Source organism: Arthrobacter sp. 10T44 (assembly GCF_056393885.1).
The window spans coordinates 1-228,590 of the sequence record NZ_JBFTGT010000001.1; the positions used below are offsets into that span (position 1 = coordinate 1).

A 228,590-nucleotide genomic window follows, 5' to 3' on the forward strand; every position below is an offset into this window, starting at 1 on the left:
GCCCCGGCCAGCGCCGCGGCCCTCATCGACGAAACACGCGAGCTGGAGGACCTGAAGTCAGCCCTGGCCGCCCGGCAGGCCCGGGACGCCGTCGCCTTCGACCTGTCCCAGCGCCGCGAACAATCCCTGGCCGGCGTTCCCGCCGACCAACTCGGCACCGGCGTCGGCGCGCAGCTCGCCCTCGCCCGCCGCGAATCCCCCGCCAAAGGCGGGAGACTCCTCGGCCTSGCCAAAGCCCTCGTCACCGAAATGCCGCACACCCTCGCCGCCCTGGAAACCGGCCAGCTCAACGAATGGCGCGCCACCCTGCTGGCCCGCGAAACCGCCGTCCTGTCCCCCGCCGACCGGGCCGCCGTCGACGAGGAACTCGCCCCCGACGCCGGGACCTTCACCGGCGCGGGCGACCGCGCCATCATCGCCGCGGCCAGGGCCGCCGCGTACCGGCGGGACCCGCGCTCCATCACCCAGCGCGCCGGCCACGCCGAAACCGAACGCCACGTCAGCCTCCGCCCGGCCCCCGACACCATGTGCTACCTCACCGCTCTGCTGCCCGTCGGCCAAGGCGTGGCCGTGCACGCCGCCCTCACCCGGCACGCAGACGCTGCCCGCGCCGCCGGGGATCCCCGTTCCCGGGGCCAGCTGATGGCCGACGCCCTGGTCGAACGCACCACCGGSAAAGCCGGCGGGATCAGCGGCATCGACATCCAGCTCATCATGACCGACCGCACCCTCTTCCAGGCCGACAGCGAACCCGCCCGCCTCCCCGGCTACGGCATCGTCCCCGCCGGGTGGGCCCGACGTCTACTCAAAGACTTCGGTGGCGCAGCCGCGGGCGGCTCTAGCGACGAACGCGCCTTCGCCCTCTGGCTCCGCAGGCTCTACACCGCGCCGACCACCGGCGAACTCGTGGCCATGGACTCCCGCGCGAGGCTCTTCCCGCCCGGGCTGCGCCGCTTAATCCAGGCCCGGGACGACACCTGCCGGACCCCCTACTGCGACGCCCCCATCCGACACCTGGACCACATCATCCCCTGGCACACCGGCGGCGCCACCACAGCAGCCAACGGCGCCGGGCTCTGCGAGGCCTGCAACCACACCAAAGAAACCCCCGGCTGGAACGCACAACCCCGCCCCGGACCCCGGCACACCCTCCAACTCACCACACCCACCGGCCACAGCTACCACTCCACCGCCCCGCCGCTGCCGGGAACCGGCGTCCCCTGCCGGCCGCAACCGCGCTCCGGAGAGGACAGAGAAACCAACGACCCTCCAAAGCCTCCGCTCCAGAACAGAAAGCTCAGGCACCGGGCCAAACTGGGGCGCCGGGCGAAGGTCATGGTGGGCGCGCGCCCGGCAGCGCAGCCGGCGGAGTCAGCCGCCTAGCTGAGTCAGCCGCCGTGCGCCGGGCTGGCTTGAGACACATCGCCCTCAGGAGCAGCGCCGGTCACTACGTCGTTTGATGGATTGGTCGACCACTCCGAGAACGATCCCGGGTACAGGGCCGCGCGGAAGCCCGCGATCTCCAGCGCCGCGATCTCGTGGGCCGCGGTCACCCCGGAGCCGCAGTACACGGCGGTCGGCAGACCCGCCTGCACGCCCAAGCCGGTGAAACGTTCGCGAAGCGTGGCTGCCGGGAGGAACCTGCCGTCCGCCGCCAGGTTCCGGGTGGTGGGTGCACTCACGGCGCCGGGAATGTGTCCGGCGCGGGGGTCCACGGGTTCTATCTCGCCCCGGTACCGCTCCCCGGCCCGGGCATCCAGCAAGAGGCCGCTGCCGGACCATGCGGCTGCCTCAGCCGCGCCGATCACCGGCATGGCCCCGTCGGAGAGCACGACGTCACCCGCCTCCACATCGGGTTCGCCGTTCTCGACGTCGAATCCCTCCGCGCGCCAGGCGGCCAGGCCGCCGTCGAGCAGGCAGACCGTCGGGAAGCCTGCGTTGCGCAGCATCCACCAGAGCCTGGCCGCCGCAAGGTTGCCGGTGTCGTCATAGGCCACCACCAAGTCACCGTCCCGGACGCCCCAGCCGCGCGCGGACTCCTGGAACTGCTCCAGCGGCGGCAAGGGATGGCGTCCCCGGCTGGGATCGGCCGGGCCGGCAAGCTCGGCGGCGAGGTCCACGAAGACCGCGCCGGGCAGGTGCGCCTGCAGATAATGCTCCCGGCCGTGCGGGTCGCCAAGCGCCCAGCGGACGTCCAGCAGCACCGTCCGCGCGTCGGAGTCCATCCGTTCCTTGAGTTGGGCCACAGTCATCAAGGTGTCCATCCGCCCACTCTAACGCTGGACCGGCACCGCCGCGGGTAGGCTGGTGCGGTGACAAGAGTGCGCCAGCAGGACCGGGTTTGGGCCGACGAAGCCATCCGCCGGATCAATGCCGAGAACAACAGATCAGCCGACACCCACCTCTATTCGGTACCCCTGCCGGAGCACTGGGGCGTCCAGCTGTACCTGAAAGACGAATCCACCCACCGCACAGGAAGCCTCAAGCACAGGCTCGCCCGTTCGCTGTTCCTCTTCGGCCTGGTCAACGGCTGGATCCGCCAAGGGACCACCATCGTGGAAGCCTCCAGCGGCAGCACGGCCGTCTCAGAGGCCTACTTTGCGCAGCTGCTGGGGTTGCCGTTCATCGCCGTCATGACCCGGACCACCAGCCGCGAGAAGATCGCGCTGATCGAACAGTTCGGCGGCTCGTGCCACTTGGTGGACCACGCCTCCGAGGTCTACGCGGCGGCCGAGGACCTGGCCCGCAGCACCGGCGGCCACTACATGGACCAGTTCACTTACGCAGAGCGCGCCACCGACTGGCGGGGCAACAACAACATCGCCGAGTCGATCTTCGGCCAGCTGGCGCTCGAAGAGCACCCGGTCCCCCGCTGGATCGTCGTGGGCGCCGGCACCGGCGGGACCAGCGCGACGATCGGCCGCTACCTGCGCTACCAACGGCACGATACCGGCCTCGCCGTCGTCGACCCGGAGAATTCCGCGTTCTTCCCCGGCTGGATTGCCAGCCGGGACGACGGCGCTACAGCTGGTGCGACCGGCCTGCCGTCCCGGATCGAGGGCATCGGCCGGCCCCGGCTGGAGCCGAGCTTCGTGCCGGCCGTGATCGACCACATGATCCAAGTGCCGGATGCCGCCTCGGTGGCGGCCATGCGCCACCTGCGCGATTACGCCGGGCTGCACGCAGGCCCGTCCACCGGCACGAACCTCTGGGGCGTGTGGCAGCTCATCGCCGAGATGATCGCCGAGGGGCGCCGCGGCAGCGTGGTGTCATTGATGTGCGACGCCGGCGACCGCTACTCCGGCAACTACTACAGCCCGGAGTGGCTGCAGGAACAGGGCCTGGATCCGGCACCGCACGAGGCCACCCTCCGCGAGTTCTTCGCCAGCGGAACCTGGCCCGCCTAACCGGTAGCGGAACCTACACCTCCACCGAATCGCCGCTGGAGAGATGCCGGTATTCGGTGCCGTACCTGGCGCCGATCCTCGTGACGTGCCCTTCCACCAGACCGCGTCCCGTGTCGTTCAGCAGGGCGTCGTGGATCGGGAAAGCCCGCGGCGCGCGCACGCCGATCACGAAGTCCACCACTTCACCCACCTTGTTCCACGGGGCGTGGATCGGCACCAGCAGGGTCTGCACGTCGACGCCGTCCGGGATCGCGAAGGAATCGCCCGGGTGGTAGACGTTGGAGTCGACCAAATAACCGACATTGGCGACCACCGGGATCTGCGGATGGATGAGGGCATGCTGGCCACCGAAGCTCCGGATGGCAAAACCGGCCGTCTCGAAGTCTTCCCCCGCTGCAACAGTGTTGATTCGTTCCGCAGCCGCGGGCGCTTTGCCGCGCAATTGGGACGCAACGCCGTCGGGAGCGAAGAGCTGCAGCTCCGTGTCCTCCAGCAGGGCGTCGGTGACTGCGTCGACGTCGACGTGGTCCGCGTGCTCATGGGTGATCAGGACCGCGTCCGCGCCGGCGAGGGCCTGCTCAGCCTCGGAAAAAGTCCCCGGATCCAGCACCAGCACGCGGCCTTCCTTTTCGAGACGGACGCAGGCGTGGGTGAATTTCGTCAGCTTCATCCGGCCAGCCTATGGTGCCTTGCGAAGCGGTGTCCACGTGGCCCGGCTGGTAATCTGGGAGCCTGCCACTACCCGCAGCAAGACCCCCAGCGAAGCGAGTTCCCCCATGTCCCAGGGCGCCACAACCAGCGGCAGCCAGGCACCGGCCGAGGCCGCAGCCGCCGCCGGCAGCAAGGAACAGCCGGCGGGCAAGGAACCGGGCAAAGAGCAACGCGTCACTAAGCAGCGGCTGGCCGTCAGCGCCGCGCTGGACGAGCTGGCCGACTTCGTCAGCACGCAGGAGCTGCACCGCATCCTGCAGGAGCGGGGCACCTCGGTGTCGCTCGCCACCTCTTATCGGATCCTGCAGTCCCTCGCCGACGACGGCCTGGTAGACGTGCTGCGGAACGCCGACGGCGAGGCTGTCTACCGGCGCTGCGCGGTCACCGGACACCACCACCACCTGCTGTGCCGCAATTGCGGCAAGGCCGTCGAAGTGGAAGCACCCGCCGTCGAGGCCTGGGCGGCGCGGATCGCGAGCGAGCACGGCTTCACCGCCGTCGAGCACACTGTGGAGATCTTCGGGCTGTGCCCCGACTGCACGGCCCTGCAGGCCGGCCGCTAGAAAAAGCCGGTTGGCCCTGTCACCCGGGTTCCCAGCCGAGGGTCAGCCTCCCGGACGGCAATCCCATTACTCATGTTGTCTCCGGCACCATCCGGCCGCTGTCACCGCGCCGGTCCCGGATGCCGCCGATCACCCGGCACACCACGTAGATCAGGAAGGACAGCGTGGTGACGTAGGGGCTGATCGGGAGCCGCCCGCCGAGCGCCAGCAGTATCCCGCCCACCGTTGCCGTCACCGCGAAGACCACGCTGAGGAGCACCACGAGCCGCGGCGACGAGGTCACCCGCAGTGCGGCGGCGGCCGGAGTGATCAGCAGCGCCAGTACCAGCAGCGCGCCGACGATCTGGATGGACAGGGCCACGCTCACGCCCAGCAGCAGCATGAAGCCCAGCGCCAGCCCGCGCACCGGGACACCCCGTGCGGCGGCCACCCGGGGGTCCACGCTCGCGAAGGTCAGCGGCCGCCAGATGGCGATCAGCGCCAGCATAACGACGACGGCGGCAACCGCCAGGACCTGCAGCTGCACGGTGCCTACGGACACGATCTGGCCGGTGAGCAGGCCGAACTTGTTCGCGGCCCGGCCCTCGTAGAGCGAGAGGAAAAGAATGCCCAGGCCCAGGCCGAACGGCATGAGCACCCCGATGGTGGAGTTCTTGTCCCTGGCCCGGACCCCCATCAGGCCCAGCAGCAGCGCCGCCACCACCGATCCGGCGAGCGAGCCGAACACCACGTCGGCGCCGACCAACAGGGCGAAGGCCGCGCCGGCGAAGGAGAGCTCGGAGATGCCGTGCACCGCGAAGGCGAGGTCACGCTTCATCACAAAGGTGCCCACCAGGCCGCCGAGCAGGCCCAGCACCGCGCCGGCCCAGATGGAGTTCTGCACCAGCACCAGTAGTTCGCCGTAGTTCTCGAAGTTGAAGATCGCATGGAGCACGCTGTCCAGATCCATCTAGCCCACCTCCCCTGCGATCGAGTGGGCGTCTTCGTGGTGGTGCGTCGTCGCGTCCGGCAGGCCCACCACGATCAGCCGGCCGTTGGCGCGGATTACTTCCACATGGCTGCCGTACAGATCCGACAGCACCTCCGTGGTCATGACTTCCTCGGGCGTGCCCACCCGGAAACGGCCGCCGGCCAGGTAGAGCACACGGTCCACGTAGTCCATGATCGGGTTGATCTCGTGGGTCACAAAGATCACCGCGCTGTCCTGCTCGTGGCACTGCTTATTGATCAGCGCGCTGACCGCCTGCTGATGATGCAGGTCCAGCGAAAGCAGCGGTTCATCGCACAGCAGCACCCTGGGCTCCGTGGCGAGGGCCTGGGCCACGCGCAGCCGCTGCTGCTCACCGCCGGAGAGCTTTCCCACCGGGACCTTGGCGTAATCCTGCGCACCTACCTCGGCAAGCAGCCCGTCGATCCTGCGGTTCATCTTGGCCCCGCCGAGGCGGATCCCCCAGCGGTGACCGTCGACGCCGAGCCCCACCAAGTCCCGGGCACGCAGCGGGGTGTCCGGGTCGAACGATTCCTGCTGCGGGACGTAGCCGATCCGCCGGCTGCCCCGGGCAATGGGCCGGCCGTCCAGCACGGCGGTCCCGGAGCTCAGTTCCTGCAGGCCGAGCAGGACCTTGAGGAAGGTCGTCTTGCCGCTGCCGTTGGGGCCGAGGACGGCAAAGAATTCCCCGGGGCTGATATCCAGGTCCAGGTTCTCCCACAAGGTCCGGTTGCCGAACGTGAGGGAGGCTCCGCGCAGGCTCACTACGGGTGTCAACTGGGTATTCCTCGATTTCTGCTTAGGCCAGGTGCCCACGCCGTTGCGATTATCTTAGGCCGGGCTAGCCCCGGGCAAGGGCCTTGGCCAGGTTGTCCACGTTGCCGGACATCCACTGCAGGTACCCTTTGCCCTCGGGCAGGGTCTCGCTGAAGTCCACCACGGGAACACCCGCGGCGACGGCGGCGTCCTTGAGCGCGCGGGTCTGCGGTCCCTCCGTCTGCGGGTTGTAGGCCAGCAGCCGGATCCCGCCGGACTTCACGACGTCGATGGCGGAGCGGAGCACGGCGGGTGGAACATCCGAGCCGGCTTCGATGGCGGCGCTGTATTCGGCCGGCGTCCGGTTCTGCAGGCCCGCGGCTTCCAACAGGTAGAGCGGCACGGGTTCCGTGACGGCGACGCCGCCGCGGGCCGCCGAGGCCTTGAGCGCCGACAGCCGGGTTTCCAGTCCGCCGAGCTCCTTCTTCAGGACCGCGGCGTTGTTCCGGAAGTCTCCGGCCGAGGAAGGCTCGAGGGCGCCCAGCTTCTCCGCCAGCGCGTCGGCCAGCCGGCTCATCGCGGCGGGGCTGTACCAGACGTGTACGTTGAACGCGGCCGAGCTCCCGGAGTCCAGCCCCGAGACCTTGACGGCGTTGAGCAGGTCCTTCCCGTCCAGCCCGGTGTCCCCGGCCAGCTTGTCCAGGAAATCGTCGTAGCCGCCGCCGTTCTCCACCACCAGTTCGGCCTTGGAGACGGCCAGTTTGTCCTGCGTGGTGGCCTCGTAGGAGTGCGGATCCTGGCTGGTCCGGCTGATGATCGAGGTGACTCGCACCTTGTCGCCGCCAACGCTGCGGACGATGTCGCCGTACACGCTGGTGGAGGCCACCACCTCAACGACGCCATCGCCCGCACCGGGCCGGTCGCCGGCCGAGGTCGGACCGCAAGCCGTCAGCAGGAGGGTGCTGAGGCCGGCAAGGAGAAGAGCGGCGGCAGAACGGCGCACGGAAATACCTCGGATCTGTTATTGAGAAGCATTAGCAATACAACGAGTCTAACCCTAAATGGGAATCATTCCTATTTAGGGTCAGACCCGTGTTGCCTGCCTCCGCTAGTCCTGTCCGAGCCTGCGGTAGCCGGTTGCCTGCGTGGCGTCCCGGATCTCCCCCACCAGCTGCTCAATCACGTCCTCCAGGAACAGCACGCCCTGGGTGTGCCCATCAGGACCAATCACACGGGCAAGGTGTGAACCGGTGCGCTGCATGACGGACATCGCCTTCTCAATCTCGTCTTCCATAGCCAGGTTGGCCAGGGAGCGGATGCGGCTTTCCGCGATCGGGTGCTGGTAGCCGGCCTCCGGGATCGACAGCACGTCCTTGATGTGGAGGTAGCCGGAGAGCATGCCCTCGTCGTCGAGCATCGGGAAGCGGGAAAAACCGGTGCGGCTGACCGCCTTCTCGAACTCCTCCGGCGTCGTGGCGGCTTTGAGCATCACGAGTTTGTCCAACGGAACCATGACCTGGGACGCAGTATGTTCAGAGAACTCCAGCGCACCCGTGATCAGTCCCGCGTCGTCGTCCACCAGGCCGTGCCGGGTGGACTCCTGCACGATCGACTGGACTTCCTCAAGCGTGAAGGAGGAGGTCACCTCGTCCTTCGGCTCGATCCGCATCAGCTTCAGGATGTGGTTCGCGGACCAGTTGAGGGCCACGATCGCCGGCTTGACCGCCCGGGCAATGAAGATCAGCGGCGGGGCCAGCAGCAGGGCCGCCTTGTCCGCCACCGAGACGGAGATGTTCTTCGGCACCATCTCGCCGAAAGTCACGTGCAGGAAGGTGACCGCCAGCAGCGCGATGGCGAAGGCCACGACGTCGGCCATCTCCATCGGGACACCGAGCGCCTCCAGCGGAACGGCCATGAGGTGGTGGATGGCCGGCTCGGCCACCTGCAGGATCAGTAGCGAGCAGACCGTGATCCCGAGCTGGGCGCAGGCCAGCATGAGCGAGACGTTTTCCATGGCCCGCAGCGTGGTCTGGGCCCGCTTGGACCCGGACTCGGCGAGGGGCTCGATTTGGCTGCGGCGGGCGGACATGACGGCGAATTCCGCCGCGACGAAGAACGCGTTGCCCAGCAGCAGTATCGCGAGCCAGAGTATTCCCAGCCAGTCGCTCATGCGGCACCGGCCTTTCCGGCAGCGTCAATGCGCCCGTTGTTGCCGCTGTGCGGCTCGTGCTCCGGCGGCGCGGGCTTGAAGCAGATGCGGTCGATCCGGCGTCCGTCCATACGGGTGACGCTGAGCTTTCCGCCGCCGACGTCGACAGTGTCGCCCACGGCCGCGATGCGTCCGAGCTGGCTCATGACGTAGCCGCCGACCGTCTCGTAGGCCGCCTCATCCGGCACGGTGAGGCCCGGGATCTGTTCGGAGAGTTCGTCCGGGCGCAACAGGCCCGGGAAGTACCAGTCCCCCGAGGCGCTCTGCAGCAGCCCGGGGCGGACCTTGTCATGTTCGTCGGCCACTTCCCCGACGATTTCTTCCACGAGGTCTTCCAGGGTGGCGATCCCGGCGGTTCCGCCGTACTCGTCCAGCACCACGGCGAGCTGCAAATTGCCTTCGCGCAGTTCGGCAAGCAGTCCGTCCAGGTGGATGGTTTCCGGCACGCGGAGCACCTCGGTCATGATGGCTCCGGCTTCGAGGTTGGCGCGCCGGTCCACCGGAACGGCGATGGCCTTCTTGACGTGCACCACACCGCGGATGTCGTCCGAGGACTCGCCGATCACGGGAAAGCGGGAGTAGCCGGTGCGTTTGGCTGCCTCCACAATGTCCGAGACCGGCTGATGGCCGTCAATGGTCTCCACCCGGATCCGGGGCGTCATCACGTCCGCGGCCGTCCGCCCGGAGAACTTCAGGGTGCGGGAGATGAAGTTGGCGGTCCGTTCGTCCAGTGTTCCCATCGCGGCCGAGCGGCGCACCAGCGAGGCGAGCTCGGCCGGGGTGCGGGCGCCAGAGATTTCCTCTTTGGCCTCGAGGCCGAAAACATTCAGTACCTTGTTGGAGAAGCCGTTGAGCACGACGATGGCGGGCTTGAAGATTGCGGTGAAGACCAGCTGCGGCCGCGCGAGGGCCTTGCCGACCGGGAAGGAGAGTGCGATCGCCATGTTCTTCGGGACCAGTTCGCCGATCAGCATCGACAGCAGGGTCGCCAGAGCCATTGCGAGGACCAGCGAGACCGACGTGGCGGCCGCTTCGGGCAGCCCGAGCGCGGCCAGCGGGCCCTCCAGCAACTTGCCCACCGAGGGTTCCATCACGTAGCCGGTGAGCAGGGTGGTCAGGGTGATGCCGAGCTGGCAGCTGGAGAGCTGCGTGGACAGGGATTTCAGGCACTTCAGCAGCGGCGCGGCGGCGGCGTCGCCGTTGTCCACGGCGCGCTGCACGGTGGCCTGGTCGAGGGCAACCAGGGAGAATTCAACGGCGACGAAAAAGCCGGTGCCGAGGATGAGGAGCAGTCCAGCTCCGAGCAGTAGCCACTCCATTTAGCGGCCCGCTTCGGAGCGGAGAAGAGCTGGCCGGGGGAAACGTCCCGGCGGAGGATGGTCAGCCGCGGCCGACCCTGTTTCCTGTAGGGCACTCTGTCCGTGGAACGATGCGTTCCGTGCAGCGGAAGAGTGATGGGCGCGCGAACGGGGTTTGCCGGCTCTGCGGGTGGACTGGGCGGGAACGGATTCCGTTCCGCGCTGACAGCCCCCAGGCCGGCACCTAGATTTACTGTCCATAAGAATTTCAGTCTACAGGTTTCGGTTCACCAGCTCTGCGGCACCGGGCGGCCTTCCTCGTAGCCCGCCGCGGACTGGATGCCGGCTACGGCCCGCTCCCGGAACGCCGCGAGATCGGCGGCACCGGCGTAGCTCATCGAACTGCGCAGCCCCGCGGTGATCATGTCGAGCAGGTCCTCCACCCCGGGGCGGGCGGAGTCGAGGTACATCCGGGAGGTGGAGATGCCTTCCTCGAACAGGGCTTTCCGGTCCTTTTCGAATGCGCCCTCGCGCTGGTTGCGGTTCTGCACCGCCCGCGCCGAGGCCATCCCGAAGCTCTCCTTGAACTGGCGGCCGTTGGCGTCCAGTTGCAGGTCCCCCGGGCTCTCGTGCGTCCCGGCGAACCAGGAGCCGATCATGACCTGGCTCGCGCCGGCCGCGAGGGCCAGCGCCACGTCGCGGGGGTAACGGACTCCGCCGTCGGCCCAGACCCTGCCGCCGGCGTCGCGTGCCGCGGCCGAGCACTCCAGCACGGCGGAGAACTGCGGACGGCCGACCGCCGTCATCATCCGGGTGGTGCACATGGCGCCCGGTCCAACACCGACCTTGACGATGTCCGCGCCGGCCTGGATCAGCTCGCGGGTGGCCCCGGCGGTGACCACATTGCCGGCCACGACCGGCACTCCGGGGTCCAGGCTGCGGACCGCGGCCAGGGCGTCGAACATCTTCTGCTGGTGGCCGTGGGCGGTGTCCAGCACCAGCACGTTCACTCCGGCCGCGAGCAGTTCTGACGCCCGGCCGGCGACGTCGCCGTTAATGCCGACGGCGGCGGCCACCTTGAGCGCACCCCCGTCGTCGAGGGAGGGCCGGTACAGGGTGGAGCGCAGGGCGCCCTTGCGGGTCAGGACGCCGGCCAGCACACCGTCCTGCTGGACGGGCGCGAAGTCGGTACCGGCGGCGTCCATGGCGTCGAAGGCGCGGCGCAGGGAGAGCGCCATGGCGCCGGAATCAGCTGCGCCGTCGGCGTCGAACTCCGCGGCGTCGAGCACGAGCGGCTGGTGGCGCATCACGGAGGCAAGGGAAGCGAAACGGTCCTGGCCCTCGAAGTCCGCGGCCCGGACGACGCCGGCGACGGCGCCGGCGTCGTCCACAACCACCACCGCGCCGTGCGGACGCTTGCCCATCAGGTGCAGGGCATCGATCACGGTGTTCGAGGCGCGCAGGCTGACCGGCGTCTCAAAGACCGCGTGCCGGGCCTTGACCCAGGCCGTGACGCTCCGAAGCACGTCCAGCGGCACGTCCTGCGGAAGGACCGCCAGGCCACCGCGGCGTGCCATCGTCTCGGCCATCCGTTTCCCGGTCACGGCGGTCATGTTCGCGACGACCAGCGGGATGGTGGAACCGGTCCCGTCGTCCGCCGACAGATCCACGTCCAGCCGCGAGGTGACGTCGGAGCGGGATGGCACCAGGAAGATGTCCGAATAGGTCAGGTCGGTGGTCGGCTCACTCAAAAAACGCACGGCTGCTCCTTCATAGAGGGTCTCGGTTGTGATTCTAGAGGCACTCGGGCGGCGGGGCAGTTCCGGCCCGGGGGCGGTCCGCCGGGCCGGGTCGGACGGCGTTGCGGCTCGTGGATGATTTGAGTCACCCTTATTGGCGGTTTGGCCGGAATCGTCACTAGACTGGCAAAGGTCTGGGTTCACTGGACGCGGAGAACTGGTTCGATTGACGTGCTGCGGCACCGTGGAAACCAGCGGGAATCAAACTCATGGAAGAGGCGTATTTCAAGTGCCAGAGCAGCCTAGCCACCGTCTACCCGAGGAATTTGGCGGAAACGAGTGGCTCGTTGACGAACTGTACGAGCGGTACCAGCAGGACAAGAACACGGTAGACGCCAAGTGGTGGCCGCTTTTCGAGTCCTTCGATGCCAGCGACGGTTCCTCGACCAACGGCGCCTCGGCAACGGCCGCCGCGCACCCTTCCACCCGTGAGCTTCCGGTCGTAGCACCGTCCGCTGCGTCTGCTCCTGCTGCCCCGGCACCGGCAGCCCCTGCTGCCCCGGCCGCCGCCCCGGCCGCCGCCCCGGCCCCTGCCGCTGCGCCCGCTCCCGCCGCAGCCGCATCCCAGAAGGCGCCGGCCACCGTCGCCCGCGACGGTTCGAAGACCGCCGAGCCCGGCGCCGGCACCCCCATCCCGGCCCAGCTGCCCAAGAACGTTAAGGCCCCCACCGCGCCGGAAGAAGACGTCGTCTCCGTGCTGCGCGGCCCGGCGAAAGCCATCGCGGCCAACATGGTCACCAGCCTGGAGGTCCCCACCGCGACGAGCGTCCGGGCCATCCCCGCCAAGCTGCTGATCGACAACCGCGTGGTCATCAACTCCAACCTCGCCCGCGCCCGCGGCGGCAAGGTCTCCTTCACGCACCTGATCGGCTACGCCGTCATCCGGGCGCTGGCCCAGTTCCCCTCGATGAACGTCTACTACGACGTCGTCGACGGCAAGCCCGTGGCCGTGCAGCCCGCGCACGTGAACTTCGGCATCGCCATCGACATGCCCAAGCCGGACGGCACCCGCCTGCTCATGGTGCCGAACATCAAGAAGGCTGAGACCCTCAACTTCTCCGAGTTCTGGCACACCTACGAGGACCTGATCAAGCGCGCCCGCAACGGCAAGCTGACCGCGGACGACCACTCGGGCACCACGGTCTCGCTGACCAACCCCGGCGGCATCGGCACCGTGCACTCGGTCCCCCGCCTCTCCAAGGGCCAGGCCGCCATCATCGGCGTCGGCGCCCTTGACTACCCGGCCGAGTTCCAGGGCGCCAGCGAGAAGATCATTGCGCACAACGCCATCAGCAAGGTCCTCACCCTGACATCCACCTATGACCACCGCGTCATCCAGGGTGCCGGCAGCGGCGAGTTCCTCAAGCTCGTGCACCAGCTCCTGCTCGGCGCGCAGAACTTCTACGACGAGATTTTCGAATCCCTGCGCATCCCGTACGAGCCCGTGCGCTGGAGCCCGGACCTGCAGGTGGACCCGGCGGACGAGATCAACAAGGTCGCCCGGATCCAGCAGCTCATCCACTCCTACCGCGTCCGCGGCCACCTCATGGCGGACACCGATCCGCTCGAGTACGTGCAGCGCAAGCACCCGGACCTCGACGTCCTGACTTACGGCCTGACGCTGTGGGACCTGGACCGTGAATGGCCTACCGGCGGCTTCGGCGGCAAGCCGATGCTGAAGTTCCGCGACATCCTCGGTGTACTCCGCGACGCGTACTGCCGCACCACGGGCATCGAGTACATGCACATCCAGGATCCCGAAGAGCGCAAGTGGTTCCAGGACCAGCTGGAGCACCCCTACTCCAAGCCGAGCCGTGACGAACAGCTCCGGATCGTCTCCAAGCTCAACGCGGCGGAGGCTTTCGAGACCTTCCTTCAGACGAAGTTCGTCGGCCAGAAGCGCTTCTCGCTCGAGGGCGGCGAGTCGCTGATCCCGCTTCTGGACGCCATCATCTCTGACGCCGCCGACGACGAACTCGACGAAGTAGCCATCGGCATGGCCCACCGCGGCCGCCTCAACGTGCTCACCAACATCGCCGGCAAGACCTACGCCCAGGTCTTCCGCGAATTCGAGGGCACCCAGGATCCGCGCTCCGTGCAGGGCTCGGGCGATGTGAAGTACCACCTCGGCACCGAGGGCACCTTCACCTCGGACAACGGCAAGGAGACCAAGGTCTACCTCGCCGCCAACCCCTCGCACCTCGAGGCCGTGGACTCCGTCCTCGAAGGCATCGTCCGCGCCAAGCAGGACCGCCTGGACGCGGGCGAGGCCTTCCCCGTGCTGCCGATCATGGTCCACGGTGACGCCGCCTTCGCCGGCCAGGGCGTCGTGGCGGAAACGCTCAACCTCTCCCAGCTGCGCGGCTACCGCACCGGCGGCACCATCCACGTGGTGGTCAACAACCAGGTCGGCTTCACCACGGCGCCGTCCTCGTCGCGTTCCTCCACCTACTCGACGGACGTCGCCAAGATGATCCAGGCGCCGGTGTTCCACGTGAACGGCGACGACCCGGAGGCAGTGGTCCGCATCGGCCAGCTCGCCTACGAGTTCCGCCAGCGGTTCCACAAGGACGTTGTCATCGACATGGTCTGCTACCGCCGCCGCGGCCACAACGAGGGCGACGACCCCTCGATGACGCAGCCGCTGATGTACAACCTGATCGAGGCCAAGCGGTCGGTCCGCAAGCTCTACACCGAGTCGCTGATCGGCCGCGGCGACATCACCGAGGAAGAAGCCGAGCAGCTGCTCCGCGACTACCAGGAACGCCTCGAGCGCGTCTTCGCCGAGACCCACGCCGCGCAGACGTCCCCGATCCCGATCATCACCGCAGATTCCGCCGCGGTGTCCGATCTGGAACGGCCCTCCGCCCAGCAGTCCGACTCGGGCATCAGCGCCCCGGAATCCACCGCGATCTCCACCGAGATGCTGGCCCGGATCGGCAAGGCGCACGTCCAATTCCCCGAGGGTTTCACGGTGCACGCCAAGCTCAAGCAGCTGCTCGAGAAGCGTGAGCAGATGTCCCGCGAAGGCGGCATCGACTGGGGCTTCGGCGAACTCGCGGCCTTCGGCTCGCTCAGCATGGAGGGCGTCCCGGTCCGGCTCGCCGGCCAGGACTCGCGCCGCGGCACCTTCGTGCAGCGCCACGCCGTCTTCCACGACCGCGCCAACGGCGACGAGTGGATGCCGCTGGCCCACCTCTCCGACGACCAGGCCAAGCTCTGGATCTACGACTCGCTCCTGTCCGAATACGCGGCCATGGGCTTCGAATACGGCTACTCCGTCGAGCGCCCGGACGCGCTGGTGCTCTGGGAAGCGCAGTTCGGTGACTTCGTCAACGGCGCGCAGACCATCATCGATGAGTTCATCTCCTCGGCCGAGCAGAAGTGGGGCCAGCGCTCGTCGCTGGTGCTCATGCTGCCGCACGGCTACGAGGGCCAGGGCCCGGACCACTCCTCGGCACGGATCGAACGCTTCCTGCAGCTCTGCGCTGAGGAGAACATGATCGTGGCCAACCCCACGACGCCGGCCTCGCACTTCCACCTGCTCCGCCGCCAGGCGTACAGCAGGCCGCGCAAGCCGCTGATCATTTTCACCCCGAAGCAGCTCCTGCGCCTCAAGGCTGCCGCGTCCTCGGTGGAAGACTTCACCACGGGCACCTTCCGCCCGGTCATCCCCGAGCACGAGCAGCTGCAGGCCGACGCCGTCGAACGCGTCCTGCTGGTCTCCGGCCGCCTGTACTACGACCTGCTGTCCACCCGGCAGAAGACCGGCGACACGACGACTGCGATCATCCGGGTCGAACAGCTCTACCCGCTGCCCGCAGCGGAAATCGCCGCCGAGCTGGCCAAGTACCCGAACGCCGACGTTGTCTGGGCCCAGGACGAGCCCGCCAACCAGGGACCGTGGCCGTTCATCGGCCTGAACCTGCCGGATGCGCTGGACCGGCGCGTGCGCCTCGTCTCCCGGCCGGCCTCGGCTTCGACCGCGGCAGGTTCGATGAAGCGCCACGCAGCCGAGCAGGATGCCCTGCTCAAGCAGGCGTTCGCACGTAAGTAAGACCAGGCTGCCCGGCCGGAGGTGGAACACCACGACTCCGGCCGGGCAGCTTCGTTTAAGGCTTTGAACCGGCATTGGGAATGAAGAGGTAGTCGTGGAAGATCGGAAGCTGCGGATCGCAGCCGTTGGAGATGAGTTGCTGGCCGGCCTAGGTGACCCCCGGGCACTGGGCTGGCTGGGACGGGTGCTCGCCCGCACTCCCCACGACGGGCTCAGCCTGGAAAGCTACTCGCTGCCGTGCCCGCAGGAAGGCACCGAAGGGTTGGCTGAGCGCTGGCTCGAGGAAGCCGGCCGCCGGTTCGGCCCGCAGCACGAGAACCGCTTGGTGATCGGCTTGTCCGGGCGGGACATCGAGTTCGGCCTCTCCACGGCCCGCAGCCGGCTCAACCTCGCCAATATCCTTGACTCCGCTTCGCAGAACAAGATCGAGGTCTTCGTCGTCGGGCCGCCGCCGACCCTGGACCCCGCCCAGAACCGCCGACTGGGCGAGCTCAACACCGCCTTCGCCGATGTCACCACGCGCCGCAAGCACCTGTACGTGGACACCTTCTCGCCGCTGCTGAACCACGAGCAGTGGCGCCAGGACCTCGCGGCCAACGGCGGAACGCCGGGCCAGGCCGGTTACGGACTGATGGCCTGGCTCGTGCTGCACCGCGGCTGGTTCCAGTGGCTGGGGATCGACGCGCCGGAGCAGGCCGCCGTCCGTCCGGTCCCGCCCGGCGGACCACGGTAGATTCTGTCGCGATATATCTTGACCCCTCACCGGGCGCGATATATCGTGTTTCCATAGTCGCGATATATCGCAAGCACCGAGGCTCGCCTGATCGCACCCGCCCGCATCCGGAGGAAGCATGGAACAGAATTCGTGGACCGTTACGGGTCCCCAGACGATCGACGTCGACGGCGTCCGCTCGCTCAAGCTCGGCATTGTCCGCGGCCGCTTCGACGTCGTCACCCACGACGAGGACGTGGCCCGGATCGAGGTCTCCGAGGTCGACGGCGATCCGCTGGCGATCAGCCTCACCGAGGGCCGCCTCGAGGTGCGCCACCAGCTCCACGGCCCGCAGGGCTGGTTCAAGAACCTGATGGGCACGGTCAACAACAACTCAAGCAACAGCGTGGTCATCAGCATTGCCCTGCCGGCCGGTGTGGACGTCGAGGCCGGTACTGTCAGCGGCGACGGCATGGTCTCCGGCCTCACCGGGCACACCCGGCTGAACACCGTCTCCGGCTCGGTGCTGGCCGACGGCACCGCGGGTGAACTGGCCGTCAGCACCGTCAGCGGCGAGGTGATCGCCCGCAACCACCACGGCGTCCTGACCGCCAAGAGCGTCTCCGGCGAAGTCACCGCCTCTGGCGAATTCAGCAACATCCGCGCCAACACCGTCAGCGGGGACCTGAGCTTCGACCTGCACGGCTTCACCCAGGACTTCGGCGCCAACTCGGTCTCCGGCGATGTCACCATCCGGCTGCCGCACGACGTCGGCGTGGACATCATCGCGAAGTCGGCCAGCGGCGCGGTCGTGATCGACGACCAGCGGTACGCCCAGCCCGGCGGATCCGTGCAGACCATCGCCGGTCCCGATGCCAAGCTCATGCTGGTCCGGACCAACTCGGTATCGGGGAAGACCTCGATCTTCCACCGCCAGCCCAGCACGGACACCGAAGCGGGGCTGTGATGCCGCCCGTCTTTGCCCACGGCGCGCTGCGGCTGTACCTGCTGGCCCTGCTGGAGTCCGGCCCCAAGCACGGCTACGAGCTGATCAAGGCACTCAGCGATCGCTTCGGCGGCACGTACTCCCCCAGCGCCGGGACCATCTATCCGCGGCTCGCCAAGCTGGAGGAGGAGGGGCTCGTCGCCACCCACACCGAGGGCCGGCGCACCAACTACAGCATCACCCCGGCCGGCTTGGTGGAACTCAACAGGCGGCGGGAGGAGCTGGCCGACGTGGAGGACGACATTTCCGCCTCCGTCCGTCGACTGGCCGACAAGCTGCGGCAGGACATCCGGGTGAACATGCAGGGGCTGCGCGCGGACCTTGCCGCCACGGCCGAGGCGGCCCGCTCCACGGCCCGCAGTGCCGCCTCCCCCGCCGGCGCGCGCTACTCCAAGGAAAGCGACCGCAGGCTGCGGGAGGCCGAAATGCTGGTGCAGTCCTTCCGGGACGATATGCGGGTCGAGCTGCGCCGCCACGCCGGAGCCCGGCCGGTCACCCCAGTCACCCTTGAAACCGTCAAGACGGTCCTGGACCAGGCCCGGATCTCCATCCGGAACTCACTGGAGGGCTGAGCCGCACGACGGCGGCCGCCGGTTCGCGGCGGGTCCGCCAATGTGGGAGACTTGAGGGCAGCTCTTTTGAGTACCAAGATTAAGGAGGCCAGCTATGAGCAAACGTGCACGTAAACGTCGTGACCGTAAGCGTGGCGGCGCGAACCACGGTAAGCGCCCCAACGCCTAAGCCAAGGCTTGGATATCAAGCTTTAAGCGAAAGACCCCGGAAACCTCACGGTTCCCGGGGTCTTTCGCTGTTTCTTGGTCCTTCGCGGGGCCCGGCGGCGCTCAGGCCTCCGCGTCGGCCTCAACCGCGCGGATCGAGTGGATCCGGTCGAGGATGGAATTCTTGAGATTCTCGGGCGCGGCCTCCGTGCAGGAGCGCTTCACCATCACGCGGATGACGCACTCGAGGTCATACTGCTCGTGGCACTCGGGGCACTCGTCGAGGTGGTCCTTGATCTCGGCGATGTCGTCGTGTGTCAGGGCCCCGTCGAGGTACTCGTAGATGCGCTGCATCCGGGTGTCATCGCAGTCGCCCAGTCCCTGGCAGTCGCTCATTTCCTGTTCTCCTGATTGTTGCTTTCGGCCGCTGCGGCGGGATCGCCCGCGGCTTTGAATCCCCGCTCGGCCGCGTAGTCGGCCAGCATGTCCCGCAGCATTCTCCGGCCGCGGTGCAGCCGGGACATGACGGTCCCGATCGGGGTGTTCATGATGTCTGAAATTTCCTTGTACGCGAAGCCCTCGACGTCGGCGAAGTAGACGGCGAGCCGGAACTCCTCCGGAATCGACTGCAGGGCCCGTTTTACGTCCGAGTCCGGCAGATGGTCCAGCGCTTCAGCCTCCGCCGAGCGCAGGCCGGTCGAGGTGTGCGACTCGGCGCGGGCCAACTGCCAGTCCTCGATGGTGTCCGAGTTCGACTGCAGCGGTTCACGCTGGCGCTTGCGGTACAGGTTGATGTACGTGTTGGTGAGGATCCGGTACAGCCATGCCTTGAGGTTCGTTCCGGGCTTGTACTGGTGGAAGGCGGAAAACGCCTTCGTGTACGCCTCCTGGACGAGGTCCTCGGCGTCGGCGGGATTCCGCGCCATCCGCATGGCCGCGGAGTAAAGCTGGTCGACGTACTGCATCGCGTCGCGCTCGAAGCGGATGCGGCGCTCGTCGGTGGTCTCGGCAGTCGTGTCCAGCGGCTGGCCGGTGCCGTCCGCCGCTACGGTTTCCACGGCTGTTCGTTCCGCGATGGCCTCGTCCGCGGCCGTCGCCTGCGCCGTACTACTGGCGGCGGCTGCCTTGGTGGGCTTGGCGTCGTCGTTTCCGGCAACCTCGTGCATGGCCGCAACGGCCGGATCCATGGTGCTCATTGCGTTCAAGTCTACTGTCACCTTCCGGCGGGTGCTCAAAGCCCCCGTCAGGGCCGCGGCCCACGGGTCCGCGGCGGCTTCATCCAGCAGCCCGGATTCTTTAACCAGAACCAAACCTCCGCCTTCCTGCACTGGCCGGATGACCGGCCGTGCCCATAGTTATTGCGCTGGTTTTCCCGCCCCCATTTCGGCTGGAATCTGTCATGCACAACCCCGCACAACGGGCAAATATTCCGCAAAAGTGCAAGACTAGAACCGGTTCTCCCGCACAGCGTCCGCGGTTCGTCCATCCAGGAGGAAATTCATGTCCTTTGTCCGCTTTCTCGCCCGCCCCATGCTCGCCTCCAGTTTCGTGCTCGCAGGCATGGACAAGCTAAAGAATGCGGATGACACTGCGACACAGCTGTCTCCCCTGCTGCGCCGCGCGGCTGAGTCCCTCCCCTTCCAGGCCGACGAGAAAGTCCTGGCCCGCGTGATCGGCGGCACCCAAGTGGGTGCCGGCGTGTGCCTGGCCCTCGGCAAGGCCTCCCGCCTGGCCGCCACCGTGCTCGCTGTGATCTCGGCGCTCAATGGCTACGTTGAATGGCGCAGCGCGGACATCTCGTCCAAGGAAGGCCGCGACGCCCGGCGCAAGCAGCTGCTGAAGAACGTCTCACTGACCGGCGGGGTGCTGCTGGCTTCCGTGGACACCGCGGGCAAGCCGAGCCTGGCCTGGCGTGCAGAGCACCTCGCCGCCGACGCCCGGAAGACCACCGCACACCTCGCCGCGGACGCCCGGAAGACCACCGGCAAGAAGCTGAAGAAGGCTGACAAGGCGGTCCGCAAGGCCGTCGACCACGCTGTCGGGGCCTAAGACGGCAATGACTGGCACCACCCCCACCGCTGCAGCCCCTTCCCTTCCAGCCGGCGGCGGTCCGCATTGGCGTGCGCCCTTCGCCGAGCGTCCCGTCGACGCCACCGTCACCGTTCCCGGCTCCAAGTCCCTGACTAACCGGTACCTGATCCTGGCCGCCCTCGCGGACGGGCCGTCCAAGCTCCGTGCTCCGCTGCACTCCCGGGACTCGGCCCTGATGATCAAGGCCCTCCGGCAGCTGGGGGCCACCATCACCGAAGTGCCCGGCGACGGCGCCTACGGCCCGGACCTGGACATCACCCCCATCGCCCCGGATGCCGCTGCCGCTGACACCACAATCGACTGCGGCCTGGCCGGCACTGTGATGCGCTTCGTGCCTCCGGTCGCCGCGCTGCACCGCGGCCGCTCAGCATTCGACGGCGATCCCCACGCCCGCAACCGGCCGATGGGCACCATCATCGAGGCACTGACCGGTCTCGGCGTCGCCGTCAGCGCCCCCGACGGCGGACCGGCGTCGTCGTTGCCGTTTTCCGTCCAGGGAACGGGAGAAGTCCGCGGCGGCCACCTCGTCATCGACGCCAGCGCCTCGTCGCAGTTCGTTTCCGCCCTGCTGCTCGCGGGAGCCCGGTTTACCGAGGGACTCCACCTCGAACACGTGGGAAAGCCCGTACCGAGCCTGGACCACATCAACATGACGGTCGCCGTGCTGCGCGGCGTGGGCGTGGCGGTCGATGACTCGGTGCCGAACCACTGGGTTATTTCCCCCGGCCCGATCCGCGCCTTCGACCAGCGGATCGAACAGGACCTCTCCAATGCCGGGCCGTTTCTCGCCGCGGCCCTCGCCACCCGCGGAACCGTGCGGATCCCCAACTGGCCGGCCGGGACCACCCAGGTCGGCGATCTCTGGCGCGGCATCCTGGCCACCATGGGCGCCACCGTGACGCTGGAGCACGGCACCCTGACCGTGAGCGGCGGCCCGGAGATCAAGGGCGGCGACTTTGACGAAACCAGCGAGCTCGCGCCGACCGTGGCAGCCCTCTGTGCCCTGGCCACCGGCCCCTCCCGGCTGAGCGGCATCGCCCACCTCCGGGGCCACGAAACCGACCGGCTCGCCGCCCTCGTCGCGGAAATCAACCGCCTTGGCGGGGACGCCGAAGAGACCGCCGACGGACTCATCATCAGGCCGGCGAAGCTGCACGGCGGCGTCGTGCACAGCTACGCGGACCACCGCATGGCCACCGCGGGCGCAATCCTCGGTCTCGCGGTCCCGGACGTGGAGGTCGAGGACATCGCCACCACGGCCAAGACCATGCCCGGCTTCCCGCAGCTGTGGGGGGCCATGCTCAGCCAGGCAAGCACCGCAGACAAGGACGCCGCCGGTGGCACGCAGCACTGACTCCTGGGACGAATCCGACGTCCGGATCCGCCCCAACAAAAAGGGCTCCCGCCCCCGCACCAAGGACCGGCCCAGCTACGACGACGCCGTCACCGGCCGGATCGTCACCGTGGACCGCGGACGCTACACCGCCGTCGTCGGCGAGGGCACCGCCGACGAACGCAAGATCATCGCGGCGCGGGCCAGGGAGCTGCGCCGCAACCCCGTAGTTGCCGGGGACTTCGTCTCGCTCGTCGGGGACGTCAGCGGCGAACCCGACACCCTGGCCCGGCTGGTCAAGATCCAGGACCGCAGGACGCTGTTGCGCCGCAGCGCGGACGACACGGACCCGATCGAACGCGCCGTCGTCGCCAACGCCGACCAGCTCGTCGTTGTCGTGGCCGCAGCCAACCCGGAACCCCGCACCGGCTTCATCGACCGCGCGCTGGTGGCCGCCTACGACGCCGGCATCGAACCGCTGCTGCTCGTCACCAAGGCCGACGTCAAGGACCCCGCCGAGCTGCTGGCCAACTACCAGCACCTGGATTTCCCGGTGATCATCTCCAAGACCGCGGATTCGGCCGCCTCCGGCATCGACGCCCGCTCCGATGACGGCCTGTCCGCCCGGCTGGACAAGGCCGCCGTGTCGCAGCTGCGGGACTACCTCGACGGGAAGGTCACCGTCATGCTGGGCCACTCCGGCGTCGGCAAATCCACCATGGTGAACGCGCTCACCGGCGCCGAACGGGCCACCGGCGGCGTCAACGCGGTCACCGGCCGCGGCCGCCACACCTCCTCCTCCGCGCTGGCGCTGAAGGTCAGTGATGCGCCTGCGGGCAGCTGGATCATCGACACCCCGGGCATCCGCTCCTTCGGCCTGGCCCATGTGGACCCGGACCGGATCCTGCGTTCCTTCCCGGACCTGGCTCCTGGCACCGATGACTGCGAGCGGGGCTGCAAGCACGACGCCACCGCCGTCAATTGCGGCGTGGACGCCTGGGTGCAGGGCGGCCACGCGGGCCCGTCCGGCCCGGCCCGGCTCGCCTCGCTGCGCCGGCTGCTGGGCACCGATCCGCGGCTGGAAGCGCAGGACACCAAGGAACTCGGCAGCGTCTCATAGCCGCGTCTACTTGGCGGCAGCGACGTGGCCTCCCGGTCCGCGGCGCGTTTTGACGGTAGTTTGGAAGCATGAGCCAACCAGCTTCGAGCTACAACGATGACCTGCGCCTTGCCCATGTACTGGCAGATTCCGTAGATTCCCAGACCATGAGCCGCTTCAAGGCGCTCGACCTTCGGATCGAGACGAAGCCGGACCTGACCCCCGTCACCGACGCGGACAAGTCCGCCGAGGAAGCCATCCGCGGGCAGCTGTCCCGCTCCCGCCCGCGCGACGCCGTCCTGGGCGAGGAGTTCGGCAGCTCCGGCCACGGTTCGCGCCGCTGGATCATCGACCCGATCGATGGCACCAAGAATTTCGTCCGCGGCGTCCCGGTCTGGGCCACCCTGATCGCCCTCGTCGACGAAGGCGAACCCGTGGTGGGCGTCGTCAGCGCCCCCGCACTGGGCAAGCGCTGGTGGGCCGCCAAGGGCGCCGGCGCCTACATGGGCCGCTCACTGGCCGCCGCGACCCGGCTGAGGGTCTCCAACGTCTCCCGGCTCGCCGATGCGTCGCTGTCCTATTCGAGCCTCGGCGGCTGGAAGCAGCGCGGCAACCTCGACGAGTTCCTCGGACTCACCGAGGAGGTCTGGCGTACCCGCGCCTATGGCGATTTCTGGTCCTACTGCCTCGTGGCCGAAGGCGCCGTCGACATCGCCTGCGAGCCCGAACTCAACCTCTACGACATGGCGGCGCTGGTCCCGATCGTGACGGAGGCCGGCGGCCGCTTCACCTCGCTCGAGGGAGAGGACGGCCCCTTCGGCGGCAACGCGCTGGCGACCAACTCGATCCTGCACTCCGAAGTCCTCAAGCGCCTCAACCCGGGCCTCGACGACCTGCTCTAGCCGGCCACGCCCGAGGCAGCCCGTAACACTACGCTTCATATTCCGCCCTCCCTTTTCCGTGCGACCGGCCATGTCCTAGGCTCGAAGCAGGTCACGAGTGCCAGCGCAAAACCCCGGTTTGCTGGCCGGCAACCCTCCATTCGCGGCGGGGTGCCCCGGGTGACGACCTGGCCGGTCCGGAGCGGACCCGGCAAGCGCGGATCCCCTGTGTGCGGGGTCCTTTTCGAGCGAGGTCCCATGACGACTGCCACCATCCCCACCCACACCACCAGCGCCGGCGGCCCGGAGTTCACCGACGCACGCTTCGACGCCGCCCGCCGGCCACTGTCCGCGGTTTCCGGCGCCGAAATCCTGGCCCCCCTGATCCAGGGCGGCCAGGTCCGGTACGCCAACCTGGACTACGGAGCCTCCGCCCCGGCGCTGTCCGTGGTGTCCGCCTACCTGAACGAGATCCTGCCGTACTACGCCAGCGTGCACCGCGGCGCCGGCTACGCCTCCCAACTGAGTACCTCGGTGTACGAAAACGCCCGGAACATCGTCCGCGGGTTCGTCGGCGGCCGTCCGGATGACTCCGTGATCTTCACCCGGAACACCACCGACGCACTGAACCTGCTGGCCGGCTGCCTGCCCGTCGACGACGGCCGACACACCGGCGAGGTGCTTTACCTCGATATCGAGCACCACGCCAACCTGCTGCCCTGGCAAAACGTCCCGCACCGCAGCGTCGTCGCGGCGCCCACCCTCGCCGGCACCGTGGAGCGGCTCCGGGCGGAACTCGCCCTCGGCGGAGTAAGCCTGCTCGCCGTGACCGGCGCGTCCAACGTCACCGGCGAAATCCTGCCGATCCGTGAGCTGGCCGCGCTGGCGCACGAATTCGGCGCCCGGATCGCCGTCGATGCGGCCCAGTTGGCCCCGCACCGCCGCATCAACATCGCCGCGGACGACGTCGACTACCTCGCCTTCTCCGGCCACAAGCTCTACGCCCCGTTCGGCGCCGGCGTGCTGGTGGGCCGGCCGGACTGGCTGGACGCCGGCACCCCGCACCTGGCCGGCGGCGGCGCAGTACGGGACGCACGGCTCGACGCCGTCAGCTGGACCACCGGGCCGGCCCGCCACGAGGGCGGCTCCCCCAATGTCCTGGGCGCGGCCGCGCTGGCCCGCGCCAGCCAGGTCATCGAGGCGCTGGACGAGCAGCAGTGGCACGCCCACGAGGACGCCATCCGTTCCTTCCTGGTCGAGGGGCTGGAGCGGATCGACGGCGTAACGGTCCACCACATCTTCGAGGACACCGGCCGGGAAGGCGGCCCCGGGACGATCGGCGTGGTCAACTTCTCGGTCGCCGGTTACGACGCCGGCCTGGTCGCCGCATACCTGTCCGCGGAGCACGGCATAGGCCTGCGCGACGGCCGGTTCTGCGCCCACCCGCTGCTAAAACGGCTCGGCCTGCCCGCCGGTTCGCTCCGGGCCAGCTTCGGCCTCGGCTCACGGCTCAACGACGCGCAGCGGCTGCTCGCCGGGCTCCAGGAGCTGCGGCGGAACGGCCTGGGCTGGGACTACGTCGTAGACGCCGGACGCTGGGTGCCGGCCAACGACACGCGGAGCTATCCGCACTGGGCGCCGAACACGCCTGGCACCGCTGGCGCAGCCCCCTGCTCCGTCGACTGACCGGCAGCGCAGCCCGGGCCGCGTGCGGTAAATTCGACAGGTACGCACCAGAGCTGCCGAAGGAGATCGCACGTGGCACGCGGCGGCCCCAAACTGCACCACCCCGGACTGCAGGGTGGCCCAAAACTGCAGCACCAGCGGCGGCGGGAGCTCGGGCAGAGCTTCCAGGACGGCGGCGAGCACTACGACCGGGTCCGGCCCGGCTATCCGGCGGATTCGGCCGATTGGCTGATCCCGGCCGGGGCCCACGACGCCGCCGACCTGGGCGCCGGGACCGGTAAGTTCACGGCGCTCCTGGTCCAACGGGGGCTCAGGACCGTGGCCGTCGATCCGTCCCCGGACATGCTCGACCAGCTGCGCCGCGCCCTCCCGGGAGTCGCCGCCGTCGAGGGTACCGCCGAACACACCGGGCTGGCTTCGGGGGCCTTCGACCTGGTCACGGTGGCCCAGGCCTGGCACTGGTGCGATCCCCTGCTGGCCAGTACCGAGGCGGCCCGGATCCTGCGGCCGCACGGCGTTCTCGGCCTGATCTGGAACCAGCTCGACACCTCGGTCCCCTGGGTGCACAGGCTGTCCCGGATCATGCATGCGGGGGACGTCCACAAGCCCCACTTCACGCCGCCGCTGGGACCGGAATTCATCGGGCTGGAGAGTCATCTCACCCGCTGGGAGGATCCAGTAACCACGCAGGACGTCATGGAACTGACCAAATCCCGCAGCTACTACCTGCGGGCAGGCGAGAGCACCAGGGCCAAGGTGCTCGCTAACCTCGACTGGTACCTGCACGAGCACCTCGGACACACTGCCGGGCAGCTCCTGCCGCTTCCCTACCTGACGCAAAGCTGGCGTGCCGTCAAAGCCTGAGGTTCCCGCATTGCACTGACCACGCCGCGGCGCCTATTATTTCGGTGTGCCTAACTTATATTTGTAGGCACTCAGGAACTTCTTGGGAGCCCGCAGTGCTGGACGTAGCCGGACACGAACCCCTGCCCGCGGGGAAACCGCCTGCCCGCAGGATCAGGGGTAGCCGCCGGGCTTTGCTGGGCCTGCTCGGCCCGGCGTTCGTGGCTGCCATCGCCTATGTGGACCCCGGCAACGTCGCCGCCAACCTGACGGCCGGGGCACAGTACGGTTATCTGCTCGTCTGGGTTCTCGTCGCCGCCAACGTCATGGCGGTGCTGGTCCAGTACCAGTCCGCCAAGCTCGGCATCGTCACCGGCAAGACCCTCCCGGAGATCCTCGGCGAGCGGCTCCGGCCGGCCTGGCGCCGCGCCTTCTGGGTCCAGGCCGAGATTGTGGCCGCAGCCACCGACCTCGCCGAGGTGGTGGGCGGCGCGGTGGCCTTGTACCTGCTCTTCGGCCTTCCGCTCCCCCTCGGCGCCGTCATTGTGGGCGGCATTTCGATGGCCCTGCTCGCCGTGCAGAGCCGCAACCAGCAGCGCCCCTTCGAGTTCGTCATCATGTTCCTGCTGGGCATCATCACCGTCGGGTTCCTGGCCGGACTGTTCATCAGCCCGCCGGATCCGGGCGGGTTCGTGGCCGGGCTTGTGCCTGGCTTCCAGGGCCCGGACACGGTGCTGCTGGCCGCGAGCATGCTCGGTGCCACGGTGATGCCGCACGCCATCTACGTCCACTCGGCGCTCTCCCGGGACCGGCACCGCCCGGATCCGCATCTGCATGTCCCGCCGCACGCCATTGCCCGGCTGATCAAAGCCACGCGCTGGGACGTCGTCGCGGCGCTGGCCGTCGCCGGCATCGTCAACATCGGAATGCTGCTGCTGGCCGCGTCCACGCTGGGCGGTGAAGACGGCACGGACACGATCGAGGGTGCCCACGCCGCCATCACCGCCAACCTCGGCCCGGTGGTCGGCGTGGTCTTCGCCGTCGGCCTGCTTGCCTCCGGCCTGGCCTCCACCTCGGTGGGCTGCTACGCCGGCGGAACCATCATGCAGGGCCTGCTCAAGATCCGCATTCCGCTGATGACGCGACGGGTGCTGACCCTGGTCCCCGCCGTCGTCCTGCTGGCCGTCGGCTTCGACCCCACCTGGGGGCTGGTGCTCAGCCAGGTTGTGCTCAGCTTCGGGATTCCGTTCGTGCTAGTCCCGCTCGTGGTGCTGACCAGCAGCAAGCCCCTGATGGGCCGGTTCGCGGACGGCATGACCCTGCGGGTGGCCGCCGTCGTCAGCGTGATCCTGGTGGTGGCGCTGAACCTGGTCCTGCTGTGGCTCACCTTCACCGGCGCCGCCGGACGGTAGGCTTGGGGCTGTGAAGACCAGTCCGCCCTCCTCCTCCATTGAGGACTACGTCAAGGTCATCTACTCCTTCACGGAGTGGCAGGACAAGCCCATCACCTCCACCCAGCTGGCCCAGCGGCTGGGCGTCGCGAATTCCTCGGTCTCCGAGATGGTCCGCAAGCTCAAGGACCAGGGCCTGGTGGACCACAAGCCGTACAGTGCCGTCACCCTGACCGAGGACGGCGTGCGTCTGGCCCTCTCCATGGTCCGGCGGCACCGGCTGATCGAGACATTCCTGGTCCAGGAGCTCGGCTACCGCTGGGACGAGGTCCACGACGAGGCCGAGCTGCTTGAACACGCCGTCTCGGACACCTTCATCGAGCGGATGTCCGCCAAGCTGGGCAATCCGGTCCGCGACCCGCACGGCGACCCCATTCCGGCCGCGGACGGCTCGGTCCTGATGCCGCCGGCCTACCGGATGAGCGAGCTCGACGACGGCCACACCGGCCGGATCACCCGGATCAGCGACGAAAACCCCGAGCTGCTGCGCTACCTCGCCGCCGAACAGATCGACCTGGACTCCGACGTCGAAGTCCTGGGCCGGAAGCCCTTCGGCGGCCCGCTCGTGGTCCGCATCGGCGCCCGCGGCGAGCTGCGCGAAATCGACCTCGCCGACGAGGTGGCCTCCGCACTCTGGGTGCACAGCGACGCGGCCCATTCCGGCTGCCGCGTCGAGGGGCGCTGAATGGAAGCGTTGGATGCGGAGCGCCGCCCGGCGACGGTCGCGGCGGTTCCCGGCTGGCGGGCATGGGCGGCAGTCGCCGTCGGCGGCCTGATCGGAACCGAGCTGCGCTACGGCGCTGGGCTGGTCTTCCCCGAGGCGGCAGGCGCCGTGCCGTGGACCACGCTTGCGATCAACGTCCTGGGGAGCTTTGTCCTGGCCGCCCTGACCACCATCTGGATTGCCCGGCCGCGGACAGCTTTCTGGCTCCGGGCGGGCCTCGGCCCGGGGCTCCTTGGCTCCTTCACCACCTTTTCCGCGCTGGCCCTCGCCGTCGACCAGCAGATTCGCGGCGGCTTCCACGCCGTGTGGCTCGCCTACCTCGGCTTGTCGCTGGTCCTGGGGCTCGGCGCGGCGGCGGCCGGCTGGAAATCGGGCAAAGCGCTGGCCGACCTGAGCGGCAGGGCACAGTGACCGCCGCCCTGCTGGTGGGGGTCTTCGGAGTGGCCGGCGCCCTGGCCAGGTTCGCCGTCGACTCCTGGTTCGCCCACCGGCCTGGACCCCACCCGCACTGGCCCTGGGCCACCCTGGCCGTCAACGTGGCCGGATCCTTCATCATCGGGCTGTCCCTCGGGGTGACGCCGCGCCTTGGGCTCGGCCCCGAGTGGCAGACGGCGGTCGCCAGCGGCCTGGCCGGAGGCCTGACCACGTTCAGTTCCTGGACCACGGCCACCATCCGGCTGGTCAGCGAAGCACGCTACCGGGCCGCCGCCCTGAACGTGGCCGCGAACCTGGCGGCGGGGCTGGCGGCGGCCGCCGTCGGCGTCGCGCTGGCCGGCTAAGCCGGCTGGGTAGGGGCGTCCCCTCCCTCACTGTCCGCGGGTTCCCTCGGCGGGTTCCTGATCCCGACGGCGGACGCCGCAGCGCCCGCGACGAATAGCGCGGCGGTGACCGCCGCCGTGCCGTGCAGGCCCGACGTCGTGATCACCGGTCCGGTGATGAGCCCGGCAAAGGCGATGGTCACCAGGCCCGCGATGCGGGCGACGGCGTTGTTGACGGCCGAGCCGATCCCTGCTTCTTCAGGATCCACGGCACCCAGGATCGCGGAGGTCAGCGGCGCCACTGTCACGGCCAAACCGAGTCCGAAGACCACCAGCCCGGGAAAGACCTCTCCGAAGTAATCCAGCGGCAGGCCGATCCCCAGCATCATCAAAAAGCCCGCCGCGCACAGCAGCGGCCCGGCCGTCATGAACCAGCGCGGACCGAAGCGGCCGGAGAGAGCCCCGATCTTTGCGGAGAGCAGGAGCAGGATCAAGGTGGAGGGCAGCAGGGCGATGCCGGCTGCGGTGGCCCCCAGACCGGCGACCTGCTGCAGGAAAAGCCCCAGGACGAAGAACCCAAGGTTCAACGCCCCGTAGATCACCGTGGTGGCGACGTTGCCCCAGCCGAAGTTGCGGAGGGCGAAAAGCCGCAGCGGCATCATCGGCGCCGGGGTCCGCCGCTCGTGGAGCAGGAACCCGGCCAGGCCGGCAATCCCAAGGACCAGCGGCAGCCAGACCTGCGGGGCGCCCCAGCCGAGGCTCCCGCGTTCGATAAAGGCGTACACGACGCCGCCCAGGCCGATGATCGCCAGGACGGTACCCGTGACGTCGATCGTGCTGCCGGGCGCGCGTCCCAGATCCAGTTCGCGCAGCCTGCGCAGGGCCGGCCACACGGCAACCGCCGGGACGATGTTGAGGAAGAAAATGACCCGCCAGGTGAACACATCCACGGAGATGCCGCCAAGCACCGGGGCCGCCACGATGGCCCCGGAGGTCCACGCGGACCACTTGCCGATCGCGGCGGACTGGGCCGGGCCACTGAACACCGTCACGATCAGGGCCAGCGAGCTGGGCACCAGCAGTGCTCCGGCGACGCCCTGCAGGCCGCGCGCCACAATCAGCGACTCCCCGCTCCAGGCGAGGCCGCAAAGCACGGAGGTGGCGGTGAAGCCTGCGAGGCCCCATTGCAGCACCCGGACCCGGCCGAACTGGTCCGAGAGGGAGCCGGCGACCAGGATCAGCGCCCCCAGCGTAAGCAGGTAGGCGTCCACCACCCATTGCTGGACCACCAGGCCGCCGCCGAGTTCACGGCTGATCGCCGGGAGTGCAAGGTTGACCACCGAACCGTCGAGGAAGGCGATGAAGGACGCGACGATCGCCACGTACAGCACGCGCCTCTCAAGGCTGGACAGGGCTGTGGCGGGGGTGCCGGACATGGCTGCTGCCTTCCTCACTGCCTGCCGGACGGCGGGCACCGGGTTTGGGATGAGCCTAGCACCGGCGGCCGGCTGACTGCCGGTGTGCCCGGATCCCGTAAAGTTGAAGGATGGTTACGAGACGCGAAGCTGCCCAGGCCCTTGATATTCCGCTGGAAATGGCACACCGTCACGGCATTCCGTCCCGCCTGTCCGAGGCCGAACTCGGCGCCCTGCTGGACAGCCCGCCGGCCTGGCTCCTCCAGTCGAGGGCCAACCGGACGGGCAAACGCCCGGTCTGGGTCCAGCTGACCTGTGCCGTGTGCGGCTTCTCCGAAACGGCCCGGCCCAAAAAGTGGTGGCCGGAGTTCAGCTTCGTCTGCTGCGCCCACCATGCCCCGCACGAGCGGCCCGCCCTGGAGGCCGGGCTGGTCCGCAGCGAATATGAGGGCGTCGGCAGCCGCTTCATCGGCATCGTGGACGTCGCGGTGCCCGAGGCGTAGCCTTAAAAGCACGGGCTCATCCCGGGCCCCCCGCCTTTAGGGAGCGCGCAAATGCCTGACAAGTCGCCGCACCGGCACCTTACGAAGAAGCCGGTCAAAACCATCAAGGAAAAACGGGCCGAGAAGAAGGCCAAGCACATCGTGGACGAGCACACCGATCCGGTGGCGCACATCAAGAAGCGCTAACCCGCCGTCCAACACAACAAAGTCGAGCACAACAAAAAGGCCGGAAGCTGATGCTTCCGGCCTTTTGCTACGGGGTGGAGCTCCGTTGCCGGCGCTCCCTATGTGGAGATGGGGGGAATTGAACCCCCGTCCGATGTCGTGTTGTCAGGGCTTCTCCGGGCGCAGTTTGCGTCGGATTTTCTCGGCCCCAGCCATGCTGCAAACAGCTGGCTGATCCGGGCCCAGTCATCAAAGAGTCCCGTTCACCCCGATGACGGAGGTAAACAGCAGTGGCTATCTAAATGACGCCAGGATCCGGGGCAATAGCAACCTCGGGCTGACGGACTGTCTTACTGCTTAGGCAGCGAGAGCGAAGTCAGTGCGTTTTGATTCGGCACTTATTGGTTTGCAGACAGCGTTTACGAGATAATTCTGCATCCTCGGCCCGCTTCACCTGTCGCGACTAACATCGTCGAAACCGATCATCCCCGTATTTTTTTATCAAACCGGTCAGGTTCCCGCCGATCCGCCTTCGCGGGTTCAGCCGGTTCCTTCCCGGACTACCAATCATAACGCAAGGCCCGCCGGATTCATTCCCGCGGGTTTGGTGCACCTTGCCTAGCGCCTGTTCCGCTCGCGCATCACGCGCAGGGCCTCACGCTTGTCCTGCTGCTCGCGCAGCGTCTGGCGCTTGTCGTATTCCTTCTTGCCCCGGGCGACGCCGATCTCCACCTTCGCGCGGCCGTCCACGAAGTACAGCTGCAGCGGCACGATTGTGAAGCCGGATTCGCGGATCTTGTGCGAGATTTTGGTCAGCTCGTCGCGGTGCAGCAGCAGCTTGCGACGGCGGCGCGCGGCATGATTGGTCCAGCTCCCCTGGTGGTACTCGGGGATGTGGATGCCCTCCATCCACAACTCGTCGTTGTAGAAGGTGCAGAAGCCGTCAACCATGGAGGCATGGCCCTCGCGGAGGGACTTCACTTCGGTGCCCATGAGCGCGATACCGGCCTCATAGGTATCCATGATGTGGTAGTCGTGCCGGGCCTTGCGGTTGGTGGCCACTACCTTCCGGCCACTTTCTTTAGGCACGGTAAAACTCCTTAGTCGATGGATCGGGTCAGTTCCAGTTTAGAGCAGGCCCATCGGGTCGACTGCCTGGCCGTTGACCCAGGTCTCGAAGTGCGAGTGGCAGCCGGTGGAGTTGCCGGTGGTCCCGGAGTATGCGATCAGCTGACCCTGGCTGACCTGCTGGCCGTCAGAGACCACCACAGAGGTGTTGTGGTAGAAGATCGTGGTCAGCGAGTTGCCCTGCACAACGCCGTGCGAGATTTTCACGTGGTTGCCGCCGCCGTCGTTCCCCCACCCCGCCGAGAAGACCGTGCCGGCCGCCGGGGCGTAAACCGGAGTGCCGCAAGCGGCGCCGAAGTCGATGCCGGTGTGCATGTAGCCGCCCTGGCCGTAGAAGTCGATGGTGCCCGGCGGCGTCGCGCGCCAGCCGAAACCCGAGGTGATCGGGACGCCGTTGAACGGGCTGCGCAGGCCGAAAGCCGACACCGGTCCCGGCGGGGCCGGGACGTAAGGCGCCGGCCGGGGCGCGACCTGGCCCTGGGCCCGGGCCGCCGCGGCGGCCGCAGCGGCGCGGGCCGCCGCGATCCGGCGCTGTTCAGCTTCCCAGGCCTCGCGCAGCTTCCGGTCGCGTTCGACGATTTCGGCCGCGACGGCGTCCTGCCGGGCTTTGACCTGCGCGAGCTGGCCCTGGATGGCGGGCTTGGCTGCCTGCAGCTGTTTGTTCAGCCGGGTGGTGTCGGAGATCAGCTTGTCCACCGTGGCCTTTTTGGCCGCCGCCTCGTCGCGTGCCGCCTGCTCCCGGACCAGCGCCGCGTCAGCCTTGGCCTTGAGGTCCGCGATTTCGGCTTCCACCGCCTGCAGTCGCGCCTGGGAGTTGACGTTCGTGGCGTTCTGCTGGGTCAACTTGTCCATCGCGGTGTTCTGGCTGCGCAGCGCCTGGTCCGCCAGGTCGATGGTGTCGGTCAGGCTGCCGTTGTTCGAGCCAAAGAAGAGCGAGAGGTTGGACGGCACGCCGCCGGACTTGTAAGCCTGGGTGGCAATCTGCCCGATCAGCTTGCGGGTGTCGGTGATCTTCTTCTGGTCATTCGCCAGCTGCTGGGTGATTTTGGCTTTGTTCTGCTGGGCCAGGTCCACGCGGGCAGCGAGGGCTTCAACCTCCTTGACCGCACCGGCCACACGGCCCTGGGCATCAAGCAACGCCTGCTGGGCACCGGGAAGCTGGCCCTGGTAGAGCACCAGGTCGCCTGCCGCTTTGGCGATGCGTGCGTCCACGAACTCCAACGAATGCTGGACCCGCTCGGCCTCAGCCCTGAGCGCAGCCTGCTGGTCTTCGAGGGTGTCGGCGAACGCCACCGGGGTCGAAGCGCCCAGGTTGGCCGCGAGGACGAGCACCACGGCGGCGCTGATCAGGCGGCCGCGGCGGAGGGTACGGCGGGCCGGATCGGTGCGTCGGACCATCGGTTTCATGAGCATTCCTCTTCGTTGCGCAAAGCTAGACCCTCAGGTAACGGCGGAGGGTCAGGAGAGATGAGGTGCCGGCCAGCAGCACACCAAGGCCGATCAGGGCCGGCGCCAGGAGCAGCGTCTGGGCCGGGGAAATGAAGGCAGTGTCCGGATACTGTTTGGACAGGACCCCGCCGAGGAAGAAGTGGGCGACGGCCCACAGCGTGCCGGAGGCGAGGGCCGCGCCAATCACGGCCGCGATCACGCCCTCCAGGATGAAGGGCAGCTGGATCACCATCTTCGACGCGCCCACGAGGCGCATGATCCCGGTTTCCCGGCGGCGGCTGAAGGCGGAGAGCCGGATGGTGGTGGCTATCAGCAGGATGGCGCAGACAATCATCACACCGGCCACGCTGACCGCCACCAGGGAGGCGGCGTTCATCGCGGAGAAGAGCCGTTCCAGCAGCTGCCGCTGGTCGATGACGGACTCCACACCGGCCTGCGAGGAGAAGTTCTCGCTGATGACCTCATACTTTTCCGGATCCTTCAGGTTGATCCGGAAGGAGGCCGGGAGCTGGTCCGGGGTGACCGAGTCAACGATCGGCGAGTTGGAGAACTGCTCCTTGAAGTGCTTGTAGGCCTCGTCCTTCGATTCAAACTGGAAATCGTTGACGTACTGGGCCACGGACGGGGACTGCAGCAGCTTGCGCAGGTTGGCCTGCTGCTCCGGAGTCGCCGGGCCGGAGGCGCAGCCTGGCGCCGTCGAACCGTCGCTGCAGAGGAAGACGGCGACCTGGACCTTGTCGTACCAGTACCCCTTCATCTGGTTGATCTGAAGCTGCAGCATGCCGGCGGCACCCACGAAAGTCAGGGATACGAAGGTCACCAGGATGACGGAGACCACCATGGACAGGTTCCGGCGCAGGCCGCTGCCGATCTCGGCCAGGATAAAAGCGAGTCTCACAGCTTGCCCTCCCGTGCGTGCTGGGCCTCGCCGTTGGCGGCGCCGACGTCGGACGGCTCGCGGCCGCTCGCGTCCCGCAGCCGGCGGGATTGTCCCACTACCGGGATCATCGAGGTGTACAGGGCCCGGGCCTCGTCACGGATCACGACCCCGTTGCGCAGTTCCACTACGCGTTTGCGCATCTCGTTGACGATGTCGTCGTCGTGGGTGGCCATCACCACGGTGGTGCCGTTCTGGTTGATCTTGTCGAGGACGCCCATGATGCCCATGGAGGTCGTCGGGTCGAGGTTGCCGGTGGGCTCGTCCGCCAGCAGGATGCCGGGACGGTTGACGACGGCGCGGGCGATCGCCACGCGCTGCTGCTCACCGCCGGACAGTTCGTGGGGCAACCGGTTTTCCTTGCCTTCGAGGCCGACGGTCTTGAGGACTTCGGGGACGGTTTCGCGGATGACGCTGCGGCTCCGGCCGATGACCTGCATGGCGAAGGCAACGTTGGCGAACACGGTTTTTTGGGGCAGCAGGCGGAAGTCCTGGAAGACGACGCCGATCCCCCGGCGCAGCCGCGGCACCCGCCAGCTGGAAATCTTCGCCACGTTCTGGCCTGCGACGTAGACGGCCCCTGAGGAGGCGCGGTCCTCTTTCAGCACCAGGCGCAGGAAGGTCGATTTGCCGGAGCCGGAGGCACCCACGAGGAAGGCGAACTCGCCACGGTCGATCTCAAGGTTGATCGAATCCAGCGCCGGTCGCGCGTTCTGGTCGTAGACCTTGGTGACATTTTCGAAACGGATCATGGCCCTAATACCCTGCAGGAGCCGGGCATCTTTCAGACCAGTTCTGCTGCCGGGGCGCGGGCTTTCTTTTGGGGGAAGTAGGGCACCGGCCCCTCGACTATACGCACGGGTAACAGCACAGGGGCCGGAGCACGGGGGCGTGTCGCGGGATTTGGGCCCGGCGGGCCGGTTATGGCACGGGCCGCCGGGGCGCCTTGCTAGTCTTCGGCGTTGCGGTTGTCGGTCCGCCAGCGGATGCCGGCGTCGATGAAGTCGTCGATCTCGCCGTCGAACACCGCCGAGGTGTTGCCCACCTCGTGCTCGGTGCGGAGGTCCTTGACCATCTGGTACGGGTTGAGCACGTAGGAGCGCATCTGGTCGCCCCAGGAGGCCTTTACGTCGCCGGCGAATGCCTTCTTCTCGGCGTTTTCCTGCTCCTTCTTGAGCAGCAGCAGGCGGGACTGCAGCACCCGCAGCGCCGCCGCGCGGTTCTGCAGCTGCGACTTCTCGTTTTGCATGGACACCACGGTGCCGGTGGGGATGTGGGTCAGGCGGACGGCGGAGTCCGTGGTGTTGACCGACTGGCCGCCCGGGCCGGAGGAGCGGAAGACGTCGACGCGGATCTCGTTGTCCGGGATGTCGATGGAGTCGGTCTGCTCGATCAGCGGGATGACTTCGACGGCGGCAAAGGACGTCTGGCGCCGGCCCTGGTTGTCGAAGGGGCTGATCCGGACCAGCCGGTGGGTGCCCGCCTCGACGCTCAGCGTGCCGTAGGCGTAGGGCGCCTTGACCTCGAAGGTGGCGGACTTCAGCCCGGCTTCTTCGGCGTAAGAGGTGTCCATGATGGTGGTCGGGTAGCCGTGGCGCTCGGCCCAGCGCAGGTACATCCGCAGCAGCATCTCGGCGAAGTCCGCGGCGTCCACGCCGCCGGCACCCGCGCGGATGGTGACCACGGCTTCGCGTTCGTCGAACTCGCCGGAGAGCAGCGTGACCACCTCAAGGTCCTTGAGGGCCTTGCGGATCGATTCGAGTTCCGCGGCGGCCTCCCCCATCGAGGCGGCGTCGTCCTCGTCCTGGCCCAGTTCCACGAGGACTTCCAGGTCGTCGATCCGGGCGGCCAGCTTGTTCAGCCGCTCCAGTTCGGACTGCTTGTGCGAGAGCTTGGAGGTGATGACCTGCGCGGCCGCGGGGTCGTCCCAAAGGTTCGGCTCGCCGGCGCGCTCGCTCAGTTCGTCGATGTCTTCCTTCAGCGCATCGACGTTCGAAACGTTCTCGATCGAGGCGTAGGTGGCGCGCAGCGCGCGGATTTCTGCGGGAAAATCAATGTTTGCCATGGTTTTTCAAGCCTACGCTATCCGCCGCGGACGCCCCGGCCCGGTGGTCGCGCCCGGGAGCCTCGCCCGGGCCCGGGGCTTGCGTGCGGTCAGCGCGTCAGCCGGGACCGCGCCGTCGACGTCGCCTCGATCCGGATGCCGTCCGGGACCAGGAAGTTCACGATGGGCGGGTGGACGGCGGCGCTGAGGACCACGACGGCGGTGGACCCGTCGGGACTGCCCGTCGCGGGGCCGACGGCCAGGCCGCTGAACCTGGCGAAGGCGCCGTTGCGGTTCAGGTAGTCGGCGGCGGTGCTGCGCACCCGGCTGCCGCTGAGGACTGCGGTGGGGCTTCCGGAGGAGCTTTGCAGCTGCCCCAGGGTGAAGCTGTCCGCGGCCGCCACGGAGGCCCCGTCCGCCAGCGACAGCAGTTTCTTGTGTTCGATGTAAACGTTGGACGCAGCCGCGACCACAGTGGTGACCAGCAGGGCAAGCAGTACATAGCCGATGATCAACACCATCAACTGGCCGTCCTCACCGTCCTGGCGTCCCGCCGACCCGACGGCCGGGTGGGTGGTCACCGGAACCGCCCAACGATCTGCGTGGCGGAGGCACTGAGCCGGCCGGCGTCGAGCCTCAGGGTGTCGCTGAACGGCACGAACGGCAGCGGCACCGCGAGTCGCACGGTGACGGTGACGGCGGATCCGGCAGCGGTGCAGTCGGCGGGAACGCAGCTGGTTTCCAGGCTCGCGTTTTCCGCCGGCTGCCCGTAGTCGGCGAGCGCCAGCTGCACGGCTTGTTCCGCGGCGGCCCGGCCGCTCGCGGCGTCGGGCTGGGCAACGTAGACCTTGGCTGCTTGGTCCGCTGCGCCGACCACCGCGAAGGAGCCGCCCTGGAGCTGGCCGATCGTGATGATGAAGTAGACCACCGGCACCATCAACAAGAGGGACAGGAAGGTGAATTCGATGACGGCGCTCCCCCGCTCGGCATCGTCGCTAGGGCTGGATGGCGGCATGGCCTTTCACCTCCAGTAGTTCGCGGGGGCCGATCAAGCCGATGACAGGAAGCGGTGCGCGGACAGTTACCTCCAGTGTGCGGATGCCGGCGTAGGTGGTCTCCGCGGTGCTGACGTCCCGGGCGAACTCCGGCGTGAGCGCCACCCCGATCAGTTGCGTGGTGCGTTCCTTGGCGTCGGCGGCGCCGCGGTCCGCCAGGGTGCCGTACCGGGCGCCCGAAGCCGCGGCATCGATCAGGGTATTCCGGACGTGCAGGACGAGGGCTAGCTGGATGATGCCCAAGAAGAACAGCGTGAGCAGTCCGCCGACCAGGACGAAGTCGACTACGGCTGAGCCGCGTTCCCGGCCGGCGGGACCGGCGGCGTCCTGGATGGCGGGGCCGGCACACTGGAGGGCGGGACCGACACACTGGTCGGCGGGGCCGCGGCTGCCGGCTGCGTACACCGACTACTGCCCGACTTTTTGCATGGCCTGGTTGAAGAGCCCCTCCAGCGCGGGGCCTGCGAGCGCCAGCAGTGCGGCGACCAGCACGGCCGACATCAGGGTGATCAGTACCCAGCCTGGGACATCCCCGCGCTCCCCGAGATCCCGGCTACCGTGCGCCCGCCCGCTCTGCCGGCCGGGGTGTTTGCCTGGCTGTTTGCTCGGCTGGATTCCTGGCTGTCTTCCTGCGGCCGCGGAAAGCCACAGCAGTCTGGCCGCCGTGTGAGCCAGTAACAACGTGCGGATACCAATACTCTTCACCGTTTCCCCTTTGTGTTTTGAATGTCGCAGTCGAGCTGCGCTGCTTGCCCCTGTTCTGATGCGGTTACTGCCCTACTGCTTACTGCGTACGACCCCTCCACGTCTTGCTCAGAGGTCTTGCTCAGAGTCCCAGGCTGATGGCCGCCAGCCCCGGGAAGACGGCGAACACCACGGTCAGTGGCAACACGCCGAAGACGAGCGGAACCATCATGCCGATCTCCTTCCGGCCGGCGGACTCCATCAGTTCGCGCTTGGCGGTGTCGCGCACGTCCTGGGCCTGGGCGCGCAGGACTTCCGCCAGGGGTGTCCCGCGTTCCACCGCGACGATCAGGCCGTCCACGAACCGGACCAGCGGGCCCAGCTCGGTTCGTGACGAGAACTCCTGCAGGGCATCCGCCAATGGTTTCCCGGCCCGGGTATCGGCCAGGACCCGGGAGAACTCCTTTGACAGCTCGCCCTGCGTTCGGCGGCCTACCCGGTCCAGGGCGCCGGTGGCGCTCTCGCCAGCACTGACCGCCAGGGCCATAAGTTCGGCCACGCTGGGGAACTCCGCCATCATCCGGGCCTCGCGCTTCTTGACCTGCGCCCCCAGCACATAGTCGCGGAAGAGGAACCCGGCCAAGCCGGCGCCGACGACGATCAGCACGGAGAAGAGCGGATTGAAACGGCCCATTGCTCCTCCCAGCAGCACGATTCCCGCCGCCCCCACGAAGCCGCCGGCGGCCCAGAGCAACTGCTGCGCGCGGAAATCCACCGGCGATTTGCTGCTGCCGGCCCGGGCGAGCCTACGGTTGAGCGCCGATGAACCCGGGTTCAGCCTGCCCAGCGCCCGGACCCCGTCCCGGATCACCGGGCGCAGGATCCGTTCGAGCGGGCCAAACGTCGTGACGTTGCCGGCAGCCGTGCGCAGCAGCCGGGATTCCAGGTTGTGGGATCTCAGCTGCGGCCCGATGCGCTCCGCGAAGGTCATGGGCCGCATGAACGGAAGCCGCACCAGGAACAGCCAGAGGCCTGCACCCAGGATTGCGCCGCAGACCACCGCGCTCGCCATCATCCCGTTCACCGCAGTACCCGCTCGTCCTGCGGGAGGGCACCGATACGCAGCATGACGGTGTAGGAGAACAACGAGACCAGCAGGCCGCCGACCAGAACCACTGTGCCGACGGGCGAGTTGTAGGCGGCCACGGCCTCGGGCCGGCCCGCCATCAGTACGAGGACAATCCATGGAGCGGCCACGGCGAGGCGGGCGGCGTTCACCGTCCAGGATTGCCGGGCTTCCAGCTCGCTGCGGGTCCGGGCGGTTTCCCGCAGGAATTCGGCGAGCGTGCCCAGCAGGCGTCCGAGGTCCGATCCGCCTACCTCCCGCGTCAGCCGCAGTGCCTCAACGATCCGGTCAGCAACGGGATCAGCAAGTCTCTCCTTCAGCCGGTCCAGGGCGGGGTCGAACTGGCCGCCGGACCGGTAGTCCGCGCCGAAGTCGCGGAACAACTGCCGCAGCTCGGACGGCCCCTTCTCGCCCAGTTGAATAAGTGCCTCCGGCAACGACAAGCCCGCCCGGATGGCCGAGCGCAGGTGGTCGACGACGTCGGGCCACAGCTCGCGGAGTAGGGCCGTGCGTTTGCGGGCACGCCATTTGACGATGCCCAGCGGGAGCCAGCCCCCGAACAGCCCGAAGCAGCCGGAAATCGGCCATGACCTGGTACCCGCGAAGAACACGAGGGTCACGAAAGCACCGACCCCGAGACACGTCGCGAGCAGTCCCAGCCGGCTGACCTTTTCAATGCCGGCGGACCGCAGGAGGTCCTCCAGTCGGCTGACCCGGGGCCGGCGCCTGGCTGCGTGGGGTTGTTCCCAGGCGGACCACCAGACCAGCAGCAGTCCGGCTCCCCCGAGCACCCCCAGCAGCGGCGCCATCAGCGCGGCTCCAGCAGCGCCGCGACGTCGAACCCGGAGCGGGCGAACTTCTCGGCAGCTGGCATGGAATTCGCCTGCGGTTGGAGCTTCCCGTCGAGCATGTCGAACACCATGGACGACTCGATGATGCCGTTCTCCACCCTGCGACCCAGTGAGAGGATTTCCGTGACTTGGCGCCGGCCGCCCGGTTGCCGGCTGCAGTGGACCACCAGGTCGATGCAGGACGCCACGGTCGGGACGACAAAGGCACTCGAGATATTGTCCCCCGCCAGCAACGGCAGCGTGCAGATCTTGGTCACCGCATCATGGGCCGAATTTGCGTGGATCGTGCACATTCCCGGCATGCCGGAATTCAAGGCAATGAGCATGTCCAGGCTTTCGGCCTCGCGGACCTCGCCGACCACGAGCCGGTCCGGCCTCATCCGGAGGGCCTCCTTGACGAGCCGGCGCATGGGGATCTCGCCTTCGCCCTCCAGGTTGGGCTGCCGGCACTGCAGTCCGACGACGTCGCGCAGCGGGAACTGGAGTTCAAAGATCTCCTCCACCGTGACGACCCGCTCGCGCGTGCCGATGCTCGCGGCCAAGCAATTGAGCAGGGTGGTCTTACCGGCCTGCGTAGCGCCCGAGACCAGGATGTTAAGCCCGCTTGCCACGGCGGCGCCGAGGAAGCGGGCCGACTGCGGGGTGAGGGTGCCCAGTTCCACGAGGTGTTCGAGCCGGCTGGCCTTGACCACGAATTTGCGGATATTAACCGCCCAGTGCCGCCGCGTCACGTCGGGGATGACGACGTGGAGCCGCGAGCCGTCCGGCAGGGCCGCGTCCACGAACGGGGAGGAAATATCCAGCCGCCGGCCGGAGCTCTTCAGCATCCGCTCCACCAGGTTGCGCACCTGCTGGTCCGTCAGGGCTATGGATGTCAGCTCGGATTCACCGTTGCGCGCAACGAAAATTTCATCTGGGGCGTTGAGCCAAATCTCTTCGATGGCCGGATCGTCGAGCAACGGCTGCAGCGCCCCGAATCCCGCCACGGCATCGAAGACAAATCTCCGGGCCTGCTCCAGCGGGCCGATGGGCGGAAGCGGTGCGAGCAGCGCACGCTCGTCGTAGTCGCTGATGGCCTCCTCCACGAGGCGGCGGACTTCCCCGCTTTGCCGCAGCGGATCAAGGCCGCGGCGACGGATCAACTCACGGACTTCGTCCTCGACGATGCGCACAGCTTCCACGGTGCCCCCAACATGACCGCTACCCATCCCCCTGGGGCAGTGCAACTGGGTTAAAGCTAGAGGCGCCCGGGCCGACGGACAAGGGCGCGGCCGGATCTATGTGAAAACAGATTCCCCGATTCATAACAATTGCCTCACTAGTAACACGAGGCACTCTGGTTCACGCTTGGCGGCGGTGTTAGGGTGGGCGCGACAAGTCAGACATTCTCACATCCCGGACAGCTGCCTCCTGCATGGCACCCGGGCGTGGGATCACTATGACACTGCCATGAGCGTGTTGTTCCGGAGCGGCAAATGAAACGGACCCAACTTCCACCCCTGAGCCTTCTCGGCAGCCGGATCGGAGCCGTGCTTCTGGCCGCCTCCCTGCTTGCGCTCCCGGGACTGGTGCCGCCCGCCGCCGCCGTCGAACCGACACCCGCGACAACCACAACGGCGACACCGGCGCCCACGGCGAGCACGCCGGCCCCGCCCGCCTCCCCAACACCGGCCCCGGCCACTCCGTCGCCGTCGTCCTCGGCAACACCGTCGCCGTCTCCGAGCACCGCGCCGGTGGCCGTCGACCGGACATCCGAGGCCTACCGTGCCGCCATGACGGCGGCCACCCGCTCGGGCGGAGCGGAAATGGGCGAGGCCGGACGTTCCGCCGCCGCGGCCACCGGGGACAAGGCCACCACCCAGGCGCTGGCGACTGAGGGCACCTGGACGCCGACGTTCGGCATCAAGGGCATGGATGTCAGCCAGCACCAGCCCTCGATTAACTGGCAGCAGCAGTGGAACCTGGGTGCCCGGTTCGTCTACATCAAGGCAACCGAGGGGAACTACTACACGAACCCGATCTTCTCCACCCAGTACAGCGGATCGCGGGCCGTCGGCATGATCCGGGGCGCCTACCACTTCGCCAACCCGGCTGCGTCGTCCGGGGCGGACCAGGCAAGGATCTTCGTGCAAAACGGCGGGGGCTGGTCCAACGACGGTTACACCATGCCGCCGGTGCTCGACTTCGAGGGCAACCCCTACGCGGGCCAGACCATCAACGGTTACTACCAGGGCAACGCCTGCTATGACATGTCCCGCGCGGCCCTGACCGCCTGGGCAAAGGACTTCAGCAACACCATGAAGTCGCTGACGGGTCGGCTCCCGGTCATCTACACCGGCAACTACTGGTGGAAGGACTGCGTCGGAAACCCCCTCGGCTTCGGCGACAACCCGCTCTGGCTGGCCTCCTACCCGGTCTCGGCCTCCAACGACGCCGGTCCGATCCCCGCGAGCTGGTCCACCTACAGCATCTGGCAGTTCAGCAGCACCGGACCGTTTGCCGGGGACTCGAACGTCTGGAACGGTTCCACGGCCCAGCTGCAGTCATTCGCCCGCGGAACTGTCGGCTCCAACGGTGCAATCGACGCCAAATGGGTGGCCACCGGCGGTGCAACAGGGCCGCTGGGTGCAGCCAAAACGACCTCGGAGATCTGCGGGCTCGTGGGCAACGGCTGCTACCGCGCCTTCACCAACGGCAACATCTACTGGACCTCCGCGACGGGGGCGCATCCGGTCACCGGAGCCTATTGGACTGCCTGGGGCAAAGCCGGATGGCAGACAGGAATCGGCTACGCCACCAGCGACGCCATCTGCCCCACCACCACAACCACGTGCCACCAGACCTTCCAGGGCGGCAACGCCTACAACACCCCCGGCGTGGGGACGTTTGTCGTGAAGAATTCCTACATGGCCGCCTGGAAAGCAGCAGGCTGGCAAGACGGCATCGGGTACCCCAAATCCAACGAGAACTGCGGGCTTTACGGCGGCGGCTGCTACCAGGAATTCACCCGCGGCAACATCTACTGGTCCGCCGCCACCGGCGCCCATGCCGTGACCGGCGACTTCTGGGCGGCGTGGGGGCGGGCCGGCTGGCAGACCAAGATCGGCTACCCCACCAACGACGTCACCTGCGGGCTTTATGGCGGCGGCTGCTACCAGTCCTTCAGCAACGGCAACATTTACCAGTCCTCCGCCACGGGAGCCCACGCGGTGACCGGAGCCTTCTGGAATGGCTGGAAAGAGGTCCGCTTCCAAACGACCATCGGCTACCCCACCAACGAGGCCGTTTGCGGGCAGTACGGCGGCGGGTGCTACCAGACGTTTGCCGGCGGCACCATCTACTGGAGCTCCGCGACCGGAGCCCACGCCGTCACGGGCGAGTACTGGAAGGGCTGGCAGCGCGCCGGATTCCAGCCGAAGATCGGCTACCCCACGGGGACCGTCAGCTGCGGACTCTACAACGGCGGCTGCTACCAGCCCTTCACCGGCGGCAACATCTATTGGAGCGCCGCCACCGGAGCCCACGCCGTCACCGGCGCCTACTGGAAGGGGTGGGGTGAAGCAGCCTGGCAGCGCGGAATCGGCTACCCGAAGGGTTCGGTGGTCTGCGGACTTTACGGAAGCGGCTGCTACCAGCCCTTCAGCGGGGGCAACATCTACTGGACGGCGGCGAGCGGCGCCCACGCCGTGAACGAACCATACATGAGCCAGTGGCGCGTGGCCGGCTGGCAGATGGGCAAGCTCGGTTACCCCACGCAGGCCGCAATCTCCTACGCCGGGTACAAGACAGTTCGTTTCCAGGGAGGGACAATGACCTGGACCGCGTCCGGCGTCAAGGTGGCCTACTTCTAGGCGAAGATCCCAGAGTCGACGGGAATGGCCGGGCGAAAGTCATTGGACTTTCACCCGGCCATTTCCATCTTTGCGGCAGGGCGCCCGGGCTAGATCGGGCTTCCGCTCCCCGCCAGATGCTGAGGTGACCTCTTCCGTTGCCGGACCCGATCAGTCACCGACCTGGCCAGCAAGCCTATGCCAATGGCGACGCCGACCCAGAGGCTGGAGCCCAGGCGCTCTGCCTGCGTGTAAACCGGGTGTCCGACGACGCTGAGGATTCCGTAGAGGGACAGCGCCACTCCAGCCCAGCCGGCCGGCGGCAACAGTTTCTCGCGCATGGCGCGCACGTATCCCCACACACCCACAACGAAGACAAGGAGATACGCAGCGTTGGCCGGGAGATCCATCAGGAACCTCCACAGGAAGTCGCCCTCCAGCACGATCAGCAGGCTGAACGGATCGTCCACGGGCGGGTGCCGGAAGTGGTCGGTGAAAGTGTCCTGCAGGCTCTCGTTGAGGCCCGGGAAGCCAAACAGTCCGTTGACGGCCAGCGAGGTCACGATCAAGACGGTGGCGATGACGATGCCCAGGCGTATCTGGCTGTAGCGGCGGTAGGTCTTGAAGATCAACAGGCCGACGCAGACCAGCAGGAAACTCAGGCATAGCAGCACGGCGGAGGAGTACTTGAAGAAAAACACCAGTCCCAGCCCGAGCACCAGCAGGGCCGTCCCCCGACCCCGGGAGCCCCGCAGTACGTGGGCCATGCCGATGGCCATGACCAGGGCGGAGGCAAGTGTCGGACCCTCCGCCAGCAGGGCGACACCGTGCGGGATGCTGGCGGGCAGGGCGTAGAAGGCGGCCTGGACCAGGAGGGACGGCACCAGGTTGAGCCCGGCCATCCGTGCCAGCCGGGCCATAAGCAGCCCTGCGATGGCTGTTCCGGCGACGGCGACCAGCCACATGCCCTCACGCTCGCCGAGAAGCCGCATGAAGGGAATTGACAGGAGCGGGAAACCCACCCTTGGGGTGAAGATGGCCTGGTACTGGGGGTTCCGGTCCACCCAGCCGATCACCGGGCCGCGGCCGGCAACGGTCTTGGTGATGCAGTTCTCGAGGGTCCCCTTGTAGGGCACGGACGGGTTTTTGCAGAATTCCGTGAAGGCGTGCAGCCACGCCTGGTCCGAGGGGATGCCCTGCAGCTGGTCGGCGATTCTGATGTACTGGACAGTGTCGCCCCAGACGACGCCGGGCCCCATGAGCATGACCGCCAGGATGAACAACAACGCGAGGCCGGCATGCGCCGAGCCGTGTTGCAGCCGGTATTTCCAGACACTAACGTGGTCGGTCACGATCATGATCCCCAAACAACTAGCAAGCCGATATCAGTCTTCAGGGTGATCCTGGAAATCCCCCACACGAATAGTACCTTCGTTGAAGATCCAATCCGGCTCGCCGCCCGGGTTGTTACCGCCGCATCCGTTCCTACCTGAGCAGGCGTGCTTTCAGGAACTTTCCCACCTTGTGGAAGTGCCGTTCCACCAGGAGGAAGTAGCCGTAGGCCAGCACATTGCTGACCACGAGCGCCAGCGGAATCAGCTGCCACGCACTGAGGCGGTCGTGCAGGTAGAACCAGAGGTAGGTGATGACCGAGAAGTGGATCAGGTACAGCGAATAGCTGAAGCTGGACAGGAAGACGCTGGCCTTGTTAAACCACTGGGTCGCCGGAGCCGGCCGCGCACCATCAAAGTTCGGCGCCGCCGCGGCTCGCTCCTTGCGGCCGGACAGCCAAAAGTACAGGTGGCAAAATGCCACGGAGGCGGCGCCGATGGCGCTGGCCGCATGCAGGTTTTGCCCGCCGTAATGCAGGGACACCAGGAACCCTGCCGTCGCCAGGATGGCGAGCATCCCGTGGAACGAGGCCGGCAGCTTGCGCAGCTGCGCGGCAGCCATTGCATAGAGCATTCCGATGATCCAGGCGAGGGACTCGTAGCCGCCCTTCGCCATGTAGCCAACGGGAACGGCAATGGCGAACACCAGCAGGAGGGCGCTGCCGACGCCCAGTTTCATCCGGCGGATGGCCGCGAAGGCCAGCAGGCCGAACGCCACGTAGATCCACCACTCGGCCACCACTGACCAGAGCGGGGCGCCCGAACCGACCGGACCCACGCTGATCCACGGCATCCGCAGCCGGGGCGCCAGTTCCTGGAGGATCGGGTGGTTGAACAGCAGCAGGAAGTTGCCGGCAATCGTCTGCGGGCTGAGGTCGATCCTGATGAAGGGCAGCTTGGTCGAGCCGTGGAGGACGAGGAAGTCGAACACGGTGATCAGGAGCAGGGCCGGGACGAGCGGATAGACCACCCGCGCGATCCGGTCAATGAGGTACGAGCCGAACGTGAAGCCGGGCTGGGACTTCTTCTTGAGGACGGCGCTGGTGATCAGGAAGCCGGATAGTACAAAAAAGATGATCACGGCGAAGGACTGCATGTAGAACACCCGTTGTCCGGGAACCATGAAAATCCCGGGCACAAAGATGTTGAGCGCGTGGCCCAGGACCACCGCCTGGGCGGAAACCCCGCGGGCGAAGTCGAAAAAGATGATGGGGCCGGGGGCAGGCTTGGCCGACGGCGCTCCGGTTCGTTCCACCACTGGCGGTGCGTCAGTCAAGGATCTGTTCCTTTCGACTCAGGGCTACCGCGGTGGCGCGGCGGGCGCGGGCCCGCCAGATGATGGCGGCCGCGGCCATTACCGCACCCACTACCGCGACGGTTATTACGCCCGTCAGGATATCCCGGGGCAGGAGCAGGAGGACAGCCACGTAGGCCACCGCGGCCAGGCAGCAGGCGCCATAGACCTTGAGCGCCCAGCCACCGGCGGCGCGCCGCCGTGCAACGAGGAAATACGCGCAGCCCAGCAGGAAGAACGTTGCCACGGACGCCACGGCCATGCCGACGAGGTCCCCGTGCGTCGCCGGCCACAGTGCGAGCAGCACGCCGACGCCGAGGACGGTCGGGGTGACGACCGAGAGCCACCAGGTGGCATTGTCGGCAAACAAGAGGGTGGAGGCGTTGAGGTACAGGACGTAGCCGAGGCCGATCAGAGGCATGATTTGCGCCACCGGGATCAGGCTTTCCTTGCCGCCGGCCATCACGTGGGTCACGAGGTTCGCTCCGGCGGCAGCGACAACGATGATGGCCAGCCCGGCCAGGCTCGCCGTCGTCATGGTCGAGCGCATCCTGGCGACCCTTGCGTTGCCGCGCACAGACATCAGCGCCGGGACCCAGGCGTTGTTCAGGGCGCCGAGCAGCGTCACCGTGCCGAGTACGAAAATCTGGACCTTGCCGTAGTCACCGGAGACACCATTGGCAGCCGTGAGGGCCAGCAGGAACGCCGCCCCTTGGGTCAGCAGCATCAGCGCGCCGGTATGGGGAAGCACGGGCAGGCCGATCGCGAGAGCCTCCTTGGCGGCGCCCCGGTGGGCAAAGGGCGGCGCGGGCCGGGCGACGGCGACAGAAAGCAGTGCACTGAGCAGGACCAGCAGCCCATAGCCGGCCATGAAGATTTCCGGTTCCGCGCCGAAGACCAGCATGGCGGCGAGTCCGCCGACGTAGGCCGCCATCGACGAGCACAGGCTCAAGACGACGAACATGATCGCCCGGCCCTGGGCCCGGAGGATGGCCTGGGCCGCCAGCACGGCGGACTGCAGTCCCATCGCCGCCAGTGCAATGACAAAGCTCGTGGAATGACCGGCGCCCGCCGCAGCCCAGTAGACGGCGGCGGCCAGGCCGCCGACGAGGATTCCGCCCACGGTCAGCAGTCCGCTGATGGATCGGGCCTTCGAGGGCCCGTCCGGGTCGAACCAGGCCTTGGTGATGGCCAGCGGAAGGCCGGCCGCAGCCAGGACCACGCCCACCTGGATCAGCGACACGGACAGGAACAGTTCCTGCCATTTGACGTCGCTGTTGAGCACATGGAGCGCAAAAGGCTGGACGAGGAACACGCCGAGGCCCTGCATCAGGGCCCCCGCGAGGTAAAGCACCGAGTTGCGTCCCGTCCGGGAAGCCGGCTCGGCTGTCCCCGGGCGGTCGGCGCTGCCGGCTACATCATCCACCGTTGAGCTGAAGCCATTCGTGGACCCGGTCGATTACGCGCTTCTGATCGGCTTCCGTAAGTTCGGTCGAGCACGGCAGGGACAGGCCCCGGGCGAAGAGATCTTCGCCGACGGCGCCGCCCAACAAGGGCTCGTTCTTCAGTGGCGGCTGCATGTGCAGGGGGCGCCACAGCGACCTGGACTCGATGTCCACCTCGGCCAGGAAGTCCTGGAGCTCATCGCGGGCACCCGGCCCGCGCTCCGCCGGAACCTGGATCGAGTACAGCCAGTACGTCGACTCCTGTCCGGGGAGGGTCGGCGGCGTCTGGATGGCCGTTCCGGCGAACGCGTCGTTGTAACGTTTGGCGACGGCCCGCTTGGCGGCGACGAAATCGTCGAGGCGTTCAAGCTGGGCGACGCCGAGCGCGGCTGCGATGTTGGTCAGCCGGTAGTTGAAGCCGATCTCGTCGTGCAGGTAGCCGCGGTCGGGCATACGGGCCTGGGTCGAGAGGTGCTTGGCACGGCGCGCCAGTTCCTCGTCGTCGGTGGTGAACATGCCGCCGCCGCCGGTGGTCATGATCTTGTTGCCGTTGAACGAGAACGCGCCCATGTCGCCGACGGTTCCCACGTGACGGCCTGCCAGCGGGCCGGACGTCCAGGTGGCGCCGAGCGCCTCGGCGGCGTCCTCGATCACAATGATCCCGTATTCGCGGGCAAGTTCCACGACAGCGGCGACGTCGGCAGGCTGGCCGAGGATGTGCACGATTTCGATGGCCTTCGGGAGCTTCTCCCCCGCCGCCTTCCGGCGCTCAAGTTCCTTGCGGAGCAGGTCGACATCCATGCACCAGGACTCGGCGTCGGAGTCGACCAGGAGCAGTTCCGCGAACTGGTACGACGCCGCGTTTGAGCTCGCCATAAAGGTGAAGTCCGAGACGGCCACCATGTCCCCCGGCTGGATGTCGGCCAGTCGCATGGCGATATGCAGCGCGGCCGTGCCCGAGGCGCAGGCCACGGCGTACTTGGCGCCAACGTATTCGGCGAAGCGGGTCTCGAACTCGCTCACGAAGCGCCCCACGGAGGAGACGAAACCGGAACTGATGGCTTCGTTCATCAGCTCCGCCTCGCGGGCGCCGATGTTGGGGATGGCTAGGGGGACTCGCGTCACGGTGTGCCTTTCTGGCGGGTGTTTAGCGGGAGTATTTCGCGGCTGCGGACGCGTCAACGCCGCGGGCCTGGATCCACTCGGCGGTCTGGCGCAGACCGTCTTCGAGGCTGACCTGGGGTGCCCAGCCGAGTTCCGCGAGGGCCTGGGAGGGGTCCGAGAGGAGGCGCATGACCTCGCTGGCCTCGGGCCGGACGCGCTCGTCCTGGGTGATGATTTCGGCGGTCGAGCCGGTGACCTTGGCGGACATTTCCACGAGTTCACCGATGGTGACGTCGTGGCCGGTGCCGAGCTGAATCACCTGGCCCTGCAGCGGGATGTCAGCTGTTGCAGCCTTGAAGAAGCCGTCCGCAGTGTCCGAGACAAAGGTGAAGTCGCGGCGCGGGGTCAACGATCCGAGGTGGATCTTTTCGGCGCCGGCCACCATCTGCTGGAGCACGGTGGGGATGACCGCGCGGGCGGACTGCCGGGGGCCGTAGGTGTTGAACGGGCGCAGGACGACCACGGGCGTCTCGAAGGAGCTGGCCCAGGCCTCGCACAGCTTGTCCGCAGCGATCTTCGTTGCGCTGTACGGCGACTGGCCGCGGAGTTCGTTGTCGACCGTGATCGGGACAGTCTTGGGGGTGCCGTAGACCTCGGACGTGGAGGTGTTGACCAGGCGGCCGACGCCGTGGCGCCGCACGCCTTCGAGCACGTTCAGGGTTCCGACGACGTTCGTCTCCACATAGGAGCGGGGCGCCTGGTAGGAATACGGGATGGCGATCAGCGCGGCAAGGTGGAGGACGACGTCGGAGCCCTTGACCAGGTCCGAGACGAATTCCGAGTCGCGGATGTCGCCGAGTTGCAGGTCCACGGCGTCACGCTCTGCCGGGCTCAGCTCGTCCAGCCAGCCGTAGGAGCCGTTGGAGTTGTACACGCAGAGGGCGCGCACGTTAGCCCCCTCGGCGATGAGGCGCTGGGTGACGTGGCTGCCGATGAAGCCATCGGCGCCGGTAACGACCACTGTCTTGCCTTTAATGTCCTGGTAGTTCACGGCTATCACTGGCCTTTCGCTGTTGCTAGGTCTTTGGGAGTTCCGACGTCGATCCAGTCGGACTCAATGGGCCACGCGGCCACGTTTTTGGTGTCGTCGATGCAGGCTTTGACGAGGTCGGGCATGGAGAACGGTTTCATGTAGGGCACCATCGCCAGGGCCTCGGGCGAAACGGCGTAGATCCCGGTGCTGATTTCGAATTCGATGGTCGGTTTCTCCACCACCGAGCTGATGGACCGGCCTTCGCCGATCTCGAGCACACCGAAGGGCACCTGGTGCGTGTAGGGCCGGGCAGCAACTGTTACCGCAGCGTTCCTGGAACTGTGGAAGGCCAGCAAGTCCGCCGCGGAGTACCGCACCATCAGGTCAGCGTTGGTCACGATGACGGGCTCGGAAATGTCTGGCACCTCGTGGTGCAGGAGTCCGAGCGCACCGGCCGTGTTCAGCGGGGTCGCGGGATCCTCGTAAAGGTAGCTGATCTCGCAGCCAAGCTGGGAGCCGTCCCCGAGGTGGTCCTTGATCTTCTCCGCCAGGTAGGCGACGGAAACGTAGATGTTGGTAATGCCGGACTCAACCAGGCCGAGGATGATCCACTCGATGATGGTGCGGTCGGCCACGGTCATGAGCGGCTTGGGGGTGTCCTTCGTCAGGGCACCCAGGCGGGTTCCCTTGCCTCCGGCCATGATCACTGCGATGTTGCTCAGCCGCTTGCGTCCGACGATGTCGTTGAGGGTGTGCAGCCCGACGAGCGTGCCGGAGTCGTCCACAACGGGGACCTCGCTGATCCGCAGGCTGCGCATCAGGTCCAGCACCGAGGCGCGGGTGGCCTCCGGCCGGACCACGTGCGGCTCGACGTTGGCGAATTTAAGCGCCGGGGAGTCCAGCTGCGCCCCGCTGAGCAGGCCGCGGCGGATGTCGCCGTCGGTGATGACACCGCGGAGGCGGCCGTCGTCCGTGACCAGCGCAATTGCCGAAGCGCCACGGTCGATTGCTTCCAACGCCTGGCGCACGGTGGCCTCGGGGCCCACGCAGACGTTGCTCAACGGTCCCTCAATGGTCATAGATTCAACTCTCCAGCGGTAAGTCAACAAAAGCCTTGGTCAGGCCCGTGGCAAGGCTACCCACGATCACGCGTTCGATTGGCTCTGCGGAGTGGGAATCCCCGTACGGGTTGACCACGCTACGGCACATCAGGTGGAACTGCGGGCTCAGGGCCTTTTCAATACTAGCGCGAATCTCGTTCCGCTCATCCCGGCACTGCAGCACATTAGCGCCGTACTCGCGGCCCCGCTGCCGGTCACCGACGTTCACCACGGGCACGTAAAAGGACGCTGCTTCCAGGATTCCCGAGGAGGAATTCCCTACCAGTGCACGCACGGTGGCCATGACCCGGGGGTAGAGCGGGCCCAGGCTTTCGCGCACGATGACCCCTGGCAGGTTCCGCTCCCGGATCTCCTCGAGGACGGCGATGATGTCCTCCCGGCCGGCGTCGAAGCCGGGGTAGGTGAGGATGGCCGTGCCGGCCTGGGCGAGGGATTCCTCGAAGACTTGCCGGGCCAGTTCGCCGGCGTTGGTCGCCATCTCGGCGGTCGGCGGATGGTAGGTCACCATGACCAGGGGCTGAACCAGGGGAACGCCGAACTCGGCTTGGAATTCCTCACCGCTCAAGGGCACGGGATGGGCGAAACGGTCCAGCCCCGGGGCGCCCGTCTGATGGATCCGCTCGGCGGACTCGCCCAGCTGGGCAACCCTGCGCGCGGCCTGTGCCGTACTGACGCAGTGCTGGTCCGCGAGTTTGGTCACCGCGTGGCGGACCCGTTCATCGAGGGCGCCTTCGGTGACCTCGCCGCCATGCAGGTGGATCAGGCGGATGCCGCTGATCACCACCGGCGGCAGCACGTAGAGCAGTTCCCACCGGTCCCCCAGGACGACGACGGCGTCCGGCTTGAGCTCGGGCAGCAGCTTCGCCATCCCGGCGGACAGGGCCGCGCCGGTCAGCGACTGCCGCTCGGCGGACGGTTCTGCCAGGTACAGGCCCAGTTCGTGGTGGACGAACGTGTCGGGCGACAGCCCCGCCTCCAGGAGCCGTGCATGCGCTGTGCCGTCAGGGAAACCGATGGCGGTCGCGACGTGAAGCTCCACTGCGGCATCGGCGGCCAGGGCGACCAGCACCGGTCCCAGCGGGAAGAGATCCGCCCGTGTGCCGGCGAACGCAAGAACCTTCATCTCAGGCGATGTCCCCGCCGGTTACGGGAGAACCGGCGGCGATGGCGCGCTTGGCCTGCTGCCCCACCACGAGGGCGGACGGCGACAGCCCGCCTTCGGGGCGCAGGATGGCAACGTCGTCGGCTGTGATGACGGCACCGGCCGGGATGTCGCGGACGGCATGGAAGGAACGGCGCACCAGCGTGGCGTTGGCTTCCTCGCTGGGCATCCGCCGCTTGTTCCCGTCCCCCAGCGCGAGGTGCGCTTCCCGGACAAAGCGCACGTAGTCTGCGAATTCCGCCCGCTCCAAGGACGCCGAGTGGTCCGGGCCGTTGCGGGTCTTGTCGGTGGTGATGTGCTTCTCGAGCAGCGTGGACCCGAGGGCGGTGGCGGCGATGGCCGTCACTGACCCCGGAGTATGATCCGACCAGCCGACCTCGACGCCGAATTCCTGGCGGAGCGCTGGGATGGCCCGGAGGTTGGCTTCTTCCAGCGGTGCGGGGTACGCAGAGACGCAGTGCAGCAGCACGGTGGCCGGAGCCTTGGCCGTCGCCTCGAGCGCCGCGGCGATTTCCTCGCGGGTGCCCATGCCGGTCGAGACGATCATCGGGATGCCGAACTCGGCGATCGCGGCGAGGTACGGAGTGTTGGTGAGCTCTCCGGACCCGATCTTGAGCCCCGGGACACCCAGTTCCGCCAGCATCAGGGCGCTGTCGTAGTCGAACGGAGTGGAAAGGAAGGTGATGCCGCGTTCGGTGCTGTGGTCCCGCAACTCGGCCCAGGCGGACTCGGGCAGCGTGAGCCGGGCCAGCATCTCCGACTGGGACTCCGAGAACCCTGCAGCCTTCTGGTACGGCGTGGTGTCGGCCGATCCGGTGACCAGGGCTTCCGGCTTGAAGGTCTGGAACTTGACCGCGTTTGCACCCGTATCGGCGGCCAGGTCGATGAGTTCATGGGCCACGGCCACATCACCATCGTGGTTCACGCCGGCCTCCGCGATGATGAAGATCTCTTCGGAAGGGCCGATGCGGTGGCTGCCAAAAGTTACGGAGCTGGAAATCGGGTCATGAGTCAATTGGCTGGACCTTTCGTAGATACAAGTCGCTGTGCGGGCACTCCCACATATGTTGTCATACCGGCCAACGGCCGCGTCGCCACCGCACCCGCCCCCAGCACCGCGAAGTCCCCCACGGAAACACCCGGCAGGATGCGGGCACCCGAGCCTAGAAACACCTGGATTCCCGTCACGGCGGCCCCCAGCAGGACGGCCCCCGGGGCGATGTGGGTACCGGCTCCAACCACCGCGTCGTGTTCGACGACGGCGCTGGTGTTGATGACCGCAGCCTCGCCGATCCGGGCCTGCGGACCCACATGCGCGTGCTCGCAGACCTGGCTGAGGGCGCCGAGGACCGCCGTGCTGTCCACGGTCGCGCTGCTGGCAACCAGCGGAGCGGCGAGGGCCGCAAAGCGGGCCTCGGCCAGGATCGCGTCCGCAATCTTGGAGCGAATGGCGTTGTCGCCGATCCCGACGGCGATCGCGAGGGAATGCCGGGCGGCGTAGTCCAAGGCCTCGCCGTCGTCCCCGAAGCAGGCGGGAGTCTCGCCGTCGCGGCCCGCGAAAGCGGCGAGGTCGGGGACAGGGCCATCCGGGCGCGCACCCGCGGTGCCGAAGGCCCGGTCGCTGAGGGCGGCGATCCGTTCGCCGCGGCCGCGGATGATGGCGGCCAGGCTGCGGCTATGGCCGGAGGCGCCGATGATGAGCCATGCCGTTTCCTTCGGGGATTGCCCATCCATTTATAGTCGCAGCGCCTTTGAGAATAGAGTTGCCAGATGACCTTTTCATCATACTTGGACGATTCTAAGGTGATGGCGAGCGTCGCCACGCCTGCCGCCCGGGCCCAAGCGGGCCGCCCGCTGCGTGCCCTTGTCCGCGGTACGGGCTCCATCGGGGCCCGGCACCTGCGTGTGCTGCACAGCCTGGGGGTCGAACAACTCTTTGCGTGGCCGGTTAGGCCGCCGTCGTCGGACCCGTCCGCACGCGCCGCCGACTACCCCGCCTCGGTCCAGCTGGTCCAGGGCTACCCGGACGAACCCCTTGACCTGGTCATCATCGCCACCGACACCAACCGGCACGTCGCCGACGCCCTCGAGGCGCTGGAACACTCCCCCGCTTCGATCCTGCTGGAGAAGCCGGTCGCACCGTCCGCGGAAGAAGCGCGCGTGCTTTTGGAGCATCCGCGGGCCAACACCATCACGGTCAGCGCACCGTTGCGCTTCCATCAGGGGCTGGCACTGACGGCGGATGTTCTGCCCCTGCTTGGCCGCGTGACCAGCGCCCAGGTGGTATCCCAGTCGTGGCTGCCCTCGTGGCGGCCGGGCCGCGACTTCCGCAGCAGCTACTCGGCCCGCAAGGACGACGGCGGTGTCCTCCGGGACCTGGTCCACGACATCGACTACCCGGCGATGCTGCTGGGCGCCCCGGTTTCCCTTAAGGCCACCCTCGGGCATGGGATCCTCGGCATCGAGGCCGAAGAGTCCGCCGATGTGCTGTGGGGCGATGGCCCCTGCGTGCACCTGCGCCTGGACTACGTCACGCCGGTTAAAACGCGCAGCATCCGGATTGCGACCGAGCAGGGGGCAATCGGCTGGGACGCAGTAAGGAACGAAGTGACGCTGGACTGGCCCGCTTCCGCGGCGGAACCCGCCGGTTCGGTCCGTGCGGCGTTCCCGGCGGACGCCGACGTCGACGTCGTGCTGGCGCGCCAGTCCCTTGCGGTGCTCGAGCGGGCAGGGACCGTCACCGGCCGCTCCATGGAGGCGTTCTCCCCGGCCGGCCTGGCCGAGGGGCTGCTGGCGGTCGCAATCTGCGACGCGGCCAGGCTGGCCTCGGCGACCGGCGGAACTGAAAAGGTACTGTGGTGATACCGCAATCCGGCCACGCACCATTGCGATCACACGACGAGGTTGAGAAATAACAATGAACGAAAAACCGTCCGCGCCCCGCGTTCTTGCAGTCATCCCCGCCCGGGGAGGCTCCAAGGGATTGCCCGGTAAGAACATCCGGCCGCTGATGGGCAAACCCCTGCTGGCCCACAGCGTGGCCCTCGCCGCGCTGCTGGGAGAGAACGTCCGTTGCATCGTCTCCACCGACGACCCCGAGATCGCCGAAGCCGCCCGCGCTGCCGGCGCGGAAGTCCCCTTCATGCGCCCAGCGGACCTCGCCAGCGACTCCGCCCCGATGAGCGTTGTCCTCCGGCACGCCCTGGAGGCGATGGAGTCACTGGACGGCACGACCTACGACATGGTCCTGCTGCTGGATCCCACCAGCCCCACCCGCACACCCGAGAGCGTTAACGAAGCCATCGCGACGCTCGGCGGCAGCCCCGAACTGGACGGCGTCGTCGCGGTCTCCGAGCCGTTCTTCAACCCGACCTGGGTGGGCGTCAAGCCGCAGACCGAAGGCGGCATCGAACTCGAGCGCTACTTCGCCGAGGGCACAGGTGTGGTGCGGCGCCAGGACGTGTCCCGGTTCCTGCGCATCAACGGCAGTTTCTACGTCTGGCGGGCCGAATTCATCCGGCGGCTGGAGAAGAGCTGGTTCGACGAAGGGCGCCACGGCTACGCCGAGATTCCCGAGACCCATGCCTTCAGCATCGATGACGAGAACGAATTCCTGCTGGTTGAAGCCGTCGTCTCCGCCGGTCTGGCCCCTCTCCCCGGCTTCGACGACGCGGGTAAGAACTCCCGCCAGACCCTGGACAAGGACCACTCAGCATGAGCAGCGCGCAGAACCTCTTTTCCCTGACCGGCCGGACCGCGCTGGTCACCGGTGGGGCCGGCCCGCTGGGGAGCGTCCTCGCGGACGCGCTGGCGGCGCAGGGCGCGGACGTCATCATCTCCGATATCCACGAGCAGGCGTGCCAGGAGGTCGCCGCGGGCCTGCACAACCGCCACGGTGTGGCCGCCCGCGGCATCAGTTCCAACCTGCTCGAACCCGACGGCACCCGGAAACTAGTCGAGGCGATTGACGGCCCCCTGGACATCCTGGTGAACAACGCCGCCTTCACCGGGACCTCCGGGGTCCCGGGCTACGCCGTGCCGTTCGAGGAACAGACGGATGAGGCGTTCGAGCTGGCGTCCTCCCTGAACCTGCGGGCACCGTTTTCGCTGGCCCGGCAGCTGGCGCCCAAGCTCGCTGAAAGCGCGGGGGCATCGATCATCAATGTCTCATCGATCTACGGCATCGTCGCGCCGAACATGGGACTCTACGAGGGAACCCGGATGGGTAACCCGGCCGCGTATGGCGCCACCAAGGGCGGCATCGTGCAGCTGACGCGCTATCTCTCCACCGTGCTCGCACCCCGAATCCGGGTCAACGCCTTCGCCCCCGGCGGCATCGCCCGCGGACAGGACAGCGCCTTCACGGAACGGTATGAAAAGCTGACCCCGCTGGGCCGGATGGCCACCGAAGACGATTTCCGCGGCGTCGTGGCGTGGCTGGCCTCGGACGCTTCGCGTTACGTGACCGGCCAGACCATCGCCGTCGACGGCGGCTGGAGCGCCTGGTAGCCCAGGCACCCCGCCGCCCCGGGCCTTAGGGCCTCAACGGCTCCACGGCCGCCATCGCCGGCAGCTTCGGCAACGGCGAGGGCAGGTGCTGCAGCGGGTGGCGGATCCAGTGCCACGGGGAGAGCCCCTTCTCGGTTGCGTGCGCCCCTTCGGGGACCTTCTTGAGGCCGAGCACGGTCTGCGCTTTGGTCAGGGGGCCGCTGGCCCAGTACTCCAGGAAGGGAACCACTGTGTGTGCGTCCCAGCCGAGCAGCCGGGACAATTCATGCGGCGTGCGCATGTCCCCGCGGCCCAGCTCTGCTTCGGCGATCGACGTCAGCACGTGCTGGGGCGTGGACTCGTCGTAGAACTCCGGCCACAGATCCCGCATGACCAGGCCCGGATCCGCGGCGGCGTTGGCGCCCAGCCGGAAGTCCGGACCGTAGATGGCGACGTCGGCCCCGCTGACCGCTGCGTACATGATGGAGGTCGACAGCCGGTTGGACACCACACGCTTCGCGACGGACATCATCCAGAGGATCCGTCCGATGAACTGCGGGTCGCGGCGGTCCCCGGCACTAACCACGTCATGGCCGGCAGAGCGCCAGGCATCAAGGATCTCGTCATTGTGGAGATCATCAATGTGGAGGCATACCGTCGCCGGGCCCTCCTTTTCGCGGACCAGCTGCGCGTAGGCGCCGTGATCACCGTCCACCTTGAGCAGGGCCGTCCCGTGCAGCGGAAGTACGAGGGTTCGGTCGGTGCGTTCCGGGACGGCGCCATTGGCGCGGGCGGCGTCAAGCAGGTAGAGGTACGGGGCGCCGATGGCGTCCAGCATGGGCGTGCCGTCGCTGAAGAAGTTGCCGGCGTCGTCCGGGCTCCAGCCGCGTGAAGAGCTGGTCCAGGAAAGCCGACGCCGGGCCGGGCCCCAGCTGGCGAAGTCGCCGAACTGGGCCGTTACCGGGCTGCTGACGGTCCATCCGTGCTGGATAAGGCCGGACACGTGGCGGAGCCTGCGCGATCCGCAGTACAGGGCAAAGACGGCCGAGTGGCCGTAGTAGTGGTTCTGGATGTCCATGGGACTGAGCGGCACCTTAAGTTGTCGATCGGGATCACCACCGCCGCTCCCGGCGGCGGGCTCGGATGGTCAGGGCCTGACGGCGTGCGTGACCAGCTTGCGCAGGCCCGGCCACATTCCCTTCGAGACCACCTTCGGCGTCAGGGACACGGCGTTCAGCCGGGACGTGAGGTGCCAGCGCGCGGCGCGGGCGGCCGAGGACCAGCCCTTGGCGGTGAAGTCACGGACGCACTCGTCGAAGAACGCGCGCTCCTCGGCGAAGCGGCGGCCGTCCAGCGCCCGGACCGAGGAGTCGGACTCCCGGTGGCGGCGGTACTGGAAGCACACCGTGTCCACGACGGCCATCTTGCCGCCGCTGAGGGTGATGTCGATGGCCAGCGCAAGGTCCTGGACGACGTCGTACTGGGGACGGAAGTCATGCTTCTTGATGGCGTCGGCGCGCCAGGCAACCGAGGGGAAGTACAGCCAGTCGCCCACCATGAGGCTTTCCGCGATGGCTTCGCCGGCGACGATCGCTTCCGACGCCTTGCCGACCAGCTTGTGGCGGAGGAACTGCTTGACGGAGTCACCCAGCGGCTGGTACACGGAGCCGTTCTCGTCGATCACCTCGACACCGGGCTGGACAATGCTGACTTCCGGGTCCTGGAAGGCCTTGCGGACCGTGCTGAGGTAGTTCGGCAGCATCAGGTCATCGGCGCCCATGATGACGACGATGTCGTGCTCAACCAGGCCCACGCACTTCTTGTAGTTGCCGTTGGCGCCGAGGTTGACCTCGTTCCGGTAGTACCGGACTCGGTCGTCCGCGGCCACGAGGCCGGCGAAGTATTCCGGCAGGGTGTCGTCCGGATAGCCATCGTCCACAATCGTGAAGCGGAAATCCTTGTCGTCCTGTGCGAGTACGGAGGAAACAGCAGCCTTCATCATGGCTACGTCCCCGTAGTACGGGAACATTACGTCAATTGTCACTATTTTCTTCTCTCGGTTGGCGGCACGGCGGAAGCCGTCTCGGCCCCGCCTGCCGTCGGCTGGATTGATTTGGATTCCCGTTGGAGTCGTTCCACGGAGGATCGGAGGATGGCGACTTCTTCCGCAAGAATGCGGGTCTCATCCTCAAGGATGGTGAGTTCGCGGGAGACGTGCAGGCTGACGCCCACGAGCAGCAGGATCGCCAGCGCGAACAGCAGATTGGACGGAACGACGACGCCCACCAGCGCGGCCGCCCAGTTCAGGAGTCTGGGGAAGATACCCAGAATGATGGTCAGCGTGCCGATGACCAGCCACAGGATGGCGTACTTCTCCCGCAACCGGCCGTTGCGAAGCATTATGAGGACTACTGCCACCATCACGATGGACAAAATCAAGGAACCTGCAACGTTCATGCCTTAGGCACTTCCCTCTCCGGCAATGTCGCCGGACAGCGGCGCATGTAGTTCGGCCGCGCGCGGAGTCCGGCGTCGGGCCAGCGCGAAACACAGGACCAGGCCCGAGCGCGCGAGATAGATGGATGCTTTGATGGGCCCCTGGCTGGGGGTTCCGGCCTGCCGTTCTTTCATTTCGACGGGCACCTGGGTCACGCGGCAGCCGGACTTGACGGCCACGACCAGCGAATCGATGGTGTCCCCCAGGTATTCGGCCGGGAAATGTGAAATGTACTGCCGCAATGCGGTTTCGTTCGCGGCGCGGAACCCCGAGGTGACGTCCGTCAGCTGCGTTCCGGCGACCGCCGAGATGACCTTGGCGAGGAAGAACATGGCCCAGCGGCGGGGGCCCTTGGCTCCGTAGTTTCCCTTGCCGGCGAAACGGGCACCGATCGAGATGTCGGCATACTCCAGGCCGGCCAGGACGCGGTCGATGTCGTGCGGATCGTGCTGGCCGTCCGCGTCCACCTGGATCACCGAGCTGTAGCCGTTGCGGAGGGCGTACTTGAATCCCGCCCGCATGGCCCCTCCGACGCCCAGATTAAAAGGCAGGCGGAGGACCGTGGCACCGGCTTCCCGGGCAATCCTCGGGGTGTCGTCCTTCGAGCCGTCGTCGACGACGAGGACATCATGCTGGGGGACTACAGCCAGGACTTTCCGGATGGTGTTGCCGATGGCCTCGGCCTCGTTCCAAGCCGGCATGACTATTAAAACGCCGGAACGCTGTGAGTTACCCATGGTTTGAAAGTATAGCAACGTGCCACTGCCGCCCCTTGCCCCGCTGTGCGCTGCCGCCCAGCGCGGCTCCGGCGCCCGCCGCCGGATTCGTGAGGCCGTCCGCATACTTGTAGGGTTGGCTCTGAAACTTAGGAGACTGGATCAATGACTTGGTGGGAAACGCTTCCTACGCTGGCAGCGACTGCGCTGGTTTACTTCCTTCCCGGTTTGATGATCCTGGCAGCTGCCGGTCTTCGCCGGTTGAACCTGGTGGCCCTGGCCGCCCCCGTATCGGCGTCCGTTTCCGGCATGACGGCCATCATGCTGCCGTACCTGAAGCTCCCTTTTAACCCGGTGAGCTACTTCGCCGTCAGCGTGCTCGCGGCGGCCGCCGTGGCAGTGTTCAGGCTGCTCCGCCGCCGACGCCGGTCGGCAGCCGGATCCGAGGCAGCCGGGACCCGGTTCACCGGCTTCCTGGGAGCAAACGTCCCGCTCTCCCCTGCGGACACCGGAATCTGGCTGGCCCGCCTGGCCATTCCCGCCGCCGTCCTCATCCCCGCCGCGATCATCAGCCTTCGCTACATCACCGGCTTCGGATCCCCGGACAGCTTCTCCGAGACGTTCGACAACATCTACCACCTCAACGCGGTCCGTTACATCGCCGATACCCAGAACGGCTCGACGCTAACACTGGGCAACCTCACCGCCGCGTCCAAGGGCCTGTACCCGGCGGCCATGCACGACTCCATGGCGCTGGTCCTGATGCTCGGTGCCCCGTCGGTCATGGCGGTGGTCAACGTCGGAACCATCGTTACCGGGGCCATCGTCTGGCCGCTGGGCTGCGTGTTCCTGATCAGCCGGATCGTCGGCTACCGGCCGATGCCCCTGCTGGCGGCTGGAATCCTCTCCGCCGGGTTCAGCGGGTTCCCCTACCTCATGGTGGGCTACGGTGTCCTGTACCCGAACCACGCCGCCATCGCCCTGCTTCCTGCCGTGCTTGGGCTGGCCATCGAGGCCCTCGGGATGTCGCGCACTCCCCCGGGCTCGCCTTTGGCGCCTGTCCTGGCTCTTGCCGCCACCGTTCCGGGCCTCGCCCTCTCCCACCCCAGCACCTTCGTGGCGCTGCTCGGCTTCGCCACCCCCGTGGTGATCGGCCGCCTGATCCGTTCCTGGCTCGCTGCCAGGGAAGGGCTGGTCTCACGGCGGCAGCCGCGGTTCTGGCTGGCCTTCACGGTCGCTTACCTGCTCGCCACCACCGCTGTCTGGGTGGTCGCCCGCCCCAGCCTCAGCTCTGCCGGCTGGACCCCGTTCCAGACCAACGCACGGGCCATCGGCGAAATCCTCGGCAGCGCGCCCATGGGGACCACCACTGCCTGGGTCATGCTGGTCCTGACCATCGTGGGGCTGTACGTCATCGCACGCCAACTGCGACGCTACTGGTGGGTCGCCGGCATGTACGCCGCCGGCGCCGTGCTTTACCTGGTGGTTTCCAGCTGGAGCAACGGCTTCTTCCGCAATTTCCTCACCGGAGTCTGGTACACGGACAGCTTCAGGCTTGCCGCACTGCTCCCGGTGGTGACTCTCCCCGTCGTCGTGCTCGGCGCCGAATGGGTGATCTGGCGCGTCCGCGCCTTGACCGGAGCCCTGATCGCGACCGCGAAGGAACGGCCGGCAGCCCTTCCCCGGGCAGCCTCGGGCATGATCGGCCGGCTGCCGGCGTCCTCGGGCATCGCGATGGGCTGCGTGGTACTGCTGGCCCTTGGCCTCGGCGCCCAGGGCGGAACCCTCTCCACGGTCCAGAACCGCATCAGCACCATCTTCACCACGACGCCGACGGCCTCGCTGCTGTCGACCGACGAGGTCTCACTGCTCAACGAAGTGGCGGCCATTGTGCCCGAGGGCGACGTCGTGGTGGGCAACCCCCGGACCGGCGCCTCGCTGGTTTATGCCTTCTCCGGCCGCCGCGCCCTGGCCCCGCATATCTTCGGCATCCGCACCCCGGAGGAACAGCTCCTCCTTGATCACTGGGACGAAGCCGCCTACAACGCCGCAGTATGCCCGGCGATTAAGTCGCTCAAGGCCTATTGGGCACTCGACTTCGGCAACACCGAGATCACCCCGCGTGCCGAGCCCCTTGTGGGCGTCCGCGACCTGACGGACAACACCGCCCCGGGAGTAAAGCTCGTCAAGGCCGTGGGCAGCGCCCGCCTTTTCCGCGTGACTGCCTGCGGGTAGCGCCCTGCCAGCAAAAGAGCCAGGCCGGGGACGATGTCCCGGCCTGGCTCTTCGCTTTCCTGCGTACTACTTCTCTCCGTACTACTTTCCTGCGTACTACTTGCCTGCGCTGCGCTGCTGTTCATAATAGGCCGCCTTCGCCAGTTCCGGAACAATGTTCCGGCCGGCCCAAGCGACTCCCAGCGCGGAGCCGGACCGCAGGGCCTGATCCTCGATCCCCGCAGCATAAAACAGGGAGGGCTGCTTGGCCGTGGTCAGCGCCGGGATCTTGCCGCCCGCACGCAGGGAGGCCATGTCGTCCTGGCTGATGGAGGCCACCAGGATGTCCGCGGTGAGCTCGTCAGCGCGTTCGTGCGGCCAAACGTAGGCGACCGGCGACTTCTGCCCGCCGGTGGCACGGCCTTCTGCCTTGACCTTGGCCAGCGCTGGGGCCGGAGCGAGACCGAAATCCTTCAGCACGCCCAGCACCACGGAATCGTCAGGATAGACCTGGATGTCGGCGCCGTCCGCGGACGACGCCGCCGCGAACAGGACGGTGGTTCCCTTGAGTCCGGCGTAGTCACGGACCGAATCCCTGACCGCCCCCTCGGTCTTGGCCTGCAGCTCGGAGGCAGCGCTGCTACGGCCCAGGACCTTTCCGATAAGTGCCGACCGCTGGCGCCAGTCACGGCCCGAATCCGCCGACTCGGAGAGCACTACCGGCGCGATCTCCGAGAGCTTGTCGTAGTCGGCGCGGGTGATGCTGCCGCCGACGGCCAAAATGACATCCGGATCAAGATTGCGGATGTCATCGAGCGGCATCGCGACTTTGTCATTGAGGAGGAACGGAGGGGCGCCGTCGATGTCCCGCATCGCGTCGGTGAACCACGGCGACGAGGCGGAGCCGGAGATCCCCACCGGGGCCAGACCCAGCGCGGCCGCCGTGTCGGCGTCTGCGCTGCTCAACGCCACGACGCGCTTGGGCGGCGCGGCTACCGTCGTCGTCCCGTAGCTGTGGGTGAGGCTCAGCGGAAACGCGCTGGCTGAGACCTCGACTGCGTCACTGCCCTTGGTCGAGCTGCAGGCGGGCAGCGCCAGGGGCAAGGCAACAATGGCGGCGAGGAATCCGCGCCGGCCGACCACCTTGCCGGTCGTTGGTCCATTCGGCGGCGTCATGGCCATGTTTGAATCCTCAGTATTTCGGTGGTGGACAATGGTGCGGGCCCGCTGGACAGGTCCGAGTGTATCGCGTGCAAAAAGGGCGGCCCGTTTACCTGCATGCGGTCAGTTTCAGGAGTTTGGCCTCGCCGTGCTGGTCGACCACCTTGGCCACGCCGGCCTTCTCAAGGTCGGCCAGGCCGGGCGCGGGGTGGTGCTCGTTATTGATTTCCTGGGTGCCGAAGTCCAGGACGTAACCGATGCCGAGCCGCGACACCGCGGGGCAGACGTCAGGGTCCGTCTTGGCGTTCCGCAGCCGGGCCAGGATGGTCTTGTCATCCGGGCTCTCGTTGCTGGTCAGGATGTGAAGTTGCATGGTGCGCCGGCCGGCCAGGGCGTAGGCCAGGGCGCTGCCGTTTCCCGGGTTCGAGGCGATGACCTCATCCGCCGGAACGTACTGGTCCAGCTCGGCCAGGACGGCGGCTTCATCCGAGGTGAGCAGCGGCGACTCCGCCGTCAGCGCATAGCTGCCGCGGGCCAGTGAGACCATGTCCGGAACGCTGCCCAACTGGGTGAGGACCACCAGCACCACGGCGCCGGCTGCCGACACGGTCGCCTTCACTGGCTTGCGGGACAGCAGCGGACTCCGCGACGGACCGGCGTCGCCGACGCCGGCTGCACCCGCGCCGGCCACGGCGAGCCGGGACCGGAGCCATGTCCAGGCGGCGGTTGCCCCGACGGCGGCCGGCACTATCACCGCCACCGGCAGCAGGGCGGCCAGCCGGTAGCTGTCGCTGTACCAGGTGCCGGAGAGCAGGTAGCGCAGCCGGCCGGCGGGGAAGCTGGAGACGGCCACAAAGAGCAGCGCCGCGATGAGCAGGACGCCGATCAGCCACCAGTTGCGCCGCTTGCGGGCGGCCAGGACGACGCCGACCACCGTGAGTAGCGAGATTGCGACGGCGGGCGAGGTGCCCAGGGGCGCATTGCCCGCCACTTGCAGCAGCGCCCGCGGGATGGACTGAACCGGCGGCCAGAAGGCTGCCGCGAAGGATGGCCTGGCGAAAACCCAGAGGCCCAGCGCCGCCGCGCCTCCGACCAGGAGGGCGGCGCTCCAGGCGGCGGCCTTCGCCTTGTTCGCCGCCCAGTCCCGGCGCCATTTCAGGATCGAAACCACGTAGACGTACAGCACGGCGGGAGCCAGGAACGCCAGGAAGGCCAGGAAGGTGCTGGGGTGCGCCTGGGCAACGCCGGCCGAGGCGAGCCCCAGCACGACCAGTGGCAGCGGTCCCCGAAGCTCCGGAACTGCTGAAAGCCCCAGGGCCTGCACGCCCAGCGCGAGCAGGGCCGGCAGCAGGGACAGCGACAGCAGGTTCGGATAGAGGACACCGAAGTGGATCATGAGCAGGGGAAACGCTCCGAACCCGGCGGACAGGATGCCCGCGATGAAGGCGGCGTCCCTGCGCTGGCCCAGGGCCTGCTGGCAGAGGTAGACGCAGCCTAGGGGCCATGCGATGGACGCGATGGCGATGTTGCCGGCGTTGACCGCGACGGGGACAGAAGCCATGGAGGTCTCGGCGATCAGCGAGATGAACGCATGCCAGCCCGCCGGATAGAACGAGCCGCCGGTCATGGCGCCGAGGGTCAGCGACGACGCCTGGCCGGTGTCCTCAATAAAGCGGATGGCATTCAGGTGGAAGATGTTGTCGAAGGTCTGGGAAATGTGCTCCGGGGACCCGATGACCTCCACCATCCGCGCACAAATGATGATGCCGCCGAGGCCGGCACCGCCAAGGGCCCACCAGAACCGCGGATCGATCCGCCGCTCCGTTTGAAGCCCGCGCCATCTTTCCGGCAGCACGTGCCGGAGACCCACGGCCGCGAGGACAGTGACGGCGGTCAGGCCGGCGACCGGCAGAAGCGACCACGGGACTTTCAGGAACGGGGCCAGCAGGCCCGCAACGGACACCAGTGCGATTGAGAGCACCGGTGACAGCGCGGCAACGGCAAATGCCCGGAAGCCGAGGGCACGCCCGAGGACCAGTCCGGGCACGACCAGCACCAGGACGGCCGTCAGTACCGCGGGCAGGCTCGCAAACCAGGACATCTGTGGCAACTCCTCAAGAGATGGGGCGGCGGACGGCGGACTAGGACGCCGCGGCCGACCGGCGTCGCAGTTCCGTCACGACTTCAGCGACCGGTCCGTCCAGGACGACGTTGCCGTGCTCGAGGAGGACCCCCCGTTCGCAGACGGTGGAGACAAGGTCGAGGTCATGGCTGACGACAAAGAGTGTCTTCCCTGCCTCCGCCAACTCCTTGATTTTCGCGATGCACTTGCGCTGGAACGGTTCGTCGCCGACCGCAAGGATTTCATCGATCAGGAAGATCTCCGGGTCCGTGTGCACGGCAATCGAGAAGGCGAGACGCAGATACATTCCCGAGGAGTAGAACTTCACCTCGGTGTCGATGAACTCCCCGATTTCGGCGAATTCAACGATCGAGTCGAACATCTCGTTGATCTGCTTTTCCGTCATGCCCAGGATGGCACCGTTCAGGTACACGTTGTCCCGTCCGCTGAGGTCGTGGTGGAAGCCCGCTCCGACCTCGATCAAACCGGCCACCCTCCCCCGCGTCCGGACGGTACCGGCATCGGGCTGCAGCACGCCGGAGATGAGCTTGAGGAGCGTCGATTTGCCCGAGCCGTTGAGGCCGAGCAGCGCCACGGTCTCCCCCTGGTGGACGTCCAGGGAGACGTCCCGCAGCGCGTCGAAAACCTTGTACATGTCGCCCTTGCGCCCGCGGACAAACCAGACCAGCGCTTCCTTCAGGGACCTGGTGTGCCGCAGCACGAACTTCTTGCGCACGTCCGTGCACGTAATCGCCAGCATTTTTTCCTGCATGACTTTCACAGCTCCTGGGCAAAACGGACGGAAAGCTTGCGGAAGACCAGCTGGCCGATGAACAGGATCACCAGCGAGACGCCGAGCGCCACCGGCGCCCAGACCGAAGCGAGCCCGTGCATGACCGGGGCGGCCGCGACCTGGTCGGCGTTCAGGGTCGGGTACCAGAAGCCCCAGTGGAAGATCTCCACCGCGACGGTCATCGGGTTCAGCTGGTACAGGAAGAAGTACGGGCCGAGGGCCCGCTCCACCATGGTCCAGACGTACAGGACCGGCGAGGCCCAGGTCACGATCATGAGGATCATGTCGACGATGTTTTCCGAGTCCCGGAAGTACACGTTGGCGGCTCCGAAGAGGAGTCCCAACCCGGTGGCCAGCACGCCGACGATGATGAAGGCGAGGACCACGGCGGCGAGCTGCAGGATGCTCGGGGCCCAGCCCGCCATCAGGCAGGCACCGATGAGCACCAGCGTCTGGGGCAGGAAGTGGATGGCGGATACCAGCAGCGTCGAGACCGGAAACAATTCACGCGGCAGGTAGATCTTCCGGATCAGGTCCCGGTTGTCGACGATCGAACGGGTCGAGTTGCCAAGGACCTCAACGAAGAAGTTCACCAGGATGATTCCGGAGAAAAGGTAGATCGCGTAGTTCGGGGTGCTGCCTTGGAGGTTCAGGAAGATGCCAAGCGCCACAAAGTAGACCAGGAACTGCATCAGCGGCTTCACATAGGACCACAGCAGCCCGAGGACCGAGCCGCGGTAGCGGACCTTGATTTCCTTGCGCACCAGGAGCTTGAGCAGGAACCACTGGCGGAACACGTCCCGCAGCCCTCCCCCTTCGCCGGGGGTGGTCAGCGGGGAAACCACTGTTCCGCCACCGGATGGAGTGGCGGTCATATCTTCGCCTCTCCCCTCTCCTGTTCCTTGACCGCGACAGCCTCGAAGGTTTCCCGCCAGGCCGCCTGGCCGGTGAACCCGGGCAGCGCGTCCTTGTACCGGCGGGCGTTGTTGTCCCATTCGGCCATCAGCTTCATGTGCAGCCTGACCGTCCGCAGGAGCATGCTTCCGAACTGCTTCCGGTCACGCTTGTACCAGGACGCGCCGCTGCCGTCCGAGGAGGACACGAGGGCAGAGTCGAGTGCCGCGAGCCGCCACCAGCGCGCCTCCACAGCCGGGACGGCCACTTCGGGATTCGTCATTGCGTCCTCGCGGACGGGACGCAGCTGGCGCAGCAGCCCGGTGACCGCGCGAACCAGCGATTCCGCCACGTAGTTCGGTTCGTGTTCCGCATCCACTTCACCGGAGCGGAGGACACGCGGGAACGAGTGCAGGTCCGGAGTGATCCGCGCGTCGGTGAAGTCGGCGCGGGTTTTCCGCACCCAATCCAGCCTATCCGCGATAGTCGCGTGAAGGTGCTCGGGTCCGCTGAGCACGTCCTCGAGCGCCTTGAGCCGGACTTCAACGGCGGAATACTGCATCGAGATCAGGTGCCGGACATCCACCGCGATGCTTTCGAACGGCATCCGGCCGCCCTTTTTACGCGGTGAGTGGCTCAGCGCCGCCACCCAACGGTTGCGCTGGTGGTAGTAGGCCTGCCAGTCGATGGTGTCGTCTTTTTCGCTCCAGGGCATGTGCCAGACGGCGGCGCCGGGCAGGGTCACCGTGGTGATGCCGTGTTCCTTGGCGCGGATGCCGTATTCGGCGTCGTCCCACTTGATGAAGACGGGGAGGGCGTAGCCGACCTCGCGGACGATCGAGGTGGGGATCATGCACATCCACCAGCCGTTGTAGTCGACGTCGATCCGGCGGTGCATCCAGGGCGTGGTGCGCAGGTTGCTGGCGCCGAAGTCGTGGGCCTCTTTGGTGTTCACGGCGGGTCGCCAGAAGTAGCGGGCGTCGTCGACCTGCTCGCCGTAGGTGTGCAGGACCGAGCGCTCGTACAGGTTGAACATGTGCCCGCCCACGATGGTGGGCGTCCGCGTGAAGTCCGCGAAGCTAACCGCGCGCAGGATGCCTTCGGTTTCGATGCTGACATCGTCATCGAGCAGCATGACGTACTTGCTGCGCCCATCCTTCAGCGTCTCGTCCATGCCGCGCGAGAAGCCACCGGAGCCGCCGATATTGCCCTGCTCGATGATCTTGAGCCGGTCCCCGAGAATCGCCGCCTGCTCCTCGAACTGCGGCTGGGCGCGGACCTTGTCGGTCCCCTGGTCCACCAGGATGAAGCGGTCCAGGATCTTGACGACGTCGGCGTCCCCGGCCAGCGTGCCGATGTGGCGCAGCGCGTAGTCAGGCCGGTTGAAGGTGGTCACCGCGATAGAGAGGGTGCCGGGCACGAACCCTTCGGGTTCGCGGACGGACCACCCGGCACTCCTGAGGGTTACCGGGGTGCCGTGGGCCACGAGGTCGAACCAGTACCAGCCGCCGTCGACGAACGACTTCAGCGGCAGGTCAAAGGTGACCTCTCCGCCTTGCGAGGCGTGGGTGCTGTCCACCCGGTTCGCCGTGCCGCGGGGGCTGGAACGGTAGACAATGACCGTTGCCTCGGCGTCGACGTCGACCGTCAGCCGTACCGTCTCCACGGCGGTGTGGTTCCGCCAGTAGCTGGCGGGGAACGCGTTGAAATAGGTTCCCAGCGAAACCCTCCGGAACTCCGGCAGCGTCATGCTGTTGCGGCCGGTGATGAAGCCGGAGTGCTGGGGCGAGGTAGCCGGAACCGTCGGGGGCGCCGAGATCCGACCCCGCCGGAGGGCGCGCTTGGACAGCTGCACCACGCGCTGGACCGGGTTGAAATCGACGTACAGCGGAAGGACGTCGGTGTCGCCGTCGACCGGCAGCACGACGCGGTGGACAGTCCGGAAGGGGCGCTGGTCTTCAGCCCGTGTCGATGCGTCCACGGCTACGCTCATGCGTCCACTCCTCCGCTTTCAATCTTGGCGCCGGCCTCGAAGTGGGGGCGGATTTTGTTCTCGAACATGGTCAGGGCGGAACCGATGGCCATGTGCATGTCCAGGTACTTGTAGGTGCCCAGGCGCCCGCCGAAGAGCACGTCCCGCTCGGCGGCCGCGAGGTCGCGGTACTTGAGCAGCCGTTCGCGGTCGGCGGCGGTGTTGATTGGGTAGTAGGGCTCGTCGCCCTTCTCGGCCGCGCGGGAGAACTCACGCATGATGACGGTCTTTTCCGTCTGGTACTCGCGCTCGGGGTGGAAGTGGCGCGGCTCGATGATGCGGGTGTAGGCGACGTCGTCGTCGTTGTAGTTCACCACGGAGGTGCCCTGGAAATCCCCGACGTCGAGCACCTCCTCTTCGAAGTCGATGGTGCGCCAGGAGAGGTCGCCCTCGGCGTAGTCGAAGTAGCGGTCCACCGGTCCGGTGTAGACGACCGGGATGTTGCCGACGACCTTGTCCTTGCTGTACTCGTGCGACTCATCGAAGAAGTCGGTGTTGAGCCGGACCTCGATGTTCGGGTGCTCGGCCATCTTCTCGATCCACGCGGTGTAGCCGTTCGTCGGCAGGCCCTCGTACTTGTCGTTGAAGTAGCGGTTGTCGTAGTTGTAACGCACCGGGAGCCGGGAAATGATGCCCGCGGGCAGGTCCTTGGGATCCGTCTGCCACTGCTTGCCGGTGTAGTGCTTGATGAACGCTTCGTAGAGCGGCCGGCCGATCAGCTGGATGCCCTTGTCGTTCAGGTTCTGCGGGTCGGTGCCCGCGAGCTCTCCGGCCTGTTCCTTGATCAGGTCCTGGGCCTGGCCCGGGGTCAGGTTCGCACGGAAGAACTGGTTGATGGTGGCCAGGTTGATGGGCAGGGAGTAGACCTCGCCCTTGTGGACGCCGTAGACCTTGTGCACGTAGTTGGTGAACGTCGTGAAGCGGTTGACGTACTCCCAGACGCGTTCGTTGGAGGTGTGGAAGAGGTGGGCGCCGTACCGGTGGACTTCGATCCCGGTCTGCTCCTCCTTTTCGCTGTAGGCATTGCCGCCAATGTGGTGGCGGCGGTCGATAACGACGACCTTCAAGCCCAGCTCAGTGGCGGCCTGTTCTGCGATTGTCAGGCCGAAAAAGCCCGACCCTACGATGACGAGGTCAGCGGTCACAAAATCTCCTGGTTCGAATGTGGGCAGCGCAACGTTGTGCATTGTCTGCTGCTCTAGACTACCGAGGCTTTTGCCGGAGCCACGAATCGCGGCGCCCGCCACGGTGTGCCGCCGGAGCTGTCCGGTCCCGAGCCGCACCTGGTTGCCCCCGGCGGGTCTTTTCCACATCGGCTCCTTTTCCACATGGCCGGATTCGATGGCCTGCCGGCCCGGGGCCCTTCCCTAGCGTGGGTTTAGCGCGCGTCCCAGCGCCTGACCGCAGGAAGGAGGCCCCCGGTGTTGCTGCAGTGCACCCTGGTCCGTGGACCCGTCGCGGCACAGCCGGGGATGCCCGTGGAATTGTCCATCGAACTGCCGGCGGGCTGCCCCGGCGCGGAACTGGAGTCAGCGGTGGCCCGGAAGTACGGCACGGTCCGGCTGACGGTGGCCGGCTCTCCTCTCGACGCCCTGACCGCCGGCAGCGCCCCGCTGGTCAACGGCGCCGTCCTGATCGACGGCGCCGGTGCCGGTCCGGCCTCCGACGGCGGTTCCGTCTCCGGCGCGGCCTTGCTGCTGGCTGTGCTCAGCGGACCAGGCGCCGGGACGGTACTTCAGCTGCGCCGGGGCCGCTACCTCTTGGGCCGCGCCGGCACGGAACTCGTGCTTCCCGATCCCGAACTGTCCCGCGAACACGCCCGGCTGGAGGTTACCGATTCCGCGGTCACCCTGGTCGATCTGGGCAGCGCCAACGGAACCACCGTTGACGGCCGTCCGGTGAAGAGCGGCCGGGTCACGAGCGACTCCGTCATCGGCTGCGGCCAGTCCACCCTGGGCCTGGTGTTCCGCGCCGGGCGGTGCGGCGACGGGGCCGGAGGTGCCGGGGCCGGAAGTGCCGAGGCCGGCACTGACACGACGGAAGCACTGCGGATCCCCAATCCGGGCTCCCCGGCCAACCGCGCCGTGCTTCTCCTCACCGCGGTCCTGCCCTTGGCCGTGGGCGCCGCACTGGCCGTCGCCACTGGCATGTGGATGTTCCTGGCATTTTCCGCGGTTTCGGGAGTGGCCGTGCTGGTACCGGCGCTGTCCGGCCGAAGACGGCGCCGTGAGCTGAAGGCGGCCGTAGCGACCGCGGCGGACGCGGACCGCGATCGACGACGCCGGGCCGCGCCGTCTGCCGCCGCTCTGGTCACCGACGCCGGGCCGCCGGAGTCCAGCGGTGCAGCGGAGGTTGAACCCGGGCCCGTGTGGCTGCGGCTCGGGCTGGCCCCGGGGAGGGCGAGAATCCGGTTAGACCCGGACGATCCCGGGTTCAGCGCCCCGCCCGTGGGCCCCGTCCCCGTGTGCCTGGACCCCTCGGCCCCGACCGAACTCCGGGGCCCGGCAGACTCCCTCGCGGGGCTGATCCGCTTCCTGGTCATGCAGCTTGCGAGCTACCCCCGGGCAGGCCGAACCCGGGTGCTGCTGCATGGCCCGGCGGCGTCCCTGCCCCTGGCGGCCCGCTTCCTGGCGCGGGTTTCCCTGTCCGCCAGTGATTCAATGACCGCCGCGCACCTTGCCGCCGGCCCCGGCCCAGGCTGTGACCGCGGCGTGCTGATCATTGTCGCGGACACCGGAGGCGCCTCGGCGCTCTGCGCTGCGGCAACTCCGAACGGCTGGCAAGTACTCTGCTGTTCCGCTGCTGAGCAGACCGGTGCCGGCCGCCAGTCAGTCGTGCTCGGCGAGCGCCGAGCCTTTCTCTTCTCTGGCACCGCGAAAACCGCCTTTGCCCCCGACCTTGTTCCGGAAGACGTCTTTGACCGCTTCTGCCGGAACCGGAGCCAGCATGAAACCGCCACAGACAGCGAAACTGGGCAGATCCCGGACGATTGCCGCCTGGCCGACTTCCTGCCGCTCTCGGCCGCGGATGTGAAACAGCGTTGGGAATCCGTGGGCCGGTCGCTGATGCGGGGGCTGTCCGTTCCTGTTGGCCGCGCGGCATCCGGGCCGCTCCACGTGGACCTGCAGGCGGACGGCCCCCACCTGCTCGTGGCGGGAACCACGGGCTCCGGAAAATCTGAGTTCCTGAGGACTCTGGTGGCCGGGCTGGCGGCCAGCTACCCGCCGGACCTGGTTAACCTGCTGTTTGTCGATTTCAAGGGCGGCTCCGGGCTAGGGCCGTTGACCGGGCTGCCGCATTGCGTCGGCATGCTGACCGATTTGTCGAGCCACGAAGTGGAGCGCACTCTCGCCTCGCTCCGCGCCGAGGTCCGCCACCGGGAGGAGTTGCTGGCCGCGGGCGGCGTGCCTGAACTCACCGCCTACCAGGCACACGCCCTCGATACCGCCCAGGCGCCAGCCCTGCCGGCGCTGCCCCATCTGGTCCTGGTGATCGACGAATTCCGGATGCTGGTGGAGGAGGCGCCCGCCGCGCTAAGGGAGCTCATGCGGATCGCAGCCATCGGGCGCTCTTTGGGGATCCACCTCGTAATGGCCACGCAGCGGCCGCAGGGGGCGCTCAACGCGGACATCCGAGCCAACGTCACAAGCAGCATCGTCCTGAGGGTCCAGTCGGAGCTCGAGTCTTCCGACGTCATGAACTCGCGGCTCGCCGCCGCCATTCCGCTGGGGTGTCCGGGGCGCGCCTACCTCGTGCGCGGAAGCGGGAGACCCGAGGAATTCCAGACCGCCGCCCTGGCGGCCCCCTCGCCCCCTGCGGGCACCGTCGTGACGGTCACGGAAGCCGCGACCCTGCTGCAGCGGAGACCCGCTGGCCTCCAGCCCCGCACGGATCGGGCCGTTGCTCCCAACCCGCAGCAGGACGTTTCTCGCCTGGTGCGCCTGACATCACGGCTGTGGGCGGAGGACGGCGGCGCGCTCCCCCGGCGCCCGATAGCGGAGCCGCTGGCGGGATCGCTGCCGCTTCCCCGCCACGCGGCCGGCCCCGCCGCCGCGGGGCCCGCGCGCGGGCTGCTGCTGGGGATGCTTGATGTGCCGGAAGAGCAGCGACTTCGTGAGCTCCGCTGGTGTCCGCTCGGCCATGGCCATCTGGTCCTCGTCGGCGGCGCCCGGGGCGGGACGCCGGCCGGGCTGGCAGGTGCCCTGAGTCTCACAGTGGACCGGCTGTTGGACAGCGCGGCCGAATCGCACCTGTATATCCTCGATGCGGATGGCTCCCTCCGCGGTGCAGCCGCCTCGCCCAGAGTCGGCGCATGGACAGGCGCCCACGAGCTGCGTCGGGCTGTCCGGGTACTCGAACGGCTGGCCGAGGAGATCCGCAGCAGGCTGGCCGCTCCCCGAACAGCGGACACCCCGGCGCTGGTTCTTGTACTGAACAACTGGGGGTCGTGGGTATCAGCATTCCGGGCCGGCCCTCTGGCCTGGGCCGAGGACATCGTCCACGACATCATCCGCGACGGCCCCGCGGCGGGCGTTGCGGCCGTCGTATCCGGCGAGCGCGAACTCGTGGCCGCGCGGTTCTTCGCTGCGCTTCCCAACCGCATCTTCTTCCCCGCCGGGTCGACAGAGGAAACCCGGCACGGCTGGCCGCGACTGCCGGATATTCCGTCGATCCCCGGCAGGGTGGCCGTCGCCGGTCCCTTCGCCGAAACCTCCCCGCACGCAGCCCAGCTCTACGGGCCGGCGGATGCAACATCCAGGCCGCGCACCACCGTGCCTCTAAGCGAGAGCCCCACGGCCCGGCCGTTCCGCGTCGAGCCGCTTCCGGCAAGAGTGACCGTCGCCGAGGTCCGGGCCCGAATCGGCCCGGAGTCTCCGCAGCAGGCACCCCCGGCAAAAGGCGTCCGGCTCTGGATCGGGGTGGGCGGGGACGAACTCGAACCGGTCGGTGTTCCGCTGCCACCGGCCAGCGTTCTTGCCGTCCTCGGCGGACCGGCTTCGGGGAAAACGTCCCTTGTCCGGGCGTTGCCGGATCTCAATCCCTTCGCGGACTGGCTGCCGCCCGCGGTGGGAAGCGATCCGGCCAGGCAGTGGTCCGCCGTCCTGGAGCGGGCGCGCACCGGACAGCTCGACCACGCGGCCATCGTGGTGGTTGATGACGCGGATCTCCTGGGCCTGGACGCCAACCTGCGGCTGTCGGAGCTCAACTCCTTGGGCTGGACGGTCGTGCTGACCGCGGGCTACAGTCCCGCGATCCAGCAGCGCGTGCCGCTAACGCTCCAGGCCCGCGGCCAGGGCAGCGGGATCCTGATCGGTCCCCGGAAACTGATGGACGGCGACCTTCTCGGTGTCCGGTTCGAACCGGAGCCCAGCCCGCCGCCCGGCCGCGCCCTTGTCGTGGTGAATGGCCGGACCTCGGCCGTGCAGCTGGCGGTCGCGGAACCGCCGTAGGCCGGACTTGCGTCTGTCCCGCGCGCCTACAGGGCCCGGCTTGAACCGCCCGGCCGGGACGCGAACGCAATGACCCGCTTGTCGAACAGCAGCACGATGGCCAGGGCCGCCGGCAGCAGCATGGCGAGTCCGGCCAGGGGGTAACCGCCGGTGAGGGTCGGGAAGCCGATGGTGAGCATGAACAGCTGGGCCACCAGCGCTCCGGCCCTGGGCCAGCGGTACCCGCGGAAGAGGAAATGGCTCACGGCAAAAAGCCATGCCGAGAACGCCAGCAGCAGACCGAGGGTGAAGACCGCGCCCCAGAAGGACAGGACGGGTGCACCGGTCAGCAGCTGGAATCCGTACCAGCCTGCGGCCACCAGCAGCGCCGCGGCCTCCAGGGCTGTGACGACCGATACGACGGTGATTCCGGCAGGTCTGGCGGCGGGAGCCGGCACCGGGCCGCCTGCCTCTGGACCGCCGGGCTGCGGGTCAGCGGGATCTGCGGGGTTCACTGGGGGTCTTGACACACTGGCACCCTACCGGACATAGTCAAACAGAATTGGGGGTTCCGCCAGGCAATGTGACGCATCGCTCACGATTTGGCGGCATTTGTTCGGCAAATACCCCTTGTTTACACAGCGTTAACATGACACGCTTAATCCAGATGACCGAGGGGGCCCACAGGGCCCCTTTCTTATGAAGCCTCTAGTGAATAATTTCACAAGAGGCATTTAACGAATTCCCAGGAATGGAGTTACTGATCAGCATGGATTGGCGTAACCGCGCAGCGTGCCTTGACAAGGACCCGGAGCTGTTCTTCCCCGTCGGAAACACCGGCCCCGCACTCCTGCAGATCGAGGAAGCAAAAAGCGTCTGCCGGCGCTGCCCCGTTGTGGACACTTGCCTCCAGTGGGCCCTCGAATCGGGCCAGGACGCGGGCGTCTGGGGCGGCATGAGCGAAGACGAACGCCGCGCCCTGAAGCGCCGCGCGGCCCGCGCCCGCCGCGCCTCCTGATTTTCAGCCTTCGGGCGACCCAATCAGCAGTGGCCTCGGACCGACTGGTCCGAGGCCACTGCTTGTTTAAGCGCCGCGTCTAACGCCGCGTCGTGGCCGCCCTTAGCGTGTGGCGAGGCTCAAGACCACCTGCACTGCGGTTCCGCCGCCCTCCCGCGGCTTCCATTGGATGCTGCCGCCGAGCTCGCTCGTCACGAGGGTGCGCACAATCTGCAGCCCCAGGCCTTCGGTGTAGGAGCCGGCCGGCAGCCCGACGCCGTCGTCCGCCACCGTCACGGTGAGCAGTTCGTCACCGTCCTCGCTCTCGGAGCGGTCGGCGATCAGCCAGACCGTCCCGGCCCTGCCCTCGAGCCCGTGCTCGACGGCGTTGGTCACGAGTTCGTTGATGACGAGGGCCAGCGGCGTTGCGAAGTCGCTCGGCAGCTCCCCGAACAGCCCGGAACGCTGGGTCTTCACTTGCTGCGAGGGCGAGGCAACCTCGGCTGACAGGCGGAACTGGCGCCCGATCAGCTCATCGAAGTCGACGCTCTGGGTCAGGCCCTGCGAAAGCGTTTCGTGGACCAGGGCGATGGTCGCGACCCGCCGCATCGCCTGTTCGAGTCCCTGTTTGGCCTCGTCGCTGACCATCCGGCGCGACTGCATGCGCAGCAGCGCCGCCACGGTCTGCAGGTTGTTCTTGACCCGGTGGTGGATCTCGCGGATGGTGGCGTCCTTCGTGACGAGTTCCATTTCCCGCCGGCGCAGCTCCGAGACATCGCGGCAGAGCACCAGCGCCCCGAAGCGCTGCTGTTCGTCCCGCAGCGGGATGGCCCGGAGCGAAAGGCTGACGCCGCGGGACTCGATCTCGCTGCGCCACGGCATTCGCCCAGTCACCACCAGAGGCAGGGTCTCGTCGACCATGCGGCGGTCCCGCAGCAGCCCTGCCGTGACTTCGGCCAGTGACCGGCCCTCCAACGATTCGCCGTCGCCGAGCCGGCGGAAGGCGGAGACGCCGTTGGGGCTCGCGTACTGCACGATCCCCTCGGCGTCGAGCCGGATTAGGCCGTCGCCGACGCGGGGGGCGCCCCGTCGCGATCCGGTGGGCGAGGCAAAATCCGGCCAGAGTCCCAGGGTGCCCATCCGCAGCAGGTCGTAGGCGCACTGCCGGTAGGTCAGTTCCAGCCGCGACGGCATCCGGGAGCTGGAGAGGTCCATGTGCGAGGTCACGATCGCGAGCGTCCGGCCGTTGCGGACCATCGGCACGGCCTCGACCCGCATTGCCATGTCGCTGCTCCAGTTGGTCTCGTTGGAGCGTTCGATGGTGCGGCTTTCCCAGGCTTTGTCCACAAGCCGTTTCAGGTCCGAACGGATCCCCTCCCCCACGAAGTCGGCGTGGAACACCGTATGCGTGGTGGAGGGGCGCACGTGGGCCAGCGCCACGTAGCCAAGTTCGGGGTGCGGGAACCACAAGGCGAGGTCGGCGAAGGCAAGGTCGGCGACCATCTGCCAGTCCCCCACGAGCAGATGCAGCCACTCGGCATCCCCCGGCCCGAAATCAGCATGCTCCCTGATAGGGTCCGTAAAGATTGCCACAGCACCTCCATTTGCGACGCGGGGCCGGCAGACCCTAGCGTCGGACGATTGACCTCAAGAGCCTCAATGCTACCGAGAGCGAGGCCATGTCATCGGCCTCGAGGGCGTTCACCTCGTCGAACATGCTCTTCGCCCGCCCAAGCTGCTCCACATTCTGGCTTTCCCAGGCCACCAGCCGCTCTTCCGCCGGCATATCCGCCGACGTCGCCTCCAGGACCGCCGTCGTCATATCCGAGACGGTCGAGTAGAGGTCGTCGCGGAGGGCCGCACGGGCCAGGGCCTGCCAGCGGTCCTTCCTCGGCAGCTTGGTGATGCGCTCGAGCAGCGAATCGGCGTGGAACCGGTTGAAGACCGTGTAGTAGACGTGCGCGATGTTCTCCACCGGCTCCGGGCTGACGTGCACAATCTTGGCGATGTCCAGCAGCACGAAGCTTTCGAACAGCTCCGCCCAGCGGTGCGCCAGGTCCTCGGGAAGCTCCCAGCTGCGGGCCTTTTCGAGCCACTGCGACACCCGCTCCCGGTCATCGCCGCGCAGGTAGTCCAGCAGCCGGGCCCGCATCGGATCCATCAGCGGCTTGAACTCCGCCACAATCTCCGCGATCGGCCGCGCGGCGTTGCCCTGGCTCAGCACCCAGCGGACGGCACGGTCCAGGAGCCGGCGGATGTCCAGGTGGACGGTGCTCCAGTGCTCGGTCGGGAACGACGCCGGCAGCTCGTTGAGTTCGGCCACCATGATGTCCAGCTCGTAGACCTCGCGGAGTGCGACGAACGCCTTGGCGATGGCCGACTGGGTGGCTGAGGTCTCCTCCATGGCGCGGAACGCGAACGTGATGCCGCCCAGGTTGATCATGTCGTTCGCGACGACGGTCGCGATGATTTCCCGGCGCAGCGGGTGGGTATCAAGTTCGGCGTCGAACCGTTCCCGCAGCTGCTTCGGGAAGTAGGCGCGGAGCGTCTCGCGGAACCACGGATCCTCCGCGAGGTCGCTGTCGCGCAGCGCCGTCGCGAGTTCGATCTTGGCGTAGGCGGCCAGCACGGAGAGTTCCGGGGAGGTCAGTCCCTGGCCCTGTTCGAGCCGCTCACGCAGCGTCTCGGTGGTCGGCAGCGCCTCGAGTTCACGCTTGAGGTCGGCCGATTTCTCCAGCCAGTCCATCAGCCGCTCGTAGCTGGGGCTCCACTCGGCGACCCGCATGCGGTCGTTGAGCAGCAGGATGTTCTGGTCGATGTTGTCCTCGAGCACCAGGCGGCCGACTTCGTCGGTCATCGAGGCGAGGAACTCCGCACGTTCGGCCGGATCCAGCTTGCCGGCGGCCACCATACGGTCCACGAAGATCTTGATATTGACCTCGTGGTCCGAGCAGTCCACGCCGGCCGAGTTGTCGATGGCGTCCGTGTTGAGGATGACGCCCTGCAGTGCGGCCTCGATCCGGCCGCGCTGGGTCATGCCCAGGTTGCCGCCTTCACCGACCACCTTCACCCGCAGTTCGCGGCCATCGACGCGGATGGCGTCATTGGCCTTGTCGCCGACCTCGGCGTTGGTCTCGGTGCTCGCCTTGACGTAGGTCCCGATGCCGCCGTTGTAGAGCAGGTCGGCCGGGGCCAGCAGGATCGCCCGGAGCAGTTCCGGCGGGCTGAGCCGGGTGGTGCCTTCCGGCAGCCCCAGCGCGGCCCGGACCTGCTCGGAGACGGGAATCGACTTAGCCTGGCGGGCGAACACGCCGCCGCCTTCGCTGATCAGGGACTTGTCATAGTCGTCCCAGGAGGAGCGGGGCAGATCGAAGAGCCGCTGCCGCTCCGTAAAGGAGGCTGCCTCGTCCGGGTTCGGGTCCAGGAAGATGTGCCGGTGGTCGAACGCGGCGAGCAGCCGGATGTGCCGCGAGAGCAACATGCCGTTGCCGAAAACGTCGCCGGACATGTCGCCGACGCCGACGACCGTGAACGGCTCTGCCTGCGTGTCCAGGTCCAGCTCGCTGAAGTGCCGCTTGACCGATTCCCAGGCGCCGCGGGCGGTGATGCCCATGGCCTTGTGGTCGTAGCCGACGGAGCCGCCGGAAGCGAAGGCGTCGCCGAGCCAGAAGCCGTATTCGGCGGAAAGGCTGTTGGCGATGTCGGAGAACGAGGCGGTGCCCTTGTCGGCCGCGACCACGAGGTAGGAATCGTCGCCGTCGTGCCGCACGACGTCGGCCGGGGGCACCAGCCTCTCGCCCTCCGGGGTGGTGACCAGGTTGTCGGTCAGGTCCAGCAGCCCGCGGATGAAGGTCTTGTAGCTTTCGATGCCCTCAGCCATCCAGGCGCTGCGGTCCGCCGCGGGGTCCGGAAGCTGCTTGGCGTAGAAGCCGCCCTTCGCGCCGGTCGGAACGATCACGGCGTTCTTGACGGTTTGTGCCTTCACCAGGCCCAGGATTTCGGTGCGGAAGTCTTCCCGGCGGTCCGACCAGCGGAGTCCGCCGCGCGCCACCTTGCCGAAGCGCAGGTGCACGCCTTCGACCCGGGGCGAGTAGACCCAGATCTCGAACATCGGCCGCGGGAACGGCAGGCCGTCAATGCCGGAGGGGTCCAGCTTGAAGCTGACGTGCGTCTTGTTCTGGTAGAAGTTGGTCCGGAGCGTGGCCTGGATCAGGTTCTTGAAGGTGCGCAGCACCCGGTCGGCGTCGAGCGTGGCCACCTGCTCGATGGCCGTGTCGAGCCCGGCGCGGACCTGGTCCTGGCGCTGTTCGCGTTCGCCGTCGGGCAGCGCGGGGTCGAAGCGCGCGGCGAAGAGCGCGTTCAGGCCCCGGGCCACGTCCGGGTTGGCCAGCAGCGTGTCGGCCATGAATTCGAAGGAGTTGGTGTTGCCCATCTGCCGCATGTACTTGGCGTAGGCGCGCAGCACGATGACCTGGCGCCAGTGCATGCCTTCGCGCAGCACCAGGCGGTCGAAACTGTCCGATTCCACCACGCCGGACACTGCCGCGCCGAAGGACTCGCCCAGCAAGGCTCCGGTGCGCTCCGGGTCCACCCCGGCCGGGTATTTCAGGCCAAGGTCGTAGAGGAAGAAGTCGCGGTGGTCGGCCGTTTCGATCTCAAAGGGGCGTTCGTCCAGGACCTCAAGGCCGAGGTTGTGGAAGTAAGGCAGGATCTGGCTCAGGCTCTTGGGCTCGAGCATGTACAGCTTGACGCGGGCGTCCTCCTCGAGGGTGGCGCCGGCACCGTGCGGAAGGTACACGTGCACGCCCGGCCGCTCCCCGCCCGGCTCGCCGGTGCGCTCGGCGGCGCCGTACTTCTCGAAGCGGGCGATGTCCTCGAGCGCGTCCTCGACTTCGTAGTCGACGCGGTAGCTGGCCGGGAACGCCTCGGCCCAGACGGCGGCGAGTTCCTTGGCTCCGTTCTCGCCGTCGGCGCCGGCCCTGGCGCGCAGGACCTCGGTGATGCCTTCGCTCCAGGACCGGGCGGCGCGGACCAGGCGCTTTTCCAGTTCGTCGCTGTTGACGTGGCTGACGTCCGCATCCTTGGGCAGCCGGATCCGGAAGAACAACCGGGCCAGGGCGGATTCGGTCATCCGCGCCTCATAGTCGATCGACACGGCGTCGAACGTCTCCCGCAGTTCCTTCTCGATGCGCAGCCGGACGTTGGTGGTGTACCGGTCCCGGGGCAGGTAGACGAGGGCAGACATGAACCGGCCGTAGATGTCCGGGCGCAGGAACAGCCGGGTCCGGCGGCGTTCCTGCAGGCGCTGGATGCCGGTGGTGATGGCTGCGAGGTCCGGGATTTCGATCTGGAAGAGCTCATCGCGCGGATAGGTCTCAAGGATGCCGAGCAGGTCCTTGCCCGAGTGGGAGTCCGGCGGGAAGCCGGCGTCGCGCAGCACGGCGTCGACCTTTTCACGGACGACCGGGATATCCCGGACGGAACCGGCGTAGGCGGTCGTGGCAAACAGGCCGATGAAACGCCGTTCGCCGTTGACGTTGCCGGCGGCGTCAAAGCTCTTCACGCCGATGTAGTCGAGGTACGCCGAGCGGTGAACGGTGGAGCGGGAGTTGGCCTTGGTGATTACCAGTGCCCTCTTCTCGCGCGCCTTCTTCCGGCCCGTTTCGGTCAGGTGCTGGATCTGGTGGCGGGTGTCGGCGCCGTTGCGCAATAGGCCGAGCCCGCTGTCCTCCCGCAGTTCCAGCACATCCTCGCCGGATTCATTCTTCAGGTCGTATTCGCGGTAGCCGAGGAAGGTGAAGTTGCCGTCGTCCAGCCAACGGAGCAGTTCCTGGGCCTGGCGCAGTTCGGCGATCTGCGCAGCCTGCGCCACCTTGTCGAGGTCGTCGGAAATCTCGTGCGCCTTGTTGCGCATCTTCGGCCAGTCTTCGACCGCCGCACGGACGTCGCCGAGCACCCGCGAAAGGCCCTCGATCAGCTGCTCCCGCTTGGCGTCGTCGACCCGTTCGATTTCGACGGCGATCCAGGACTCCATGTGCGAGGCGTTGTCCCCCTGGGCGATCAGGTGGGACAGGTTGGGCATCGCCGCTGTGTCGCCGCTGGAGATGCCCAGGTGCGAGGGGACCCGGGCCACCTTGACCAGCCGGCCGGTCTCGCGGTTGCGGGTGACGACGAAAAGCGGGTGGATTACGAGGTGGATCGGGGACTTCTGCCGGACCAGCTCGGTGTTGACGGAGTCCACGAGGAATGGCATGTCGTCGGTGACGATGTAGACGACGCTGGACTCAGCCTCGTCGGAGATCGAAATGTTCGCCACACCGGGCTGCCGGGTTGCGGCCACCTGCAGGTGCGTTTGTGACCGTGAGGTCAGGACGTCATCGCCGTAGGCGCGGGCATCCTCCTCGGCGAGATGTTCGTAGTAGTCCCCGAAGTACCCTTCGCTGGCACCGATCGAAACGGGTTGATCCTCCACGCTGGACCCAGACGACATCGACAAACGCCTCCATCAAAAAGTTCACGGCCGCACCGTTGCAGCCCTCATGGCGAGCCTAGTCTTTTAGCCGGGGCTTTGCTGTGGAAGAAAGGACAGAGGATTTAAGATTTTGCTGGGCAGGTGCACAAACCAAGCTCCGGATGGCCCGGCGGAGGGTGGAATCCGGTGCGCTCTCGAGCAGCAACGAGCCAGCCAGCAGGGCGGCGTCACAGGCCGCCGGGTCCGCGGGGAGGAAGGCTTCCAGCGGTACGGTCGGGCCGTAGCGCGCCCAAGCCTCACGAAGCTGGCGTTCCGGGGAACGGCCGACGGCGGAGGCGCGCACCTTGTTCAGGACCACGCGGGGACGCGCCTGCGGGACGGCGGCGTCCAGCTCGGCCAGTCCGCGCACCAGCCGTGGCACTCCGACCGGGTCGGCGGCGCCGATGGCATAGACGGTGTCGGCCATTTCGAGGCTTCGCAGGGTGGCCGCGTTCCGGCGCGGCGCCATCGAGTCAAAGCTGAGTTCCTCGTCGGCCTCCAGGCAGAAGCCGGCGTCGATCACCGTGACCTCGGCGATCTCCCGGGCCCGCTCGTAGACCAGCGCGAGTGCCGCCGCCCGAAGTTCGGTCCAGCGGTCGGCTCGGGTAATGCCGGTCAGCACCCGGAACGTTCCGGCGCGGGTGGATACCGGGACGGCGATTTGGCGCAACGCTTCGCCGTCGAGCAGGCCCTGGTCGGCCAGCCGGCAGGCCTGCGCAAGTCCGGCCGCTTCGTCCAGCAGCCCCAACACCGCCGCGACGCTGGCGCCATAGCTGTCGGCGTCGACCAGCAGGACGGACTTTCCCTCCGCTGCCAGTTCGCCGGCCATATTGGCGGCCGTCAGCGTCCGACCGGGCGATCCGGCGGGACCCCAGACGACGATAATTCTCCCCGTTCCCGTTGCAGTTCCCGCTTCCCCGGCGCCGGGCCCGGGGCCAGCCCGCTCCGCCCCGGCCCCGCCGTCCAGAGTGCGGTCCGGGCCCGCCTGCGTGTGAAGGGCCGCGGAAGGGTCGGCCAAGCCGCTTGCCGGCGGACCGGGCCGCGCACCGGCAAGTTCCGCCACCGCGCCCGCGATCAGGGCGGCGAGCGCGGCTGCTCCCACTCCGGAAACCTCCGGGGTAACGCCGATCCCCCGAAGCCTGGCCGATTCCTCCGGGCTGTCGGTCAGCGCCACCACGGCGACTCCCACGGCGGACAGGCGGTCGACCAGCGAGGCGGTAAGCTCGCCGGTCCCCTCGGCGACGACGGCGGCCCGCGCCAGGCCGGTCTGGCAGGCGGCCAGCAGTTCGGCGAGCTCACTGCAGCGCCGGACGACGGACACCGGGCCATGGAGCCGCTCCAGCCCGCCGACCAGGTCGTCCCGGGTCCGGCCCACCGTCACCACCGGAATGCCCATCAGGGCGCGCCTCCAGGATTCCAGACCACGGAGATCTTTGCCTTGTTGGCCTGTGCCCCCAGCAGTTTGGGCATCTGCCCGTCCGACACGAGGACCATCACCACAGTGGACCGCTGTGAGCCCAGGGCGGTGCTTCCCGGGGTGAGCTGCGCAATCTCGGCCCCCGGCAGCAGCAGCGTCGGCTCGCTGAAACCGTTGCGGGTATCCGGCAGCGCCACCCAGACATCCACGCGGGAGCCCGCCACCGCCTGCGGCGGCAGCGCCTCTTCAACGGAGATGGCGACCGGCTTGCGGTCCAGGGCGTCCAGCCTGCCGAAGCTTTCGCGCGGCAGGAGCTGGTCCTTGCCGATGCGCTGGACGGCGACCAGGCCGCCGTCCATGCCGGACTCCGGAGTGAGGTACTGCGGCTCGATGTCGCCCAGCCGGACCTTGACGCGGTGCAGCTTGTCCGGAGAGACCTTCTCCCCGACCGCAATCGGCTCGCTGGCGGCGTAGGCCTCGGTGGTCTGGTCCGCTGCCGCCACGAGTGACACAACGCCGACTACGGAGGCCAGCACCAGCAGGATGCCCACGAGGAGCCGCGGGTCCTTCCACGAGGGCCGTTTTAACCGGGCGCCGCCGGCTACCGTGCTCACACTCATGCGTCCTGCTCCCCCTGTAGTCGCAGCCCGGGCCGCGGGCGCCGGACACCCCTATTCTCACGAATTGGCGGCCCTGCGGGAAGACACCTAAGCAAACAGCAGCAAATTGTGGATAACGCCCCCAAACGCCAGCACCGGTGGCAAAATGGTGCCATGCCCCGATTCCTGACGCTCGCAGATGTTGCCGAGCAGCTCCAGATCAACTCCCCCGCCGCCTACGCGCTGGTTCGCAGCGGCCAGCTCAAGGCCATCCAGGTGGGCGGACGGGGCCAGTGGCGGGTCGAGGAAACCATGCTCGAGCAGTACATTCAGGAGCGCTACGCGGAGGCAAGCCGCATGATCGAGGAGGCCAAGGCCAAGGGCCACTGAGCCGCGCCTAGCTGTCGGCGCCCCGGACCGACCTGATCCCTGCGAGGGCGCCAAAGGGAACCGTGGCCACGCCGCTGACATTCGCAGGCCGACGCTCCTCCCCCACAGGGGTGATCGCGAGGTCAAGGAAGTCGCGGCCGACCCTGTCGATGACGCCGTGCAGGACGGACTCGCCTGCCGCCCCTCGAGACACGACCACGGCGAGGTTGGCGCGGTCCCGTGCCAGTCCCCGCAGGGCACTGGCCAGCCCGAGCCGGTGCCGGGCACCGTTGCCTGCGACCACCGCCAGCCGGGAGAGGCCGGCGTAGCGCACCGCCGACGCGTAGGGAATCAGGACCTGGTGCCGCTCCTCGTCGAGCACCAGCCACTGGCTGCCCACGTGGCTGAGCGTGCCCTCGTACAAAGTTCCGGAGCCAAGGTGGACGCCGATCCGCAGGCCCAGCGAGCCCCGCAACCGGTCCGCCAGCTCGACGGCGGCCGCATCCACCCGCGCCCGCTCGCCAATTTCGACGTCCAGGTCCAGGCGTTCGCCGGCAGCCAGTTGCGCCTCCAGGTCTGCAAACAGGGCGTCCCAACGCATGGCGCCAGCGTAGGCGCACCCCCAACGGCGGTCAATCCACATTCTTTGCGCACCCTCTAGACAAACAGCTTCTTTGGGCATCAAACTCACTCCAAGAGCATCAAATCACATCAAACAGCAACAGAAGCCCTCCCGGACGCATTCAGCGAACCGGCCAAGCGGGCAGGACAGCGGCTCGGCCCGCAGAGGAGGCGGTTGTGGACCCAAGAAATTTTTCCGGCGCGGGCCGCCGGCGCGGGCTGGGCGCGGACGCGGCCATGGCCCTCGTCATCCTACTGCTTGGGGCCTTCCTCGCCGGCTCGGGAGCCCGGCTCGCCCAGCGCCTGCATTCATCGGCGGCGAGGCGTCAATCCCCCTCCTTCGAGGACCAGATCGGGGTTGCCGCCAACACCGCCGGGCTGATCGTCGTCGTCTGGTGGGCGTTGACCTTCCTGATCGCCTTCGTGGCGGCGCTCCTCGAACGCGGGGGCAGCCGCTGTTCCGCCGAAGCGGCGGGGAAGTTCAGTCCCGCCTTCATGCGCCGGCTGGCGCTGGCCGCCCTCGGGCTCCAACTCGCCACCGCCCCGCTGGCCCACGCAAACCCTGCCCCGGCCGGCCCGGAGACGACCGCCCCTCCCGCCGTTTCTGCCGCATGGATCCCCAGCGGGGCCGAGCTGGCCGCTTTCGCGTCCGGATCCGCCGCTCCCCCTCCGGCCCGTTCTCCTGCGCCGGAGCCTGAGCCTCCTGTCCCCTCCGCTAAGCCCCGGAGCCTCGGCCTGGATCCTCACTGGATGCCGGCGCCGCCGCCGGTGGATCCCCGGTCCTTGGCGCCCTCCCCGCGGCGCGCCCCGGAGCCGGCGGGCACGGCGGCGGTCACCGTCCGGGCCGGAGACTCGTTGTGGAGCATCTGCGCGGCGGACCTCGGACCGCTGGCGTCAGACGTCGACATCGCCCTGGCGTGGCCGCGGCTCTACCAGGCCAACCGCGATGTCATCGGCAGCGACCCCGGGCTGCTGCTTCCCGGTCAGGTCCTTCGGATGCCGCCCGCACGCTAAACCAAGCCAACCCGCAATCCCTCCACGACAGCAAAGGAAGTCCCATGAGTCCCATGACCGGTATCCGCGCAGGCACCGCTGTCCCCCTCCCGGTGGCGCCGCCGGGTCCCCGCCCCGTCCCGCTGAATGCTCCCCGCCCGCCTGTGCCAGCCGGTACGGCACCGGTCCTGCGGTTGGTGGACCAGGACCGCGAGGTGTGTGCGATTTGCCGCTCGACCGTGCAGGCCGCCATCGAGGTCCTTGCCGGTACCCGCCCCGCACAGCAGCTGGCCCGCCGGCTCGACGAGCGCTGCCTGGCGGCGCTGCAGCACCGGGCCGCGCTGACCCGCCGCGTGGCTTGGGCACCTCGCCGACGGCGGGCCGGCTGCACCGGAATCCGTCCGTCCGCTCGGTCCGCGCCTGCCGGGTGTCCGAGGACGTCTATGAGGCCAGCGCCGTCGTGTCCGACGAACTGCGCGTCCGCGCCGTCGCCCTGCGGTTGGAGCGCAGCAGGCTGGTCTGGCGGGTCACCGTTCTGGAGATCGGCTGAGGATCCGCGCCAGGACCCAGGGAAAGGAGGTCAATTTAAATGAAGCAGGGCCGGAACTGTCGTTCCGGCCCTGCTTGTGCGCTCTAGTCCTTGCGGCTGAGGCCTAGCGGCGCTTCTTCTTGCTGGCGCGCCGCGGCGACTCCTGGGCCGCGGCCTTCGCCGGGTTGCCGGAACGGCCGGAGGACTTCGCCTCGACCCGGGTCTGGGCCGCGCCGTCCTCGCCCGGCGCCGTGTACTGCAACTGGGCCGGCTTCTCCGGCGCTTCCAGGCCGGCAGCGTGAATCTGCGGCTCGTGGTGCTCCGTGTGCTGGCCCGCGGCGTCGGCTACCACGACGTCCTCCGCCGGGGTCACCTCGACCTCCAGGTTGAACAGGAAGCCGACGCTCTCCTCGCGGATGGCCTCCATCATGGCCTGGAACATGATGAAGCCCTCGCGCTGGTACTCGACCAGCGGATCGCGCTGGGCCATCGCCCGCAGGCCGATGCCTTCCTTGAGGTAATCCATCTCGTACAGGTGTTCCTGCCACTTGCGGCCGATCACGGAGAGCACCACGCGGCGCTCCAGCTCACGCATGCTTTCCGAACCGATCAGCTCTTCGCGGGCCTGGTAAACCAGACGCGCATCGGAGAGGATCTCTTCCTTCAGGAACTCCACCGTAATCCGCGACTTGCCGCCGGCCTCGTCAATCACGTCCCGCGGCGAGAAGCTGACCGGGTACAGGGTCTTCAGGTTGGACCAGAGCAGGTTGAAGTCCCAGTCGTCGCCGGTACCTTCGGCGGTTGCTTCATCGATGAACGCGGTGATCGTGTCCTCGAGGAAGTACTGGACCTTTTCGTGCAGGTCATCGCCTTCCAGGATGCGACGGCGGTCGCCGTAGATTGCCTCGCGCTGGCGGTTCAGGACGTCGTCGTACTTCAGGACGTTCTTGCGCTGTTCGGCGTTGCGGCCTTCCACCTGGCCCTGGGCCGAGGCGATGGCACGCGAGACGAGCTTCGATTCGAGGGCAACGTCGTCCGGCACCGAGCTGTTCATCAGTCGTTCGGCCGCGCCGGAGTTGAACAGCCGCATCAGGTCATCGGTCAGCGACAGGTAGAACCGGGACTCGCCGGGGTCGCCCTGGCGCCCGGACCGGCCGCGCAGCTGGTTGTCGATCCGGCGGGACTCGTGCCGCTCGGTGCCGAGCACGTAGAGTCCGCCGAGGTTGAGGACTTCCTCGTGCTCGTCCTTGACCGACTGCTTGGCGGCCTCGAACGCGGCGGGCCAGGCGGCCTCGTATTCCTCGGAGTTCTCTTCCGGATCGAGCCCGCGCTGGGCGAGTTCGGCGACGGCGGTGAACTCGGCGTTGCCGCCGAGCATGATGTCGGTACCACGTCCGGCCATGTTGGTCGCGACCGTCACGGCGCCCTTGCGGCCGGCCTGCGCCACGATGGACGCTTCCCGGGCGTGGTTCTTGGCGTTCAGGACCTCGTGGCGGATGCCTTCCTTGGCCAGCAGCCGGGAGAGGTATTCGCTCTTTTCGACGCTGGTGGTGCCGACCAGGACCGGCTGGCCCTTTTCGTGCCGCTCGGCGATGTCCTTGACCACGGCGTCGAACTTCACGGTCTCGTTCTTGTAGACGAGGTCCGGCTGGTCGATGCGCTGCATGTCCCGGTTGGTGGGGATCGCGACAACGCCGAGCTTGTAGGTGCTCATGAACTCGGCGGCTTCGGTTTCGGCGGTTCCGGTCATGCCCGCGAGCTTGTCGTACATGCGGAAGTAGTTCTGCAGCGTGACCGTTGCGAGGGTCTGGTTTTCGGCCTTGATCTCGACGCCTTCTTTGGCTTCGATCGCCTGGTGCATGCCCTCGTTGTAGCGCCGGCCGGCGAGGATGCGGCCGGTGTGCTCGTCCACGATCAGCACTTCGCCGTCGAGGATGACGTAGTCCTTGTCCCGCTTGAACAGTTCCTTCGCCTTGATGGCGTTGTTCAGGAAACCGATCAGCGGGGTGTTCGCGGACTCGTAGAGGTTGTGGATGCCGAGGTAATCCTCGACCTTCTCGATGCCGGCCTCGAGGACGCCGACGGTGCGCTTCTTTTCATCGACCTCGTAGTCGGTCTCGGGCTGGAGGCGCAGCACCACCTTCGCGAACTCGCTGTACCAGCGATTGGTGTCGCCCTGGGCCGGTCCGGAAATGATGAGCGGGGTGCGGGCCTCATCGATGAGGATGGAGTCCACTTCGTCGACGATGGCGAAGTTGTGGCCGCGCTGGACCAGTTCGGACTTGTCCCACGCCATGTTGTCGCGCAGGTAGTCGAAGCCGAATTCGTTGTTGGTGCCGTAGGTGATGTCCGAGGCGTACTGCTCGCGGCGGACGGCGGGGTCCTGGTTGGAGAGGATGCAGCCGCTGCTCAGGCCGAGGAAGCGGTACACGCGGCCCATCAGGTCCGACTGGTACTCGGCGAGGTAGTCGTTGACGGTGATGACGTGGACACCCTTGCCGGTGAGGGCATTGAGGTAGGCCGGAGCGGTGGCCACCAGGGTCTTGCCTTCACCGGTCTTCATTTCGGCGATGTTGCCCAGGTGCAGGGCGGCGCCGCCCATCAGCTGGACGTCGAAGTGGCGCATCCCCAGGGTCCGCGAGGATGCCTCGCGGACGGCGGCGAAGGCCTCCGGCAGCAGGTCGTCGAGCTTCTCCCCGTCGCCGTGGCGGGCGCGGAGACGGTCGGTCTCTTCGCGCAGTTCGGCGTCGGTGAAGGTCTTGAAGGAGCTTTCCAGGGCGTTAATGGAATCGGCATAGTTCCGCAGTTGCCGCAGGGTCTTTTTGTCACCCGTGCGGAGAAGTTTTTCGATTAGTGATGCCACGTGAAATTGCTCCCAGTCTCAAGCTGCCGAATTCCGGCGTGTTTAGTCTACGGGAGAGACGCAGGGCGGGACGCGCCTGTTCCCTCAGAGCGGATGCAGGCCTGCCACGGCCTGCCCGAGCGCCGGCGCCAGGTCCCCCACGGGGGCGACAACGACCCGGTCCAGCTCCAACCACTCTGCCATGAGCTGCAGTTCCTCGGCGAGTTCGACGGCGGTGTCGGCCGGCGCGCCGGGCTCGGCGTGGCTGGCCCGGGCGAGCAGGCTGCCGGTCGCCCGGTCCGCCTTCAGGTCCACGCGGGCCACGATTCCGTCGCGCAGCAGGAAGGGCAGCACGTAGTAGCCGTAGCGGCGTTTGGCCTCGGGGGTGTAGATCTCGATCCGGTAATGGAAGCCGAACAGTTCCTCCAGCCTGCGGCGTTCAAAGACCAACGAATCGAAGGGGCTAAGCAACGCGCGGCCGTTGGCGGCGCGGGGCAACCCGGCGTCGGCGTGCCGGTACAGCGGCCTGTTCCACCCGGCCACCGTCACGGGCTCCAGCCGCCCGGCGTCCACGAGGTGTTCCACCGCGACGGCGGCGGCGCGCAACGGGGTCCTGAAATAGTCCGCGAAGCACCGCACGGTGCCGATCCCGTGCGCCTGGGCTGCGGCGTCGATCAGCCGGATCATGGCGGCCGCGGCATCCGGCTCCCGGCCCGCGGCGGGTGGTGCCGGCGCGGCCGGGACGCTGCCGGCCAGGACCCTCGAGGTCAGCGTATAGCGGCGTTCGAAGGACTCGGTCCGGGACGCGGCCGAGACCAGGCCCTCCTCAAAGAGGTGCTCGAGGACCCGTTTGACCGCGTTCCAGTTCCACCCCCAGTTGTCCTTGGGCCGGTCCTCGACGTGGCCCAGCCTGGCCGTGAGTTCGGCGGCGGTCAGCGGCCGGCCCGCGGCCAGCGCCTCCAGTACCCGCCCTGCCACCTCGCTGCGCAGCTCCGGATCCATGGCATGCGCGCCGACCCATTTTCGGTTCTGCCACAGCACGAGATCCTGGAAATGCTCGGGCCGGATGAAACTGGCCTCGTGGGCCCAGTACTCCATCATCCGTCGCGGGTGTGTCCCCGCCATGCGGTGCAGGATGGTGCGGTCGTAGTTCCCGAGCCGTGAGAAGAACGGCAGGTAGTGGCTCCGCGAGAGCACGTTGACGGAATCAATCTGGACCAGGTGGAGACGGGCAAAGGTACGGCCCACCGCCCGTGCGCTCACGGGTGCGGCGGGCCGGACCTTGTCCAATCCCTGGGCTGCCAATGCGATCCGCCGTGCCTGCTTGAGGCTCAGCGATGCGTGCACATCAGTCCCTTCGTCGGATGGTCACCAGCTCAGGCGCTGGCGGGCTCATCCTCTGAACGATAAGCGATGATCTTTTCTTCCAGCGGAGCCTCGCCCGGTTCGCAGGTCTGGTCCAGGCTGATCACGCCGTAGGTCCAGCCTTCACGGCGGTAGACGACCGACGGGGCCTTCGTCTCCTTGTCCACGAACAGGTAGAAGTCGTGGCCTACGAGTTCCATGTTGTCGACGGCGTCGTCGAGCGACAGGGACGCCGCGGGGAAGACCTTGCGGCGGATCAGCACGGGCGAGTCGCCGGCAGGAATATCGTTTTCCACCTCGTACGGCGACTTCTCGGCGGACCGGGGCTGCGGCGGATGGCTAGCTTCCTCGTAGATGGGCTCGCTGGTGCTCGCAGGTTCCAGGGTTGCCGTCGCCTCGGTGACGGACTTCGGAGTGTGCCGGCCGTGGTGGACCTTCTTGCGGTCCTTGGCACGGCGCAACCGTTCAAGAAGCTTGTTGTAGGCCAGGTCGAACGCGGCAAATTTGTCTGCGGCGCTGGCTTCGGCACGGATCACGGGCCCTCGGCCCAGGACGGTCAACTCGACAGTGAGCAGTTCTGCGGTCTGCCGGGCCTTGGTCTCCTTGGTAACCTTGGCGTCCACCCTCTGGACCTTGTCCCCCAGTGATGCGATCTTCGAGATCTTTTCGTCGGCGTATTCGCGGAACCGGTCCGAGACCGTCAAATTACGACCGCTGATCATGAACTCCATGGTGCCCTCCAAATGACTTCGGTGACACGACGGCGGCACTTCCCGGGGCTGATCTGACTGACAGTCGAGCCCCTTTCCGAGCCGCTATCGACAGGTACATCTGTTCTTGGTACCCATGTTCGACGTTAGTTCATGGACCCCTGTTATTCATCTTTTTTTGGTTTATTTTTTTCCTCACCGCCGGGGTTCCCCGCCAGCCCGGGGATTGCCGCGGCAAAGTTGTACCGGGCGGGCGGGCGTGTCGCCGCGAGCACCACGGCGCCGCGGACCAGCCCTCCCGCGGCGTGCAGCGCGCGGGCCGCTTCCGCCAGCGTGGCGCCGGTGGTCAGCACGTCGTCCACGACGATGCAGGGCCGACCGTTCAGCTCCGGCCGGCGGAGTCCGCCCTTGATCCGCATCGAACCGTGTACCCGCCGGGTCCGGGCCGCGCGGCCCAATCCCTTCTGCCCGCCGGGAGAGCCGGCCGCCAGCCCGGGTCGGCCCCGGGGACCGTTTAGGGTGGGCCGCGCCTGGCGCAGCACGTCGGCGACGTCGGCTCCGGCCAGGGCGGGGATACGCCGGGCCCGCGCGAGCAGGAGGTGGACCGGGCTGAAGCCCCGGCGTCGAAACGCGGCACCGCTGGTAGGCACGGGCACCAGCAGGATTCCTTCCGCCCGGCCGGCCGCGGCGCCGATGGCTTTGACGAGGGCCTTGGCCAGTTCCTCGGCCAGCTGACGCTGGCCGTGCCTCTTGAAGGACAGCAGGGACTGGGCCAGCTCGCCCCGGTAGACCCCGGCTGCCACGACCGGCAGCAGGACCGAGCCGTCCATGTCCACGAGGGCAGGGGCCCGCCCTTCCGCCCGGAACGGCCGCCGCGTCAGCTGGCGGACACGATGCGCGCAGCCGGCGCACAACGTCCGGTCCTCCGCGCCGCAGCAGACGCATTCCACCGGCGCTGCCAGCGCCAGTAACTCCGCGGCAGCTGTGGCGGCACGGTCCGCGATGCGCTCCGTCCAGCGTCGGTAGCCACCACGGTGTTTCGCTGCCGGGGGTACCGGGGCAAGGTCCGGGTCGACAGCGCGGATTCTGGTGCTGTTTCCGGTGCTGTTTCTGGTGCGATGCCGGCGTTTGTTCACCCTTCAAGGCTGGGCGCCGCCGGTCCGCCGCGGAAGCCCTCCCGGCTGCTATGTGGACATCTGTCCGGGCGCCGCCCGGCCCCTCCTGGTCAGCCCGGGTAGGAGGGGTCGATGGCGCCCTTGAGCTGCGGCGACCAGCCGTTACCGAGCCGCTGGAAGATGCCCTCCGTGGATTGGCCGTAGATCTCCGTCGGTCCGTTGCCGGCGCTGAGCGCGGTTAGCCCCGGCCAAGGTGCCAGCAGCTGCGGCGCCCCGGAGGTAAGGGACAGCAGCTCGGGCGTGACGTTGTCGTTCGCCGAGCTCTTCATCACGGCGACGGTCGTGTCGTTGACCCAGACGCCCCGGTCGGGGGCACGGGCTGACAGGAGTGTGATCGGCGCGGTGAGGTCCCTCGGGGTGCCGTCGCCGTTACGGATGATTCCGGTGATCTGGACGCTGGTTTTGCCGTTCAACTCCGAGATGACGAGTGCACGGGTTCCTTCGCGCGAGACCCTGAACTCCTTGATGCTCCGTCCGGCGAGCCAGGGCGGGGTCATGGTCACGGCAGGCACGTTCGCTCCCGGCGCGGTCCCGGCAGGATGGTAGGCGAGAACCTCGGTGGCCCCGTTGCTGCCGGGCCCGGCGGTCCAGACCCAGTCGTAGCGGTCGAAGGACGGCCGCGACAGGCCTGCCCGCGTGGTGAGGGCGCGCGCCGGCTGGCCCGGCAGGATCGAATACAGCGTGGTGCGGCCGGCGTTGAGGAACGCCGCTGCCTGGGACACCGGCGATTCGGCGGGCACACGCGGCGCCAGCGCCCGGACGGACTGGATGTCCGGCAGCGGACCCAGCTTGTTGTTCTCATAGCGGACCAGGTCGTTGTTGCTGACGGCGATCTGGTGGGCGGGAACGTCCTTGTCCCGCACCGGCGGCAGCACGGAGCCGTCGTCTTCGACCCGGACAAGGTCCTGGTTCGCCCGCAGCTCCACGTTGATCACGTCGGGCTGGCTGCGGAACGTCAGCGCCAGCTGGGTCTGCATGCGCAGCCGGTCCTCGTTGGAAGCGTCCACGAGCTCCTTGGCCGTGAGGTCCACCTGCGCGGCGCCGGAGACCACCGGCACCGACTCGCGCGCCAGCTTCATGCCCGAAGGGAACGCGCTTACGACGGCGCCCTTGAGGTAAGGGGCCGGGCCGCCGAGCAGGGCGCTGGTCATGGCCTTGACGGTCTTCTTCTTGATGAACCAGCGCATGTCCGGCACCGCGTAGGTGAAGGTGGGGTCGTAGAAGTAGATGGGGTAGGCGCCGTAGATGACCTTGAACGTCTGCTCGGGGATGGCGGTGCCATCAGGGATTTCCGAGATCCTCCACTCGCCGTCGACCTTGGTCAGCGTTGCGGGAATGCTTTCCTTGGAACCTTCCGGCAACGGCGTGGCGATCCCGTCGGCGTCGACCGAATACGCCAGGTCCAGTTCGTAGTTGAAGACATTTTCGACGGCGGTGCGCACCACGCGGGCGGAACGGAAGACCAGCACCCGCTGGTCCGGCTTCCACTTCACCGAGGAGGCCTGGGTGAGGTACTGCCGGGCCACGGCATAGTCGTCCTCGTAGCCGCTGCCCGCGAGGTAGAAGTCCTCGATCATTGCCTCCGGGCCCGCCCCCGCCCGCGGAGCCACGGGGAAGAAGACCGGTGCGTTGTTGGGCTTTCCCGCGCTCTCGTCCGTGCTCTTGCCCACCGGGCCGGAGCGCGGAATCTGCGCGCACGAGGTCAGAAGAAGCAGCACCAGCGCCAGCAGGGCCCCGGCGAGCCTGGTGAGTTTCCCGGCACCTCTCATGGCTGCTCCTTCGTTGTGTCGGGGCCGGACGGGGCCGGACGGGGCTCCCTGACGGCCGTCTCCAGCAGCAGCATCGTCCGTTCACGCACGACGCCGGCGGGCCCGACGTCGGCGGGTTCCAGCTGGAGCGGTGATCGGGTGATCGTTTCGCCCTGGCGCAGCGGCAGGGTCAGTCGGAAGTTGGAGCCCCTCCCCTTGTCGCCCCAGGCCTGCAGCCAGCCGTTGTGCAGCTTGGTGTCCTCGGTCGCGATGGACAGACCCAGGCCGCTGCCGCCCGTGGTGCGGGCGCGGGCCGGGTCGGCGCGCCAGAAACGGTCGAACACGCGCGCGGCCTCCGCGGCGGTCATGCCGATTCCATGGTCCCGGACGGCGACGGCCACCGCGGTATCGTTTGCCGCCACGGAGATGTTCACGGGCCGGCCCTCGCCGTGCTCCAGCGCATTCAGAACCAGGTTCCGCAGGATCCGGTCGATCCGCCGGTCATCCATCTCGACGATGATGCTGCCTGCGGGGGCATTCAGCGTCACCTCCGAGCCGTATTCGGCCGCCACCGGGGCCACCCCCTCGATCACGTGCGAGACGAGCTGGACGATGTCGGACGGTTCGGCGTCGAGCATGGCCACGCCGGCGTCGAACCGGGAGATTTCCAGCAGGTCGGCCAGCAGCGACTGGAAGCGCTCCACCTGGTTGTAGAGCAGCTCCGCGGACCGCTTGTTGATCGGGTCGAAGTCCTCACGGGCGTCGTAGAGCACCTCCGCCGCCATCCGGACCGTGGTCAGCGGGGTGCGGAGCTCGTGCGAGACGTCCGAGACAAACCGCTGCTGCATTTGGGACAGGGTGGCCAGCTGGGTGATCTGCTCCTGCAGGCTGGCGGCCATGTGGTTGAAGGAAGCGCCCAGCCGGGCGACTTCGTCTTCGCCCTTGACCACCATGCGCTCCTGCAACTGGCCGGCGGCCAACTTTTCGGAGACAACGGCAGCGTGGCTGACCGGGCTGACCACGTTGCGGGTGACGTACCAGGCCACGGCGCCGATCATGAGGGCCAGGGCGGCGGCACCGGCCAGCAGGACGTTCTGGATTTCGTCCAGGGTCTTTTGCGCCGTGTTGAGGTCGTAGATCAGGTAGAGCTCGTAGACCGTGCCGTTGAACGTCACCTTGTTGCCAACCGCGATCCCGGGGCGATCCTCGGTTCCCACCGGGAATTCCGTGGAGGCCCAGAACTGGTCTTTGCCGGAGTCCTGCACCGCCTTGCGCAGCTCGGGCGGGATCACACTGATCGTTAGCTGGTCGGACGCGCGCGACTCGACCCACCGGTTGCGCGGCTTGGTCTGTTCGGGCATGGCCTCGAAGACGTAGCGCCGCTGGATCACCGAGCCGCGGCCTTCGACGGCGTTCAGGGTGTCGTAGACGAGGGTGATGACGCTGGACTGGTCGGTGACCTGCGCGCCGTCGAACGTGTCCTGGACCTGCTTGACGTTGTAGCGGGTCTCCGACTCCGCCTGGGCCAGCCGCTCCTGGAAAAGGTTGTTGGCGATCTGGTTGGAGAGATACGCGCCGACGACGGCGAAGGAACCGATCGCGAGCATGAGAGTGGTCAGCACGGTGCGGAACTGCAGGGACCGCCGCCAGCGCCGGTGCACGGCACGCAACAGATACCTGGTTGCCGGCAGGATGCGGGACGCACCGGTGCGGACCAACCGGGCAACGCGGGCGGTGACAATCCGTGCCCGACGGCTCCAGATCCGGGCCCTGAAAAGCGGGGTCTGTCCACGGGACGACGACGGCGCCGTCTGGCCCTCGGGGGCAGCGGCCTCGGTCGCGGCAGCATCAGGCTGACCGTCCGACGGGGCGGCAGTCTCCGGGAGCTCAAGCCGGGCAGCGGTCTCCGGCGGGCCGTCCGCCGGCTCAGGAACCTGCTTTGTAGCCGACACCACGGACCGTCAATACAACTTCAGGGGCTTCCGGATCGCGTTCGATCTTCGAGCGCAGCCGCTGGACGTGGACGTTGACCAGGCGGGTGTCCGCCGCGTGGCGGTAGCCCCAGACCTGCTCCAGCAGCAGCTCCCGGGTGAAGACCTGCCAGGGCTTGCGCGCCAGGGCGACCAGCAGGTCGAATTCCAGCGGGGTCAACGAGATCCGCTCGCTGTTGCGGCTGACCACGTGGCCGGCGACGTCAATCGTGACGTCCGCGATGCGCAGCGTCTCCGGGGCCTTCTGGTCGCCGGGACGGAGCCGGGCGCGCACCCGGGCCACGAGTTCGGCGGGCTTGAAAGGTTTGGGAACGTAGTCGTCGGCGCCGGACTCGAGTCCGCGGACCACGTCCGAGGTGTCGGATTTGGCCGTCAGCATGACGATCGGCACATCAGACTCGCCGCGGATCTGGCGGCACACTTCGATGCCGTCAATGCCGGGAAGCATCAGGTCCAGCAGCACCAGGTCCGGCCTGGATGAGCGGAAAACCTCCAGGGCCTGTCCACCGTCCGCGCAGAAGACGGGGTCGAAGCCGTCGTTGCGCAGCACAATACCGATCATCTCGGCCAGCGCCTCGTCATCGTCCACTACCAAAATCCGTGCCTTCATAGGTTATATATTCCCCTATTGAAATGGCTTTGTCGTATTCGGGCAGTCCCCGGCATGGCGCGGGCGATTGCACATGCTGCGGCACCCGGGGTGGTCCCGCCGCTAACTTGGTGCCGCGACTTGGCCCGAATGCTTGCGGCCGGCCGTCGAAACTATAGGCTGGGGGCAAGCCTGGCCCGGACTCACGCCGGGGCACGCGGGCGGCACGGCAACCGGTCCCCGGCCGCGTGCATCCGGTGGGCAATTTTCTTGGGGAGGAAAAGCTTGTCTGAGCAGGAACCTAGCGAACCGCAGCAGTGGGGCGGCCAGCCGCAGTGGGGGCAGCAGCCGCCGGCCCAACAACCCGCATGGGGCACCACCCCGCAGTGGGGCCAGCAGCCGCCAGCCCAACAACCCGCATGGGGCACCACCCCGCAGTGGGGGCAGCAGCCGCCGGCCCAACAACCCGCATGGGGCACCACCCCGCAGTGGGGCCAGCAGCCGCAGTGGGGCGCTCCCCAGCCCGGCCCCCACTTTTCCGGCCCCTACGTCCCCTCCCCTTACGGCCAGCCGCGTTACGTCGCGCCGCCCAAGCCCGGCATTGTGCCGCTGCGTCCCTTGATGTTCGGCGAAATCCTCGACGGCGCATTCCGGACCGTCAGGCGGAATCCCGCGGCCATGCTGGGGGCGGGCGTAATCGCCCAGGCCCTGACGTCTGTCACTTCCGCGCTGGCCCAGACAGGCGCCCTCTTCGGGGGATCAGGCGCACCCTGGCCGGGCAACCTGGGTTCGTCGCAAGCCACGGCGTTCGCCTTTGGCACAGCGGCCGGCGTCGGCGCGCTGTTGTCGCTCCTGACCGTGCTGATTTCGGTGGTCATGCAGGGTGCCATGGCGGTCCCCGTGGCGCGGGCACTGCTGAACAGGCGGACAGGCTTCCGCCAGATGTGGACGCTCGCCCGTTCCCGGACCGGTGCCCTGCTGGGACTCGCAGGCCTGCTGATCCTGGGCGCAGCCGCCGTCGTCGTCCTCGCGGTGGTGGCAACGATGGCCCTGGTTGCGGCCATGGAGCGCGCCGCCGTGCTTGCCTTGGTGCTCCTGTTCATCGGCCTGATGATTGTGCTGCTCTGGCTCGGCATCCGGTTCCTCGTCGCGCCGGCGGCGATTGTGGTGGAGGAGATCGGCACCTTCGCCGGGCTGCGCCGTTCCTGGCAGCTCACGGGCAGGAACTGGTGGCGCATCCTGGGCGTCACCCTGGTGGTGGGGCTGCTCGTCGGGGTTATCACCCAGATTGTCCTTATTCCGGTCAGCCTACTGGGCAACGCCGTCGGGTTTACCGTCTTCTCCCAGGGCGGCGAGGGTGGGTCCCAGGTGGTCCGGATCCTGGTCGCCGTCGTCGGCACCGCGGTCACCGCGCTGGTGGCCGCCGTGGGCTACGCCTTCCAGACCTCAACCGTTGCCCTGGTCTATCTGGATCTGCGGATGCGCAAGGACGGACTCGATCTGTCCCTGCTGCGGCAGTTGGAGACGGGCAGTGACCCGGAGGGGGTCCCGGGACGGACCGCAGCCATCCGCGGGGACACCTCCACCTGGCAGCAGCCTCCCTACGGTCCTCCCCCGGTCCGGCGGTGACGGCGGCCCCCGTCTTCGCCGCCGAGCGCGCGGTGGCGGTGCTGTCGGCCCGGCTGCAGCCGGAACCTCCGGTGCTGCCCGACCGGGACGAAGCGCGCCGCTGGGCGGCGGAGGAGCTCGCGAAGGCACCGTACCGCGAAGCCGAGCCCAGTTGGCTGGACAAGGCACTTGCCGAGTTCGGTCGCTGGCTGCGCTCCCTGTCCGGCGACGGCACCCCCGGCGCCGACGGCGGCTATGCCGTGCCGCTCCTGCTGGTCATCGCCGCCGTGGTCATTGCTGTCGCCGTCGTGGTGGTGCGTCCGCGGCTCAACGCCCGGCGGGCCGCCGCCCAGGACGTGTTCGACGCCGATGCGGCACTAAGCCCTGACGCGCACCGCGGGCGGGCATCCGCCGCCGCGGCGCGCGGGGACTGGTCCGCCGCCGTCGTCGAGCAGTTTCGCGCCCTCGTGCGCGCGGCGGAGGAGCGCACCGTACTGGATCCGCAACCCGGCCGGACCGCCAGCGAGGTCGCCGCCCGGTTGGGCCGCGCCTTTGGAGCGTACGCCCGCGAACTGGAGGAGGCGGCGCTCACTTTTGACGCCGTCCGGTACGGCGGGGCGGACGCCGGATCCCCGGACCACGCGGCGCTCGTCCGGCTCGATGCGGCGCTGGCCGGCACCACCCCGGATTATCGGGGCACCGGCTCGGACGCGCTCGTCAGGCCGCTGTGAAGAGCACAGCGGCGCCGCTGCGCTGGATCCGCCGGCACCGCACCTGGGCCATACTCGGCGTCGTCTTTGTCGCTGCCCTTGTCCTCACGGCGGTGCTTCAGCTGCAACCCCATGGAGATCGGACCCAGCTGTCCATCCGAAATCCCGCCCCTGAAGGAGCACGCGCCGCCGCGGAAATCCTTGGTCGCCATGGCGTCGTCGTGGAGCAGCGGGACTCTTTCGAGTCGACCATCCAGACGCTTGAAAGCGCCAAACGCGCCGGCGAGCGCACCACCGTCCTGCTCTACGACCGCAACGGCTACCTCGGCCGCGACCAGCTGCAGTACCTGGGCGGCGCGGCGGACCGTCTGGTGGTGATCACGCCCCGGCTCAACACGCTGCAAGGCGTCGGCGGCGGGATCGTGCAGGCCGGAGTGGTGCGGGACGGCACCGAGGTACTAGCCCCGGCTTGCGTTATTTCCGACCCCGCCGACGCCGGCACGGTCTCGGCCGCGAATGGCTACCTCTACGACGGAGAAGTGGTCTGTTACGCGCCGCGCGACGGCGGGGGCGGCCTCTACGCCGGCAGCGAGGACGGCCGGACCGTGGTCCTGGGCAGCACCGAAATCCTCAGCAACCGGGCCCTCGCCGAGCAAGGCAACGCCGCTCTGGTGCTGCGGACCCTTGGGGCGGAGCAGCGGCTGGTCTGGTACCTGCCCGGGATCGCCGATGTGCCCGCGGCGAAGAAACCGGTGACCCTCGATGAGCTGGCCGCGCCGTGGACCCACGTCCTGGGGCCCTGGCTGGCGTTCGTGGCGGTGCTGGCAATTTTCTGGCGCGGCCGCAGGCTTGGCCCGCTGGTCTTCGAACCGCTCCCCGTGGTGGTGAAGGCGGTGGAGACGGCTGAAGGACGGGCCCGCCTCTACCATGACGCCCGCGCCGTGGACCGTGCCGCCGACGTCCTCCGGGCCGGCACGCTGGTGCGGCTGGCCAGGACCCTCCGGCTGGGACCGGACGCCGGGGCCGCGGCCATCATCGACGCGGCTGCCCGGCACCTGGACCGGACTCCGGAAAGCGTCGCCGTTGTCCTCGACGCCGAACCCCGGGCCGAAGCCGAGCTCGTGCGCTGGGCCCAGCAGCTGGAAAGACTAGAGAAAGAGGTACACGCCCGATGAATGATCAGCCAACCGTCTCCACCGGCCCGGCCGCAACAGCCGCTGCCGGATCCAGCACTGCCGCCCCCTGGCCCGCGCCACGGCCCGCCGCGCAGCAGGCGCCGCAGCAGGCAGCGGGAACCCACGGCTACCGGGACGCCCGGGACCCGGACCCAGTCCGCCAGGCCCTGCTGGATGTGCGCCAGGAGGTCGCCAAGGCCGTCGTCGGGCAGGACGCCACCGTCACCGGGATGCTGATTGCGCTGCTGTCCCGGGGACATGTGTTGATTGAAGGGGTGCCTGGCGTGGCCAAGACCCTGCTGGTGCGCAGCCTCTCCGCGGCCCTCAGCCTCGATACCAAGCGGATCCAGTTCACCCCGGACCTGATGCCCGGCGATGTCACCGGCTCGCTCATCTACGATTCGCGCACCTCGGAGTTCAGCTTCCGCGAGGGCCCCGTTTTCACCAACATCCTGCTCGCGGATGAGATCAACCGGACGCCGCCCAAGACGCAGGCCTCGCTTCTGGAAGCCATGGAGGAGCGGCAGGTGTCGGTTGACGGCGTCTCGCGCCAGCTTCCCGCGCCCTTCATCGTGGCGGCCACGCAAAACCCGGTGGAGTACGAGGGCACCTACCCGCTGCCGGAGGCGCAGCTGGACCGCTTCCTGCTCAAACTGACCATGCCGCTGCCCGGCCGGGAGGATGAAATCGAGGTGATCCGGCGGCACGCGGCCGGCTTCGATCCGCGCAACCTGGCCGCGGCCGGCGTCCGCCCCGTCGCGGGTCCCGCCGAGCTGGAGCAGGCGCGGCAGGCCGTGGCCGCCGTCGAGATCGGTCCCGAAGTCCTGGCCTACATCGTCGACCTCGTCCGCGCCACCCGTTCCGCGCCGTCGTTCCAGCTGGGCGTCTCGCCGCGCGGCGCCGCGGCCCTGCTGAACGGCTCCCGTGCCTGGGCCTGGCTCTCCGGCCGCCGCTTCGTCACCCCGGACGACGTCAAGGCCCTCGCCCTGCCCTGCCTGCGGCACCGGGTGGCCCTGCGCCCCGAGGCGGAGATGGACGGCGTGCACGTCGACGGCGTGCTGGGCAGCATCCTCGCTTCCGTGCCCGTGCCGCGCTGAGCCATGGCGATTTCCGGACGCTTCGTGCTGCTGGCACTGCTTGGCCTGGTCCCCGCCGTGCTCCTGCCCGGCTGGGAGTCCGCAGTGGTTGTCCTCCTGCTGCTGGCCGCCGCCGCGCTGCTCGACCTGGGCCTCGCGGTACCGCTGCGGCACGTCTCGGTGCAGCGCACCGATCCCGGCAGCGTCCCGCTCACGGGGTCGGCGGAGTCCGTCCTGACGGTGGCCAACGCCGGCCGCCGCGCCCTGCACGGCCTGGTCCGGGACGCCTGGCAGCCCTCGGCCGGCGCGCAGAACCCGAACCAGCGCCTGCTCGTACCGGCGGGTGAGCGCCGCCGGATGACCGTCACGCTGCAGCCCACGCGGCGCGGCGAACTGGGCGCCGCGCATGTCACGGTCCGCGCCTTCGGCCCGCTGGGCCTTGCCGCACGGCAACGCACCCTGCCCTGCCCCGGTTCCCTCCGGGTGCTCCCGCCGTTCCACGCGCGGCGGCACCTTCCGTCCAAGCTGCGCCAGCTGCGGGAGCTCGACGGCAAGGCGGCGGTCCAGATCCGGGGCGCCGGCACCGAATTCGACTCCCTGCGCGACTACGTCCGCGGCGACGACGTGCGCTCCATCGACTGGCGTGCCACGGCCCGCCGCTCCGCCGTCGTGGTCCGCACCTGGCGGCCGGAGCGCGACCGCCGCGTCGTCATCCTGCTGGACACTTCGCGCACGGCCGCAGCCCGGATCGCGGACGAGCCGCGGCTGGACACCGGCATCGAGGCGGCGCTGCTGCTGGCTGTCCTTGCCGAACGGGGCGGCGACAGGGTGGACTTCCTCGCCTTCGACCGCAGGCTCCGGGCGCGGACCGGGTCGGCGGCCAAGGGGAACCTGCTGGGACAGCTGGTCCAAGCGATGGTCCCGCTCGACGCCGAACTCATCGAACTCGACTGGTCACAGATCCCGGCCCAGATCCGCTCGGTCTCCGCCCACCGGTCCCTGGTGGTGCTGCTCACCGCGCTCGACGGCGGCGCGCCCGAAGAGGGGCTGCTGCCGATGGCCGCCCTGCTCGCGCAGCAGCACGTGGTGGTGGTGGCCTCGGTCCGCGATCCCATGCTCGGCGAAATGCAGCAGGAGCGTTCGAGCGCCAGCGGGGTGTTCCGGGCCGCGGCGGCCGAGCGGGCCCTGCTGGAACGCGAGGCGGTCAGCGCCCAGCTGCGCCAGGCCGGCGCTGAAGTAGTCGATGCCGAGCCATCCCTGCTGCCGCCGGCGCTGGCGGACGCGTACATTCGATTGAAGGCCGCCGGACGGCTGTGACCCCAAGGAGCATGCCGTGACCAGCTACGAACCCATCTACCAGCTCGGCCTGGGACGCGAATTCTCCCGGCTGCAGCCGGAACTGCAGCAGTACTTCTCGCTCGCCCCGGGCTCCGGGCACTACGGGGTGGGCGAGGGCGTCTTCGACGTCGTCGGCTGCCGGCAGCGCTGGCTGCGGCCGCTGCTGCGGCTCGCGACCGGCGAACAGGCGTTCTTCCCGGAATACGGCGAGGGCATCAGGTTCCGGATCGAGAACCACGCCCATCTGGACCCGTTCGGGCGCTCCAGCCTGACCGCGCGCCGGGAAATTTTCTTCCCGCAGACCACCCGGATCTTCCAAGACACCACCAGCACGGACTCCTCCGGGGGCACCCCGCGGCTGGTTGATTACGTCGGCCGCTACCGCAGGCTGGTCACCGACCTCAACCTGAGCGTCACCCCGGAAGGCCGGCTGCGGGGCGTCTCCGAGGCCTCCCGGCTGTTCCTGGGGCCGCTGCGGATCCCGCTGCCGGACGCCCTGGATGCCAAGGCCTATGCCGAGCAATGGTGGGAGCCGGACGAGGGCCGGCACCGGATCCAGGTCAAGGTGATCCAGCCCCAGATCGGCCTGGTGCTGGTCTACGCCGGGCACTTCGACTACCGGCTTGAGCCTTACCCGGCGGATGCCCTGGCGCCGGGCTACCTGCCGGAGAGGGCCCGGCCCGAGCGCTGGGAAAGCCGCGTCTAGGTCTTAGCCGAGCGCCAGCTGGTTGAGGCCGTCAGCGAGCTGCGTCAGGCGGGTCAGCACCGCCGTCGCGGACGACGGGGTGTGTCCGGCGAGGCCTGCGGAGGGCGTCACCCGCACGGTGCCCAGCGCCGTGGCCGGGAGGCCGAGCTGGCGCCACGGGAGCCAGAGCGTTTCGACGGCCTGGGGCACGCGCGGCAGCGCCGCGGCCGGCTGGTCGACCGGCAGCGCCCCGGCCCAGAAGCGTTTCCCGGACTCCACGGCTGCCGCGATTTGTTCCCACTGGCGGGAGGTCAGTGCACGCAGCGGCACCGCGATCCCGTCGGCACCGGCGGCGAGGATCCGGTCGAAGGGCGCCTCGACTTCAGGCACGGAGACCACGATTTCGGCCGCGCCGGCGGCCCTCAGGGCATCGATGACGAGGCGCCAGGACTCGGTGATTTCAGAACCGGCGACCGCGCGCAGGGTGCGGTAGCCGCTGGAGGTGGGGATGGTGCCGGCCATCACGGCGGCGATGTCCGGTTCGTCGAGCTGCACCACCAGGCCGGCTCCGGGCGCGGCGGCGGCGACCTTGCGCAGGTAGGGGCCCACACCGGCTGCCAGCGAGGCCGCGAGGTCCCGCCGGGCGCCGTGGTCGAGGAGGGCCCGCTCCCCGTTGTGCAGGTGCAGTCCGGCGGCGAGGCTGAGCGGGCCGCGCAGTTGGATCTTGAGCTCCGCGGCCGGCGTGTCCTCGGCCCCGACGACGTCGGCGAGGACGTTGATGTCGGCGGACAGCGCCGAACGGGCCCGCATGAGGTCCTTGCCGGGGCGGTCAACGAGCCGCCAGCCGTAAGGCTGGACGTCGACGGCGAGGCCCTCCAGCAGCGACGCCGTCCGGCCGAGCGCGTCGGAACCCACGCCTCGGTCCGGGAGTTCGGCGAGGAAGGGAACGTGTGGACTGCCGAGCTCGCCGCGGATGATGCGGGCGGCTTCGACCGGGTCCTCCCCCGGCCACGGGCCGAGTGCGGTGGCCGTGACCTGGCCGGGGGAAACGGGTACGGGCACGGCTACGCCTCGGCGGAAACGCCGGGGTCCGCAGCAGCCGTGGCCCGGTGCGCGGCCGCCTCATGGTCCTCGGCGATGGCCTCATGGTGCCGGATCACCTCGCCGATGATGAAGTTCAGGAATTTTTCCGCGAACGCCGGGTCCAGATGGGCTTCGGCGGCGAGGCGGCGCAGGCGCGCGATCTGTGCCGTTTCCCGGCCGGGATCCCCCGCGGGAAGCTTGTGCGCGGCCTTGAGGAAGCCGACCTTCTGCGTCGCCTTGAAGCGCTCGGCCAGGAGGAAGACCAGGGTGGCATCGATGTTGTCGATGCTGGAGCGGATGGAGAGCAGTTCCGCCATCACCGCGGGATCCACGTGCCCGGCCAGCGAGCTGGCCGTGGGGTCGTAGGAATCGGCGTCAGGGAGGTGCTGGTTCTGCTCGGTCATTCGTCCAGTCTAGGGGCTGGCACGGAAATCCCGCGGGGTGTTAAGCGGGCATGCCCGCCGTTCGCAGTGAACGGCGGGCATGCCCCTTGGTGCGGCCAGCCCTCGCCCCAGGCGGGGCAGTCGCGGCCGCTTGCTAGGCTCCGAGAACCGCGCGGAACTCCTCACGACGCCGCGCCTGCTCGTCCGGATCCGGGACCGGCAGCGACGCGATGAGCTTCTTGGTGTAGTCGTGCTGCGGGTGCCCCATGACTTGGTTTCCAAGGCCCTGCTCCACCATCTTGCCCTTGTACAGGACACCGACCCAGTGCGAGAGGATGTCCACCACGGCGAGGTCGTGGCTGATGAAGAGGCAGGCGAAACCGAATTCGGCCTGGATGTCCTTGAACAGCTCCAGCACCTTCGCCTGCACCGAAACATCCAGCGCCGACGTCGGCTCATCGGCGATCAGCAGCTTCGGGTTCAGGATCAGTGCCCGCGCCAGCGAGGCGCGCTGGCGCTGGCCGCCGGAGAGCTCGTGCGGGTACCGGTCCGCGTAAGCCGCCGGCAGCTGCACCGATTCGAGCAGCTCCCGGGTCCGCTGGCGTGCCTGCGCCGGCGTCGGCTTGGTGTGGATGATGAGCGGCTCCGCGATGCAGTCACCGATGGTGAGCTGCGGGTTGAACGACGCCGCCGGGTCCTGGAACACGAAGCCGATCTGCTTGCGCAGGGGTTTGAAAGTGCGCTCCTTGAGGTTGAGCATCTCGTAGTCCAGCACCTTGAGGCTGCCGCCCGTGGTTCTGTTCAGGCCCGCGATGGCGCGGCCGATCGTCGTCTTGCCGGAGCCGGACTCGCCGACGAGGCCGAAGACCTCTCCCTCGGACAGGGTGAAGTTCACGCCGTCCACGGCCTTGAACGCCGGGCTGCCCAGCCGGCCGGGGTACTCGATGGTGAGGTTCTTCGCCTCGACCAGTACCTTGCCGCCCTGGTGGGCGCGTTCGGTCATGCCCGCCGAGGCGGAGTTCCGGCCCAAGTGCGGGACGGCGGCCAGCAGCTTCTTCGTGTAGTCCTGCTTCGGTTCCGCAAAGAGCACCCGAGCGCTGGCCTCCTCGACGACGTCGCCCTGGTACATCACGACGACGCGGTCGGCGAGGTCGGCCACGACGCCCATGTTGTGCGTGATCAGCACGATCGAGGTGCCGTACTGGTCGCGCAGGTCGCGCAGCAGTTCCAGGATTTCCGCCTGCACGGTGACGTCCAGTGCGGTGGTCGGCTCGTCAGCGACGATGAGGCCCGGGTTGAGCGCCAGCGCGGCGGCGATGACGACGCGCTGTTTCTGGCCGCCGGAGAACTGGTGCGGGTAATAGTTGACCCGCGTTTCCGGATCCGGGATGCCCACCTTGCGCAGGGCGTCGATGGCGCGAGCCTTGGCCTCCTTGGCGCTGACCCGGCCCGCTCCCCCGTGCCCGGCATGGGCGCGGATGCCCTCGGCGATCTGCCAGCCAACGGTGAAGACCGGATTGAGCGCCGTGGAGGGCTCCTGGAACACCATGGCCACGTCGCGGCCGCGGATTTCCCGCAGCTTCGAGGCGCTGACGCTGATCACGTTGTTGCCGTTGATCAGCACTGCGCCGGAGCTGATCGCCGTCTCCGGCAGCAGCCCCAGGATGGTCTTGGCGGTGACGGTCTTGCCGGAGCCGGACTCGCCGACGATGGCGACGACTTCGCCGGGGTTGACCTCGAGGCTGACATCCTTCACGGCATAGACGTCCCCGGCGTCCGTGGCGAAGGTGACCCTGAGGTGGTCGATGTCCAGCACGGGCCCGGCGCCGCGGGCGTGCTGGTCTGAAACGGAACCGATATTGGTGCTCATGAACTGCTCACTTCTGCTGAGTGCGCTGCCTGGGCGGCGGAACCGGGTCCGCCGGTGCCGGGGCCGGCTTTGCCGGAGGCAGCCTTCTTGCGGCCGCGCAGGCGCGGGTCGTTGAGGTCGTTGATGCTTTCGCCGACCAGGGTCAGCCCCACCACGGTGAGGACAATGGCCAGGCCCGGGAAGACACCGGTCCACCAGATCCCGGAGGTGGTGTCCGCCAGCGCCTTGTTGAGGTCGAAGCCCCATTCGGCGGCCGAAGTCGGTTCGATGCCGAAGCCGAGGAAGCCCAGGCCCGCGAGGGTGAGGATGGCTTCGGAGGCGTTCAGCGTGAAGATCAGCGGCAGGGTGCGGGTGGCGTTCTTGTAGATGTGGCGGGTCATGATCCTGATGTTGGATGCGCCCACCACCTTGGCCGATTCCACGAAGGGTTCGGCCTTGAGCCGGATGGTTTCGGCGCGGATGACGCGGAAGTACTGCGGGATGAAGACCACGGTGATCGAGATCGCCGCGGCCAGGATGCCGCCCCACAGGCTGGAACGCCCGCCGCTGATCACGATTGCCATGACGATGGCGACCAGCAGGGACGGGAACGCGTACACCGCGTCGGCGACGACCACGAGGATCCGGTCAAGCCAGCCGCCGATGTAGCCGCTGACCAGGCCGAGGATGACGCCGATGAAGATCGACATGATGACGGCCACGATGATGACCATGACGGCGGTCTGCGCGCCCCAGACGACCCGGGAGAACACGTCGTAGCCGCCCACGGTGGTGCCGAGCAGGTGCTTCCCGCCGGGTGCCTGCTGGGCGGGGAAGCTGCCGTCGGCGTCGGAGATCTGGGAGAAGCCGAAGGGTGCGATCAACGGTGCGAAGATGGCGGTCAGCAGGAACAGCGAGGTCAGGATCAGCCCGGTGACGAGCATGCCCCGCTGCAGGCCGACGCTCTTGTTGAAGTGGGAGACGACCGGCAGGCGCCGGTACCAGGGGTCCCGGCGGCTTTCTGCGGCAATGGTTGGTTCGATGCTCATGTCAGTACCTCACGCGGGGGTCGATCAGCGCGGCGACGATGTCCACGATGAAGTTGGTCACGGCCACGATCACGGCGAGCAGCACCACGATGCCCTGCACGGCCACGAAGTCGCGGGCCGTCAGGTAGGTTGCCAGCTGGAAGCCGAGGCCTTTCCATTCAAAGGTGGTCTCGGTCAGCACGGCGCCGCCGAGCATGACCGCGATCTGCAGGCCCATCACGGTGATGATCGGGATCAGCGCCGGCTTGTAGGCGTGCTTGGTGACCAGCCGGAATTCGCTGACGCCGCGTGAGCGGCCGGCCTCCACGTAGTCCTTGCCGAGGGTGCCGATCACGTTGGTGCGGACCAGCCGCAGGAAGATGCCGGCCGTCAGCAGCCCAAGGGCGACGGCGGGCAGCACGGCATGCGCGGTGACATCACCGAGTGCGGCCATGTTGCCGCTGCGGACGGCATCGAGCCAGTAGATGCCGGTGGGCGCCTGCAGCGCGGTGAGGGCCAGTTCGGTGGAGGTCTTGGCGCGGCCGGCGACCGGGAGCCAGCCGAGCCAGACCGAGAAGGTCAGCTTGAGCAGCATGCCGGCGAAGAAGACGGGCGTGGCGTAGCAGAGGATCGCGAAGATGCGCAGGACGGCGTCGGCCGCCTTGTCGCGGCGATGCGCGGCGATCATGCCCAGCGGGATACCCACGAGCAGTGCCACGATCAGTGCGTTGATGGACAGTTCCAGCGTTGCCGAACCGTAGGTGGTCAGCATCTCGGAGACCTGGCGGTTGTCCGAGAGCGTGGTGCCGAAGTTGCCGGTGATGAGCTGTCCGAGGTACTCGAAGTACTGCACGAAGATGGGCCGGTCGTAGCCGGCCGCGTGGATGCGCTCCGCCAGTTGTTCCGGCGGGAGCCGCCCGCCGAGGGCGGCCGTGATCGGGTCGCCCGTGATGCGCATCAGGAAAAATACGAGTGTGACCAGGATGAAAATGGTCGGGAAGATCAGCAGGAACCTGATCAGGATGTATTGGCCCAGTCCCCCACCGGACGCCTTCTTCTTTGTTGGCAATAGGCCGTCGGCGTCGCTGGGCGGCGCCTCAATAAGTGTTGTCATTGGTACCTAAATTTGTGTTTCCGTCGGCTTCGTGGGCTTCCGGAATCGGTTGTCCTGCTATCAGCAAGAAAGGCGGGACGCCGCGCAGGCGCCCCGCCTCCTTGGCTGGTCAGGACCGGATGGGGAATGGACCTACTTGGAAATCACACCAAGACGGGTCTTGAAGGACGCATCGAGGGTCTTTTCGACACCCTGGACGTCCTTGCCGGCGACCATGAGCTGGGCGCCCTGCAACAGCGGCAGCGTGGAGAGGTCCTTGGCGACGGCCGTCTGGGCCTCGCCAAGCACCTTTTCGCGCTCGGTCTTGTCAACGGTGGTGAGCTGCTTCTTGATCAGCGCCGTGACGGAGGCGTTCTCGTAGTGGTTCTTGAGGAAGTTGCCCGGGACGAAGAACGGGGTCAGGTAGTTGTCGGCGTCGGAGTAGTCCGGGAACCAGCCGAGCTGGTAGACCGGGTAGACGTCCTTGGTGCGGTCCTTGGAGTAGGTGACCCACTCGGTGGACTGCAGGTCGACCTTGAACAGGCCCGACTTTTCCAGCTGCTCCTTGATCATGGCGTACTCGTCGCCGGAGGACTTGCCGTAGTGGTCCGGGTTGTACTGCAGCTTCAGCGTGACCGGGGCGGTGACGCCGGCGTCGCTGAAGGCCTTCTTGGCCTTGTCCAGGCTGGGCTTGCCGTTGCCGTCGCCGTACATTTCCTTGAGCGGCTTGATGGCGCCGACGAAGCCGTCCGGGACGACGGAGTACGCGGGCAGGTAGGTGCCCTTGTAGACCTGGCTGGCGATCGCGTCGCGGTCGACGATGTCTGCCATCGCCTGGCGGACGGCGAGTGCCTTCTTCGGGTCGGCGTCGGCAGCCTTGGCGCCGAACGGCATGGTGTCGAAGTTGAAGACAATGTAGCGCAGTTCGCCACCGGGGCCCTTGTGAACCTTGACCTTGGAGTCCTTCTCGAGGTCGGCGGCGTCGGTCGCAGTCAGGCTGCGGCCGGCGACGTCGATGTTGCCCTGCTGGACATCGAGCTTGAGGTTGTTGGAGTCCGCGTAGTACTTGATCGTGGCGCTGTCGTTCGCCGGCTTGCCGAGCAGACCCTTGTAGTCAGGGTTGGCCTTGAGGCTGACGAGCTCGTTCTTCTTGTAGCTCTCGATCGTGTACTGGCCGGCGAAAGGCTTGCCCTTGACGATGTCCTCGTCGCTCATCAGCTTGTCGGCGGAGAAGACCTCTTCGTCGACGATCGGACCTGCGTTCGCGGCGAGCACGCCCGGGAAGACCTGGTCGTTGCCTTCCTTGAGCTTGAAGACCACGGTGGAGTCGTCTTTGACTTCCACCGAGGCGAGGTTGCCCAGCAGGGAGGCCGGGCCGTTGTCGTCGTTGATCTTGATGACGCGGTCGATCGAGAACTTCACGTCCGAGGACGTCAGCGCGTGCCCGTTGGCGAACTTGAGGCCGGACTTGAGCTTGACGGTGTATTCCGTGGGGCTCGTGAAGGACGCGGACTCGGCGATGTCCGGGCTGGAGTCAGCCGTTCCGGGCTTCGAGTTCATCAGGAACGGGTAGATCTGGTTCATCACCATGAACGAGCCGGCGTCGTAGGAGCCGGCCGGGTCGAGGGTGACCACCTTGTCCGTGGTGCCGTACGTAATGCTGCCTCCGCCTGCGGCGCTGCCGGAGGACGTTCCGCCGCCGGTAGGGCCGGTGCAGGCCGTCAGTGCAAAGGCGGAAACCCCGGCAAGCGCGATGGCGCTCTGCAGGGCCTTTTTGTTCATTGCCATCTGTGAACTTTCTGTTCGATGAGTACTAGTGCGCAGCCCGAAGTAGCTTGACTCGTTGGGCAGCACCTGTCCTGATTCCTAGATTCAACCAGAAGACCACGGGCGAATCGCTACATCTTGTGAGTTGAGACACAAAATTTACACGAACCGGCGGAAGTTATCGCATTCTTCGGGATTTCGCCCGGATCTTCGGCACCCCGGACTCGGTGCGGCCTGCGGCGGCGGGGGCTCGGGAACGGACATGCCCACCGCCCGGGCCAGGGACTGGGCATATACCCGAAGTGCCCACTCGTGGCCGCGAAGAATGGACATGTCCCGCGCTCTAGCCGGAAGACGAACATGGCCCGCGCTCTGGCCGGAGGACGGGCATGCTCACCGCCGAGGCCCGGGAGTGGACATAATCCCGAAGTGCCCACTCGTGGCAGCGAAGAATGGACATGGCCCGCGCTCGATGCTTGCGCGGGCCGCACGCTAATGAACATGTCCCGCGCTCTTGCCGGAGGACGGGCATGCTCACCGCCGAACCCGGGAGTGGACATAATCCCTAAGTGCCCACTCCTGGCTGCGACGAACGGACATGTCCCGCGCGGGATGCTTGCGCGGGGTGCACGCTAACGAACATGTCCCGCGCCCGAGCCCTGGAGTGGACATATACCCGAAGTGCCCACTCGTGGCCGCGAAGAATGGACATGTCCCGCGCCCGGGCGACGGTTAAAGGCAGGAGCGCCGCAGGCCAATGGCATGCGGCGCTCCTGGATTCGGCGGACCCCCGCCGAAGCGAAGACGCGGCCCGTCGAGGGCGGTTAGAGTGCGGCCCGCTGGAGCGACCGCGCGGCGTCGATGGTGGCCTGGCCAAGGACCCGGCTGCCCTGGTAGAGCACCACGGTCTGGCCGGGGGCGACGCCGCGGAGCGGTTCCGCCAGCGTGACCACCAGGTCGCCGGACCCTCCGGAGTGTTCCATCCGGGCGGTTGCCGGCACCGGGTCCCCGTGGGCGCGGACCTGGGCGTAGCAGTCGAACTCCTCGCCGGTGGCGATCTCCGCAATCGGCAGCCCGGCCCAGGACACCTTGATGCCGCGGATCTCGTCGATCGCGAGCAGGGCCTCGGGGCCGACGACCACCTTGTTCTCCTTGGGGCGGATCTCCAGCACAAAGCGCGGCTTGCCGTCGGCGGCCGGGGTGCCCAGCTTCAGCCCGCGGCGCTGGCCGACGGTGAAGGCGTTGGCGCCCGGGTGTTCGCCGACCTTGGCGCCGGATTCGTCCACGATGTCGCCGGTGGACATCTCGATCTTCTCCGCCAGCCAGCCGGCGGTGTCGCCGTCGGGGATGAAGCAGATGTCGTGGCTGTCGGGCTTGTTGGCCACGGACAGCCCTCGGCGTTCGGCCTCGGCGCGGACCTCGGCCTTGGAGGGGGTGTCCGCGAGCGGGAACATCGAGTGCCGGAGCTGTTCGTGCGTGAGGACGCCGAGCACGTAGCTCTGGTCCTTTGCCCAGTCCGCGGCGCGGTGCAGTTCGGGGTTACCGTCGGCGTCCGTGATCACCTTGGCGTAGTGGCCGGTGCAGACGGCGTCGAAACCCAGCGCGATCGCCTTCTCCAGCAGCGCGGCGAACTTGATCCGCTCGTTGCAGCGCATGCACGGGTTGGGCGTGCGGCCGGCGGCGTATTCGTCGATGAAGTCCTGGACGACGTCTTCCTTGAATCGCTCGGAGAAGTCCCACACGTAGTACGGGATGCCCAGCACGTCGCACGCCCGCCAGGCGTCGCGCGAGTCCTCGATGGTGCAGCAGCCGCGGCTGCCGGTGCGCAGCGTTCCGGGCATGCGTGAGAGGGCGAGGTGGACCCCGACGACGTCGTGGCCGGCCTCGACGGCGCGGGCTGCGGCAACGGCTGAATCGACGCCGCCGCTCATGGCTGCAAGAACTCGCATGCTGGCTTTCTCTAGGAATCGGGAGGTCCGCGGGCAGAGGAATAACACAGCGCCCGCCTACCGATTCTATCGCCACGCCGATTCCTGCCCCAAAAAGGCTTGACGGCAGCCTGCCGCGCTTCTAACGTCAGCGTTAGCGGTTTTAGAACAAGGGCGGCGAAAGCCCAGACGGGACGCGCGAGATGGCTGTCGAGAACATCGTGATTGTGGGTGGCGGCCTGGCGGGCGCCACCGCCGCGAAGACCCTGCGGGTGGAGGGCTTCGAGGGCCCGGTCACGCTGCTCGCCGAGGAGGCGCAGGCCCCCTACCTGCGGCCGCCGCTGTCCAAGGAATATCTCCTGGGCAAGGACGGCGAGGACGCCCTCCCGGTGGTTCCGGCCGGCTGGTACGGGGAGAACGACGTCGACCTCCGGCTGGGCGCTCCGGTCACCGGGCTGGACCCCGCGGCCCGCACGGTGACCCTCGGCGACGGCAGCCGGCTACCCTATTCCGCGCTCCTGCTGGCCACGGGGGCACGTCCGCGCTCGATTCCGCTGCCCGGCAGCAGCCTCGACGGCGTCATGACGTTCCGGACGCTCGACGACAGCCGCCGGCTCCGGGATGCCCTCTCCGCGGGCGGCCGGAACGTGGTGATGGTCGGCTCGGGTTGGATCGGAATGGAGCTTGCGGCCGCCGCGAACTCGTATGGCAACTCCGTCACCCTGCTGGGCCTCGAGCAGGTGCCGCTGGCCGCGGCGATCGGCCCCGAACTGGGCGCCTTCTTCCGCTCGCTGCATGAGTCCCGGGGCGTGCGGTTCCGGCTGCCGGCGTCGGCCGCAGCCATCACAGGTGTCGACGGCCGGGTCACCGGCGTCCGCACCGACGCCGGCGAAATCCTGGCCGCCGACCTGGTTGTCATCGCCGTCGGCGTCGTCCCCGACACATCGCTCGCCGCAGCCGCGGGCATCGCCCTGGACAACGGGATCCTCACGGACGCGTCGCTGCGCACTTCGGCTCCGGGAGTCTTTGCCGCCGGCGACGTCGCCAACGCCCTGCATCCGTTCACCGGCGGGCACCACCGCAGCGAGCACTGGTCCAACGCGCTCAACGGCGGGAAGGTCGCCGGCCGGGCGATGCTCGGACGGGAGGCCGTACTGGACACCATTCCTTACTTCTATACGGACCAGTACGACGTCAGCATGGAGTATTCCGGCTTCCCCAGCCTGGTCGAGGGCCCGCCCGTGCTCAGGGGTTCACTGGAGCGGCAGGAATTCCTCGCCTTCTGGCAGCGCGAAGGCTGCGTGGTCGCAGGCATGAACGTCAACTGGCCGCGGTCCGACAAGCCGCAAAAGGCCATCAAGGCACTCATCACTGCACGCGCCTCCGTCAGCCCGGACTCGCTGGCGGATCCGGACGTCCCGCTGGAGCAGCTACTGTCCGGGGACTAGCCGTTGGCGGATTGGCGGGCGACGGTTCCCGCGGTCTGGATGCTGGACTCGTGTCCGGCCATGCCGGCCTGGCGGGCGCGGGTGTACGCCGCCGGCAGGGCCGCCAGCAGCGCATCGACGTCGGCGTCGGTAGAGGAGTGGCCGAGGGTGAAGCGCTGGGCGCCCCGGGCGGTGTCCTCATCCAGGCCCATGGCGAGCAGCACGTGGGAGGGCCGTGGCACGCCGGCGGTGCAGGCTGAGCCGGTGGAGGATTCCACCCCGGCGAGGTCCAGCAGGAACAACAGCGAGTCGCCCTCGCAGCCGGGGAAGGTGAAATGCGCGTTGCCCGGCAGCCGGCCGTTCCCGGGGGCACCGCGCAGGACGGCCTCCGGAACGGCGGCGCGGACGCCGTCAATCAGCCGGTCCCGGAGCGCGGAGATCCGTGCCGACTCGGCGGCGAGATTTCCGGTGGCTGCCCCCGCCGCGGCGGCGAAGGCTGCGATCGACGCGGTGTCCAGGGTGCCGGAGCGCACGTCGCGTTCCTGTCCCCCGCCGTGCTGGACCGGGGTCAGCTTGACGGCGCGGCCCAGCAGCAGCGCGCCGACGCCGACCGGGCCGCCGATTTTGTGTCCGGAGATGGACATGGCGTCCAGGCCGGTCCCACGGAAATCAACCGGCACGGAGCCGAACGCCTGCACGGCGTCGGAATGCACGGGCACGCCGGCGGCGTGCGCCAGCCGCACGACCTCCGCGACCGGTTGGAGGCTGCCTACCTCGTTGTTGGCCCACATGACGGTGACCAGGGCAATCGAGGCCGGATCGTCGGCCAACTCGGCCTCCAGCGCGGCCAGGTCCAGCACGCCGTCGGCGTCCACGGGCAGCCAGCGAACGTCGGCTCCCTCGTGCCGTTCGAGCCATTCGACGGCGTCCAGCACCGCGTGGTGTTCGACGGCGGAGCAGAGAACGCGGGTCCGCCGCTGATCCTCGGCCTGGCGGGCCCAATAGAGTCCCTTCACGGCAAGGTTGTCGGCTTCCGTGCCACCTGAGGTGAAGATAACCTCCGAAGGATGCGCCCCGGCTGCCGCGGCCAGGGCCTCGCGGGCATCCTCGACAGCCCGGCGGGCGCGGCGGCCGGACCCGTGCAGAGAGGAGGGGTTGCCGGTGCGGGCCAGCTCACGCGTCAGCGCGGCCAGCGCCTCCGCGGCAAGCGGCGTGGTGGCTGCGTGGTCTAGGTATACGGGCACACGCCAATTCTACCGTGGGGGCTTGCTCCGCGCCGCGGGACGGCGCGGCCGGAAGGCGCGGGACGGCGCGGGACGGCGACGCCGGAAGGAGACGGAAGGCGCCGGAGGGCGACGCCGGAAGGAGACGGCACTGGTGTACATTCAAGCGGTGAAAGCGTCCCTCTACCTCGTCCTGGCCACCCTGTTCTGGTCCGGAAATTTCGTCGTCGGCCAGGCCGCTGTCGCCTCGATGACGCCCCTGGACCTGACCTTCTGGCGCTGGACGCTGGCCGCCCTGCCGCTGCTGGCCCTGGCCCACTTCGTGGAAAAGCCGGACTGGCGCGCGGTCCTGCGCCGCTGGCCCGTGCTGCTGCTGCTGAGCGCGCTGGGGATGAGCGGCTACACCTTGCTCCTGTACAGCGCGCTCGGCTACACCTCCGCGATGAACGCCTCGCTGATCACCGCGGCGAACCCGGCCCTGATTGTGGTGATGGCAATTTTCCTGCTCGGCGAGAGGACCACCCGGCTCGGCTGGCTCGGCATCGGGCTGGGGCTGCTGGGCGTGCTGCTGGTCCTGACCCGCGGCGAACTGCAGCGGGTACTCAGCCTCTCGATCAACACCGGGGAGCTCCTGATGATCGGCGCCATCGTGGTCTGGGGCAGCTACACGATCATCGCCCGCAGGCTGGACATTCCCGCCATCGCCGCCACCGCCGTGCAGGTCACCATGGCCACCGTGACGCTGGCACCGTTTGCGCTGGCCATGCACGTGCGGCTGCCGGAGACACCGGCGGAGGGCTGGTCGCTGGCCTACATAGCGGTCTTCCCCTCGCTGGGCGCCTACCTGTTCTGGAACCTGGCATTAAAGACCACCCCGCCGGGCACCGCCGGGAACTATCTGAACCTCATGGTGGTCTTCACCGCCGTCATCACGGTCGCGCTTGGGACGCCCCTGACCCTCGTCCAGGTCGCGGGCGGCATCATGGTGGTAGCCGGCGTCCTGCTGACCGGCATCAAGGGGCAGGCGAAGCTCAGAGCGGCCTGATCCGGGCGCAGCACTGGGCCGGGGCAGCCGAGCCCTGCACCCGGAGTTCCTCGATGTCGAGCGCTTCGACCCTGGCCGGATCCACCCCGCAGCCCGCCGCGGCCCCGCCCAGGAACGCGCCGTTCATGGCGCAGACCACCTCCGCGTGGCCCTGGGCCACCCGGTGAAACGGGCAGTTGAGCAACACGAGCCCGCCGGCACCGTCGTCCGCCGGTCGGTACCCCTCGGCGGTCAGCAGCTCCGCGAAGTCGGCGGTGCCGGCGGCTTCCCCCGCGGCCAGGCCCCGCGACCGGGCGGCCTGCAGCAGCGCGGTCCGGGCCGATCCGCCGTCGGCCGCGGATTGTTCAATCGCCGTCACCAGGAGTTCGGCGGCCAGATCATAGTTGCGTTCCGGGACGGATGCCGAGACCTCCTGGACGGCCGCGCGGTACAGCTTGGCCGGCCGGCCGGAACCGGGCCCCTCCTTGCCGCCGAGTTTGCGGAACTCCACCGCCAGCAGGCCGTCGTGGACCAGCCGGTCCAGGTGAAACGACGCGGTGCTCCTTGCCAGCCCGAGGGCACCGGCCGCGTCGTCGCGGCCCACCGCCTGATCCGCCGCGGTGACGAAGTCAAAGAGCCGCCTGCGGTTTTCATCCCCCAGGGACGCGACGGCGGCAATCCTGCGGCTCCACGGCAAACGGTTCATGGCATCAGCCTAACTCTAAAAACAAGATCCATTGCTTAACCCCTGGAGTCATTCTAAAATCAAGTTACCCAATTTTAGAGGAGCAGAAGATGAAATCTTCAACAGCACTTGCGGCCCCGGCCCCGACGGTCGCAGCCGGTTCCCAGCGGCAGGCCTTCCTGTTGCTGCGCACGGTCTTCACCGTCGCGCCGATCATTTTCGGCCTGGACAAGTTCACCAACCTGCTGACCGACTGGACGATGTATCTCGCCCCGGTGGCCACCTCGGTGGTCCCGGTGTCGGCACAGAGTTTTATGTACGTCGTCGGCGTCGTCGAGATCATCGCCGGCATCGCCGTGGCGGTCCGCCCGCGCTTCGGATCCCTGCTGGTCGCCGTGTGGCTGCTCGGCATCATCGTCAACCTGCTGGTCCTTGGCAGCTACTTCGACGTGGCACTGCGCGACTTCGGACTGCTGGTCGGGGCCCTGGCGCTGAACCGGCTCTCGCCGGCGAAGCTCCACTAGTCGGCCCCCTTCCGCCGCCGGCCTGTCCGCTTCGGGCGGGTCAGGACGACGGCGGCAGCACGGCCAACCGTGCGGCGATGTCGGCCCGCGCGGCCGCGAGCGCCGCGTCGTCCGGGCAGGACACGGAGACATAGACGGATGAGCCGGCCTTGGCAAAGAGCCGGGCGTAGCTGGCGCTCGCCCGGCTCCCGGCCTTCTTGCCGCCCTCGAGCACCAGCACCTCGACCCGCGGGCCCGGCTTGTCCGGTTCGCCGCCCCAGCGCAGGACTGCCGTCTTGAGGTAGGACGGCAGGATGCTGGGGTCCAGGTAGTGGAAGAGGGCCTCCGTGGACGCCTTGTCGTCGCCGGCGACGACGAGCGGCCACTGGTTCACCCGGACCCTGGCGGAGACCAGGCAGCCGTCGGCCTTCCGGTACTCGCTGGCGCCGGCCACATCCTGTTTGCCGGCCTTCCAGGCGGGGGCGTCGCTCAGCCCGTCGGAGAGTCGGACCGGTACGCCGGCAGCGAGGCGGTCCCCCGCTCCGAAAGGCAGGCTGCGCGCAGCGACCGCTTCGGCGTCGTACCCCGGCGTCACGGTCGGGGTGGCGACGGTGGCAGCGCTGCTCACCGGTTTGGCCGCCGAGGGATCCGGAACCCCCACACTGCAGCCTGCCAGCAGGGGCAGCAGTGCCAGCAGTGCGCCGCCGAACCGTGCCGTGCCGTGGCCCGCCATGTCCGTCACCCTGCCTACGCCAGGACCCGGAGCGCACCGGGCACAACGTCGATGGTCAGTGGCAGCGGTCCGACCCGCTCGCCGTCCGCGTACGCGACGACGCCGTCGGCCTCAAGTTCAACCCGCCGGACCCGGCGGATCTCCACGGCCGGGTGGCCCACGTGCTTGCCGGAAAACACCTTGGGGAACACCGCCAGGAAAGCGGCGCGGGACAACGGCCGGACGATGAACAGGTCCAGATAGCCGTCGTCGAGGACGGCGTCGGGCACGACCTTCATGCCGCCGCCGATCGACTGTCCGTTGGCCACCGAGATCAGCATGGCACCCTGCCGCCAGCGTTCGCCGTCGGCCGTCACGGTGTACTCGATGGCGCGAAAGGTGGCCAGTTCGCGCAGCATGGCCAGGTTGTACCGGGCCTGGCCGCGCGGCCGGCGCCACGCGTTGGCGCGCTCGTTGACCGCGGCGTCAAAGCCTGCGGACACCACCCCGGCAAACCAGTGCGTCCGGCCGCCGGAGCTCACCCGGCCGGCGTCGATCAGGCGGCCGCCCGACGGCAGGGCAGCCAGCACCCGTGCGGCGGCCGCCGGGATGTCGTGCCGCGGCAGGCCGAGCGCGCGTGCCATGTCATTTCCGGTTCCGCTCGGAATGATGCCCAGCGGAGTCCCGCCGAACGGGGCACCCGACCCGGCGAGCGCGTTGACACCCAGGTGGACCATGCCGTCGCCGCCCGCCACAACCAGCGCGTCCACCCCGTCGGCGAGCACCTTGTCCACGGCCTGGGACAACTGCTGGTAGCTGTCCTCGCACAGCAACTGGACCTGGACCCCGGCCGCGCTGAGGCACTCGGCCGCTTCCCGACCGGCATGCCGCCCGCGGCCAAAGGAGGCGCGCGGGTTGACGGCGAGGGCAATCTTCATGCGCTGAATTATGCCAGCCGCCGGGAACCATCCACAGCCACACGCTCGTTATTCCCCCAGCCGGTTAAACTGTCCACGCCGGAGGTCCCCGACCGGACCGGCTCCACTGACGCAAAGGAATCGTGCTTGACGCAGGGCAACAGCTCGCATTACCAGGTCCTCAGGATCCCCGTCACGGCGACGGACAAGGACATCAAGGTGGCCTACCGCAAGGCTGCCCGCACGGCCCACCCCGACCACGGAGGCGACGCCGCCACCTTCCGCCGGGTGACCCTGGCCTATGAGACCCTCATCGATGCCAAGCGCCGTGCCGACTACGACCGTTCCTACGGCAGCGGGACCGCCTTCTCCAGCCGCACGGCCCCGGCCGAAGAAGGTGCGCACTTCGACGCGCCGGCAGCCGGCAGCCGGGCGTCCGCGCATGTCCGCCGTCCGAACACGCCGCGCAACACCGCCGCGGATCCCCCGGTCTACGTTCCCTCCTTCGAAGAGGTGGCGGCGGCCGGTGAGGTGCCGCTGATCCCGGCGTCGGTGGCCGGGCAGCAGGTCCACGGCATGCCCCGCCGGCGGGGCATTTTCGGCGCTGAGGCGCGCATCCAGCGCGAAATGCGGACGGTGCAGCTGATCACCCGGCAGATCCTGCCTGCCATCCCGGCCGCCCGGCTGATCAATGGTCTGCAGTCCCCCGCGGACAACAGCCACATCGACCATGTGCTGGTCTCCGGCTACCGGCTGGCCATCATCGGTTCCATGCTCCTGCCGCCGGGAGCCTACGCCTGGAACGGCAGCACCCTGAACCACGGCGGCCGGTCCATCGCCCCGCCGCAGCTGGCCCATGTGGTGCGCCGGATGCAGGACATCTTCCCGGAGCTGAACGTCACCGGCTGGACCGTCGTCCACAGCACCGACGGCAACCTGCACGAACCGGTGATCGACCGGCACGGCCGCTCCCGCGACCGCGGCGACAGCCAGGAGCTCGTCCAGGTGGTCAACGCCGCCGGGCTGGCCCGCGGCCTCAAGCAGTTCCTCAGTTCCGGACCCGCCCCAAACACCGTCAACGTACCGGTGCTGGCCAGGCTGCTGCGCGGAATGCATTAGCGGCCAGCCGGCTCGCTAGGATGGGAGCGTGTTCCGCATCCTCTTCCACAGCCCCGAAATCCCCGGCAATACCGGCAACGCCATCCGGCTGGCCGCCATCACGGGCGCCGAACTCCACCTCGTGGAGCCGCTGGGCTTTGACTTCTCCGACGCCAAGCTCCGCCGCGCCGGCCTGGACTACCACGACCTCGCCGTCGTCACCGTCCACCCGGACATCGACGCGGCCTGGGAAGCGCTGCAGCCGGAGCGGGTCTTCGCCTTCACTTCCGACGGCGAAACCTCCTACACGGACATCAGCTACCGGCCCGGCGACGTGCTGATGTTCGGCAGGGAATCCGTGGGCCTTTCCGAGGCACTCAAGCACGACCCGCATGTGACGTCCCGTGTCCGGCTGCCTATGCTGCCGGCGCTGCGTTCGCTGAACCTGGCCAACGCGGCGTCGATTGCTGTCTACGAGGCCTGGCGCCAGCAGGGCTTCGCGGGCGCCAAGCTGTAGTACCTGGGGCTTGCGGCGCTGGATCCGGATCAGGCCGCTGGCGCAAATTTCCCTGAAGTCCGCCCATCCGTTTCTCCCGCCGCGCCGAATCGTTTGTGAGAGACCATCCAGGCGAGCGTTGAAGGGAGCGAGGAGCGGCAGGTGACAATAATGCAGGCGGATAGACGCCCGGCCCGTTGGGCTGCGGGCAACCACGGCACGGTCGAAGTCCGTTCTGGCCCCGGACCGGAGGCTGGCACCTTATGCTTGAGGGTGATGGAAACTCCGAATGCCCCGAATCCCGAGGCCGCCGCTCCCCCCAGCGCCTCAGCCGACGTTAACCGCCGGCTGGGAGCCCTGCTCGGACAGATCGCCAACGGTGACCAGGCCGCCTTCGCCGAGTTCTATCAGCTCACGTCGCGCCGCGTTTTCGGCATGGCGCGCCGGGTCCTGATTGACACGGAGCTCAGCGAGGACACCGCGCAGGAGGTGTTCCTCCAAGTCTGGCAGAACGCCGCCAAGTTCAACGCCGACGCCGGCAGCCCGCTCGCGTGGCTGATGACCATCTCCCACCGCCGGGCCGTGGACAAGGTCCGGTCCTCGCAGTCCTCCACCGACCGTGAGGCCAAGTACGGCGCCAGCAGCCAGGAGATCGACCACGACTCCGTTTCCGATGCGGTCGGCAGCAAGCTCGAGGCCGAAGCGGTGGTCCGCTGCCTGGACACGCTGACGGACACACAGCAGGAATCCGTCCGGCTCGCCTATTACGGCGGGCTCACCTACCGGGAAGTCGCCGAGAAGCTCAACGCGGCCGTTCCCACCATTAAGTCCCGCATCCGCGACGGACTGATCCGACTGAAGACCTGTTTGGGGGTGAGTTGAGATGAATGACATGAATCCTCAGAACAGCGGCCGCACGCCCGGCAGCTTTTCCGCCGACATCGCCAGCGACCTCAGCTCCGGCCGCGCCGTCGACCTCGCCGAGGTTTACGCGCTGCATGCCCTTGACGACGCCGAACGCACCGCCGTCGACCGCTACCTCACGGAGGCCCCGCCGGCGGAACGCGCCGAGTTCGAGGAGCGTGTCCGGCAGGCCCGAGAGACGCTGACGATGAGCTTTAGCGCGGAGGAGGAGCCGCCGGCCGGCCTCTTCGACCGCATTGTCGCGGCCCTGCCGGCGCAGGCCGCCGAGCCGGGTGCCGAGGCACGGCCTGGCCCTGCCGCTCCCCCGGTGGTGGCCCGTCCGGTCCGCGAACACCCGGGGCTTCCGGTCACCGACGAACTCAGCGCCGCCCGCCAGCGCCGTGACGAACGGCGCCGGCCCCAGGGCATGCGCAACTGGCTGATCGGCGTCGCCGCTGCTGCCGCCATCGCGGTAGGCGGAGTCGGGGTGGGCGCGTATGTCGCCAACCAGAACGACCCGCTGAACCAGGTGCTTCAGGCCAGCGACGTGCGCAAGGCGACGATCGACGTGATCGGCGGCGGCACGGCCTCGCTCACGCTCTCGTCCTCGATGGACGCCGCGGTAGTAAAGATGAACGGCGTTCCCGCTCCACCGACGGGCAAGGTCTACCAGATGTGGCTGATCCCGAAGGACGGCTCGGCTCCGGTCTCCAAGGGCCTGATGGACGCGGAGACGCTGTCAAAGCCTGCTGTCGTCACGGGCATCGGTTCCGCCGCGGCCCTGGGCATCACGGTGGAGCCGGCGGGCGGCTCTAAGACGCCCACCATGCCGACCGTGGCCTCCGCGCCGCTGGGCGCTTAGTAGCTGACGCTTAGTATCTGACAACGACAAAGCCGCGCAGGACCCGATTGCCCGGGGCCTGCGCGGCTTTTGTTGTGCCGCCCGCTAAATGACCAGCGAGAGCAGCATCACGAAGGCAAAGCCCACCACGGAGATCAGCGTCTCCATCACGGACCAGGTCTTGAACGTCTGTCCGACGCTGAGGCCGAAGAGTTCCTTCACCAGCCAGAACCCGGCGTCGTTGACGTGGGAGAGGAAGAGCGAGCCGGCGCCGATCGCAAGGGCCAGCAGGGCGGCGTGGGTCGGGGAAAGGGAACTGGCCAGCGGTGCCACGATGCCCGCCGCGGTCACGGTGGCCACGGTCGCGGAGCCGGTGGCGAGGCGCAGCGCCACGGCCACGAGGAAGCCGAGGACCAGCACGGACATGTTGGCGCCCTCGGCCCATTTCTTGACGGCGTCGCCGACGCCGGCGCCGATCAAGGTCTGCTTGAAGCCGCCGCCAGCGCCCACGATCAGCAGGATCGCGGCAATCGGGCCGAGACTCGCGCCGATCTTGGTGGTGATCTTGTTGCCGGTGAAGCCGACGGCGTAGCCGAAGGTGCCGATGGCGAGCAGGACCGCCAGGGTCATCGCAACGAGCGGCTGACCCACGAAATCGAAGAAGACCCGGATCCACGGCGCCGAGGCGGCGTCGGGCCAGATGATGTCCACGACGGCCTTGAGCAGCATGAGGACCACCGGGAAGATGATGGTCATCAGCGTGACCGGGAAGCTGGGCTGGCGCTTGACGCCTTCGAGATCGGCGCCGTGCTCGGTGTCGATGCCGCCCGCGACGGCGGGGGCGCCCACCGGCACCCATTTGGCGGCGAGCCGGGAAAACAGCGGCCCGCAGATGATGACGGTGGGGATGGCGACCAGGAGTCCGAGCGCGAGCGTGGTGCCCAGCTCGGCCTTGACGGCGCTGATCGCGATCAGCGGACCCGGGTGCGGCGGCACGAGGCCGTGCAGCACCGACAATCCGGCCAGCGCCGGGATGGCGATGCGCATCAGCGGCATTTTGGAGCGCTGCGTGACCAGGACAATCACCGGCAGCAGCAGCACGAGGCCGATTTCGAAGAACATCGGCAGGCCGATGATCACCGCGACAAGCGTGATGGACCAGACCACCCGGTTACCGCCTGCCTTGGCGAGCAGCGTGTCCACCACGCGGTTGGCTCCCCCGGAGTCCGCCAGGAGCTTGCCCAGCATGGCGCCGAGGGCGATCAGCAGGCCGACCTCCTTCAAGACGCCGCCCACGCCGTCCTCGAAGTTGCTGATGATCTTGGGCAGTTCCACGCCCGAGGCCAGTCCGACAAAGGCCGAGCCCAGCACAAGCGCGAGGAAGGGGTGGAGCTTAAACTTGGCGATCAGCACCACGATCAGTGCGATGCCGAGGCCGGCGACCACCAGGAGCTGGGTGTCGTGGCCGGTCCAGGCCTCGAGGGCAGCGGGAAGCTGCATTGCTGTAAGAGAATTCAAAACGTTTTCCTAGCTGGAATAAGGGGGTGGTGACCGGCGCGCGGTTAGCGCGCGGCGGCGTCGGCGCCGTTGAGGTGGAGCCGGTCGATGATTTCCTGGGCTTCGTCCGCGGGGGTTGCCCCTACGGAGAGGGTGATGAAGTTTTCGTCCTCGGTGGGGGCTTCCAGCGCGTCGAACTGGGATTCCAGCAGCGCCGGTGGCATGAAGTGGCCGTGCCGGGAGGCGAGGCGGTCCGAGATCCGGTCCTTGCTGCCTTCGAGGAAGACAAAAACCACGCCTTCCCCGCGCAGGACGTCGCGGTACCGCTTCTTCAGGGCCGAGCAGGTTACGACGCCGGGGGTCCCGGCGGCGGTGTGCTCCCGGATCCAGGCGGCGATGGTGTCCAGCCAGGGCCAGCGGTCTTCGTCCGTCAGCGGCTGGCCGGCGTGCATCTTGGCCACGTTGGACGCCGGATGCAGGTCGTCGCCTTCCGCGAGGTCCCAACCCAGCCGCCCGGCCAGCAGGCCGGCCACGGTGGATTTGCCCGAGCCTGAGACGCCCATGATGACCAGGACGGGGTGCTGCGCAGTCTTCGCCATTAAAGTCTGCCTTCCATCAATAAATATGATTTAAACAATGGCAAGCATATGGCAGCGGTCACGCTCGGGCAACACTAGAAGCCGGCGATGGTTCCCGGGCCGTTGACCGCGACGACGTGGAACGCCTCGGCGCTCCGGCCCGGAGCGAGGCCGCCGCGTTCCCCGGTGGCGAGCATGAGGCCGCGGACGGTGCGTTCCATGGCGTCAACGTCGGGGTGCTGGCTGGCGTGGATGTGGATGGCCGCCAGCTTCTCTTCGACGTTCCCGGTGACATCCACAAAGTGGTTCTCCCGCTCCTCCGGTCCGGCGAAGAGCCACAGCCAGGGCAGCTTGTAGGCCTCCAGCCCGGCCGCGGCCAGCTCCGGGTACGCGAAGGGGTTCTCCAGGGCCGGGTACACAGCCCTGGTCACCGCCTCCCCCACCGCCAGGTGGTCCGGGTGGCTCTTCTGGATCCGGTTCCAGTTCCGTTCCGGATGCATGGCGAGCACGACGTCGGGACGGAGCCGGCGGATCAGGCGCACCACCTCACGGATGACCTCGTGCGAGGGCTCAAGGTAGCCGTCCAGCTGGTGGAGGTAGTGGATATCGCTCACGCCGACGAGCGCGGCGGCGCGCTGCTGTTCCTCCGTCCGCAGCCGGACGATTTCGTCGCGCTTCGCCGGGTCGAAGCCGCCGGCGTCCCCGTCCGTCATGATGCAGTAGCTGACCTGGACTCCGGCGGCGGTCCACGCGGCGATGGTGCCGGCGGCGCCGAAGTCGATGTCGTCCGGGTGGGCGGTGAAACAAAGCACCCGCTCGATCCGGGTGTGGTTCGGATCGAACGGGCTCTGTGCCGCGGGGGCGTTGGTGCTCAATGGTCAGCCCTTGCGCTTCTTGATTTCTTCGGTGGCCTGCGGCAGCACCTGGAAGAGGTCGCCGACGATGCCGAAGTCGGCGATCTCGAAGACCGGGGATTCGGCGTCCTTGTTCACCGCCACGATCACCTTGGCGGTCTGCATGCCGGCCTTCTGCTGGATGGCGCCGGAAATGCCGGCTGAGATGTAGAGCTGCGGGGAGACGGTCTTGCCGGTCTGTCCGATCTGCGCGTCGTGGCCGATCCAGCCGGCGTCCGTGGCGGCGCGGGACGCGCCTATGGCCGCGCCCAGGGCGTCGGCGAGGTCCTCAAGCGGTCCGAAGTTTCCGTCCACTCCCCGGCCGCCGGCCACGACGATCCGGGCCTCGGAGAGGTCGGGGCGGCCGCTGGCGGCCTTCTCGGTCCGGGCGGTCACCCGGGCCGCGCCGGCTATGGCGTCCGCCGGCAGGTCGACCGTGACAGGCTGCGGGGCGGTGGCCGTGGCGGCCGGCTCCGGGGCGACGCTGTTGGCCTTGACGGTCAGCACGGCCACCGGGGTGGTGGCCCTGGCCGTGGTGGTGTGCGAGCCGGCGAGCACCGACTTGTGCGCGGTCCCGTCCGGGTCGACCGCGACGACGTCGGTGATCACACCGGCGCCGAGTTTGATCCCCAGCCGCGCCGCGACCTCCTTGCCCTCGGCCGAGTTCTCGGCCAGCACCACGGTGGCCCCGGAGGTTCCGGCCACGGCCGCGAGGAACGCCGCCTTGGGCCCGACGAGGTAGTCGTTGAGGTCGGCTGCCGCGGGGACGTAGAGTTCCCCCGCTCCGTAGGCTGCCAGCTCGGCGGCGACGTCGTCGTGCAGTTCGCCGTTGAACGCCACCGCGGCCTCACCCAGCGAGCGCGCGATGGTGAGCAGCTCCAGGCTGGACTTCTTCAGCGCCTGGCCCGGGGTATCGATGAATACAAGTACTTTTTCCATGTCTGGATTTCCCCTTAGAGCAGCTTCTGGGCGGCCAGGAACTCGACCAGCCTGAGGCCGGCGTCGCCTTCGTCGGTGATGATGGTGCCGGCCGTCCGCGGCGGGCGCGCTTCGGCGGTCTCGACGGCGGTCCAGGAGCCCGCGAGCCCCACCTGGCCGGGTTCGACGCCGATGTCTCCCAGCGTCAGGGTGGCGATGGTCTTCTTCTTCGCCGCCATGATGCCCTTGAAATTCGGGTAGCGGGGGTCGTTGATCTGGTCCGTGACCGAAACGAGGGCCGGCAGGGTGGCCTCGACGGTGTCCGCGTGCGAGTCACCGTCGCGGCGGGCCGTGAGCTTGCCGCCGTCGAGTTCCAGCGAGGATGCGAAGGTCACCTGCGGCAGGCCAAGGCGCTCGGCGAGCTGGGCCGGGACCAGCGAGGTCTCGCCGTCGGTGGAGGCCATGCCGGTCAGGATGAGATCCGCGGGCGCGTCGGCGCCGAGGTGCCGGATCGCCGCGGCCAGCGCCAGCGAGGTGGCTGCCGCGTCCGAGCCGGCGAGCGCATCGTCGCTGAGGTGGACGCCTTCGGTGGCGCCGATCTGCAGCGACTTCTTGACGGCATTGACGGCGCCGGCCGGGCCCATGCTCAGGGCGATGACCTTGTTGCCGGCCGCTTCGCCACCGCGGGCCTCGATCAGCTGCAGCGCGGCTTCCAGGGCGTATTCGTCGAGCTCCGACAGGATGCTTTCGGACCGGTCCGTGGTGTTGTCCCCGCCGCCAAGGTGGCGGTCGAACTGCGCGTCCGGTACGTGCTTGACCAGCACGATGATCTTCAAAGTCTCTTCCACTGTGTTTACAGCAGCCTTCCATGCGGGTGGGCAGCCAGCCGGGTGGGGACGTGGCCAGGGAGCGCCCGGGGTGCCGGGTTGCTCCTAGCTAACCATATAGCGCGGGCCTGGCGGGGCCTCGGTTAACGCCTGTGTCAGGGCGCCCCGGAAAGGGGCAATAGCAGTCGTTAGCGTGCCGGAAAAGGGAGCCGGGAAAAGCAGCGCCGGCCGGCACCCCAAGGTGCCGGCCGGCGTCACGGGCCGGGCGTTGCGGCTCCGGGACCCTCTCGTCGTACTGCTGTTCGCTACTGGTGCCGGCTACTGGTCGGCGGCCGCACCAAGGGTCACATCGAGCTGCTGTTCCTGGCCGCCCCGGAGGACGGTGACCTTGACCGTCGCGCCGGCGGCCTGCTCGCGCACGGCGGCTGTCAGCTGGTTCGGATCGCTGATGGTCCGGTCCTGGAACTTCGTGATGACGTCGCCCACCTTGATGCCGGCCTTGTCGGCGGCCGAGCCCGGTTCGACCGTGGCCACGTCGGCGCCGACCGAGAAGCCGGAGGACGAGGTGCCGGCCGCCTTGGACTTCACGCTCACTCCAAGCTGGCCGTGGGTGGCCTTGCCGGTGCTGATGATCTCCTGGGCCACACGCTTGGCGTGGTTGATCGGGATGCTGAAGCCGACGCCGATGTTGCCGCTGCTCGTGCTGCCGCTGGCGTCCCCGCCGGCGGAGGCGATGGCCACGTTGACGCCGATGATTTCACCCTTGCTGTTCACCAGCGCGCCGCCGGAGTTACCCGGGTTGATGGCCGCGTCGGTCTGGATGACGTTGATCGAGATGCTGCCCTGATCGGCAGTGCTCGGCGCCTGGCCGCCACCGGGAGGGGCGAACTGGAAGCCCTGGTCGCCGCCCTGGGAATTGTCGGCGCCGCCCTTGGGGGCGGCCGAGGAGGCCACGCTGATGGTGCGGTTGAGCGTGGAGACGATGCCGTCTGTGACGGTTCCGGTCAGGCCCAGCGGGGAGCCGATCGCGACGGCGGTGTCACCGACGTTGAGTTTGTCCGAGTCGCCAAGGGTTGCCGGAACCAGCCCGGCCGGCTTGTCGATCTTGATCACGGCGAGGTCCGAGAGCGGGTCGGTGCCGACGATCTTCGCGCTGAAGACTTTGCCGTCGCTCGTGCGGACCTCCACGGCGGCGTTGGCGGTCTTGCCGTCCAGCGTGACGACGTGGGTGTTGGTGAGGACGTGGCCATCGCCGTCGAGGATGATGCCGGACCCCGTGCCTCCGTCGCTTCCGCTCGAGGCCTTGATGGTCACGACGCTGGGCGAGGCCTTCATCGCTGCGGCGGTGATCGCGTTGACGTCGTCCTTGTTGTTCACGATCACGGTGCCGGACTGGCTGGTGCTGCCCGTGGAAGACAGGGGCCGGTTCCCGATCAGGGCGTTGCTGCCGGCCACGACTCCGCCGCCCACCAGACCGGCGGCCAGGATGCTGGCAATGAGGGTGGGAACGCCGAAGGCGGCCTTGCGCTTCGGCGCGTTGGCCGGGTGGTTAAACGCATTGTTGTGGGGAGCCTGTCCGGCAGGCGGCTGGTTGCCGTAGGCGCCATAGGGGCTGGCTCCCTGGCCGTAGGGCGCGGGCTGTTCGTGCGAGGGCGCGCCAAACTGCTGCGTCTCGGGACCCGAGTGCTGGGCATAGGCCGGGGGACGCTCCGGATACACCGGGCGCGGGGAGCCGTCCGCCGATTGGTCAAGTCTCATGGTCGGGTTTTCCCGGGCTGAGTCCTCCGCCGCTGTGCTGTGCGAAGCCCCGGCAGCGGCCTCCCCCGGCTCAAGCGGCTCCCCGTTCGGGGTCGATGGATCCGGTGACGCGCCCTGCATTGGGTTCTCAGTCATGGGACTTCCTTTCATCCTCGTCTGCAGTCAATTATGGCGGTCCAGACTGGAACATAAGCGAACATTTGCTGGGAGGTTCCTGAATGCCGACGCGCGCCGGGGCGGGGCTGGGTCCTCCCGTCCCGCCAGCTTCAGCGCGTTTCGCTGGTGGCATATTCCCGGCGGTGGACGGCCTTTGGGGTGCACCATAGAATCAAATGGAATTGCCACAGCGACCTGCGGCTTTACACCTGCGTGGGGGCGCTGCTGCGTTCTGAGACGACCGGCTCGGCTCGATCCGGTCACAGAAGTGCTGAAGGGTTGCACATGCGGTCAATGATGAAACGATTCCTCGCCGTTCTCGGCGTGGCCGGACTGCTGGCGCTCCCCGCCGCTCCTGCCCTCGCCGAAGATCCGGTGACCATTCCTTCCGGGCAGAACATCGTCGACAGCGGCAACGTGCTCGGCAGCCGCGAGGGCGAGGTCCAGGACGCGATCCAGAAGCTCCTGAAGGACCACAAGTACAACCTTTACGTGGTCACCGTAAAGACCTTCGAGAACCCGGCCGACCCCAAGTCATGGTCACAGGCCGTGGCCACCAAGAAGGGCATGGGCCGGGCCGACGTCATCCTGGCCATGTCCGACGACGGCAAGTACTACTTCTCGCCCAACTCGGCCAGCGCCATCTACTCGAAGACCAGCACCATCAGCCAGAACGCGATCGTCGCGAACCTGGCCGGCGGAAAGCGCGACTTTGCGCAGGCCGCGATTGACACCGCCGCGGCAGTCGGTGACGCCGCCGGCGGCGGCAGCGGCTCGGTCCCCTCTGCGGGCGCCGGGAACGGCGTCCTGGTCGGCGTCGGCGTCGTGGCGGCCGGCGGCGTGGGAACCTATCTTTACCTGCGCAACCGACGGAAAAAGACCGCCGCGGCAGGCGGCACCGCTTATGGCCCGCAGGGCGCCGAACTCGACCCCCTCGCCGGATTGAGCGTCGAGGAGCTGCGCCGCAAGAGCGGTTCGCTGCTGATCGAAGCGGACGACGCCATCAAGTCCAGCGAACAGGAGCTTGGCTTTGCCCAGGCGCAGTACGGCGACGCCGCCGTCGGCAACTTCACGAAAGCACTGCAGGACGCCAAGGCCCACATGAGCGAGTCGTTCAAGCTGCAGCAGCAGCTTGACGACCACATTCCGGACACCGAAGAGCAGCAGCGGACCTGGCTGGGCGAAATCATCCGCCGCTCCGAGGCCGCACTGTCCTCCCTCCAGGAGCAGAAGGCGGACTTCGATTCCCTGCGGGAGCTTGAGAAGAACGCCCCGCAGGCTCTGGCGGCCGTCGGCACCGGCGCAAAGGACGCGGAGGCCAAGATTGCCGCCGCTGAGCAGTCGCTGGGCGAGCTCCGGGCAAAATATGCGGAGAGCGCCCTGACGCAGGTCGCGGACAACATCAGCCAGGCCAAGGAACGTCTGGCATTTGTGCAAAACGCCTCCACCACGGCCCAGGACAAGCTCAGCGCCGGCGAGGGCAGCCTTGCCGCCGTCGCGGTCCGGGCCGCCGAGGAGAGCCTGCACCAGACCAACGTGCTGCTCGGGGCCATCGCCAAGGTGGCGGCCAATCTGGACGAGGCCCGCAGCGGACTCGAGTCCGCCGTCGTGGACACGTCGCAGGACCTCGCCCAGGCGCGGGCCATGATCCAGTCCGGCGCCCACCCGGAACTGGCCGGACCGGTCGCCGGGGTGGAGGCCGCACTGGCCCAGGTCAAAGCCGAAATCCAGGCCGGCAAGATCGACCCCATCGCCACGCTGGAGCGCGTGGAGAACGCCCACCAGTCCCTCGACACGGCCCTGACCGGCATCCGGGACCAGCAGGAGCAGGCCCGCCGGGCGCAGGCCTCGCTGCAGCAGAGCATCATGTCCGCCCAGGCGCAGATCAGCGCGACCTCCGACTACATCACGGCACGCCGCGGCGGGGTGGGCACCGAGGCGCGCACCCGGCTCGCCGAGGCGCAGCGCAACCTCGACTACGCCCTGTCCATCTCCCGCACCGACCCGGTCACCGCCCTGCAGTACGCGCAGCAGGCGCATTCCCTCGCCGCCCAGGCCGCACAGCTGGCGCAAGCCGACGTGGACCAGTTCGGCGGGTACGCGAACCAGGGCTACGGCCGCGGTGGGATGTTCGGCGGCGGCGGAGGAGGCGGCCTCGGCGGCGCCATCCTCGGTGGCATCCTGATCAACTCCATCCTGCACGGCGGCGGTGGCGGCGGTTGGGGCGGAGGCGGCGGAGGCTGGGGCGGCGGCGACTCCGGCGGCGGTTGGGGCGGCGGCGACTTTGGCGGCGGCGGCGATTTCGGCGGCGGGGACTCAGGGAGTTTTTAGCTGGCCGGTCACAGACTAGGCGCCGGCGGACTCGATCCGGCCGGCGGGTAGAAGCGGTACATTCACTGTTCACCGAATTCAGTGGCCACCACTGGATAGGACGAAAGGTAACACCATGGTTAAGCAGTCCATTTTCGGCCGCATGGCGCAGCTGGCGAAGGCGAACATCAACTCCTTGCTGGACCAGGCCGAGGACCCGCAGAAGATGCTGGACCAGATGGTCCGCGACTACACGAACAACATCGCCGAGGCCGAATCAGCGGTCGCCCAGACCATCGGCAACCTGCGCATGCTCCAGGACGACTACAACGAGGACATCAAGAACGCGCAGGACTGGGGCAACAAGGCACTGGCCGCCTCGCGCAAGGCCGACGAGTACCGTGCCAAGGGCGACATTGTGGATGCCGAGAAGTTCGACAACCTGGCCAAGGTGGCCCTGCAGCGCCAGATGTCGTCGGAGAACGAGGCGAAGTCGGCCGAGCCGAGCATCGCTTCCCAGACCGACGTCGTGGACAAGCTCAAGCACGGCCTGGACCAGATGAAGGGCAAGCTCAACGAGCTCACCAGCAAGCGCAACGAGTTGGTGGCCCGGTCCAAGACGGCGGCCGCGCAGACCCAGGTGCACGATGCCCTCAAGAGCATTGACATCATGGATCCGACCTCCGAGGTGGGCCGCTTCGAGGAAAAGATCCGCCGCGAGGAGGCCAAGGTCCGCGGCCAGCAGGAACTCGCCGCCTCCAGCCTGGACGCCCAGTTCAACTCCCTGGAGGACCTCGGCGAGCAGACCGAGATCGAGGCCCGCCTGGCAGCGCTGAAGTCCGGCGGCGCCGCCCCGGCCCTCGGCGCCGGCAACGGCGCGGCCGCCCGCTCCACCGTTGAGGAAGCCGACTTCGACAAGCTCTAACCCTTGAGGCGGGGCCGGGCACCTGCGGGTGCCCGGCCTTTGCTGTGTCGGGGGGCCGCCAATCCAGTAGCGTGGAGCCATGTCTTCGACCCTTGTCTGGCTCCGCGATGACCTCCGCCTCGACGACAACCCCGCCCTGGCGGAAGCTGCGGCGTCCGGTGACCCGCTGACCGTTGTCTATGTGCTCGACGAAGCTTCGCCGGGCGTGCGGCCCCTCGGCGGCGCCGCGAAGTGGTGGCTGCACCACTCGCTGGAGTCGCTCGCCGCCGACCTTGAGGCGGCAGGGTCGCGCCTGCTCCTCCGCCGGGGCCCGGCGGAGGAGGTCATCCGGGGGCTGTCCGAGGAAACCGGCGCCACCCGGCTGCTCTGGAACCGCCGCTACGGCGGCCCGGAACGCACCATCGATGCCGGCCTCAAGGACTGGGCGGCGGGGCGGGAGATCAACGCCACGAGCTTCCAGGCCAGCCTGATGTTCGAGCCGTGGACGGTGCGGACCGGTTCCGGCGGCCCGTACAAGGTCTTCACCCCCTTCTGGAAGGCCTGCCTCGACGCACCGGAGCCCCGACTGCCGCTGGACGCGCCGCAGCGGCTCCCCGAGCCGGCCAAGACCGAGGCCGGTGAACTGCCGGGGAGCGACGCTCTGGAAAGCTGGCACCTGCTCCCCCACAGCCCGGACTGGAGCGCCGGGCTCGCCGCGGAATGGACGCCGGGCGAGGCGGGCGCGCACAGCAGGCTGGAAGACTTCCTCGACGGGCCCGCGGTCGAGTACGGCACCGGCAGGGACGTCCCCGGCGTCGAAGGCACCAGCAGGCTCTCCCCGCACCTGCGTTTCGGCGAGATCAGCCCGTTCCGGGTCTGGCATGCGCTGCGGGAACGTTACCCGCGCGGCGCACCGGCCGACGTCGGGATCTTCCGCTCCGAACTCGGCTGGCGGGAATTCTGCTGGCAGCTGCTCTACGAGAACCCGCAGCTGGCCACCCGCAACTACCGCCCCGAGTTTGACCGCTTCGCCTGGCAGACGCCGTCGGACGCCGAACTGCAGGCGTGGCAGCAGGGCCGCACGGGCTACCCGCTGGTGGACGCCGGCATGCGCCAGCTGTGGCAGACCGGCTGGATGCACAACCGCGTCCGGATGGCAGCGGCCTCGTTCCTGGTCAAGAACCTGCTGGCCGACTGGCGGCTCGGGGAGGCGTGGTTCTGGGACACCCTGGTGGACGCCGACGCCGCGAGCAACCCGGCAAACTGGCAGTGGGTGGCCGGTTCCGGAGCCGACGCCTCCCCCTACTTCCGCATCTTCAACCCGGTTACCCAGAGCAAGAAGTTCGACGCTGCCGGGCGCTACCTGCGGGCCTTTATTCCGGAGCTTGCCGGCCTCGACGACAAGGCGGTACATGAACCGTGGAAGGCCGACGGCGGCGCGGCCGGCTACCCGGGCCCGATCGTGGGTCTGCCCGAGTCGCGGGCTCGGGCCCTGGACACCTACCAGCGGCTCAAGGACGCCTAGGAAACAACAAAGGCCCGGATCCTGGGATCCGGGCCTTTGCTATTACTGCCATTGGTTGCGGGGGCAGGATTTGAACCTGCGACCTCTGGGTTATGAGCCCAGCGAGCTACCGAACTGCTCCACCCCGCGTCGCTTGATCAACACTACCGCACTTTGGCCGCCGCCCCGACCACGGGCCCGGACCGCTCGCCTCATGGATCACGAGACGCTGCGCAGAGGAAAGAGTCAGTCTGAGGACTTAAAGCAAGAAGTCCGGAACACTTTCCAGTGTTCCGGACTTCTTCTCAGTTGCGGGGACAGGATTTGAACCTGTGACCTCTGGGTTATGAGCCCAGCGAGCTACCGAACTGCTCCACCCCGCGTCGCATGATCAACTTTACCTGCCGGTGAACGGCAGGCCAAATCGGGGCGGCGTGATGTGCGTCCCATCCGTCACTCGGCCCCTGCCCGGAGGCCCGCACGGGACCCGCAAGCTGCCGGTTCGCCCGTCCAAGCCAAGGCGAAAGGCCGGATCCCCCGCTCGAACGGAACGGGGAATCCGGCCTTCGGCCTTCCTGCAAACGCCTGCCGGGCCGACGGCGCCTACTTACTCGGCGAGGGCGACGGCGAGGGCGTGGACGACGGCGACGCGCTGCCGCTCGGCGACGGAGTGGCCGACGGTGACGGCGACGGCGTCGTCGTGGTGATCTTGGCCTCTGCGTCGATCGCCCGCTGCAGGGCCGCGGAGAGCTTCTTCTGCTGCTCGCCGTAGGCCGCGAAGTCACCCTTGGCCAGGGCCGCCTGGCCGGCCTGGATCGCGCCGTTGGCCTCTTCTAGGGCCGCTTTCAGTTCCGCCTTGGCGTCCGTCGTGCCGCCGGTGGCCGGGGGCGTTGCTCCCGGGGCCGGGGTGGCCGGGGTTTGGCCGTTGTTGGCGGCGTCGCCGGCGGTGGCGCCGGAGCGGCCGCCGAACAGCTGGTTCAGTGCCTCGTCAAGGGTCGGCGCGAAGCCGATCTTGTCACCGAATGCGACCAGGACCCGTTGCAGCGTCGGGTAGGAGGTCTCGCCGGTCGACTTCAGGTACACCGGCTGCACGTAGAGCAGGCCCCCGCCCACCGGCAGCGTCAGCAGGTTGCCGTTGAGCACCGCCGATGCGCCCTGTCGCAGCAGGTTCAGGGCCTGCGACACGGTGGGATCGGAGTTGAACTTGTTCTGCGCCTGGCCGGGCCCGGGGACGTTGGCTTCCGGCGGAATCTGCAGCAGCCGCAACTGCCCGTAGCTCGCCGCCTTTACGCCCTTCTGGTTGCCGGCATCCGAGTCCGCGGCCAGGAAGCCGTAAAGCACGTTGCGCGCATTGCCATTGACTACCTGCGGGATGAATGACGACGTCAGCTGGAAGGCAGGCTTGTCCTGGTCGGGCATCTGCAGCGACATGTAGAACGGCGGCTGTTTGACCCCTTCTTCCTTGACGGTCGGGTCGTTCGGGACGCTCCAGGCATCATTGTTGGTGAAGAAGCTGTCCGGGTTCGTTACGTGGTACCGGCCCAGGAGTTCGCGCTGGACCTTGAACAGGTCCTCCGGGTAGCGGACGTGGCTCATCAGGGCGCCGGACATCTCCGAGTACGGCTTCAGGGAGGTCGGGAACACCTTCTGCCAGGCCTTCAGGACCGGATCCTGGTCGTCCCAGGCGTAGAGCGTGACGGAACCGTCGTAGGCGTCCACGGTGGCCTTCACCGAGTTTCGGATGTAGTTGACGGAGTTGCTCGGCAGCGCGGCGGTGCGGCCGGCCGAGGTCTGCGAGTCCCGCGTGGCGTCCGAGAGCTGCTCCTGCTGCGAGTACGGGAAGTACGGGCTCGTGGTGTAGCCGTCCACAATCCACTTCACCCTGCCGTCGACGACGGCGGGATAGGCGTTTCCGTCGACCGTCAGGTAGGGCGCGACCTTCTCCACCCGGTCCTTCGGGCTCCGGTCGTAAAGGATCTGTGACTCGGCGTTGACGCCGTCGGACAGCAGTAGGTCCGAGGACTGGAACTTGATCGAGTAGAGGATCTTGTTGAAGAAGCTGCCCACGTTCGGACCGCCGTTGCCGGTGAAGGTGTACTGCGTTCCGGCGTCGCCTTCCTTGGCCGCCGGGCGGTCCTGCTCGCGGTGCGCGGCACCGGCCGGAGCGCCGACGATCGAGTAGTCCGGCGAGTTCTCGCCGAAGTAGATCCGCGGCTGGTAGCTGGTGTCGGTCCCCAGCACGCCCGTGGAGGGGATACCCGATTGCAGGAACTCGGGCTTGCCGTCCGCGGTGAACTTGTTGCCCTTGGCCGCGACCACGCCGTACCCGTGGGTGTAGACCACGTGCTTGTTGAGCCAGGACTGCTGGTTGGTGGCCAGGCCGCCCGGGTTCAGCTCGCGCACCGCGATGACGGTGTCCTGGATCTTGCCGTTCACCTCGTAGCGGTCCACGTTCAGGGTGCTCGGGAACTGGTAGTACGGCCGGTACTGCTCCAGTTGGGAGAACGCGTCCGAGATCAGGTTCGGGTCCAGCAGGCGGATGTTGGCGGTGGTCTGGGCGTCCGGGGCCAGGGCGCCGGTGGTGGCCTTGGTGGTGGCCTCGTAGCGCTTCTCCTGGATCTTATCCAGGCCATAGGCGGCGCGGGTCATGGTGATGTTGCGCTTGATGTACTCGTTCTCCAGGGTCTGCTCCGAGGGGCGGACCTGGAACTGCTGGATCACCCAGGGGTAAACGCCGCCGGCCAGGATCGAGGTGATCACGAGCATGGCGGTGCCGATCACCGGCAAGCGCCACTTGCCGATCACTGCGGCGACGATGAAGAGGACGGCCACGAGTGCGGCGGCGACGGCGAGGATGGCCTTGGTGGGGATGACCGCGTTCACGTCGGTGTAGAGCGCGCCGGCCCAGCGGCCGCCGTTGTTCAGCACGGCGGAGTAGCGGTCAAGCCAGAAGTTGACGCCAAGCAGCAGCAGGAACGCCGCGCCCGCGACCGCGAGGTGGATCTGGGCGGCGCGGCTGGTGAAGACGCCGCGCTCCATCAGGCGGATGCTGCCGTAAAGGTAGTGCGTGAGGATGCCGGCGACTCCGGCCACGACGGCGACGCTGATCAGGAAACCGGTAACGAAGCCCAGGAAAGGCAGGGTCATGAGGTAGAAACTGATGTCCAGGTTGAACTGCGGATCGTTCTGGCCGAAGGGCTCCTGGTTGAGGAAGAGCATCACCTTTTGCCACTGGCTGGCGGCGGCGCTGCCGGCGAAGAGGCCGAACAGCACCGGCAGGCCGATCATGACCACGCGGCGGATCGGTTCAAGCTGGGCCTGGTAGCGGTTGAGGTTGTCGCGGACGTCCGAGTCGGGTGCGTAGACCGGCCGGGCGATATAGGCGATCCGGATCGCGAAGAACACGGCGGCGAACATCACGGCGAAGCCGGCCAGGAAGATGGCGATCCGTGCGATGTTCTCGGTCAGGAAGACTTCAAAAAAGCCCAACTGCTGGTACCAGAGGACGTCCGTCCAGACATTGGCGAAGAAAATGAAGCCCACGACGATCAGGGCGACAACAATCAGTGTCGGCGTCAGTGCGCCTCGCCGTTGCTGTGGCCTTCCGGGTGGGACGGTGCTGGGACGGGACAAACTCGGTACCTCATAGCTGGTCGTCAGTGCTGCTGGTTTTTTAGTTGTCTAAGTGCATCGTGTTGCTGCAGTCTAGCGACTGCCGGCGCCGGCCCGGCAGGGCGGCAGCGGCCGTCATTAGTGCCACGAGTGGCGCCTGAGCTTAGTTCCGGGGTCAGTCTAGTTGCTGGTGCAGACCGGAAGCCCCGATGTGTCGCCGCCGGCAGCGGCGAGCTCGACGGCGCGGCGCGCGTCGGCCAGGTTCTCCACCTTGACGACCTGGAGGCCTGCCGGGATGTGGCCCACGACGTCGTCGCAGTTGGCCGCCGGGGCCAGGAACATCGTGGCGCCGCCGGACCTGGCCCCGACCATCTTCTGGCTGATCCCGCCGATGGCCCCCACGGCGCCGTCGGGCGTGATGGTGCCGGTGCCTGCAACATGCTTGCCGCCGGTCAGGTCACCGGGGGTCACAGTGTCGACGATGCCGAGGGCGAACATCATGCCGGCGCTGGGGCCTCCGACCTTGTCCAGCGAGATCTTGACGTTGAACGGGAACTTGAACTTGTACTGCAGCACGACGCCGAGGAGGTAGCGGCCGGTCTGGGACTTGCTCGGGGTGACCGTCAGCGGCAGTTGGCTGCCATTGCGCTCGACGACGACCGTGACCGGCTTGCCGTTCCCCGCCGCGAGCTGCGCCTGGACAACGCTCAGCGCGGTGATCGGCTTGCCGTCGATCGAGACCAGCACGTCGCCTTCCTGGATCTTGCCCTTCGACGCCGAGTCGTCCGGAATCCCGGCAACCTGCAGCTTCTGCTCGAACGGGATACTGAGTTCCTTGAGCGCCGCGGCGACGGCATTCTCCTGCGAGGTCGTCATGGCGACCGCGCTTTCCTGCTGCGACTGTTCCTTGGTGACGCCCTTGGGGAAGATCAGTTCCTCCGGATAGACCGCCTTTGCGGCGTTCAGCCACGCGCTCAGGGCTTCGAAGACCGTGACCGGCCCGTTGGGGCCGCCGTCGACGTAGACGGTGGTGAGGTCCAGGTTGCCCTTGGCCGGGAAGGTCTCGTGTCCCGCCACGGTGATGACCGGCTTGCCGTTGTCCGTGCCGAGCGTATTGAACGTAGGGCCGGGCGATTCGATCACATAGGGAACGGGCAGGCTCATGGCGGCGAGGCCGAGGGCCATCGCCAACAGGCCGGAGACGAGCATGGTGGAGGAGCGGTTGTCCTCTCCCCCGCCGTTGGCACCGCGGGTCCTCCGTCCCGGGGCACTGCCTCCGCTGCCTGCGGCGCCGCGTCCGGCGGCGAAACGGGACCACAGGCTGGGCTTGCCGCCGGCGCTGCGGGTACCGCTGCCGCCGTCGCGGGGCGCGGGTTCGGCCGGCAGCTGCCCGCCCTGGTTAAACGTCAATGAAGGACCTCTCCATGCCGGCGCCTTGGCCCTTGCGGGGCCCGGATCAGGGCGCTGCGGCTGCGGCCGAAACCGGCTCCGCAGCCTTCAAATATTCCAGCCTCTAACACTACGCGCTCGGGCACCGCAGGGGCTCTTTGCCGACAGCGAACGTGGCCGGGTTTCGGGAGACAGCCGCTCACACGGAGGGGTAGCGTGAAGATGAGCACCAGTCACACCGACGATCGGCGGGATCATGACCTCTAACCCACTCAATCCGTCCAACGGGGACGACGAACCCAAGGATCCGCTGGCAGAAATGCTGCAGAACCTGATGGGCGGCAAGGGCATGGGGGACATCGATCCGGCAGAGCTCGCCAAGGCCGCCGGGCTGCCCGACGACCCCAATCTGCTGGCCCAGATGTTTTCGCAGGTCCAGGCCATGATGAGCGCGTCCTCCGACGGTCCGGTGAACTGGCAGCTGGCGCACGAGAACGCCCGCCGGGTGGCCGCCAGCGGCTCCGACCCGTCAGTGACCGCCGCGCAGTCCCGCGAAGTCGACGAGGCCCTCCGGCTCGCCGAGCTCTGGCTGGACCAGGTCACCGAGCTTCCCGCCACCGGACTGATCGGCCGGGCCTGGTCCCGCGCCGAATGGGTCGAGGAAACCCTGGGGACGTGGAAGCGGCTGACGGAGCCCGTCGCGAACAGCATCGCCAACGCGCTCTCCTCCGCCATGACCGAGCAGATGCCCGAGGAAATGAAGTCCATGATGGGCGGCGCCTCCTCGATGCTGCAGAACATGGGCGGGGCCATTTTCGGCATGCAGCTGGGCCAGGCGATCGGCGCGCTCTCCGCCGAGGTGGTCAGCTCCACCGACATCGGTGTCCCGCTGGCCGACCTGGAAATGGCGCTGCTGCCGGCCAATGTGGCGAAGTTCGGCGAGGGCCTCGGCCTGCCGGAAAACGACATCCGCCTCTTCCTCGCGGTCCGCGAAGCCGCCCACGCCCGGCTCTTTGTGCAGGTCCCGTGGCTGCGCGGGCACCTGCTCGGCGCGATCGAGGCCTACGCCCGCGGCATCCACATCGACACCTCCAAGATCGAGGAACTCGCCCGCGAGCTGGACCCCAGCAACCCGGAGGGCATCCAGGAAGCACTCTCGCAGGGTGTCTTCATGCCGCAGCGCACGCCCGCCCAGGACCAGGCCCTCGAGAAGCTTGAGACGGCACTGGCCCTGGTGGAGGGCTGGGTGGATGAACTCACGGCCGCCGCAACGGAGAAGCTGCTGCCCTCGGCCGCGGCGCTGCGCGAAACCGTCCGGCGCCGACGCGCGACCGGCGGCCCCGCGGAGCACGCGTTCTCCTCGCTGGTCGGTCTTGAGCTGCGGCCCCGCCGGCTGCGCGAGGCCGCCACGCTGTGGGCCCAGCTGAAGGAAGAACGCGGCGTGGAAGGCCGGGACGCCATCTGGCAGCACCCCGACCTGTTGCCCACGGCCGGAGACCTGGACGATCCGAAGGGCTTCAGCGAACGCCGCAAGCTGGCCGAGGCCAGTGACACCGAGGTTGACGACGCGCTGCAGAAGCTGCTGAGCGGCGGGTTCGACACGGCTGAACCCGGGGCGGAGCAGGGCGAAGACCATACCGGCGAAACCGGGGACGATTCCAGCGGTGAGCCCGGAGCCGGGGACGACACCGGCAGCCCCAAGGCCTGACTGGCTATTTCGGCGAGCGGCACCGGAAAGCCCCGGCCGGAACCTCGGTTCCGGCCGGGGCTTTCCCGTGCCCGGGGTCGTCAGCGGACGGCGGTACCGGCGTCTTCGACATCGGCGCTGTCGACGTCGTCCCGGTCGGCCGGCAGGCCGCGGGCGGTGGCAAAGGACACGCCCTCCAGGAACGCCTTGGCGCGTTCGGTTTCCGGGTAGGCGGCCAGCAGCCGCCAGAACGCGGCGTTGTGGGCGGCCACCAGGAGGTGGGCCAGCTCGTGCAGCAGGACATAGTCAATGACCCACTGCGGCATCGGCTGCAGCTTGTGGGAGAGCCTGATGGTTCCCTCCGATGGCGTGGCCGAACCCCAGCGTGAGTTCTGGTTGGTCACCCAGCGGACCGACGTCGGGACCGCCCGGCCGCCGAGGTATTTGGCGGAAAGGTCGGCCGCATGGGCCGCCAGCTCCGCGTCGCTGCCCGCCCGGCGCTTGCCGGCGGCCTTGGGGCCGCGGCTGCCCTGCAGGCGGAGCTTCTCCAGCATCCGGTGCACCCATTCGCGCTCCTGGGCGCCGCTGAAATGCGCCGGGATGGCGACCACCGCGGTGCCGTTCTCCCAGAATGCGGCCACCGTGCGGCGCCGCCGGGCCGAGCGGCGCACCTCCACGGGAGCGCCGTCGGCGGTGGTCACCGGGGTGACGCTGGTGTTGGCGGCGCCGGCCATCAGAGGCTGGAGCTTTCGACCAGGACGGCCAGAACGGCTTCGCCGTACTTTTCCAGCTTCGACGCGCCGACCCCCGGCAGCGTGGCGAGCTGCTCGAGGGACTCCGGCCGCGCCTCGGCGATCGCGGTCAGGGTCGCGTCGGTGAAGACCACGAAGGCGGGGACGTCTGCCTCCAGCGCGGTCTCCTTCCGCCACTGCCGCAGCGCGTCGAAAGTCTGTTCCTCGTAGCTCGGCGGGCACTGGCTGCACCGGCCCACCTTGCGTTCGGCACCGGAAGAGAGCATGCTCCCGCAGACCCGGCACGACGCCGGCACGGCTGCCTTGCGCCGCGGCGCGGCCCCCTTGCCGCGGACGGAGGAGCTTGCGACCGAGTCGGGCCGAAGCCCGTCCAGGAACCGCGAAGGTTTCCGGTTGGCGCGGCCGCCCGGTGTCCTGGCCGTGGACCAGGACAGGTGCAGGTGCTCCTTGGCGCGGGTGATGCCGACGTAGAGCAGCCGGCGCTCCTCGTCCACGGCTTCGGGAGTGTCCGCGAAGGAGATCGGCATCAGGCCTTCGCTCAATCCGACCAGGAACACGGCTTCCCACTCCAGCCCCTTCGCGGCGTGCAGCGAGGCCAGGGTCACGCCCTGGACGGTGGGAGCGTGTTGCGCCAGCGAGCGCTCCTGCAGTTCATTCACGAAGTCGGCAAGGCTGAACTGCGCTCCCCTGCTGACCACCAGTTCGTCGGCGAGTGCCACGAGTGCTGCCAGCGACTCCCACCGTTCCCGGAGGGCGCCGCCGCTGTGCGGGGCCGCGTCCGTGTAGCCCAGGGAGGACACGATGTCGCGGACCAACTGACCCAGGGGCTCCGGCGTCGCGGTCTCGGCGACGGCGCGGGTGGCGGCCCGCAGCTGCAGGATCGCGTCGCGGACTTCCTTGCGGGCGAAGAACCGTTCGCCGCCGCGGAGCTGGTAGCCGATGCCGGCCGAGGCGAGTGCCTGTTCGTAGGCCTCCGACTGGCCGTTGGTGCGGAACAACACCGCGATCTGGCTCGCGGGCGTCCCGGCGTCGAGCAGTTCGCGGATCTTCACGGCGACGGTGGCAGCCTCGGCCTCGTCGTCGGAACATTCGGTGAACTGCGGCACGGGGCCGGCCGGCCGCTGGGCCACGAGTTGCAGCGGCGTGGCCCAGGCCGCGTCCGCCACTGGACCGCCGCTGCGCCGGCCGGCGAGCAGGTCGTTGGCCAGCTTCACCACCTGCGGCGTGGAACGGTAGTCCCGGATCAGCTTGACCACCGTGGCGTTGGGGTACTGCGCCTTGAAGCCGAGCAGGTGCTTCGGCGAGGCGCCCGTGAAGGAGTAGATGGTCTGGCTGGCGTCGCCGACGACGCAGAGGTCGTCACGGCCGCCGAGCCACAGCTCGAGGAGCCGCTGCTGCAGCGGCGAAACGTCCTGGTATTCGTCCACCACGAAGTGCCGGTACTGTTCGCGGACGGTGGCGGCGACCTTGGGGTCCTCCTGCAGGATCCCCACGGTGATCAGCAGCACGTCCTCGAAGTCGATCACGTTCCGGTCCGTCTTGACGTCCTCATAGGACTGGAACACGCGGGCGACGGCGGTCAGGTCGAAACCGCCGGGGGTGCCACGGCCCTGGGCCTTTTCCAGGTAGTTGGCCGGGGTGAGCATGGACACCTTGGCCCACTCGATTTCGGAGGCAAGATCCCGGATGGAGGCCCGGTCGGTGCTGAGCCGCAGCCGGCGGGCAGCCTCCGCGATCATCTGGGCCTTGTGGTCCAGCAGGTTGGGCAGCGCGCCGCCGACGGCCTGGGGCCAGAAAAACTGGAGCTGGCGCAGCGCCGCGGCATGGAAGGTGCGGGCCTGCACGCTACCGACGCCGAGGTCGCGGAGCCGGCTGCGCATTTCGGCGGCGGCCCGCGAGGTGAAGGTGACGGCCAGCAGCCGCTGCGGGCTGTACACGCCGGAGTGCACACCGTAGGCGATGCGGTGCGTAATGGCGCGGGTCTTGCCGGTGCCGGCGCCTGCGAGCACGCACATGGGCCCGTTCAGGGTGCTGGCCACCTCGCGCTGTTCGGCGTCGAGGCCGCCAAGAATCCGCTCCTCGAGGGAACGGCCGTCCGGCACCGGAGCTTCAGCGGCGGGTGAGCCGTCGTGGGACTGTCCGGCCGGAAAGGCGCTGGACTGGAAGATATCTGTGTTCACTTCTGCTGCTCAGTCGTTGGAGTGTGTGCGGTGGATGCCGCGGCGTGTGGAACCCGCCGCACGGGGGTGCCTCCGGACGGTGTCACGAGGACGTCAGGCACTGTCCGGGCGATCCTGGATGACGCCCCCGTACCAGTGTTCAATCAGGGCCCGCGCGATCGAGAGCCGGCTGGAAATGATGATTTCGCCGCTCAGCACCGCTTCCTGCAGCTCGGCGCGGCTGAACCAGCGCGCCCGGGTGACCTCGACGCCGTCGGGCGTGGCCTCCGTGTCCGCCGTCGTCGCGGTGAAGCCGAGCATGAGCGAAGCCGGAAAGGGCCAGGACTGGGAACCGAGGTACTGCGATGCGGTGACCCGCACCCCCACCTCTTCGCCAATTTCCCGGACCACTGCCTGCTCGAGGGACTCACCGGGCTCGACGAACCCGGCCAGGGTCGAGTAGTTCCGGGAGTCGAGCGGGCCGCCGCCGCCCAGCAGCAGCCGGTCGTCCGGACCGACGACCGTGACGATGATGGCCGGATCGGTGCGCGGGTAATGCTCGGAATTGTCCGAGGGGCAGCGCCGGACCCAGCCGCCGGCCTCCGGGACCGTGGCGGCGCCGCACCGCGGGCAGTGCGTATGGGTGGCGTGCCAGTTGGCAATGGCGCTGGCCTCAATGAACAGGGCGGTATCGGTGGGGTCCAGCTGGGCGGCCACCTCGCGGAAGCCGGCCCACTGCGCACCCGCCGGGATGCCCTCGACGTGCGGCTCGAACGGCTCGGCACGGACCTCGAACTGTTCCGGAAGGACGAACAGCACGTACTGCGTTCCCTCGGCCGCACGCGCTCCGGGCAGTGCGGTGCCGAGGTAAATCACCTGTTCCGGGGCGTACGCGGTTCCCTTGAGCCGCCCGGCGAGGCCGGCCGCGTCCAGGAAGACGAGCCCCTCGCCGCTGACCAGCGCCTGGCGCCGGGACAGGACCATCGCCTGCACGCCACCGGAACGCAGCAGCTCCTCCAGCATGCCCGGCTTCAGCCTGGCCGCGGAGCCGCGGTCAATCATCGCGGGCCGGACCGGAAGAACGGTGTCCCGCAGCTGGTTGGCCGGGGGGCTGTCGCCCGCGGCCCGGGCCACCGCAGCTCCCCCCGCCGGTGCGGCCCCGGCAGCGGGCACCGATCCAGGATCAACCTGTCCGGTAATTTGCCCGGTAATTTGCCCATCGATTTCTGCATTACCGGACTCCGGTGACTCCGCAAGACTCATGTACCCACCGTACCGACCCCCGCCGACAATTGACATTTTCGCCGGCCCTCCGGGGCCCGCCTCCCGGCCGATTGCGGGAGCGGTTGCCCAAGCAGCCGCCGTTAGGCGCTATTTCGGGCCGATCTTTCAGACTCGCCGTGATGCAGCGCCGTCTTAGGGCCGGCTCAATCTACCGTGGAAGCGTGAGAAGAAAACCAATCGAACTGGCAGCTGTAGCGACTGCGGCTGTCCCCGGCCTGACCCCGACCGCCGTGAGCTCCGCGCCCGACGATCCGGCAGACTTCGATTCCGCCCTTCTCCTGGACTCCGAAGGCAAACGCTGGCGTGTCCGCTCGCCACGCCATGCCGAGGCCAGTGCGCGGCTCGAAACAGAGTTCCTGGTGCTGCGCGCGTTCACTCCCGGCATCCGCGCCGAGCTCCCCTTCCTGATGCCGACCGTGGCCGGCACCGTCCGGCAAGGCACGCTCAGCACCTTCGTCTACTCCCACCTATCCGGCACCACGCGCTCGGTGGAGGAGCTCAGCACCGGCTCCGCCGCGCTGACCCGGGAACTCGGCGCCGCTCTCGCGGCCATCCACGACCTCCCGCACTCTCTGGTCAGCAACGCCGACCTGCCCAGTTACACGCCGAACGAGTTCCGCCAGCGGCGGCTCAACGAGCTGGATCAGGCCGCCACCACGGGAATGATCCCGCCCCTGCTGCTGCGCCGCTGGGAGCACGCGCTGGAGGACGTGTCGCTCTGGCGTTTCAACCCCAGCGTGGTGCACGGCGACCTGCACGAGGACAACCTCCTGGTCGACGGCGACCGGGTCACCGCCGTGACCGGCTGGACCGACCTGCGGATCGGCGACCCGGCCGACGACATGGCGTGGCTGGTCGCGTCCAACGACCAGGGCTTTGTGGACGCCGTCCTTGCGCACTACACGTCCAGCCGCCGGGACGCCCCCGACGCCCATCTGCTGCGCCGCGCCGCGTTGTCCGCCGAGTTCGCCTTGGCGCAATACCTGGTCAAGGGCCTTGCGGCGGCCGACCAGGACATGATCCGCGAGGCCGAGTCGATGCTCGCGGTGCTGGCCGAGGACGTCGCGGAACATGGCGGCCAGCCGATCAGCGTCGAGCCGCTGCCGCAGCCGGCCGTGACCGTGCAGCCGATCAGCCCGGATGCCCCCGGCTCAACGCCCGGACAGGATCCGCAGCACGTCAGCGATATGGCGACCGCTGTCCACGTCACGCCGATCCCCCGCGACGAGCTTCCGGGCGCGGCGCAGGACGACGCCGGGACGCAGGCCGCCACTGACGGCGATCCGGAGGACAGCGCTCGCGACGCCGGTGCCACCGCCGCTGACGGCGATCCGGAAGAGAGTACGCCCGTCGACAGCCCGGCAGCCGCCGAGGGCGATCCGGGGGACGGGAAGCCCGTTGCCGACGTTCCGGCCCCGCCAAAGCCGTCCGCTGCGGACGACACCTCCACCACGACGCTCACCGTGGTACCGGCGAGCGAGCGTCGCTAAGGCCAGCTAGCCCGATTTCCTTCCGAGGGCCGCCGCGACGATTTCCTCCAGCCGTTCCGCGGAGCCGAGATCGTGCGGGCGGACCACCTGGTTGTCTGCCACGTAGTAGAACGCTGCCCGGACGTCCTCAAGCGGGACGCCCTTGAGCCGGGACCACGCCAGGCGGTAGACGGCGAGCTGCACGGACTTGGTCTTGAGCTGGCCGGCCGGGGGCCGGCGTCCGGTCTTCCAGTCGACGAGGTCCCAGCCGCCGTCGGCGTCGCGGAAGACTGCGTCGATGCGCCCGCGGACCACGACGTCGCCGATCCGGGTTTCGACCGGCACCTCGACGTGTGCGGGCGCCCGGTGGGCCCACTCCGACTGGCGGAAGGTCTCCACCATGGCGTCCAGGCCGTAGGCCTCGTCAATGTGGTCGTCCGAGCCGGCGGCCTCGCCGAGGTCCAGCATCCCGGAGGTGCCGAAGTATTCTTCGACCCAGGCGTGGAAGGCCGTTCCCTTGCGGGCCGACATCCCGGGTTCGCGCGGGACGGGCCGCCGCAGCCGGGCCACCACGGAGGCCGCATCCTCGTCCAGGTCCACCAGGGTGGAGGCGGAAATATGGCCCGGCAGGTGCACCTCCTGGACGGCTGACCGCCGGGAACGCCGGTCCAACAGGGTGGCCGCTTCCTGCGCCCACCCGGCCGCCGGCCCGCGCAGTCTGCGAGCCCCGGCCGCCGAAGCTGCGGGCGCCGTTCCCGGCCCGGCGGGAGCCGGCAGCGAGCCGGCGCCGGGCTGTTCCAATTGCTCCAGGACCCGCGCCGCGGCGGTCTCCATGGCGGCCCGGCGGCCCGGTACGAGCCGCAACCGGGCTCCGGTGTGCGGGTGGACTGGTCCTTCCAGGGGATCGTAGGGCCACAGGGCCAGCTCCAGCTCGGAGGTCAGCGGGCTTTCCTCCGGCAGGGCCTCCTCGGCGACGGAATGCGGATGGATCTCGGCCGCGCCGGCCCCACTGAGCCCTTCGAGTTCGGCCAGGAACGGGGACATCTCGGCCAGGCCCGCCCGGGAGCCCACCCAGGCTGCGCTGGAGACCCAGAGCACATGCTTGGCGCGGGTGTAGGCAACATAGGCCAGGCGCCGTTCCTCGGCTTCGCCGTGGGCCTGGACCGCGGACTTGAACTCCTTCTCGGCGTCGAGCCAGCCTTTCTGGTCCGGCTGATCCAGGTCCCACTGCGGCAGGTCGGCGCGGTCCCCGCGGAGCGGCCACGGCAGCGCGGCGGACCCGCTGCTCCAGCGCGAATCCCGGCTGGACGGGAACGCCCCGGCGTTGAGGCCGGGAACGAACACGACGTCCCATTCCAGCCCCTTGGAGGCGTGGACAGTCAGCAGCTGGACGGCCTCGTGGTTGACGTCCGGCGCGGCGGCGTCGAGGCCGTTCTCCTCGGCGGCGGCCGCTTCCAGCCACGCCAGGAAGGCGAGCACGTCGACCCGCTGCGAGGTGTGCAGGAACCCGGCGGCAGCATCCTGGAAGGCGTCCAGGTTGCGCCGCGCCTGATGGATGCTGATGCCGGGCCGGGCCGCAACTTCGATGTCCAGGAGCATGGCACGTTCCACTTCGCCCAGCAGGGTGCTGAGGTCATCGCCCATGAAGCTGCGCAGTTGACGGAGCTCGGCGGAGAGCCGCTGCAGCCGCTCCAGCGCGTCCGGGCTCAGCCGGCGGCCGTGGGCGGACGTCCAGTCGGGACGGGGCAGCCAGTCCAGCGCCTCGACCAGGCTCGCGGCGTCGGTGAGGTCGCCCTCGATGACGGTTTCGGCGGTGTCGCCGTCGACGTCGGTATCGGTGTCGGTGTCGCTGCCGGGGCGTCCGCGGCGCCGCGCCAGGAAGCTCGACCAGTCGCGGAACGCCATCAGGTCCGCAGGCCCGATCCGCCAGCGCGCGCCGGCCAGCAGCCGCATCAGCGAGTCGGAGCGGCCCGGATCGGCCAGCACCCGCAGGGTCGCCACCAGGTCGACGATTTCGGGGGTGTCCAGCAGCCCGCCGAGGCCCACGATTTCGTAGGGGATGCCGCGCAGCTCGAATTCGCGGCGGATGCACTCCATCTGGGCCCGGCGGCGGCACAGTACGGCCATCGCCGGCGGCTCGGGCTCCTCCGCCTTGCCGGCGCCGAAGTCGGTCCGCCGGAATTTCAGTACGTCGGCGGCGATGGCCGCCGCTTCGTCCTCGTCCGTGCCGAAGCGGCCCATCAGCACGCGGCCCTGGACCGCGGCGGGGCTGGGCTGCAGCGGCGGGACCTCCACGGTGTCGGCGCTGTCCCGGGCACCGGCGGCGCCGGCATGGGCCGCCGCCTTGCTGAGCGGGGCCGAAATGACGTTGGCGGCCTCGAGAATATTCCGGCCGTTGCGCCACGCGGTGGTGAGGTACGACGTCGGCGCGACGGCGAACTGTGGCGGGCCGCCGCCGGCGTCGCCGGAATCATGCGCACTTCCGCCGTCGTCAACCCGGACGGGGAATTCGCGGACGAAGTGGAAGAGCTGGCCCGCGGACGCGCCGCGGAAGCCGTAGATGGACTGGTTCGGGTCTCCCACCGCGGTGACGGCGTGCCCGTCACCGAACAGGCGGGAGAAGAGGACAAGCTGGGCGTGGGAGGTGTCCTGGAATTCGTCCAGCAGCACCACCTTGTAGCGCTGGCGTTCCGTTTGCGCGGCCACCGGGATCTCGTTGGCCACCCGGGCCGCGAGGGCCACAAGGTCACCGAAGTCCAGTGCGCCGCGGGCCCGTTTGGCCTCCGCATAGCGGCCCACCATGTCCGCAACGCTGGCGCGCGTCCGGAGCAAAGCGCTGAGGTCCCCCGCGGCCTGGCTGGGATTCTTCTTGGCCGTGGCGACATACGGCAGCGCCTCGAACTCGGCCACCCGGTCCAGCAGCCAGCCCCGGACTTGCGCGGGGTCCTGCAGGTGCTCCGCGCATTCCCCGGCAAGCTGGATGACCGCCTTGACCAGGGTGGACTTGGCGGAACGGAAATGCTGGTAGTCGCCGTCGAAGGCTTCCACCACCTCGCTCGCGAGCTGGAAAGACTGGGCACCGCCGAGGAGCACAACGTCCCGTTCGACGCCGAGCCGGAGCCCGTAATCCGAGACGATGCCGCTCGCGTAAGAGTGGTAGGTGGAGACCTTGGGTTCCAGCGCGTCGGTGCTCAGCAGCCCGGCCGGAAACACCTTGTGCTCCGGATCGGCCGCGGCGATCCGCGCCAGGGCGGCCAGCTTGGCCCGGATCCGGGTGGCGAGCTCGCCGGCAGCCTTTCGGGTGAACGTCACACCGAGTACTTCCTCCGGCCTGACCCAGCCGTTTGCGACGAGCCACACCACACGGTCCGCCATGGTGGCGGTCTTGCCTGAGCCGGCCCCGGCGATGACAAGCCGGGGCGCCAGCGGCGAGGAGATGATCCGTGACTGTTCGGCGGTGGGGCTGTTCTTCTCCCCCAGCATCACGGACAGCTCTTCCGGGCTGAACCGCGGTTCGGGCAGGGGCTTCGGCCGTGTGTCCGCCGGCGCGGCGGTCTCCGGCCCGGCCGCCGTCGTCGCCTCGATACTCATTCGGTGACCTGCTTTCCGCGTGCGCACAGCGGGCAGACTTCGGGAAGCCTGCAGCCGTGGCCGCCGTGCCCGCCCTTGGCGGGGTCGTGGCGGGCTTCAAACGTGCTGCCGGACATGACGCGGGCGGCCTCGCCAACCATCTCCAGGGCCCAGTTCGCTGCCGGATCCAGCGCCGGCTGGCTCTGCACCCCGGGGCTTTTGGTGCTGGTGCCGAGCTGGGCCAGCACCGCGCCGCCGGGTCGCGGCGCCGGACCGTCGTCCGGGCCGGTAAACCCGCCGGCCAGGACCGCCGCCTGGTAGGCGCCCAACTGGGGATGGCGTTCCAGCTCGGCCTTGCCGGGCTGGCGCTTGCCGGTCTTGAGGTCCACGATGACCAGCCGCCCTTCGGCGTCGATCTCCAGCCTGTCGACCTGGCCGCGGAGCACGGCGGGCCGCGCGGGCCAGGACTCTTCACCGCCGGCAACGGCTGCGGGCTCCAGATCGGGAAGCTTCACCTCGAAGTCCTGCTCGACGCCGAGCAGGCTCCGGCCCTCGCTCCGCATGACCAGCACGTACTGGGCGAGCTTGCGGACCATGGTTTCGGCCCGCTGGAAGTCGAGCTTGCCCTCCCAGTTGTCCTTCATCCCGAGCGCGGGCCAGCGTTTCACCAGCTCGGCCACGTACTCGCCGCCCGAGGCGTCCGGGAGGTCCTGGGCAATGGCATGGACCAGGGTTCCGAGGCTGCGGGCGAAATCCGTTGCGGCCTCTCCGCCGGCTGCCTGGACGAACCAGTCGAGGGGCGACTTCTGCACGGTCTCGACCTTGGAGGGCGAAACGAAGACGGTACTGCCGGGCGGCACCACGGGGTCCGTCGACGACAGCGGAGCCAGCCCCCACCAGCTGTCCGGGTGGGCGCCGGGCACCGCCGGCTGCGCGGCTGCGAGGGCGCCCAGCACGGCGGTGGCTTCGGCCGCCTCGGCGGGGGCGCCGTCGAGCTGGGCGTACTGGCGCAGTTCCGCGACGAGCGCGCGCAGGGTCAGCGGCCGCTCAACGGGCGTGAAGCCGCGCCGGTCCTGGTCCGGGTGCAGGGGCGAAACGTAGTCCAGGAAGGATGAGGGCTGTTCGTCCTCGGAGGAAACCGCCGTGCAGATCAGCACTTCGCGGGCCCGTGAAACGGCGGTGGAGAAGCTCCGCAGCTCGTCATAGCGGATCTCGCGGAGACGGCTCAGCGGATCGAGCTGCAGGGCGTACTCGACACCGTGTTCGACGGCGTCGGCGAAAAGTGTGCTGCCGAGCAGTTCACCGCGGAGCCGGGTGTTGGGCCACACGCCTTCCTGGAGGCCGGGCACAATGACGACCGGCCATTCACGTCCCGCGGCGCTGGCCGGGGTCATGAGTTCCACCGCGTCCTCGAGCTGTGCCCGGGCCGCCAGCGTGTCCATAGGCAGTTCCTGGCTGAGCAGGTACTCAAGGAACTGCTCCGGACCTGAGCCCGGGAGCTGGTCCACGTACCGCTCGGCGGTGTGGAACAGGGCCATCATGGCGTCCAGGTCGCGGTCCGCGCGGGCGCCCGCCGCCCCGCCGGCCAGGGCTGCCTCGGTCCAGCGGCCGGCCAGTCCGGTGGAATGCCAGAGCGCCCAGAGCACGGTCTCGGCGTTGCCGCCCGGTGCCTCGGCGGCGTCCCGGCCGGCGCGGATCATCCGGGCAACGCGGCGGGCGGAATGCCCCTCGATGCCGAGCGTGGCAAGGGCGCCGGGGTCCAGGAGTGCTTCCACGAGCAGCGCGTCGCTGGTGCGGCCGCCGCCGCCCAGGAGTTCCTCACGCCGCAGTGACTGGCGGAGCCGGCGCAGCTCGATCGACGTTGCCCCGCCGATCCTTGAGGTGAGCAGCGAGACGGCGGCTTCCGGGGTAAGGACGTCAGGGTCCAGCGCCACCGCGTAGGCGTCCAGCAGCGGCCGCACGGCCACCTCGTCCCGGACCGCGGACTCGGCCACCGGGATCCGGACCGGGATGCCTTGGCCGGCCAGGTGGCGCTGCAGCTGGCTGAGCTGGCCGCCGTTGCGCACGATCACCGCGATGTCTCCCAGCTCCCGGCCGTCATTCAGCTGGGCTTCCAGGATCCGCTGCGCCACATAGCGCAGTTCGTGGACCGGGGACGGCAGCAGGTGCGCCTCAACGACGCCGTCGCCCTGTCCGCTGGGCTTCGGGTGTTCCAGCCGGCGCGCCACAGTCCCGCCGGAGCGCAGCGAGATCCGTTCGGCGACGCCCTGCCAGGCCTGCGCGACGGCCGGGGTATGGCGGTGTGCGGTCCAGAGCGGCCGCTCCAGGACGGTGCCGCCGGCCGGGGCGAGCAGCCGGGGCAGCTCGGCCACCAGGTCCGGCCGCGCCCCGCGGAATCCCTGCACCACGGTGTCCGGGGAAGAGGTGACGAGCGTGTCCTTGCCTGCGGCGATGTCCGCGAGCAGTTCGAACACGGCCGGGTTCGCCTCCTGGATATCGTCCACGAGGATCAGCTGGAGCCGGTCCCGCTCCGCGGCCAGGAATTCCGGGGCGTCCTGGAAAATCTGGCGTGCCGCCGTGATGATCCCGGCCGGGTCAAAGGATTCGGGCATCCGCAGGTCAAGGACGTCGCGGTACTCGGCATAGAGGGCGGCCGCGGCGGTCCAGTCCGGCCGGCCGCAGCGCTGCGCGAGGGCCGCCAGGTCCTGCGCGGTGCGCCCGGATTCGATGATCCGGTCAAAGAGCTGGCGCACTTCCTGCCGGAAGCCGCGGGTCTGCAGGGCGGCGGCCAGGTCCTCGGGCCAGGGCAGTTCCAGCCCGGGCTGGGCATGGCCTTCGAGGAGTTCCTTGATGATCAGGTCCTGTTCGGGCCCGGAGAGGAGCTTCGGCGCACGCGGCAGCGGCAGGATGCCCTCCGCCTTGGCACGCCGGATCAGGTCGAAGGCGTACGACGCCCAGGTGCGGGCCGGCGTCGTGCTCAGGCTGCGGTCCAGGCGCGCGGTGAACCGGTCGCGCAGCGCATCGGCGGCCAGCCGGCCGGGGGCCAGGATCAGCATCCGTTCCGGGTCCAGGCCGTCGCGCTGGGCCCTGCGGACGGCGGCCTCGACCAGGACCGTGGACTTGCCGGTGCCCGGCGCGCCGGGCACCAGGACGGGTCCGGAGCCGTGCGCGACGTCGACGGCGTCCCGCTGGTCCGGGGACAGTACCGGGACGGCGCTGTGCTGCGTCCGGGGCGGCAGCAGCCGGAGGCCCGTCTGGCCGGGCACGGCTTTTTTGGGGACGGTCTTGTTGGGGGCGGCTTTGTTGGGGGCGGTCCGGCTGGGGCTACTCACACAGACATTTCATCATTGGGGACAGACAATTTATGCAGCTCCCGTTCGAGGCGTTCGGCGATGGCGTCGATCTGCTCGAAGTCCGGCTCGGACGGCGCCCACCGGGCCGCCATCAGGTCGACCCGCCAGCGGCCCTCGCCGGTGCGCTCGTATTCCAGGTAGCTGCCCAGCAGCGGTGTCCCTTCGGCGAGGTAGAAGGCCAGGGCCTCCCGCTCGTGGCCGGGCGGGGCGTCTCCGTTGGCTTTGAGGATCCGCCACCAGGGAACGGCGCTGCCGTGGTGGCTCATTACGGAGCCGACCTGGCGGGGGCCGCCCGCGCCCAGGAGTTCGGCGACGTCCCCGTAGGCGACGGCGGTGCCCGCCGGAACCATCGCTGCGAGCTCCAGTACCGCCTCCACATACTCCGTCCGCATGGACCAAGGTTACCGGTGCCGGCTGCCGCCGGTCTCGGCACGGCACCGCAAGGCACTGCACGGCGGTGCAAAAAACTGTCAGCGGCAACAGGTAGCGTTGAAGCATGAGCACCTGGCACACCCTCCCCCGCGCAGCCTTCGACCTGGAAACCACCGGGCGGAATTCCCGCGCTGCGAGGATCGTGACGGCATCGGTGACCGTGGTGGACGCCGACGGCTCGGTCATCAAGGAGCACGAGTGGCTGGCCGATCCCGGGGTGGAGATCCCCACCGAGGCGAGCGACATCCACGGCGTCACCACCGAGCAGGCCCGCCGTGACGGCCGGCCTGCGGCCGAGGTGACCCGGGAGCTGTCGGCCGTGCTGCAGGAGCTGTTCGACACCGGCGTACCGGTCATTGCTTTCAACGCCAGCTATGACTTCACCGTGCTCGCCGCCGAGTCGGCCCGCTACGGCGTGCCCCAGCTGAGCCGCTTTCCCGTGCTGGACCCGTTCATCATGAACAAGCAGGTGGACCGGTACCGCAAGGGCAAGCGCACCCTGACCGCGCTGTGCGAGGAGTACGGCGTCAGCCTCGACAATGCGCACACCTCCGCGGCCGATGCGCTGGCCACGCTGCGGATGCTGGATGCCATGGCCGGGAAGTTTCCCAAGCTCCGGATGCCGGCCAGCCACCTGCACCAGCTCCAGGTCGAGTGGGCGTCGGCCCAGGCCGCGGATTTCCAGAGCTACCTGCGCAAGACCAAGCCCGCGGCCGTGATTGAGGGCGACTGGCCGGTTCTGCCGCCGGAAGATGCCAGCCGGGGCGACTTCTAGCCCTGAGCGCGGGCCACCGGCACGGGACCGGCAAGCTACTGGGACTGAGATCACAGCGGCGGTTGCCCCTGCCGGCGGCTCCTGGCGCCCTCAGGGATTTGGCCGCGGGACGGCTGCCGGTTTCCTCCCGCGCCCAGCGACCTTCAGCACGAAATTATCTGCACCCGATGGCACTTTGTGACGAACTAAATGCGCAAGTGGATGGCCTTTGGCGCCGCTGACATAATTTAGTTCAGAACAGGGCGTGTGTTATGTCGCGCCCAGACCCCAACCGCCAAGGGATAAATGATCACAGTTACCGACCTTCGCAAGGTCTACCGGCAGGGCAAAAAGGAAGTGGTGGCGCTCGACGGCGTCACGCTCTCCGTGCCGAAGGGCTCGATCCACGGCATCATCGGACACTCCGGCGCCGGCAAGTCGACGCTGGTGCGCTGCCTGACCCTGCTGGACCGCCCCACCGCCGGGTCCGTCAGCATCGACGGCACCGAGCTGAGCTCCGTGCGGGATTCGGAGATCCGTGCTGCGCGGCGGCGCATCGGCATGGTTTTCCAGCACGCGAATCTGATGGACTCCCGGACCGCGGCCGGCAACGTGGCGCACCCGCTGGAACTCGTCAAGACCCCCAAGGACAAGATCCGGACCCGGGTTGCCGAGCTCCTCAAGCTCGTGGGGCTCGAAGGCTTCGAGAACGCCTACCCGTCCCAGCTCTCCGGCGGCCAGCGCCAGCGCGTAGGGATCGCGCGGGCCCTCGCTTCGGACCCCGAAGTGCTGCTCTGCGACGAGCCCACCTCGGCCCTGGACCCTGCCACCACTGAGGAAATCCTGGACCTGATCCAGGACCTGACCCGGCGGCTGCAGCTGACCGTCCTGATCATCACGCACGAGATGAACGTCGTGAAGCGGGTCTGCGACTCGGTGTCCCTGCTCTCCCGGGGCCGCATCATCGAACACGGCGCCCTGCAGGACGTGGCCGGCGAGCTGGACAGCAAGCTGGCCCGGGCCCTGCTTCCGCTGCCGCCGTCGGAGCCCCTGCACGGCGCGCTGCAGCGCGGGCCGGTCCTGGAGATCCTCTTCTCCGGCGAGAGCGCCAAAGAACCCGTCCTGACCGGCGTCGCCCGGCACTTCGACATGGACCTTAACGTCCTCGCCGGCAGCGTCGAGACCCTCGGCGGCCAGCAGTTCGGGCACCTCCGGGTTCAGCTCGCCGAAAACGCCGATTTCGACGCCGTCCTCCACTACCTGCACGAGCGGGGCATCAGCGCCAAGCGCGTCGCCGCCGATGCTGCTCCGGCGGAAGAAGGAGCCAACTAATGAACGACATTTTCAGCAACCCCGTACTCGCCAGGGCCCTCCCCGAGGCAATCGTGGAGACCCTGCAGATGGTCGGCATCTCGGCCTTCTTCACCGTGCTGATCGGCCTGCCGCTGGGCGTCTTCCTGCACGTCACGGCCCCCGGCGGACTGCGCCCGATGCCCGTCACCAACCGGATCCTCAGCGACGTGATCGTCAACATCACCCGGTCCATCCCGTTCGCCATCCTGATGGTGGCGCTCATCCCGCTGGCCCGCGCCCTGACCGGGACGAGCCTCGGCCCGATTGCAGCGTCGGTGTCGCTGTCCATCGGTACCATCCCCTTCTTCGCCCGGCTCGTCGAATCCTGCCTGCGCGATGTGCACCACGGCAAGATCGACGCCGCCCAGGTGATGGGGTCCACCAACATGCAGGTCATCAGCAAGGTGATGCTGCGCGAATCCCTGCCAGCCCTCGTCGCGGCCGCCACCACCACGGTGGTGACCCTCGTGGGCTACTCCGCGATGGCCGGCCTCGTCGGCGGCGGCGGCCTCGGCAAGCTGGCCTACAACTACGGCTTCCAGCGCTTCGACGTCACGGTCATGATCGTCACCATCGTCCTGATCGTCGTCCTCGTCCAGGTCATCCAACTCGTGGGCGAGCGGATTTCCCGCGGCCTCGACCACCGCTGACCCGACAAACAACCACCCCAGCCTTGCAGCGGGTAGCCGCCCTCTGCATCTGCGCGGACCACGGCACCGCCGTCGTGTTTTCCGCCTATTTCGAAAGGAACGCATCCGATGCGTAAGTCACTCACCCTCTTGGCCACCGGCATTGTCACTGCCCTGGCGCTGACGGCTTGCGGTGGTTCTTCCACCCCCAGCGCCCAGGTCACGACCCTGGATCCGGCGAAGCCCGCCACCCTCAAGGTCGGCGCCAGCCCGGTCCCGCACGCCAAGATCCTCGAATTCATCAACCAGGAGCTCGCCCCCAAGGCCGGCCTCAAACTGGAGATCAAGGAGATCGAGGACTACCAGACGCCGAACACCGCGCTGAGCGACGGCTCCCTGGACGCCAACTTCTACCAGCACCTGCCCTGGTTCGAGGACCAGGTCAAGACCAAGGGCTACAAGTTCGGCCACGGCGCCGGCGTGCACATCGAGCCCTACGCCGCGTTCTCGGAAAAGGTCAAGGACATCAAGGACATCCAGGACGGAGCCAAGGTCGCCATCACGAACGACCCGTCCAACCAGGTCCGGGCCCTCAAGGTCCTCCAGGTCGCCGGTCTGGTCAAGGACATCAAGGACGACACCTCGGTACTGACGCTCAGCGACGAACAGAACCCCAAGAAGCTGAAGTTCTCCGAGAACCAGCCGGAACTGCTGATCAACGACCTCAAGGACCCCTCGGTGGATCTGGCCCTGATCAACGGCAACTTCATCCTCAAGGCCGGGCTGAGCACCAAGAACGCCCTCGCGGTGGAATCCGTGGACAACAACCCCTACGCCAACTTCCTGGCCTGGCGTGAGGACTCCAAGGACGACGTGCGCATCAAGAAGCTTGATGAGCTGCTGCACTCCCCCGAGGTCAAGGCCTTCATCGAGAAGGAATGGCCCAACGGCGACGTGACCCCGGCCTTCTAGGCCCGGACCAGCGTTAACAACTTTCGGCACCCGCTGCGGCGGGTGCCGAAAGTGTTTAAAGGGCGACGACGGCGACGGCCGCCGCCGGCTCGCTGGGCCTGCGCCCTGCTCCTAGGCTCGCGCCGCCGCGGCGGCCCGGGCGGCAGCCGGCAGGGCCTCGAAGATCCGGTTCATCGCGGCGTCGTCGTGCGCGGCGGAGAGGAACCAGGCCTCGAACACCGACGGCGGCAGGTACACCCCGGAGTCCAGCATCGAGTGGAAGAACGGCGCGTAGCGGAAGACCTCCTGGCCCTGCGCGTCGTCGTAGTTGTGGACGCCGCGGGCCGAGGTGCCGAAGGCCACCGAGAACAGGTTCCCGGCGCGCTGGATGGAGTGGTCCACCCCTGCCGCGTCCAGCGCCGAAGACAGGGCGCCGGAGAGTTCCAGCGAGCGGGCGTCGACGAACGAGTAGACCTCGGGGGTCGCGTGGGTGAGAGTGGCGACGCCGGCAGCCATCGCCACCGGGTTCCCCGAGAGGGTCCCGGCCTGGTAGACCGGGCCCACCGGGGCGAGGTAGTCCATGACCTCGGCGCGGCCGCCGAGGGCCGCCGTCGGCATGCCCCCGCCGATGACCTTGCCGAAGGTCAGCAGGTCCGGGGCCCAGGGCTCGGCGGCGTCGGCCGCCCCGCCGGTGAGTCCCCAGTAGCCGGAGTAGCCGGTGCGGAACCCGGTGAGGACCTCGTCGAGGATCAGCAGGGCGCCGTGTTCGCGGGTGATCCGGGCCAGGCCGGCGTTGAAGCCCTCGCCCGGGGTGACCACGCCCATGTTGGCCGGCGCGGCCTCGGTGATGACGGCCGCGATGCTGTCGCCGTGTTTGGCGAAGGCGGCTTCGACCGCGGCGAGGTCGTTGTAGGGCAGCACGAGGGTTTCGGCGGCCGTGGCGGCGGTGACGCCTGCCGAGCCGGGCAGCGCGAGTGTCGCGAGCCCGGAACCGGCGGCGGCGAGGAGGCCGTCGAGGTGGCCGTGGTAGCAGCCGGCGAACTTGATCACGAGGTTCCGGCCGGTGTAGCCGCGGGCCAGCCGGATCGCGGTCATGGTCGCCTCGGTGCCGGTGGAGACCATCCGGACGCGCTCCGCCGCCGGGACGCGCTCCTGGACGATTGCGGCGAGGTTGGCCTCGTCCGGGGTCGAGGTGCCGAAGGACAGTCCGCGGTCGACGGCGGCGTGCACGGCCGCGAGGACGGCCGGGTGGGCGTGGCCCAGCAGCGCCGGCCCCCAGGAGCAGACGAGGTCCACGTACTCGGCGCCGTCGGCGTCGGTGAGGTAGGGGCCCGTGGCGGAGACCATAAAGCGGGGTGTGCCGCCCACCGAGCCGAAGGCCCGGACCGGCGAGTTGACGCCGCCCGGCATCAGGCGGCGGGCGCGGTCGAAGAGTTCCTCGTTGCGAGGGTGGCTGGAAGTCATGGTTCCTATTCTCTCAGTGGTTCTCACAGGTCGCTCTCACAGGGCCCGGTCACCGGCAGGCACCCCGCCGCCCAGCTGGGCGGCCACGCGCGGCGCCACTTCGGTGCCGAACAGCTCGATGGAGCGCATCATGGCGGTATGCGGGAGCGTGCCGTTGCTGTATTTGAGGTCGAAGCGGTCCACGCCCAGGTTCCGCTTGAGCAGGGCGATCTTCGCGGCCACCGTGTCCGGCGAGCCGACGTAGAGCGCACCCTCGGGGCTGCACAGGTGGTCGAATTCGTCGCGGCTGCCCGGACCCCAGCCGCGTTCGGCGCCGAGCTGGTTGCGCTGGCCCAGCCAGTGCGGGAAGAACTCCTCGCGCGCGTCCTCATCCGTGGCCGCCACGTGGCCGGGCGAATGCGTGGCCACCTGCTGCATCGGGTGGCCGTATTTGGCCATGGCCTCGCGGTAGAGCCCGGCCAGCGGACCGAAGGACCGTGGCTGGCCGCCGATGATGGCGAAGATGATCGGGTAGCCGTATTCGGCGCAGCGCAGCACCGATTCCGGGGTGCCGCCGACGCCGATCCAGGTCGGCAGCAGGTGGTGTTCGAGCGGCGGGTAGACGCTGAGCCCGTTGATGGCCCGGCGCGTCCGGCCCTCCCATTTGATCGGTTTCTGGGCCCGGACCTTGTCGAAGAGCTCAAGCTTCTCCTCGAACAGGACCTCATAGTCGGCCAGGTCCAGTCCGAACAGCGGGAAGGACTCCACGAAGGAACCGCGGCCCAGCATGACCTCGGCCCGGCCGTTGGAGATTGCGTCCACGGTGGCGAAACGCTGGAATACCCGGATCGGGTCATCGGAGCTGAGAACGGTGACGGCGGAGCCGAGCCGGATCTTCTTGGTCCGGGCCGCGGCGGCGGCGAGAAAGACCTCGGGCGCGGAGACGGCGAAGTCGCGGCGGTGGTGCTCCCCCACCCCGAAGGCGTGCAGGCCCACCTGGTCCGCGAGTTCGGCCTGTTCCAGCAGTTGCCGCAGCACCTGGGCGTGCGGGACCGGGTGCCCGTCCGGGAACACCCCGACGTCGCCGAAGGTGTTCAGGCCGAGCAGGATCTTGTCCGGGCCGACCGGCGCGGTCGGGTTGGCTCCCGATGCCGGGTCCGGCGCTTCCGCGGGGCTCATCGCGTCTCCTTCAGCCAGCCGGCGAGTTCGCTGGCCCAGTAGGTCAGGACCATGTTGGCCCCGGCCCGTTTGATGCCGAGCACGGATTCAGTGATCGCGGCGCGGCGGTCGATCCAGCCGTTCGCGGCGGCGGCCTCGATCATCGAGTATTCGCCGGAGATCTGGTAGGCGGCCACGGGCACCGGGCTCATCGCGGCGACGTCGGCCAGGATGTCGAGGTAGCTCATGGCTGGTTTCACCATCACCATGTCGGCGCCCTCCTCGAGGTCCAGTTCCACTTCGAGGATCGCTTCGCGGCGGTTGGCGGCGTCCATCTGGTAAGTGCGCCGGTCCCCGGTGAGCTGCGAGTCGACGGCTTCGCGGAACGGGCCGTAGAAGGCGGAGGCGTACTTGGCGGCGTAGGCCACGACGGCGGTGTTGGCGTGTCCCGCCTCCTCCAAGGCCTGCCGGATCACGGCGATCTGGCCGTCCATCATGCCTGAGGGGCCGAGCACGTGCGCGCCGGCCTCGGCCTGAGCCACGGCCATCTGCCCGTAAATCTCCAGGGTCGCGTCGTTGTCGACGTAGCCGTGCGCGTCCAGGACGCCGCAGTGGCCGTGGTCGGTGAATTCGTCGAGGCAGACGTCGCTCATGATGACCAGTTCGTCGCCGACCTCGGCCTTCACATCCCGGATGGCCTTGTTCAGCACGCCCTCGGGGTCCAGCGAGGCGGTGCCGCGGGCGTCCCGTTCGGCCGGAATGCCGAAGAGCATGATGCCGCCCACGCCCAGCTGCACGGCCTCGGCGGCGGCGCGCTTGAGCGAGTCGGTCGTGTGCTGCTGCACGCCGGGCATCGAGGCGATCGGATTCGGCTCGGAGAGGCCCTCGCGCATGAAGGCCGGGAGGATGAGTTCGGCAGCCGAGAGGCGGTGTTCGGCCGTCAGCCGCCGCATCGCGGGGGTGGTGCGGAGCCGGCGGGGGCGGTGGGTCGGGAAGCTCATGTCTGGTCCTTCACAGTCTGCTCGGGGTCGGGATGGGGAGTGGGGGTCGCCGGATCCAGGGCCCGGATAACGGCGGCGACGAGTCCGGAGGCGGTGGGCTCCTCGGCAACGGCGGCGACCGGGAGTCCGAGGGCCAGGGCCTCGGCCGCCGTCGAGCGTCCGATCGCGACGAGCCGGCAGCCGCCCAGCGGCGACAGCCCGGTGTGGACGCGGCGGGCGGCGCTCGGTGAGGCCGCGACGACGGCGTGCAGCGTTCCGGCGTCGATCGCGGCTTTCGCGTCGGCCACGGTCAGGACTGCGGCGTCGTGCCCCTGCGGGTCGGGGGCGGCGGCCAGGCTGCGTCGCGGGTCCGCGGGGAAATCGACGGTCTGGTAGGCGGTGACGGCCTGGACCGAGGCGCCGCGGGCCTCCAGCCCCCGGCGGAGCCGCGGGTCGGCGATGTCGGCCTGCGGCAGCAGGACGTTGCCGTGGCCGCGGGGCCAGATGTCGAGCAATCCCGCGCCGGACTGCTGGCCGGCGGGCGCGAGGTCCACTGCGATGTCCAGGCCTTCAAGCATGCGGCGGGTGGCCGGGCCGACGGCGGCCACCTGCAGGCTGCCCGGAAGCCACGCGCTGAGGGCCGCACCGCGTTCGGCCGCCTTGGCTTCCAGGACCTGGACCGTGGTCACGCTGCTGACCACCAGCCATGAGTAGGCGCCGGCGCCGAGCGCGTCGAAGGCCACGTCCAGCGAGTGCTGGTCGGCGGCGCGCTCGAAGTCGATGAGAGGCAGCAGCAGCGGCTCGGAGCCGGTCTCGCGGAGCGCGGAGACCAAGGCACCGGCACGGTCCGGGTTGCGGGTGACCAGGACCCGGGCGCCCTCGAGCACCCGGGGCCCGGCGCCCCCGTCCGGCCGGCGGCTGGCGCTGCGGCGTCCCATCAGGTGAGAATCCGTCCCGCTCAGGAAGCGGCCAGGTCGGCGATGTCGGCAGCACCGGCCGCCAGCAGCGCCTCGGCCAGTTCGATTCCCAGCAGGGTGGCGCCGACCTCGGTCAGCCCGTCGGTGGCCTTCTTGTCCCGGACCGTCGCGGTGCCGTCCACGGCACAGACAACTGCCTCGAGGTGCAGCATGCTGCCCTTGCGGTAGGCGTAGGCGCCCACCGGCGCGGCGCAGCCGGCCTCCAGCCGGGCCAGCAGCGCGCGTTCGGCGGTGACGGCCAGCCGGGTGTCCGGGTCGTCCAGGGCTGCGAGGGCCTGGGCGAGCACGCCCTGGGAGCCCTCGGTGGACCCGGCCTTGCGCGGCGCGTCGGAGCTGCGGCATTCGATCGCGAGCGAACCCTGGCCGGCGGCCGGGAGCATCACCTCGGTTTCCAGGTATTCGCTGACCGCGTCCAGCCGGCCGATCCGGTGCAGGCCGGCAGCGGCGAGCACGACGGCGTCAAGGTCGCCGGACTTGCCTTCGACGACGGCGCCTGTGTTGTTGCCCGGCAGGCCCGGCACGCGGCCCAGGCGGGTGTCCACGTTGCCGCGGATGTCCCGGATGTCCAGGTCCGGCCGTGCGGCGCGCAACTGGGCGGCCCGGCGCGGGGAGCCGGTGCCGACGGTGGCGCCGGCCGGCAGCTGGGCCAGCGTGAGCCCGTCCCGGGCGCAGAGCACGTCCCGGACGTCCACGCGCTTGGGCGTCGCCGCGAGGGTCAGGCCCAGGGCAGCGCCGGTGGGCAGGTCCTTGAGCGAATGGACCGCGACGTCGCACGCGTCCCGCAGCAGGGCGTCGCGCAGCGCCGCCACGAACACGCCGGTGCCGCCCATCTGGGACAGCGGGCCGGTCAGGACGTCGCCGTCGGTGCGGATGTGGACGAGTTCCACCGGAAACCCTCCGACGGCGGCCAGCTGGTCCGCAGTCTGCTGGGTCTGGGTGAGGGCAAGTTTGCTGGCCCGGGTGCCGATCCGTACGGTCACGGCGTGGCCTGGCCTGCTGCCGGGACCGCCTCATTCGCAGCCGCGGATGCTCCTGCCGGGTAGGGATCATGCCCTGTCCCGACGGTGGTGTCCGCGCCCGCGATGGTGGGCTTTTCGCCGCGGAAGTTGGCGCAGCAGCCGGGGCGGCAGACGTCGTACCAGGGGCCGAGCTTGGTCAGGTGCGGCCGGTCGGCGATGTTGTTTGCCGCCGTCCGCTCGCTGATCAGGTCCACGATCCCGGCAACGAATTTGCGGTGCGTCCCGGGCGTGGGAACGCGGGTGGCCGTGAGGCCCAGCTTGCCGCAGGTTTCCAAAGCCTCGGTGTCGAGGTCCCAGACGACTTCCATGTGGTCGCTGACGAAGCCCAGCGGCACGATCACGACGCCCTTGACGCCCTGGCCGGCGAGCTCCTCGATGGCGTCGTTGATGTCGGGTTCGAGCCACGGCACGTGCGGGGCCCCGGACCGGGACTGGTACACGAGGGACCAGGGGGCGGTCAGGCCGGTTTCGGCTTCGACCCGGCGGATGACCTCGGTGCCGGTGGCCAGGTGCTGGGCCACATAGGCGGAGTCCTGTTCGAAGTGGCGCGGCTCGCCCTCGGAGCGGCCGGCGGCTTCGGCGTCGCGGGTCGGAATCGAATGGGTCGCGAAGAGGATGTGCACCGGCGCGTCAGGGGTGCCGGCCGCGGCCAGCTGGGCGCGGACGTCGGCGAGGCCGGCGGCGGTGCCCTCGACGAAAGGCTCCACGAAGCCCGGGTGGTCGAAGTACTGGCGCACCTTGTCCACCTCGAGCTTGCCGTCCAGCCCGGTCTCGGTGAGCGCCATGCCGATGTCTTCGCGGTACTGCCGGCAGCTGGAGTAGCAGGAGTAGGCGCTGGTGGTGATCATCAGGACCTTGCGGTGCCCGGCGTCGTAGATCTCCTGCAGGGTCTGCGGGATGTAGGGATCCCAGTTGCGGTTGCCCCAGAAGACCGGCAGGCCGATGCCCCGGGTGGCGAGCTCCTTCTCCATGGCGGCCTTGAGCTCGCGGTTCTGCTGGTTGATCGGGCTGATGCCGCCGTTGGCGCGGTAGTGGTGCGAGACCTCTTCGAGCCGTTCGTCCGGGATGCCGCGGCCGCGGGTCACGTTGCGCAGGAACGGGATGACGTCTTCCTGGCCTTCGGGACCGCCGAAGGAGGCCAGCAGCACGGCGTCGTAGTCCTTGGGGGCCATCCGGCCGGCCTCGGTGACGGGATTCACGGCGGTGGCCGTGGGATCCTGCGGATCGAGCGGGCTCATGCGAGGACCTCGGCAATCTCGACGGCGCTGACGCGGCGGCCGGTGTAGAACGGGACTTCTTCGCGAACATGGTGGCGGGCTTCGGTGGAGCGCAGGTGGCGCATCAGGTCCACGAGGTCCACCAGCTCCGGGGCTTCGAGGCCCAGGATCCACTCCCAGTCGCCCAGGGCGAAGGAGGAAACGGTGTTGGAGATGACCTGCGGGAAGTCCCGGCCCAGCAGGCCGTGGTCCCGCAGCATCGCGCCGCGCTCGGCGTCCGGGAGCAGGTACCACTCGTAGGAGCGCACGAAGGGGTAGACGCAGAGCCATTCGGCCGGTTCCACGCCGCGGGAGAAGGCGGGCGTGTGGTTCTTGGCGAACTCGGCCTCGCGGTGCACGCCCATCGCGGACCAGGCGATCTCTGTCCCCGTGAAGAGCTTGCTACGCCGGATGTCGCGCACGGCGCGCTGCAGCGCTTCGGCCCGGGGGCCGTGCAGCCAGATCATGATGTCGGCGTCGGCCCGCATCGCGGACACGTCGTAGCTGCCGCGGTGGACGACGCCGTTCTCGGCCAGCCGTTCGATGAGTGCGTCGAAGTCCTCGGCCGCGTCGCCGCTGCGCAGGACATCGGCGGAGCGCTTGAAAACCGTCCAGAGCGTGAAGAACTGCTCGGTCGATTCCTCGGCTGCTGTTCCGGTTTTAGTGACAGATTCGGCAGAAGTGTGGCTCATGGATACCAGTCTGCCCCCTCCCCCGAGCTAAGTCGAAATAGAGCACTTCTACAACGCGTAGAAGTGCTCAATTTCACAGCCGGGTGGTTCGGACGTCCCTCAGATCTTGCGCATCCGTAGGGCCACGACGCCTGCTCCCAGCGACACCGCGAGCAGGCAGATCCCCCAGCCGACCAGGGCGGAGGGGGACGGTTCAACGGAGGAGGCAGCCTGCATCTTGTCGCCGGACCGGGGCGCGGCGGTGGGAGCCTGCTTGGCGGCGGACATCGTGGTGGCGGACCTGGGCGGGCCGCTCGGCGTTGCCGCCGGTGTACCGGTTGCCGCCGGAGTACCAGCCGCAACACCGGGAGCGGCACCGGCGGGAGTGTCCTTCGCGGGCGCCTGGACCGGGGCCGGGGCCTGCTGGGTTCCGGAGGGCTGGCCGGCTGCCGGCTGCGGGGCTGCGGGCACCGGTGGCGGAACCGAGGTTCCCGGCGCCGTGGCCCGCTCGGAGGCCTGCCGGGAAGCCCGCTGCTCCGGCGTCTCGGTCGGATCCGGTGCGGTCGACGTCGGCGGGGCCGTGCTTTCGGTGGGGTCCGGGCTGCCGGAGTCGGAGGTCGGCGAGGGCGACGGCGTCGGGGATTCCACCAGGCCGCCGATCAGGTCGTCGATGCCGACGGAAATCGAGGCTGACGGGCCGTCCGGGCTGGGCGTCGGGGTGGCGGCCTGGGTGGCAGGAACCCCTGCGGTGAGAGCCAGTACCGCTCCGAGTGCTGCCACGGCCGTGCCGCGTCGGAGTCCCCCATGGTGACCGGCCGGCGTTTCTGGAACTTCGGACCTGTGCATAACCATGGTCATCGACCCTAGCCGGAGAACGCCGGCGTGGAAAATTTGCCCAAACGCCTACTTTCCGGCTATCGGGCACCGTGCCGTGGCCCCCCATCCGGCCCCGGGGCAGGCTTCAGGGAAGCAGGGCGGCCACCTGTTTGGGGGTGTCGGCGACAATGGCGGCGAGGCCGTTTCCGGACAGCCAGCCCCCGACGACGGCGAGGCCACCTTCCGCCGCGCAAAGCTGCCGAACCTGCTCGACCCGCCGCTTGTGGCCCAGCGCGGCGAAGGGCAGCGCGCCGGACCATCGCACCACGTCCCAGCCGACGACGTCGGTCCGGGCCAGCGGGACGGCGAGGAGCGCGGCGGCGTCCTGCAGCGCGGCGTCGAACAACTCCTCGTCGCTCCGGGGCTCCGGGGCCGCCGCGGCGTCCGGCACGTTCGCGCCGCGACCGTAGGAGAGCCGGAGGACGTGCCGGCCGGGCGCCGTCCGTTCGGCCAGCCAGGCCCACTTGGCGGTCGCGTGGGTGAGGGCCTTCGCGCGGATGCCGGGGCTCTGCGGGGCCACGAGCACTCCGGTGCCGCGCGGTGCGGCGTCGAGGGCGGGACTGTCCAGCACCAGCGTCACGAGCCGCACATCGGGTCCCGCGTCCGGACGGAGGGCCGCCAATGCCGGCAGCGTGCCGGCGAGCAGCGAGACCGCCGCCGGGCCCTCAACCGCCACGATTAGCCGCCCGGCGTCGAAGGTGGCCTGGCCCGCGGTGGCCCGCCAGCCGCCCGGGATGCGCTGCACCGCGCCTACCCGGGTGCCGCTGAGCAGGTCCACGTCCAGCCCGCGCAGCTCGGTGAGGAGGGCAGTGACGAGGGTGTGCATCCCGCCGCGGAGGCCGGCCACGGCGGAGCCCGCCTTCTGCAGCCCAGGCTGCTGGGCACCGGGCGCGGGAGCGCTGGACCCCGGCGCGCCCGGCCGGGGTCCAGCCCCCCGGCGCTGCGCGGCCACGGCGGCGGCGAGGGAGCCATGCGTGCGGATTCCGGCGCGCAATCCGGGCGCCACCATGTCCACGTCAAGCAGGGCCGGGTCGGCCGAGTGCACGCCGCCGACCACCGGCGCCACCAGCCGCTCCAGCACGCGTCGGCCCATCCGGGCGCGGACCAGGGCCGCCACGCTTGTGGCCTCGGCAGCGGTCCCCATGGAAGCCGGCAGCAGTGCGTCGAGCGAGGCGCGCAGGGATCCGAGCAGGCCAAGGGAACGCCGGACTTCGGGGTCCCAGGGGTTGGCGGGAATGCCCAGCACCCCGGTCTTCGGCAATTCCCGCGGCCCCTCCGGCAGTTGGACCCAGGCGCCGCCGGGGTTGGGCGGAACGATCTGCGCGCCGAGGCCGAGCTCTTCGGCCAGGCCGGCCACCGCGGCGGACCGGGTGGCGAAGGATTCGGCGCCGCTGTCCAGGGTCAGGCCGGCCACCACATGGCTGCCCACGCAGCCGCCCCAGTCGCCCGATGCTTCCAGCACCGTGGTCCGGACGCCAGCCCGCGCCAGCTCCCGCGCGGCGAGCAGGCCGGAGATGCCGCCGCCCACCACCACGGCCGTCGGCGCGGGAGCAGCACTGGTGTTGGAGCCGGGGTTGGTGTCAGTGGCGGCGTCGGTGGCCATCGTGGTTACTCCGGGGCGATCGAGTGGATCAGTTCGACCACGCGGGTCAGCACCGCCGCGTCCGTCTCCGGAGGCACGCCGTGGCCCAGGTTCAGGACGTGGCCCGGGGCCGAGGCGCCGGCTTTGATGACGTCGCGGACATGGGCCTCGAGGATTTCCCATGGTGCGGAGAGCAGTGCCGGGTCGATGTTTCCCTGCAGCGGCACGGTCCCGCCGAGCCGGCGGTTGGCCTCGTCCAGCGGCAGCCGGTAGTCGACGCCGACGACGTCCACGCCGACGTCGCGCATTGCCACCAGCAGCTCCGAGGTGCCGGTGCCGAAGTGGATCAGGGGTGCTCCGAGGTGCCGGACGTGATCCAGGGCGCGGGCGGACGCCGGAGCCACGAACCGCGTGTAGTCGGCCAGGCCCAGGGAGCCGGCCCAGGAGTCGAAGAGCTGCCCGGCGGAGGCGCCGGCCTCCAGCTGCGCGCGCAGGAACATCCCGGAGGCGTCGGCCGCCCAGTTGGCCAGCGCCGTCCAGGTCTCCGGATCCGCGTGCATCATGGTGCGCGGGCCGAGGTGGTCGCGGGACGGCTTGCCCTCCACCATGTACGCCGCCAGGGTGAAGGGGGCGCCGGCGAAACCGATCAGCGGGGTGCTGCCGAGTTCGGCCACGGTGAGCCGCACGGCCTCGCGGATCGGCTCCAGGGCCTCCCAGCTCAGCTGGGGCAGCGCGGCAACGTCCGCGGCGGTGCGCACGGGCTTGTCCAGCACCGGGCCGACGCCGGGGACGATGTCGACGCCGACGCCGGCCAGCTTGAGCGGGATGACGATGTCGGAGAAGAAGATCGCCGCGTCGACGTCGTGCCGGCGCACGGGCTGGAGGGTGATCTCGGAGGCGAGATCGGGGCGCAGGCAGGAATCCAGCATGGCCACGCCTTCGCGTACCTTGAGGTACTCGGGCAGCGACCGGCCGGCCTGGCGCATGAACCAGACGGGGCGCCGGGAGGGCTTGCCGCCGCGGTAGGCGGTGATCAGCGGCGAGTCGGCGGTACGGCCGTCCATCAGGGGGTGGCCGGCGTCGAGACTGTTGTGTGCCGTGCCGGAGTTTGCCGTGCCGTCGATTGCAGTGCCGTTCGTGGCCGCAGCGCTAAGAGTCATGCCTTTGATTGTGCCGAAAATCGGCTCCAAAAGATAACGACAACCTGTCACGGCAGCCGCTGCGGGCGCCGCCGTGGCGGGAATCACAACCCCGGGTGGGCAGTCCCACGCCCGGTAGTTGTTCTACACGGACGCGAAAAAGCTATGATTGTCGTGCTGTGGTTCTTTTCTCATTGGTGGCTACACACGCCGACATCGATCTGGAGACCGTTGCTCAACTGAGCACCGGCGCTTCCGGGCTTGCCACATCCGCCCTCGCCGGATCGCCGGCCGTGGCGGGTGCCGTTGTCCTTGCCACCTGCAACCGCTTCGAAATCTACGGCGAAGCGCCGCACCCGGACGACGTCGAGGCGGCCCGCGCCGCGCTGGTCTCCGAGATCAGCGGTGCCAGCGGACTCAACGAACAGCTCGTCTCCCGGTCCTTTAATACCCGCACCGGCCCGGACGTCAGCCGCCACCTGTTCGCGGTCAGTTCCGGACTGGATTCCGCCGTCGTCGGGGAACGGGAGATCGCAGGCCAGGTCCGGCGCGCCCTGATCACCGCGCAGCACGAAGGCACCGCGAGCTCCGGTCTCGTGCGGCTGTTCCAGGCCGCTTCCAAGACCGCCAAGGACGTCGGTGCGCAGACGGCCCTCGGCTCGCGCGGACTGTCGATCGTCTCCGTCGCTCTGGACCTCGCGACCGACCTCTCCGAGAACCCCGACTGGTCCACCAAGAAGGCCGTCGTCTTCGGCACCGGCGCCTACGCGGGCGCAACCATGTCCCTGCTCCGCGAACGCGGCTGCACCGACATCTCCGTCTTCTCCTCCTCCGGCCGCGCCGCCGGCTTCGTCGCCACCCGCGGCGGCACCGCCCTGGACAGCGCTTCCCTGCCGGACGCAGTCGCGGCCGCCGACGTGATGATCGGCTGCAGCGGCTCCGACAACCGCGTCGAGGCCCCCGAACTGGCCCGGATCCGCTCGGCGTCGCCGCAGCCGCTGATCGCGATCGATCTGGCCCTCACCCACGATTTCGACCCCGCCGTCGCCGAACTCGACGGCGTCGAGCTGCTCACGCTTGAGTCCGTCCGGCTGGCCGCCCCGCAGGAGCAGGCGGAGTCCCTGAACCAGGCCAGCGGCATCGTCGACGGCGCCGCCACCGCCTTTGAGCAGGAGCGCGAGGCGCGCTCGGTTGATTCGGCCATCGTCGCCCTGCGCCGCCACACGATGGACGTGCTCGACGCCGAAATGGAAAAGGTGCGCGCCCGCCACGGCTGCACCGCCGCGGCCGAGGAAGTCGAGTTTGCCCTGCGCCGGATGGTCAAGCAGCTGTTGCACGTGCCCACCGTCCGTGCCCGGGAACTCGCTGCGAACGGCCAGCAGGACGACTATGTGGCCGGCCTCGAGGCCGTCTACGGCATCACGGTTGAACAGCCTGCGGCACGGCGCCCCGCTTCCGGCACCGAGGCCGAGTGCCCGGTCGACCACAGCGCGTTTCCCGCCGCCGACGGCCAGCGGGAAACGGCCTAATAACGTTCAGCGCCTTGCCCGGCGGTATTTCCGTCCGGCCGCCAGTCCGGTCAGTCCGGCCGGCCAGTCAGGCGCTTAGTCCGTTTGCGCGGCGAAGGCGTTGACGCCCGTCAGCTCGGCGGACAGCTGCCACAGCCTCTCGGCGTCCGCCCGGTCCACGGCGTGGGCGTCGACTCCCCTGACCCGTGCTTCCGGGGTTCCCGGCACCGTCGGCTCGGCAATGTCGCAGTCCTCGCAGTAGACGCCGCCCTCGCCGGCAAGCAGCGGCGAGGTGGCCGCCCAGACCGAGGTCGCGGCCCCCTGGGCAGGCGTCTTGAACCGTTCGTTGAGGTTGCCCTCCGCGTCCATCCAGCCCGAGGCGATCATCTCTTCCCGGGGCAGGTGCCGCTGCAACTCGGTCATGATGCCTCCCGGGTGCACGGCGAAGGCCCTGACGCCGGCATGTTTCCCGAGCGCGTCCAGCTGCACCGCGAACAGCGCATTCGCGGTCTTCGCCTGACCGTAGGCCTTCCACTTGTCGTAGCCTGAGTCGAAATTGATGTCATCGAACCGGATGGGCGACAGCTTGTGGCCGGTGGAGGACAGTGCCACCACCCGCGCCCCCTCTCCCGCGGAGAGCGCGGGCCAAAGCAGGTTGGTGAGCGCGAAGTGGCCCAGGTGGTTCGTGGCGAACTGGGATTCCCACCCCGGGCCGACGCGCTGCTCCGGGCTGGCCATGATGGCGGCGTTGTTGATCAGGATGTCCAGGCTGCCGCCGTCGCCGAGGAAATCGGAGGCAAGGAAACCGGCCGCGAACTCCCTCACGCTGGACAGTTCGGCCAGGTCCAGCCCGGCCACGCGGACGCCGTCGAGGCCGGCCTCGGCCAGGACCTTGCGGGCATGGTCGGGGCGCCGCGCCGGAACCATCACCCGGGCCCCGGCGGACGATAGCGCCCGCACCGTCTCCAGGCCGAGCCCGGAATAGCCGCCGGTGACGACGGCGGTCTTCCCGCTCAGGTCCACGCCCGCAATGACCTCCGCCGCCGTCGAACGCGGGCCGAAACCCGAGCCGATCTTGTGCTGCGGGGTCAGGCTGGTGTCTTCGCTCATGGCAGTGCCTCTCGGGTAGGGGCCCGGCGGTCCGGGGACAAGGTGTTCAGGGCAAGGTGTTCAAAAACGTCAGTAGACCGGTTTTCCCGGTTCCACCTCGCGCACCCAGGCGAGGATCCCGCCCTCCAGGTGGCTGACCCGTTCGTAGCCGGCTGCCCGGGCGGCGGCGAGCACGGCCGCGGAGCGTGTCCCGCCCTTGCAGTGGAACACAATGTCCGTGTCCTGCGGCAGCTCGGCCCACGCGTCGCCGGCCAGGATCCTGCCTTGCGGGATCAGCGTGGCGCCGTCGATGCGGACGATGTCGAATTCGCCGCTCTCGCGCACGTCCACGAGCTGGAAATCCTTCAGGCCGGCCTTGCGCGACGCGAGCATGGTGGCGAGCTGGGTGGCGGTGACGGTGTGTTCGGTTCCGGCGTCCGCGGCGGGGGCGATCCCGCAGAAGGCCTCGTAGTCGGTGAGCTCGGTGACGCGCGGGGCTCCGGGGTCCCGGGAGACTTTGATTTCGCGCCAGCTGCCGCCGAGGGCGTCGAACAGCGCCACCCGGCCCAACAGGGAACGCCCGACGCCGGTGATGAGCTTGACCGCCTCGGTCACCATGAGCGAGCCGACCGCGGCGCACAGCATGCCGAACACGCCGCCTTCCCCGCAGGAGGGCACCGAGCCGGCGGGCGGCGCTTCGGGGTACAGGTCCCGGTACGTCGGGCCGTGCTGCTCCCAGAAGACGCTGACCTGTCCGTCGAAGCGGAAGATCGAGCCCCACACGTAGGGCTTTCCGAGGATGGCGGCGGCATCGTTGACCAGGTAGCGGGTGGCGAAGTTGTCGGCGCCGTCGACGATCAGGTCGTAATCGGCGAAGAGCTCCAGAGCGTTGGAGGCATCCAGCCGGACGTTGTGCAGCCGGACATCGACCAGGGGGTTCAGCGCTGCGATCGCGTCGCGGGCGGACTCGGTCTTGGGCCGGCCGACGTCGGCCACGCCATGGATCACCTGGCGTTGGAGGTTGCTGAGGTCCACGTCGTCGTCGTCGATAATGCCCAGGGTTCCCACCCCGGCGGCGGCCAGGTAGAGCAGCGCGGGCGAGCCGAGGCCGCCGGCGCCGATCACCAGGACCCTGGCGTTCTTTAGCCGGCGCTGTCCGAGCGTACCGATCTCGGGAATGATCAGGTGGCGGGAGTAGCGCTCCACCTCGTCCGGCGTCAGCGCGTCCGCAGGTTCGACCAGCGGTCCGGGCGCCGGCGGCGGGGTTGCGGGGGTTCCGTTTGGGGTCAACTGGGAAGCCATACTTCAATGTATGCCCGAAGATGCCGCCAGGTCATATTACCCCCGCGTAAAGTGGAGCTAACAGCGAAGGAAAGAAGGCCGATAGTGGTTCATCAGGCACCGGTTGAGCGGGGACATACCGGAAAGTCGTCGGCGGCCCAGGCGCGGAGCGGGACGCAGCGCTCGGCGCGGCTGCCGCGCGATGAACGGCGGGCCCAGCTGCTCGCCGCCGCGCAGGAGGTCTTCGTCGCCAACGGCTACCATGGCGCCGCCATGGACGAAATCGCCGAGACCGCGCACGTGAGCAAGCCCGTGCTGTACCAGCACTTCCCGTCCAAGCGCGAGCTGTACCTGGCCCTGCTGGACAGCCACCTGTCGGCGCTCACGGAACTGCTGCTCGGTGCGCTGAACTCCACGACGGACAACGACGAGCGCGTCCAGGCCGTCATGCGGGCCTATTTCCATTTCATCGCCAACGATGACCAGGCCCACCGGCTGGTCTTCGAATCCGATCTGGTCAACGACCACGATGTGAGCGCGCGGCTGGAAACGTTCAACAAGACCTTCGCGGACGCGATCGCGAAAGTCATCGCCGAGGACACCAAACTGCCGCTGCTGGAAGCCCAGCTCCTGGGCCGCGGACTGTCCGGAATGGCGCAGGTCAGTGCCCGGTACTGGCTGGAAACCGACGGTAACCTGGACATCGATGTGGCCAGTGACCTGATTTACCGTTTAGCTTGGCGCGGAATCTCCCGCTTTCCCAAAGAGTCCTAGACTACAAATAGAGAACACCTCGTGGAGGAAACTCGCAGAGAACGCCTCGCAGAGAAACCCTCGCAGAGAAAATTTGAACACTTTGATTGGCTGGGAGGCCTTGCTGTGGAAGTAAAGATCGGCATTCAGAACATCGGCCGCGAAATTGCCCTCGAATCCAACCAGGACGCGGACGCGGTGGCGAAGCTTGTGGAAGAGGCCATTTCCAAGGGCACCGAACTCCGCCTGACCGATGAGAAGGGCCGCCAGATCATCATCCCGGCGAACGTCCTGGGCTACGTGGAAATCGGCGCCGAAGAGGTCCGCCGGGTCGGCTTCGGCGCCCTCTAGGCAACGCCCCGGATCCCCCTACCGTTCAACCCGCCCTCAACCCGCAGTTCCCAAAGGAGTCTGAATGCTGTCCCTGATTGTGGTGGCCATGGTCGCCGTGGCCGCGGGTTTTTTGGTCTGGGCGAACGACAAGCGGCACGCCAAGTACGGCATCACTGTCCCGGCCGGTATCGCCCTGGGCGTGGCGATGCTGAGCTGGATCATCTTCATGGCGGCCGGCTTCGGGTACCAGCCGGGCCTGACCTGGATTCCGTGGGTCCTGCCCCTACTGCTGGGCTCGGCGGCGGCGGTCGGCGCGGTGCTGTACCTCGGCAGGTCCCGGACCCGGCTGGACACGGCCCGGATGACCGCCATCCTGCGCATCTAGCGGACAGCTGAAGTCGCAAAACGCTGTGGCCACTCCCCCTCGGGTGAGTGGCCGCAGTGCCTTAACCGGCTGAAGCCCTCAGCGCCGGGAAGCTTCCTTCACTTCCGGGTCCGTGGTTTCCTGAAGGACCCAGCGGTTGCCGTCCGGGTCGCTGAAGTAGGCGAAGGCTATCCCGCCGATGTCCTGGACTTCACTGATCTCGGCTCCGCGTCCCAGAAGTTCGGCGCGGGTGCCGGCCATGTCCGGGACCACCAACTGCAGTCCTTCCAGGCTTCCGGGGGCCATGGCGGTCATTCCGGTGCCGATGACGATTGAGGCGGCGGAGCCGGGCGGCGTGAGCTGGACGACCCGCATGCCTGGAATGTATTCGACGTCGTGGTCCAGTACGAAACCCAGCTTCTCCGTGTAGAACAACTTGGCCGCGTCCACGTCGGTGACCGGCACTTGTACGACTTCCAGACGCATCTCCATGCGCATCACAGTACTCCCGATACTTCCGGGCGCGTCTCCGCCAGGCGTTTGCTGAGGTAGCGGCGCTCGGTCTCAGACGGTGCGAGCTCCCGGGCACGCCGGTATTCCTGGCTGGCCTCCGGCATTCTGCCAAGGCGCCGCAAGAGGTCCGCCTTCGCGGCAGGCAGGAGGTAGTACCCCTCCAGTGACCGGGCATCCTCCAGCCGGTCGATGAGCGCCAGCCCGGCGTCCGGCCCTTGGGACATCGCGACGGCGACGGCACGGTTGAGTTCGACGACCGGTGACGGTGCCAGCCGCGCAAGACGGTCGTACAGCATTGCCACGCGGCCGAAGTCGGTGCTGCCAAAATCGCGGGCGGTCATATGGCACGCGGCGATGGCTGCCTGGATCCGGTAGCTGCCGGGCCGGACGCCGAGTGAAATGCCGGCGCGGTCGGCGGCCGCCAGGAGCGCCACCGCTTCCGCAGTCGCTGCCCGGTCCCATCGTTCGCGGTCCTGGTCCTCCAGCGTCACCAGGTCCCCGGCCGCGTCCGTACGTGCGTGCCGGCGGCCGTGCTGGAGGAGCATCAGCGCCAGCAGGCCCAGCGCTTCGGGTTCCTGCGGTGACCCTTTGTGCAGGCCAATCAGCAGCCGGTCGAGACGGATCGCCTCCCGGGCAAGGGGCTCGCGGATCAACGTGTTGGCGCCGGTGGCCGCATACCCTTCATTGAACATGAGGTAGAGGACTGCCAGGATCCCGGCCGTGCGTTCCGCTATAAATTCTGGCGGCGGCACCCGGTAGGGGATCCCGGCGTCGCGGATTTTGGCGCGGGCACGGACCAGCCGTTTGGACATGGTTGACTCCGAGACGAGGAACGCGCGAGCGATCTCGCTGGTCGTCAGGCCAGCCACGGTGCGCAAGGTCAGGGCGACCCGCGCCTCAAGCGGAAGGGCGGGATGGCAACAGGTGTAGATCAGGCGCAGCCGGTCGTCGCCGTCCACGGGATCCCCGGGAGCATCCTCCGCCAGCTCTTCGAGCCTGGCCAGGACCGAGAGCTCCCGCACCGCCTTCTTCTCGCTCGCTGCGCTCCGCAAGCAGTCAATAGCCCTGTTCTTGGCAACGGTCGTCAGCCAGGCCGCCGGGTTTCCGGGGATGCCGCGCTGGGGCCAGTCGACGAGGGCACGCGCGAACGCGTCCTGGACACAGTCCTCGGCCAGGCCCCAGTCGCCGGTGATGCGGATGAGGGTGGCCGTGATCCGTGCTGCCGCCTCGGCGGAAGCACCCCCGAGGGCCGCCCGCACCTCCGCCGCGTCCGCTGCCATCTGATCCCCCTTTTCGCCCTCCCGCGCTGAGGCGCCGATTGCTGTAACGAGTGCTATAAACCGAGCGGCCACACGGGCCTGATCTCGATCTTGCCGAATTTTGCCATCGGATGCTTGGACGCCACCTCGATCGCCTCGTCAAGATCGGTGCAGGCGATGATGTCATAGCCCGCGATCCATTCCTTTGTCTCGGCAAACGGGCCGTCCGCGACGACCACCTCCCCCGCCCGCACCGTCACGGTGGTCGCGTCCTCGACAGGTCGCAGCCTGTCGCCGTGGCGGGCGATGCCTCGCGCTTCTATCTCCGCCGCCCATTCCTCGATGTTGTCCTCGGCCGGCACATATTCCGGCGCAGTCGGATCGGTGCAGATGAACAGCATGTAGTCCACGGTGACTCCTTCTAGTAGGTCGATACGTCAATACGACGAAGGAGCTGCCGGCAAAAGGACACCCGGTGGAAAAATTCCTGGTCGGCCGGCCAGCCACCTCCAACCGGAGTCTATGGCCCGTGACCGCCCGCGGGCGGTCAATCGTCGATTCATGGTCACCACGGATAAAGGGCTTCAGTACGTCGGGCCCCCTGGTTCGGCGAGCGGGTGTTCGCGCTGGAGCTGGGCCACCTTCGGATCGTTCTCGTCTGCGCCGTAGTCCGAGGAGCGGGTGATGTCCTTGCCGTCGGGGACTTTCATTGCCCGGAAAACCAGGGACAGCACAGCTGCGACGACGAGGTTAATCACGAACGCCACAACGGCGATGTAGACCTGGATATCGGTGCCGGGGATGGCCGAGATGGACCCGCCAAAGTGGGCTTTCGTGACGGGATTGACGACGTTATACGCCGCGATGGTGCCATAGGCGATGCCGGCCGCCCAACCGAGGAACAGCGCCCACCGGTGGAACCAACGGGTATAGAGTCCAGCCACGATGGCAGGGAAGGTCTGCAGGATCCAGATGCCGCCAAGTAGTTGCATGTTGATGGCCGCGGACTGGTCCATGGCGATCACGAAGACCAGCGCGCCGAACTTCACCACCAGCGAGGCGATCTTGGAAACGCTGGCTTCCTGCCGGGGCGTGGCGTCCGGCTTGATCAGGTCCCGGTAAATGTTTCGGGTGAACAGGTTGGCCGCGGCGATGGACATGATGGCGGCCGGGACCAGCGCCCCGATGGCGATGGCGGCGAGCGCAATGCCGGCAAACCAGGCCGGGAACTGATCCAGAAACAACTGCGGCACCACCAGTTGCGGATTGACGGCGCCGTTCAGGTCGGTGGGCTTGGTGCCAGCGAAAATGGCCGCGTAGCCCAGGAGTGCCAGGAAGCCCAGCATCAAGGAGTACAGCGGCAGCACCGCAGCGTTCCTGCGGATGGTGTTCCGGCTTTTGGTCGCCAGGACGCCCGTGATCGAGTGCGGATACATGAACAGGGCCAGCGCGGAACCAAGCGCCAGGGTCCAATACGCGGAGTAGCTGGACGCCCCCGGGATGAACGCGCCCGCCGGTTTGCCCGTCGCCGGATTGACCGCTCCCAGCTTCGCCTCGGCGGAGTCGAAAATGGTACCCCACCCGCCGAACTTGATAGGCAGGTAGATCACCGCCACGATCACGGCCAGATAGATCAGCAGGTCCTTCACGACGGCGATCAGGGCAGGAGCGCGCAGGCCCGAGGTATAGGTATACGCGGCCAGAACCACGAACGCGATGATGAGCGGCAGGTCGGTCAGCAGCGCGTTCTCAGCACTGCCCAGGCCGAGCACAGTGAGTACGGCCTTGATGCCCACGAGTTGCAGGGCAATGTAGGGCATGGTGGCGACGATGCCGGTGGCGGCGACCGCAACGGTAAGGGCCCTGCTGCCATACCGGCCGCCAACAAAGTCCGCCGGCGTGACGAAACCGTGGCGGTGCGAGACGGACCACAGCCTGCTCATCAGCAAAAACACGATCGGATAGAGCACGATTGTGTACGGCACCGCGAAGAAGCCGCTCACGGCTCCGGTGGCCCACATCGCCGCCGGGACCGCCACGAAAGTGTAAGCCGTGTAAAGGTCCCCGCCGAGCAGGAACCAGGTCACCCAGGTACCAAAGCCCCGGCCGCCCAGTCCCCATTCGTCGAGGCTATGCAGCCCTGTCGCTTCTTCCCGCCTCCACCGCGCGGCAAAGAAGCCGAGGACCGCCACCAGGACGAAGAGGATGATCACAATGGTGAGGGCTATGCCGTTGACCGGCCGGTCCGGTGCCGCCAGCGGCACGACCGCCCCGTTCACCGCTCCTCCCCCGCAGCGGCCGCCCCGCGGACGGATTCACGGCGACGGCGGTCCTCCCTGGTGACCAGCCAGTAGGAGATCCCCACCAAGGCCGCGGTGACCGGGATCCATGCCATCTGATACCAGTAGAAATACGGGATACCCGCCAGCCGCGGTTCGTCGAAGGCGTACGCGGGCACAACCAACGGAACCACAATGGCGACGAGCAACAGGATTCCGGACACTACATAGGGACCCGGCTTGGCCGGCCCCCGCGTTGGCACATCAGGACTGGACATGGACGCCTCCTCACCGAGACGGGCCCCCGGAGCGGGAAGGCTTCCCGGGACGTGCCGGCGGCCTGCGGACCGTGCAGTGCAGCGGTCGTTACCCAACAGGATAGACACTGGATTTAATCTTCAACAGTGCCTTTAATCACGGTTTGGCGAGGCGAACGGGCCCGGACGGAAGCGCCGCCGGGGCCGCTACAGGAACTCGGCGCGTCCTTCCATCGCGGACGACGCGAGGGCGTGCTCGCGGCGCGGGATCCGGCCGGCCCGCCGCGCCAGCCGGCCGGCGATGACGGCGTGCCGGAACGCCTCCCCCATCAGCGCCGGGTCCTGGGCCCGGGTCACGGCGGTAGCGAGCAGCACTGCGTCGCAGCCCAGTTCCATCGCGAGCGCGGCGTCGGAGGCGGTGCCAATTCCTGCGTCGAGCACCACCGGCACCGAGGCACGGGAGACGATGAGTTCAATGTTGTGCGGATTCAGGATGCCCAGGCCGGTGCCGATCGGGGCGCCCAGCGGCATCACGGCCGTGGCGCCGAGGTTCTCCAGCCGGAGGGCCAGCACCGGGTCGTCATTCGTGTAAGCGAAGACCTTGAAGCCGCGCGCCACCAGCTGTTCGGTTGCCTCCACCAGTTCCAAGGCGTCGGGCAGCAGGGTGTGCTCATCCGCGATCACCTCGAGCTTCACCCAGTCCGTCTCCAGCGCTTCGCGGGCCAGTTCGGCCGTGAGGACGGCGTCCCGGGCGGTGAAGCATCCGGCGGTGTTGGGCAGCACCCGGATGTTGTGGTCCGCCAGCAACTGGAACAACGAGCCGCTCTCGGCCGGAGAGTAGCGACGCATGGCCACCGTCGTGAGTTCCGTTCCGGAGGCCACCAGCGCGGCTCCGAGGCCGTCCAGGCTCGGCGCACCGCCGGTGCCCATGATCAGGCGGGAGCCCAGTTCCACTCCGTCAACCGTCAGCAGATCGCGGCGTGCCTGCTGCGTTTCCTGCATTGCTGTTGCTTCCATGCCCTCTATCCTCCCTGTACTGCCGTAACGAGTTCGACGTCGTCGCCCTCGGCGAGCGCGGTCGCGTGCCACTGGCTGCGCGGCACCACCTCGGCGTTGCGGGCGACGGCGACGCCCAGTTTCCGGCCGTCCGTGGCCCGGCCGTCGGCGGCCAGCGTCCGGCCGGTCACCCCGCTGACCAAGGCGCTGATTGTGGCGCCGTCGGCGAGGGCGTGCTGCGCTCCGTTGAGCCTGATATTCATGCTGTCGTCCTGTCTTTCGCTGGAGCGTCCGCGGGTGAAGCGTCCCGCTCGGATGAGCCGGGGGCTAGAGAAACCGGGCGGCGGCTGGAGAAGCGGTCCGGGCGGAAGCCCTCCCAGCGCCGGTCCGGCTCTCCGTCCAGCAGCGCCCGGCAAATGGCGGCGGCCGCCGGGGTGAGCAGGACCCCGTGCCGGAAGAACCCGGTGGCAACGATGAGTCCCTCGACGTCCTGTCCGGATCCATCGCTGGCCACGCGCCCCAGGAGCGGGGCGTTGTCCGGGGTCCCGGGCCGTGCCCGCGCCGTGGCCTCGAGCAGTTCCAGCTCGGCAACGGCCGGGACCAGCTGCTGGGCATCGCGCAGAAGCTGGTACACGCCGCCGGCAGAGACCGCGCCCGCCTCGGAGGGCGCATCCTCCCGCTGGGTTGCGCCGATCACGACCGTGCCGTCCTCCCGCGGGACGATGTAGACCGGAACCCCGCGGACCAGGCCCCGCACGGTCGAGCGCAGCAGTGGCCGGAGCCGTGCCGGGACCCGGAGCCGCAGGATGTCCCCGTAGACCGGACGCAGCGGCAGGGACAGTCCCCCGGGCAGGCCCTGCAGTTCCGCCGCGGCCAGGCCGTTGGCTACGACCGTCTCGCCGGCGCGGAGCTCTCCGCCGCCCTCGAAACGGATGCCGGCGACGCGGCCGCCCTGCCAGAGCAGCCCGGCCGCGCGGCGGGGCACGGCCGTGAACCGGCTGTCGGTGGCCAGCAGTGACCGAATCCTCGCCAGCAGCCGGCGCGGATCCACCTGGTGGTCGGCCGGGATGTCGAAGGCGCAGGAGATGCCCGGGCTGAGCAACGGTTCGCGGCTGCGTGCCTCACGGACGGTCAGCGGCTCCACGGCCAGGCCGCAGGCCTGCTGCGCGGCCCGCAGGTCGGCGAGCGCCCGGCGGTCGGCCGCGTCCGCGCCGACGGCGAGGGTCGGCGTCGTGAGATATCCGGTGCCGCCGCCGTCAGTGCTGCCGCCGGCCAGGCCGGCGGCGAACTCCGGCCACAGCCCTGAGGCTTCCAGCATCAGGGCAAGGAGCTCCTCCTCCTGGTAGTGGAGTTCACTCACGGGCGCCAGCATGCCGGCGGCAGCCCAGCTGGCGCCGGTGCCGGGGGAGTCGTCGACCAGCGCGACGGTACGGCCCGAACGGCGGGCCTCCCAGGCGATGCCGTGGCCGATCACTCCCCCGCCGATCACGACGACGTCGTAATAATCCGAGGATGGGCCCGGTGGTGTGGCGGGTGGTGCGACGGATACGTCCATGGGGTTCCTTCCCTACGCCGGTACTAGCCGGATCAGGTCAAGCGGTCGGCTCTGACGCCCTCTCAGCCCGTCGGCCGTCTGGCGGCCCGCGCGGGCTCCCGCGGTATGCGCCCAGTTTAGAGGAACTAGGCTTGGGGCATGAGCCAGGATGTCCACACCACCGCCCGCCTGTACCTGTGCACCGATGCCCGGAAGGAGCGCGGTGACTTCGAGGACTTCGTTGACGCCGCCTTTTCCGGCGGCGTCGACATCATCCAGTTGCGGGACAAGTCGCTGGAGGCGGCCGAGGAGCTTGAGCTGCTGGAGGTCCTGCACTCCGTGGCGCGGCGGCACGGCCGGCTCTGGGCGGTAAACGACCGTGCCGACCTGGCCTCACTGGCAGGGGCGCCGGTGTTCCACATTGGGCAAAAGGACATCCCGTTCGCCGCGGCACGGGATTTCCTGGGCAAGGGCACCGTGATCGGCATGTCCACGCACACGCCGGAACAGGTGGATGCGGCCATCGCGGCGTCCCCGGGCCGGGGCGGGCTGGACTACTTCTGCGTGGGCCCGGTCTGGGCCACCCCCACCAAGCCGGGCCGCGCAGCCGTCGGGCTGGACCTGGTGCGCTACGCCGCCGCGGCGATCGGCCGGGCCGAGGCCGCCGACGTCGGGAAAGTCGCCGGGGTGGTGCCGTGGTTCGCGATCGGCGGCATCGACCTGGGCAACGTGGCGCAGGTGGTCGACGCCGGAGCCAGAAGGATTGTGGTGGTCCGGGCGATTACCGAGGCCGCTGATCCTGCCGGGGCCGCGTGTGCCCTGCTCGCCGCGCTCGACGCCGGGGCGGACGCCGACGCCGACGTCCACAGCGGCGCCGCGGACGACTAGCCGGCTAGTCCCAGCTCTGACATCCGACGGGAATGGGCGGCGGCAAGCTCGGCGGTCAGGGCGCGGGCGAGTTCACCGGCCCGGTCCTCGTCCGAGCCGGTCAGGCCGCCGAGGAAGGCGTGCTCCACGCTGACCCGCTGGGCCTGGGTAAGCGCTTCGCCGAGCAACCGCCGAGCCCACAGGGCCAGCCGGGACGCCAGCCGCGGATCGTCGGCGAGCGCGGCCTTGAGCCGGTCCCGCAGCACCACCGTCGCGTCCCCGGCCGCCTGGACCAGTTCGATCAGCCCGGCCGTCCCGGCGTCGACATAGCCCGAAATGGACCGGTAAAAGTCCGCGGAGACCGTGTCGATCACGTAGGCCTTCATGAGCGACTCGTGCCAGTCGGCGGGGCGGGTGCGCTCATGGAAGTGGTCCACCGAAGGCTGGAACGGCAGCATGGCCTCCTCCGCGTCAATGCCCATCTCCGCCAGCTTCGCGCAGACCAGTTCAAAATGCTGGAACTCGATGACGGCGAGGCCGCCCAGCACCGCCCGGTCGTGCAGGGTGGGCGAATACCGGGCGTCGGAGGAGAGCCGTTCGAAGGCCGAGAGCTCCCCGTAGGCCATCACGCCCAGCAGGTCCCGGAGGAAACGGTTGTAGCGGGCGGGCTCGGCCGGGGAGGTGCTCATGCTTCAAGACTAGTAGCGGAAATCGGGCTAACCTGATTCCGTGTCTCATCATCGCCTGACTCCGAGCGTCCGCCAGCAGAAGAACCAGCTTGCCCAGGCGCTCAACGCACTGCGCACCGTCCTGGAGTTGCCCGGGCCGTTTCCGGAAGCCGTGCTCCGGGACGCCGAGGCGGCCGTCGCCTCCCACGAGCTGCCGGAACTGGATTTGACTCACGTGGAGTTCGTGACCATCGACCCGGCGTCCTCGACGGACCTGGACCAGGCCTTGTTCATTGACCGCGCCGGCGACGGGTACAGGGTTTTCTACGCGATCGCCGACGTCCCGTCCTTCGTCGCCCCCGGCGGCGCGCTCGACGCCGAGACCCGGCGCCGCGGCCAGACGTTCTACACTCCGGACGGCCGAATCCCCCTGCACCCCGAGGTCATCAGCGAAGCGGCCGGCAGCCTGCTGGCGGGCCAGCTCTGCGCGGCCTTCGTCTGGGAGTTCGAGCTCGACGCCGCCGCCGAGGTCTCCTCCGTGCTGGTCCGCCGGGCACAGGTCCGCAGCCGGGCCAAGCTCAGCTACCAAGGTGTGCAGGCCGAACTCGACGGCGGTACCGCGGACCCCGTTCTGCAGTTGCTCAAGGAAGTCGGCAGCAAGCGGGTGGAACTGGAGCGCCTGCGCGGCGGGGCCAGCCTGAACATGCCGGAGCAGGAGATCGAGCAGCTGCCCGACGGCGGCTACCGGATCGTCGCGGCGCCGCCGCTGCCGGTGGAGGACTGGAACGCCCAGATTTCGCTGATGACCGGCATGGCCGCAGCGGAGCTCATGCTGCAGGGCAAGGTCGGCATCCTGCGGACCATGCCCGCCCCGGATGAGAGCTCGCTGCGGCACTTCCGGCGCCAGACCGGCGCACTCGGCAAGCCCTGGGACGGCCGGATCAGCTACGGCGAATACCTTCGCACCCTGGACCCCACCGACCCGCGCCAGCTTGCCATCGTGCACTCGGCCGGGATGCTCTTCCGCGGCGCCGGCTACACCCACTTCGACGGCGACGTCCCGGAGGACGCCATCCAGTCCGCTATCGGCGCGGCGTATGCCCACTCCACCGCCCCGCTGCGGCGCCTGATCGACCGCTTCGTCCTGGTCATCTGCGAGGCCCTGTCCAATGGCGCCGAGGTTCCGGGCTGGGCCCGTGAAGCCCTCCCGTCGCTGCCGGCCATCATGGCGGCTTCGGACCAACTGGCCGCCAAGCTGGAGCGGCTGTCGCTGGACACCGTGGAGGCGGCCCTGCTGAGCAACCACATCGGGCAGGAGTTCGACGCCGTCGTGATCTCGGGCTCAAAGCCCGCGAAGAACGGCGGCACGAACGGAAACGGTAAGGGCAGCAACGGGAACGGGAAGAGCAACGGGAACGGCAATGGCCCGTCCGGGATCGTGCAGATCGCCGAGCCCGCGGTGACCGCACGGTGCCCCGGCGAGCTGGAGCCCGGCACCCAGGTCCGGGTGCGGGTCGTATCCTCGGACATCGCCACGCGGGAGGTCCGGCTCGAACTCGTGGGCTGATGTTACGCCCGGCTTGCGCCCCGCAGCCGTGCCACTGGCGCGCCGCACCGCGGGCACCGGTCGAGGTTCCGAACGGCGAACAGCTAGACTGGAAGGGTAGTAATGGATGCCCGGTCGTTGATTTCCATGTTTTTCGAATTCAACAAGCCCGCCCCTACGCGATCTTGAGACACACCCGCTGGTCCCAGTGCCAGCATTTAGATAGCCCGCGATCGGCTTCCACTGGACTTGCTTGCGCTCCTGAGCGTGCTCCGGAACGGCCCTCGGCCGGCCCCGTTGAGCAAGCAGCGCAGCCCAAATGAATAAGGAAACTCCCCTGTGAGTGAATTGCACACGCACCAGCTTCTTACCGACGAGTCCGGCACGGAATCGATCGAGCCGGAAGAGACCATCATCTCGGACGAAACCCCGCACGAAATCGCGGAAAAGTCCTTCGCCGACTACAACGTCCGCGCCGACATTGTTGAATCCCTTGCCGACGCCGGAATTACCCACCCGTTCCCGATCCAGGCCATGACGCTGCCGGTCGCACTGAGCGGCCACGACATCATCGGCCAGGCCAAAACCGGCACGGGCAAGACCCTCGGCTTCGGCATCCCGGCCCTGCAGCGCGTCATCGGACGCGACGACGCGGGCTTCGCCGACCTCCCGGCCCCCGGCGCACCGCAGGCCCTCGTGATCGTGCCGACCCGTGAGCTCGCGGTGCAGGTCGCCGGCGACCTGCAGAACGCTGCCCGCAAACGCAACGCCCGCATCACCACGATCTACGGCGGCCGTGCTTACGAGCCGCAGGTCGAGTCGCTGCAGCAGGGCGTCGAGATCGTCGTCGGCACCCCCGGGCGCCTGATCGACCTCTACAAGCAGAAGCACCTCGTCCTCAAGAACGTCAAGATGGTCATCCTCGACGAGGCCGACGAGATGCTGGACCTCGGCTTCCTGCCGGACGTCGAGACCCTCATCGCAGGTACCCCGGCCGTCCGCCAGACGCTGCTGTTCTCCGCCACGATGCCCGGCCCGGTCGTCGCGATGGCGCGCCGCTACATGACCAAGCCCACCCACATCCGCGCCGCGGATCCCGAGGATGAGGGCCTCACCAAGCGCGACATCCGCCAGCTGATCTACCGTGCCCACAGCATGGACAAGATCGAGGTGGTGGCTCGCATCCTGCAGGCCCGCGGACGAGGCCGGACCATCATCTTCACCAAGACCAAGCGCACCGCCGCCAAGGTCGCCGAGGAGCTCGTGGACCGCGGCTTCGCTGCGGCCGCCATCCACGGCGACCTCGGCCAGGGCGCCCGTGAGCAGGCGCTGCGCGCCTTCCGCAACAACAAGGTGGACGTTCTCGTCGCCACTGACGTCGCCGCGCGCGGCATTGATGTCGACGACGTCACGCACGTGATCAACTACCAGTGCGTCGAAGACGAGAAGATCTACCTGCACCGCGTCGGCCGCACCGGCCGCGCCGGCAACAAGGGCACCGCCGTGACCTTCGTCGACTGGGACGACATGCCGCGCTGGGGCCTGATCAACAAGGCCCTCGGCCTGAGCGTGCCCGAACCGGTGGAGACCTACTCCTCCTCGCCGCACCTGTTCGAGGAGCTGGACATCCCGGAGGGCACCAAGGGCCGCCTCCCCCGCGACAAGCGGGTGCTCGCCGGCGTCGACGCCGAAGTCCTCGAGGACCTCGGCGAGACCGGCAAGAAGAACGCCCGTCCCGGCACACGCGACGGCGGCCGCTCAGGCTCCCGCGAGGGTGGACGCGACGCCGGCCGCTCAGGCTCCCGCGAGGGCGGACGCGACAATGGCCGCTCCGGCTCCCGCGAAGGCGGCCGTGACGCCGGACGCTCCGGCTCCCGCGAAGGCGGCCGTGACGCCGGACGCTCCGGTGAGCGCCGTCGTCGTTCGCCCGAAAAGGAGACCGCCACGGGACCCGCCGAGGCAAGCGCCCCGGCAACGGCGAGCGCTCCGACCGAGGTCGACCGGGCTACCCGCGCGCGCCGCCGGACCCGCACCCGCCGCCGCAACGGCGAAGTGGTGGCCGGCGAGGCACAGGGCGGCGCCCCGGCACGCAGCGCCGAGGCCTAATCCCCTACATGACTGACACCGTCTGGGCGCCGGACGGCAGCAACCTGGTGGTTCACGCGGATAACGCGGAATACCTCCCGACGCTGCCGGACGGCGCCTTCACACTCATTTACGTGGATCCGCCCTTCAACACGGGCCGGGTCCAGCGGCGCCAGGAAACCAAAATGGTGCTCAACACCGGCGGCGAGGGCGACCGCGTCGGCTTCAAGGGCCGCTCCTACGACACCATCAAGGGCGCGCTGCACAGCTACGACGACGCCTTCAGCGACTACTGGTCCTTCTTGGAGCCCCGGCTGGTCGAAGCCTGGCGGCTGCTCGCCGACGACGGCACCCTGTACCTGCACCTCGACTACCGCGAGGTGCACTACGCCAAGGTCATGCTGGATGCGATCTTCGGCCGCGAGTGCTTCCTCAACGAGATCATCTGGGCGTACGACTACGGCGCCCGGGCCAAGTTCCGCTGGCCGACCAAACACGACAACATCCTCGTTTACGTGAAGAACCCGGCGAAATACCACTTCGACAGCGCCGAGGTGGACCGGGAGCCGTATATGGCACCCGGGCTCGTCACGCCGGCCAAGCGCGAACTCGGCAAGCTTCCCACCGACGTCTGGTGGCACACGATTGTCTCGCCCACCGGCAAGGAAAAGACCGGTTACCCGACGCAGAAGCCCGAGGGCCTGATCCGGCGGGTGGTCGCGGCCTCCAGCCGCCCCGGCGACTGGTGCCTGGACTTCTTCGCCGGTTCCGGCACGCTCGGCGCTGTGGCGGCCAAGCTGGACCGTCGGTTTGTGTGTGTGGACCAGAACCAGGCGGCCGTGGACGTCATGGCCAAGCGGCTCAGCGCGCACGCGTCGTTCACCGCGCTGCCGGGCTCAGACCCCAACTAGCTCGCATTAGTTGTCGTTTTGACGCCTCAAAACGACAACAAGTGCGAGTCAGTTGGGCGACGTCGTCAGGTCCAGCTCTTGATGAAGGCGTGCACGGCGTCGGCGATCATCTGCACCGCAATCGCGGAGAGCAGCAGGCCGGCGATCCGGGTGATGAGTTCGACGCCGTTCTCGCCCAGGGCGCGCTGCACGAGACCGGCGAACCGCATCGCCAGGTACAGGGACGCGAGTGTCACGGCGATCCCCAGCCCGACGGCGAGGTACTGCGCCATGCTGCCGGAGCGCTGGACGAACACCATGACGGCCACGATTGCACCCGGGCCCGCCATCAGCGGCGTCCCCAGCGGCACAAACGCGACGTTCTTGTACTTGGCGGCGTTCTCCTCGCCGCTGGTGGAGCCCGTGAGCAGCTGCAGCGCGATCAGCACCAGCAGCAGGCCGCCGGCCCCCTGCAGCGCGGCGAGCGAGATGTGCATGTAGTTCAGGATGGACTGCCCGAAAATCGCGAAGGTCACGATCACGCCCGTGGCCACGAGCAGCGCCTGCAGCGCCGACAGGTTGCGGTCCCTGGCGTCCATCTGGGCCGTCAGGGACATGAAGATCGGCACCGTCCCGGGCGGATCCATGATCACGAACAGCGTGACGATCACGGAGGCCAGGAGCTGGAGGTCAATCCACTCCATCAGCGCACCACGGACGATCCAGTGCCCAGTTCCTCGATCCGCGCGAAGACCTCGGGAGCGGTCAGGTTCTCGCCCAGCAGGTTGGGTTTGCCGGTCCCGTGGTAGTCAGAGGACCCGGTCACGAGCAGTCCGTGCTGTGCTGCGAGGCGGCGCAGGAAGGCGCGGCCCTCCTCAGGGTTGTCCCGGTGGTCGATTTCCAGCCCGGCCAGGCCGGCGTCGATCATCTCCCCGTAGGTGCGGTCCCTCACGATCCGCCCGCGGGAGGACGCCACAGGATGCGCGAACACGGGCACCCCGCCGGCGTCGCGGACCAGTTCGACGGCGTACACCGGGTCCGGCGCGTAGTGCTGCACCCAGTACCGGGAATGCGAGGTCAGGATCGATTCGAAGGCTTCGCTGCGGTCCTCGACCACGCCCGCGGCAACGAGGGCGTCGGCGATGTGCGGCCGGCCCAGGGTGGCGCCGGGGGCGACGTGGTGGATGACGTCGTCCCAGGTCAGCGGGTAGTCCTCGGCCAGCAGGCTGACCATCCGTTCGGCCCGCGTGAAGCGCGCGTCCTTGGCCTTGGTGATTTCCTCCAGCAGCCCGGGGTGCGCCGGGTCGTGCAGGTAGCTGAGCAGGTGGACGCTGATGCCCTCCCGAGTCCGGCAGGAGATCTCCATGCCGGGGACCAGCGCCACGCCGTTTTCCCGGGCGGCGGCGGAAGCCTCGGCCCAGCCGTCGGTGGAGTCGTGGTCGGTCAGCGCGACGACGTCGAGCCCGGCCCCCGCAGCGGACGCGATCACCTCCGCGGGCGCTTGGGTGCCGTCGGAAACATTCGAGTGGGCATGCAGGTCAATCCTCACCTCCCTAGCCTAGTAGATCCGCCGGGGCGGCTTGTTGGCCTAAGCCGCGCAGCTGGTGAGACGATGGGACGGTGAATGATGCAGATAACACCCAAGTCTCCGCTTCCCAGCCCCTCGAAGAGCGCGTCAACAACCGCTCGCAGCGGCCCAGCTCCGATGCCTTCAAGGCGTTCATGGCCAGCAACTGGGCCCCGTCCCGGGAACAGCTGCCGGAACTCGACGCCGTGGCCGGCCACGCCGCCGCCCGCCGCCGGGCCATCTCAGAGTTGTTCAAAGGTGAACGCCTGGTCATCCCCGCCGGTCCGCTGAAGGTCCGCTCCAACGACTGCGACTACCGCTTCCGCCCCCACTCGGGCTTCGCCCACCTCACCGGCCTGGGCCTGGATCACGAGCCCGACGCCGTGCTGATCCTGGAGCCGGCCGACGAAGGCAAGGGCGACGACGGCGGACACCACCGCGCGACGCTGTACTTCCGCCCGCTGGCCGGCCGCGACACCGAGCAGTTCTACGCCGACTCCCGCTCAGGCGAGTTCTGGATCGGCGCCCGGCCGACCCTCGCCGAGTTCAAGGCCCAGCTGGGCCTGGAGACCGCCGACCTGGCCGAACTCGAGCTCGCCATCACCAAGAACGTCGGTGCCCCGGAAATCGGCGGCATCTCCATCCGGCTGGTGCGCAAGGTGGACGAGAACATTGATGCGCTCGTGGACACCGCCCGCTACAACACCGCCAAGGATCCGGAGAACCTGGACCTGGGCGTGCTGGACGCGCTCGACGAGAAGCTCAGCGAGGCCCTCTCCGAGCTGCGCCTGATCAAGGACGAATGGGAAGTCGAACAGATGAAGACCGCCGTGGCCGCCACGGTTGAAGGCTTCACCGAAGTGGTCAAGGCCCTGCCGCGGGCGCTCACCCACCGCCGCGGCGAACGCGTGGTCGAGGGCGCCTTCTTCACCCGGGCCCGCGAGGAAGGCAACGAGCTCGGCTACGACACCATTGCCGCTTCGGGCAACAACGCCACCGTGCTGCACTGGACCCGCAACACGGGCAAGGTCAACGCCGGCGAGCTGCTGCTGCTGGACGCCGGCGTCGAGGCCGACTCCCTGTACACCGCGGACATCACCCGCACCCTGCCGGCCAACGGCACCTTCTCCGAGATCCAGCGCAAGGTCTACGAAGCCGTGCTCGACGCCGCCGACGCCGGCTTTGCCGCCGCGCAGCCCGGCACCAAGTTCCGCGACATCCACACCGCGGCCACCACCGTTCTGGCCGAACGCCTCGCCGAATGGGGCCTCCTGCCGGTGTCCGTCGAGGAAGCCATCAGCCCCGAGGGCCAGCAGCACCGCCGCTGGATGCCGCACGGCACCAGCCACCACCTGGGCCTGGACGTGCACGACTGCGCCCAGGCCAAGCGTGAACTGTACCTGGACGGGATCCTGGCCCCCGGCATGGTCTTCACGATCGAACCGGGACTGTACTTCAAGGAGGAGGACCTCGGCATTCCGGCGGAATACCGAGGAATCGGCGTCCGGATCGAGGACGACATCCTGATGACGGCGGACGGCCCGGTCAACCTGAGCGCGGCGCTGCCGCGGAAGGCCGACGACGTCGAGTCCTGGATGGCAGGCATCTACCAGGACGTTGAGGCGCAGCTGCCCTAGCAGCCGGGCAACAAGAAAGGGAGGGCCGCCGGTGATCCGGCGGCCCTCCCTTTCTTGTCCAGTGCCGTGCTTTGACTGCCTGGCGGCCTTAGCGCTGCTCGCCGTCCCGGCGGGGTCCGTCCGCGCTGGGTTCTCCCTGCCGGGGTTCGTTGGTGACCCGGACGCCGTACTGCGGCCGGCCGTCGGGCAGGTCCGGGTAGCTGACCCCGGAGGGGCGCACCGGTTCCTCCTCCGCGGCGGGCTCACCGGCGGCCGCCGGCTGGCCGGCGTCGGCGGTCCGCTGGCCATACGGGTCGCTCCAGCCCGCGGGACGCTGGGGCATCGGCCCCTGCCCCTGGTGGCCGGGCTGCTGCTGCTGCGGGCCCGGCTGTTGCGGACCGGGCTGCTGCGGGCCGGGCTGCTGCGGGCCGGGCTGGAACGGCTGGTGCTGGTGGTCGTGCTGCTGGTAGCCCGCGGCGGAGGCGTCATGCTGCGTCATCGGCAGCTGGTGCAGCAGGCGGCGCGCCTCATGGGCGGCCTCGAAGGCCACCACGACGTCGTAGTTCGTTGCGACCACCTGGCTGGTGGAGGTGAAGTCACGCTTGCCGCGCTGCATGGCGTACGTGACGATGCCGAACAGCATAAAGAAGGCCGCACCCATCAACACCGAGGTGACGATCGAGAAGTAGCCGCCCGACTCCGAGAAGAAGGAGAGCATGACTCCCACGAAGAGGCCGAACCACATGCCGCTCAGCGCGCCGGAGAGCGCCACGCGGGGGTAGGTGAGCCGGCCGGTGACGCGCTCCACCATCTTCAGGTCATTGCCGACGATCGAGACCAGCTGCACGGGGAACTGCTGGTCCGCCAGATAGTCCACCGCCTTCTGGGCGTCCAGGTAGGAGTTGTAGGAACCGACGGTGTCCCCCTTGGGAACAGCGCGGGACTCGTCCGCCCCGCCGGGAGCGCCGGCCTTTGGACCACCAAAAATGTTAGACATACGCCCATTCTCACCCATCCAGCTGGGCAGCGGCTGCAAATTCAGCTAAAAGAGAGCGGACTCGGTAGCCTGTAGGTGTGAGCACAACTCTTTCGCGGGTATTTGTCGCGCGCCTCCTCGGACTGGACGTCTTCGACCCCCTGGGCGACCGTCTGGGCCGGTTGCGCGACGTCGTCGTGCTCTCCCGCGGCAACCGGGGCGCCCCGCACGTGGTGGGCATCGTCGTCGAGGTCCCCGGCAAGAAGCGCGTCTTCGTGCCGATGACCCGGATCACCTCGATCGACCAGACCCAGGTCATCTGCACCGGGCTGGTGAACCTGCGCCGGTTCGAACAGCGCGGCGCGGAAACCCTCGTGGTCGCCGAGATGTTCGACCGCCGCGTGACCCTGGCCGACGGCAGCGGGGACGCCACCATCGAGGACATCGCGATGGACCGGCACCGCTCCGGCGACTGGTTTGTCAGCAAGCTCTTCGTCCGCCGCGGCCACTCCCTCTCGCCGCTGAGCAGGCTGCGCCGCAACGAAACCATGATCATCGACTGGGCCGACGCCCAGCAGGGCGCCCGCACCGAGCCCCAGGCAGCCACCCAGTTCGTCGCCACCCACGAGGACCTCAAGCCCGCTGACTTTGCCGAGGCGCTCCAGGAGATGAGCGACAAGCGCCGCTTCGAGGTCGCCAGCGAGCTCCAGGACGAACGCCTCGCCGACGTCCTGCAGGAAATGCCCGAGGGCGACCAGGTGGAAATCCTCTCCGCCCTCGACGTCGAACGCGCCGCCGACGTGCTGGAGGAGATGGACCCCGACGACGCCGCAGACCTCCTCGCCGAGCTCCCCAGCGCGCAGGCCGAGGAACTGCTGCAGTTGATGGAACCCGAAGGCGCCGAGGACGTGCGCCGCCTGCTCGAATACGACGAGGACACCGCCGGCGGCCTGATGACGCCCGTTCCGGTCATCCTGCCCCCGGAAGCGACCGTCGCCGAGGCCCTCGCCCACGTCCGGCGCGAGGAGCTCTCCCCCGCGCTGGCCTCGTCGATCTTCATCGCGCGCCCGCCGCTGGAGACGCCGACGGGGCGTTTCCTCGGCGTCGTGCACATCCAGCAGCTGCTGCGCTACCCGCCGCCGGAACCGCTGGGCAACCTGGTGGACAAGAACCTCGAGCCGGTCTCTGACCAGGCCCACATCAGCGAGGTGGCGCGCACCCTGGCTACCTACAACCTCAACTCACTCCCCGTGGTCAACGAAGACGGCCGACTCGTCGGGGCGGTGACTGTTGATGACGTGCTTGATCATCTGTTGCCCGACGACTGGCGCGCCCACGATGACGACGCCCCGATAAGGAAACTTGGAGGCCGCATTGGCTGATATCAGCACACCACGGAACCCCAACGTCCGCCCGGGAGCCCGGACCACCGGCGGCCTTGATACCCCGCTGAGCGGCCGCGCCCGGATCCTGCCCAAGTTCTCCCCCAACCCGGATGCCTTCGGCCACGCCACCGAGGGCTTCGCCCGGTTCATGGGCACGCCGACGTTCCTGGTCTACATGACCGTGTTTTGCGTCTTCTGGCTGGTCTGGAACACTTTTGCGCCGAAGGAGTGGCAGTTCGACTCCCAGGCGCTCGGGTACACGCTGCTGACCCTGATGCTCTCCCTGCAGGCCTCCTACGCCGCACCGCTGCTGCTGCTGGCCCAGAACCGCCAGGACGACCGTGACCGCGTCTCGCTGGAGCAGGACCGCCAGCGTGCCGAACGCAACCTCTCCGACACCGAATACCTGACCCGGGAACTCGCCTCGCTGCGCATCGCCCTGCGCGAGGTCGCAACCCGCGACTACGTCCGGGCCGAGCTGCGCAGCCTCCTTGAGGACATGCTCGAAGCGCAGGAGGAACTGCGCACCCACGACCCCTCGGCCGGCGTACACGAGACCCCGCGGGACAAAGTCAAGGAAAAGCTCAAGGAACGCCGCGACAAACAGCGCAGCCCGCGTACCCAGCAGATCCCCCGCGTCAGGAGCGAGGCAACGCCGGACAAGCAGTCCGGTTCCGGTCCGGACGCCACCGGCGCGCCGGCGCACCGCACCTTCCCCGAAAGCTGAGCCAAGCCCGCAATGAGCACCCCGCAGGGATCAACCCCGGCATTCCCCCTGGACCAGGCCGTGCACGCCGCACTGGCCACCGTGATCGACCCGGAACTGCGCCGCCCCATCACCGAACTCGGCATGGTCGATTCCGTGGACATTTCCGGCTCCGGCCACGTACGGATAGCCGTGCTGCTCACCATTGCGGGCTGCCCGCTGCGCGGCACCATCACCGCGGACTGCGAGGCGGCCCTGGCCGCCGTGCCGGGCGTCACCGCCGTCGACGTCGAACTCAAGGTCATGTCCCAGGAACAGCGCGATGCGCTCAAGGAGCGGTTGCGCGGCCCGGGCGGTGCGCGCGGCATCCCGTTCAACGCGCCGGGCTCCCTGACCAAGGTCTACGCCGTGGCGAGCGGCAAGGGCGGGGTGGGGAAATCCTCGGTGACCGTGAACCTGGCCTGCGCCCTCGCGGCCCAGGGGCTGCGGGTGGGGATCGTCGACGCGGATGTGTACGGCTTCTCGGTCCCGGCGCTGATGGGCATCAGCCAGGCACCCACCCGGGTGGACGACATGATCCTGCCGCCGGTGGCCTACGGCGTCAAGGTCATCTCCATCGGCATGTTCGTCACGGGCAACCAGCCGGTGGCCTGGCGCGGGCCGATGCTGCACCGCGCCCTCGAGCAGTTCCTCACCGACGTCTACTTCGGCGATCTGGACGCCCTGTTCCTGGACTTGCCGCCGGGCACGGGCGACATCGCCATCTCGGTGGCCCAGCTGCTGCCCAGGGCGCAGATCCTGGTCGTGACCACTCCCCAGGCCGCGGCGGCCGACGTGGCCGAGCGGGCCGGGGCGATCGCGGTCCAGACCGGCCAGTCAGTGGCCGGCGTCGTGGAGAACATGTCCTATCTGGAAATGCCCGACGGCGGCAGGATGGAACTCTTCGGCAGCGGCGGAGGCGCCGTGCTCGCCGAGCGTCTCTCCGCCACCGTTGGCACCGACGTGCCGCTGCTGGGCCAGATTCCGCTCGACATCCTGCTTCGCGAAGGCGGTGACACCGGCGTTCCGCTTGTGCTTGGCCGGCCCGAAACTCCGGCAGCGCTGGCCCTGGCGGGCATAGCCGGCAGGCTGGCTGCCAGCCCGCGCGGGCTGAAAGGGATGTCGCTGGGCCTCCAGCCCCGCTGACACGGGCCGCACCGGGCCCGCCGGACGTCCTGTTTAGGTTGCCTCGGAGTCGAACGGCGCAGCCTCGCCCTCCGGCAGCCGCTCAACGACCCGGGCCGGCCGGCGCTCTTCGGCGGTGGCGACGGCGGCGGGCGCACCGGCGCTCACGGGCTTGGTGTCGTCCTCCAGGAGGGCTTCCTTGATGATCCGGCGGGGGTCGTACTGCCGGGGGTCGTACTTCTTCCAGTCCACATCGTCGATGTCGATGCCGACTTCTTCCTTGATCTGCTCGCGGGCGCCGGAGGCCATCCGCCGGACTTCCTTGACGATGTTGGCCAGCTTCTGCGTGTATTCGGGCAGCCTGCTGGGTCCGATCACCAAAAGGCCGATGATCAGCAGAAGTATGAACTCCGGTCCGTTGATTCCAAGCACCCTAGGAAGATTACCCTCTCAGTCCTGTGCGCGACGATTCCAGAAAACGCTGCCCGGGCCTGGCTGACGGGCCCCCTTACGGTGCGGCGCCATGGTGTGCGTCATCGTGCCAGCAGCTCCACAATCCGTTCCAGGCCCCGCTCAAGGCGGGCCGGGACTCCCTCCGCGCCGTGCGCCGTCGGGGCCTTAACGGGATGGGCATGCACCAGGGCGCCCACGCCGTCGTCCGCCTGCTCCGCCGGGAGCTCGGAGATATACGTGAAGGTGGCCGTGGACGTCCGGTAGATGGCGCGGAAGGGCGCCTCTTTGTTGATCCAAAGCGAGCCGGCCGGGGCGGCGGGGCCAACCGCCGCGGCGGCGTCCAGCCGGGCGGCAACGAAGCCGTCCTCGGTGGCCGGATGCCCGGTCAGCACGTTCACCGGCGGCCAGGCTGCGGGCTGTGCTGGGCCAGGCTGTGCTGGGCCAGCGGCCCCGGGGGTCGGCCGCACAGTGCCGGCCGTGCCATGCTGGTCGGCGGAGACGTCCGCGTGTTGTTCCAGGACCGTCGCAAAGTGCCGGCCGTCGGTGAGGCGAAGCTCCAGGAGTTTCGAGCCGTCGGCGACCCCGCCGCGGGCCCAGACGAGGTGGTAGCCCAGCTCCCGCAGTTCCGGGCAGGTCCAGCCACGGGCACGCAGTGCGGAGAGCTGTTCGGCGCTCAGCGAGCCGGCCGGCGTGACGTCCGGCTCGCCGCTGAGCTTCCACGCGGCCGCCGAGATGCTCTCGGAAGACAGGGCCGGGCCGGACGGACCCGACCCGGGAAAGGCCGAGGTGAACGCCTCGTCGGCGGGCAGCGCCGTATCGCTGCCCATGAGGTAGGCGGCGCCGCCCATCAGGACGGCGGTGGCAGCCACGCCGCCGGCGATCTGGACAGCGAGCCGCAGCGGCCGCCCCTGCTGTGGCGGCGTCCGCCGCGGCGCAACCGAGGCCGGACCGGGCGCGGGAGCCGCCTCCGCATCCTGCTGCCCGGCGGCCAGGACGCCGGTGCGGGCCAGCAGGCGGGCGGTCAGATCTTCGCTTGCGGCGGGCACAGCGGCACCGCGCAGCCGTTCGAGGTATTGGCGTTCGCGCTGCAGCCGGGCACGGCACGCGGTGCACCGCTCAAGGTGTTTCCGGCGCCGCTCCTGGGCCCTGCCGGTGAGCGGCTGCGCGCCCGTCCGGACCCGGCCCGGTTTCCGGCCGAAATACGTGCACGTGAGGCCCGCGAGGAAGTGTTTCAGTTGACCCATTGCCTGGTTCAGAGGAGGCCGGCGATGCGGGGCATCTTGAGCCGGGGCTTCAGTGACTGCTTTGCGGCCGGCTGCGGCCTGGGGTCGCGGTGGGCGAGCTTCTCGCGGAGCATCGTCCGGCCGCGGTGGATCCGGGACCGGACGGTGCCGAGTTTGACGTCCAGGGCCACGGCAACCTCGTCATAGGACAGGCCCTCAAGGTCGCAAAGCACCACGGCGGCGCGGAAATCCGGCGGGAGCTCCTCGAGGGCGGCCTGCACGTCCAGATCGAGGTTGTTGAATTCAAAGCTCTGCTCCGGACCGGGCTCGCGGCCGGGAATGCGCGACTCGGCGTCCTCGGCCAGCGCATCGAAGCGGATCCGGCTCTTACGCCGGGCCTGGTCGAGGAAGAGATTGGTGGTGATGCGGTGCAGCCAGCCGTCGAGCGTACCGGGCTTGAAGTTGTCCAGCGAGCGGAAGACCCGGACGAAGACTTCCTGGGTGAGGTCCTCGGCGTCGTACTTGTTGCCCGTGAGCCGATACGCCAGGCGGTAGACCTTGGCGGAGTGGTTGGTCACCACCTCTTCCCACGTCGGCCTGACCCATTCGGCCTCGGCCGTGGGCTGGGACTCGTCAGTTACCGGGACAGCTGCCACAACCGACATTGTCCACTCCCCTCGCGGATGGTGCTTACGCCTGGATGGCACTTGCTGCTGCAAGCCCCTACACCCCTAGATTCGGCGCCGATCACCACGCGGATGAGCGGATATCCATCATTTCAAAATAAGCTGGGAATTTCCTGACGTGGCCGGTTCTTCCGCCCACGGCGGAACGCAGAAGACCGTGCGGGACACAGTACGCTGTATGAAACACTCCCCTCCTGCCCGGAAAGCGATACCCATGAGCGCCGATAAGTCCACGAGCTGGTCCTACGCAGAAGATCTGCCTGCCGAGGATGAGGTCTTGTTGCACGCGCGCGAACGGTCTTTCGAACTGGGCGTCACCCCGATCGGGCCCGGCGTCGGCGCCGTCCTGACCGTACTCGCAGCCGCCTCCAAGGCTCAGACCGCGGTGGAAATCGGCACCGGGGCCGGCGTTTCCGGCGTCTGCATCCTGCGGGGCCTGGGGCCGCAGGCGGTGCTGACGACGATCGACGTCGACGTCGAACACCTCCGCGCCGCGCGGGAGTCCTTCCAGGAGGCCGGGAGCCCCGCCAACCGCACGCGCACCATTTCCGGCCGTGCCGGCGACGTGCTGCCGCGCCTGACCGACGGCGCCTATGACCTGGTGTTCATCGACGCGGACAAGCCCAACTACCCCAGCTACGTGGAGCAGGCCGTCCGGCTGCTCAAGTCCGGCGGCCTGCTGATCGTCAACGACGCCCTGGACAAGGACCGCGTCTCCAACCCCGCGGCCCGCGAGGCAACCACCGTCGTCCTGCGCCAGGTCGGCAAATCCATCCGCGACGACGACCGCCTCGCCTCAGCCATGCTGCCCACCGGCGACGGTTTGCTGGTGGCGGTCAAGAGATAGCCCGGGCTGCCGGAAAGGGGCCCGCTGCCAACCGGCTGCGGGCCCCTTTTCCTGTGACGAAAAGGCTATTCGGTAACGCCGACCAGGCATTCCTTAAGATTTGTCGCTTCGGCAGCGTTGAGTTCGACCACAAGCCGTCCCCCGCCTTCGAGCGGAACCCGCATGATCAGGCTGCGGCCCTCTTTGGTCACTTCCATAGGGCCGTCGCCGGTGCGTGGTTTCATAGCCGCCATGAGGAATATCCCCTCCAGTAGTCCCGTGACTTACCAGCCCGGCCGGGCTGTGTCCGCTTGGTCAAACAAGACGCCTGGCGGCCGTGATGGCAGCCGCCGTGGCTCAACACTCGGTTTTCCTTTGCTTACGGCCCATTATCCCGTAATTACGCGCTTGTAGCTAATCGATGGACTTTTTATGCTCCTTGGGAATGTCGCGCTTACGGCAGGAAAACGTGTTCGGCGTCACGGCGGATAGTCGCCGCCGCCGGGCAATTGGGCCCACGCCCAAAGCCACACGATCCAGACGATTTGCAGCAGAATAAACATGACAACAACCGTCGCGCGGTAGGCGCGGGAGCGGGATACGAGTGCCGCGCCGAGGGCCAGCGGGAAGAGCGGCAGCAGCATCCGGAAGGTGCTGGTCTGCGGGTGCAGGAACACCAGCAGATAACCCACGTAACAAACGCACCACAGTCGCAGCTCCGTGCCCAGCGCCGCCACGGGACGGGACATCATGAGCAGGACAAAGGCGGCCACGAAGACGAACGGCGCCAGCAGCCCCAGGACGGGTCCGAAGAGCTGGACGCCGGTGTCGAACCAGGGTTTGAAGGGCACCAGGTCATGCCCGCGCCACACCGTTTCGGTCTTGGTGTAGGCCTGGACGTCGCCCGTGACGACGAAGGCAAACGCGGGCCACAACAGCGCCCCCAGGCCGCTGACGGCGGCAAGGCCGGCCAGCGACCATAGCTCCCCGGGGCTATGGGTCCCGGCGGCGGGCGGCCCGGCGGCGGAGGTCCCGGCGGCGGGCATCCCCAGGTCGGGGCTGTGCACCGCACCGGTCCGGGGCCGGCCGCGGACCGTCGCGACGAGGCTCGGGTATACGCGGTACAGGAACAGCAGCCCGACCATCGCGGCGAACGGCACGCCGGTTGGCCGCGACAGGCACATCAGAAGCACCACCGGCATGGCCCAGAGGTAGCGCCGGCGCAGGACGAGCAGCAGCGCCGCGGCCAGCAGTAGGAGATTCAGGGACTCCGCGTAGGGAACCTGCAGCACCGGGGAGACGGGGAAGGTGGAGAAGTACACCGTGCCCCAGAGCGCCGTGCGGTGGGTGGCCTTGTGCCGGAATAGCCGGTAGACCACAAGGGCCGCCGCCAGTCCGGAGAGCATGGCGATGACGGTGAGCGCGGCGGCGGGCGCGATTCCGGCCAGCCCGGCGAGGGTCCGGCCCAGCAGCGGGAAGAGCGGGTAGAAGGCCCATGTGTTTTCCTGCACCGCGCCGGCGTCGTCGGTCGGCAGTTGGGCGGGATAGCCGTTCCGCAGGGCCTCGCCGTACCAGCGGGCATCCCAGATGTTGATGAAGTTCCAGTAGTCGGGCTTCGCCGGAAACCACGGGTTCACGCCCTGGTGCAGGGCGGCCGCCATGAAGATGCAGGCGCTGACCAGCCGCGCGGCAAGGTAGATGCCGCCGACCTGAAGCCACCACGGCCAGCGGGCGGCGCGCGTGCCGGCGGCCGCAATCCGGCTCCACACGGCGGAGTTCAGGCCCTCCTGAGCCACCGGGGTCACGGGGCCGGGTCCGGCGCAGGGTCCGGGTGCCGTTCCGGCGCCCCTTCCGGCAGCGGGTGTTCCAGCGGGGGTAGTTCCGGCGTCGTTGCCTCACGCTCCGTGCGGAGCCGGGCGATTTCGCGGTCCTTCCGGGCGATCTGGTCCCGCAGCTCGTCGAGGACCTGGTCCACCTGGTCCATCCGGTAGCCGCGCAGCCCGACGCCGAACCTGATCCGGTCGACGTCGGCCGGGTCCGCGTCGGCGGGCAGCAGCACGGCCGGCAGCGAGGCCACCGGCTCGTCGAAGCCGTCGTTGAAGGGCTGTTCGCCGGCGCCGCGGCGGAAGATCCGCGGCACCAGGTCGGTGCCGACGAGGATGGCGACGGCGGCCAGCACGGTCGCCACGAAAACCAGGAAGAAACTCACAGCTCCATCGTGCCAGACCCGGCCGTGCGGGCTGCTCAGGCCCGCGGGCCGTTAGCCGCGCCGTAGCTGCCGTTTCCAGTGCCGTTGGTCCCAGTGCTGTTGCTCCCAGTGCCGTTGTTCCCAGTGCTGGGGTTGGTTCCGTTCGGGTTGCGGTGGCGGGCGGCGCCTTCGACGATGAGTTCGACGGCGAGCGCCGGGTCGTCAACGACCTGCACCAGGTCGAGGTCTTCCTCCGCCATCATGCCCTCGGCGACCAGGGTGGTCTGGATCCAGTCCAGCATCGGGCTCCAGAAGGCGGTCCCGATCAGCACGATCGGGAAGGAAGTCACCTTCCGGGTCTGGACCAGGACCATGGCCTCGAATAGCTCATCCAGGGTGCCGAGGCCGCCGGGAAGGACAATGAAACCCTGGGCGTACTTCACGAACATGGTCTTGCGCGCAAAGAAATAGCGGAAGTTGATGCCCAGGTCCACCCACTGGTTCATGCCCTGCTCGAAGGGCAGTTCGATCCCCAGGCCTACCGACACCCCGTTGCCCTGGACCGCGCCCTTGTTGGCCGCTTCCATGGACCCGGGACCGCCGCCGGTGATCACGGCCAGGCCGGCTTCGGCCAGTTTGCGGCCCACGTCGACGGCCAGCTCATAGTTGAGGCTGCCCGGCAGCGTCCGGGCGGAGCCGAACACGCTGACCGCCGGGCCAAGGTCCGCGAGGGCGCCGAAACCTTCCACGAATTCGCTCTGGATCCGCAGCACACGCCACGGGTCGGTGTGCACAAACTGTCCGGGGCCCTTGGTGTCCAGCAGCGTCTGGTCCGACATCGTGACCCTGGCAGCCTTGCGGCGCAGCTCCAACGGGCCCTTGTGCCGGATGCCGTTCGCCTGCGGGGCGTCCCGCCGCCCGGCCCCGGCGTTCGGTGCGGGGTTCTGCTCTGGCGTGGGCTGCTGCTCGGTACTCATGCCCATAGGCTAGCGCGGATCGGAAGGCCCGGCCCCGCGGCGCGGCGGGCCGCCGGGAGGGTGTGGTACGACCCTGACCTGCGGATATCTCTTGGGTCACGATGTTGACCAACTCCGAGTGATTGGGGTCATAATCCGCTAATGTTCGCTAGATTCTTCTTATGACTACTCAAGTGCCCGGCGATGCCCTCGTCTCCCTAAATGCCGTCAACAAGCATTACGGCCAGTTGCACGTCCTCAAGGACATCAATCTGAACGTCCGCAAGGGAGAGGTCGTTGTTGTCATCGGCCCCTCGGGCTCCGGCAAGTCAACGCTCTGCCGCGCCATCAACCGCCTCGAGACCATCGACGACGGCGTCATCACGATCGACGGCAAGGAACTTCCCGCGGAGGGCAAGGAACTCGCAAAGCTGCGCGCCGACGTCGGGATGGTCTTCCAGTCCTTCAACCTGTTCGCGCACAAAACGATCCTGGAAAACGTCACGCTCGGCCCGATCAAGGTCAAGGGGGTGTCCAAGGCCGAGGCCGACAAGGACGCCATGGCTCTGCTGGAGCGCGTCGGCGTCGGACACCAGGCACCGAAGCTGCCGGCCCAGCTCTCCGGCGGCCAGCAGCAGCGCGTGGCCATCGCCCGCGCCCTGGCCATGAAGCCGAAGGTGATGCTCTTCGACGAGCCCACCTCCGCGCTGGACCCGGAAATGATCAACGAAGTCCTCGACGTCATGATCCAGCTGGCCAAGGAAGGCATGACGATGATCGTGGTGACCCACGAGATGGGCTTCGCCCGCAAGGCAGCCGACCGCGTGGTCTTCATGGCCGACGGCCAGATCGTCGAGGACGCGACGCCCGAGGAGTTCTTCACCAACCCCAAGAGCGATCGGGCCAAAGACTTCCTGTCCAAGCTCCTGACCCACTGAGCCGGCAAGGCTCCGCACACCACCACTGAAATTCCGCAGATTCCGCACCCAGGCTGCCGCGAGGCGGCCGTCCAATGAAAGGAATGTCATGATGGCATTTTTGACCCGAAGGAAATCCCTTCTGGTGGCCGCATCCGCAGCTCTGGCGTTGAGCCTGAGCGCCTGCGGCGGCAGCTCCTCCACGACGAACCCGCCCGTAGCCGAGAAGCCGAGCTTCGCCGCCGACAGCACCATGGCAAAGCTTTCTTCTGCCGGCAAGATCACCATCGGCACCAAGTTCGACCAGCCGCTGTTCGGCCAGAAGGGCCTCGACGGCAAGCCTGTCGGTTTCGACGTTGAGATCGGCAAGCTGATCGCCGCGAAGCTGGGCATCCCCGCCGACAAGATCGAGTGGGTCGAGACTGTTTCCGCCAACCGCGAGCAGTTCATCAAGCAGGGCAAGGTCGACATCATCGTCGCCACCTACACGATCAACGACAAGCGCAAGACCGAAGTCGACTTCGCCGGCCCGTACTACGAGGCTGGCCAGGCCCTCATGGTGAACAAGGACAACAACTCCATCACCAAGCCCGAGGACGTCAAGGGCAAGAAGGTCTGCTCCGTGACCGGTTCCACCCCTGCCTCTACCATCGTGGAGAAGTACGGAGCAATCCTGGTCCCGGCCGCTACCTACTCGGCCTGCCTTGAGCCGCTGCGCAACAAGCAGGTTGAAGCCGTCACCACCGACAACGTCATCCTCGCCGGATTCGTCAACAAGGAGCCGGACGCCTTCAAGCTGGCCTCGGACGAGACCTTCACCAAGGAGCCTTACGGCATTGGCCTGAAGAAGGACGACAAGGTCTTCCGCAACTGGATCAACGACCAGCTGGAAGCCTTCGACAAGGATGGCTCCTACAAGAAGGCCTGGGAAGCCACCGCGGGCTCCGTCATCAAGACGGCCCCGAAGCTCCCCGCCATCAACCGCTACTAAAGCCGGATGTGGCGGCCGCCGGAAACCGCGGCACTCGCGGCCCGGCGGCCGCCACAGCCCCGCTAACGATTGAATCCCCTCAACGCAGCTGAAGGAACCTATGGACGTCATCATTGAGAGCCTGCCCCAATACTGGGACGGCTTTCTCAGAACCCTCTTCCTGGCAGTGGTCTCGGGAATCATCGCCCTTGTCTTCGGTACCCTGCTCGCAGCGGCCCGGGTCTCCCCCATCGCCGCGCTGCGCGGCTTCAGCATGGCCTACGTGGAGATCGTCCGGAACACCCCGCTGACCATCGCTTTCTTCTTCGCCGCCGTGGTGTTGCCCCGCCTGGGTGTCACGTTCCAGCAGTTCGAAGTCGCCGCCATCATCGCCCTGAGCGCCTACACCTCGGCCTTCATCGCCGAGGCCGTCCGCTCCGGCGTCAACAGCGTTCCCGTGGGCCAGGCCGAGGCCGCCCGCAGCATCGGCATGAAGTTCAGCCAGGTGCTGTCCCTGATCATCCTGCCGCAGGCCCTGCGCACGGTCATCCCGCCCTTGATCAATATCCTGATCGCCCTGGTGAAGAACTCCTCCGTGGCCGGCGCGTTCTATGTGCTGGAGCTCTTCGGCTACGGCAAGCAGCTCGCCAACGACCACGGCGATGCCGTCATGTGGGTCCTGGTGGGCGTCGCGTTCTTCTACCTGCTGATAACCGTCCCGCTTGGCTACCTCGCCAACGTGGTTGAACGAAAGGTGGCGATCGCACGATGACCTCAGTTCTCTACGACGTCCCGGGTCCCAAGGCCCGCCGCGTTTCCCTGATCGGTTCGGTCATCGGCGTCATTGTGATCGGCGCGCTCCTGGTCCTGGCCGTAATGACCCTGGCCCAGCAGGGCATCTTCGAAGGCCAGCGGTGGGCCATCTTCGGCCAGGCCGACGTTTGGACGCTGATCGCCAACGGCATCGGTGCCACGCTGAGCGCCGCCGCGGTCTCGGCCGTGATCGCCTTCCCCCTGGGCCTGCTGCTGTGCCTGATGCGGATCTCCGACGTCGCCTGGATCCGTGTCCCCACCCGCATCGTCCTGGAGTTCCTCCGCGGCATGCCGGTGGTCCTGATGATGCTGTTCGTGTTGCTCGTCTTTGCCACCAGCTCCTTCATCGCCGTCGTGGCCGGCCTGGTCCTCTACAACTCGGCCATCTTCGCCGAAATCATCCGGGCCGGCATCCAGTCGCTGCCCAAAGGCCAGCGGGAAGCCGGCCTCGCCATCGGCCTGACCAGCTTCCAGTCCCGGCTGACCATCGAGCTGCCCCAGGCCATCCGCCGCATGCTCCCCTCGCTCGTGGCGCAGCTGGTTGTCCTGCTCAAGGACACCTCGCTCGGATACATCGTGGCCTACGGCGAGCTCCTGCGCGCGGTGCAGGTCATGGCGGACTTCCTGGGTCCGCAGTTCCTCTTCCCGGTGTTCTTCGTGGCCGCCGCGATCTACATCGCGATCAACCTGGCAGTCTCCCGCATCGCCATCTGGATCGAGAAGCGCGGTTCCAAGAAGGCCGCCGGCGGCATGGCCCACGTCCCGGTCGCCGGAGTCGCACCGGCCAAGTAGCCGGTACCAGCCGCCAGTACAAACGCAGGAGGTCCGGAACCCAGTCGGGTTCCGGACCTCCTGCGTTTTTCCCGGACGGGCCAGCGGCGAATTGGTCCCGGCCGGCTATACTCCCAGCCAGCTCCGCAGCGCCCGCAGGCACTCGCGGATCGCGTCGGCGTCGACGTGCTCGTCGTCCTTGTGCGCCAGCAGCGCATCGCCCGGCCCGAAGTTCACGGCGGGGACGCCGAGCTCGCTGAAACGCGCGACGTCGGTCCAGCCGTACTTCGGCTTCGGCTCCGCGCCGACGGCGGCGACGAAGGACGCGGCGGCGGGGTGGTTCAGGCCGGGCCGGGCCCCGTTCGCTCCGTCGGTGCGGACCAGGTCGAAGCCGGCGAGCAGTTCGCGGACGTGCTCCTCGGCCTGCTGCATGGATTTGTCCGGGGCGAAGCGGTAGTTGATCTCCACCACGCAGCGGTCCGGAATGACGTTGCCGGCCGTCCCGCCGTTGACCCGCACGGCGTTGAGGCTCTCCCGGTAGTCCAGTCCGTCCACGGTGACGGTCTGCGGCTGGTAGGCGGCCAGCCTGGCCAGGATCGGGGCCGCAGCGTGGATGGCGTTGCTGCCCATCCAGGCCCGCGCCGAGTGGGCCGCCTCACCGAGGGTGGTCGCCTCGAAACGGATGGTGCCGTTGCAGCCGCCCTCGACGGTCCCGTCGGTCGGTTCCAGCAGGATCGCAAAGTCGCCCTCGAGCAGGCCGCCGTGGTTCCGGACCAGCCGGCCGAGGCCGCTCTTGACCCCCTCCACTTCCTCGTGGTCATAGAAGACGAAGGTGACGTCCTTATCCGGTGCCGCGCCGCCGTCGAACAGGCCCGCTGCCAGCGCGAGCTGCACCGCGACGCCGCTCTTCATGTCGGTGGCGCCTCGCCCGTACAGGACGCCCTCCCCCGGCGCCCCTGAGGGCCAGTAGGAGGGGACGGTGCCCAGCGCTCCCTCGGTGGTCGGCAGCGGGACCGTGTCCAGGTGTCCGGCGAGAATGACGCGCTCCGCCCTGCCCAGGTTGGTGCGGGCGATCATCGCGTCGCCGTCGCGGGTCAGCTCCAGCTGCGGGATGGTTCGGAGGGCATGCTCCACGGCGTCAGCCAGGCGGCGTTCCTCTCCGGAGACGCTGAAAATGTCGATGATGTCCGCGGTCAGCAGGGCAACGTCCTGGCGCAGGTCCAGGCGGGCGGGGGCAGTATGATCAGTCACCGTTCCACTGTATCTGCCCGCCCCCCGTCACCGGTTTCGGGGAGCGCGGGGGCCGTCTATAGACTTGACGCATGACTGAAACCGCTTCTGCTGCTGTGCCCGACAACTCCCGCTCCGCCTACGGTTACGGGCTCGCAACCATCGCCACCCGCAACGGCACGGCCACGGTGCTGGACGTCTGGTTCCCGGCGCCGGCGCTCGGAACCGCTGCAGAGAACCTGCGCGACGTCGCGAACGCGGACCAGTCACTGCTCGACATCGCCGCACACGGCGCCGACGCGGACCGTGGCACCGAACAAAAGGTCGTTTTCGCGCAGATCCACCTTGACGAGGCGCCTGCCGACACCGCGGACGCGTACCTGCGCCTGCACCTGCTCTCCCACCGTCTGGTGCGGCCGAACAGCATCAACCTGGACGGTGTTTTCGGCAAGCTGCCCAACGTCGTGTGGACCAACTTCGGCCCGGCCGCCGTCGAGGACTTCGAACTGACCCGGGCGCGGCTGCGCAAGCGCGGCGCGGTGACCGTCTACGGCGTGGACAAGTTCCCCCGGATGGTCGACTACGTCATCCCCTCCGGTGTGCGGATCGCCGATGCCGACCGGGTCCGCCTCGGCGCGCACCTGGCCGAGGGCACCACCGTCATGCACGAGGGTTTCGTAAACTTCAACGCCGGTACGCTCGGAACATCCATGGTCGAGGGCCGCATCTCCGCCGGCGTGGTGGCCGGCGACGGCTCCGACGTCGGCGGCGGGGCCTCCATCATGGGCACCCTCTCCGGCGGCGGCAAGGAGAAGATCTCCCTTGGGGAACGGGTCCTGCTCGGCGCCAACTCCGGCGTGGGCATCAGCATCGGCGACGACTCCGTCGTCGAGGCCGGCCTCTACGTCACGGCCGGAACCCGGGTGCGGGTGATCGGGCCGAAGGACGCCGACGGCGAGGACACCAGCCGGATCGTCAAGGCCGTCGAACTCTCCGGCGTCCCGAATCTGCTCTTCCGCCGCAACTCCTCCAGCGGCGAGGTGGAAGTACTGCCGCGCAAGGGCCAGACTGTCGAGCTCAATGAGGCCCTGCACGCCAACTAGGCGGCTGCCGCCAACCAGCCGGCTGAAGAACAAAACGGCTGAAGAACAAACCGGCCCGTCAGGGCTTGAGGGAGTAGTTACGTGGCACGCAGAGGTGGCTGGCGCCGTCGGATCGTGCTGTTGCTGACCCTGGCGATGGTGGCGGGGGCCATCTACACGGCGGTGGGATTCCTGCAGCGCTCCGAAACGCTGATCACGGAGCGCTGCACGGCGGTGGGCGCAGGCGGCGAAGATCTTGCCACCGACCAGGCCGCCAATGCCGCCCTGATCAGCGCCATTGCGGTCCGGCGCGGGCTGCCGGCACGCGCAGCCAGCATCGCCCTGGCCACCTCCATGCAGGAATCGAAGCTGCGCAACATCGGCCACGGCGACCAGGCCGGCCCGGATTCCCGAGGGCTGTTCCAGCAACGGCCGTCGCAGGGCTGGGGCACCGAGCAGCAGGTGATGGACCCGTACCACGCCACAAACGCCTTCTACGATGCGCTGGTGAAGATCCCGGGCTACGAATCGCTTCCCATCACGGAGGCCGCGCAGCGGGTCCAGCGTTCAGCGTACCCGGGCGCCTATGCCCAGCATGAGCCGATGGCCCGGGCCTTCGCCTCGGCGCTGACCGGGTACACCCCGCAGGGCGTCGATTGCTCGCTGCGCAAGCCGGATGCCGCCGGGGCCGCCGGGCAGGTCCGCCAGCGCCTGCTGGCGGCTTTCGGGAGCATCCCGGCGACGGCGGCCGGCCGGACGCTGACCATCCAGGTCCAGGGCAGCGAGGCGTGGGCAGTGGCGCAGTGGGCGGTGGCCAACGCCAAGGCCTTGTCCGTCACGGAGGTGCGGGTTGACGGGCAGGGCTGGACCAGGGTGTCCCACAAGGGCTGGCAAACCGCAGAAGGGCCTGAGGGGCAGGTCACCATTACGGTTGCCGATAAACCCGCGTCGTAGCTGCCGGGCCCCGCTCAGACCAGCAGTTCGACAACCGGCTGGACGTAGCTGCGGAAGAGCTCCGGTTCGGACAGCAAGGCCGAGCTCATGATGATCTTGTCCGGCTCCAGGTACCAGGCCCGGGGCTCGGCGAGCGGAAGCTCGATGATGGTCAGTTCGAAGTCGCGCGCGGCCCGGCCGACTTCCAGCAGCCGGTCATCGACCATGTCGGCGAGCACCTGGTTGGCCCCGCTGGCGTCCCGCTCGGCTTCGAGGGCAAGATACTCCCCGCGGCGTTCCCGGGCCCAGCTGAGGGCGGCGCCGAAGTGCGCCTGCAGCACGCGCCGGAGGGCCGGCGAGTTACCGAAGGCCCGGAAGCCAGGCGGACCAAGCTCGGGCTCCATCTCCGGGTGGGCCTTCAGGATCTGCGCCCACCAGGCTTCCCACTCGGTCTTGAGGGCCGGCATGCCGCCGACCTCGTCAATCAGGTGCGTATGGTCGGAGGAACGGATTTTCGGTGCCACGTGGGAGAGTGCGGGGTGGCCCGCGGTGTCCAGGCCGGCCGCGTCGCGGACGTAAAGCGCTATGAGCATGGGACCTGAGGTGTCCATGGTGATTCGCCAGCCGGGACCGCCTGTGTGGTGCATCCGATTGCCTCCCTTGGCATGACGTACTTATCCAGTCTATTCCTGAAGGTAGCGCACGTTAATGGCTGGCAGCGCGGCGGTCCAGGCTCGCCAGATGGGCTTCCAGTACATCGTGGCACATTTGCGCCGTCATCCATTCCGGCTGCAGCAAAGCGTGCATGGTAAGTCCGTCCAGGGTCGCCAGCAGCCGCTCGGCCTCGGTGACGAGCCGCTGCTGCCCCGGCACCTCCGTGCCGTCTGTGCCGTCGACGGCGGCCGTGCCGTCGGCCGTGGCCAGGTCCATCATCAACCGGCCCACGACGGCTGCCACCGTGCGGTGGCTGCGGTCGGCTTCCGCGGCGAGGAATGGCTTGGTCCGGGCCGCGTTCTTGAAGGCCATCCAGACGCAGGCATCCACGGCCCGCTCCTCATCCAGCGGCAGCAGTTCCCCCAGCAGGGTTAACACGCCTCGCCGGTGCTCGGCCGAGCCAGGGGCGGTTTCCGCCAGCCGGTCCTCGGCGGCGTCGAGCCGGCCGGCGATGCGGTCCACCACGACGCCGAAGGAGTGCGCCAGGAGTTCGTCGCTGCTGGCAAAGTAGTGCCGCACCGAGCCCACCGCCAGATCGGCTTCGTCCGCTACTTCGCGGAGGGAGGCCCGTTCCAGCCCGTCCGCCGCGACAATCCTGAAGACGGCTTCGACAACTTCCTGGCGCCGCAATGCAGCGTCGACAAATTTGGGCATTGCTCCTTTTTAGCACGGATGTGCCCCCCCACCCGAGTTGCCCACGCCGGTCACACCCGCAACTCCAGCACCATACACTCCAGTACCACGGACTTCCCCGACAACGACGCCGGCCGCGCACCTCATGCTTGAGGKGCGCGGCCGGCGTCGTTAGCGGCTTCGAGCCTAGACCGAAGGGTAATTCCGTTCCGGCTCTCCCGTGTAGAGCTGGCGCGGGAAGCCCATGGCCTTGTAGATCAGGCCAGTGTAGAAGTCCACGTTCGGGTAGAGCTTGCGCTCGATGAAGTAGTCATCCTGCAGCGCCTTCTCCTCGAGGCGGAGCGCGATCTCAAGCAGCTCGTCGTTGCCGCCGAGCTTGCTGAGGATCTCGTGGGCGGTGGCCTTGACGATCTTGGCGCGCGGGTCGTAGTTCTTGTAGACCCGGTGCCCGAAGCCCATCAGGCGGACGCCGTCTTCCTTGTTCTTGACCTTCTCCATGTAGTCCTCGGGCTTGATGCCGTCGGCCTGGATCTGGCGGAGCATCTTGAGCACGGCCTCGTTGGCGCCGCCATGGGCGGGGCCGAAGAGCGCGTTGATGCCGGCGGAGACGGAGGCGAAGAGGTTGGCGTTGGAGGAGCCGACCAGCCGGACCGTGGAGGTGGAGCAGTTCTGCTCGTGGTCCGCGTGCAGGATCAGCAGCAGGTCCAGTGCCTTGGCGACCACCGGGTCCACCTCGTACTGCTCGGCCGGGAGGCCGAAGCTCAGGCGCAGGAAGTTCTCCACGAGGTTGTGGGAGTTGTCCGGGTACAGCATGGGCTGGCCGACGGACTTCTTCAGGGCGTAGGCGGCGATAACCGGCATCTTGGCCAGCAGCCGGTAGGTGGAAACCTCAACCTGCTCGGCGTTGAACGGGTCCAGCGAGTCCTGGTAGAAGGTGGACAGGGCGGACACGGCGGAGGACAGCACCGGCATCGGGTGGGCGTCGCGCGGGAAGCCGCTGAAGAAGCCCTTGAGCTCCTCGTGCAGCAGGGTGTGGTGGCGGATCCGCTGGTCGAACGCTTCCAGCTCGGCCGGCGTCGGCAGGTTGCCGTAGATCAGCAGGTAGGAAACTTCCAGGAAGCTGGAGTGCTGGGCGAGCTGCTCGATCGGGTAGCCCCGGTAGCGCAGGATGCCGGCGTCACCGTCAATGTAGGTGATGGCCGAGGTGGTGGCCGCGGTGTTCATGAAACCGGGGTCGAAGGCAACGGCGCCGGTCTGCTTCAGCAGCTTGGAAACGTCGTAGCCTTCGTTTCCTTCAACAACCTTGATGCGCGGGAGCTCGAGCTCGCCGCCCGCGTGACGCAGGGTTGCGCTGGTGGTCTCAGTCATGGATTCTCCTCATGAGGCGTCTGGGCCCCTGTTGAAAGCTTGATCCAACATCTGGTGAAGCCGCCCACGGAACCTGTATCTGGACACGGATTCCAACGGCTGCGCTGCCTTCTTGTGGAAAGCCACCATTGATAGTCAGTTAAAAACTACCGTCAGTTCGCGGGTGGCACTAATCCGAGGCGATTCCAAGGCGACCAAATCCCGCATCTTGTGGCCCTCCTCACAGCATTGTTACGGTCCCGTAGCCAGCCGCTCGACGGCGGCGTCGATCCGCTCGTCACTGGCAGTGAGCGCCACCCGGATGAAGCCGTTGCCGGCGTCCCCGTAGAAGACACCGGGACCGACGACGATTCCACGGTCGGCGAGCCTGCCCACGGTGTCCCAGGTCGCCTCGCCCGCCGTGGCCCAGAGGTACAGTCCGGCGCGGGATTCACGGATGTCCAGCCCGAAACGCTCCAGTGCCGGGACGATCCGTTCGCGCCGGCCGCGGTACAGGTCCTTTTGCGCCGCCACGTGGGCGTCGTCGCCGAGGGCCACCCGCATGGCCTCCTGGACCGGGTACGGCACGATCATGCCCGCGTGTTTGCGGCTGTTCACCAGGTTGGCCATGATCGCGCCGTCGCCGGCCACGAAAGCGGCGCGGTAGCCGGCGAGGTTGGACTGTTTGCTCAGCGAGTAGACCGCCAGGAGGCCCTCATGGGAGTCCCCGGCCACCCGGGGGTCAAGGATGCTGGGGACCGGCTCGCCGCCGCGCTGGACGTCCCATTCGCCCCAGCCAAGTTCGGCGTAGCACTCGTCGGAGGCGACCACGGCACCAAGTTCCCGCGCCTGGCCGACGATCCGCTGCAGCGACGCGACGTCACGCACGCTGCCGGTTGGATTGGCCGGGGAGTTAATCCAGACGAGCCGGACGCGCGAGCGGGTGTCGGCGTCGAGTTCGTCGAGGTCGTCCGCGGCCACGTGCTCGGCGCCGGCGAAGGTGGCCCCGATGTCGTAGGTGGGGTACGCGACGGTCGGGCGGACCACGACGTCGCCGGCCCTGAGTCCGAGCAGGAACGGCAGCCAGGCCACGAGCTCCTTGGACCCGACGGTGGGCATCACGTTCCGCGGGTCCAGTCCGGGGACGCCGCGGCGCCGGTCGAACCAGGCAGCGATCGCTTCCCGGAGCGCCTGGGTGCCGTGCACCGTCGGGTAGCCGGGCGCATTGGCCGCCGCCCGGAGCGCCTCCTGCACCAGGGCCGGCGTGTCATCCACCGGGGTGCCGATCGAGAGGTTGGCTACGCCCCCCGGGTGCGCCGCGGCCCGCGCGAGATACGGGGCCATGGCTTCCCACGGGTAGTCGGGCAGGCTGAGGCCGAAGCTGCGCACCGCAGAAGTCACCGGAGCGCCGTCCTAGTTGTCTTGGTTCTGCGGGGGCAGGGCGGCGATCATCGGGTGGTCCGTGTGGGTGTTGCCGATCTTGGCGGCGCCACCCGGCGAACCGAGCACGTCGAAGAACTCAACGTTGGCCTTGTAGTAGTCGGCCCACTCCTCGGGGGTGTCGTCCTCGTAGTAGATGGCTTCGACGGGGCAGACCGGCTCGCAGGCACCGCAGTCCACGCACTCGTCCGGGTGGATGTACAGGGAGCGCTCACCCTCGTAGATGCAATCGACGGGGCACTCTTCAATACATGCCTTATCTTTGACATCTACACACGGCTGCGCGATTACGTACGTCACGTCCCTGGCCTCTCCACGTTGGTTCCGGCGTCCCGCCGGATCTTGCTCCCGGCCTGAGCGCCGGGCTACTGACTTCCGAGCCTATTATCTCCCAGTCTGATCCCGCGAACCTAGCCGGGCGTCACAGAGCCCGCGCGTCCTACTATGAACGGGTGAGTTCACCGATCCCCCAGCCGCAGCAGTTCCTCTCAGACGCGCCCCTGGGCACCCGCGTGGTGGTGCGGTACCGGATCGAGGGAGGCCTCACGGACGCGATCGGCGACCTCGTGGGGAAGGCCGACGGCGGCTGCACCGTCCGCACCCGGCGCGCCGACGTCGTCATCCCGCTCCGGCTCGTCGTGGCGGCCAAGGAAGTCCCGCCCGCACCGCCCCGCCGGCCCCGGGGACACGCCCAACCGTAGCCCCGGCCGCCGGACATGCCCACCCCCCCTGCCCGCCCCGCCGGACATGCCCACCGCCTGCACGCCCCGCCGGACATGCCCACCGCCTGCACTGAGCAATGGACATAACACGTATACGTCCATCCCTGACGGGAAGCGGGGAGCATGCCCGTTGCGAGCCCACCCGCCCCCCGCGGAACATGCCCACCCCTAGCTTCGAGCAATGGACATACTGCCCATGTGTCCAGCCTTGGCCGGGAGCGGGGAGCACGCTCATTCTCCGCGGTCGCCGACGGACATGTCCTCGCCTAGAGCCGGGCAATGGACATATTGTCCATATGTCCATTGCCGGCCGCGCGCACGGAGCATGTCCGTCCCGCGCCCGACCGAGCGCGGAACATGTCCATCGACGATGCTGCAACGCGGACAAGTCCAGTGCCGGCAGGGGTGCACACATCCTGCGAGCTGCTTTGCTCGGCCCGGACGACCGGCGTCAAGCGGCCGCTGAGAGCCGGTTCAATGCCTCACGGACCATGGCTATGAATTCCTGAGGACGGTACTTGAGCAGAGGGTAGGTCACGACCAGGGTGGGTACGCCCAACCGGACAGTGACATTCCACCGCCGTCGGTCTTCTTCGAAACTTGCGCGGTCCATGTGAAACCCGGCACCGTCGGTCTCAATCCCGAGCCGGCCGTCCACCATGAGGTCCAGGTGGCCCATTCCGGGGATGTTCACCTGCGACTCAACATGAAAGCCCGCCTGTCGCAGCAGGAACCGCGCCATGCACTCGATGACCGACTGCGACTGCGGAACGATAGCCGCAGCAATTCTGCGCTCCCGGGCGTCGCTTCGGCCGGCCAGCCGCTGTCGAAGCGCTGATAGCGGAAGGCCCTTGAGGACGATGGCGGATTCGGCGAGTGCCAGGCCGTCCAGTTCCGGCAGGCAGCGCAGGCTTTGGACCACGGTGTCCAGCAGTGTCGGCGGTGCCGCAGACCGGTGGCAGACAAAGCCCGGGTAACTGCGGCTGTGGGGCAGCGCTACATGCGGATGCTTGGGCGTTTCGAGCACCCAAAGTCCACTAAAGTGCGCGGCACTGACACAGGCGGGCTCGGCGGGCAGGGAACGGATGGCGACCAGTTGCGGATCCGCGCCCGGTATTGCATATACCCCGCGGGCGACCCGGGCGACACTTCCGTTGGCGAGGGCGGCGTTGAGCTGGAAGCTGGATATTCCTGCCGCCGCGAGATGCTTGGCTCGGACCACACCGTCGTACTTGGACATGACTTCACTGACTTTGACCATGGGCCCATGATCTCTGTGCCGACCGCCCCGGAGCAGCCCCTTTTTCCGGTATGTGCACAAGTGCATGTCCGTTGGTAGGCGCCGCCGTTGGGCATGTCCACCGGCGGGATCGGGACATGTCCGTTGGCAGGCCCGGACTGGGCATGTCCATTGCTCAGCACGGGACATGTCCGCTGCCGGGCCCGATCGGTGGACATAGTGCGGATATGTCCATCCCAGCGGCCGAAGGATGGGCATGTCCCAAGGGGGCAGGTGCGGAGGATGGGCATGTCCACCCCGGGGAGCGGAGGATGGGCATGTCCCAAGGGGGCAGGTGCGGAGGATGGGCATGTCCACCCCGGGGAGCGGAGGATGGGCATGTCCACCGTGGGTCCGGCTCCGCTACCCCGCGCGCCGTGCGTAGCGGCGGCACCAGACGAGCATGGCCACTGTGACCGCGCCCGCGCCGAAGATCCAGAGATTCCCGGCGAGGTCCCCGATGATCAGACGCTTGCCTACCTCGAGGGTGGACCACCAGCCTGTCAGCGCGTAGCATCCCGCACCGCAGACCGCCGTCGGGACGAGGGAACGGAAGGCGGTCCCGAGCAGCAGCTCCACGGACGCCAGCAGGACCAGCGCGGCGACAGCGCCCCAGGGAAGGTCGACGCCGGCCACTGCCAGATGCTGCCGGTGCAGCGCGGTGCCAGCCAGGGCAACAAAAAGAGCTGCCGGAAGGGCGGCGGCAATACCGCCTGCCCTTCCGGCAGCTCTCTTAGTCACGTCTCAGCCGAAGCCGGGAGACCGGGATTAGACCTTGGCGCGGGCGCGGTTGGACTTGGCCCGCTCGTTGGTGTCGAGGATGACCTTGCGGATGCGGATCGACTCCGGGGTGACCTCGACGCACTCGTCTTCGCGGGCGAATTCGAGGGACTCTTCGAGGGTCAGGTCGCGCGGCGGCGTCAGGTTCTCGAAGGTGTCCGAGGAAGCGGCACGCATGTTGGTGAGCTTCTTTTCCTTGGTGATGTTGACGTCCATGTCATCGGCGCGGGAGTTCTCGCCGACGATCATGCCCTCATAGACCTCGGAGGTGGGCTTGACGAAGAAGGAGCCACGCTCCTGCAGGTTGATCATGGCGAACGGGGTCACAACACCGGCGCGGTCGGCGATCATCGAACCGTTGGTGCGGTACTCGATCGGGCCGGCCCACGGCTCGTAGCCTTCGGAGATGGAGGCGGCGATGCCGGCGCCACGGGTGTCCGTGAGGAACTTGGTGCGGAAGCCGATCAGGCCACGGGCCGGAACGATGAATTCCATGCGGCACCAGCCGGTGCCGTGGTTGGCCATGTTGGTCATGCGGCCCTTGCGGGCTGCCATGAGCTGGGTGACGGCGCCGAGGTACTCTTCCGGCACGTCGATGGTCATGTGCTCCATCGGCTCGTGGATCTTGCCGTCGATGGTCTTGGTGACAACCTGCGGCTTGCCCACAGTCAGCTCGAAGCCTTCGCGGCGCATCTGCTCGACCAGGATGGCCAGCGCGAGCTCGCCACGGCCCTGGACTTCCCAGGCATCCGGACGCTCGGTGGGGAGCACCTTGATCGAGACGTTACCGATCAGTTCCTTATCGAGGCGATCCTTGACCTGGCGTGCGGTGACCTTCGCGCCCTTGACCTTGCCGGCCAGCGGCGAAGTGTTGATACCGATGGTCATGGAGATGGCGGGGTCATCCACCGTGATCAGCGGCAGCGGCTGCGGGTTCTCGGCGTCGGTCAGGGTCTCACCGATGGTGATTTCCTCGATGCCGGCGACGGCGACAATCTCGCCCGGGCCCGCGGACTCGGCCGGGACGCGGTCCAGTGCCTTGGTGGCGAGCAACTCAGTGATCTTGACGTTCTTCAGCTCACCGTTGGCGCGAGCCCAGGCCACGGTCTGGCCCTTGCGCAGGGTGCCGTTGTAGATACGCAGCAGGGCGAGGCGGCCAAGGAACGGGGAGGCGTCAAGGTTGGTGACGTGCGCCTGCAGCACACCGTTCGGGTTGTAGGTCGGCGCCGGGATGTGGTCGATGATGGTCTGGAACAGCGGCTCCAGGTCCTCGTTCTCCGGAGCGGTGCCGTCAGCGGGCTGCTCGAGCGAAGCGCGGCCGACCTTGGCGGCGGCGTAGACGACCGGAACGTTGAGGATCTTGTCCAGGTCCAGGTCCGGAACTTCGTCGGCGAGGTCGGAGGCCAGGCCAAGGAGCAGGTCCATGGACTCGTGGACGACTTCCTCGATCCGGGCGTCGGGGCGGTCGGTCTTGTTGACCAACAGGATCACCGGGAGGTGCGCGGCGAGGGCCTTGCGCAGCACGAAGCGGGTCTGGGGCAGTGGGCCCTCAGAGGCGTCGACGAGGAGGACGACGCCGTCGACCATGGACAGGCCGCGCTCGACCTCACCGCCGAAGTCGGCGTGGCCGGGGGTGTCGATCACGTTGATCGTGATGGTCTCACCGTGCGAGGACGGACCGTTGTAGGCCACCGTGGTGTTCTTGGCCAGGATAGTGATGCCCTTTTCGCGTTCCAGGTCACCGGAGTCCATGACACGGTCTTCGAGGTGGTTGTGCTCGGCAAAGGAGTTGGTCTGCTTGAGCATGGCGTCGACCAGAGTGGTCTTGCCGTGGTCAACGTGGGCCACGATCGCGACGTTGCGCAGGTCACTGCGCGATGCAGTGGCTACCGCAGTGTTGGTGGTGGTTTCAGACATGCGTTATTGCTCGATTCAGTGGTGAAGTCAGCTGTTGTATCGCGACATTTCCAACCGGAACGCACGACAGGTACGGCCCTTTGACACAGGGCGCCTTCATCCATTCTAGACGCTAGGGCATTTATTGGCCTAAAATCCCAAAGCGCCCCTCCCCCCGGCCTGTTACCGAATCGTGAGTCCCCCACGCTGTCAGGTGACCAAAGTCACTGGTGTTCGGGCCGGGCATGCCGCATTATTGCTGGAGTAACTACAAACGCGGGGGAAGTCCGACATGCCAAGCGTCCAGAGGATGGCCCGTATCATCCCGCCATTTCTCGCCGCAGCCCTCTTCCTTGGCGGCTGTGCCCCGGCGCCCGACGCAGCCGAGTTGCCCAAAACCTCAGACCGCGTGAAGGAGCTTCCGGTGGCCGCGGCGGCGGGCCCGGGACAGCCCGCGGCAGCAGGTTCCGTCCGCAAGAAGACCGCAGCGGTGAATCCGGACAGCCTGCCTCCGGGCTCGGTCTACCGGAACCCTGCCAACGGCAGGGACGAAGTCATCGTCGAGGACATTTCGAGCACCGCCGTCTTGATCGGCGATTCCCAGTCCGAGCCTTCGGAGAGCTGGCCCCGGCTTGCCCTCGGGAACCTCGGCTACGACGTCGTGTTCGGCGGCGGAAGCGGCACCGGGTTCGTGGCCGGCAACGGCACCCGCGGAAACTACATCGACGGCCTCGAGAACGGGGACTGGCGCCTGCCCTACGGCGCGCCACCGCTGGTCGTCATCGAAGGCGGCGGAAACGACGCCGCCAGGGGCGCCTCAAATGTCGACATTGCTGAGCACGCCGAGCGCCTGATCCAGGCCATCGAGGACCGCTACCCCGCCGCCGAGGTGGTGCTGGTCGGGACCCTGGCGCGGGGCGCCCAGGCCGGCGGCGGGCGCCGGACACAGGTGGACACCCTGCTGGGCGCGGTTGCCAAGGAGTACGGTCTCTCCTTCGTCAGCGTCGGCGACTGGCTGACCCGTTACGGTCTCGCCCGGTACCTGGCTGACGACCGCCACCTGAATGCAGAAGGGCACAGGCTCGCGGGGGCCCTGCTGACCAAGCGGCTTGAGGCCCTCGATCTGTAAGGACTGACACCGGCCCACGCCGGCCAGGACCGTCAGCCACCACACGAAACCACCAAACACTCCGCCACAACAAGAGCCGGCGCCCACCCTGGGGTGGACGCCGGCTCTTGTGTTTTAAGGCTTGCTCTTGCCGCAGCCTATGGCTAGGCCGTTGCCACCTCGGGCGGCAACATGAGCTTGGCGCCGGGAATCGCGTTGAGCAGGGCCTTGGTGTAGTCCTGCTGCGGCGAGTCGAACACGTCGTCGGTGGAACCGGTTTCGACCAGCTTGCCCTTCTCCATCACGCACACGTGGTCGGCGATCTGCCGGACCACCGCAAGGTCATGGGTGATGAACAGGTAGGTCAGGCCCAGCCGGGACTGCAGGTCTGCAAGCAGGTTCAACACCTGCGCCTGCACCAGCACGTCGAGCGCCGAAACGGCCTCGTCGCAGATGATCACCTCGGGGTCGAGGGCCAGGGCGCGTGCGATTGCCACGCGCTGGCGCTGGCCGCCGGAGAGCTCGTTCGGGTACCGCTGCATGGTGGACTGCGGCAGCGCCACCTGGTCCAGCAGTTCCCGGACCTTCTTCTCGCGGCTGGCCTTGTCCCCGATCTTGTGGGTCCGCAGCGGTTCCTCGATGGTCCGGAAGATGTTGTACATCGGATCGAGGGAACCGTAGGGGTCCTGGAAGATCGGCTGCACGCGGCGGCGGAAGGCGAAGATCTCCTTGCTGTTCAGCGTGGAGGTGTCGACGCCGTCGAACACGATCTTGCCCGAGGTGGGCTGGAGCAGGTTCAGCACCATCTGCGCCACCGTGGACTTGCCGGAACCCGACTCCCCCACGATCGCCGTCGTGGTTCCGCGCTTGACGCTGAAGGAGACGTCGTCCACCGCGGTGAAGTCGGTGGCCCGGCCGAAGCCGGAGCGCAGCTTGAAAACCTTGCTCAGGTTCTCAATCTGGAGCACCTCGTCGGGCATGCTCGACGCGACGACGACGTCCTCGGCCGGCGCCAGCAGATCCTCCGATTCGACGCCCAGTTCCTTGGCGGCCTGGATGCGCCGTGACGCCAGCGACGGCGCCGAGGCGACCAGCCGCTGGGTATACGGGTGCTGCGGGTTCTGCAGCAGCTCCAGCGAGGGACCGGATTCAACGACCTGCCCGCGGTACATCACCACGACCTTGTCGGCACGTTCGGCAGCCAGGCCCAGATCGTGCGTGATCAGCAGGACGGCCGTTCCGAGTTCGGTGGTCATCTTGTCCAGGTGGTCCAGGATCTGGCGCTGCACGGTCACATCCAGGGCCGACGTCGGCTCATCGGCGATGAGCAGGCGCGGCTGGCAGGACAGGCCGATGGCGATCAGGGCACGCTGGCGCATGCCGCCGGAAAACTCGTGCGGATACTGGTTGGCGCGGCGCGCAGCATCCGGCAGGCCGGCCTCGGAAAGCACCTTCGCGACGTCGTCCGGGCCGCTGGGCAGCCCGTTCGCCTTGAGTGTTTCCCGCACCTGGTAACCGATTTTCCAGACCGGGTTGAGGTTGGACATCGGATCCTGCGGCACCATGCCGATGCTGTTGCCGCGCAGCTCGATCATGCGCTTCTCCGAGGCGTGGGCGATGTCCTCGCCGTCGAAGATGACTTGTCCGGCAGCCACCCGGCCGTTGCCCGGAAGCAGGCCGATGGCGGCCAGCGCCGTCGTCGACTTGCCGGAACCGGATTCGCCGACGATCGCGACGGTTTCGCCGGGCATCACGGTGAGGTGGGCGTTGCGGACGGCGTTGACCTCGCCGTTGCTGGTGGTGAAGCTGATTGCCAGGTCCTTGATTTCAAGGAGCGGGCGCCCGGCCGCCGCGCCGGCTTCGTGGATTTCGACAGAGGCGTTCATGGCGTCCCCTTTCATCGCTTGCGCGCTTTGGGATCGAGCGCATCACGCAGGGCGTCGCCCAGCATGATGAAGCTCAGGACGGTGATGGACAGCGCGATAGCCGGCCAGAGCAGCGGCATCGGGTTGGACCGCAGGGACGCCTGCGCTGCCTGGATGTCATTGCCCCAGGACATGACGCTCGGCGGGAGGCCGATGCCGAGGAACGACAGGGTGGATTCCGCGACGATGAAGGTGCCCAGCGAAATGGTGGCCACGACGATGATCGGCGCGAGCGAGTTCGGCATGACATGGCGCATCAGCGCGCCGAACTTGGAGACACCCAGGGAACGGGCGGCAGTCACGAAGTCCGCGTTGCGGACCTCGATGACGGCGCCGCGGGTGATGCGCGCGATCTGCGGCCAGCCGAAGGTGACCAGGATCAGCACGAGCGTCCAGGCCGTGCGGTTGGCACGGAACACCGGCAGCTGCATCATCACAATGGCGCCGAGGATCAGCGGCAGGGCGAAGAAGATGTCGTTGATGCGGGCCAGGATGGAGTCCACCCAGCCCCCGTAGTAGCCGGCGAGGGCCCCCATGATGCCGCCGATGAGGAGGACGCCGAGGGTGGTGAAGAGGCCCACGGTCACCGAAGAGCGCGTGCCGAAAATGACGCGCGCATACACGTCGCAGCCTTGCTGGGTGAAGCCCAGCGGGTGCCCGGCCGCCGGTCCGGCGTCGGAATTGGCCAGCTGGCATGCCTCGGAGGCCGGATCAATACCGGAAAAGAGCGAGGGGAAGAGTGACACGGCGACGACGACGAGGATCAGGAACGCGGAGATCAGGAAGAGCGGCTGCCTGCGCAGGTTCTTCCAGGCCTCGCCCCAAAGGCTCAGCGGGGCCTGGTCTTCCTTGACCTTGTCGGTTGCCTGCAGCGGTGTTTCGGCAAAGTCGGCGACGAAGTGTTCGACGTGCCGCTTCGCCGGCGCCGCAGGGCGCAGGTCTGGGGTCATGTTCTCAGGCGTCATAGCGGATCCTTGGGTCAAGCCAGGCGTACAGCAGGTCTACAAGCAGGTTGGACACGACGTAGATCAACACGAGCACCGTGACGATCGAGACGACCGTGGGGCCCTCACCCTGCGTAACGGCGCGGTAGAGCCGGTTGCCGACACCGGGGACGTTGAAGATGCCTTCGGTGACGATGGCTCCGCCCATCAGGGCGCCCAGGTCGGCGCCGAGGAAGGTGATCACGGGGATCAGCGAGTTGCGCAGAATGTGCACGCGGACCACACGGAAGCGGGACAGGCCCTTGGCCGTGGCGGTGCGCACATAGTCGGCGTTCATGTTTTCGATGACGGATGTCCGGGTGAGGCGCAGGACGTAGGCGAATGAGCCGAGGCCGAGGACGATCGCCGGCAGGATCAGATCCTGCACCGTGGCGGCCGAGCTGACGGTGGGCTTGGCCCAGCCGAGCTGGACGCCGATGGTGAACTGCAGCAGGAAGCCGAGCACGAAGATCGGGATGCCGATCACGATCAGGGAGGCGATCAGGACCGTTGCGTCGAAGAACTTGCCCTTCCGGAGGCCGGCGATCAGACCGAAGATGATGCCGAAGACGGCTTCGAAGATCAGCGCCATGACGGCCAGCCGGGCCGTGACCGGGAAGACCTCGCCCAGCACGGCGGCGATCGGGCGGCCGGAGAAGTCCTGGCCCAGGTCGAAGGTGAAGATCCCCTTGAGATACAGCAGGTATTGGATCCAGAACGGCTGGTCCAGGTGGTACTGCTCGCGGAGCTGGGCCGCGACGGCCTGGTTGACCGGCTTGTCGCCGAAGAGTGCCACGATAGGGTCGCCAGGCAGGCTGAAGACCAGGAAGTAGACAAGCAGCGTGGCGCCCAGGAAGACCGGGATCAGCTGCAGGAAACGCTTAAGGATGTAGGTCGCCATCAGCGAAGGACACCCCCGTCAGCAGGCATCCTGTCCAAGGATGCGGCGGAGTTGTTCATCAAAGAACCTTTTCACTATGGGTGCAGCCGTCGCCGGTGCGGTCACGGCGGGCCGGCTGCGAAGACACCGGCCGAAGGCTGGTGCTTAGAAATTGGGGTGGAAGCAAAACAACGGCGGAGGCCCCAATCCAGGCAGCCCCCGCCGTTGTTCAGTTGTTACTTGCCAGTGATGTTGTAGTACAGCGGGACGCCGTCCCAGCCGTAGTCAACGTTGGTGACCTTGTCGCTCCAGCCGCCCTGGGCAACCTGGTACCACAGGGGGATGGCCGGAAGGTCGGTCAGGAGGGTTTCCTGGGCCTTGTTCATGGCCTTGTTGCCTTCGCTGACCGAGGAAGCGGCGAGACCTTCAGAGATGGCCTTGTCGAACTCCTTGTTGGCGTAGCGGGCGTCGTTCGAGCCTGCACCGGTCTTGTAGATCGGTCCGAGGAAGTTGTACAGCGACGGGTAGTCGGCCTGCCAGCCGGCGCGGATCGCACCGGTCAGCGTGCCTGCGGTGGCGTCGTTGCGGGCTTCCTTGAAGGTCGCGTACGGCTTGCCCTCAACCTTGATGCCCAGGGTGTTCTTGAGCTGGTTCACAACAGCCTCGACCCATGCCTTGTGGCCGCCCTTGTCGGCGTTGTAGGCGATGGTGAAGGTCTTGTTGGCGTCCCACTTCTGGATGGCGTCAGCCTTGGCCCAAGCGGCCTTGGCCTTGTCGGCGTCGAACTTCAGGTTCTCGGAACCCGGGATCGAGTCGCTGTAACCGTCCAGGACGGGGGCGGTGAAGTCCTTGGCGGGCTGGCGTGCGCCGCTGAAGATGACCTTGGTGATTTCATCGCGGTTGATGGCCATGGAGATGGCCTGGCGGCGAAGCTTGCCGGCTTCCCCGCTCCACTCCGGCAGGTATTCCGGAATCGCGATGGTCTGGTTGCCGGCGTACGGCTTGTTGATGGTGCGGTCGCCCAGGTCGGTCTTGAAGTTCTTCAAGGCGCTCGTGGGGATGGTCTGCAGGATGTCCAGGTTGTTGGACAGCAGGTCCTGGTACGCGGCGTCGTCGTTCTGGAAGATCTTGAACGTCACGCCGGCGTTCTTGGCCTTGCGGGGGCCGTTGTAGTCCGGGTTCGGGACGAGCTGGATCTGCACGTTGTGCTGCCAGCCGCCGTCGGCCAGCTTGTACGGGCCGTTGCCGACCGGCTTCTCGCCGAAGCCCTTCGGGTCCTTCAGCGCACCGGAGGGAACCGGAACGAAGGCGGTGTAGCCGAGGCGCAGCGGCCAGTCGGATTCCGGCTGCTTCAGTTCGACGGTGAAGGTCTGGTCGTCGACGACCTTCAGGCCGGACATGGTCTCGACCTTGGAGCCTTCGGCGCTGGCCTCGTCGTAACCCTTGATGCTTTCGAAGAAGGCGCCGCTGAGCTGGGCGTTCTTAGCGGCCGCACCGAAGTTCCAGGAGTCGACGAACGACTTGGCGGTGATGGCCTCGCCGTTCGTGAACTTCTGGTCCTTCTTGATCTTGATGGTGAAGTGCTGGCCGTCCTTGCCTTCGATGGACTCGGCCAGTTCGTTCACGGGCTTGCCGCTGGGGTCATAGCTGACCAGGCCGGCGAAGATCATGTCGATGACCTTGCCGCCGCCAACTTCGTTGGTGTCGGCCGGCATCAGCGGGCGCTGCGGCTCCGAGCCGTCGGCGATGATGACCTTGCTGGCGTTGCCGCCGGTGCTGCCGCCGGCGGTGTTAGAACCGCCGCCGCCGCAACCGGTCAGGGCCAAAGCGGCGATAGCCACCATGCCCAGTGCTTTGGAAGTGCGCGAAAAACGCATTCCGCCTCCTAAGAGTTGTGGGAGTTCGTGCGGGAGAGACTTGTGCTTCCCGGCAGGCCCGGGCACAGAGATATCCTGTGACGTGGCCTACATATGGAAGTAGCCTAACCGCAAAAAGTCCGAATGGTGGAACTCCGTTGCCAAACCGTGACTCGACAACGTCGTGACGGCTAGCGTCAATCGCAACGTATTTCAAGTCACACATTACTGGCTGGTACCATTCGCTCCCGGCGGCTCCGGGTTATGGCCCGTTAACCCAAAATCTCCCGCGGAACCCCTTAGCTGGCGCCCGAGAGCAGCTGGGCGCGCAGCTCCCGCCGCTCCCGCTGCTTCTCCGGATCCGGCAGCGGCACAGCGGCCAGGAGCCGCTGGGTGTAGGCCTCCTGAGGGTTCCGGAGGATCTGGTCGCGGGTGCCCTGTTCGACGATCCGTCCGCGCTGCATCACGCAGATCCTGTCGGCCAGGACGTCGACGACGGCCAGGTCGTGAGTGACGAACAGGCAGGCGAAGCCAAGTTCCTTCTGCAGGTTCTGGAAGAGTTCGAGCACCTTGGCCTGGACGGACACGTCAAGGGCCGAGGTAGGTTCGTCGGCCACCATCAGCTTCGGCTTCAGCGACAGGGCCCGGGCGATGCCCACGCGCTGCTTCTGGCCGCCGGAGAGCTCGTGCGGGTACCGGTTGCGGTAGTCGCGCGGCAGTTCCACCTGGTCCAGCAGCGCCTCGATCCGGGACTGCAGCGCGGCGCCCTTGGCGACGCCGGCGAGGAACATCGGTTCGCCGATGCTTTCGCCGATGGGCAGCCGCGGGTTCAGGGAGGATGACGGGTCCTGGAAGACCATGCCGACGTGCCGGCGCATTTCGTGCAGCTGGCGGCCGTTCTTCTTGGCGGCGGAGATGTCCTGCCCCACGACCTTCATGGTGCCCGCCGCCACGGGGAGCAGGCCGACGGCGGCACGCCCGATCGTTGTCTTGCCGGATCCGGACTCCCCCACCAGGCCGACCACCTGGCCGGGGTAGATCGCGAGGTTGGCGCCCTCGACGGCGCGGAAGGCCGGCACGCGCCCCTGCTTGGGGTACTCGATGGCGACGTCGGTGAGTTCCAGCACCGGTTCGCCCTGCGGCTTCACCGTCTCGGCGGCGGACAGCGCGGCGGCGTTTTCGCGCTCGCGGCGGAGCAGCTCCGAACGCGGGACCGCCTCAAGGTCGGCGTGCGTCGCCGCCGCGAGGGCCGCGGTCACGTCAACCTCGTCGTCGCTCGCCGCGCCGCCCTGCCCGAGGTGCGGGACGGCGGCCAGGAGGGCCTTGGTGTACTCATGCTGCGGGTTGTGGAAGATCTGCTCCGCGGTGCCGGTCTCGACGATCAGCCCCCGGCGCATGACGGCGATCCGGTCCGCGAGGTCCGCCACGACGCCCATGTCGTGGGTGATCAGCACAATCGCACTGTCCAGCTTGTTGCGCAGGTTGCGCATGAGGTCCAGGATTTCCGCCTGGACGGTGACGTCCAGCGCGGTGGTGGGCTCGTCCGCGATCAGCAGCTTCGGGTCGCAGGAGAGCGACTGGGCGATCATGGCGCGCTGCCGCTGCCCGCCGGAGAGCTGGTGCGGGTAGGACTTGAAGGCCTTTTCCGGGTCCGGCAGCTCCACGAGGTCGAGCATCCGCAGGGCACGCTCCTTTGCCTGGTCGGGCGAGACCTCATTGTGCAGCCGGATGGTCTCCACGATCTGCGCGCCCACGGTGTACACCGGGTTCAGGGCCGTCATGGGCTCCTGGAAGATGACTGCGACATCCTTGCCGCGGACCGCGCGGATGTTGGCCTCGTTCCCGCCGAGCAATTCCTTGCCGCCAAGTTTCACGCTGCCGCTGACCCGGCTGTTGCTCGGCAGCAGTCCCAGCAGTGCCATCGAGCTGGCGCTCTTGCCGGAGCCGGACTCCCCCACGATCGCCAGGACCTCACCGGCCCGAACCTCGTAGTTCAAGCCGATCGCCGCGGGAACCCACTTCTTGTCCACGCCGAAGTCGACGCTGAGGTCCCGGACCTCCAGGACGGTGTCACCTTTTCCGGGCGCGGGAGCCGGGGCGGGATCCAGGGTGATGAAGTCAGTCATGATGGGTTTTTCCTTCCACCCGAGCCGCCGTTGCACCGGTGATTAGTGCTGGAACTCGGAATACTGAATTATGGGGGGCATGAGCACTGTGCCCGCTGCCGGAAACGTTGAAATCTTCAAGGCCAGGACCAACAAGTGGTTCGCCTGGCTGGCCTGGACCGTGGCGGTCGTCGGCCTGGTGGTCACGGTCGCCTCGGCCGGCCCCGCGGCACTCCCCACCACCGCGCCGCTGCTGCTGATCGCGCTGCTGGGCTGGCAGTTCTTCTGGATGCCCGCCGTCGTGGTGCACGACGGCGGCGTCACCCTGGAGAACCCGTTCCGCTCGGTCCTGGTGCCGTGGGCGGCCCTGGTGCACGTGGACACCCGCTACGCCCTGACGCTGGTGACGGCACAGAAGGGCTACGCCGCCTGGGCGGCGCCGGCCCCGGGCATCTGGGGCGGACGCAATGCCCGCCCCGAGGACCTGCAGGGCCTGCCGGACACCAGCTACGGCCCGGGGAAGTCGGTGCGGCCGGGCGACCTCAAATCCACCGACTCCGGCCAGGCCGCCCGCCTGGTGCGCACGCGCTGGCGGGACCTGGTGGAAAGCGGCGCCCTCGCCGCAGGCGACGCCGACACGGCTGTGACCGTCACGCCGCGCTGGGCGGCCATCGGCGGCGTCGTGCTGCTGCTGGCGGCCAGCTACTGGGCGGTTGCCGCCCGGTAGCTGGCCGCTGCCGGCGGCGTGGCTGCAGCGCATCTAGTGGTCCTTGGGTCCATCAAATGCGGTGACCGGGGCGGCCTCCGGAACCCGGCTGCCCGTTTCCCGCGCCTTCTTAGCGTTGAACTTCTTCTGCCGCGGGTCGAACGCGTCGCGCAGCCCGTCGCCGATGAAGTTGATGCTCAGGCAGATCAGCACGATGAACAGGCCGGGGAACCAGAACAGCCAGGGACGGGTGGCGAACGCCTGCTGGTTCTGCGAGATGAGCAGGCCCAGCGAGGTATCCGGAGCCTTGACGCCGACGCCGAGGAAGCTCAGCGCCGTCTCGGTGAGGATCGCGGCGGACATGGTCAGCGTGACATTCACGATCAGCACGCCGACGGCGTTGGGCAGGATGTGCTTGAAAATGATCCGCGCGTTGCTGGCGCCGGAGATCCTGGCCGCGTCGACAAATTCCCGCTCCCGCAGGGTCAGGAATTCGCCGCGCATCAGGCGGGCCAGGCTCACCCAGCTGATCAGGCCAAGGAAGATGCCCAGGGCCAGGACGCCGTTGGTGCTGGCGAAGGCGGCGAACCAGCTTCCCGAGTCCCGCCGTCCGGCCATCTGCGCCATCACGGCGGCGAGCAGCAGCGCCGGAACGATGATGATCACGTCGGTCAGCCGCATCAGGATTGCTTCGGCCCAGCCGCGGAAGTAGCCCGAGACCGCTCCGACGACGACGCCGATCAGCCCCGCGATGATGCCGATGACGAACATGACCGTGATGGACTGCTGCGCCCCGCGCATGGTCATGGCGAACAGGTCGCGGCCGATCCGGTCCTGGCCGAACGGGTGCTCGCCCCAGGCCAGCGGCCAGAGCGAGGAGGTCGGCGCGCCGTCGTTGACCAGCGGCGAAACCTGCTCGTGGTTGTACTTCCACCAGCCGGGGATGCCCCAGTACCCGACCGAGGTGAAGGCGACGATGAAGATGAGCGCAAAAACCCCCAGGCCGATGATGGCACCGGAGTGGCCGAGGAAGCGCTTGCGGACAATCTGGCCCTGGCTCAGGCCCTTAGCTTCGAGGACGGGCTCGATGCCGGCCGCCGGCGTGGGCTGCAATGCGGCTTCTTCGGCCATGATTTCGTCTTGCTGGCTTGGCTGGCTCATGCTTTTACCCTTACGCGCGGATCAAGTGCGGAGTAGGCGAGGTCCGCGATGAGGTTGAACACCATCGCAGTGATGGCTACACACAGGAAGACACCCATGACCGGGTTGGGGTCAACGTGCGAGATGCCGTCCAGGAAGAGGAAGCCCATGCCGCGGACGGAGAAGACCGATTCGGTGATGACGGCGCCGCCGATCAGGCCGCCAATGTCGAAGGCCACGATGGTGGCGATCGGGATCAGCGCGTTGCGGAAGGCGTGGCGCATCACCACGGTCCGTTCCGACAGGCCCTTGGCCCGGGCGGTCCGGATGTAGTCCATGTTCATGATCTCCAGCATCGAGGCCCGGGTGAACCGGGTGTAACTGGCGAGGGAGATCAGGATCAGCGCCATCGTCGGCAGGATCAGGTGGGTGAAGGAGTCCAGGCCCAGGACCCAGAAGTCGCCTTCGATGTTGGGGGTGGTCGCCCCGATGGTCGCGATGGGGCGGCCACGCACCCGGCTGTTGTTGAAGTACGTGGGCCACGCCTGCATGAAACGGTCCAGCAGGATCATGAATCCCACCAGGAACGACGTGATGGCGGCCGCGCGCATCGACTGCCCCCGGTCGTAGCCGCCGACCAGGTAACCGATGCCCAAGCCGACCAGGACGGCGGCGATGGCCAGCAGCACGATCATGACGAAGGTGGCCTGGTCCAGCAGGGGCTGGACCAGGAAGTACAGGACCACGCCGACGCCGACAGCGATCAGTGCGGACTGCAGGGCCTTGCGGTTTTTCAGGCCGGCGGTGAGCAGGGTGACGGCGAAGGCGATGCCGACGCCGGCAATGGCGATCAGCACCGGGCCCAGGCCCGGGGCCTTGAACCATTCGGTGGCGGAGAAGTAGATGAGGATGGCCGTGACGAAGAGGAAAACGACGCCGCCGGAAAGCACCCTGCGCTTCAGCTCGCCGCCTATCGCCACCGCGATCAGCGCACCGAAGGCGATGCCGATGGCGATGGCGGTCGGTATCGGGATCTCCGGGTTCCTCAGGAAGTTGTTGAAGCCGATGGCGCCGAATTCCTTGAGCAGGACGGCGACCCAGAAGATTGGGAGGGAGAAGAACAGGAAGGCCATGAAGGTCACGCCGTAATCCAGCGCGCTGTACTGGCGCAGGGCGGTGATGATGCCCAGGGTGATGCCGACCAGGATGGCCAGCACCGTGGCACCGGTGACCAGGGTCAGGGTCTGGATGAGGGCATGGCCCAAGGCGTCGGTGACGGGCTGGCCCACGATGTTCTTGCCCAGGTCACAGGAGTTGGCGAAGGGCACGAGGCACTGGGCGGCGCCGCCGAGCCACTTGAAGTAGCGCAG

General features: G+C 68.3%; 200 protein-coding genes, 2 tRNA genes, 1 other RNA gene, 1 pseudogene and 1 riboswitch (1 of these 205 running past the window's edge). Of the genes and pseudogenes, 74 read left to right on the forward strand and 130 right to left on the reverse strand.

The features are described 5' to 3' along the window. Positions 1-1,383: HNH endonuclease (locus AC1DBL_RS00005; protein ID WP_476925230.1), on the forward strand; the 1,383-nt coding region annotated here is incomplete at its 5' end. Positions 1,384-1,388: 5 nt separating this feature from the next. On the opposite strand, the gene AC1DBL_RS00010 is transcribed toward AC1DBL_RS00005, so the two are convergent. Beyond that, complete coding sequence (locus AC1DBL_RS00010) at positions 1,389-2,264, reverse strand: sulfurtransferase (RefSeq protein ID WP_476892278.1); 876 nt, start codon at positions 2,262-2,264, stop codon at positions 1,389-1,391. A gap of 48 nt (positions 2,265-2,312) precedes the next feature. Between AC1DBL_RS00010 and cds1 the strand changes: the two genes are divergently transcribed. Beyond that, positions 2,313-3,407, forward strand: a complete 1,095-nt coding sequence (gene cds1 / locus AC1DBL_RS00015) for an L-cysteine desulfhydrase Cds1 (protein ID WP_476892277.1) — start codon at positions 2,313-2,315, stop codon at positions 3,405-3,407. Between the two features lie 13 nt (positions 3,408-3,420). Here cds1 and AC1DBL_RS00020 read toward each other — a convergent pair whose 3' ends face one another. After that, positions 3,421-4,077, reverse strand: coding sequence for an MBL fold metallo-hydrolase (locus AC1DBL_RS00020; RefSeq protein ID WP_476892276.1), 657 nt, complete (start codon positions 4,075-4,077; stop codon positions 3,421-3,423). Between the two features lie 106 nt (positions 4,078-4,183). On the opposite strand from AC1DBL_RS00020, the gene AC1DBL_RS00025 reads away from it, so the two are divergent. Further along, positions 4,184-4,681: a Fur family transcriptional regulator gene (locus tag AC1DBL_RS00025; RefSeq protein ID WP_441417858.1), complete on the forward strand. Its 498-nt coding sequence runs from the start codon at positions 4,184-4,186 to the stop codon at positions 4,679-4,681. A 70-nt stretch (positions 4,682-4,751) separates the two neighbouring features. Here AC1DBL_RS00025 and AC1DBL_RS00030 read toward each other — a convergent pair whose 3' ends face one another. The 6 genes from AC1DBL_RS00030 to AC1DBL_RS00055 all read right to left on the reverse strand — a co-directional run bounded on the left by AC1DBL_RS00030 (position 4,752) and on the right by AC1DBL_RS00055 (position 11,692). Then, positions 4,752-5,630: a metal ABC transporter permease gene (locus AC1DBL_RS00030; RefSeq protein ID WP_441417322.1), complete on the reverse strand. Its 879-nt coding sequence runs from the start codon at positions 5,628-5,630 to the stop codon at positions 4,752-4,754. Further along, complete coding sequence (locus AC1DBL_RS00035) at positions 5,631-6,446, reverse strand: metal ABC transporter ATP-binding protein (RefSeq protein ID WP_476925231.1); 816 nt, start codon at positions 6,444-6,446, stop codon at positions 5,631-5,633. Positions 6,447-6,510: 64 nt separating this feature from the next. Continuing rightward, positions 6,511-7,428: a metal ABC transporter solute-binding protein, Zn/Mn family gene (locus AC1DBL_RS00040; RefSeq protein WP_476925232.1), complete on the reverse strand. Its 918-nt coding sequence runs from the start codon at positions 7,426-7,428 to the stop codon at positions 6,511-6,513. A 105-nt stretch (positions 7,429-7,533) separates the two neighbouring features. Continuing rightward, positions 7,534-8,595, reverse strand: coding sequence for a hemolysin family protein (locus AC1DBL_RS00045; RefSeq protein WP_441417319.1), 1,062 nt, complete (start codon positions 8,593-8,595; stop codon positions 7,534-7,536). Continuing rightward, complete coding sequence (locus AC1DBL_RS00050) at positions 8,592-9,953, reverse strand: hemolysin family protein (protein ID WP_441417318.1); 1,362 nt, start codon at positions 9,951-9,953, stop codon at positions 8,592-8,594. The genes AC1DBL_RS00045 and AC1DBL_RS00050 overlap by 4 nt, the downstream gene beginning before the upstream one ends. 266 nt (positions 9,954-10,219) lie before the next feature. Next, positions 10,220-11,692: a GuaB1 family IMP dehydrogenase-related protein gene (locus AC1DBL_RS00055; RefSeq protein ID WP_476908573.1), complete on the reverse strand. Its 1,473-nt coding sequence runs from the start codon at positions 11,690-11,692 to the stop codon at positions 10,220-10,222. 268 nt (positions 11,693-11,960) lie between these two features. On the opposite strand from AC1DBL_RS00055, the gene AC1DBL_RS00060 reads away from it, so the two are divergent. The 5 genes from AC1DBL_RS00060 (at position 11,961) to AC1DBL_RS00080 (ending at position 18,247) form a co-directional block, all read left to right on the forward strand. Further along, positions 11,961-15,788, forward strand: coding sequence for a multifunctional oxoglutarate decarboxylase/oxoglutarate dehydrogenase thiamine pyrophosphate-binding subunit/dihydrolipoyllysine-residue succinyltransferase subunit (locus AC1DBL_RS00060; RefSeq protein ID WP_476925233.1), 3,828 nt, complete (start codon positions 11,961-11,963; stop codon positions 15,786-15,788). A gap of 94 nt (positions 15,789-15,882) precedes the next feature. Continuing rightward, positions 15,883-16,521 (forward strand): GDSL-type esterase/lipase family protein, encoded by a 639-nt coding sequence (locus AC1DBL_RS00065; protein ID WP_476925234.1) that lies wholly within the window; start codon positions 15,883-15,885, stop codon positions 16,519-16,521. A gap of 118 nt (positions 16,522-16,639) precedes the next feature. Next, entirely contained in the window at positions 16,640-17,467 is an 828-nt protein-coding gene (locus tag AC1DBL_RS00070) for a DUF4097 family beta strand repeat-containing protein (protein ID WP_441417314.1), read from the forward strand. After that, positions 17,467-18,078 carry a PadR family transcriptional regulator gene (locus AC1DBL_RS00075; protein WP_441417857.1) on the forward strand — a complete coding sequence of 204 codons (612 nt, stop codon included), beginning with the start codon at positions 17,467-17,469 and terminating at the stop codon, positions 18,076-18,078. The genes AC1DBL_RS00070 and AC1DBL_RS00075 overlap by 1 nt, the downstream gene beginning before the upstream one ends. Positions 18,079-18,172: 94 nt before the next feature. Beyond that, positions 18,173-18,247 carry a 50S ribosomal protein bL37 gene (locus tag AC1DBL_RS00080; protein WP_104061284.1) on the forward strand — a complete coding sequence of 25 codons (75 nt, stop codon included), beginning with the start codon at positions 18,173-18,175 and terminating at the stop codon, positions 18,245-18,247. Positions 18,248-18,348: 101 nt separating this feature from the next. Here the strand turns inward: AC1DBL_RS00080 and rsrA are convergent, their stop codons facing one another. Further along, complete coding sequence (gene rsrA / locus AC1DBL_RS00085) at positions 18,349-18,621, reverse strand: mycothiol system anti-sigma-R factor (protein WP_441417313.1); 273 nt, start codon at positions 18,619-18,621, stop codon at positions 18,349-18,351. After that, positions 18,618-19,535, reverse strand: a complete 918-nt coding sequence (locus tag AC1DBL_RS00090; RefSeq protein WP_441417312.1) for a sigma-70 family RNA polymerase sigma factor — start codon at positions 19,533-19,535, stop codon at positions 18,618-18,620. Before AC1DBL_RS00090 ends, rsrA begins: the two co-directional genes overlap by 4 nt. A 190-nt stretch (positions 19,536-19,725) precedes the next feature. On the opposite strand from AC1DBL_RS00090, the gene AC1DBL_RS00095 reads away from it, so the two are divergent. The 10 genes from AC1DBL_RS00095 (at position 19,726) to AC1DBL_RS00140 (ending at position 29,112) form a co-directional block, all read left to right on the forward strand. Further along, positions 19,726-20,274 carry a DoxX family protein gene (locus tag AC1DBL_RS00095; protein ID WP_441417311.1) on the forward strand — a complete coding sequence of 183 codons (549 nt, stop codon included), beginning with the start codon at positions 19,726-19,728 and terminating at the stop codon, positions 20,272-20,274. A 7-nt stretch (positions 20,275-20,281) separates the two neighbouring features. Then, positions 20,282-21,670, forward strand: a complete 1,389-nt coding sequence (gene aroA / locus AC1DBL_RS00100) for a 3-phosphoshikimate 1-carboxyvinyltransferase (RefSeq protein WP_476925235.1) — start codon at positions 20,282-20,284, stop codon at positions 21,668-21,670. Continuing rightward, entirely contained in the window at positions 21,654-22,769 is a 1,116-nt protein-coding gene (gene rsgA / locus AC1DBL_RS00105; protein WP_441417309.1) for a ribosome small subunit-dependent GTPase A, read from the forward strand. The genes aroA and rsgA overlap by 17 nt, the downstream gene beginning before the upstream one ends. Before the next feature lie 68 nt (positions 22,770-22,837). Beyond that, a complete protein-coding gene (gene hisN, locus AC1DBL_RS00110) occupies positions 22,838-23,650 on the forward strand; it encodes a histidinol-phosphatase (protein WP_175321887.1) in 813 nt (270 codons plus the stop codon). Between the two features lie 89 nt (positions 23,651-23,739). Next, positions 23,740-23,853, forward strand: a riboswitch (SAM riboswitch). Positions 23,854-23,887: 34 nt separating this feature from the next. Then, a complete protein-coding gene (locus AC1DBL_RS00115) occupies positions 23,888-25,315 on the forward strand; it encodes an aminotransferase class V-fold PLP-dependent enzyme (RefSeq protein WP_441417308.1) in 1,428 nt (475 codons plus the stop codon). A gap of 72 nt (positions 25,316-25,387) precedes the next feature. Then, complete coding sequence (locus AC1DBL_RS00120; RefSeq protein WP_476925236.1) at positions 25,388-26,179, forward strand: class I SAM-dependent methyltransferase; 792 nt, start codon at positions 25,388-25,390, stop codon at positions 26,177-26,179. Positions 26,180-26,274: 95 nt separating this feature from the next. Further along, positions 26,275-27,570 carry an Nramp family divalent metal transporter gene (locus AC1DBL_RS00125; protein WP_476925237.1) on the forward strand — a complete coding sequence of 432 codons (1,296 nt, stop codon included), beginning with the start codon at positions 26,275-26,277 and terminating at the stop codon, positions 27,568-27,570. Between the two features lie 10 nt (positions 27,571-27,580). Continuing rightward, on the forward strand, positions 27,581-28,294 hold the full coding sequence (locus tag AC1DBL_RS00130) for a metal-dependent transcriptional regulator (RefSeq protein ID WP_476925238.1): 714 nt from the start codon (positions 27,581-27,583) through the stop codon (positions 28,292-28,294). Then, positions 28,295-28,744 (forward strand): fluoride efflux transporter FluC, encoded by a 450-nt coding sequence (locus AC1DBL_RS00135; protein ID WP_476925239.1) that lies wholly within the window; start codon positions 28,295-28,297, stop codon positions 28,742-28,744. Next, positions 28,741-29,112, forward strand: a complete 372-nt coding sequence (locus AC1DBL_RS00140; RefSeq protein WP_476925240.1) for a fluoride efflux transporter FluC — start codon at positions 28,741-28,743, stop codon at positions 29,110-29,112. The genes AC1DBL_RS00135 and AC1DBL_RS00140 overlap by 4 nt, the downstream gene beginning before the upstream one ends. Here the strand turns inward: AC1DBL_RS00140 and AC1DBL_RS00145 are convergent. Further along, a complete protein-coding gene (locus AC1DBL_RS00145; protein WP_476925241.1) occupies positions 29,109-30,527 on the reverse strand; it encodes an MFS transporter in 1,419 nt (472 codons plus the stop codon). The two genes, AC1DBL_RS00140 and AC1DBL_RS00145, sit on opposite strands and share 4 nt — an antisense overlap. Positions 30,528-30,637: 110 nt before the next feature. On the opposite strand from AC1DBL_RS00145, the gene AC1DBL_RS00150 reads away from it, so the two are divergent. Then, positions 30,638-31,009: a hypothetical protein gene (locus tag AC1DBL_RS00150; RefSeq protein ID WP_476892269.1), complete on the forward strand. Its 372-nt coding sequence runs from the start codon at positions 30,638-30,640 to the stop codon at positions 31,007-31,009. Between the two features lie 51 nt (positions 31,010-31,060). Continuing rightward, on the forward strand, positions 31,061-31,195 hold the full coding sequence (locus tag AC1DBL_RS00155) for a hypothetical protein (RefSeq protein ID WP_261375082.1): 135 nt from the start codon (positions 31,061-31,063) through the stop codon (positions 31,193-31,195). Positions 31,196-31,295: 100 nt separating this feature from the next. Here the strand turns inward: AC1DBL_RS00155 and ssrA are convergent. The 13 genes from ssrA to AC1DBL_RS00220 form a co-directional block, all read right to left on the reverse strand. Beyond that, positions 31,296-31,664, reverse strand: a transfer-messenger RNA (tmRNA) gene (gene ssrA / locus AC1DBL_RS00160). Between the two features lie 128 nt (positions 31,665-31,792). Further along, entirely contained in the window at positions 31,793-32,263 is a 471-nt protein-coding gene (gene smpB, locus AC1DBL_RS00165) for an SsrA-binding protein SmpB (RefSeq protein WP_441417300.1), read from the reverse strand. 39 nt (positions 32,264-32,302) lie between these two features. Continuing rightward, positions 32,303-33,709 carry a peptidoglycan DD-metalloendopeptidase family protein gene (locus tag AC1DBL_RS00170; protein WP_476908569.1) on the reverse strand — a complete coding sequence of 469 codons (1,407 nt, stop codon included), beginning with the start codon at positions 33,707-33,709 and terminating at the stop codon, positions 32,303-32,305. Positions 33,710-33,734: 25 nt separating this feature from the next. Next, positions 33,735-34,649, reverse strand: coding sequence for a permease-like cell division protein FtsX (gene ftsX / locus AC1DBL_RS00175; RefSeq protein WP_441417298.1), 915 nt, complete (start codon positions 34,647-34,649; stop codon positions 33,735-33,737). Next, positions 34,646-35,440 carry a cell division ATP-binding protein FtsE gene (gene ftsE, locus AC1DBL_RS00180; RefSeq protein WP_476908568.1) on the reverse strand — a complete coding sequence of 265 codons (795 nt, stop codon included), beginning with the start codon at positions 35,438-35,440 and terminating at the stop codon, positions 34,646-34,648. The genes ftsX and ftsE overlap by 4 nt, the downstream gene beginning before the upstream one ends. Before the next feature lie 197 nt (positions 35,441-35,637). Continuing rightward, the gene (prfB, locus tag AC1DBL_RS00185) at positions 35,638-36,753 is read right to left on the reverse strand and encodes a peptide chain release factor 2 (protein ID WP_476892265.1); all 1,116 of its coding nucleotides are present in this window, start codon (positions 36,751-36,753) and stop codon (positions 35,638-35,640) included. Positions 36,754-36,842: 89 nt separating this feature from the next. Next, complete coding sequence (locus AC1DBL_RS00190) at positions 36,843-37,253, reverse strand: pilus assembly protein TadG-related protein (protein ID WP_476892304.1); 411 nt, start codon at positions 37,251-37,253, stop codon at positions 36,843-36,845. A 56-nt stretch (positions 37,254-37,309) separates the two neighbouring features. Next, the gene (locus tag AC1DBL_RS00195; protein ID WP_476892264.1) at positions 37,310-37,747 is read right to left on the reverse strand and encodes a hypothetical protein; all 438 of its coding nucleotides are present in this window, start codon (positions 37,745-37,747) and stop codon (positions 37,310-37,312) included. Beyond that, the gene (locus AC1DBL_RS00200; protein ID WP_441417855.1) at positions 37,728-38,120 is read right to left on the reverse strand and encodes a TadE family protein; all 393 of its coding nucleotides are present in this window, start codon (positions 38,118-38,120) and stop codon (positions 37,728-37,730) included. The genes AC1DBL_RS00195 and AC1DBL_RS00200 overlap by 20 nt, the downstream gene beginning before the upstream one ends. Positions 38,121-38,195: 75 nt before the next feature. Then, complete coding sequence (locus tag AC1DBL_RS00205) at positions 38,196-38,441, reverse strand: hypothetical protein (RefSeq protein ID WP_476925539.1); 246 nt, start codon at positions 38,439-38,441, stop codon at positions 38,196-38,198. 172 nt (positions 38,442-38,613) lie between these two features. Beyond that, complete coding sequence (locus AC1DBL_RS00210; RefSeq protein ID WP_476925540.1) at positions 38,614-39,546, reverse strand: type II secretion system F family protein; 933 nt, start codon at positions 39,544-39,546, stop codon at positions 38,614-38,616. 5 nt (positions 39,547-39,551) lie between these two features. Further along, positions 39,552-40,406, reverse strand: a complete 855-nt coding sequence (locus AC1DBL_RS00215; RefSeq protein ID WP_476925242.1) for a type II secretion system F family protein — start codon at positions 40,404-40,406, stop codon at positions 39,552-39,554. Next, positions 40,406-41,629 (reverse strand): CpaF family protein, encoded by a 1,224-nt coding sequence (locus AC1DBL_RS00220; protein ID WP_476925243.1) that lies wholly within the window; start codon positions 41,627-41,629, stop codon positions 40,406-40,408. The genes AC1DBL_RS00215 and AC1DBL_RS00220 overlap by 1 nt, the downstream gene beginning before the upstream one ends. A 294-nt stretch (positions 41,630-41,923) precedes the next feature. Between AC1DBL_RS00220 and AC1DBL_RS00225 the strand changes: the two genes are divergently transcribed. Beyond that, positions 41,924-44,299, forward strand: a complete 2,376-nt coding sequence (locus tag AC1DBL_RS00225) for a GH25 family lysozyme (RefSeq protein WP_476925244.1) — start codon at positions 41,924-41,926, stop codon at positions 44,297-44,299. Positions 44,300-44,388: 89 nt separating this feature from the next. Here the strand turns inward: AC1DBL_RS00225 and AC1DBL_RS00230 are convergent, their stop codons facing one another. The 9 genes from AC1DBL_RS00230 to AC1DBL_RS00270 all read right to left on the reverse strand — a co-directional run bounded on the left by AC1DBL_RS00230 (position 44,389) and on the right by AC1DBL_RS00270 (position 54,562). Further along, positions 44,389-45,630, reverse strand: a complete 1,242-nt coding sequence (locus AC1DBL_RS00230) for a hypothetical protein (RefSeq protein WP_441417291.1) — start codon at positions 45,628-45,630, stop codon at positions 44,389-44,391. 133 nt (positions 45,631-45,763) lie between these two features. Further along, positions 45,764-46,945, reverse strand: coding sequence for an acyltransferase family protein (locus AC1DBL_RS00235; protein ID WP_476925245.1), 1,182 nt, complete (start codon positions 46,943-46,945; stop codon positions 45,764-45,766). After that, positions 46,938-48,389 carry a polysaccharide biosynthesis protein gene (locus tag AC1DBL_RS00240; RefSeq protein WP_476925246.1) on the reverse strand — a complete coding sequence of 484 codons (1,452 nt, stop codon included), beginning with the start codon at positions 48,387-48,389 and terminating at the stop codon, positions 46,938-46,940. Before AC1DBL_RS00240 ends, AC1DBL_RS00235 begins: the two co-directional genes overlap by 8 nt. After that, positions 48,382-49,533, reverse strand: a complete 1,152-nt coding sequence (locus tag AC1DBL_RS00245) for an aminotransferase class I/II-fold pyridoxal phosphate-dependent enzyme (protein WP_441417288.1) — start codon at positions 49,531-49,533, stop codon at positions 48,382-48,384. Before AC1DBL_RS00245 ends, AC1DBL_RS00240 begins: the two co-directional genes overlap by 8 nt. 22 nt (positions 49,534-49,555) lie before the next feature. Further along, positions 49,556-50,563 (reverse strand): SDR family NAD(P)-dependent oxidoreductase, encoded by a 1,008-nt coding sequence (locus tag AC1DBL_RS00250; RefSeq protein WP_441417287.1) that lies wholly within the window; start codon positions 50,561-50,563, stop codon positions 49,556-49,558. A 5-nt stretch (positions 50,564-50,568) separates the two neighbouring features. Then, positions 50,569-51,624 carry a sugar phosphate nucleotidyltransferase gene (locus AC1DBL_RS00255; protein ID WP_476925247.1) on the reverse strand — a complete coding sequence of 352 codons (1,056 nt, stop codon included), beginning with the start codon at positions 51,622-51,624 and terminating at the stop codon, positions 50,569-50,571. 4 nt (positions 51,625-51,628) lie between these two features. After that, complete coding sequence (gene neuC, locus AC1DBL_RS00260) at positions 51,629-52,789, reverse strand: UDP-N-acetylglucosamine 2-epimerase (protein WP_476925248.1); 1,161 nt, start codon at positions 52,787-52,789, stop codon at positions 51,629-51,631. Position 52,790: 1 nt separating this feature from the next. Beyond that, a complete protein-coding gene (locus tag AC1DBL_RS00265; RefSeq protein WP_441417284.1) occupies positions 52,791-53,843 on the reverse strand; it encodes an N-acetylneuraminate synthase family protein in 1,053 nt (350 codons plus the stop codon). Next, positions 53,840-54,562: an LbetaH domain-containing protein gene (locus AC1DBL_RS00270; RefSeq protein ID WP_476925249.1), complete on the reverse strand. Its 723-nt coding sequence runs from the start codon at positions 54,560-54,562 to the stop codon at positions 53,840-53,842. The genes AC1DBL_RS00265 and AC1DBL_RS00270 overlap by 4 nt, the downstream gene beginning before the upstream one ends. A 36-nt stretch (positions 54,563-54,598) precedes the next feature. On the opposite strand from AC1DBL_RS00270, the gene AC1DBL_RS00275 reads away from it, so the two are divergent. Genes AC1DBL_RS00275 through AC1DBL_RS00285 form a run of 3 tightly spaced genes read left to right on the forward strand, consistent with a single transcriptional unit; the run spans position 54,599 to position 57,337 of the window. Further along, a complete protein-coding gene (locus AC1DBL_RS00275; RefSeq protein ID WP_476925250.1) occupies positions 54,599-55,690 on the forward strand; it encodes a Gfo/Idh/MocA family protein in 1,092 nt (363 codons plus the stop codon). Between the two features lie 55 nt (positions 55,691-55,745). Continuing rightward, positions 55,746-56,546, forward strand: coding sequence for an acylneuraminate cytidylyltransferase family protein (locus AC1DBL_RS00280; RefSeq protein ID WP_476908564.1), 801 nt, complete (start codon positions 55,746-55,748; stop codon positions 56,544-56,546). Continuing rightward, positions 56,543-57,337: an SDR family oxidoreductase gene (locus tag AC1DBL_RS00285; RefSeq protein WP_476925251.1), complete on the forward strand. Its 795-nt coding sequence runs from the start codon at positions 56,543-56,545 to the stop codon at positions 57,335-57,337. Before AC1DBL_RS00280 ends, AC1DBL_RS00285 begins: the two co-directional genes overlap by 4 nt. Positions 57,338-57,362: 25 nt before the next feature. Here the strand turns inward: AC1DBL_RS00285 and AC1DBL_RS00290 are convergent, their stop codons facing one another. The 4 genes from AC1DBL_RS00290 to AC1DBL_RS00305 form a co-directional block, all read right to left on the reverse strand. Then, positions 57,363-58,394, reverse strand: coding sequence for a hypothetical protein (locus tag AC1DBL_RS00290; RefSeq protein WP_476892252.1), 1,032 nt, complete (start codon positions 58,392-58,394; stop codon positions 57,363-57,365). A gap of 69 nt (positions 58,395-58,463) precedes the next feature. Next, positions 58,464-59,360, reverse strand: a complete 897-nt coding sequence (locus AC1DBL_RS00295) for a glycosyltransferase family 2 protein (protein WP_441417278.1) — start codon at positions 59,358-59,360, stop codon at positions 58,464-58,466. Then, a complete protein-coding gene (locus tag AC1DBL_RS00300; RefSeq protein WP_476925252.1) occupies positions 59,360-59,773 on the reverse strand; it encodes a DUF2304 domain-containing protein in 414 nt (137 codons plus the stop codon). Before AC1DBL_RS00300 ends, AC1DBL_RS00295 begins: the two co-directional genes overlap by 1 nt. A gap of 3 nt (positions 59,774-59,776) precedes the next feature. After that, positions 59,777-60,550, reverse strand: coding sequence for a glycosyltransferase family 2 protein (locus AC1DBL_RS00305; protein WP_441417276.1), 774 nt, complete (start codon positions 60,548-60,550; stop codon positions 59,777-59,779). A 144-nt stretch (positions 60,551-60,694) separates the two neighbouring features. On the opposite strand from AC1DBL_RS00305, the gene AC1DBL_RS00310 reads away from it, so the two are divergent. Then, positions 60,695-62,764 (forward strand): DUF6541 family protein, encoded by a 2,070-nt coding sequence (locus AC1DBL_RS00310; RefSeq protein WP_441417275.1) that lies wholly within the window; start codon positions 60,695-60,697, stop codon positions 62,762-62,764. A 96-nt stretch (positions 62,765-62,860) separates the two neighbouring features. On the opposite strand, the gene AC1DBL_RS00315 is transcribed toward AC1DBL_RS00310, so the two are convergent. The 6 genes from AC1DBL_RS00315 to glf form a co-directional block, all read right to left on the reverse strand. Beyond that, a complete protein-coding gene (locus AC1DBL_RS00315) occupies positions 62,861-63,925 on the reverse strand; it encodes an ABC transporter substrate-binding protein (protein ID WP_476892251.1) in 1,065 nt (354 codons plus the stop codon). 88 nt (positions 63,926-64,013) lie between these two features. Continuing rightward, positions 64,014-66,005 (reverse strand): DUF6541 family protein, encoded by a 1,992-nt coding sequence (locus AC1DBL_RS00320; protein ID WP_476892250.1) that lies wholly within the window; start codon positions 66,003-66,005, stop codon positions 64,014-64,016. A 40-nt stretch (positions 66,006-66,045) separates the two neighbouring features. Beyond that, a complete protein-coding gene (locus AC1DBL_RS00325) occupies positions 66,046-66,798 on the reverse strand; it encodes an ABC transporter ATP-binding protein (RefSeq protein WP_441417852.1) in 753 nt (250 codons plus the stop codon). Between the two features lie 5 nt (positions 66,799-66,803). Further along, positions 66,804-67,694, reverse strand: coding sequence for an ABC transporter permease (locus AC1DBL_RS00330; RefSeq protein ID WP_441417272.1), 891 nt, complete (start codon positions 67,692-67,694; stop codon positions 66,804-66,806). Next, positions 67,691-69,706: a glycosyltransferase gene (locus tag AC1DBL_RS00335; RefSeq protein ID WP_441417271.1), complete on the reverse strand. Its 2,016-nt coding sequence runs from the start codon at positions 69,704-69,706 to the stop codon at positions 67,691-67,693. Before AC1DBL_RS00335 ends, AC1DBL_RS00330 begins: the two co-directional genes overlap by 4 nt. Continuing rightward, positions 69,703-70,890: a UDP-galactopyranose mutase gene (gene glf, locus AC1DBL_RS00340; protein ID WP_441417270.1), complete on the reverse strand. Its 1,188-nt coding sequence runs from the start codon at positions 70,888-70,890 to the stop codon at positions 69,703-69,705. The genes AC1DBL_RS00335 and glf overlap by 4 nt, the downstream gene beginning before the upstream one ends. 276 nt (positions 70,891-71,166) lie before the next feature. On the opposite strand from glf, the gene AC1DBL_RS00345 reads away from it, so the two are divergent. After that, positions 71,167-75,195, forward strand: coding sequence for an FtsK/SpoIIIE domain-containing protein (locus AC1DBL_RS00345; protein WP_476892249.1), 4,029 nt, complete (start codon positions 71,167-71,169; stop codon positions 75,193-75,195). A gap of 26 nt (positions 75,196-75,221) precedes the next feature. On the opposite strand, the gene AC1DBL_RS00350 is transcribed toward AC1DBL_RS00345, so the two are convergent. Then, positions 75,222-75,704 carry a hypothetical protein gene (locus tag AC1DBL_RS00350; protein ID WP_476892248.1) on the reverse strand — a complete coding sequence of 161 codons (483 nt, stop codon included), beginning with the start codon at positions 75,702-75,704 and terminating at the stop codon, positions 75,222-75,224. Between the two features lie 239 nt (positions 75,705-75,943). Here AC1DBL_RS00350 and AC1DBL_RS00355 point away from each other — a divergent pair, with 239 nt between their 5' ends. Continuing rightward, on the forward strand, positions 75,944-76,192 hold the full coding sequence (locus AC1DBL_RS00355; RefSeq protein ID WP_003804966.1) for a WhiB family transcriptional regulator: 249 nt from the start codon (positions 75,944-75,946) through the stop codon (positions 76,190-76,192). Between the two features lie 102 nt (positions 76,193-76,294). Here AC1DBL_RS00355 and AC1DBL_RS00360 read toward each other — a convergent pair whose 3' ends face one another. Genes AC1DBL_RS00360 through AC1DBL_RS00375 form a run of 4 tightly spaced genes read right to left on the reverse strand, consistent with a single transcriptional unit; the run spans position 76,295 to position 84,719 of the window. Further along, a complete protein-coding gene (locus AC1DBL_RS00360) occupies positions 76,295-77,764 on the reverse strand; it encodes a sensor histidine kinase (protein ID WP_441417267.1) in 1,470 nt (489 codons plus the stop codon). A gap of 34 nt (positions 77,765-77,798) precedes the next feature. Then, entirely contained in the window at positions 77,799-82,661 is a 4,863-nt protein-coding gene (locus AC1DBL_RS00365) for an NAD-glutamate dehydrogenase (protein WP_476892247.1), read from the reverse strand. A 58-nt stretch (positions 82,662-82,719) separates the two neighbouring features. Further along, positions 82,720-84,078 carry a CpaE/TadZ family protein gene (locus AC1DBL_RS00370; protein WP_476925253.1) on the reverse strand — a complete coding sequence of 453 codons (1,359 nt, stop codon included), beginning with the start codon at positions 84,076-84,078 and terminating at the stop codon, positions 82,720-82,722. Beyond that, entirely contained in the window at positions 84,078-84,719 is a 642-nt protein-coding gene (locus tag AC1DBL_RS00375) for a CpaB family protein (protein ID WP_476925254.1), read from the reverse strand. The genes AC1DBL_RS00370 and AC1DBL_RS00375 overlap by 1 nt, the downstream gene beginning before the upstream one ends. 153 nt (positions 84,720-84,872) lie before the next feature. Between AC1DBL_RS00375 and AC1DBL_RS00380 the strand changes: the two genes are divergently transcribed. Beyond that, on the forward strand, positions 84,873-85,088 hold the full coding sequence (locus AC1DBL_RS00380; RefSeq protein WP_175321842.1) for a helix-turn-helix domain-containing protein: 216 nt from the start codon (positions 84,873-84,875) through the stop codon (positions 85,086-85,088). A gap of 7 nt (positions 85,089-85,095) precedes the next feature. Here the strand turns inward: AC1DBL_RS00380 and AC1DBL_RS00385 are convergent, their stop codons facing one another. Beyond that, positions 85,096-85,668 carry a hypothetical protein gene (locus tag AC1DBL_RS00385; RefSeq protein ID WP_476908556.1) on the reverse strand — a complete coding sequence of 191 codons (573 nt, stop codon included), beginning with the start codon at positions 85,666-85,668 and terminating at the stop codon, positions 85,096-85,098. A 197-nt stretch (positions 85,669-85,865) separates the two neighbouring features. Here AC1DBL_RS00385 and AC1DBL_RS00390 point away from each other — a divergent pair, with 197 nt between their 5' ends. Beyond that, a complete protein-coding gene (locus AC1DBL_RS00390; RefSeq protein WP_476925255.1) occupies positions 85,866-86,702 on the forward strand; it encodes a LysM peptidoglycan-binding domain-containing protein in 837 nt (278 codons plus the stop codon). 53 nt (positions 86,703-86,755) lie between these two features. Then, a pseudogene (locus AC1DBL_RS00395) lies at positions 86,756-87,231 on the forward strand (Rv3235 family protein). A gap of 103 nt (positions 87,232-87,334) precedes the next feature. Here AC1DBL_RS00395 and secA read toward each other — a convergent pair. The 7 genes from secA to mtrA all read right to left on the reverse strand — a co-directional run bounded on the left by secA (position 87,335) and on the right by mtrA (position 97,651). After that, positions 87,335-90,073: a preprotein translocase subunit SecA gene (secA, locus tag AC1DBL_RS00400; protein WP_441417260.1), complete on the reverse strand. Its 2,739-nt coding sequence runs from the start codon at positions 90,071-90,073 to the stop codon at positions 87,335-87,337. Between the two features lie 84 nt (positions 90,074-90,157). After that, positions 90,158-91,399, reverse strand: a complete 1,242-nt coding sequence (locus tag AC1DBL_RS00405; protein WP_476925256.1) for a winged helix-turn-helix domain-containing protein — start codon at positions 91,397-91,399, stop codon at positions 90,158-90,160. A gap of 29 nt (positions 91,400-91,428) precedes the next feature. Then, the gene (gene hpf, locus AC1DBL_RS00410; RefSeq protein WP_441417258.1) at positions 91,429-92,148 is read right to left on the reverse strand and encodes a ribosome hibernation-promoting factor, HPF/YfiA family; all 720 of its coding nucleotides are present in this window, start codon (positions 92,146-92,148) and stop codon (positions 91,429-91,431) included. A gap of 143 nt (positions 92,149-92,291) precedes the next feature. Then, on the reverse strand, positions 92,292-92,957 hold the full coding sequence (locus AC1DBL_RS00415) for a ComF family protein (protein ID WP_476925541.1): 666 nt from the start codon (positions 92,955-92,957) through the stop codon (positions 92,292-92,294). Between the two features lie 395 nt (positions 92,958-93,352). After that, complete coding sequence (locus tag AC1DBL_RS00420) at positions 93,353-95,071, reverse strand: LpqB family beta-propeller domain-containing protein (protein ID WP_476925257.1); 1,719 nt, start codon at positions 95,069-95,071, stop codon at positions 93,353-93,355. Then, entirely contained in the window at positions 95,068-96,813 is a 1,746-nt protein-coding gene (mtrB, locus tag AC1DBL_RS00425; RefSeq protein ID WP_476892302.1) for an MtrAB system histidine kinase MtrB, read from the reverse strand. Before mtrB ends, AC1DBL_RS00420 begins: the two co-directional genes overlap by 4 nt. 163 nt (positions 96,814-96,976) lie before the next feature. Beyond that, a complete protein-coding gene (gene mtrA, locus AC1DBL_RS00430; RefSeq protein WP_476925258.1) occupies positions 96,977-97,651 on the reverse strand; it encodes an MtrAB system response regulator MtrA in 675 nt (224 codons plus the stop codon). Between the two features lie 264 nt (positions 97,652-97,915). Between mtrA and AC1DBL_RS00435 the strand changes: the two genes are divergently transcribed. From AC1DBL_RS00435 to AC1DBL_RS00460, 6 genes are read left to right on the forward strand one after another with little or no spacing between them, the layout of a single operon-like run. Beyond that, on the forward strand, positions 97,916-99,259 hold the full coding sequence (locus tag AC1DBL_RS00435) for a DUF7847 domain-containing protein (protein ID WP_476925259.1): 1,344 nt from the start codon (positions 97,916-97,918) through the stop codon (positions 99,257-99,259). Then, positions 99,256-99,969: a DUF4129 domain-containing protein gene (locus AC1DBL_RS00440; protein WP_476925260.1), complete on the forward strand. Its 714-nt coding sequence runs from the start codon at positions 99,256-99,258 to the stop codon at positions 99,967-99,969. The genes AC1DBL_RS00435 and AC1DBL_RS00440 overlap by 4 nt, the downstream gene beginning before the upstream one ends. Then, positions 99,966-101,123: a DUF4350 domain-containing protein gene (locus AC1DBL_RS00445; RefSeq protein ID WP_476925261.1), complete on the forward strand. Its 1,158-nt coding sequence runs from the start codon at positions 99,966-99,968 to the stop codon at positions 101,121-101,123. The genes AC1DBL_RS00440 and AC1DBL_RS00445 overlap by 4 nt, the downstream gene beginning before the upstream one ends. Beyond that, entirely contained in the window at positions 101,120-102,220 is a 1,101-nt protein-coding gene (locus AC1DBL_RS00450) for an AAA family ATPase (RefSeq protein WP_476925262.1), read from the forward strand. Before AC1DBL_RS00445 ends, AC1DBL_RS00450 begins: the two co-directional genes overlap by 4 nt. Before the next feature lie 3 nt (positions 102,221-102,223). Next, on the forward strand, positions 102,224-103,516 hold the full coding sequence (locus tag AC1DBL_RS00455) for a DUF58 domain-containing protein (protein WP_476925263.1): 1,293 nt from the start codon (positions 102,224-102,226) through the stop codon (positions 103,514-103,516). A 16-nt stretch (positions 103,517-103,532) separates the two neighbouring features. Beyond that, positions 103,533-104,243 (forward strand): DUF4166 domain-containing protein, encoded by a 711-nt coding sequence (locus AC1DBL_RS00460; protein ID WP_441417251.1) that lies wholly within the window; start codon positions 103,533-103,535, stop codon positions 104,241-104,243. A 3-nt stretch (positions 104,244-104,246) separates the two neighbouring features. Here AC1DBL_RS00460 and AC1DBL_RS00465 read toward each other — a convergent pair whose 3' ends face one another. The 7 genes from AC1DBL_RS00465 to mnmA form a co-directional block, all read right to left on the reverse strand. After that, on the reverse strand, positions 104,247-105,284 hold the full coding sequence (locus AC1DBL_RS00465; RefSeq protein WP_476925264.1) for a uroporphyrinogen decarboxylase/cobalamine-independent methonine synthase family protein: 1,038 nt from the start codon (positions 105,282-105,284) through the stop codon (positions 104,247-104,249). A 2-nt stretch (positions 105,285-105,286) separates the two neighbouring features. Further along, on the reverse strand, positions 105,287-105,709 hold the full coding sequence (locus AC1DBL_RS00470; RefSeq protein WP_476892237.1) for a chorismate mutase: 423 nt from the start codon (positions 105,707-105,709) through the stop codon (positions 105,287-105,289). Between the two features lie 133 nt (positions 105,710-105,842). Further along, the gene (locus AC1DBL_RS00475; RefSeq protein ID WP_441417248.1) at positions 105,843-107,558 is read right to left on the reverse strand and encodes an ABC transporter ATP-binding protein; all 1,716 of its coding nucleotides are present in this window, start codon (positions 107,556-107,558) and stop codon (positions 105,843-105,845) included. Further along, entirely contained in the window at positions 107,555-108,586 is a 1,032-nt protein-coding gene (locus tag AC1DBL_RS00480; RefSeq protein WP_441417247.1) for an ABC transporter permease, read from the reverse strand. Before AC1DBL_RS00480 ends, AC1DBL_RS00475 begins: the two co-directional genes overlap by 4 nt. 1 nt (position 108,587) lies before the next feature. Next, a complete protein-coding gene (locus tag AC1DBL_RS00485) occupies positions 108,588-109,679 on the reverse strand; it encodes an ABC transporter permease (RefSeq protein WP_476925265.1) in 1,092 nt (363 codons plus the stop codon). Between the two features lie 132 nt (positions 109,680-109,811). Then, positions 109,812-111,446, reverse strand: a complete 1,635-nt coding sequence (locus AC1DBL_RS00490; RefSeq protein WP_476892235.1) for an ABC transporter substrate-binding protein — start codon at positions 111,444-111,446, stop codon at positions 109,812-109,814. Between the two features lie 803 nt (positions 111,447-112,249). Continuing rightward, the gene (mnmA, locus tag AC1DBL_RS00495) at positions 112,250-113,374 is read right to left on the reverse strand and encodes a tRNA 2-thiouridine(34) synthase MnmA (RefSeq protein WP_476892234.1); all 1,125 of its coding nucleotides are present in this window, start codon (positions 113,372-113,374) and stop codon (positions 112,250-112,252) included. A 182-nt stretch (positions 113,375-113,556) separates the two neighbouring features. Between mnmA and AC1DBL_RS00500 the strand changes: the two genes are divergently transcribed. Then, complete coding sequence (locus AC1DBL_RS00500; protein ID WP_476925266.1) at positions 113,557-114,801, forward strand: NAD(P)/FAD-dependent oxidoreductase; 1,245 nt, start codon at positions 113,557-113,559, stop codon at positions 114,799-114,801. Here AC1DBL_RS00500 and AC1DBL_RS00505 read toward each other — a convergent pair. Beyond that, positions 114,798-116,024 (reverse strand): cysteine desulfurase family protein, encoded by a 1,227-nt coding sequence (locus tag AC1DBL_RS00505; RefSeq protein ID WP_476925267.1) that lies wholly within the window; start codon positions 116,022-116,024, stop codon positions 114,798-114,800. The genes AC1DBL_RS00500 and AC1DBL_RS00505 overlap by 4 nt on opposite strands. Before the next feature lie 133 nt (positions 116,025-116,157). Here AC1DBL_RS00505 and AC1DBL_RS00510 point away from each other — a divergent pair, with 133 nt between their 5' ends. After that, a complete protein-coding gene (locus tag AC1DBL_RS00510) occupies positions 116,158-117,048 on the forward strand; it encodes a DMT family transporter (protein WP_476925268.1) in 891 nt (296 codons plus the stop codon). Here AC1DBL_RS00510 and AC1DBL_RS00515 read toward each other — a convergent pair. Further along, positions 117,035-117,733 (reverse strand): helix-turn-helix transcriptional regulator, encoded by a 699-nt coding sequence (locus AC1DBL_RS00515; RefSeq protein WP_476925269.1) that lies wholly within the window; start codon positions 117,731-117,733, stop codon positions 117,035-117,037. The genes AC1DBL_RS00510 and AC1DBL_RS00515 overlap by 14 nt on opposite strands. 89 nt (positions 117,734-117,822) lie before the next feature. Between AC1DBL_RS00515 and AC1DBL_RS00520 the strand changes: the two genes are divergently transcribed. Next, positions 117,823-118,236 (forward strand): hypothetical protein, encoded by a 414-nt coding sequence (locus AC1DBL_RS00520; RefSeq protein WP_476892229.1) that lies wholly within the window; start codon positions 117,823-117,825, stop codon positions 118,234-118,236. 40 nt (positions 118,237-118,276) lie between these two features. Here the strand turns inward: AC1DBL_RS00520 and AC1DBL_RS00525 are convergent, their stop codons facing one another. Both AC1DBL_RS00525 and AC1DBL_RS00530 read right to left on the reverse strand, forming a co-directional pair. Then, positions 118,277-118,948, reverse strand: coding sequence for a hypothetical protein (locus AC1DBL_RS00525; RefSeq protein ID WP_476925542.1), 672 nt, complete (start codon positions 118,946-118,948; stop codon positions 118,277-118,279). A gap of 14 nt (positions 118,949-118,962) precedes the next feature. Then, entirely contained in the window at positions 118,963-119,865 is a 903-nt protein-coding gene (locus tag AC1DBL_RS00530; RefSeq protein WP_476917082.1) for a diacylglycerol/lipid kinase family protein, read from the reverse strand. A 126-nt stretch (positions 119,866-119,991) separates the two neighbouring features. Between AC1DBL_RS00530 and AC1DBL_RS00535 the strand changes: the two genes are divergently transcribed. From AC1DBL_RS00535 to AC1DBL_RS00550, 4 genes are all read left to right on the forward strand, one after another. After that, complete coding sequence (locus AC1DBL_RS00535) at positions 119,992-120,963, forward strand: J domain-containing protein (protein WP_476892227.1); 972 nt, start codon at positions 119,992-119,994, stop codon at positions 120,961-120,963. Between the two features lie 28 nt (positions 120,964-120,991). After that, complete coding sequence (locus AC1DBL_RS00540) at positions 120,992-121,459, forward strand: tRNA (cytidine(34)-2'-O)-methyltransferase (RefSeq protein ID WP_441417236.1); 468 nt, start codon at positions 120,992-120,994, stop codon at positions 121,457-121,459. A 255-nt stretch (positions 121,460-121,714) separates the two neighbouring features. Beyond that, positions 121,715-122,320: an ECF RNA polymerase sigma factor SigK gene (gene sigK, locus AC1DBL_RS00545; RefSeq protein WP_476917081.1), complete on the forward strand. Its 606-nt coding sequence runs from the start codon at positions 121,715-121,717 to the stop codon at positions 122,318-122,320. Positions 122,321-122,330: 10 nt separating this feature from the next. Beyond that, positions 122,331-123,203, forward strand: a complete 873-nt coding sequence (locus tag AC1DBL_RS00550; protein ID WP_476917080.1) for an anti-sigma factor — start codon at positions 122,331-122,333, stop codon at positions 123,201-123,203. An 84-nt stretch (positions 123,204-123,287) separates the two neighbouring features. On the opposite strand, the gene AC1DBL_RS00555 is transcribed toward AC1DBL_RS00550, so the two are convergent. From AC1DBL_RS00555 to AC1DBL_RS00580, 6 genes are all read right to left on the reverse strand, one after another. Then, positions 123,288-124,682, reverse strand: a complete 1,395-nt coding sequence (locus AC1DBL_RS00555; protein ID WP_476917217.1) for a GntT/GntP/DsdX family permease — start codon at positions 124,680-124,682, stop codon at positions 123,288-123,290. Between the two features lie 62 nt (positions 124,683-124,744). Continuing rightward, positions 124,745-125,278 carry a gluconokinase gene (locus tag AC1DBL_RS00560; protein WP_441417233.1) on the reverse strand — a complete coding sequence of 178 codons (534 nt, stop codon included), beginning with the start codon at positions 125,276-125,278 and terminating at the stop codon, positions 124,745-124,747. A gap of 74 nt (positions 125,279-125,352) precedes the next feature. After that, entirely contained in the window at positions 125,353-126,132 is a 780-nt protein-coding gene (locus tag AC1DBL_RS00565; RefSeq protein WP_441417232.1) for a PIG-L deacetylase family protein, read from the reverse strand. Positions 126,133-126,135: 3 nt separating this feature from the next. Beyond that, on the reverse strand, positions 126,136-127,089 hold the full coding sequence (locus tag AC1DBL_RS00570; protein ID WP_476925270.1) for an electron transfer flavoprotein subunit alpha/FixB family protein: 954 nt from the start codon (positions 127,087-127,089) through the stop codon (positions 126,136-126,138). 14 nt (positions 127,090-127,103) lie between these two features. Continuing rightward, positions 127,104-127,904, reverse strand: coding sequence for an electron transfer flavoprotein subunit beta/FixA family protein (locus AC1DBL_RS00575; RefSeq protein WP_441417847.1), 801 nt, complete (start codon positions 127,902-127,904; stop codon positions 127,104-127,106). A gap of 309 nt (positions 127,905-128,213) precedes the next feature. Continuing rightward, a complete protein-coding gene (locus AC1DBL_RS00580; protein WP_441417230.1) occupies positions 128,214-129,788 on the reverse strand; it encodes a S1C family serine protease in 1,575 nt (524 codons plus the stop codon). Between the two features lie 306 nt (positions 129,789-130,094). Between AC1DBL_RS00580 and AC1DBL_RS00585 the strand changes: the two genes are divergently transcribed. From AC1DBL_RS00585 to AC1DBL_RS00595, 3 genes are all read left to right on the forward strand, one after another. Then, a complete protein-coding gene (locus AC1DBL_RS00585; RefSeq protein ID WP_476917078.1) occupies positions 130,095-132,140 on the forward strand; it encodes a TPM domain-containing protein in 2,046 nt (681 codons plus the stop codon). A 115-nt stretch (positions 132,141-132,255) separates the two neighbouring features. Further along, positions 132,256-133,044: a PspA/IM30 family protein gene (locus AC1DBL_RS00590; protein ID WP_476892221.1), complete on the forward strand. Its 789-nt coding sequence runs from the start codon at positions 132,256-132,258 to the stop codon at positions 133,042-133,044. A 79-nt stretch (positions 133,045-133,123) separates the two neighbouring features. After that, positions 133,124-134,548, forward strand: a complete 1,425-nt coding sequence (locus AC1DBL_RS00595; protein WP_476917077.1) for a cryptochrome/photolyase family protein — start codon at positions 133,124-133,126, stop codon at positions 134,546-134,548. A gap of 52 nt (positions 134,549-134,600) precedes the next feature. On the opposite strand, the gene AC1DBL_RS00600 is transcribed toward AC1DBL_RS00595, so the two are convergent. The 4 genes from AC1DBL_RS00600 to AC1DBL_RS00615 all read right to left on the reverse strand — a co-directional run bounded on the left by AC1DBL_RS00600 (position 134,601) and on the right by AC1DBL_RS00615 (position 139,549). After that, a tRNA-Met gene (locus AC1DBL_RS00600) sits at positions 134,601-134,677 on the reverse strand. Positions 134,678-134,836: 159 nt separating this feature from the next. Next, a tRNA-Met gene (locus tag AC1DBL_RS00605) sits at positions 134,837-134,910 on the reverse strand. Positions 134,911-135,130: 220 nt separating this feature from the next. Then, on the reverse strand, positions 135,131-138,160 hold the full coding sequence (locus AC1DBL_RS00610) for a UPF0182 family membrane protein (protein WP_476917076.1): 3,030 nt from the start codon (positions 138,158-138,160) through the stop codon (positions 135,131-135,133). Positions 138,161-138,319: 159 nt separating this feature from the next. Then, positions 138,320-139,549 carry a YlbL family protein gene (locus AC1DBL_RS00615; protein WP_476925271.1) on the reverse strand — a complete coding sequence of 410 codons (1,230 nt, stop codon included), beginning with the start codon at positions 139,547-139,549 and terminating at the stop codon, positions 138,320-138,322. Between the two features lie 235 nt (positions 139,550-139,784). On the opposite strand from AC1DBL_RS00615, the gene AC1DBL_RS00620 reads away from it, so the two are divergent. Then, the gene (locus AC1DBL_RS00620) at positions 139,785-141,236 is read left to right on the forward strand and encodes a zinc-dependent metalloprotease (protein ID WP_441417223.1); all 1,452 of its coding nucleotides are present in this window, start codon (positions 139,785-139,787) and stop codon (positions 141,234-141,236) included. Positions 141,237-141,316: 80 nt separating this feature from the next. Here the strand turns inward: AC1DBL_RS00620 and AC1DBL_RS00625 are convergent, their stop codons facing one another. The 3 genes from AC1DBL_RS00625 to nudC all read right to left on the reverse strand — a co-directional run bounded on the left by AC1DBL_RS00625 (position 141,317) and on the right by nudC (position 145,188). After that, positions 141,317-141,949 carry a M48 metallopeptidase family protein gene (locus AC1DBL_RS00625; RefSeq protein WP_476892217.1) on the reverse strand — a complete coding sequence of 211 codons (633 nt, stop codon included), beginning with the start codon at positions 141,947-141,949 and terminating at the stop codon, positions 141,317-141,319. After that, entirely contained in the window at positions 141,949-144,069 is a 2,121-nt protein-coding gene (locus AC1DBL_RS00630; RefSeq protein WP_476892299.1) for an ATP-dependent DNA helicase UvrD2, read from the reverse strand. Before AC1DBL_RS00630 ends, AC1DBL_RS00625 begins: the two co-directional genes overlap by 1 nt. A 171-nt stretch (positions 144,070-144,240) precedes the next feature. Further along, the gene (nudC, locus tag AC1DBL_RS00635) at positions 144,241-145,188 is read right to left on the reverse strand and encodes an NAD(+) diphosphatase (RefSeq protein WP_476892298.1); all 948 of its coding nucleotides are present in this window, start codon (positions 145,186-145,188) and stop codon (positions 144,241-144,243) included. 383 nt (positions 145,189-145,571) lie between these two features. Between nudC and AC1DBL_RS00640 the strand changes: the two genes are divergently transcribed. After that, a complete protein-coding gene (locus tag AC1DBL_RS00640) occupies positions 145,572-146,900 on the forward strand; it encodes a macrolide 2'-phosphotransferase (RefSeq protein ID WP_476925272.1) in 1,329 nt (442 codons plus the stop codon). A gap of 6 nt (positions 146,901-146,906) precedes the next feature. Here AC1DBL_RS00640 and AC1DBL_RS00645 read toward each other — a convergent pair whose 3' ends face one another. The 3 genes from AC1DBL_RS00645 to AC1DBL_RS00655 form a co-directional block, all read right to left on the reverse strand. Next, positions 146,907-150,362, reverse strand: coding sequence for an ATP-dependent helicase (locus tag AC1DBL_RS00645; RefSeq protein WP_476925543.1), 3,456 nt, complete (start codon positions 150,360-150,362; stop codon positions 146,907-146,909). Between the two features lie 104 nt (positions 150,363-150,466). Further along, positions 150,467-153,715, reverse strand: coding sequence for an ATP-dependent helicase (locus AC1DBL_RS00650; RefSeq protein WP_476925544.1), 3,249 nt, complete (start codon positions 153,713-153,715; stop codon positions 150,467-150,469). 62 nt (positions 153,716-153,777) lie between these two features. Then, positions 153,778-154,194, reverse strand: a complete 417-nt coding sequence (locus AC1DBL_RS00655) for an MGMT family protein (protein ID WP_441417220.1) — start codon at positions 154,192-154,194, stop codon at positions 153,778-153,780. Positions 154,195-154,298: 104 nt separating this feature from the next. On the opposite strand from AC1DBL_RS00655, the gene AC1DBL_RS00660 reads away from it, so the two are divergent. The 4 genes from AC1DBL_RS00660 to AC1DBL_RS00675 all read left to right on the forward strand — a co-directional run bounded on the left by AC1DBL_RS00660 (position 154,299) and on the right by AC1DBL_RS00675 (position 157,942). Beyond that, positions 154,299-155,009 (forward strand): exonuclease domain-containing protein, encoded by a 711-nt coding sequence (locus tag AC1DBL_RS00660; protein ID WP_476908537.1) that lies wholly within the window; start codon positions 154,299-154,301, stop codon positions 155,007-155,009. A 285-nt stretch (positions 155,010-155,294) separates the two neighbouring features. Beyond that, on the forward strand, positions 155,295-156,320 hold the full coding sequence (locus tag AC1DBL_RS00665; protein WP_441417218.1) for a methionine ABC transporter ATP-binding protein: 1,026 nt from the start codon (positions 155,295-155,297) through the stop codon (positions 156,318-156,320). Beyond that, positions 156,320-156,991 carry a methionine ABC transporter permease gene (locus tag AC1DBL_RS00670; RefSeq protein ID WP_441417217.1) on the forward strand — a complete coding sequence of 224 codons (672 nt, stop codon included), beginning with the start codon at positions 156,320-156,322 and terminating at the stop codon, positions 156,989-156,991. The genes AC1DBL_RS00665 and AC1DBL_RS00670 overlap by 1 nt, the downstream gene beginning before the upstream one ends. A gap of 108 nt (positions 156,992-157,099) precedes the next feature. After that, positions 157,100-157,942, forward strand: coding sequence for a MetQ/NlpA family ABC transporter substrate-binding protein (locus AC1DBL_RS00675; RefSeq protein WP_441417216.1), 843 nt, complete (start codon positions 157,100-157,102; stop codon positions 157,940-157,942). Between the two features lie 111 nt (positions 157,943-158,053). Here the strand turns inward: AC1DBL_RS00675 and hemL are convergent, their stop codons facing one another. The 10 genes from hemL to hemE form a co-directional block, all read right to left on the reverse strand. After that, positions 158,054-159,385, reverse strand: coding sequence for a glutamate-1-semialdehyde 2,1-aminomutase (gene hemL / locus AC1DBL_RS00680; protein ID WP_476925273.1), 1,332 nt, complete (start codon positions 159,383-159,385; stop codon positions 158,054-158,056). Positions 159,386-159,421: 36 nt separating this feature from the next. Beyond that, complete coding sequence (locus AC1DBL_RS00685) at positions 159,422-160,543, reverse strand: LLM class flavin-dependent oxidoreductase (protein ID WP_476925274.1); 1,122 nt, start codon at positions 160,541-160,543, stop codon at positions 159,422-159,424. Further along, positions 160,540-161,523, reverse strand: coding sequence for a porphobilinogen synthase (hemB, locus tag AC1DBL_RS00690; RefSeq protein ID WP_476925275.1), 984 nt, complete (start codon positions 161,521-161,523; stop codon positions 160,540-160,542). Before hemB ends, AC1DBL_RS00685 begins: the two co-directional genes overlap by 4 nt. Further along, a complete protein-coding gene (locus tag AC1DBL_RS00695; RefSeq protein ID WP_476925276.1) occupies positions 161,520-162,440 on the reverse strand; it encodes a uroporphyrinogen-III synthase in 921 nt (306 codons plus the stop codon). The genes hemB and AC1DBL_RS00695 overlap by 4 nt, the downstream gene beginning before the upstream one ends. Positions 162,441-162,460: 20 nt before the next feature. After that, the gene (hemC, locus tag AC1DBL_RS00700; RefSeq protein WP_476925277.1) at positions 162,461-163,459 is read right to left on the reverse strand and encodes a hydroxymethylbilane synthase; all 999 of its coding nucleotides are present in this window, start codon (positions 163,457-163,459) and stop codon (positions 162,461-162,463) included. Continuing rightward, positions 163,456-164,736 carry a ferrochelatase gene (locus AC1DBL_RS00705; protein ID WP_476925278.1) on the reverse strand — a complete coding sequence of 427 codons (1,281 nt, stop codon included), beginning with the start codon at positions 164,734-164,736 and terminating at the stop codon, positions 163,456-163,458. Before AC1DBL_RS00705 ends, hemC begins: the two co-directional genes overlap by 4 nt. After that, positions 164,733-165,446 (reverse strand): hydrogen peroxide-dependent heme synthase, encoded by a 714-nt coding sequence (gene hemQ / locus AC1DBL_RS00710; RefSeq protein ID WP_476925279.1) that lies wholly within the window; start codon positions 165,444-165,446, stop codon positions 164,733-164,735. The genes AC1DBL_RS00705 and hemQ overlap by 4 nt, the downstream gene beginning before the upstream one ends. Positions 165,447-165,545: 99 nt before the next feature. Continuing rightward, a complete protein-coding gene (locus AC1DBL_RS00715) occupies positions 165,546-166,205 on the reverse strand; it encodes a hypothetical protein (RefSeq protein ID WP_476925280.1) in 660 nt (219 codons plus the stop codon). A 181-nt stretch (positions 166,206-166,386) separates the two neighbouring features. Beyond that, the gene (hemG, locus tag AC1DBL_RS00720; protein WP_476925281.1) at positions 166,387-167,904 is read right to left on the reverse strand and encodes a protoporphyrinogen oxidase; all 1,518 of its coding nucleotides are present in this window, start codon (positions 167,902-167,904) and stop codon (positions 166,387-166,389) included. Positions 167,905-167,909: 5 nt separating this feature from the next. Beyond that, positions 167,910-169,043 (reverse strand): uroporphyrinogen decarboxylase, encoded by a 1,134-nt coding sequence (hemE, locus tag AC1DBL_RS00725; RefSeq protein ID WP_476925282.1) that lies wholly within the window; start codon positions 169,041-169,043, stop codon positions 167,910-167,912. Between the two features lie 158 nt (positions 169,044-169,201). Between hemE and AC1DBL_RS00730 the strand changes: the two genes are divergently transcribed. Continuing rightward, complete coding sequence (locus AC1DBL_RS00730; RefSeq protein ID WP_476892206.1) at positions 169,202-170,551, forward strand: glutamyl-tRNA reductase; 1,350 nt, start codon at positions 169,202-169,204, stop codon at positions 170,549-170,551. A gap of 75 nt (positions 170,552-170,626) precedes the next feature. Here the strand turns inward: AC1DBL_RS00730 and AC1DBL_RS00735 are convergent, their stop codons facing one another. Together AC1DBL_RS00735 and moeB are read right to left on the reverse strand one after the other, a co-directional pair. Continuing rightward, positions 170,627-171,640 carry an SDR family NAD(P)-dependent oxidoreductase gene (locus AC1DBL_RS00735; RefSeq protein WP_476925283.1) on the reverse strand — a complete coding sequence of 338 codons (1,014 nt, stop codon included), beginning with the start codon at positions 171,638-171,640 and terminating at the stop codon, positions 170,627-170,629. Between the two features lie 69 nt (positions 171,641-171,709). Next, positions 171,710-172,921 carry a molybdopterin-synthase adenylyltransferase MoeB gene (moeB, locus tag AC1DBL_RS00740; protein WP_476925284.1) on the reverse strand — a complete coding sequence of 404 codons (1,212 nt, stop codon included), beginning with the start codon at positions 172,919-172,921 and terminating at the stop codon, positions 171,710-171,712. Between the two features lie 6 nt (positions 172,922-172,927). On the opposite strand from moeB, the gene AC1DBL_RS00745 reads away from it, so the two are divergent. The 3 genes from AC1DBL_RS00745 (at position 172,928) to AC1DBL_RS00755 (ending at position 174,371) form a co-directional block, all read left to right on the forward strand. After that, complete coding sequence (locus AC1DBL_RS00745; protein ID WP_441417202.1) at positions 172,928-173,674, forward strand: TetR/AcrR family transcriptional regulator; 747 nt, start codon at positions 172,928-172,930, stop codon at positions 173,672-173,674. Between the two features lie 105 nt (positions 173,675-173,779). Continuing rightward, positions 173,780-174,004 (forward strand): DUF3107 domain-containing protein, encoded by a 225-nt coding sequence (locus AC1DBL_RS00750; protein WP_441417201.1) that lies wholly within the window; start codon positions 173,780-173,782, stop codon positions 174,002-174,004. 64 nt (positions 174,005-174,068) lie between these two features. Next, a complete protein-coding gene (locus tag AC1DBL_RS00755) occupies positions 174,069-174,371 on the forward strand; it encodes a hypothetical protein (RefSeq protein WP_476925285.1) in 303 nt (100 codons plus the stop codon). A gap of 78 nt (positions 174,372-174,449) precedes the next feature. On the opposite strand, the gene AC1DBL_RS00760 is transcribed toward AC1DBL_RS00755, so the two are convergent. The 8 genes from AC1DBL_RS00760 to thiO all read right to left on the reverse strand — a co-directional run bounded on the left by AC1DBL_RS00760 (position 174,450) and on the right by thiO (position 181,209). Beyond that, positions 174,450-174,842 (reverse strand): VOC family protein, encoded by a 393-nt coding sequence (locus tag AC1DBL_RS00760; protein WP_441417199.1) that lies wholly within the window; start codon positions 174,840-174,842, stop codon positions 174,450-174,452. Between the two features lie 5 nt (positions 174,843-174,847). Further along, complete coding sequence (locus tag AC1DBL_RS00765; protein WP_476925286.1) at positions 174,848-176,143, reverse strand: RNA polymerase sigma factor; 1,296 nt, start codon at positions 176,141-176,143, stop codon at positions 174,848-174,850. 53 nt (positions 176,144-176,196) lie between these two features. Then, complete coding sequence (locus tag AC1DBL_RS00770) at positions 176,197-176,523, reverse strand: YciI family protein (RefSeq protein ID WP_441417842.1); 327 nt, start codon at positions 176,521-176,523, stop codon at positions 176,197-176,199. Between the two features lie 183 nt (positions 176,524-176,706). Further along, on the reverse strand, positions 176,707-178,401 hold the full coding sequence (mctP, locus tag AC1DBL_RS00775; RefSeq protein WP_476925287.1) for a monocarboxylate uptake permease MctP: 1,695 nt from the start codon (positions 178,399-178,401) through the stop codon (positions 176,707-176,709). Continuing rightward, positions 178,398-178,679: a DUF3311 domain-containing protein gene (locus AC1DBL_RS00780; RefSeq protein WP_441417196.1), complete on the reverse strand. Its 282-nt coding sequence runs from the start codon at positions 178,677-178,679 to the stop codon at positions 178,398-178,400. Before AC1DBL_RS00780 ends, mctP begins: the two co-directional genes overlap by 4 nt. 186 nt (positions 178,680-178,865) lie before the next feature. Continuing rightward, entirely contained in the window at positions 178,866-179,675 is an 810-nt protein-coding gene (locus AC1DBL_RS00785; protein ID WP_441417195.1) for a thiazole synthase, read from the reverse strand. A gap of 5 nt (positions 179,676-179,680) precedes the next feature. After that, a complete protein-coding gene (gene thiS, locus AC1DBL_RS00790; RefSeq protein WP_441417194.1) occupies positions 179,681-179,917 on the reverse strand; it encodes a sulfur carrier protein ThiS in 237 nt (78 codons plus the stop codon). Next, positions 179,914-181,209, reverse strand: a complete 1,296-nt coding sequence (thiO, locus tag AC1DBL_RS00795; protein ID WP_476925288.1) for a glycine oxidase ThiO — start codon at positions 181,207-181,209, stop codon at positions 179,914-179,916. The genes thiS and thiO overlap by 4 nt, the downstream gene beginning before the upstream one ends. 138 nt (positions 181,210-181,347) lie before the next feature. On the opposite strand from thiO, the gene thiE reads away from it, so the two are divergent. Beyond that, positions 181,348-182,076: a thiamine phosphate synthase gene (gene thiE / locus AC1DBL_RS00800; protein ID WP_476925289.1), complete on the forward strand. Its 729-nt coding sequence runs from the start codon at positions 181,348-181,350 to the stop codon at positions 182,074-182,076. Here thiE and AC1DBL_RS00805 read toward each other — a convergent pair. After that, positions 182,073-182,744, reverse strand: coding sequence for a ferritin-like fold-containing protein (locus tag AC1DBL_RS00805; protein ID WP_476925290.1), 672 nt, complete (start codon positions 182,742-182,744; stop codon positions 182,073-182,075). The two genes, thiE and AC1DBL_RS00805, sit on opposite strands and share 4 nt — an antisense overlap. 40 nt (positions 182,745-182,784) lie before the next feature. Here AC1DBL_RS00805 and AC1DBL_RS00810 point away from each other — a divergent pair, with 40 nt between their 5' ends. The 3 genes from AC1DBL_RS00810 to AC1DBL_RS00820 all read left to right on the forward strand — a co-directional run bounded on the left by AC1DBL_RS00810 (position 182,785) and on the right by AC1DBL_RS00820 (position 187,265). Continuing rightward, positions 182,785-184,290 carry an RNB domain-containing ribonuclease gene (locus AC1DBL_RS00810; RefSeq protein WP_476925291.1) on the forward strand — a complete coding sequence of 502 codons (1,506 nt, stop codon included), beginning with the start codon at positions 182,785-182,787 and terminating at the stop codon, positions 184,288-184,290. Positions 184,291-184,608: 318 nt separating this feature from the next. Beyond that, positions 184,609-186,375, forward strand: a complete 1,767-nt coding sequence (locus AC1DBL_RS00815) for a DEAD/DEAH box helicase (protein ID WP_476925292.1) — start codon at positions 184,609-184,611, stop codon at positions 186,373-186,375. Positions 186,376-186,383: 8 nt separating this feature from the next. Next, complete coding sequence (locus tag AC1DBL_RS00820) at positions 186,384-187,265, forward strand: DNA-methyltransferase (RefSeq protein ID WP_441417188.1); 882 nt, start codon at positions 186,384-186,386, stop codon at positions 187,263-187,265. A 65-nt stretch (positions 187,266-187,330) separates the two neighbouring features. Here AC1DBL_RS00820 and AC1DBL_RS00825 read toward each other — a convergent pair whose 3' ends face one another. Both AC1DBL_RS00825 and AC1DBL_RS00830 read right to left on the reverse strand, forming a co-directional pair. Next, complete coding sequence (locus AC1DBL_RS00825; RefSeq protein WP_441417841.1) at positions 187,331-187,939, reverse strand: MarC family protein; 609 nt, start codon at positions 187,937-187,939, stop codon at positions 187,331-187,333. An 8-nt stretch (positions 187,940-187,947) separates the two neighbouring features. Then, positions 187,948-188,793, reverse strand: a complete 846-nt coding sequence (locus AC1DBL_RS00830; protein ID WP_476892198.1) for a PHP domain-containing protein — start codon at positions 188,791-188,793, stop codon at positions 187,948-187,950. 71 nt (positions 188,794-188,864) lie between these two features. Between AC1DBL_RS00830 and AC1DBL_RS00835 the strand changes: the two genes are divergently transcribed. Continuing rightward, positions 188,865-190,448: an aminopeptidase P family protein gene (locus AC1DBL_RS00835; protein ID WP_476925293.1), complete on the forward strand. Its 1,584-nt coding sequence runs from the start codon at positions 188,865-188,867 to the stop codon at positions 190,446-190,448. Between the two features lie 88 nt (positions 190,449-190,536). Here AC1DBL_RS00835 and AC1DBL_RS00840 read toward each other — a convergent pair whose 3' ends face one another. Continuing rightward, a complete protein-coding gene (locus AC1DBL_RS00840; protein ID WP_476917066.1) occupies positions 190,537-191,424 on the reverse strand; it encodes a YflT domain-containing protein in 888 nt (295 codons plus the stop codon). Positions 191,425-191,501: 77 nt separating this feature from the next. Between AC1DBL_RS00840 and AC1DBL_RS00845 the strand changes: the two genes are divergently transcribed. The 3 genes from AC1DBL_RS00845 to AC1DBL_RS00855 are packed head-to-tail and all read left to right on the forward strand — an operon-like array spanning position 191,502 to position 194,679. After that, a complete protein-coding gene (locus AC1DBL_RS00845) occupies positions 191,502-192,785 on the forward strand; it encodes a magnesium transporter MgtE N-terminal domain-containing protein (protein ID WP_441417184.1) in 1,284 nt (427 codons plus the stop codon). After that, entirely contained in the window at positions 192,766-193,515 is a 750-nt protein-coding gene (locus tag AC1DBL_RS00850; protein WP_441417183.1) for a DUF1003 domain-containing protein, read from the forward strand. The genes AC1DBL_RS00845 and AC1DBL_RS00850 overlap by 20 nt, the downstream gene beginning before the upstream one ends. 12 nt (positions 193,516-193,527) lie before the next feature. Continuing rightward, positions 193,528-194,679 (forward strand): Mrp/NBP35 family ATP-binding protein, encoded by a 1,152-nt coding sequence (locus tag AC1DBL_RS00855; RefSeq protein ID WP_476925294.1) that lies wholly within the window; start codon positions 193,528-193,530, stop codon positions 194,677-194,679. Between the two features lie 33 nt (positions 194,680-194,712). On the opposite strand, the gene AC1DBL_RS00860 is transcribed toward AC1DBL_RS00855, so the two are convergent. The 3 genes from AC1DBL_RS00860 to sigE form a co-directional block, all read right to left on the reverse strand. Next, positions 194,713-195,090: a twin-arginine translocase TatA/TatE family subunit gene (locus AC1DBL_RS00860; protein WP_441417181.1), complete on the reverse strand. Its 378-nt coding sequence runs from the start codon at positions 195,088-195,090 to the stop codon at positions 194,713-194,715. Positions 195,091-195,191: 101 nt separating this feature from the next. Beyond that, positions 195,192-196,355, reverse strand: coding sequence for an anti-sigma factor family protein (locus AC1DBL_RS00865; protein ID WP_476925295.1), 1,164 nt, complete (start codon positions 196,353-196,355; stop codon positions 195,192-195,194). A gap of 8 nt (positions 196,356-196,363) precedes the next feature. Beyond that, positions 196,364-196,999, reverse strand: a complete 636-nt coding sequence (gene sigE, locus AC1DBL_RS00870; RefSeq protein WP_175321762.1) for an RNA polymerase sigma factor SigE — start codon at positions 196,997-196,999, stop codon at positions 196,364-196,366. 235 nt (positions 197,000-197,234) lie between these two features. Between sigE and AC1DBL_RS00875 the strand changes: the two genes are divergently transcribed. Beyond that, positions 197,235-197,867, forward strand: a complete 633-nt coding sequence (locus AC1DBL_RS00875; protein ID WP_476925296.1) for an O-methyltransferase — start codon at positions 197,235-197,237, stop codon at positions 197,865-197,867. Positions 197,868-197,932: 65 nt separating this feature from the next. On the opposite strand, the gene AC1DBL_RS00880 is transcribed toward AC1DBL_RS00875, so the two are convergent. From AC1DBL_RS00880 to AC1DBL_RS00895, 4 genes are all read right to left on the reverse strand, one after another. Then, positions 197,933-198,100, reverse strand: a complete 168-nt coding sequence (locus AC1DBL_RS00880; RefSeq protein WP_079550332.1) for a DUF3117 domain-containing protein — start codon at positions 198,098-198,100, stop codon at positions 197,933-197,935. A gap of 225 nt (positions 198,101-198,325) precedes the next feature. Then, positions 198,326-199,642: a hypothetical protein gene (locus AC1DBL_RS00885; protein WP_476925545.1), complete on the reverse strand. Its 1,317-nt coding sequence runs from the start codon at positions 199,640-199,642 to the stop codon at positions 198,326-198,328. 5 nt (positions 199,643-199,647) lie between these two features. Then, complete coding sequence (locus tag AC1DBL_RS00890) at positions 199,648-200,055, reverse strand: DivIVA domain-containing protein (protein WP_476925297.1); 408 nt, start codon at positions 200,053-200,055, stop codon at positions 199,648-199,650. A 35-nt stretch (positions 200,056-200,090) separates the two neighbouring features. After that, the gene (locus AC1DBL_RS00895; protein ID WP_476925298.1) at positions 200,091-201,011 is read right to left on the reverse strand and encodes an LOG family protein; all 921 of its coding nucleotides are present in this window, start codon (positions 201,009-201,011) and stop codon (positions 200,091-200,093) included. Positions 201,012-201,172: 161 nt separating this feature from the next. Here AC1DBL_RS00895 and AC1DBL_RS00900 point away from each other — a divergent pair, with 161 nt between their 5' ends. The 4 genes from AC1DBL_RS00900 (at position 201,173) to AC1DBL_RS00915 (ending at position 204,482) form a co-directional block, all read left to right on the forward strand. Further along, positions 201,173-201,928, forward strand: a complete 756-nt coding sequence (locus tag AC1DBL_RS00900) for an amino acid ABC transporter ATP-binding protein (protein WP_441417176.1) — start codon at positions 201,173-201,175, stop codon at positions 201,926-201,928. A gap of 88 nt (positions 201,929-202,016) precedes the next feature. After that, positions 202,017-202,898, forward strand: a complete 882-nt coding sequence (locus AC1DBL_RS00905) for a glutamate ABC transporter substrate-binding protein (RefSeq protein WP_441417175.1) — start codon at positions 202,017-202,019, stop codon at positions 202,896-202,898. Positions 202,899-202,998: 100 nt separating this feature from the next. Further along, the gene (locus AC1DBL_RS00910; protein WP_441417174.1) at positions 202,999-203,649 is read left to right on the forward strand and encodes an amino acid ABC transporter permease; all 651 of its coding nucleotides are present in this window, start codon (positions 202,999-203,001) and stop codon (positions 203,647-203,649) included. Then, positions 203,646-204,482, forward strand: coding sequence for an amino acid ABC transporter permease (locus tag AC1DBL_RS00915; protein WP_441417173.1), 837 nt, complete (start codon positions 203,646-203,648; stop codon positions 204,480-204,482). The genes AC1DBL_RS00910 and AC1DBL_RS00915 overlap by 4 nt, the downstream gene beginning before the upstream one ends. A gap of 105 nt (positions 204,483-204,587) precedes the next feature. On the opposite strand, the gene dapE is transcribed toward AC1DBL_RS00915, so the two are convergent. After that, positions 204,588-205,712 (reverse strand): succinyl-diaminopimelate desuccinylase, encoded by a 1,125-nt coding sequence (dapE, locus tag AC1DBL_RS00920; protein ID WP_476925299.1) that lies wholly within the window; start codon positions 205,710-205,712, stop codon positions 204,588-204,590. A gap of 71 nt (positions 205,713-205,783) precedes the next feature. Between dapE and dapD the strand changes: the two genes are divergently transcribed. Next, complete coding sequence (gene dapD / locus AC1DBL_RS00925) at positions 205,784-206,794, forward strand: 2,3,4,5-tetrahydropyridine-2,6-dicarboxylate N-succinyltransferase (RefSeq protein WP_476892191.1); 1,011 nt, start codon at positions 205,784-205,786, stop codon at positions 206,792-206,794. A gap of 81 nt (positions 206,795-206,875) precedes the next feature. Beyond that, positions 206,876-207,727: a hypothetical protein gene (locus AC1DBL_RS00930; RefSeq protein WP_476892190.1), complete on the forward strand. Its 852-nt coding sequence runs from the start codon at positions 206,876-206,878 to the stop codon at positions 207,725-207,727. Positions 207,728-207,741: 14 nt separating this feature from the next. Here AC1DBL_RS00930 and AC1DBL_RS00935 read toward each other — a convergent pair whose 3' ends face one another. The 5 genes from AC1DBL_RS00935 to fdxA all read right to left on the reverse strand — a co-directional run bounded on the left by AC1DBL_RS00935 (position 207,742) and on the right by fdxA (position 212,140). After that, the gene (locus AC1DBL_RS00935; RefSeq protein WP_441417169.1) at positions 207,742-208,353 is read right to left on the reverse strand and encodes a hypothetical protein; all 612 of its coding nucleotides are present in this window, start codon (positions 208,351-208,353) and stop codon (positions 207,742-207,744) included. A gap of 58 nt (positions 208,354-208,411) precedes the next feature. Then, positions 208,412-209,074, reverse strand: a complete 663-nt coding sequence (locus tag AC1DBL_RS00940) for a TetR/AcrR family transcriptional regulator (protein WP_476892189.1) — start codon at positions 209,072-209,074, stop codon at positions 208,412-208,414. A 165-nt stretch (positions 209,075-209,239) separates the two neighbouring features. Continuing rightward, positions 209,240-210,421, reverse strand: coding sequence for a citrate synthase (locus tag AC1DBL_RS00945; RefSeq protein ID WP_476925300.1), 1,182 nt, complete (start codon positions 210,419-210,421; stop codon positions 209,240-209,242). 231 nt (positions 210,422-210,652) lie between these two features. Then, a complete protein-coding gene (gene dapC, locus AC1DBL_RS00950; RefSeq protein WP_476908511.1) occupies positions 210,653-211,801 on the reverse strand; it encodes a succinyldiaminopimelate transaminase in 1,149 nt (382 codons plus the stop codon). Positions 211,802-211,813: 12 nt separating this feature from the next. Then, positions 211,814-212,140, reverse strand: a complete 327-nt coding sequence (gene fdxA / locus AC1DBL_RS00955) for a ferredoxin (RefSeq protein WP_056737938.1) — start codon at positions 212,138-212,140, stop codon at positions 211,814-211,816. 152 nt (positions 212,141-212,292) lie between these two features. Here fdxA and AC1DBL_RS00960 point away from each other — a divergent pair, with 152 nt between their 5' ends. Beyond that, positions 212,293-212,541 (forward strand): putative acetyltransferase, encoded by a 249-nt coding sequence (locus tag AC1DBL_RS00960; RefSeq protein WP_476892188.1) that lies wholly within the window; start codon positions 212,293-212,295, stop codon positions 212,539-212,541. 472 nt (positions 212,542-213,013) lie between these two features. Here AC1DBL_RS00960 and AC1DBL_RS00965 read toward each other — a convergent pair whose 3' ends face one another. From AC1DBL_RS00965 to typA, 3 genes are all read right to left on the reverse strand, one after another. Then, the gene (locus AC1DBL_RS00965) at positions 213,014-213,823 is read right to left on the reverse strand and encodes a type IV toxin-antitoxin system AbiEi family antitoxin domain-containing protein (protein WP_476908510.1); all 810 of its coding nucleotides are present in this window, start codon (positions 213,821-213,823) and stop codon (positions 213,014-213,016) included. Between the two features lie 381 nt (positions 213,824-214,204). Continuing rightward, the gene (locus AC1DBL_RS00970; protein WP_476908509.1) at positions 214,205-214,582 is read right to left on the reverse strand and encodes a hypothetical protein; all 378 of its coding nucleotides are present in this window, start codon (positions 214,580-214,582) and stop codon (positions 214,205-214,207) included. A 27-nt stretch (positions 214,583-214,609) separates the two neighbouring features. Continuing rightward, complete coding sequence (gene typA / locus AC1DBL_RS00975; RefSeq protein ID WP_441417163.1) at positions 214,610-216,538, reverse strand: translational GTPase TypA; 1,929 nt, start codon at positions 216,536-216,538, stop codon at positions 214,610-214,612. Positions 216,539-216,827: 289 nt separating this feature from the next. Here typA and AC1DBL_RS00980 point away from each other — a divergent pair, with 289 nt between their 5' ends. Continuing rightward, complete coding sequence (locus tag AC1DBL_RS00980; protein WP_441417162.1) at positions 216,828-217,646, forward strand: SGNH/GDSL hydrolase family protein; 819 nt, start codon at positions 216,828-216,830, stop codon at positions 217,644-217,646. A gap of 143 nt (positions 217,647-217,789) precedes the next feature. Here the strand turns inward: AC1DBL_RS00980 and AC1DBL_RS00985 are convergent, their stop codons facing one another. The 5 genes from AC1DBL_RS00985 to AC1DBL_RS01005 all read right to left on the reverse strand — a co-directional run bounded on the left by AC1DBL_RS00985 (position 217,790) and on the right by AC1DBL_RS01005 (position 225,395). After that, entirely contained in the window at positions 217,790-219,511 is a 1,722-nt protein-coding gene (locus AC1DBL_RS00985; protein ID WP_441417161.1) for an ABC transporter ATP-binding protein, read from the reverse strand. Positions 219,512-219,522: 11 nt separating this feature from the next. Continuing rightward, complete coding sequence (locus AC1DBL_RS00990; protein ID WP_441417160.1) at positions 219,523-220,515, reverse strand: ABC transporter permease; 993 nt, start codon at positions 220,513-220,515, stop codon at positions 219,523-219,525. After that, positions 220,505-221,434 carry an ABC transporter permease gene (locus AC1DBL_RS00995; RefSeq protein ID WP_441417159.1) on the reverse strand — a complete coding sequence of 310 codons (930 nt, stop codon included), beginning with the start codon at positions 221,432-221,434 and terminating at the stop codon, positions 220,505-220,507. Before AC1DBL_RS00995 ends, AC1DBL_RS00990 begins: the two co-directional genes overlap by 11 nt. Before the next feature lie 215 nt (positions 221,435-221,649). Next, positions 221,650-223,290, reverse strand: a complete 1,641-nt coding sequence (locus tag AC1DBL_RS01000) for a peptide ABC transporter substrate-binding protein (protein ID WP_441417158.1) — start codon at positions 223,288-223,290, stop codon at positions 221,650-221,652. 278 nt (positions 223,291-223,568) lie between these two features. After that, positions 223,569-225,395, reverse strand: coding sequence for an ABC transporter ATP-binding protein (locus tag AC1DBL_RS01005; protein ID WP_441417157.1), 1,827 nt, complete (start codon positions 225,393-225,395; stop codon positions 223,569-223,571). A 79-nt stretch (positions 225,396-225,474) separates the two neighbouring features. Here AC1DBL_RS01005 and AC1DBL_RS01010 point away from each other — a divergent pair, with 79 nt between their 5' ends. After that, entirely contained in the window at positions 225,475-226,101 is a 627-nt protein-coding gene (locus tag AC1DBL_RS01010) for a PH domain-containing protein (protein WP_441417156.1), read from the forward strand. Between the two features lie 33 nt (positions 226,102-226,134). Here the strand turns inward: AC1DBL_RS01010 and AC1DBL_RS01015 are convergent, their stop codons facing one another. Both AC1DBL_RS01015 and AC1DBL_RS01020 read right to left on the reverse strand, forming a co-directional pair. Continuing rightward, complete coding sequence (locus tag AC1DBL_RS01015; RefSeq protein WP_476925301.1) at positions 226,135-227,241, reverse strand: ABC transporter permease; 1,107 nt, start codon at positions 227,239-227,241, stop codon at positions 226,135-226,137. After that, a protein-coding gene (locus AC1DBL_RS01020) for an ABC transporter permease subunit (protein ID WP_476892183.1) crosses the window boundary here: on the reverse strand, positions 227,238-228,590 show its 3' portion. Its footprint extends 189 nt past the window's final position; 1,353 of the gene's 1,542 nt are visible here — the last part of the coding sequence; its start codon lies beyond the right edge, outside the window; its stop codon occupies positions 227,238-227,240. Before AC1DBL_RS01020 ends, AC1DBL_RS01015 begins: the two co-directional genes overlap by 4 nt.

What these genes read in the sequence shown, in the direction of transcription:
- AC1DBL_RS00010 (WP_476892278.1), bottom strand. Translation starts at nt 2,264, where the DNA reads ATGGACACCTTGATGACTGTGGCCCAACTCAAGGAACGGATGGACTCC.
- AC1DBL_RS00020 (WP_476892276.1), bottom strand. Translation starts at nt 4,077, where the DNA reads ATGAAGCTGACGAAATTCACCCACGCCTGCGTCCGTCTCGAAAAGGAA.
- AC1DBL_RS00025 (WP_441417858.1), top strand. Translation starts at nt 4,184, where the DNA reads ATGTCCCAGGGCGCCACAACCAGCGGCAGCCAGGCACCGGCCGAGGCC.
- AC1DBL_RS00030 (WP_441417322.1), bottom strand. Translation starts at nt 5,630, where the DNA reads ATGGATCTGGACAGCGTGCTCCATGCGATCTTCAACTTCGAGAACTAC.
- AC1DBL_RS00045 (WP_441417319.1), bottom strand. Translation starts at nt 8,595, where the DNA reads ATGAGCGACTGGCTGGGAATACTCTGGCTCGCGATACTGCTGCTGGGC.
- AC1DBL_RS00050 (WP_441417318.1), bottom strand. Translation starts at nt 9,953, where the DNA reads ATGGAGTGGCTACTGCTCGGAGCTGGACTGCTCCTCATCCTCGGCACC.
- AC1DBL_RS00070 (WP_441417314.1), top strand. Translation starts at nt 16,640, where the DNA reads ATGGAACAGAATTCGTGGACCGTTACGGGTCCCCAGACGATCGACGTC.
- AC1DBL_RS00075 (WP_441417857.1), top strand. Translation starts at nt 17,467, where the DNA reads ATGCCGCCCGTCTTTGCCCACGGCGCGCTGCGGCTGTACCTGCTGGCC.
- rsrA (WP_441417313.1), bottom strand. Translation starts at nt 18,621, where the DNA reads ATGAGCGACTGCCAGGGACTGGGCGACTGCGATGACACCCGGATGCAG.
- AC1DBL_RS00095 (WP_441417311.1), top strand. Translation starts at nt 19,726, where the DNA reads ATGTCCTTTGTCCGCTTTCTCGCCCGCCCCATGCTCGCCTCCAGTTTC.
- aroA (WP_476925235.1), top strand. Translation starts at nt 20,282, where the DNA reads ATGACTGGCACCACCCCCACCGCTGCAGCCCCTTCCCTTCCAGCCGGC.
- hisN (WP_175321887.1), top strand. Translation starts at nt 22,838, where the DNA reads ATGAGCCAACCAGCTTCGAGCTACAACGATGACCTGCGCCTTGCCCAT.
- AC1DBL_RS00115 (WP_441417308.1), top strand. Translation starts at nt 23,888, where the DNA reads ATGACGACTGCCACCATCCCCACCCACACCACCAGCGCCGGCGGCCCG.
- AC1DBL_RS00135 (WP_476925239.1), top strand. Translation starts at nt 28,295, where the DNA reads ATGGAAGCGTTGGATGCGGAGCGCCGCCCGGCGACGGTCGCGGCGGTT.
- AC1DBL_RS00145 (WP_476925241.1), bottom strand. Translation starts at nt 30,527, where the DNA reads ATGTCCGGCACCCCCGCCACAGCCCTGTCCAGCCTTGAGAGGCGCGTG.
- AC1DBL_RS00150 (WP_476892269.1), top strand. Translation starts at nt 30,638, where the DNA reads ATGGTTACGAGACGCGAAGCTGCCCAGGCCCTTGATATTCCGCTGGAA.
- AC1DBL_RS00155 (WP_261375082.1), top strand. Translation starts at nt 31,061, where the DNA reads ATGCCTGACAAGTCGCCGCACCGGCACCTTACGAAGAAGCCGGTCAAA.
- AC1DBL_RS00170 (WP_476908569.1), bottom strand. Translation starts at nt 33,709, where the DNA reads ATGAAACCGATGGTCCGACGCACCGATCCGGCCCGCCGTACCCTCCGC.
- ftsE (WP_476908568.1), bottom strand. Translation starts at nt 35,440, where the DNA reads ATGATCCGTTTCGAAAATGTCACCAAGGTCTACGACCAGAACGCGCGA.
- prfB (WP_476892265.1), bottom strand. Translation starts at nt 36,753, where the DNA reads ATGGCAAACATTGATTTTCCCGCAGAAATCCGCGCGCTGCGCGCCACC.
- AC1DBL_RS00190 (WP_476892304.1), bottom strand. Translation starts at nt 37,253, where the DNA reads ATGGTGTTGATCATCGGCTATGTACTGCTTGCCCTGCTGGTCACCACT.
- AC1DBL_RS00195 (WP_476892264.1), bottom strand. Translation starts at nt 37,747, where the DNA reads ATGCCGCCATCCAGCCCTAGCGACGATGCCGAGCGGGGGAGCGCCGTC.
- AC1DBL_RS00210 (WP_476925540.1), bottom strand. Translation starts at nt 39,546, where the DNA reads ATGATGGCGAGCGCGGTGGTCTGCGGCGCAATCCTGGGTGCAGGCCTC.
- AC1DBL_RS00215 (WP_476925242.1), bottom strand. Translation starts at nt 40,406, where the DNA reads ATGGCGCCGCTGCTGGGGGTGCTCGGGGGAGCCGGACTGCTGCTGGTC.
- AC1DBL_RS00225 (WP_476925244.1), top strand. Translation starts at nt 41,924, where the DNA reads ATGAAACGGACCCAACTTCCACCCCTGAGCCTTCTCGGCAGCCGGATC.
- AC1DBL_RS00255 (WP_476925247.1), bottom strand. Translation starts at nt 51,624, where the DNA reads ATGACCATTGAGGGACCGTTGAGCAACGTCTGCGTGGGCCCCGAGGCC.
- neuC (WP_476925248.1), bottom strand. Translation starts at nt 52,789, where the DNA reads ATGAAGGTTCTTGCGTTCGCCGGCACACGGGCGGATCTCTTCCCGCTG.
- AC1DBL_RS00270 (WP_476925249.1), bottom strand. Translation starts at nt 54,562, where the DNA reads ATGGATGGGCAATCCCCGAAGGAAACGGCATGGCTCATCATCGGCGCC.
- AC1DBL_RS00275 (WP_476925250.1), top strand. Translation starts at nt 54,599, where the DNA reads ATGACCTTTTCATCATACTTGGACGATTCTAAGGTGATGGCGAGCGTC.
- AC1DBL_RS00280 (WP_476908564.1), top strand. Translation starts at nt 55,746, where the DNA reads ATGAACGAAAAACCGTCCGCGCCCCGCGTTCTTGCAGTCATCCCCGCC.
- AC1DBL_RS00285 (WP_476925251.1), top strand. Translation starts at nt 56,543, where the DNA reads ATGAGCAGCGCGCAGAACCTCTTTTCCCTGACCGGCCGGACCGCGCTG.
- AC1DBL_RS00290 (WP_476892252.1), bottom strand. Translation starts at nt 58,394, where the DNA reads ATGGACATCCAGAACCACTACTACGGCCACTCGGCCGTCTTTGCCCTG.
- AC1DBL_RS00300 (WP_476925252.1), bottom strand. Translation starts at nt 59,773, where the DNA reads ATGAACGTTGCAGGTTCCTTGATTTTGTCCATCGTGATGGTGGCAGTA.
- AC1DBL_RS00305 (WP_441417276.1), bottom strand. Translation starts at nt 60,550, where the DNA reads ATGGGTAACTCACAGCGTTCCGGCGTTTTAATAGTCATGCCGGCTTGG.
- AC1DBL_RS00310 (WP_441417275.1), top strand. Translation starts at nt 60,695, where the DNA reads ATGACTTGGTGGGAAACGCTTCCTACGCTGGCAGCGACTGCGCTGGTT.
- AC1DBL_RS00315 (WP_476892251.1), bottom strand. Translation starts at nt 63,925, where the DNA reads ATGGCCATGACGCCGCCGAATGGACCAACGACCGGCAAGGTGGTCGGC.
- AC1DBL_RS00320 (WP_476892250.1), bottom strand. Translation starts at nt 66,005, where the DNA reads ATGTCCTGGTTTGCGAGCCTGCCCGCGGTACTGACGGCCGTCCTGGTG.
- AC1DBL_RS00325 (WP_441417852.1), bottom strand. Translation starts at nt 66,798, where the DNA reads ATGCAGGAAAAAATGCTGGCGATTACGTGCACGGACGTGCGCAAGAAG.
- AC1DBL_RS00330 (WP_441417272.1), bottom strand. Translation starts at nt 67,694, where the DNA reads ATGACCGCCACTCCATCCGGTGGCGGAACAGTGGTTTCCCCGCTGACC.
- AC1DBL_RS00335 (WP_441417271.1), bottom strand. Translation starts at nt 69,706, where the DNA reads ATGAGCGTAGCCGTGGACGCATCGACACGGGCTGAAGACCAGCGCCCC.
- AC1DBL_RS00355 (WP_003804966.1), top strand. Translation starts at nt 75,944, where the DNA reads ATGGATTGGCGTAACCGCGCAGCGTGCCTTGACAAGGACCCGGAGCTG.
- AC1DBL_RS00365 (WP_476892247.1), bottom strand. Translation starts at nt 82,661, where the DNA reads ATGTCGTCTGGGTCCAGCGTGGAGGATCAACCCGTTTCGATCGGTGCC.
- AC1DBL_RS00370 (WP_476925253.1), bottom strand. Translation starts at nt 84,078, where the DNA reads ATGGGCATTCCGGTGGTGACGGTGGGCCGGACCCGGGACGACCTGGTC.
- AC1DBL_RS00375 (WP_476925254.1), bottom strand. Translation starts at nt 84,719, where the DNA reads ATGAGTGTGAGCACGGTAGCCGGCGGCGCCCGGTTAAAACGGCCCTCG.
- AC1DBL_RS00380 (WP_175321842.1), top strand. Translation starts at nt 84,873, where the DNA reads ATGCCCCGATTCCTGACGCTCGCAGATGTTGCCGAGCAGCTCCAGATC.
- AC1DBL_RS00385 (WP_476908556.1), bottom strand. Translation starts at nt 85,668, where the DNA reads ATGCGTTGGGACGCCCTGTTTGCAGACCTGGAGGCGCAACTGGCTGCC.
- hpf (WP_441417258.1), bottom strand. Translation starts at nt 92,148, where the DNA reads ATGGAGTTCATGATCAGCGGTCGTAATTTGACGGTCTCGGACCGGTTC.
- AC1DBL_RS00415 (WP_476925541.1), bottom strand. Translation starts at nt 92,957, where the DNA reads ATGGACGGCTCGGTCCTGCTGCCGGTCGTGGCAGCCGGGGTCTACCGG.
- AC1DBL_RS00420 (WP_476925257.1), bottom strand. Translation starts at nt 95,071, where the DNA reads ATGAGAGGTGCCGGGAAACTCACCAGGCTCGCCGGGGCCCTGCTGGCG.
- mtrA (WP_476925258.1), bottom strand. Translation starts at nt 97,651, where the DNA reads ATGAAGGCACGGATTTTGGTAGTGGACGATGACGAGGCGCTGGCCGAG.
- AC1DBL_RS00450 (WP_476925262.1), top strand. Translation starts at nt 101,120, where the DNA reads ATGAATGATCAGCCAACCGTCTCCACCGGCCCGGCCGCAACAGCCGCT.
- AC1DBL_RS00455 (WP_476925263.1), top strand. Translation starts at nt 102,224, where the DNA reads ATGGCGATTTCCGGACGCTTCGTGCTGCTGGCACTGCTTGGCCTGGTC.
- AC1DBL_RS00470 (WP_476892237.1), bottom strand. Translation starts at nt 105,709, where the DNA reads ATGACCGAGCAGAACCAGCACCTCCCTGACGCCGATTCCTACGACCCC.
- AC1DBL_RS00475 (WP_441417248.1), bottom strand. Translation starts at nt 107,558, where the DNA reads ATGAGCACCAATATCGGTTCCGTTTCAGACCAGCACGCCCGCGGCGCC.
- AC1DBL_RS00480 (WP_441417247.1), bottom strand. Translation starts at nt 108,586, where the DNA reads ATGAGCATCGAACCAACCATTGCCGCAGAAAGCCGCCGGGACCCCTGG.
- AC1DBL_RS00485 (WP_476925265.1), bottom strand. Translation starts at nt 109,679, where the DNA reads ATGACAACACTTATTGAGGCGCCGCCCAGCGACGCCGACGGCCTATTG.
- AC1DBL_RS00490 (WP_476892235.1), bottom strand. Translation starts at nt 111,446, where the DNA reads ATGGCAATGAACAAAAAGGCCCTGCAGAGCGCCATCGCGCTTGCCGGG.
- mnmA (WP_476892234.1), bottom strand. Translation starts at nt 113,374, where the DNA reads ATGCGAGTTCTTGCAGCCATGAGCGGCGGCGTCGATTCAGCCGTTGCC.
- AC1DBL_RS00500 (WP_476925266.1), top strand. Translation starts at nt 113,557, where the DNA reads ATGGCTGTCGAGAACATCGTGATTGTGGGTGGCGGCCTGGCGGGCGCC.
- AC1DBL_RS00515 (WP_476925269.1), bottom strand. Translation starts at nt 117,733, where the DNA reads ATGAACCGTTTGCCGTGGAGCCGCAGGATTGCCGCCGTCGCGTCCCTG.
- AC1DBL_RS00520 (WP_476892229.1), top strand. Translation starts at nt 117,823, where the DNA reads ATGAAATCTTCAACAGCACTTGCGGCCCCGGCCCCGACGGTCGCAGCC.
- AC1DBL_RS00525 (WP_476925542.1), bottom strand. Translation starts at nt 118,948, where the DNA reads ATGGCGGGCCACGGCACGGCACGGTTCGGCGGCGCACTGCTGGCACTG.
- AC1DBL_RS00530 (WP_476917082.1), bottom strand. Translation starts at nt 119,865, where the DNA reads ATGAAGATTGCCCTCGCCGTCAACCCGCGCGCCTCCTTTGGCCGCGGG.
- sigK (WP_476917081.1), top strand. Translation starts at nt 121,715, where the DNA reads ATGGAAACTCCGAATGCCCCGAATCCCGAGGCCGCCGCTCCCCCCAGC.
- AC1DBL_RS00550 (WP_476917080.1), top strand. Translation starts at nt 122,331, where the DNA reads ATGAATCCTCAGAACAGCGGCCGCACGCCCGGCAGCTTTTCCGCCGAC.
- AC1DBL_RS00555 (WP_476917217.1), bottom strand. Translation starts at nt 124,682, where the DNA reads ATGCAGCTTCCCGCTGCCCTCGAGGCCTGGACCGGCCACGACACCCAG.
- AC1DBL_RS00560 (WP_441417233.1), bottom strand. Translation starts at nt 125,278, where the DNA reads ATGGCGAAGACTGCGCAGCACCCCGTCCTGGTCATCATGGGCGTCTCA.
- AC1DBL_RS00570 (WP_476925270.1), bottom strand. Translation starts at nt 127,089, where the DNA reads ATGGAAAAAGTACTTGTATTCATCGATACCCCGGGCCAGGCGCTGAAG.
- AC1DBL_RS00580 (WP_441417230.1), bottom strand. Translation starts at nt 129,788, where the DNA reads ATGACTGAGAACCCAATGCAGGGCGCGTCACCGGATCCATCGACCCCG.
- AC1DBL_RS00585 (WP_476917078.1), top strand. Translation starts at nt 130,095, where the DNA reads ATGCGGTCAATGATGAAACGATTCCTCGCCGTTCTCGGCGTGGCCGGA.
- AC1DBL_RS00590 (WP_476892221.1), top strand. Translation starts at nt 132,256, where the DNA reads ATGGTTAAGCAGTCCATTTTCGGCCGCATGGCGCAGCTGGCGAAGGCG.
- AC1DBL_RS00595 (WP_476917077.1), top strand. Translation starts at nt 133,124, where the DNA reads ATGTCTTCGACCCTTGTCTGGCTCCGCGATGACCTCCGCCTCGACGAC.
- AC1DBL_RS00620 (WP_441417223.1), top strand. Translation starts at nt 139,785, where the DNA reads ATGACCTCTAACCCACTCAATCCGTCCAACGGGGACGACGAACCCAAG.
- AC1DBL_RS00625 (WP_476892217.1), bottom strand. Translation starts at nt 141,949, where the DNA reads ATGGCCGGCGCCGCCAACACCAGCGTCACCCCGGTGACCACCGCCGAC.
- nudC (WP_476892298.1), bottom strand. Translation starts at nt 145,188, where the DNA reads ATGATTGACCGCGGCTCCGCGGCCAGGCTGAAGCCGGGCATGCTGGAG.
- AC1DBL_RS00645 (WP_476925543.1), bottom strand. Translation starts at nt 150,362, where the DNA reads ATGCTGGGGGAGAAGAACAGCCCCACCGCCGAACAGTCACGGATCATC.
- AC1DBL_RS00655 (WP_441417220.1), bottom strand. Translation starts at nt 154,194, where the DNA reads ATGCGGACGGAGTATGTGGAGGCGGTACTGGAGCTCGCAGCGATGGTT.
- AC1DBL_RS00660 (WP_476908537.1), top strand. Translation starts at nt 154,299, where the DNA reads ATGAGCACCTGGCACACCCTCCCCCGCGCAGCCTTCGACCTGGAAACC.
- AC1DBL_RS00665 (WP_441417218.1), top strand. Translation starts at nt 155,295, where the DNA reads ATGATCACAGTTACCGACCTTCGCAAGGTCTACCGGCAGGGCAAAAAG.
- AC1DBL_RS00670 (WP_441417217.1), top strand. Translation starts at nt 156,320, where the DNA reads ATGAACGACATTTTCAGCAACCCCGTACTCGCCAGGGCCCTCCCCGAG.
- AC1DBL_RS00675 (WP_441417216.1), top strand. Translation starts at nt 157,100, where the DNA reads ATGCGTAAGTCACTCACCCTCTTGGCCACCGGCATTGTCACTGCCCTG.
- hemL (WP_476925273.1), bottom strand. Translation starts at nt 159,385, where the DNA reads ATGACTTCCAGCCACCCTCGCAACGAGGAACTCTTCGACCGCGCCCGC.
- AC1DBL_RS00685 (WP_476925274.1), bottom strand. Translation starts at nt 160,543, where the DNA reads ATGAGCCCCGCGGAAGCGCCGGACCCGGCATCGGGAGCCAACCCGACC.
- hemB (WP_476925275.1), bottom strand. Translation starts at nt 161,523, where the DNA reads ATGAGCTTCCCGACCCACCGCCCCCGCCGGCTCCGCACCACCCCCGCG.
- AC1DBL_RS00695 (WP_476925276.1), bottom strand. Translation starts at nt 162,440, where the DNA reads ATGGGACGCCGCAGCGCCAGCCGCCGGCCGGACGGGGGCGCCGGGCCC.
- AC1DBL_RS00705 (WP_476925278.1), bottom strand. Translation starts at nt 164,736, where the DNA reads ATGAGCCCGCTCGATCCGCAGGATCCCACGGCCACCGCCGTGAATCCC.
- hemQ (WP_476925279.1), bottom strand. Translation starts at nt 165,446, where the DNA reads ATGAGCCACACTTCTGCCGAATCTGTCACTAAAACCGGAACAGCAGCC.
- hemG (WP_476925281.1), bottom strand. Translation starts at nt 167,904, where the DNA reads ATGGCCACCGACGCCGCCACTGACACCAACCCCGGCTCCAACACCAGT.
- hemE (WP_476925282.1), bottom strand. Translation starts at nt 169,043, where the DNA reads ATGACTCTTAGCGCTGCGGCCACGAACGGCACTGCAATCGACGGCACG.
- AC1DBL_RS00735 (WP_476925283.1), bottom strand. Translation starts at nt 171,640, where the DNA reads ATGAGCGAAGACACCAGCCTGACCCCGCAGCACAAGATCGGCTCGGGT.
- moeB (WP_476925284.1), bottom strand. Translation starts at nt 172,921, where the DNA reads ATGGCTTCCCAGTTGACCCCAAACGGAACCCCCGCAACCCCGCCGCCG.
- AC1DBL_RS00745 (WP_441417202.1), top strand. Translation starts at nt 172,928, where the DNA reads ATGTATGCCCGAAGATGCCGCCAGGTCATATTACCCCCGCGTAAAGTG.
- AC1DBL_RS00755 (WP_476925285.1), top strand. Translation starts at nt 174,069, where the DNA reads ATGCTGTCCCTGATTGTGGTGGCCATGGTCGCCGTGGCCGCGGGTTTT.
- AC1DBL_RS00760 (WP_441417199.1), bottom strand. Translation starts at nt 174,842, where the DNA reads ATGGAGATGCGTCTGGAAGTCGTACAAGTGCCGGTCACCGACGTGGAC.
- AC1DBL_RS00765 (WP_476925286.1), bottom strand. Translation starts at nt 176,143, where the DNA reads ATGGCAGCGGACGCGGCGGAGGTGCGGGCGGCCCTCGGGGGTGCTTCC.
- AC1DBL_RS00770 (WP_441417842.1), bottom strand. Translation starts at nt 176,523, where the DNA reads ATGCTGTTCATCTGCACCGATCCGACTGCGCCGGAATATGTGCCGGCC.
- AC1DBL_RS00780 (WP_441417196.1), bottom strand. Translation starts at nt 178,679, where the DNA reads ATGTCCAGTCCTGATGTGCCAACGCGGGGGCCGGCCAAGCCGGGTCCC.
- AC1DBL_RS00785 (WP_441417195.1), bottom strand. Translation starts at nt 179,675, where the DNA reads ATGGAAGCAACAGCAATGCAGGAAACGCAGCAGGCACGCCGCGATCTG.
- thiS (WP_441417194.1), bottom strand. Translation starts at nt 179,917, where the DNA reads ATGAATATCAGGCTCAACGGAGCGCAGCACGCCCTCGCCGACGGCGCC.
- thiO (WP_476925288.1), bottom strand. Translation starts at nt 181,209, where the DNA reads ATGGACGTATCCGTCGCACCACCCGCCACACCACCGGGCCCATCCTCG.
- thiE (WP_476925289.1), top strand. Translation starts at nt 181,348, where the DNA reads ATGAGCCAGGATGTCCACACCACCGCCCGCCTGTACCTGTGCACCGAT.
- AC1DBL_RS00805 (WP_476925290.1), bottom strand. Translation starts at nt 182,744, where the DNA reads ATGAGCACCTCCCCGGCCGAGCCCGCCCGCTACAACCGTTTCCTCCGG.
- AC1DBL_RS00820 (WP_441417188.1), top strand. Translation starts at nt 186,384, where the DNA reads ATGACTGACACCGTCTGGGCGCCGGACGGCAGCAACCTGGTGGTTCAC.
- AC1DBL_RS00840 (WP_476917066.1), bottom strand. Translation starts at nt 191,424, where the DNA reads ATGTCTAACATTTTTGGTGGTCCAAAGGCCGGCGCTCCCGGCGGGGCG.
- AC1DBL_RS00855 (WP_476925294.1), top strand. Translation starts at nt 193,528, where the DNA reads ATGAGCACCCCGCAGGGATCAACCCCGGCATTCCCCCTGGACCAGGCC.
- AC1DBL_RS00865 (WP_476925295.1), bottom strand. Translation starts at nt 196,355, where the DNA reads ATGGGTCAACTGAAACACTTCCTCGCGGGCCTCACGTGCACGTATTTC.
- sigE (WP_175321762.1), bottom strand. Translation starts at nt 196,999, where the DNA reads ATGTCGGTTGTGGCAGCTGTCCCGGTAACTGACGAGTCCCAGCCCACG.
- AC1DBL_RS00875 (WP_476925296.1), top strand. Translation starts at nt 197,235, where the DNA reads ATGAGCGCCGATAAGTCCACGAGCTGGTCCTACGCAGAAGATCTGCCT.
- AC1DBL_RS00880 (WP_079550332.1), bottom strand. Translation starts at nt 198,100, where the DNA reads ATGGCGGCTATGAAACCACGCACCGGCGACGGCCCTATGGAAGTGACC.
- AC1DBL_RS00895 (WP_476925298.1), bottom strand. Translation starts at nt 201,011, where the DNA reads ATGAGTACCGAGCAGCAGCCCACGCCAGAGCAGAACCCCGCACCGAAC.
- AC1DBL_RS00900 (WP_441417176.1), top strand. Translation starts at nt 201,173, where the DNA reads ATGACTACTCAAGTGCCCGGCGATGCCCTCGTCTCCCTAAATGCCGTC.
- AC1DBL_RS00905 (WP_441417175.1), top strand. Translation starts at nt 202,017, where the DNA reads ATGATGGCATTTTTGACCCGAAGGAAATCCCTTCTGGTGGCCGCATCC.
- AC1DBL_RS00910 (WP_441417174.1), top strand. Translation starts at nt 202,999, where the DNA reads ATGGACGTCATCATTGAGAGCCTGCCCCAATACTGGGACGGCTTTCTC.
- AC1DBL_RS00915 (WP_441417173.1), top strand. Translation starts at nt 203,646, where the DNA reads ATGACCTCAGTTCTCTACGACGTCCCGGGTCCCAAGGCCCGCCGCGTT.
- dapD (WP_476892191.1), top strand. Translation starts at nt 205,784, where the DNA reads ATGACTGAAACCGCTTCTGCTGCTGTGCCCGACAACTCCCGCTCCGCC.
- AC1DBL_RS00935 (WP_441417169.1), bottom strand. Translation starts at nt 208,353, where the DNA reads ATGCACCACACAGGCGGTCCCGGCTGGCGAATCACCATGGACACCTCA.
- AC1DBL_RS00940 (WP_476892189.1), bottom strand. Translation starts at nt 209,074, where the DNA reads ATGCCCAAATTTGTCGACGCTGCATTGCGGCGCCAGGAAGTTGTCGAA.
- AC1DBL_RS00945 (WP_476925300.1), bottom strand. Translation starts at nt 210,421, where the DNA reads ATGACTGAGACCACCAGCGCAACCCTGCGTCACGCGGGCGGCGAGCTC.
- AC1DBL_RS00965 (WP_476908510.1), bottom strand. Translation starts at nt 213,823, where the DNA reads ATGGTCAAAGTCAGTGAAGTCATGTCCAAGTACGACGGTGTGGTCCGA.
- typA (WP_441417163.1), bottom strand. Translation starts at nt 216,538, where the DNA reads ATGTCTGAAACCACCACCAACACTGCGGTAGCCACTGCATCGCGCAGT.
- AC1DBL_RS00980 (WP_441417162.1), top strand. Translation starts at nt 216,828, where the DNA reads ATGGCCCGTATCATCCCGCCATTTCTCGCCGCAGCCCTCTTCCTTGGC.
- AC1DBL_RS00985 (WP_441417161.1), bottom strand. Translation starts at nt 219,511, where the DNA reads ATGAACGCCTCTGTCGAAATCCACGAAGCCGGCGCGGCGGCCGGGCGC.
- AC1DBL_RS00990 (WP_441417160.1), bottom strand. Translation starts at nt 220,515, where the DNA reads ATGACGCCTGAGAACATGACCCCAGACCTGCGCCCTGCGGCGCCGGCG.
- AC1DBL_RS00995 (WP_441417159.1), bottom strand. Translation starts at nt 221,434, where the DNA reads ATGGCGACCTACATCCTTAAGCGTTTCCTGCAGCTGATCCCGGTCTTC.
- AC1DBL_RS01000 (WP_441417158.1), bottom strand. Translation starts at nt 223,290, where the DNA reads ATGCGTTTTTCGCGCACTTCCAAAGCACTGGGCATGGTGGCTATCGCC.
- AC1DBL_RS01005 (WP_441417157.1), bottom strand. Translation starts at nt 225,395, where the DNA reads ATGACTGACTTCATCACCCTGGATCCCGCCCCGGCTCCCGCGCCCGGA.
- AC1DBL_RS01010 (WP_441417156.1), top strand. Translation starts at nt 225,475, where the DNA reads ATGAGCACTGTGCCCGCTGCCGGAAACGTTGAAATCTTCAAGGCCAGG.
- AC1DBL_RS01015 (WP_476925301.1), bottom strand. Translation starts at nt 227,241, where the DNA reads ATGAGCCAGCCAAGCCAGCAAGACGAAATCATGGCCGAAGAAGCCGCA.